Raw genomic sequence first — 172,050 nt, 5'->3', positions numbered from 1 at the left:
AAAAACCCGCACGCCGGAAGACCAAGGGTTCCTGTCCAACGTTAATCGGGGCAGGGTGAGTCGACCCCTAAGGCGAGGCCGAAAGGCGTAGTCGATGGGAAACAGGTTAATATTCCTGTACTTGGTGTTACTGCGAAGGGGGGACGGAGAAGGCTATGTTAGCCGGGCGACGGTTGTCCCGGTTTAAGCATGTAGGCGGGAAGTTTAGGTAAATCCGGACTTCTTTTAACGCTGAGGTGTGATGACGAGGCACTACGGTGCTGAAGTAACAAATGCCCTGCTTCCAGGAAAAGCCTCTAAGCATCAGGTAACACGAAATCGTACCCCAAACCGACACAGGTGGTCAGGTAGAGAATACCAAGGCGCTTGAGAGAACTCGGGTGAAGGAACTAGGCAAAATGGTGCCGTAACTTCGGGAGAAGGCACGCTGATATGTAGGTGAAGTGATTTACTCATGGAGCTGAAATCAGTCGAAGATACCAGCTGGCTGCAACTGTTTATTAAAAACACAGCACTGTGCAAACACGAAAGTGGACGTATACGGTGTGACGCCTGCCCGGTGCCGGAAGGTTAATTGATGGGGTTATCCGTAAGGAGAAGCTCTTGATCGAAGCCCCGGTAAACGGCGGCCGTAACTATAACGGTCCTAAGGTAGCGAAATTCCTTGTCGGGTAAGTTCCGACCTGCACGAATGGCGTAATGATGGCCAGGCTGTCTCCACCCGAGACTCAGTGAAATTGAACTCGCTGTGAAGATGCAGTGTACCCGCGGCAAGACGGAAAGACCCCGTGAACCTTTACTATAGCTTGACACTGAACACTGGTCCTTGATGTGTAGGATAGGTGGGAGGCTTTGAAGTGTGGACGCCAGTCTGCATGGAGCCATCCTTGAAATACCACCCTTTAATGGCTGGTGTTCTAACGTAGACCCGTGATCCGGGTTGCGGACAGTGTCTGGTGGGTAGTTTGACTGGGGCGGTCTCCTCCTAAAGAGTAACGGAGGAGCACGAAGGTTAGCTAATCCTGGTCGGACATCAGGAGGTTAGTGCAAAGGCATAAGCTAGCTTGACTGCGAGAGTGACGGCTCGAGCAGGTGCGAAAGCAGGTCTTAGTGATCCGGTGGTTCTGAATGGAAGGGCCATCGCTCAACGGATAAAAGGTACTCCGGGGATAACAGGCTGATACCGCCCAAGAGTTCATATCGACGGCGGTGTTTGGCACCTCGATGTCGGCTCATCACATCCTGGGGCTGAAGTAGGTCCCAAGGGTATGGCTGTTCGCCATTTAAAGTGGTACGCGAGCTGGGTTTAGAACGTCGTGAGACAGTTCGGTCCCTATCTGCCGTGGGCGCTGGAGAATTGAGGGGGGCTGCTCCTAGTACGAGAGGACCGGAGTGGACGCATCACTGGTGTTCGGGTTGTCATGCCAATGGCATTGCCCGGTAGCTAAATGCGGAAGAGATAAGTGCTGAAAGCATCTAAGCACGAAACTTGCCCCGAGATGAGTTCTCCCTGACTCCTTGAGAGTCCTGAAGGAACGTTGAAGACGACGACGTTGATAGGTCGGGTGTGTAAGTGTAGCGATACATTGAGCTAACCGATACTAATGAACCGTGAGGCTTAACCTTACAACGCCGAAGATGTTTTGGCGAAAGACAGAGACAATATTCAGCCTGATTACAGATTAGATTGACATGCAAAAGCGTGTTGATAAACAGAATTTGCCTGGCGGCTGTAGCGCGGTGGTCCCACCTGACCCCATGCCGAACTCAGAAGTGAAACGCCGTAGCGCCGATGGTAGTGTGGGGTCTCCCCATGCGAGAGTAGGGAACTGCCAGGCATTAATTAAAGTGAAGAAGCCCATCCTGCCGGATGGGCTTTTTTGCGTCTGTGCGGGATGAAAACCGCCGGATGCGGCGTGCCGCCTTATCCGGCCTGCAGGGGCTGGGCTGAATGTATTTTGTAGGCCTGATAAGCGCAGCGTATCAGGCAACGCGGCGGTACATTGCCGGATTCGACGTAACAGCCTTAATCGACCAACAAAAGCACACTGTCTCGATCTACTACACGGATCTCTCCCTCGACCATATCTGAATCCTTTCTCTGCTAATTAAAATCGTGATCTTTACCGCACAATAAGATATAACAATTATATAACATTCTATTCACTAAAAAACACACAACCATCATTGATAAATTCACGCGATCGTTGGCAGGGGTACAATTCTAATGGCTGATAGTAGTGTAACTGAGAACGGGGCGCTGTCAGACGGCGATACCCGTCGTCGTATATGGGCGATTGTCGGAGCATCATCAGGAAATCTGGTCGAATGGTTTGATTTCTATATCTACTCTTTCTGCTCTCTCTATTTCGCTCATATCTTTTTTCCCTCCGGAAACACCACCACACAACTCTTACAAACCGCCGGCGTTTTTGCCGCTGGCTTCTTGATGCGACCAATTGGAGGCTGGCTGTTTGGCCGTATCGCAGATAAGCACGGGCGTAAAAAGTCCATGTTGCTGTCCGTTTGCATGATGTGCATGGGATCGTTGGTGATCGCTTGTCTACCGGGATATGAAACTATCGGTACCTGGGCGCCTGCGCTATTACTGCTGGCCAGGCTATTCCAGGGGTTATCTGTCGGTGGTGAATACGGAACCAGCGCGACCTATATGAGTGAAGTCGCCGTTGAAGGTAAGAAAGGTTTTTATGCTTCATTCCAGTACGTAACGTTAATCGGCGGACAGTTACTGGCATTGCTGGTTGTGGTCATATTACAGCACACGTTAGAAGACTCAGCGCTCAGAGAATGGGGTTGGCGTATTCCATTTGCGTTGGGCGCCGTGCTGGCTATTGTTGCGCTATGGCTGCGTCGCCAACTGGATGAAACCTCGAAACAGGACGTTCGTGCGCTGAAAGAAGCGGGCTCTCTGAAAGGTCTGTGGCGTAATCGCAAAGCTTTTGTCATGGTGCTTGGTTTTACCGCCGCGGGATCATTGTGTTTTTATACGTTCACAACCTATATGCAGAAGTACCTGGTTAACACAGCCGGTATGCATGCCAACGTAGCCAGCGGGATTATGACGGCGGCACTGTGTGTGTTCATGCTGGTACAACCGCTGTTCGGCGCCTTGTCTGATAAAATTGGCCGACGTACTTCAATGCTGTGTTTTGGCGCGTTGGCCGCGATTTTCACTGTTCCCATTCTGACAGCATTGCAAAGCGTAACATCCCCGTATATGGCGTTTGCTCTGGTGATGTGTGCTCTGTTAATCGTCAGTTTCTATACGTCAATTAGCGGTATTCTGAAGGCCGAAATGTTCCCGGCGCAGGTGCGCGCTCTGGGGGTCGGCTTATCTTATGCGGTGGCCAATGCGTTGTTTGGCGGTTCAGCCGAATATGTCGCGTTGTCCCTGAAGTCTGTCGGTATGGAAACGACATTCTTCTGGTACGTCACTGCGCTGGCAGTCGTTGCGTTTTTAGTATCGCTAATGCTGCATGGGAAAGGGAAAGGTCTGCGCCTCTAGTAATGTGCCAGTTGCCAGACCGCATAGCCGGTAGATGCGCCTGCAACATCCCAGGCGAAGTCCTTCCAGCTCCAGCCGCTCCCAGCGGGACGGCTGTCCCACAGCTCTTTTGACGCACCCAGGCTGACTGAGAACATCAGGCCGATAGCCGCACTGCGATCGCGGCTGTTGCCCTGATGTTGGGCATATTCATTGCCGGCTGCGGCAAGCATGGCGGAGGCGATGAAGTGTTGAGCTTTGTCTTGCCCGCTCCACTGGTCGTTAGCCATATGGCTGCAGCCCGAAATGGCAAGGATACTGGTAAGAATGAACAGGCGCACCGTTGCCTCCATATGAAAAACCCCGTCACTGGACGGGGTCTTGATTACAGAATACGGCTAATTAATCTGTCGATACGAATACGGCGTAGTCGACGGATGAGCTTACGCACTTTGACTGGATAGTCAGCAATGCTTTGCAGGTCGCGATAGTGCTTAACGACGGTAGTATGCGTACGGATAAGCTCCAGCTCTTTATCGCGCTGAGGGGTGAGCTCTTGCTTAGGATCGTGAATAAGGATGGCGTTTTCCAGATCCAGACGCCAGGCGCGAGGGTTAAGGTTGTTGCCGGTGAGCAGCATCCATTTATCATCAACCCACATACCTTTCAGATGATAGGTGTTGTCATCATCTTTCCATAGGCGTACGACCAGCTGGTCGGTATTCACGTAATACTGCAATCTGCTCAAGAAACGGCGCAGATTGATTTCATACAGATAAGGCAGCGCACCGATGATCTTGAATGGCTCATCTTCCGGGATGAAAAAGTCGTTGGCGGTTTTATCACCGACAATGATTTCAACCTTTTTCCCTTCACGCAGCAGTTGAATGATATTGCGCACCAGTATGGCGGGAAGGTTGAAATAAGGGGTACAGATTGTAAGCTTGTGCTCCGCGCAGGGCATAAGATGGAAAATGGTCTTATTTAACAGACTGGATTTCCCAAGGCCCACCAGAGGCGTAACCGAAAGCTGTTCGTTATCAGCATCACCCTGAAAATGGAATGACGCATCGCGCAGTTCCTGACGGTACAGGCGGATGTCGTTTTTAATTTCTGGGCTTTTAGGGCGGTTGATATCATCAAGACGGTTAACGCCGCGACCGTTCATCAGGTTTTGCGTCACCCAATCGAACATGATATCGGCCATTTGCGCGTTGCGAATCAACTGATAACGGTCATAGCGATATTTATCATGCTGATGCAGGTAAACATCGTTCAGACTGGCCCCGCTGTACAGGACGCTGTCATCAATGATAAAGCCTTTGAAATGCAGGACGCCAAGCGCTTCACGGGTGTTAATCGGGACACCGTAGACAGGAATATCTATACCAGGGTTTTCTTGCGCCATTCGGCAATACCAATCAGCATTGGTATTGGATGCCGCAGCACCAATACGACCGCGCTGGGCTCGGTGCCAGTCGACAAGCACCCGGACATCCAGCTCAGGACGCTGCCGTTTTGCCGCATAGAGAGCGTCAAGTATGCCTTTACCACCGTCATCCTGTTCCAGGTACAGCGCAATAATGCAGATCCGTCGCGTCGCGCTGGCTATTTTTTCCAGCAGAGTCTCCCTGAAATTAGCGGGAGCATAAAAGAAATCTACATCATCAACTGACTGAGAAATCTTGGGTAGTTGGGCAAGGTGTTGTTGATGTTTATTACGCTTAAATTTTGACAACATCACAGTGCATTTCTTCTCTGTTCATTGAAGGGTCCTCTGTGCTATGCAGACGACATAAGCGGGCAATGATACCACCAGTACCCATTAATGTGGTCAACATTTCCAGTACCTTACTCACGATTCCTCACATTGGGCCAGATTAAGCGTTAGCCCAACAATTCCCTCTTCGAGCTGGACGTCAACAACAAACCCGAGTTTTCGGGCCAGGGCGACCATCCCACGATTGTTCGGCATCGTAATACCATTCAAACGTATAAGTCCGTGATCTCGAGTATAGGCAATTAATTTTTCCATCAATCGGCGACCCAGTCCAAGCCCTTTGAGATCGGAACGAACCAGTACGGCAAACTCAGCGTCTACGTTATCAGGATCCGAGATCGCTCGCGTTACGCCGAGGATCTCTTCGTGATTATCTTTACAACGCACCGCAACAAAGGCCATTTCCCGATCGTAGTCGATCTGCGTCATATTGGCTAAATCTTCGTGGGTAAATTCGTTGATCTCACTGAAATAGCGATAATAAAGATCTTCTTTTGTCACCTGAGAAATGAACTGCTGAAGATGAGGTTCATCCTCCGGCAAAATGGGGCGGAACAGACAGCGCTCGCCGTTCTTCAACTCCACCCACTCTTCAAGCTGATGAGGGTAGGGACGTACAGCCAGTCTGCTTTCGTTATCGCCCGTGAAAGGGGCAATATCCAGCGTAACGTCCAGCGCGGTAAATTCTCCGGCCGAGGCCAGCAGCGGATGAATATCCAGACGCTGAATTTCCGGACAATCGACGATCAGGTTGGAGACCTGCACCAGAAGTTGGCTCAACCCGGCGATATCCAAAGGGCGCAGTGCGCTGCGCGCGCGGATCTTTTTATTTTTGATCCCCTGGATCACCAGATAACGCGCCAGATTCATGTTCAATGGCGGCAATGCCACCACGGCTTGATCTTCCGGTCGCCACTCAACACCACCTTCACCCAGCATAATCAACGGGCCAAATACCGGGTCGTGTTCAACGACGACGCGAAGTTCCTGAGCACCAGCGCGATTCGCCATACTTTGTACTAATAAACCGTGAATGCGTGCCTGCGGCCAGGCCATTTTTACCCGATCGAAAATTGCATTGGCAGCCTGCTGCACTTCTGTTGCTGTACGCAGGTAGAGCATTACCCCTTGAACTTCCGACTTATGCGGGATATCAGGAGAACGCAGCTTGAGCGCCACCGGGTAGCCGATTTGCTCCGCGATGTGTACCGCTTCCGCGCTGTCGCTGGCGATCCACGTTGGCAGCGTGTGTAAGCCATAAGCCTGTAAAATCGGCTGCACTTCGTGGGTATCAAGCGATGTGGCTCCTTCAGCAATCGCCCGCTGTAACAGATTATGCGCTTCGGCGGTGTTGGAGGTCAGGCTGTCAGGCAGCGCAGGCGTTTCTCGTAGCTGCTTCTGGTTTCGCCGATACTCCACCATATGCATAAATGCGGTGATGGTACCTTCCGGCGTGCGGTAGGTGGGCAGTCCGGCTTCACTAAACAGTCTGCGGGCTTCCTGAGAGGAAAACTCTCCGCACCAGTTGGTCAGTAACGAGACGAATTTTCCTCGGGGGTGATGCTTTACCGCTTCAATCAATGCCTGTGCGCTTTCGGTTCCGGGAGCGGCTGCGCTGGGGGAATGAATCACCATCAACGCGTCGAAATCCTGGCTGGCAAGCAAAATATCCAGCGTCTTAACGTAGTGTTCGCTGCTGGCGTCATCACGCAGATCCAGCGGGTTGGCGATATCAACATGTTCAGGCAAGGCATCGCGTAATTTCTGGCAGGTGTCTTCACTCAACGTCGCCAACTTGCCATTTTTTGACCACAGTTCATCTAATGCCAGTGCGGCAGGCGCGGCCCCATTGCTGATGATCATCAGCCTGTCGCCACGCAGCGGGCGCATGTGGCTCAGGGTTTCGACCGCCGAGAACAGCTCGTGGGTGTCTTGTACGCGTAGTAAACCGGCGCGCTGAATAGCGGCGTCCCACGCGGGGTCCATCCCGGCGCTGGTATGCAGTAAACGCTGCGCCGCTGGACTACGGCCGCTCTTAATCACCAGAATAGGTTTATTGCGCGAGGCGCTGCGGGCGGCGGAAACAAAGCGTCGGGCATCACTTAAATGCTCGAGATACAGCAATATCGCGCTGGTTTTGCTGTCGCGCGCCAGGTAATCCAGCAGCTCATCAACGTCAATATCCAGGCTATCACCCAGCGCGATAAAGTAAGAAAAGCCCATTTCTCTCTGCTGTGCCCAGTCGAGAATGGTGTTGGATACGGCGGCGGATTGAGAGATAAAAGCCAGCTTGCCGCGCTTAATCGGAACGGGGGAAAAGCTGGCGTTAAGTCCTTGCCAGGGCGCGAGAAGTCCCAGGCTGTTGGGGCCCAGCAAACGTATGTTGTAGCGTGATGCGCAGGCCAGTAGCTCTGCGTGCTGCGCCGCGGGAGCTGAGAGAATAATGCAGGTTTTACAGCCTTTCTCGCCAAGCGCTTCGAGTAACGCCAGGTTACGGCTGGCATTGGTGCACAACACAGCGAGATCCGGGCTAAAAGGCAGGCTGTTGATATTGGGCCACGCCAGTACGCCCAATACCGCTTTCCATGCGGGCGTCACCGGTAAAACAGGTCCATTGAAACCGCCGGCAAGCAGGTTACGCATCATCAGGTAACCCGCGCGATTAGGCTTCATTGACGCCCCAATCACCGCAATGGATTTCGGTCGCAGTAGTGCTTCCAGGCCACGCTGACTCATATCGGCTTCCTTAATGACACCAGTGACCGAATGATTTTAAACGTTTTCTGATGAATCTGCTGTGACGCTTCCCTGATGTTGAGTTTTTCCTGCCAGGTAGCGGGTTTTAAAGCGAGTGAAATGATCGCTTAACCCTTCAGCGGCTTGCGTATCTCCCGCCAGATCCAACAAGGCGATGGCCACTTCGGCAGTGCAATATTGCCCTTCAGCGTGAACGCCACGCAGGTGGTAAGCAGAAAGGCGTGATAAATCAACGGAGATCACCGGCAGGTTATCGAGGTACGGGCTTTTGCGGAACATTTTACGCGCCTCAGGCCAGGTGCCGTCGAGCATGATAAACAATGGGGGCTTACCGGCTGGTGGCGTGAAAATCACTTCACGCTCTTCACCAGCATAGGAGGCCGGGAATACAACCATCGGCTGGTAATCCGGATTTTTCACCAGTTCCAGCAGCGCCTGCGGCGGCTCGGTGCGTGACCACTGAAAAGCCGTGGTATCGGGCAGAATATCAGCAATCAAACGCCCCGTGTTGCTGGGCTTCATCGGCTCGGTATCAAACATCACCAGACAAAAGCGACTTTTTGCCTCAGAGGGTGCCAGCGTTGCGCACAAGCAGAGTTTCTGTGGCAGCAGGCAGCGCTGACATCGGCGAACGCGATTACCTCGGGCAAGGAAAGGACGCGTGGCGCGCGCGAGGCGCTCAGCGCGTAACTGAAGAACAGCGTTATCGGTCATGGGTAAACACGTTGAAAAACGCTATTGTCGCAGAGGTGAAAACGGGGCACAAGATGCGCCCCGTAGAGATTATAATGATTCGTTAAGCCAGCTATCAAACGGGGCTTTTGGTACAGCGCCGTTAAGCATGTCGACGATTTCCCCTTTTTTGAAAATCATAATGGTCGGAATGCTGCGGATACCGAAACGGGCGCTGAGTTCTCGCTCGGCTTCCGTATTCACTTTAACAAAACGCACTTTACCGCTACGCTCTTCCGCGACATCTTCAAAAATCGGGGCGAAGTTACGACATGGACCACACCAGGGGGCCCAAAAGTCAACGACCACCGGGAGATCGTCTTTTAACAGTTTATCCAGTGTCTCACCGGTCGCATTGATCACCTCCCCATCAAACAGGTCGTGACCACAGCGTCCGCATTTAGCCGCTTCCTGGACACGATTGTCAGGGATGCGGTTGATAGCCTGGCAGCTGGTACAAACGGTATTCATAACTAACCTCTGGATGAGTGGAGTGGACTTCACGGCAGGAACGCCAGTATGTTTCTATTATGTTACATATTATCGGGGAGTCTGTTCTAAACAACAATGCGTTTTATTCAATGAGTACAATAGTCCTTAGCTTTTAAATGAAATAATGGCTAACGACGTGCACATCGGGTAATCTGCGCGCTTCGCGCAGAGCAGGTGGAGAAAAACATGAGCGACGAACTGAAGAACAAAAACGGCAAGGTCAAAGTGATGTACGTCCGCAGTGACGATGACTCGGATAAACGCACCCAAAATCCACGTACTGGCAAAGGCGGTGGTCGCCCCGGTACTTCCCGAGCCGAAGGCGGTCGTCGCCCTGCCCGTGATGACCGAAAGGGTCCGAACAGCGAACGCGGTCGTGAACGTGGTCGTGACCGCGATGTAGAACGTGACCGCAGACGTGAAGATTCACCGTGGCGTACCGTGTCCCGCGCACCGAATGATGACGCAGCGGATAAAGCCGATCACGGCGGTATTAGCGGTAAGAGCTTTATCGATCCTGAAGTATTACGCCGTCAGCGCGCGGAAGAAACCCGCGTTTACGGTGAGAATGCCTGCCAGGCTCTGTTCCAGAGTCGCCCGGACGCCATCGTTCGCGCCTGGTTTGTTCAGAGCGTAACCCCGCGCTTTAAAGAAGCATTACGCTGGATGGCGGCAAACCGCAAAGCCTATCACGTGGTTGACGAAGCCGAGCTGGCGAAAGCCTCTGGCACCGAACACCATGGCGGCGTTTGTTTCCTGATCAAAAAACGTAACGGTACTACCGTTAAGCAATGGGTCGGTCAGGCAGGGGCGCAGGATTGCGTGCTGGCACTGGAAGATATCGCTAACCCCCATAACCTGGGCGGCATGATGCGTAGCTGCGCGCACTTCGGTGTGAAAGGCGTAGTGGTTCAGGATGCGGCGCTGCTGGAATCAGGTGCGGCCATCCGTACCGCTGAAGGCGGAGCTGAGCACGTTCAGCCGATTACCGGCGACAGCATTGTTGATGTGCTGGACGACTTCCGCCAGGCGGGTTACACGGTTGTGATGACCTCAAGCGGGAAAGGCAAACCGCTGTTTACTACCACGCTGCCGGAAAAAATGGTGCTGGTATTAGGGCGTGAGCGTGAAGCTCTGCCAGAAGCAGCATGCTCAGCCGACGATCTGTGCGTTGCAATTGACGGCACTGGCAAGGTAGAAACGCTCAACGTTTCTGTGGCAACAGGCGTGCTGCTCGCGGAGTGGTGGCGTCAGAACAAAGCCTGATAATAAAATGCCAGCGAATCGCTGGCATTTTTTTACTCGCTTTCTGCGGGTAATATCGGCATCCAGTCAATTGGCTTTTCACCTCGTTGTTCCAGCCATTCATTCGCCAGTACAAAGTGATTGCAGCCAAAGAAACCGCGATGCGCAGAGAGCGGTGATGGGTGGGGCGCTTTCAACACATGGTGACGCTGCGTATCAATAATCGCGCCTTTCTTCTGCGCGTGAGAACCCCAGAGCAGGAAAACCACGCCTTCCCGATGTTGGTTAATCAGACTGATGACTTTATCGGTAAATGTTTCCCACCCAAGGCTGGCGTGAGAATGTGCCTGACCGGCGCGGACGGTGAGTACGGTGTTGAGTAACAGTACCCCCTGACGTGCCCAGCTTTCCAGATATCCGTGTGTTGGGCGCGTGAAACCTGGAATCGTTGCCTCCAGCTCTTTGTACATGTTCAGCAATGAGGGTGGAGTGGCAATGCCGGGGCGGACAGAGAACGCGAGACCGTGTGCCTGGCCTGGACCGTGGTAAGGATCCTGACCCAGGATGACAACTTTCACGTCACCAAGCTCGGTAAAGCGAAAAGCGTTAAACACATCTTTTTGCGGCGGATAAATTGTCATTCCTGACTGACGCTCGCCGGCAACAGTATGCAGTGTGTTAACAAAATAAGGCTGCTGTTTCTCTTCAGCCAGCACATCGTGCCAGGTTAATTCGGTGGCCATCTCGCTCTCCTGCGAATTTTCAATCCCCCTAGCTTAACTGCTTCTTTCGGCGTCGCAAAATTCTGTACGTTTCTCAATGGTCTACTCCTTAAAGATAGTTGAAAATTTATGTAAAAAGTTTAGCTGCGCATATGGCGTAAGTTGATGTAAAACAATAAAATCCACCTATCACCACTTTTCATGTGTGGTTTTTGTTGATTTAAATCAAAGATTCAAGGGTGTGTGAGGGGTATATATACATTCAAGCAACAATGGTTTTACCAATTGGCCGGATGACGGCCAACCGAGATCAAATAATTTTGCCGGGGAGGCATCAAATGATTACAGGTATCCAGATTACTAAAGCTGCAAACGACAACCTGCTGAACTCTTTCTGGCTGCTGGACAGCGAAAAAGGCGAAGCACGCTGCATCGTTGCGAAAGCAGGTTTCAATGCTGATGAAGTCGTTGCAGTCAGCAAACTGGGCGAAATCGAATACCGTGAAGTACCGGTAGACGTACAGCCGGAAGTCCGCGTGGAAGGTGGTCAGCACCTGAACGTGAACGTTCTGCGTCGCGAAACGCTGGAAGATGCAGTTAAGCATCCGGAAAAATATCCGCAGCTGACCATCCGTGTTTCTGGTTATGCAGTGCGTTTCAACTCTCTGACCCCAGAACAGCAGCGCGACGTTATTGCTCGTACCTTTACTGAGAGCCTGTAAGGCTCACGGGGAATAACCCCGTTTAGCAGAGAATCAAAAAGCGGAAGATGCCAGTGCGTCTTCCGCTTTTTTGCATCTGTTAGTAAAAGATCCTCACCGCGCAATACACCAACAACAGCGCCAGAATGATATTCAACTGTCGACCGTAACGGCGAAAAACGCGCTGAAAAAGATGGCCCGCCAGCGCCCAGCAGGCATTCCCGAAGGTGCCTATCAGCGCTAACAGAATACTCACCCCAATCAGCCAGTGGGCGTCCTGAGTGTACGGTAATACAAACGTGGATAACGCGGTAATGCCGTACAAAATGATTTTCACGTTAACAAACTGCAAGCCAAAACTTGCCCAGAAGCTAATCGGCTCTGACTGCAATCTATCGTTCGAGGTCGGGCTGGTAGCGATCTTCAGCGCCAGCCACAGGATATAAGCGGCCCCAGCCCAACTAAGCCAGTGGATGATGGCTGGATCCATGACCGCCAGTGAAAATGAAATCCCGGCGCACATCATCATGACGATTAAAAAGCCCAGACTCATTCCGGCCAGTACGTGTGTACTCTGACGAAAACCGTGTGACGTCGCGGCACTGAGTGCAAGGATGTTGTTTGGTCCGGGGGTTAGCGCGGTAATCAATGTATAGGTCCAGAATGCACTTAAAAGCATGGGGGTCACTTGTTATCTCCTCTGTTTTGATAGACAGTACCCGAGGCAAAACATTAAAAAAAATGAATGTTTTTGCATTCTGAATTCGATATTTTCGATGGGTTGGTGCGGATGGATTTACGTCGGTTTATTACGCTAAAAACGGTGGTGGAAGAGGGCTCATTTCTGCGGGCATCACAAAAACTGTGCTGTACGCAATCAACGGTTACCTTTCATATTCAACAGCTTGAGCAAGAGCTTTCGGTGCAGTTGTTTGAAAAAATTGGTCGCCGGATGTGTCTCACCAGTGAGGGAAAACGGCTGATGCCGCATATCCATGACCTGACGCGCGTGATGGCATCGATTCGACAGTCGGCACATCAGGATGCGCAGCCGAGCGGCGATCTACGTGTCGCAACAGGCGAAACGCTGCTGGCGTATAAAATGCCGCAGGTTTTACAGCGATTTAAACAACGTGCGCCTCATGTGCGGTTGTCTTTACAGTCGCTCAATTGTTATGTCATTCGCGATGCGTTGCTCAGTGATGATGTTGATCTGGGGGTGTTTTATCGGGTGGGTAATGACGTTGCCCTGGAGTTGATACCTCTTGGCGATCAGTCACTGGCATTAGTTGCTTCGCCACTGCTTCAGCACGTTGATTTTACTCAGCATAACCAGCACATTCCCTGCAGTTTTATCATTAATGAGCCGCAATGTATTTTCAGACAACGCTTCGAGGGGCTACTGCGTAAACGACAGATTACGCTGGAAAATACCATTGAGTTATGGAGCATTGAAAGCATTAAGCAGTGCGTATCGGCAAATCTTGGGATCAGCTTTTTGCCGCATTTTGCCGTCGAGAAGGAGTTACGTTCAGGGGAGTTGATTGAATTACCGTTCAGTGAACAACCTGAGTTAATTACGGCATTGTGTGGTTATCATACCGGAAAAGTCGTTAGCCCGGCGATGCGGGTGTTTCTTGAGTGTATTGAAGAGAGTTTTGCATCACGTGAAAAAATGCCGGGCTAAATGGCCCGGCATTTGGTTTACTCTTTGTCGGACTGCTGGGTAGCAGCTCCGCTCGGCTTACGACGTTTGCCGATATTTTTGGCGTCACGGTGACGTTTTTTCACCCGCGGCTTCTCTTTCTCTTTCGCCTTTTTCTCAGCGCGCTTCGCCAGCACTTTCTTGGATGGCTTGCCGTTAGATTTCTCACTTGGCGCGCGCGTGGTTGGACGCAGTTCGTCAATGACGCGAGCTTTCAGCGGTTCGTCAATATAGCGGCTCGCTTTGCCGAGCAGCAGGTGGTCGTGCGCTTCAACCAAAGAGATCGCAGTGCCTTTACGGCCAGCACGACCGGTACGGCCAATACGGTGCAGATAGGCATCGCCACTGCGCGGCATGTCGAAGTTAAACACGTGGCTGACGTCCGGAATATCAATCCCGCGAGCGGCGACGTCGGTTGCTACCAGCACGTTCACGCGGCCATCGGTCAGGCGTTTGATCGCTTCGTTACGTTTGTTCTGCACCATCTCGCCTTCGAGATAGCAGTTATTAATGCCAGCCTGGCGCAGCCAGCCTGCCAGTTCGTGCACACGCTCGCGTTTGCGTACGAAAACAATTGAGCGGGTCGCCTCTGGCTGTTTTAACAGGTGGATCAGCATGGCAGTTTTGTGCTCGATGTCATCGGCACGGTAGTAAAACTGATGGATCTTCTTGCGTTCACGGGTGGACGGATCCGCTGAGACTTCGACCGGGTCTTCCAACAGACGCTCGGCAAAATCCTTAATCGCATCGCCTTCCAGCGTGGCGGAAAACAGCATGGTTTGCTTACGCCAGCGTGTTTCACCGGCGATATGCTCGATGTCCTGGGCAAAGCCCATGTCCAGCATACGGTCTGCTTCATCGAGAATTAGCGTTTCAACCGCATGGCAGTCGAAGTTTTCTTCTTTAATGTATTGCAGCAGACGACCCGTGGTGGCGACCACGATGTCCTGGTTTTCGCTAAAGACTTCCATGTGGTTCATATAAGCCACGCCGCCGGTAATCGTAGCGATATCCAGATGCGTATTCTTCGCCAGCTCACGGGCGTGTTCGGCAACCTGCATCGCCAGTTCGCGCGTTGGTGTCAGGATTAAAATGCGTGGCGGACCAGATTTCTTGCGCGGGAAGTCGAGCAGGTGCTGCAACGCTGGCAGCAAATATGCCGCCGTTTTACCGGTGCCTGTCGGCGCAGAACCGAGTACATCACGGCCATCGAGCGCAGGCGGAATGGCGGCAGCCTGAATGGCGGTCGGGCGAGTGAAACCTTTTTCCTGGAGGGCATCCAGAAGGCTTTCATCGAGTTCAAGTTCGGAAAAAGTCGTTACAGTCATGTTCTACCTCTGAGTGGGGCGCTGATTATAGACGTTACGGCTGCAATCTTCATCTGTTTGTATGGATATACCTTCTCAGGTATTGTTTTTATCCTATGTTATCGTTTTTTTTCCAGGAAGGTTGTTCTTCATGCCCCAGTCTACATCCGTACTGAGACGTAATGGATTTACTTTTAAGCAGTTTTTTGTGGCACACGATCGCTGTGCAATGAAAGTCGGAACAGACGGCATTTTATTGGGAGCCTGGGCCCCCGTTGCGGGCGTAAAAAGGATCCTGGATATTGGTACCGGGAGCGGCCTGTTGGCGCTGATGCTGGCCCAGCGCACTGATGAAAACGTCATCATTGACGCCGTGGAGCTTGATGTCGACGCCGCGCAGCAGGCGCAGGAGAACATCGCGCAATCTCCGTGGATGCATCGCGTGAGTGTTCATACAGAAGATGCGCAACAGTGGATACCGCGTCAGACCGTGCGTTTTGATTTGATAATCAGCAATCCTCCCTATTATGAACAGGGCGTGGAATGCGCTACACCGCAGCGTGAGCAGGCGCGTTATACCACCTCGCTCGATCACCAGGCGTTGCTTACGCTGGCGGCGGACAGCATTACGGAAGAAGGATTTTTTTGTGTAGTGCTGCCGGAACAGATTGGGAACGCGTTTACCCAGCAGGCATTAAGTATGGGCTGGCATCTGCGATTACGTACGGATGTAGCAGAAACGGAAGCCCGGCTACCGCATCGGGTGTTGCTGGCATTCTCCCCGCAGGCCGGGGAGTGCTTTAGCGACAGGCTGGTGATTCGTGGGCCAGACCAACGTTACTCTGAAGGTTATACGGCGCTGACCCAGGCGTTTTACCTGTTTATGTGATGACTTAGCGGTGAGAGAATAGACGGGCCCGACTCAGGAAGCTGTTCTGGGTAATCCAGCGTGTAGTGCAGGCCCCGACTCTCTTTGCGCATCATTGCGCAGCGGACAATCAGCTCCGCAACTTGCACCAGGTTACGCAGTTCCAGCAAATTGTTCGACACGCGGAAATGGGCGTAATACTCGTCGATTTCCTGTTGCAGCATGGTGATACGGCGCAGAGCGCGCTCCAGGCGCTTGGTCGTACGCACAATACCGACGTAATCCCACATAAACAGCCGCAGCTCATGCCAGTTATGCTGGATAACAACCAACTCATCCGGATTTTCTACCCGGCTTTCATCCCAGCCCGGGAGCGTGCTAACGCCGCGAGCATAAGGCATGCGCCTGTCGATATCTTCAGCCGCGGACCAGCCATAAACCAGACACTCCAGCAATGAGTTCGATGCCATCCGGTTGGCGCCATGCAGGCCGGTGTAACTCACTTCGCCGATCGCATACAGCCCGTCGACATCGGTACGGCCAAAGTCATCCACCATCACACCGCCGCAGGTATAGTGCGCGGCAGGCACGATGGGAACCGGCTCTTTGGTTAAATCAATGCCCAGTCCCAGCAACTTTTCATAAATCATCGGGAAATGCTGACGAACAAATTCTTCCGGCTTATGGCTGATATCGAGGAACATGCAATCTGCACCAAGGCGCTTCATTTCATGATCAATGGCGCGGGCGACAATATCGCGGGGAGCCAGTTCGCCACGTTCGTCAAAATCGGGCATAAAGCGTGAACCGTCCGGGCGCTTCAGGTGCGCGCCTTCGCCGCGCAGCGCTTCGGTCAGCAGAAAATTGCGTGCCTGCGGATGATACAGCGCAGTCGGGTGAAACTGGTTAAACTCCAGGTTGGCGACGCGGCATCCTGCGCGCCAGGCCATTGCAATCCCGTCACCCGAGGAAATATCCGGATTGGTAGTGTATTGATACACCTTTGATGCGCCGCCGGTGGCCAACACTACCGACTTCGCATGGCAGGTTTCGACGGCTTCTTTATTACGATTCCAGATCCATGCGCCGACAACCCGACGCGTTCCCGGCAGACCGATTTTATCGGAGACAATCAGGTCGACGGCGTTGCTACGCTCAAGAACCCGGATATTGGGGTGATTTTGTGCCTGGCTGACGAGGGTGGTTTCGACTTCTTTGCCGGTAGCATCCGCAGCGTGCAGGATGCGTCGATGGCTGTGACCGCCTTCACGGGTCAGGTGATAGCTCTCTTCGCCGTTAGGCTGAACCTGTGTATCGAATAAGACGCCCTGATCGATAAGCCATTGAACGCAGGTGCGGGCATTGCTGGCGACAAATTCAACCGCATGGCGATCGCACAGCCCGGCCCCGGCAATCAGCGTATCTTCAACGTGGGAGTCGATACTGTCGGTTTCATCGAAAACCGCGGCAATACCCCCCTGGGCATAAAATGTCGAGCCTTCGCTGACCGGCCCTTTGCTCAGGACAATAACCTGATGTTTTTCAGCCAGGCGCAGCGCCAGTGAGAGTCCGGCAGCCCCGCTGCCAATGATCAGCACGTCACAGGATAATTCAGGAGTCGTATTCATGATATTTGTTTAATTTACTAAACAGTGTTTGGTCACCATAGCACCACATTGCGCGATACTGCACGTTTTATTTTTAAATGTGTTGCAATGACTAAACATGAAAGAAAAGCATGACGAGGACGAAATAGGCAAAAATATTTTGTGAAGCAGGCCGTTAGCATCAGATTATGTGATGAAATAAAGTGCCCGTTGGGTTACTCTGCAAGCGGTGAAATGGGCATTTCTGTACAGATAGTGCGTTGATCGGGTTATGTAGACTTATAATGAGAGATAAGACCTGTCTACAACATGACAAACAAAAAACAATGCGTAACGGAACTTTACGAAACTTGAGCACTCTAAGCATTTGCTTGCTCATAGTGAAGCTGATGGAGTGGCGTTTCGAAAGCGCGTGGAAATTTGGTTTGGGGAGACTTTACCTCGGATGAGCGAGCAGTTAACGGACCAGGTCCTGGTAGAACGGGTCCAGAAGGGAGATCAGAAAGCCTTTAACCTACTGGTAGTGCGCTATCAGCATAAGGTGGCGAGTCTGGTTTCTCGCTATGTACCGTCGGGTGATGTACCCGATGTAGTACAAGAAGCATTTATCAAAGCCTATCGTGCGCTGGACTCGTTCCGGGGAGATAGTGCTTTTTATACCTGGCTGTATCGTATTGCAGTCAATACAGCGAAGAATTACCTGGTCGCTCAGGGGCGTCGTCCACCTTCCAGTGACATTGATGCGATTGAAGCAGAAAATTACGAAAGTGGCGGTGCGCTGAAAGAAATTTCGAACCCTGAGAACTTAATGTTGTCAGAAGAGCTGAGACAGATAGTTTTCCGAACTATTGAGTCCCTCCCGGAAGATTTACGCATGGCAATAACCTTGCGGGAGCTGGATGGCCTGAGCTATGAAGAGATAGCCGCTATCATGGATTGTCCGGTAGGTACGGTGCGTTCACGTATCTTCCGAGCGAGGGAAGCTATTGATAATAAAGTTCAACCGCTTATCAGGCGTTGACGATAGCGGGATACTGGAAAAGGTATTAGGCATGCAGAAAGAGAAACTTTCCGCTTTAATGGATGGCGAAACGCTGGATACTGAGTTACTCAAAGAGCTAACTCACGACCCGGAAATGCAAAAAACCTGGGAGAGTTATCACCTGATTCGCGATTCCATGCGAGGTGATACCGCCGACGTTCTCCATTTCGATATTTCCGCCCGCGTAATGGCCGCCATCCAGGATGAGCCAGTACGTCAGACGGCGCCATTGATTCCTGAGGCCCAGCCAGCACCGCACCAGTGGCAGAAAATGCCATTCTGGAAGAAAATGCGTCCGTGGGCCGCGCAGCTTACCCAAATGGGTGTGGCCGCGTGCGTATCACTTGCAGTTATCGTTGGCGTCCAGCACTATAATGGGCAATCTGAAACGTCCCAGCAGCCCGAAACGCCGGTGTTTAATACATTACCGATGATGGGTAAAGCCAGTCCGGTTAGCTTGGGTGTACCTTCTGACGCGACGGCCAGCGGCGGTCAACAACAGCAGGTACAGGAGCAGCGTCGTCGTATTAATGCCATGTTGCAGGATTACGAATTGCAACGTCGACTGCACTCTGAACAGCTTCAGTTTGAGCAGGCGCAAACACAGCAAGCCGCTGTTCAGGTGCCAGGAATTCAAACTTTAGGAACGCAATCGCAGTAATGAAGCAACTTTGGTTTGCCATGTCACTTGTGGCTGGTAGCCTGTTCTTCTCTGTAAACGCCTCGGCCAATCCTGCGTCCGGGGCGTTGTTGCAGCAGATGAATCTGGCCAGCCAGTCGCTAACCTATGAGCTGTCATTTGTCAGCATCAATAAGCAGGGTGTTGAATCCCTACGTTATCGTCATGCCCGCCAGGATAACCGTCCACTCGCGCAACTATTACAAATGGATGGACCGCGCCGGGAAGTGGTGCAACGCGGCAACGAAATTAGCTATTTTGAGCCTGGCCTCGAACCGTTCACGCTGAACGGCGATTATATCGTTGACTCTCTGCCATCCCTGATTTACACCGATTTCAAACGCCTTGCTCCCTACTATGATTTTATCTCAGTAGGCCGCACCCGTATTGCCGATCGGCTCTGTGAAGTGATCCGCGTTGTGGCGCGTGACGGCACCCGTTACAGCTATATCGTTTGGATGGACACGGAGACCAAACTGCCGATGCGTGTCGATCTCCTCGATCGTGATGGCGAAACGCTGGAACAGTTCCGTGTAATCTCCTTTACCGTGAATAACGGTGTTAGCGACAGCATGCAGACGTTAGCAAAAGCGAATTTACCACCGTTGCTGTCTGTTCCTGCGGGCGAGAAAACCAACTTCAACTGGAGTCCGTCGTGGTTGCCACAAGGTTTCAGTGAGGTCTCAAGCAGTCGACGTCCGCTGCCGACGATGGATAACATGCCGATTGAATCACGCCTTTATTCTGATGGCCTGTTTAGTTTCTCCGTGAACGTAAACCGTGCGACGCAGAACAGTGCCGATCAACTGCTGCGTACTGGCCGCAGAACGGTCAGCACCAGCGTGCGTGATAACGCGGAGATTACGATTGTGGGCGAGCTTCCACCGCAAACGGCGAAGCGTATCGCGGACAATATCAAGTTCAGGGCAGCACAATGATTAAAGAGTGGGCGACGGTCGTCTCCTGGCAAAATGGTCTGGCGACGGTCAGCTGCGATGTTAAAGCATCATGTAGCAGCTGTGCTTCCCGGGCCGGATGCGGGAGCCGCGTGCTGAACAAACTGGGGCCACAGACCACACACACCATCGTGGTGCCCTGCGACGAACCCTTGACCCCTGGTCAAAAAGTTGAACTGGGCATTGCCGAAGGTAGCCTGCTGGGATCGGCGATGCTGGTCTACATGTCTCCGTTGGCAGGACTGTTTCTTTTCGCTGCGCTGTTCCAGGTGCTGTTTAGTTCCGATCTTGCCGCATTAAGCGGCGCAGTGCTGGGGGGCGTGGGCGGATTCCTGATTGCTCGTGGATACTCTCGTAAGCTTGCTGAACGCGAAGCCTGGCAGCCGGTCATTCTGAACGTTGCTCTCCCACCCGATCTTATTCGCGTCGAAACCCAGCAGTGATATCTTTGCCTGATGGCGTTGCGCTTATCAGGTCTACAGCGTGCTCAGATGCAAGCGTAGGCCGGATAAGGCGTTTATGACGCCATCCGGCAAAAGTTTCACCGACTTTGCAAGGTTGTTTCCAGTTCCCGCTATCCTTGCTCTATGAACGTTTCCTCGCCTCAGCGTTGTAGTGTAGAATGCGGCGTTTCACTTAAACAGACGTTAAGCTCAGATCAGCGACTTCTCAGAGCCTGCTCCGGCGGGCGTAAGGCACAATAATTACACTATATGAAGAACATACGTAACTTTTCAATCATAGCTCACATCGACCACGGTAAATCGACGCTGTCTGACCGTATTATCCAGATCTGCGGTGGCCTGTCTGACCGTGAAATGGAAGCGCAGGTTCTCGACTCGATGGATCTTGAGCGTGAGCGCGGTATTACTATCAAAGCGCAGAGCGTGACGCTCGATTTCAAAGCATCTGATGGTGAAACCTATCAGCTTAACTTTATCGACACCCCGGGCCACGTTGACTTCTCGTATGAAGTTTCCCGCTCGCTTGCTGCCTGTGAAGGCGCATTGCTGGTGGTTGATGCCGGACAGGGCGTTGAAGCGCAGACCCTGGCTAACTGCTATACCGCCATGGAAATGGATCTGGAAGTAGTACCGGTACTGAACAAAATTGACCTGCCAGCCGCCGATCCTGAACGCGTAGCGGAAGAGATCGAAGATATCGTCGGTATTGATGCGACGGATGCCGTTCGCTGCTCGGCGAAAACCGGCGTTGGCGTCACTGACGTTCTTGAACGTCTGGTACGCGACATTCCGCCGCCGGAAGGCGATCCGGAAGGCCCCTTACAGGCGCTGATTATCGACTCCTGGTTCGATAACTACCTTGGCGTGGTGTCACTGGTGCGTATTAAAAACGGCACCATGCGTAAAGGCGACAAAATTAAAGTGATGAGCACCGGTCAGGTCTATAACGCCGACCGCCTGGGTATCTTCACGCCAAAACAAGTTGACCGTACCGAGCTGAAATGCGGCGAGGTAGGTTGGTTGGTTTGTGCGATTAAAGACATCCTCGGCGCACCGGTTGGTGATACCCTGACGCAGGCGCGTAACCCGGCAGACAAACCGCTGCCAGGCTTTAAAAAAGTGAAGCCGCAGGTTTACGCTGGTCTGTTCCCGGTGAGCTCTGACGACTATGAAAACTTCCGTGACGCGCTTGGCAAGCTGAGCCTGAACGACGCCTCCCTGTTCTACGAGCCGGAAAGCTCTACCGCGCTAGGCTTCGGCTTCCGTTGTGGCTTCCTTGGTCTGCTGCACATGGAGATCATTCAGGAACGTCTGGAGCGTGAATACGATCTGGATCTGATCACCACCGCACCGACCGTAGTCTACGAAGTTGAAACCACGGCGAAAGAGACTATCTACGTCGATAGCCCGTCCAAGCTGCCGCCGCTGAACAACATCTACGAACTGCGTGAGCCGATCGCTGAGTGTCACATGCTGCTGCCGCAGGCTTACCTTGGCAATGTCATCACCCTGTGTATCGAGAAGCGTGGCGTCCAGACTAATATGGTTTACCACGGTAACCAGGTGGCGCTGACGTATGAGATTCCGATGGCGGAAGTCGTACTCGATTTCTTTGACCGTCTGAAGTCGACCTCTCGCGGCTACGCGTCGCTGGACTATAACTTCAAACGCTTCCAGGCGTCTGACATGGTGCGTGTTGATGTCCTTATCAACAACGAACGTGTCGATGCGCTGGCGCTGATTACCCACCGCGACAACTCCCAGAGCCGTGGCCGTGAACTGGTTGAGAAGATGAAAGATCTGATCCCTCGCCAGCAGTTTGATATCGCGATCCAGGCGGCCATTGGTACGCACATCATCGCGCGTTCAACGGTTAAGCAGCTGCGTAAAAACGTTCTGGCGAAATGCTACGGTGGCGATATCAGCCGTAAGAAAAAGCTGCTGCAAAAACAGAAAGAGGGTAAAAAGCGCATGAAGCAGATCGGTAACGTCGAACTGCCGCAGGAAGCGTTCCTCGCCATTCTGCATGTCGGTAAAGACAGCAAATAATCTTAAGGAGTTGGCATGGCGAACATGTTTGCCCTGATTCTGGTGATTGCCACACTGGTGACGGGCATTTTATGGTGCGTAGATAAATTCATCTTCGCGCCAAAGCGCCGGGAGCGTCAGGCAGCAGCGCAAGCTGCTGCAGGTGATTCACTGGATAAAGCTACGCTGAAAAAAGTGGCACCTAAGCCAGGCTGGCTGGAAACCGGGGCGTCCGTTTTCCCGGTACTGGCGATTGTGCTGGTGGTGCGTTCATTTATCTATGAACCATTCCAGATCCCGTCAGGTTCGATGATGCCGACGCTGCTTATCGGTGACTTTATCCTGGTGGAGAAATTCGCCTACGGGATTAAAGATCCGATTTACCAGAAAACGTTGATCGAAACCGGTCATCCGAAACGCGGTGATATTGTGGTGTTTAAATACCCGGAAGACCCGCGTCTGGACTACATTAAACGTGCTGTCGGTTTACCGGGAGACAAAGTAACGTACGATCCAGTGGCGAAAGAGGTGACTATTCAGCCAGGATGCCGTTCCGGTCAGGCGTGTGAAAACGCGTTGCCGGTAACGTACTCTGATGTTCAGCCAAGTGATTTTGTACAGACCTTTGCTCGTCGTAACGGCGGTGAAGCGACCAGCGGCTTCTTTGAAGTTCCGCTGAACGAAACGAAAGAGAACGGTATTCGCCTTTCTGAGCGTAAAGAAACGCTGGGTGAGGTTACGCACCGCATTCTGACCGTGCCGATTGCGCAGGATCAGGTGGGGATGTATTACCGTCAACCTGGTCAGCCGTTGGCAACCTGGATCGTTCCGCCGGGACACTACTTCATGATGGGTGATAACCGTGATAACAGCGCGGACAGCCGTTACTGGGGATTTGTACCGGAAGCGAATCTGGTTGGTAAAGCGACCGCTATCTGGATGAGTTTCGATAAGCAAGAAGGTGAATGGCCGACCGGTGTGCGTTTAAGCCGTATTGGTGGCATTCACTAATCACCGATAATTGTTCACGTTGTCGTCATTACGGCGGCAGCGTGAATTATTTCTCGGATAAATTCCCGCAGACTAACGACATCCCTTGTCGTTGTGTATAGAATATTCCCCCGAAGTTTTAGGTTGGCACCGACAGGTTGCCACGGCACACGAAACAGCGTTGGTTTGTATACAAAAGCATGCAGGCGAAGCCGGATGGCTCAGCGAAGTGCGTATATCAGGTCTGTTTCGTGTGCTGAATTGTTGACGCATTCATTTATTGGTATCGCATGAACCCCATCGTAATTAATCGGCTTCAACGGAAGCTGGGCTACACTTTTAATCATCAGGAGCTGTTGCAGCAGGCATTAACTCACCGGAGCGCCAGCAGCAAACATAACGAGCGTTTAGAATTTTTAGGCGACTCTATTTTGAGCTTTGTTATCGCTAATGCGCTGTATCACCGTTTCCCGCGTGTGGATGAAGGTGATATGAGTCGCATGCGCGCGACGCTGGTTCGCGGCAATACGCTGGCAGAATTAGCCCGTGAGTTTGACCTCGGTGAATGTTTACGTTTGGGGCCTGGTGAGCTGAAAAGCGGCGGCTTCCGTCGTGAATCAATCCTGGCGGATACCGTTGAAGCTTTGATCGGCGGCGTCTTCCTCGACAGCGATATTCAAACCGTTGAGCAATTGATCCTTAACTGGTATCAAACTCGTCTGGATGAAATTAGCCCAGGCGACAAACAAAAAGATCCGAAAACGCGCCTGCAGGAATATTTGCAGGGTCGCCACCTGCCTCTGCCGTCTTATTTGGTGGTGCAGGTCCGTGGTGAAGCGCACGATCAAGAATTTACTATCCACTGCCAGGTCAGCGGCCTGAGTGAACCGGTGGTTGGCACAGGTTCGAGCCGTCGTAAGGCTGAGCAGGCTGCCGCCGAACAGGCGTTGAAAAAACTGGAGCTGGAATGAGCGAAGAGAAAACCTACTGCGGATTTATTGCTATCGTCGGTCGCCCGAACGTCGGCAAATCCACCCTGTTGAATAATCTGCTTGGGCAGAAGATTTCTATTACCTCACGTAAGGCTCAGACAACACGTCACCGTATTGTTGGCATCCATACCGAAGGCGCGTATCAGGCGATTTATGTTGATACCCCGGGTCTGCATATGGAAGAAAAACGGGCTATTAACCGCCTGATGAACAAAGCGGCGAGCAGCTCGATCGGTGATGTTGAACTGGTTATTTTCGTTGTCGAAGGCACCCGCTGGACGCCGGACGACGAAATGGTGCTCAACAAGCTGCGTGATGGCAAAGCCCCGGTTATTCTGGCCGTCAACAAAGTCGACAACGTTCAGGAAAAAGCCGATCTGCTGCCGCACCTGCAGTTCCTGGCAAGCCAGATGAACTTCCTTGATATCGTACCGATTTCTGCCGAAACCGGCTTGAATGTCGATACCGTTGCGGGCATCGTGCGTAAGCATTTGCCGGAAGCTATTCATCACTTCCCGGAAGATTACATCACCGACCGTTCTCAGCGCTTTATGGCCTCTGAAATCATCCGTGAAAAGCTGATGCGTTTTCTGGGTGCTGAACTGCCGTACTCCGTTACCGTGGAGATTGAGCGTTTTATCTCTAACGAACGCGGCGGCTACGACATTAACGGCCTGATCCTCGTCGAACGTGAAGGGCAGAAGAAGATGGTTATTGGCAACAAAGGGGCCAAGATTAAAACCATCGGCATCGAAGCGCGTAAAGACATGCAGGAGATGTTCGAAGCGCCCGTTCACCTCGAACTGTGGGTGAAAGTGAAATCCGGCTGGGCCGATGACGAACGCGCGCTGCGTAGCCTCGGTTACGGCGACGACGTCTAAACACATCTTCTGAAACACGGCGAGTATATGGAAGGATGGCAACGCGCTTTTGTCCTGCATAGTCGCCCCTGGAGCGAAACCAGTCTCGTGCTGGATGTCTTCACGGAAGAGTCGGGTCGCGTGCGCCTGGTGGCTAAAGGCGCACGTTCCAAACGCTCCAATCTTAAAGGCGCACTCCAGCCTTTTACCCCGTTGTTGCTTCGCTTTGGTGGACGTGGCGAGGTCAAAACCTTGCGCAGCGCCGAAGCCGTTTCTCTGGCACTCCCCCTTAGCGGAATCACGCTGTACAGCGGCTTGTATATTAACGAGCTTATCTCGCGCGTACTCGAATACGAAACCCGCTTTTCTGCACTCTTTTTCGATTACCTGAACTGTATTCAGGCGCTGGCTGGCGCCACGGGTTCGCCAGAACCTGCGTTGCGTCGCTTTGAGCTGGCCTTACTTGGTCATCTGGGGTATGGCGTCGATTTTACCCACTGTGCAGGCAGCGGCGAGCCGGTAGACGACACCATGACCTATCGCTACCGGGAAGAAAAAGGGTTTATCGCCAGCGTAGTGATTGATAACGCCACCTTTACCGGACGCCATCTGAAAGCACTCGAATCGCGGGAATTTCCGGATGCTGATACGCTTCGCGCCGCGAAACGCTTTACCCGCATGGCGTTAAAGCCGTATCTTGGTGGTAAGCCCTTAAAGAGCCGCGAATTATTCCGGCAGTTTATGCCGAAGCGAAAATAAAAAACGAGGATTGTCATGGCCGAATTACTATTAGGCGTCAACATTGACCACATTGCCACTTTACGTAATGCACGCGGTACCGCATATCCGGACCCGGTTCAGGCAGCGTTTATCGTTGAACAGGCGGGCGCGGACGGTATTACCGTACACCTGCGTGAAGACCGTCGTCATATCACCGACCGTGACGTACGTATTTTGCGCCAGACGCTGGATACGCGCATGAATCTGGAAATGGCCGTCACCGAAGAGATGCTGTCGATTGCCGTTGAGACTAAGCCGCATTTTTGCTGCCTGGTGCCGGAAAAACGTCAGGAAGTTACCACTGAAGGTGGGCTGGACGTCGCCGGCCAGCGTGACAAGATGCGCGATGCCTGCAAACGTCTGGCGGACGCAGGCATTCTGGTTTCGCTGTTTATCGATGCCGATGAAGAGCAGATTAAGGCCGCTGCGGAAGTTGGCGCACCGTTTATTGAAATTCACACCGGCTGTTACGCCGATGCGAAAACCGACGCAGAACAGGCCAGCGAACTGGCGCGTATCGCCAAAGCGGCGACTTTTGCTGCAAGCCTTGGCCTGAAGGTGAATGCGGGTCACGGTCTGACGTATCACAACGTTAAAGCTATCGCGCGGATCCCGGAAATGCACGAGCTGAATATTGGCCATGCCATTATCGGACGTGCGGTGATGAGCGGCCTGAAAGAGGCCGTAGTCGAAATGAAGCGCCTGATGCTGGAAGCGCGTGGCTAATGGCGATTCTGGGATTAGGTACGGATATCGTGGAGATTGCCCGCATCGAAGCGGTGATCTCCCGTTCCGGCGACCGCCTGGCAAGACGTGTGCTCAGCGACAACGAATGGGCAATCTGGGAAACGCATCAGCAGCCGGTGCGTTTTCTGGCGAAGCGTTTTGCAGTCAAAGAGGCGGCAGCAAAAGCCTTTGGCACGGGTATTCGCAATGGGCTGGCGTTTAATCAGTTTGAAGTCTTTAATGATGAACTCGGTAAGCCGCGTCTGCGATTATGGGGAGAGGCGTTAAAACTGGCGGAAAAACTCGGCGTTGCGCACATGCATGTGACGCTGGCCGATGAGCGTCACTACGCCTGCGCCACGGTGATTATCGAAAGTTAGATTCAGGACGTTGCCGGATGGCGACGCGTAGCGTCTTATCCGGCCTACGGGTTATGCGTTTGTTGCAGGGGCAGGGTAGGAGCTTCATCGCCAGATGGCGACGCGGCTAAAGTTTATCGGCGTGGTGCATCAGCACAAACTTATCCCACAGCTGCTCTTCTGTTTCGACATGCGCCGGATCTTTCAAAATAGTATTGGGAATAGGGCACACCTTCTGGCAGGTTGGCGTGTCGTAATGGCCTACGCATTCCGTACACTTATCGCTGTTAATCTCGTAAATGCTATCACCCATCGAAATCGCCTCATTCGGGCATTCGGGCTCGCACATATCGCAATTGATACACTTTTTAGTGATTAACAGGGCCATCAGGAAACTCTCAAAACATCACAAATCGGGCGGGCATTATACGCGCATTCTTTGCTCAGACCAGTTTTTTTACCAGGGCCTCACTGTGGCGAATACGTTCCGGGGCATGCTCCAGATCCTGCTGCACCAGCGCCATAAACAGTAAATCAGTGAGCATCATTTGCGCATGGGTGGAGGAAATCGCTGCGCTGCGCGTGGCCTGCTCCTCGGCAATGGTGTACAGACAATGACTTGCCCGTTGCTGCAGGGCGTTCGGTGTGAATCCGGTGATGGCGAGGATTTTCGCGCCGGTGCGCAACGTTTCATCCGCAGCCAGGTTGAGCTCTCGACGCTCTCCGGTATACGAAATGGCCAGCAGTAGATCGTTAGGCGAAAGCGCCTGCACCGTCGCCAGTAGGGCGTGCATATCGCGTTCCACCACCGCGTTAAAACCAATCTTCAGCAGCTTCCAGGCAAAATTCTGTGCCACCAGACCCGATGCGCCAATCCCGGTCACGATAATGCGGCGGGCTGAACGCAGCATCGTGACGCTCTCCATCAGTTTCTCTTCGCTGTTGACGTCCAGTGTCGCATGCATCGCCGCCACGTTCTCTTTAATCAGTTTCTCGCCTACCATTCGCATCGGGTCGTCACCGCGAATCTGATTATGTACCGGAATGGAATGGGGATTGGGATTGCTGGCCAATGCTTCGCTAATCGCCAGTTTGAGTGCCGGGAATCCTTTAAAGCCCATCTTTTGCGCGAATTTCACCACGCTGGACTGGCTGACGCCCGCTTCAAAGGCCAGCTGTTGTGAACTGAGGTGACGCGCAGCATCCGGTTGAGCAAGAAGATAATCCGCAAGCTTTTTATCGCTTTGCGCGAGATCCGGATAACGCTGACGAATGCGAATTAAACAGTTCATGCTTTCTCCTGGCGAAAATGTGATGGCGATTACAAAACAAAATATCACTCGCCTTAGTGAATATAATATTCCATTATGACAGATTATTATGAATTAAAAATTCCTAAGGAACAAAAAATGAATCTCGGTGCGTTAGTTTCAGAAACCCGCAATCCTCAGACCATGGATCTGGATGCGCTCTCCACTCTGGAGTTGGTTCATCGTTTTAATCAACAGGATACGCTGGTAGCTGAAGCAGTAAAAGCAACTCTTCCTGAAGTTGCGCGCGCGGTTGATGCGGCAGCTGATGCGCTAAAAGCCGGTGGACGCATTATTTACATGGGAGCAGGTACCAGTGGGCGTCTTGGGGTGCTGGACGCGTCTGAATGCCCGCCAACCTTCGGCGTTCCGCACGGTCTGGTGGTTGGGCTGATTGCCGGGGGACCGGGTGCGCTGCTTAAGGCCGTAGAAGGCGTAGAAGATAACCCGCAGCTAGGTGAAGACGATCTGCGTACGCTTAATCTTACCGCACAGGATCTGGTGGTGGGGCTGGCTGCTTCTGGTCGTACGCCGTATGTCATTGGTGGGTTGAAATATGCGCGTTCGGTGGGCTGTACGACGGCGGCTATTTCATGCAATCCGGATTCCCCTATCGCGCATGAAGCGGACATTGCCATTTCTCCGGTGGTGGGGCCAGAGGCGCTGACCGGGTCAACACGACTGAAATCCGGCACCGCGCAAAAGCTGGTGCTCAATATGATCTCCACCGGCGCGATGGTGAAATTTGGCAAGGTGTACCAGAACCTGATGGTGGATATGCAGGCAACCAACGTCAAACTGGTCGATCGGGCGTGCCGTATGGTGGTTGAAGCCACCGGCATTGCGCGTGCTCAAGCTGAAACGCTGCTGAAGCAGACGGATTATGATGTTAAGCCGGCTATATTAATGGCGCTCACCGGCCTGGATGCTGCTGCCGCCCGCGAAAAACTTGCCGCTCACCAGGGTTTTTTACGCGCGGCGTTAGAACACTAAGAGGTGTATATGGATAAGACGGCGTTGCTGGCCAGCGACATCCTGCTGGGCGTTGGCGGAGAGAACAATATTCTGCGTCTGGAAAACTGTATGACCCGTGTCAGGGTGGAAGTTCAGGATGACGGGCAGATCGATATTCCCCGCCTCAGGCAACTGCCCGGCGTTAGCGGCTACGTGAAGCAGGGCGCACAGCACCAGATTATTGTCGGTCCCGGTAAAGCAGCCAAAGTGGTGGATGCCATGCGTTCCCTGATTGCCGATGGCGGCGAGCGAGCAGGTGCCAATGATATTGAGCGCACCAAGTCAGAGGCCAAAGCGAAGTACAAAGCGCCGATGAGCGATGCGCTGCGTAAGCTGGCGAACGTCTTTATCCCTCTTATTCCGGCGTTTATCGCCTCCGGTTTGATTACCGGCATTATTAACATCCTTAAGCGCCCGGATATCGTGGGGGATTTTGCGACCCACTATCCAAATATGCTGGGGTTGATGGGCATATTTGGCAGCGCCGTATTTGCCATTATGAATATTCTGGTCGGGGTGAATACCGCCAAAGTTTTCGGTGGTTCCCTGGCAATGGGCGGGGTGATGGCGGGGATCCTCTCCAGCCCTCAGCTGGCGCAAATTACCCTGTTTGGCGAAGCGTTGCAGCCGGGGCGCGGTGGGGTGATCGCGGTATTGCTGGTGGTTGCGCTGATGTGCTGGATCGAACGTAAATTCCGCACGCTGTTGCCAGAATCACTGGAGCTTATCCTTAACCCGCTGCTGACCACCATCATTACCGGCGTAATCGCGATTGTGGCGCTGCAACCGCTTGGCGGATGGATTTCTGAATCTATCGCTCACGGCGCATCCTGGGCTATCGATCGCGGCGGTTTTCTGGTCGGTGCCGTGCTGGCGGGAACCTTCCTGCCGTTGGTACTTACCGGGCTTCATCAGGGATTGGTGCCCATCCATGTTGAACTGGTCCAGGCGCACGGTTATAACGCGCTCTTTCCGATCCTGGCGATGGCGGGCGTTGGGCAAATAGGTGCTGCGATTGCGGTTTTGATGAAAACCCGCAATGCGCGGCTAAAGAAAGTGATCAAAGGGGCGCTACCGGTCGGACTGCTGGGGATTGGCGAGCCGCTGATTTTTGGCGTAACGCTGCCGTTGGGTAAGCCGTTTATCGGTGCCTGTCTTGGCGGCGCGGTAGGTGGGGCGCTGATTAGCTACTGGAAGGTGGCGACGGTCATCACCTTTGGCATCTCCGGATTACCGCTGGCACTGACGATTGTTGCCGGAAAAGTGATGTTCTATCTGTTAGGCTATCTGGTAGCAGTTTTCGCCGGGTTCTTGTTTACCTGGCTATTGGGATTCACTGATCCAGAGGAATAAGGTTTGACCAATCACCAGCGCCGCGTTGTCTTTTTTGATTTGGATGGCACGTTACACCAGCAGGATATGTTCGGTAGTTTTATTCGTTATCTGCTGCGTCGCCAGCCGCTGAACGCGTTGCTTGTGCTGCCTCTGTTACCGGTGATTGCGCTGGCGTTGCTGATAAAAGGACGTGCCGCCCGCTGGCCAATGAGCCTGCTGTTATGGGGATGCACTTTTGGCCGCAGCGAGGCGTGTCTGAAAGCGCATCAGGCCGACTTTGTGCGCTGGTTTCGCAGTAACGTGACAGCGTTTCCGCTCGTGCAGCAGCGGCTGACAACCTACCTGTTAAGCTCTGACGCTGATATCTGGCTTATTACCGGCTCTCCACAGTCACTGGTCGAGCAGGTTTACTTTGATACTCCATGGCTACCGCGAGTTAATCTGATTGCCAGCAAAATGGCGCGGGGATACGGCGGCTGGGTACTGACTCTGCGCTGTCTGGGCCATGAGAAAGTGACACAACTGGAACGCCACATTGGCGCGCCGCTACAGCTTTACAGTGGCTATAGTGACAGTAATCAGGACAATCCGCTGCTCTCTTTTTGCCAGCATCGCTGGCGCGTCACGCCGCGCGGAGAGCTTCAGCAACTCGAATAGCCAACGCACATGCAATTTGAAGTATGACGTGTATAATGCGCCCGCTTTGATTACTGGAGTTACCCCTTTGTCAGATGTTGAATTTAGCCACGAATACTGGATGCGTCATGCTTTAACGCTGGCTAAGCGCGCCTGGGATGAGCGTGAAGTCCCGGTGGGTGCGGTATTGGTACATAACAACCGAGTGATTGGCGAAGGCTGGAACCGCCCGATAGGTCATCATGATCCGACTGCTCATGCTGAGATTATGGCGCTGCGTCAGGGCGGCCTGGTGCTGCAAAACTACCGCCTGTTAGATGCCACGCTGTACGTCACTCTGGAACCGTGCGTGATGTGCGCTGGCGCGATGGTGCACAGCCGTATCGGTCGGGTCGTTTTTGGCGCGCGCGATGCGAAAACCGGGGCTGCAGGGTCATTAATGGATGTGCTGCATCACCCTGGAATGAATCATCGGGTTGAAGTGACCGAAGGGGTACTGCGGGATGAATGCGCCACGCTGCTCAGTGATTTCTTCCGCATGCGCCGGCAGGAAATTAAGGCCCTGAAAAAATCCGCTAATCAGTAACTCTCAGCCTGGTGGTGCTGCGCTTATCAGGCTACCAGGACTACTTTCCCTCTTTTTTCTGCGGTGAAAACAGCAGGGAAGGCGAGTGCGACAGGTAGTTTGACGACGTCTGAGACAGAAACGCCGAAAGCGGGAATTCATCTTTACCTATTAGCTCTGCGGGCGTCACCGCCGGGTAATCCTGCGCCAGTTGCTGCGTTTCTAGCGCCTGTTTTTCTTTCTCTTGCAGATATCCCACCAGGCTAATCTGGTATTTACGGATGTTTTCCACATAGGCGTAGGCTTCGTGGCCACGCGCATAACCATAGGTCAACTTATTGTAATACGGCTTTTGGCTAAGCAGCGGTAGTCGCTGTTTTACGTCGGACCAACTGTTCGGATTGCCTTTGGTTTTCACCGTCAGCGCCCGTGCGTCCAGCATGTGCGCATAACCCATATTGTAGGCTGCAAGCGCAAACCAGATGCGTTCTCCTTCGGGGACGGTATCTGGTACTTTGCTCATCATGTCCTGCAAATATCGCGCGCCGCCGCTGATGCTTTGTTCGGCATCGGTACGGTCGGTCAGCCCAAGACTCTGAGCGGTATTTTTGGTCAGCATCATCAGCCCGCGTACGCCGGTTGGAGAGGTGGCCTGCGCATCCCAGTGTGACTCCTGATATGAGATAGCGGCCAGCAGTCGCCAGTCTATCTCTTGCGCATATTTCTCAAACAGCGGCTTGAGGTCCGGCAACACGCTGTCTACGGCGCGCAAAAAGGAGCGGGTATCGACATAGTCAAAATCATCGCCATGCCCGAGATATTTCTCTTCCAGCCGTGCCAGAGAACCGTCTTCATTCATGGTGTTGAAGAAATCCAGTAGGGCGGCAGATAGCGTGTTGTCATCGTCCAGCCGACTAAACCAGGTCACCGGTTGTTCGTCAGAGACGTCGAGCGCTACGGCCAGCTCAGGATGCACGCGTTGATATAAGCTGATGGCGACAGAATCGGCTATGGTGTAATCCAGCTTTCCGGCGATTACATCATCAAGCAGTTCGGTGGTGCCCTTTTTGTCATCGACTTTCCAGCTCAGATCGGGAAATTTTTTCTCTTTTAGCTGCTGGAGGTCGTTAACTACCACGTGCCCCGGGGCGATAGTCAGCTGGTTTTCGTTCACCGTGGCAAGCGTGCGCGGACGGTATTGCCCAACCCGGTACACCAGCTGTTGTGAAACCGAATAATAGGTCGGGCCGGGCTGGTAATTTTTAACCCGCTCGCTGTTATAGACCAGGCCTGCGGCTAACAGGTCGGCATTGCCGTTATCCAGGTCGTCAAAAAGCTGGCTGATGTTCTGGCGTACGGTAACTTTTAACTTTACGCCTAAGTAGTCGGCAAATTCCTGGGCCAGTTCATAATCCAGACCGAATTTTTTGCCGTTGAGGGTCGCGTAAGTTAATGGCGAATCAAGGGTACTGACGCGCAGCTCTCCCCGCGACTGAATGGCGGCGATACGATTTTCGGCTTTACCGAACCAGGGGATAGATGGCCAAAGGGCCGCTGCCAACAACAGCGTCAATATGCCGATGAACAGATAATTAATCTTTAATTTTTTCAATTAGTTAATTCTCTGAACCGTACGTTGTCTCTGTCTGCTGTGGTGTTGATTAAGAAGTGAAGTCGTCATTAATGAACGGCATTTTGCTTAAACTTGCGTCAGTTGGCAACTTATTCAGAAATCTGACCGCATTTGATGATAAGTGACGGTCGTGATTTTATTTCGACGCAAACGGTTTCGTCGGCGCGGTAGATTCTTTATAATGACGCCCGTTTCCCCCACTTGGGCACACCGAAAGCTTAGAAGACGAGAGACTTATGATGGAAATTCTGCGTGGTTCACCTGCACTGTCTGCATTCCGTATTAACAAACTGCTGGCACGTTTTCAGGCTGCCAACCTCCAGGTCCACAACATTTACGCCGAGTACGTCCATTTTGCCGATCTGAATGCACCGTTAAATGAAGATGAGCACGCGCAGCTTGCACGCCTGCTGAAATATGGTCCTGCTCTGCAAAGCCACGCCCCGGAAGGCAAACTGCTGCTGGTTACGCCTCGCCCTGGCACCATCTCCCCGTGGTCTTCTAAAGCGACTGATATTGCCCACAACTGCGGTCTGCACCAGATTAGCCGCCTGGAACGTGGCATTGCCTGGTATGTAGAAGCCTCTACGCTGACAGCTGAGCAATGGCAGATGGTGGCCGACGAACTGCACGACCGCATGATGGAAACGGTTTTCTCTGCGCTGAACGATGCCGAAAAACTGTTTGCCCATCACCAACCGGCGCCGGTCTCCAGCGTTGATCTACTGGGTGAGGGGCGTCAGGCGCTGATCGACGCTAACCTGCGTCTGGGTCTGGCGCTGGCGGAAGACGAAATTGACTATCTGCAGGATGCGTTCACCAAACTGGGACGTAACCCGAACGATATTGAACTATACATGTTTGCGCAGGCCAACTCTGAGCACTGCCGCCACAAGATTTTTAACGCCGACTGGGTTATCGATGGTAAACAGCAGCCGAAGTCGCTGTTCAAGATGATCAAGAATACCTTCGAAACCACGCCGGACCACGTGCTGTCTGCCTATAAAGACAACGCTGCGGTAATGGAAGGCTCTGAAGTGGGCCGCTATTTTGCCGACCACAAAACCGGCCGCTACGATTTCCATCAGGAACCAGCCCACATCCTGATGAAGGTTGAAACTCACAACCACCCGACGGCCATCTCTCCGTGGCCGGGTGCGGCAACCGGCTCCGGCGGCGAAATCCGCGATGAAGGCGCAACCGGTCGCGGTGCAAAACCGAAAGCCGGGCTGGTGGGTTTCTCCGTTTCCAACCTGCGTATTCCTGGCTTTGAACAGCCGTGGGAAGAAGACTTCGGTAAGCCGGACCGTATTGTTACCGCGCTTGATATCATGACCGAAGGTCCGCTGGGCGGCGCAGCGTTTAACAACGAATTTGGTCGTCCGGCGCTGACCGGCTACTTCCGTACCTATGAAGAAAAGGTCAACAGCCACAACGGCGAAGAGCTGCGCGGTTACCATAAACCGATCATGCTGGCAGGCGGGATCGGTAACATCCGTGCCGATCACGTGCAGAAGGGCGAGATCGTCGTTGGCGCTAAGCTTATCGTCCTCGGCGGCCCGGCGATGAACATCGGTCTTGGCGGCGGGGCAGCCTCCTCTATGGCTTCCGGCCAGTCTGATGCCGATCTTGATTTCGCTTCCGTACAGCGTGACAACCCGGAAATGGAACGTCGTTGCCAGGAAGTTATCGACCGTTGCTGGCAGATGGGTGATGCGAACCCGATTCTGTTTATCCATGACGTTGGCGCGGGTGGACTGTCTAACGCTATGCCGGAGCTGGTAAGCGATGGCGGTCGCGGCGGTAAGTTCCAGCTGCGCGATATCCTCAGCGACGAGCCGGGTATGAGTCCGCTGGAAATCTGGTGTAACGAATCCCAGGAACGCTACGTGCTGGCGGTTGCTGCCGATCAATTGCCGCTGTTTGACGAACTGTGTAAGCGCGAGCGCGCGCCGTATGCGGTGATTGGTGAAGCTACCGAAGAACAGCATCTGACCTTGAGCGACAGCCACTTCGACAACCAGCCGATCGACATGCCGCTCGATGTGCTGCTGGGTAAAACACCGAAAATGACCCGCGATGTGCAGACGCTGAAAGCCAAAGGCGATGCCCTGAATCGTGACGAAATCTCGATTGCAGATGCGGTTAACCGCGTGCTGCATCTGCCGACTGTCGCGGAGAAAACGTTCCTCGTGACCATCGGTGACCGTACCGTTACCGGTATGGTTGCGCGTGACCAGATGGTTGGTCCATGGCAGATCCCGGTCGCCAACTGCGCGGTCACTACCGCAAGCCTCGATAGCTACTACGGCGAAGCGATGTCTATCGGCGAGCGCGCGCCGGTTGCGCTACTGGACTTCTCTGCCTCTGCGCGTCTGGCTGTCGGTGAAGCGCTGACCAACATTGCGGCAACGCAGATTGGCGACATCAAACGTATTAAGCTGTCGGCAAACTGGATGGCGGCTGCGGGTCACCCTGGTGAAGATGCTGGCCTGTACGAAGCAGTAAAAGCCGTCGGGGAAGAGCTATGCCCGGCGCTCGGCCTGACCATTCCAGTGGGCAAAGACTCTATGTCGATGAAAACCCGCTGGCAGGAAGGTAACGAGCAGCGTGAAATGACCTCGCCACTGTCGCTGGTGATCACCGCCTTTGCCCGCGTGGAAGATGTGCGCCACACCATTACCCCGCAGCTCTCTACTGAAGACAACGCCCTGCTGCTGATTGACCTCGGTCTTGGTCACAATGCGCTGGGCGCTACGTCGCTGGCGCAGGTTTACCGTCAACTGGGTGATAAGCCTGCCGACGTGCGTAACGTTGAGCAACTGAAAGGCTTCTACGATGCGATTCAGGCGCTGGTCGCTGCGCGTAAGCTGCTGGCCTATCATGACCGTTCTGACGGCGGTCTGCTGGTTACGCTGGCGGAAATGGCCTTCGCCGGTCACTGCGGTATTGACGCTGATATCCACTCTCTGGGTGAAGATCGTCTGGCGGCGCTGTTTAACGAAGAACTGGGTGCGGTGATTCAGGTTCGTGCTGCTGAACGGGAGGCGGTGGATGCGATTCTGGCTGCCCACGGCCTGGCAGACTGCGTACACTTCCTCGGTAAAGCCGTTGAAGGCGACCGCTTCAACCTGACCGCTAACGACCAGCCGGTGTTTAGCGAAAGCCGTACTACCCTGCGTATGTGGTGGGCGGAAACCACCTGGCAGATGCAGCGTCTGCGTGATAACCCGGAATGTGCCGATCAGGAACACGACGCTAAAACTAACGATGCGGACCCTGGTCTCAACGTTAAACTGTCGTTTGATATCAACGAAGATGTTGCCGCTCCGTACATCGCCACCGGTGCGCGTCCCAAAGTGGCCGTACTGCGTGAGCAGGGTGTGAACTCCCACGTTGAGATGGCAGCCGCCTTCCACCGTGCGGGTTTCGACGCCATCGATGTGCACATGAGCGACCTGCTGGGCGGACGTATCGGCCTGGGTAATTTCCAGGCGCTGGTGGCCTGCGGCGGTTTCTCTTACGGCGATGTGCTTGGCGCTGGGGAAGGTTGGGCGAAGTCGATTCTGTTCAACAACCGCGTCCGTGATGAGTTCGAAACCTTCTTCCATCGCCCGCAAACGCTGGCTCTCGGCGTGTGTAACGGTTGTCAGATGATGTCTAACCTGCGTGAGCTGATCCCGGGAAGTGACCTGTGGCCGCGCTTTGTGCGTAACCACTCTGACCGCTTTGAAGCCCGCTTCAGCTTGGTCGAAGTGACGCAAAGCCCGTCTTTGCTGCTTGCCGATATGGTGGGGTCGATGATGCCGATTGCCGTTTCTCACGGTGAAGGTCGTGTGGAAGTGCGTGACGGTGCGCATCTGGCTCAGCTTGAGAGCAAAGGTCTGGTGGCGCTGCGCTATGTTGATAACTTTGGTAAGGTGACCGAGACCTATCCGGCTAACCCGAACGGTTCGCCGAACGGTATTACTGCAGTGACCACTGAAAATGGTCGCGTCACCATTATGATGCCGCACCCGGAACGTGTGTTCCGTACCGTGAGCAACTCCTGGCACCCGGAAAACTGGGGCGAGGATAGCCCGTGGATGCGTATTTTCCGCAACGCGCGTAAACAGCTCGGTTAATTCGCGCAATAGTCATCAAGCCCCTCTTCACGAGGGGCTTTTTTTTGTCTGCCGGATGGAACCCGCCTGATGACGCTACGCTTATCAGGTCTACAGGGAAAATGCGGTTGTAGGCCGGATAAGGCGTTCACGCCGACATCCGGCAATAAACTCAGCGCTTGCACCTAAAAGTAAAGTGTCGGGAAATGCCGACATGGACAGGGTTGTGGTGTCGTCAGAAAGAGACGTTTAATTATTTGATTTAATAGGGATTTGTTTTTAATAGCTGCAAGTGTTGCTTATTGGCGACAGAGAGAACAAAAAACAGCCAGAATTGTTATTTGTGAAAATAATAATATTTTTCATACTTATCATTGTGTTAATAAAGTGTTTTGAATATTGGCACAGATGCTGCATAATATTAACCAGTGGCTCATTCACCTTCTTATGTCAGCCCCTTCGGGACGTGCTACATAAACTTCGAATGACGCACAACAAGGTGCCTGCCGTCCAACATCTGATATTAGCATTGCTCATATCAACCTCCGGGCGAAACGTCGAGTTAGGCACCGCCTTATTCCATAACAAAGCCGGGTTAATCCCGGCTTTGTTGTATCTGGCGTTCCCCTCAGTTAGCATCAATCTATTCCTGTCCATTGAGAGTAACGCCTTGAAGCGCTGGTCAGTTTTTCCCCGATCTTTACGTCAATTGGTGACGTTGGCCTTCTTGCTTATCCTGCTGCCGTTGTTAGTTCTGGCCTGGCAGGCATGGCAAAGTCTGAATGCCCTGAGCGCGCAGGCTGCGCTGACCAACCGCACCACGCTGATTGATGCCAGACGCAGCGAGGCGATGACCAACGTCGCGCTGGAGATGGAGCGCAGCTATCGGCAATACTGCGTGCTTGATGACCCAACATTGGCCAGGGTCTACCAAAGCCAGCGTAAACGCTACAGCGACATGCTGGATGCGCATGCGGGGGTGTTGCCGGATACCAAGCTCTACCAGGCGTTGCGTCAGGATCTTAACGATCTCGCGCAGTTGCAGTGTAAAAACAGTGGTCCTGACAGTGTGTCGGCTGCACGACTGGAAGCATTCGCCAATGCCAATACCGAGATGGTGCAAGCGACGCGTACCGTGATCTTTTCTCGTGGGCAGCAGTTACAGCAGGAAATAGCCGAACGTGGGCAGTTTTTTGGCTGGCAGGCACTGGTGCTGTTTCTCGTCAGCCTGGCGATGGTCTTGCTGTTTACCCGCATGATTATCGGTCCGGTGAAGGGCATTGAACGGATGATCAACTGTCTGGGAGAAGGGCGCTCGCTGGGGGATAGCGTATTATTTACCGGGCCACGGGAATTGAGATCCGTGGGGCAGCGTATCATCTGGTTAAGCGAACGCCTCTCCTGGCTTGAGTCGCAACGGCATCAGTTTTTACGCCATCTTTCCCATGAGCTGAAAACACCGCTGGCGAGCATGCGCGAAGGTACCGAATTGTTGGCCGATCAGGTGGTTGGCCCGTTAACAGCGGAGCAAAAAGAGGTGGTCGGTATTCTGGATGACAGCAGCCGCAACCTGCAAAAGCTGATTGAACAACTCCTTGATTACAACCGCAAGCTGGCTGATGACGAGGTGGAACTTGAAAGTGTGGAAATCACGCCGCTGGTGGAAAGCGTTGTTTCTGCGCATAGCCTGCCCGCTCGCGCCAAAATGATACATACTGATGTTGCGCTTGCGGTGAACACCTGCCTGGCAGAACCGATGCTGTTGATGAGCGTGCTGGACAATCTTTATTCCAATGCGGTGCACTATGGTGCTGAATCCGGTAACATTTGGATCCGCAGCAGTTTGCATGGCTCAACGGTATACATCGATGTAATGAATACCGGCACACCGATTCCAGAAGCAGAACAGACCATGATCTTCGAGCCTTTTTTCCAGGGGAGTCATCAGCGAAAAGGGGCGGTAAAAGGAAGCGGGTTGGGGCTAAGCATTGCCAGAGATTGCATCCGCCGTATGCGGGGCAAGCTGTATCTGGTTGATGACCATGCGCAAAACGTTTGTTTTCGCATAGAACTGCCGCTAGCTGCTGCGAAAAATCACTAAAATAAACCTAAGTCTGGTGAGTATGCCATACGTTGTTGTCCGAATGCTTAAACGACATTTTCTTCGTCGCGTCATCCTCGCAAGCCTGCCGTGCCTGGCGCTGGTTGGTTGTGTCCCGGACGCGGTGAATCATATTATCGGCGATCCCTCGCAGGAGAAAATTCCGCCTAATCAACTGGCAGACTACCTTGCAACCGACTGTACGGATATCTGGTCGCTGTCTGGCCAGTCTACAGAAACCAATCCGTTGTACTGGCTGCGGGCGATGGATTGTGCCAATCGCCTGATGCCGGTGCAGGCGCGTAGTGAAGCCAGCACCCTGATGACAGATACCTGGCAGGGCGCTTTCAGGCGTGGGATCCTGCTCGATAATGCCAACATTACGCCGCCTGAAAGGCGGGAGGCTGTTACGCGCCTCGATGCGTTAAGCCCGCAAATTCCGCCGCAGGTACGCCCGCTGTATCAAGTCTGGCGCAGCAGCCAAACGTTGCAGTTGCAGCTTGCCGAAGAGCGTATGCGCTACAGTAAACTCCAGCAGGCGTCCGACAGCGATCTCGATACGCTGCGCCAACAGCAACAGCATTTGCAGTCCCAGCTCGATCTCACGACCCGCAAGCTGGAGAATCTGACCGATATTGAGCGCCAGCTTTCTACGCGCAAACCTGGCGGTAACTACAATCCTGATGCGCTGCACGGGAACGATAAACTCACTACGCCTGATAACGAAGAAGGCGCAGCACCGTCTGCCGATGAGGTTACGCCATGATAAGCCGTAAGCCCGCGCATCTGCTGCTGGTGGATGACGATCCGGGCCTGTTGAAATTACTAGGAATGCGACTGACCAGCGAAGGCTACAGCGTCGTGACCGCGGAAAGTGGGCAGGAAGGGTTACGGGTGCTGAACCGTGAAAAAGTGGATCTGGTTATTAGCGATCTGCGCATGGATGAAATGGACGGCATGCAGCTGTTTACTGAAATCCAGAAAGTACAGCCTGGAATGCCGGTGATTATCCTGACCGCTCACGGCTCCATCCCGGACGCCGTTGCGGCGACCCAGCAAGGGGTGTTCAGTTTTCTCACTAAGCCAGTCGACAAGGACGCGTTGTATCACGCGATTGACGGGGCGCTGGAACAGTCTGCGCCCGCCACCGATGACAGCTGGCGCGAATCTATCGTTACCCGCAGCCCGCTGATGCTACGCCTGCTGGAACAGGCGCGGATGGTGGCGCAATCGGACGTTAGTGTCTTGATCAACGGCCAAAGCGGAACCGGGAAAGAAGTTTTCGCTCAGGCTATTCACAACGCCAGCCCGCGCAGCCAAAAACCTTTCATTGCCATTAACTGCGGCGCGTTGCCGGAACAACTGCTGGAATCAGAACTGTTTGGTCATGCACGGGGGGCTTTTACCGGTGCGGTGAGCAATCGTGAAGGGCTGTTTCAGGCCGCGGAAGGCGGCACGCTGTTTCTCGATGAGATTGGCGATATGCCTGCGCCGTTACAGGTGAAACTGCTGCGCGTATTGCAGGAACGAAAAGTCAGACCGTTGGGCAGTAACCGCGATATCGACATTGATGTGCGGATCGTTTCTGCGACCCACCGCGATTTACCCAAAGCGATGGCTCGGGGTGAATTTCGTGAGGATTTGTACTATCGCCTCAACGTGGTGAGCCTGAAGATCCCTGCGCTGGCCGAGCGTACGGAAGATATTCCGCTGCTGGCGAACCATCTGCTGCGCCAGTCTGCTGAACGGCACAAACCGTTCGTACGCGCCTTTTCAACCGATGCCATGAAGCGGTTAATGACCGCCAGCTGGCCGGGCAACGTGCGTCAGCTGGTCAACGTGATTGAGCAGTGCGTGGCGTTGACCTCTTCGCCGGTGATCAGCGACGCGCTGGTGGAGCAGGCGCTGGAAGGGGAAAACACCGCGCTGCCGACCTTTGTTGAGGCGCGTAACCAGTTTGAGCTCAACTATCTGCGTAAGCTGCTGCAAATCACCAAGGGCAATGTGACCCATGCGGCAAGAATGGCGGGGCGCAACCGCACCGAATTCTATAAATTGCTTTCTCGACACGAGCTGGATGCAAACGATTTCAAAGAATAAATCTGCGGATTATGTTAGCTTTATTCGATCAAAAGACAGGCGACCTTTTCAAGGAATAGCATGAAAAAGATTGATGCGATTATTAAACCCTTCAAGCTGGACGATGTCCGCGAAGCGCTGGCAGAAGTCGGTATTACCGGTATGACGGTAACGGAAGTGAAAGGCTTTGGCCGTCAGAAAGGCCATACCGAGCTGTACCGTGGCGCGGAATATATGGTGGATTTTCTGCCGAAGGTAAAAATTGAAATTGTGGTTACCGACGACATCGTCGATACCTGCGTCGACACCATTATCCGTACTGCCCAGACCGGCAAGATCGGCGACGGTAAGATTTTTGTCTTCGACGTGGCACGCGTTATTCGTATTCGTACCGGTGAAGAAGACGACGCGGCAATCTAAGCCGCGCCGTTAATTTGTAGGCCTGATAAACGTAGCGCATCAGGTCGAGTGATTGCCGGATGGCGGCGTAAACGCCTTATCCGGCCTACTCGCGTAACACATTACAAGACTTTGTGTGGACCGAAGCATTCGTAATGAATGTTCTCGTTTTTCACGCCCAGACCGACCAGCTGCTTCGCGGCGAACTGCATGAAACCAACCGGACCGCACAGATAAAACTGCATCGCCGGATCGCTAATTGCGCTTTCCAGTTTGTTCAAATCCATCAGACCTACGCTATCAAACGCACCTTTCGCGCGATCGACTTCGGTTGGCTCACGATACCAGGTGTGTGCGCTAAAGCGTGGCAGCGTTTTGCCGAGTTCATTGACTTCATCAGCGAAGGCATGCACGTCACCATTTTCTGCCGCGTGGAACCAGTTAACCTGCGCCGTATGCTTCGCTTTTGCCAGCGTATCCAGCATCGCCAACATTGGGGTTTGTCCCACGCCCGCGGAGATCAGAGATACCGGGGTGTCGGTCGCGACGTCCATAAAGAAATCGCCCGCAGGTGCGGCCAGGTGAACAACGTCGCCAACATTGGCATGGTTGTGCAGCCAGGTTGAAACCTGACCACCGTCTTCACGCTTAACCGCAATACGGTAGCCTTTGCCATCGGGTTTACGGGTCAGTGAGTACTGACGAATTTCCTGATGCGGGAAACCTTCTGGCTTCAGCCAGACGCCCAGATATTGCCCCGGATGATATTCAGCTACTGCACCACCGTCGACAGGTTCAAACTCAAAGCTGGTGATAAGTGCGCTGCGTGGAGTTTTTGCCACGATGCGGAAAGGACGGGTACCTTCCCAACCGCCATTTTTATTGGCATTTTCGCTGTAGATTTGCGCTTCACGGTTGATGAAAACGTTCGCCAGAACGCCGTATGCTTTGCCCCATGCATCCAGAACTTCCTGGCCTGGGCTGAACATTTCGTCCAGCGTTGCCAGCAAATGGCCACCTACGATGTTGTACTGCTCGGGTTTAATCTGGAAGCTGGTATGCTTCTGTGCGATTTTCTCAACAGCCGGCAACAGTGCCGCCAGATTTTCGATATTGCTGGCATATGCGGCAATAGCATTAAACAGCGCTTCACGCTGATCGCCATTACGCTGATTACTCATGTTGAAGATTTCTTTCAGCTCTGGGTTATGCGTAAACATGCGGTCGTAGAAATGGGCGGTCAGCTTCGGGCCTGTTTCAACCAGCAGGGGAATGGTGGCTTTCACTGTAGCGATGGTTTGTGCGTCAAGCATACGGTCTTCCTTTATCTGAGACTTTAATGATGTATGTCAAATACATCTTATAAAAAATACCCCTGCATTGTAAATGGTTCTTTGTAACTTTGCGTTGTAAAGGTTACATCGTGAAAAATCTGCATCACAAACCTGAAAAGAAATCCGTTGAAATTCAGCAGACCTTTGTTCTCCAAAGCCTTGCGTACCGCGAAGGTAATCGTTTGCGTAAAATCCTTTGTCAAGACCTGTTATCGAAGAATGATTCGGTTATACTGTTGGCCGAAGTCCTAGGGACTGCCTTTTTAGGCCGAAATTCTATTGTTAGCTGAGTCAGGAGATGCGGATGTTAAAGCGTGAAATGAACATTGCCGATTATGATGCCGAACTGTGGCAGGCTATGGAGCAGGAAAAAGTACGTCAGGAAGAGCACATCGAACTGATCGCCTCCGAAAACTACACCAGCCCGCGTGTTATGCAGGCGCAGGGTTCTCAGCTGACCAACAAATACGCTGAAGGTTATCCGGGCAAGCGCTACTACGGCGGTTGCGAGTACGTTGATATCGTTGAGCAACTGGCTATCGATCGTGCAAAAGAGCTGTTTGGCGCTGACTACGCCAACGTACAGCCGCACTCTGGTTCTCAGGCTAACTTCGCTGTTTACACCGCTCTGCTGCAACCGGGCGATACCGTTCTGGGTATGAACCTGGCACAAGGCGGCCACCTGACTCACGGCTCCCCGGTTAACTTCTCCGGCAAACTGTACAACATCATCCCTTACGGTATTGATGAGTCCGGCAAAATTGACTACGAAGACATGGCGAAGCAGGCCAAAGAGCACAAACCGAAGATGATCATCGGTGGCTTCTCTGCTTACTCCGGCGTTGTTGACTGGGCAAAAATGCGCGAAATCGCCGACAGCATCGGTGCATACCTGTTCGTCGATATGGCGCACGTTGCGGGTCTGATTGCCGCGGGCGTTTATCCGAACCCGGTTCCACACGCACACGTTGTGACCACCACTACCCACAAAACCCTGGCGGGTCCGCGCGGTGGCCTGATCCTGGCGAAAGGCGGTGACGAAGAGCTGTACAAAAAACTGAACTCCGCTGTGTTCCCAAGCGCGCAGGGCGGCCCGCTGATGCACGTGATCGCGGCGAAAGCTGTGGCGCTGAAAGAAGCGATGGAGCCTGAGTTCAAGGTTTACCAACAGCAGGTTGCCAAAAACGCCAAAGCGATGGTGGAAGTGTTCCTGAACCGTGGCTACAAAGTGGTTTCTGGCGGTACTGAAAACCACCTGTTCCTACTGGATCTGGTTGATAAAAACCTGACCGGTAAAGAAGCTGACGCTGCGCTGGGCCGTGCTAACATTACCGTTAACAAAAACAGCGTACCGAACGATCCGAAGAGCCCGTTTGTGACTTCCGGTATCCGTATCGGTTCTCCGGCTGTGACTCGCCGTGGCTTTAAAGAAGCTGAAGTGAAAGAGCTGGCTGGCTGGATGTGTGACGTTCTGGACAACATCAATGACGAAGCTGTTATCGAGCGCGTCAAAGGTAAAGTGCTGGATATCTGTGCACGTTTCCCGGTTTACGCGTAAGTAATACGGATTGCCAGATGGTGGTGTAAACATCTTATCCGGCCTACAGGTAACTCACATGTAGGCCAGATAAACGAAGTGCCATCCGGCAGTTATATTGACTTAAGCAAGATTGTTTCATCGATTAAAGCCGCCACTGGCGGCTTTTTCTTTGCCTGAATCCATTTTCTCAATAAACGTATTTCTCGGCCCTGATTCAACGTTACTGCGCCGACAATCACGTCATCCTGTAGGTTAAACCATATTGCTCTCTGCGCATCTGAATTGCCGCGTATGAGCCAGCTGTCTCCCTGCATTTCGCCAATAAACTGCAAATTATCGCGATATTGATCGGTCCAGAACCAGCCCGGCGTTGCTGCTGGCTGCGGTTGATTGAGCACCGCGGCGGCGGCAACCTGTGCCTGAAAATTGGCGTTTTCCCAGCTTTCGACGCGTACTAACGAACCGTCAGCCTGGCGCGTTATCGCTACGTCACCGGCGGCGAAAATCGCGGGATCGGAGGTGGTGCAGGCGGTATCAACGATAATGCCGTTCGCCGTCTCCAGCCCCGCTTCGCGGGCCAGCATATCGTTCGCCACGATACCGATGCCATAGATCACCGCATCAGCGGTGAGAGTTTCGCCGTTTTGTAGCGTGAGTGAGAGACACTCTCCTGCTTCGACATGCTCAATAGTGCTGTTAAGCAGTACTCGCACGCCCGCAAGTTGGTGGCGGGCTAGCAGATAGTCGCGCACCGGAGCAGGCGCGTTGCGGCCCATGACCGTTGGCGCCAGCTCCACTACCGTCACCTGACAGCCACGTTGAGTCGCGCTGGCCGCCAGTTCCAGACCAATGGTGCCCGCACCGACAATGACAATCGACTTGCCCGGCAATAAATTGTCGCGCAGGCGCTCGGCATCGCCCGCGTGGCGCAGGGTGAAGCAACGATCGCCCAGCTTATCCAGTTGCGGAAGGGGGCGTGCCGCAGCGCCCGTCGCAATCAGTAGCCGATCCCATGGATAACTCTGCCCATTAGCCAGCACCAACTGATGCGTTTGGCGGCCGAGCGTCCGCACAGTAACCCCCAGATGCAGCTGTACGTTGTGTTCCCGCCACCAGTCAGCGGGGAGTATCGGCTGAAGTTGCGGATTGTCGTCCAGTAGCATCGCTTTGGAGAGCGGTGGGCGTTCATAGGGCAGATGTTGCTCATCGGAAAACAGGTGTAATTCGCCGTCAAATCCTTGTTGGCGCAGTGCAGCGGCAGCCATAGCCGCCGACTGACCGCCGCCGACGATAGCGATAGTTTTTGGGTTCATAACGCCTCCTCAGAGATCCAGTCCGGCGGTGACGTGACGAATACCGCGAATACCCAGACCGGCGTCGGCATTGATCATCACGCCGCTCAATGTGCGGTTGTTACGCTTTGACGCCAGCATCACATACGGGCCGGTAAAATCCGCCGGCTCCGGGAAAAACTGTAGTGGCAAAATAGCGGCGATTTTTTCCGGCGTCAGCGACTGCATAATCGATGTATCGTTTTGTCCCAGCGCCTGCGGGCCGCGTAGATCTGTCGCCATACCGCATGGACCGACACCGTTAACACGAACCTTTGGTGCCAGCTCGTATGCCAGCTGGCGAATCAGCCCGGTAGCCGCATGTTTGCTGGCGGTATACAGCGGGCCGCCGCCGCCGGGATACCACGACGCATTGGACAGGGTAAAGATGATGCTGCCTTCGCTGGCGATAAGTGCAGGGGCACAGGCTTTTGCGCCCAGCAGATAGCCCAGCACGTTGACGTTAAACAGCTCATGAAAGCCGCTCTCCAGCGCATCCGCAGGCGTATTGACCAACGAGGCGTTGTGATCCCATATCCCCGCATTTCCGATAAAACAGTCCAGCGTACCGTAATGCGTCAGGATTTGATCTACCGCGCGCTGATAGTCGGTGTAGCAGGTGACGTTGCCTTCGATTGCCAGCACATGTTCGCCAAAGTGCTGACGCAGGCTGGCAACTTTAGCTGGCGACAGCTCCAGCGTGGCGACCCGCGCACCTTCTTCGATGAAACGCTCGACCAGCGCCAGGCCAAGACCGGAGCCGCCGCCGGTGATAAAGACCACGTTATCGCGTAAATCGCTCATCTTGCGTCCTCTGGAATATCAACAAACACATCGCTACCGTCCACATATACTGCGTAGGTGGTTAGCGGATCGGTGGCGGGTAGACACAACGCCTTGCCGGTTCTCAGGCAAAAACTGGCGGCATGCAGCGGGCATTCCACCGTAGCGTCGTCTTCCAGATAGCCTTCCGACATCGAGGCGTTACCGTGGCTACAGCGATCGTTAATGGCATAGAACTCGCCGCCAACGTTGAACAGCGCGATGACGGGCGAAGTATCAAGCCGGAGCGCTTCACCCTCCGGCAAATCCCCTACGGGGCAGGCATAAACACGACTCATCAGAACAGTACACTCAGGTTATGGGAGGTGATCACCGCTTGATCCAGCACGATCTCACGCTCCAGTAAGCGCCACTCATCGCCCGGCAAACGGCGCACTTTGTCTATGCGCATGCCGACGTAAAAGGTTTCATCGCGCTCTTTTTGCGCGCGATACAGCAGATAATTAAGGCGCACGGCAAAGACGTCGGGAACTCCAGTTTCACTGACCTGGCAGTTGCTGATCAGGTGCCGGGTACGCGACGGTGGCTCTTCCGCCCAGGCCATGCCGGTTTCCAGACGCGCGATACGACGTTCGAGCTGGTCTTTGTTGTCGTTGAAAATCCAGGTGGTCGGCGGCTGCACGCCTTTGCGACGATCGCGCGTCTGGGCATTGACCGTCGTACGCATGGTGTAGCGAATGTCTTCATCCAGTTGTGCCAGCCAGTCACGAAACTTCCAGTCATCCAGCAGGCTGGCTTCATGGTAGAGATACTGTGTAATGCGGTGGTGTAGTTCCTGAGAAACTAAGGTGCTCATTTCATCACCTCCTGCTGGTAAGCTGCGGTTTTCTCCTGCACTTCCTGCCAGCTTTCGCTGCTGAGCAAATCAGCCCAGCGCTGATACATGCCGCGCGCGGCGGTTTCCGAAAAGATGTAGTTGGTGATCCCCGGAATGCCGTCTTCACGACGTTTCTCCTGGCCAAGCCCCATTTCCAGACACAACCTGGTGTTGCGTGCGCGATGACCCTTCAACAGTTTTTGTATTTCACACCAGTTTTCCGAGTCGTCCTGCTCCAGGAATCCGGCGGGGCCAAAAGCCCGCGTTGCGCTGTTTTCAAACGCGGCTTTCACTTCATCAGAGGCGGCTTTATCGGTAATACAGAATGCCCACACTTCAACTTGATCCGGCCCGCGCGGATGCCAGACCCTTAAGGTGGCAGTACCGTTGAGCCAGGAAAGCGTTGGGAAAATGTTGTTGTGACCGGCCAGACGCAGGGCGCGAACTTTACCCAGACGCTGCTCGGCTTCCGCGTAGGTGTCACGGTAGTAGCTGGAGACTTCGCCGTCGACCCAGACATTGGCATCAGGATTTTCGGTAAAGAAAAATCCGCTACCGTGCCCATCCTGACCGAACTGTAGTGCGTCTTTGGCGGTTTCCCACACCGGGCGGGCGGTTTGTCCGTCTCCCAGGCGTTTATCGCTGCCGTCGTCTTTTGCCCCCAGCACCTGCACGGCCGAGGCATGGCTGAACAGCGCGTGATACTGGTCGCTGGCAAACTGTTCGGCGGGGAATTTCCAGTTACAATCGATGGTCCACTTCTGTACACCACCGACGATTTCGGTGCCGCCTTCACGACGATCCAGCACGCCGTCGAGATACCAGGCGATGTCGCCGAGATAATCGCGCAGCGCAGGCGCGGAGGTATCCCAGTTGCCGAAAATCAGTCCCTTGTAGCTCTCTACGCCAGGAACTTCGTTCAGCCCCCAGTGCGATTTGCACAGCCCTTGTGGGTAGGCGCGTGGCTCCAGCGGCACGTCGATCAGCTCGCCGTTAATGCCGTACGACCAGCCGTGATAAGGGCAGGTGAAGGCGCGGGTATTGCCACAGTCGGCGTAGCTGACACGCATTGCGCGGTGGCGACACTGGTTGAGAAACGCTTTGATGGTGCCGTCTTTCTGGCGAACCACCACAACTGCATCCTCGCCCATGTAGGTGTTAAAAAAATCACCGGGTTTGGGGATTTGGCTTTCGTGGGCGAGAAATAGCCAGCAACGTCCGAAGATGCGTTCCAGCTCCAGTTGGTAAATTTCAGGGTCGGTATAAATTCGTGGGGTAACGCGACCGTTTTGCGTGTCGATCAGTTGGTAGATGTCTAAATTTGAGGGTGTGGTCATATTTTTTAATCCTGAAAGCTAAGATGTATTGACCTTCTTTTTTTGTACCTTAAGGATGTTGCTGGTTAGTTATCAATCTGTGAAATAGTAAATTTCTACCAGTTGAGACATTTTTTCGATAACAAGGAGAAGGGCATGGAACTGAGGCACTTACGCTATTTCGTAGCGGTGGCGCAGGCGCTGAATTTCACCCGAGCGGCAGAAAAGCTGCATACCTCTCAGCCGTCGTTAAGCAGCCAGATCCGCGATCTGGAAACGTGCGTGGGTGTTCCGTTGCTGGTGCGGGATAAACGAAAAGTTGCGCTGACGGCGGCGGGTGAGTGCTTTTTACAAGATGCGCTGGCGATCCTCGAACAGGCGGAAAACGCCAAAGTTCGTGCTCGTAAAACGGTGCAGGAAGATAATCATTTCGCCATCGGTTTTGTCCCTTCCGCAGAGGTAAATCTGCTGCCGAAGGTGCTGCCTTTGTTTCGTTTAAAACAGCCTGATACGCACATTGAGCTGGTGAGTCTGATCACCACTGAACAGGAAGAGAAGATCCTGAGTGGAGAGCTGGATGTGGGCTTAATGCGCCACCCGGTGTACAGCCCGGATCTCGATTATCTGGAGCTGATTCATGAGCCGTTAGTAGTGGTTTTACCGGTGAATCATCCGTTAGCGAATGAGCAAGCAATCTCCGCAGAACAACTACACGGCGTGAATTTTGTCAGTACCGATCCGGCCTACTCCGGCGCGTTAGCGATGATTGTCAAAAACTGGTTTCAGCGACAAAAAAGCCAGCCCAACATTGTGCAGGTGGCAACCAACATTCTGGTGACCATGAACCTGGTCGGCATGGGGCTGGGGGTGACTTTGATACCCGGTTATATGAATAATTTTAATACCGGACAGGTGGTTTTCCGTCCTATTGTTGGCGATGTTCCGACCATTGCGCTGTTGATGGCGTGGAAAAAAGGCGAGCTAAAGCCCGCCCTGCAGCATTTTATCGAACTGGCTCAGCGCCAGCCGATGTTGTGAGCCATTATTTCACGAGAACGGTGATGGTTGCGGTACCGCTAAATTTCCCCGGCGCGGGCGTGCCGCCGAGCATATTAATCGGCCAGGCTTCCAGGTTGATTACTCCCTTGCCGGAAGGATCGATATTGATCAATCCATTTGTGAACGGGACATTGACATGGGTCCCGTCGATACGGGCCATTCTCACACCGATGTCCGGGACGTTATTGGCTTCCTGGCGGCGGGCGACTAACGTGTACTGCTCAATCACATCATCAGCATCAATCCTCATTTCCATGCTATTTTTGATGGTTGAGGTATCACCGCAGTCATAGTGAATGTCAAAATTGACCGGTGTATAGCCGTCCGGCATCTGGTCCTTGGTGGTGAAACGGTTGGCGTTGATAAAACCGAGATCGACCTGAATCACGTCGCCCTGGTTGATTTTACAATCCTGGGGCACGGTGATGCTCCCCTGGATGCGCAGTTCGGCGATATCTTCCATGCTGCTCACCGATGGTGGGGTGGACGAACTGGTCCATCCGGCCTGTACTGAGGCGACCAGGGTGTCTGGAATTACCAGTTCCCCCAGGAAGGGTTTGGTGACGTACAGCGTAAAACGGGTGCTCGCGCCAATGGTTACCGGCGCGGCGCGGATCTCCGCTGGGTCAGCCGTGCACACGCTACCTTTGCTGCTGCTGGGGCTGTAAGAGCCACTTTCCTGGATAGGTTTAGTGTTCAGCGGCGTGACCGCCGTCTTCCCAGGAATGTCATCAACTTCAGTTTTAATATCCAGATTATCATTCAACTGGTAAAAGCCGCTGAGTTTACCGTTTTTAGATAGCGCGCTGGTGACCGTATAGTACAACGCCACTTTGCTACCCGCGCTACAGCTGCAATCGATTTGATAAGCATTGCCTGAGAGCGGCGTTGGCAGTTCCAGCGAGGTTCCCGCGACGTTCTGTGCTTGCGTCCAGTCGCTGGCTATATTGACGTTAAAGCTTCCCGTCGCGGAGCAGGCCCCGTTCACCGCGTAGACCGGGGTGATAGGTAGCGCCAGTAGCACGGCGGTAATCCCATTTTTCATCCACAGACTCTTTATTGACATAGCGCGTTCCCATTTTGTATTGCGGTGTTGCGAGCAGAATCTTCCGGCAGGCTGAAGGTAAACTGGCACTGTTGATCTGGCTGATTACCCCAGCGCACGGACCAGATCTGCGGCTGGCTGTTTACACCAGTGATATACAGCACGCCACCTTCATCGACGATGCTCTGCTGCGTCTGACTGCTGGCGATGGCGCCGAAGGGCAGTGCTTTTCCGCGCGCATCGGTGAGTTTCAGCAGTACGCGGTAGCCGGTCCGGGCAATAAAGTGTGCCGTTACGGCGGCACCGCGATTAGGCACTACGGTGCGCACCGTTTCGGTGACGTCGACGTTATCCGGCATCATTGTGGTATCGAGAGAGATGGCGTTTTCCTGATACGCGGTCAGATAGGGGATCACGGCATAGCCAAAATAGTCGGTGGCGATGCCGGGGTAATTTTTCACCCGGATCCCTGCCGCGCCGTTGGCGTCAATCAGCGCAAAGGCATTGCCCAGCGACTGCGACAGGGTCACGCCGTGACGATGGGCGACAATACCACCTGAGAGACCGTAGCTCAGTTGGCGGTTATCGCTGCTGTAGTCGTAACCGGCATTCACGGTGCCGTAGGCAGAACGGTAGCTGCCGTACAGACTGCTGCTGCCCGGATCGCCGCCTTCGCTTTGCCGTTGTTTCAGGTTATAAGTCAGCCGACGGTCTTCCAGCAGCGAGCCATTGATGCCCACTTCGTGCTGAGTAGCGCGATCGCGCTGGTCAGTGGTGCGCCAGGTTGCCTGCGCATGCGACAGCCAGCGATCCAACGGCACGCTCAGGCTGAGCGACAGCGTACGGTCGTTGTCGCTGTCATGTGAGTCGGTAAACTGGCCGCTGAGGTTATAGCTCACGCCCCACAGATTGCCGTTCAGGCCAATGGACAGGTTTTTATCCTGCTGCTCGCGATCCCAGTACTCCTGCTGCGAGCCAGAGGCGTAGAAACTGATACCAGAAAACAACGTCTGGCTGACAGTGAACTGAGCTTCATTGCGCAGGTGATCGCCGCCGTTGATACCCTTCTGGTTGGCGTCGGAGAAGTTGAAATAACCGCTGCTGGTGTAGCGGTAGTAGCTTAGCGACACGCTGGTGCCGCTTTCCGGTAGGTCTTTGATGTACTGGGTGCGCCAGCTGTAGCCATGATAGCTTTCATCATTATCAAGCTGAGTGTCCGCGCGGCTGACGTCCATCGATACTGCTCCCAGAACGCCAAGCGTAGAGCCGAGGCCCAGCGCCAGCGCTCGGTAGTCCTGCGAGGCGTTCAGGCCGCCGTAAAGCGTGAACGCGTTGTTCAGACCATAGCTGGCGGTGCTTTCAAGGAACTCCGGCTCGTGGCTATCCTGCGAGCTGGCAGCGCGAAAGCGCCCCGCGGTGACGCTGTATTTTAGATATCCCGGTCTTTGCATCTGCGGCAGCGCGGAGAACGGCTGGACGAAATGACGTATGCTGCCGTCGGCTTCTTCGATAGTGACGTCTAAGTCGCCGCTGAACGCCGAAGGGTAGAGATCGTTGATTTCAAAAGCCCCCGCCGGAACGTTGCTTTGATACAGGATGTAGCCGTTTTGCCGTACCGTAACGATAGCGCTGGAGTTGGCGATGCCGCGAATGGTCGGCGCAAAACCGCGCTGGCTGTTGGGTAGCATGGTTTCATCAGAGTACAGCCGCACGCCGGTAAACTGATAGCTGGAGAACACCGTGCCTTCGGTGGCGCTCTCGCCTATCACCAGCTGCGATTTCAGGCTTTTGATATCCCGTTGTAGCCAGCTATTAATGCTATCCCAACGCGTGTCATTATCGCTGTGCGCCCAGGTCGAGTAATTGCGTAGTCGCCAGGGGCCGATGTTGGCGCCATTTTGCATATTCAGATACTGGCGCCGATCGCTGTCGTTGTCGTACTGGTTTTGCGAACCGCTAAAGTTGTAGTTGGTGAACAAAACCGGCATCCCGTCGTCCCAGCGAGCAGGATCTACATAGCCGCGGGCGTCACGGTAAAGGGCCATCTGCGGCACGCTGAGATTCAGTCGGCTGTGGTTGATATCAAACTGTGAGATGCTGCCGGGAATCGCCTGCGTCAGGTCGGCAACCGTCGTGGCGTTGTCCTGCTCCGCCAACTGTGGATAGTTGTCGATTTTAAAGCCCAGTTCACGCAATTGCCCGAGGGTGAACTGAGGAATCAACTGGTGTTCTTTACCTGCAACGAACGGCAGCTTACGCTGGCCGGTTTTCTTGTTGTTAATATAAATATCAACAATATATTCGCCGGGAAGCTGGGCGTTATTCTGCGAAAATACCGCCAGATCCACCGCCTGTTGGCCGCTTTTCTCCGTTTCCAGAAGGGTTGGATCAAAGTAGAAGTCACCGGCCCAGGCATGGCCGGAGGCCAGGCATCCGCTGGCGATTGCGCAGTGCAACCAGAAGGCAAGTGGCTTCACGGTTGATAAATTCGGCGTTCTTTGCGTCATATCGCTTGTCATTCCCTGAGAGCTATCATCGTGAGGCGCGGCTTATTGCAGCGTCTGGGTTTCTGTTTTGGTGGTACCGCCATAGTCGTTGATCGCGGCCCACTGCACCGTTTTCCCTGCGGCGGCGGGGACCGCCAGCCGTTTATGCTCGCCGGGAGCGATGTAATCGATTTTATTCGTGAGATCGGTTTTCCCTAGCGCAAGACCGGCGAATACGACGTGATAAGCCGATGGGTTATATATATCTAACTCATTATTGCTATATTTATATTCAAGAGATTTATAAGCGTCGTAAGGCTTGCCGACTAAATTTGTCGGGCGATAAAATAGTTTTATTCGTGTTTTAAATACCAGCGTTAGCGTATTATTATTCGCATCGGTGGTTTGGTTTTTGGCAGGAATAGCGCGCACATTAATAAAGAACAACGATTCTTTATCGTTAGCAATGTTTTCAGATGATTTTATAATTCGTAATGATGAATCGTTATCAGCATCGAGGCGAAAAAGCGGCGGCGTAATAATAAAGGGGCCTCGTGCGGTTCCCTGTGCATTGTCGACCCACGACTGCAATAAATAAGGCAGACCTTCACTGCGGTTAGCCACCGGCAGCGCGGCCTCTTTTTTCCCAGCATCGTAGATGACACGGGTTCTCTGTAGCACAATACCGCCAGCGAGGCTTTGGCTGACCCAACTGCCCAGCACCAATGCCAAAGCGAGCGCGGTGTTTTTTTTCATCGCTGTAATCCTTAACCTGATGTCAAAAAACGTCTCTTTCCATCTCAGCGGGAAGAAGGGATGGAAAGAGACGGTATACGGGATTAGCGGTAGTCGATGGTGACGTCAACGCTGGCGTTGGCTTCGCCTGGGGAGATCTCTTTAGAATCTACAGTGGAGACGTAATAGGCTTGTAGCCCTACGATAGTGGTGCCATCGGCTTCCGGGGCAAAGCTGATTTTTGAATCAGCCGCGGGCAGCTTATTCAGCACCATCGTTGCGTTGTCGCTGGCTCTTGCGATACGGATGCCCACGCCGGTTGCGGCGGTATCCATGCTGCTAACGGCGACCAGATCGTCGTGATCGGCTACGGTGCCGCCAGCGCGCGTTTCCAGCCACAGTTGGAACGAGTTGTCCGTTGTGCCATCAACGTGCTCCCACGGGGTGGCTGGGCAGTTTTCCAACGGAATATTAACCGGAATCGCCGGGCTGGTATCACCGACAGTTTTAAACTGCGCGGCGGCGTAATGACCCAGTTCCACGTTGATGACGTCACCATCGGCGAATTCACAGGTGCTGGTTAGAATTTCACCCGTAAATTCAATTTTACCGTCCGTCGCCCATGCGCTTCCCGCAGAAAGCGCCAGCAAGCTAACCGCTATAGATTTTGCAATTTTGTTCATTAAAGTCCCTCTTATTTGATAAACCTGTTAGCAATTAAATTAATGAAAAGACAAAGATCAAAATTAATTGCTGGGCAATGGTATTCGATATGCGCTGGCAGTCATATTAATAAGCGAGATTTTCAGATTATATTTATTAAAAATGAACGAGCTAACTGCTATTACATTTAAATAATTTTAAATTGGTGGGGAGTCAAAATATTGTAATCACGAATATTGGCTGTTAAGTGATATACTTGTGATGATATTAAGGCTTTTGTTATTCATCTGAGTATTTTTCGCAAAATCCATTCAATTCCTTGCATTACTGTTTATTCATCCCAGCATGTTCTCTGCTGTAAAATCATACAGATGTAAACGATTGCGGATGCGGATGACCAATCGTGTTGGTTAAAGGTGATGTTTGTCACAATTATTTCGTAAATGTGAACGGTAGTACTCTTCAGAATGTGGTTTGAGTCATTAGACTAGGGCTTCCAAAACAGGAGGACCCATGGCTTTGCATTCCACGCGCTGGCTGGCGCTCGGTTATTTCACCTATTTCTTTAGCTACGGTATCTTTCTGCCTTTCTGGAGCGTCTGGCTCGAAGGGTTAGGGCTGACGCCGGAAACCATCGGTTTACTGCTGGGCGCGGGGCTGATTGCCCGTTTTCTCGGTAGTTTGCTGATTGCGCCGCGTGTGAGCGATCCCTCCCGGCTGATCTCAGCGTTACGTATTCTGGCTCTGTTGACGCTGGTGTTTGCGCTGGCCTTCTGGGCGGGAACCAACGTGGCGTGGCTGATGGTGGTGATGATCGGCTTTAACCTTTTTTTCTCACCGCTGGTACCGCTGACCGACGCGCTGGCCAACACCTGGCAGAAACAAATCACCATGGATTACGGTCGGGTGCGACTATGGGGATCGGTAGCCTTTGTGATCGGCTCCGCGCTGACCGGCAAACTGGTGAGCCTGTTTGACTATCGGGTGATCCTGGTCCTGCTATCGCTTGGCGTCGCCTCGATGCTGCTGGGCATGATGATTCGCCCGAGCGTGCAGCCAGCGGGTGAAAACCGTCAGCAGGAGAGTGCGGGATGGCCCGCCTGGTGCGCGCTGATAACCCAGAGCTGGCGTTTTCTTGCTTGCGTGAGTCTGCTACAGGGGGCGCATGCTGCGTATTATGGTTTCAGCGCCATCTATTGGCAGTCTGCTGGATATTCCGCTTCGGCGGTGGGCTATTTATGGTCACTAGGTGTGGTGGCGGAGGTGATTATTTTCGCGCTTAGTCACAAGCTGTTCCGTCGCTTTAGCGCCCGCGATCTGCTGCTGCTTTCCGCCGTTTGCGGGGTGGCGCGTTGGGGATTGATGGGCTGGAGCACCGAGCTGCCGTGGCTGATCGTGGTGCAAATCCTCCATTGCGGAACCTTTACCGTCTGCCACCTGGCGGCAATGCGTTATATCGCGGCACGCCAGGGGAGCGAAGTTATTCGTTTGCAGGCGGTGTATTCCGCGATAGCGATGGGCGGCAGTATCGCCATCATGACCGTATTCGCGGGCTATCTGTACCAGAATCTGGGCAGCGGCGTGTTCTGGGTGATGGCGCTGGTGGCGCTCCCGGCAATCGTTCTGCGCCCGAAGGTGGTCGCGCAGCCTGCAACGTTATGATTCGAGAATTTTGCGGATCTGCTGCTGCTGATGCGGCGTAAGCGCCAGATCCGCATGAATCAACGGGGGTGAAAATAGCGGTAGTGGCGTGGTGTACGGCGTAATAATCAGCGTTACACCGCGCGGAGCACCCTCTTTTTGAAAGTCCTGCATCGGCATATGTTTTACGTTGAGCGGCAGCAGCGTCAGTTCGCGTAGCTGTTGCTCTATATGCACTTCAAGTTGTTCATTACTACCGGTCAGCAGGATTATCTGCTTTTCGTGTAAATCCTTCTCCTGCATCAGCCAGGCGCCGAAAATAACGGCCACCAGCCCGATCTCTTCTTCGGAAAATTGCACATCGTATTCGGCCTCGAAGCCGTGAATCGCCTCGCGGGTAGTACGAACCAGCCGGGGATAAAGGCGGCTGAACTCCTCCGGCAGCGTGTTATCAATGCCGATGGCAAACACGCTGCGGTTCAGTGCCTGAGCCAGGTGGATATACAACTGGTCATTCAGCCCTTGCTCATCGCTGAAGCGCACATTGCCATACTCGCGAAAACGTAGCACCAGCCGTGCAATAGCAAGACGCAGGCGGCGATCCTGATGGTGATTATCGCGAATCGGGTCGGGGATACGAAGCATTGAGAACAGCAACGCCATAAACAGCGATTCGCCCAGTGGTGCACTCTGCATGACGTGGCGCTGCCAGTGACGGCCAATTTCCTCTGCGAGCGGATATTCCGCGCAGGATTGCGCCCAGCGTTGCTGGAGTGGGTTAAACTCCGGGGTGATCCCCGCGTGGTGCTGTAGCAGGCAATACTGTAAATACAGACGCAGGAACTGGATGTCACGACACTCAAACGGTTTCTGCAAGCGCCGGGAACACAGATTAATGAGCGCATGCAGATTGGTGTCGTCATACAGCGTACGTGCGATCCCCCTTTGTTTAAGTTCTGCTTTTAACGCCGGGGTAAACTGCTGAGCGATAAAGGCAGGGCAAATCCGCAGGCCACGGCGCAGCCACTGCAACAGACACAGACGTTGATTTAGCGGGGTTCCTTCGATCGTATAGCCACCATTCTGCGCGGTGGCTATCGCGAGCCGGTGATAGCGCTGGATTTCGAGTCCTGCGCCAATAATATCTTCCTGAACCGTGGCATCATCGACGCCGTTGAGGCTGCTGAAGGTTTGTGTAGTCGCGATTTGCCCCGGCAGGAAAAGCGTCAGCAGCACCTGGCAACGGCGCTGGGGAGCGGAAAGTACAGATGGTGGGGCAAGCGTTGACATCATCTGTAGGATCTCCCGTGAGTATGTTTGATAAGAATAGCTAAAGTTTGCTCATAGATTTTGAGAATGGAATGCTTTCCACCAGGAATGCTGGAGAGCGTCACAGAATTTTTAACGTGCGGAACAGATAGCGGTAGTGGAACGCAGCGCGTTAATCCGCTTTTTCACTGTTTTATCTTTTGTTTAGATATGCCAGAGATGTACTGCATGTCATGTTAAACATGATGGAGAATATTTTATTCCGCTATGGGGTTCCGTTCACCCCAGCGTTATCACTTCTCTGAATCAGAGATACCCGTGAACGTGCAAGGGAGGCTCACCGCCGCCTCCCTTGCATCCCAGGCTCCCGGCGGGAAAATCGTCGCGATGCGATTCATTCGTCTTATGCCGTCTGCCTGTCGGGTCGGGGACGAGCCTGCGTCCCTGCAGGCCGTCCCCTCTGCCCGCATCCATGCGGGCAGACCCGGTCAGCCGTCAACGACTCATCGATTTTCAGCCGGACCGGGGTCATCGCTTCAACGCTCTGACTTCCAGTGAAACCCGTTTTGCTGTTTAAACAAAAAACGCAGATGGTCAGGTGTGGGTTGGTCCGGCTGAAAATTGCCGACGTGTTTCCGTAAGGCCGGGAGAGCCAGCATGGATGCTGGCTCAGGGCGCGCTTTGCAAGGACGCTACCTCGCGCCCGGCCCGGTAGCCTGGAGGAATAAGCGGAGGGTATTGCGTAGCAACAATTTTCCCGCGGGGAGCCGGGATTGTTAAGGGTACGGCGATAGTACCCTTAACACGTTCACAGGCAGTATCGTTTCAGAGAAGTGAAAAACATAAGGTGAACGTAGCAATATACCGGAGGCAACAGATTCATTACCTCCGAAACAGCTGTCTGGCGTTACTTACCACGGCTCAGCGTTAATCCCACATCACCACCTGGATGCACAGACAACAGCGTCTCCTTTGAGTAACCGCTTTCGCTCATCAGGCAGGCACAGGCGGCGTCAAAGATAGCCAGCACCAGTAAAATAGAGGTGGTGGCTAACATGTTCAGCGGGTCGGCCTCACGCTGGACGCCGGTGGAAATCACCAATCTCGACGCTTTAGCAATGGCTGAATCGGCGTTTTCAGTCACGCTCAGAATCGGCACATTTCGCGCATTCAACCCGGGCAACAGCCGGGTGAGTTCGTCCGAATTCCCCCCACGCGACAGCATAATCACCAGGTCGTTGTCGCGTAAAAAACCGAGATCGCCATGCGCCGCGTCCGTCGTGTTGAGGTAGATCGCCGGGCGTTCCACGCACGCAAGCATATGCGCAACTTTACGCGCCGCAATGCCGGAGGTACCGACGCCAGTGACAACGATTTTGCCCCGGCAACCGCGCAGCTCCGCCATTAGCGACTGCCAGAGCGGTTCAGTCAGATGCTGCCCCAGACCCGCCAGGGCATCGCTATAGAGCTGAAATACGCCGGTAGCCTGAGACCAGGAGTTACTCATGCTTCCTCCTGCATCAACTGGCGATATTTCATATGATCCTGATACATCTCGTGGAATACCCGATATTTGCGATCGTAGTACTGCTTAATGCGATTTGTTTGCGGGGTAACCGTTTTACCAATCCGACTCATCGCCGACATCGCTTCCGGGAAGGTTTCGAATACGCCCGCGGCGATAGTTCCCATCATGGCGCCACCCAGCAGCATGGCCTCGCTCTCTTCAGGCAGCAGCATGGCGCAGCCGGTGGCGTTGGCATGTTCCTGAACGAAGATCGGGTTTTTCGTCCCGCCGCCGCTGGCCATTATCGTATCGATGGTGTAGCCGCTTTGATTCATCGTTTCAATGATATGGCGGGTTCCCAGCGCAATGGCCTGGATGGTCGCAAGGTACTGTAGCGCCATATCTTCCGGCGTACGTGACAGCTTCAGTCCGGTGATTGCGCCCGTGAGCGTTGGGTTAGCGCGCGGCGAGCGGTTGCCGTGGAAATAGGGCAGGATGTGCATGTCGCGGGTTAAAAACGCGATATCTTCCGGCTCACCGGCCATTTTACGCAACAGCGCATTCAGCACTTCGTAAATGGTTTGCCCCTGAGATTTAGCCTGCGCCAGCAGGGTTTCGTAGCAAGGATGCGACTGAATAACGTGGTCGATTAACGCCCCGGTTGCCGACTGCCCACCTTCGTTAAGCCAGTATTCTGGCAGTACGGCTGAGTAGTAAGGACCCCAGACGCCGCCGATAAAACGTGGCTCTTTGGAAATTGCCATGTGTCCGGTAGAGGTGCCGCCAATCAGCGCGATACGACGGTCAAAATCCGCCACCTCGCCGGAAACACCGCTTGCCCCGAGCGTGCCGAGGGTACCGGCGTGGGCATCGATGATCGAGACGCTGACAGCTGTCCCCGGAATCAGCCCCATTTCGCTGGCGGCGCGCGCAGACAGCCCGTGACCGAGCGGTTCGCCCATGGTTTTCACGTAGCGACCAATTTTGGCAGCATCATGCTCCAGCAAATCTTCCAGCCCAATCTGGCGGAAATAGCTGGCATCCCATTTGTCTTCATGGCCCATATAGGTCCATTTACACACCGTCGAACACAATGAGCGCGTGTCATCGCCCGTTGCGCGCCAGGTCAGGAAATCGGGCAGGTCAAAATAGTAGCCCGCATTAGCCCATGTATTGGGCATATGCTGCTTCAGCCACAGCAGTTTTGGCGTCTGCATTTCCGGGGAGATAATGCCGCCAACGTAGTCCAGCACCCGATGATGCAGGGCGTTGATGCGCTCGGCCTGAGTAATGGCACGGTGATCCATCCACACAATGATGTTCTGTTCGCTGCGCCCGGACGGGCTGATGGTCAGCGGTTTACCTTCTTTGTCCAGCACCACCAGTGAACAGGTCGCGTCAAAGCCCAGACCTTTCACCTGGATAGGGTTGATATCCGACTGGTTAATCGCATCGCGAACCGCGTTACACACCGCCTGCCAGATGTTATCGGAAGACTGCTCAACAAAATCAGCCTGCGGGCGGTAAATCTCGATGGCCCGACTGGCCTGACCGACCATTCTGCCGTTGAGATCAAACACGCCAGCACGGGCGCTTCCGGTTCCGACATCCACACCAATAAAGTAACTTGCCATAATTTTTTCTCCTGAAATCAGGCTTTACGATTCTGTAATGCGATAAAGAGGATCAGCACCGCGCCCCACAGCGCCATCGTCAGATAGCTGCTGACCCCCAGCAAGTTAAGGCCGCTTTCCAGCATTTGCAGCACAATCAGTGCCAGCACCAGGCCGATAATGCGCCCGAAGCCGCCATCCGGGTTGATACCGCCGAGGACGGAGGCAAGGATGGTGACCAGCAGGTAGGATTCACCGTATCCGGCTTTAGCTGAGTTGAATTTCGCCATCATCAAAATGGCGGCGACCCAGCCGAGCAGGGCAGAAATCACGTACACCGAAATTTGTACCCGTACGGTATTCACGCCGCTGTAGCGGGTAGCCTGTTCATTGGAACCAACGAGATACAGGCTGCGCCCAAGCGTGGTGTGTTCCAGCAGTACCCACAGCAGGATTGCCACCAGGAAAAAGAGCAGTAGCGCCACCGGAACACCGGCAATCGTGGCGTTACCAAGGTACTGAATGGCGGTCGGAAAACCGGAAATCACCGTCCCGTTGGAAAGCAGAATATTCAGCCCGGAGATAAGCGTCATCGTGCCGAGCGTGGCGAGAATAGGCGAAACCCCGACCCAGGCAATCAGCGCACCGTTGAGCGTGCCGATAGCCACCGCCACGGCAGCGCCAGCCAGCAGCGCCAGCACCAGAAACAGCGGGTTATCCGGATGGGTGACGATAATCGCCGCCATCACCAGCGAGCAGGCGTTCGCCCCGGCAATAATCGACAAGTTAATGCCGCCGGTCAGCATGGTCATGCCCATCCCGAGGGCCAGCATGCCGAGGATTGGTAGCTGTGAGCCAATCGACTGGAAGTTAGCGACGCTAAAGAAACGGCTGCCGAGCAGGGCCGAGAAGACCAGGGCGACGACCACAATAATCACGCATTGCAGACGAATGATGGCATCACCGGGTAAATATCTGGCGATTGTTTTCATCTCAAAGCTCCCTTGCCAGTTTGCGTTTTTCGTTCCAGGCCGTGGCGCTAATGCTGACCAGGATAATGGCGCCGCTGAACACGGTGTGCCAGTAAGAGGAGACACTGAGCAGCGTCAGGCCATTTTGTAAGAAGGCCAGCAGAACCACGCCGAGCAGGGTTCCGGTCAACGTACCGCGCCCGCCGCTCATGCTGGTTCCGCCGAGTACTACTGCTGCCAGCACCGTCAGCTCAAAGCCGAGCAGCGAATTGGGCGCAACTGACTGGGTGATTTGTGCCTGAACCACGGCGGCAATGCCTGCCAGAATGCCCATGTAGCCATAGACGTAAAAATGCAGCTTCAGCAGATTCAGCCCAAGGCGCGAGGCCGCGTCGCGGTTGCCGCCCATGGCGTAAACCTGACGACCAAGACGGGTATAGTTCATCAGCACGGCGGTAAAGATGATCACCGCCGCCAGGCACAGCAGGGGCAGGGTCAAACCGTAGTCGTAGCCATCCGCCGCGGTGAACGAGAACCAGTTAATGCCGTTCATAAACCAGTCCGGGAAGCCATACAGCCAGGTGCCTTTGGTGGCGTAAACCAGCAGGCCGTAGTAGACGTTCAGCGTCGCGATGGTAATGATGATTGCCGGGACGCGCAGCCAGTAGACCAGAAAACCGTTGATCAGCCCCAGCAGCAGGCCTACCGCAATGGCAATGATTAACGCCAGCGCGAAGTTGCCGCCGTGACCGATAACCCAACTGGCCATTGCATACTGGGCTATCGCGGTCATCGCCGGAAATGAGATATCGATCCCGCCGGAAATCAGCACCACAAACAGTCCACAGGCCAGGATGCCGAGAATCGCGTAGCTGGTGGCCACATCCGTCAGGTTCCCCAAAGACAGGAACTCGTCGGTGCTGACGCTCAGCCCAACGGCAAGGGCTACAACCAGCAGGCCCAGCCAGAACTCATGTTGCCCGATTAAACGGGAGAGATGCATCTTATTCATTGATTACCTCGACCACTTCAGCAATCTCCTCTTCACGGCATTGATGAGGATTAAATTCTGCCACCAGCTTGCCGCGACGCATTACCAGCACGCGGTGGCTGTTGTAATACGCTTCCGGGATTTCATCGCAAATCATCAGCACCGCCATACCCTGTTCCGCCAAATCGCGGGCTATCTGGTAAATGCCCTCTTTGTTGGCGATATCCACGCCGACGGTAGGCGAGTCGAGGATCAGGATGCGGGGATTGGTCGCCACCCATTTGGCAATGGCGATACGCTGGGCATTACCGCCGGAAAGGGTTTTGACCGGCATGTGCGGATCGGACACTTTGATATTCAGTTCGCGGATTAAATCGGCGACCAGCTTTTGCGCTTTACGATGATCGAGCAGGCCGCTACCGGTGTGCAGTTGATCAAACACCGTGACGATGGTGTTGTCATAGATCGACTGCTCCATGATCAGCCCCTGCGTCAGGCGATCTTCTGAGACATAGCCGATCCCGTGTTGGATGGCGTCATGGTTATTGCGCAGAGTAACCGGCTGACCGTTAATGCGAATCTCGCCGCTTTCCGGGTGCGTCATACCAAACAGGCTCAGACAAAGCTCAGTGCGCCCGGCACCCAGCAGACCAACAATGGAGACGATCTCGCCGCCGTGCAGCGACAGATTAATGTTCTGGTATTTACCTCTGCGGCTGAGATTGCGCAGCTCAAGCAGCGGCTCTTGCTCAATCGCGGGCCTTTCCGGCAACGGACTGTAGTGGAAGCGTTGTCCGGTCATCAGGAAGGCCAGCTCGTGGCTGTCGAGTTCGCTGGCAGGGTATGTGCCCACCAGTTTACCGTCGCGCATTACGCTGATGCGGTCAGCCACTTCCATCACCTCATCCAGACGATGGCTGACAAACACGACGCAAATTCCGGCCGCTTTCAGTTCATTAACTACCCGCAGCAGGCCATTAACCTCCTGGCGGGTTAGCGAGGCGGTGGGCTCGTCCATAATCACCAGACGCGCATCGGCGGCAATCGCCCGGCAAATGGCGACCAGCTGTCGATCCGCAATTGAGAGTTTTTCAACTTTTTTATCGGGATCGATATTCACCCCAATACGTTTCATGGCTGCCAGCGCCTGCTGCTTCATGGCGCCACGACGCACCCAGATATCGCCACCCGGCAGATAGCGGTTGACCGCGATATTTTCTGCGACGCTAAAGTTGGGGAACAACGACAGGTCCTGATAAATAACCTGAATGCCATAATGGGAAGAGAGCTGCGGCGTCAGATGATGGAACAGTTTTCCGTCGAGTAAAATCTGCGCGCCTTTTTCCGGATGATAAACCCCGGAGATCACTTTAATAATGGTACTTTTACCACAGCCGTTTTGACCCGCCAGACAGTGAACTTCGCCTTTTCTCAGCGTCAGATTCACGTTATCCAGCGCCAGCACGCCCGGGAATTGTTTGCTGATATTCTCAAGAGTGATAAATGCGGTGGTGTCTGCCATGGACAATACCCCTGCGCGCGTCCGGGGGGACGCTGAGTGTTAGTTTGGTTGATAGCGCCGACCAGACGGTCGGCGTTAAGGTTCCCTGGTGTTGGCTAAAGCCTTAGAAACCAAGTGATTGTGCGTTGTCTTTGGTGACTTCGAGGATCTTGTTAAAGCGGATCACTTTCTTCTCCGTGTCGATATCGGCTTTCCCTAAACCATCGATACTCAGATCGGCGTTCACTTCTTTGCCCTGCAACAGCTGATCGGCAACGGTGACCAGCGCGTAGCCCGCGTCTTTTGGATCCCACAGCAGCGCTTTTTTGATATCACCGCGCATCAGATAAGGCGCCGCCTGTGCTGGCATGGCGATCCCGACGACGGCGATCTTGTCTTTGGCGCGTTTTTTCTGCACAGCCTGACCCGCACCGATTGGACCCAGTGAACCGAAGCCGATAATGCCCTTCATCTGCGGGTAGGTTTTCATCAGATCCAGCGTTGTGGCGTAGGATTTATCGATGCTTTCCGCGACCGGCAGACGTGAAGTGACCTCGAACATTTCCGGATATTTTTCTTTCTGGTACTTAATTGCATAATCCGCCCACGCGTTATGTAGTGGGACCGTCAGCGAACCAACATAGATGGCATACCCACCTTTGCCGCCCATATTTTTCGCTAACTCATCGACGTTGGCCTGGGCGTATTTTTCACTGTCGATGGTTTCGATATCCCACTGGCCAATTTGCTCATCCGGGGATTCGTGCGTCAGCACCACGATGCCTTTATCGCGCGCTTTTTTCAGTACCGGCTCAAGGACCTTGGCATCATTCGGCACCACGATGATCGCATTAACGTTTTTGGCGATCAGATCCTCAATCACTTTCACCTGCTGCGCCGGGTCCGGCGTTGAAGGCCCGGTCTGGTAAGCATTCACATCCAGTTTTTTTGCTGCTTCATTTACGCCGGTTTCCATCCGGTTAAACCATGGGATCCCGGTGACTTTGGCAACCACAGCAATTTCATATTTTTCCGCCGCAAAGGACGTGCCGGACAACATGCATGCAGAAACCAGGGTTGCACTGAGTAATGCGAGTTTGAATTTCATAGTTGTACCTTTCGTAGGGGGCAGGACATGTCACGGCGTGAAGTTAACAATGAATGGAAGAGGGAATGAATCATAAGTTTGGTAAATGTGATATACGCCCATTATTGTGAATTTATAGAAATAAAATGGTTAATAATTGGTTAAATTTGAATAGTTTTACATTCAGGTTTTCAAATTAAGTGTTAATTAAATATTAAAATGAAACCATCAATTAACATTTTGTTATCATTTGACTTAAGTTTTGACGCCTAAAAGGTGTTTGGGGGGAATTTCCCGAAGAAGAAATTATCGAAATTGAGAACTGAATCGATACCGGAAAAGGGTGCTCAATATTTTTTCGTTCAATGGTATCCTCAGCACACTTTCGCCAAACCCGGCATCATTATTTGTGGCGGTGTAGATTTTCATCGTGGAGAACTCATGCAAGGCGTTAAACGTATCATTATCACGTTGTTTCTCGCTGTCCTGTCCTTTGGCGCAGGCGCGCATCCCCACAGCTTTATCCATCTGAAAACTGAGATAGTGAGCGAGAATGACCAGTTCGTCGCGCTGAAAATGCGCTGGACGATGGATGAAATTACCTCGGCGGATCTGCTTTACGATGCGGGGAATGCCAAACCTGGTGATGAGATCTGGAAGAAACTGGCGGCGGAAGTGATGGCCAACGTTCTCGGGCAGCACTATTTCACCGAAGTGTGGCACGACGGGAAAAAGGTAAAGTTTAAAAACAGACCGACGGAATATGGCATGGAGCGTGAGGAACATCAGGCGGTGCTGACGTTCGTTCTACCTCTGGCCGAAGCTCAGCCGCTGAGTGGTCAAAAATATACCCTTTCAACCTTCGACCCGACCTACTACGTTGATATGAGCTATGACAAAGACAGCGACGTCAGGCTGGGGCAGGCCATAAGCCAGAAATGCCGTATTTCAGTACATACGCCGACGCCCAATGAACAAACGCTGAGCTTTGCGCAGTCGCTGGATAAAGAAGACGCCCCGCCGGAGGATATGGAGTTGGGTAAACAATTTGCACAGACGGTGACGCTGCAATGTCAGTAGTTTATCAACAACGCGCAGCCAGACGTCGCTGGCTGACGCTATGGCCGCTGGCTGTCTTTTTGCTGTTGGCGGCAGGCGGCATACTGTGGTTATGGCAGGCCTGGCCACAGGTGATGATGAAAAGTGTCGTCTGGCAGCGCGATGTTAACCAACAGATGAGTGGGTTGCTGAAAGCGGTTGCCGCCAGTCCGACCCAGGCCGGGGGATCGCTGTTGTTGTTTAGTTTTCTCTACGGCGTTCTTCATGCGCTGGGGCCGGGACATGGAAAGATCGTCATTGCTACCTGGCTGGCAACGCATCCCTCGAAGCTGAAGTCGAGTATTGGTCTGACGCTGGCCTCATCTTTATTACAGGGGCTGGTCGCCATCGGACTGGTGGTTGTGGTGCTTACCATCTTGCAGTTGCCTGCACGACAGCTACATATGAGTAGTTTCTGGCTGGAGAAAGGGAGTTATGCTCTGGTTGGCGTGTTGGGTGTTTTATTGTGCGTCCGTGCGCTGAAGAAATTGCGCCAGCTGCTGCGCCGTCCAAAATTCACTGCCTTCACGCCGCATCATGTGCATCACGAGGGTTGCGGCTGCGGGCATCAGCATTTGCCCGATCCTGAACAGCTGCAAAGTGGTGATGACTGGCGTGCCCGGTTGATGATCGTGCTGTCTATGGGGATGCGCCCGTGCTCGGGGGCCATTATGGTTTTACTGTTCAGCAAAGTGGTTGGCGTGTTTAGCTGGGGTATGGCGTCGGCGCTGGCGATGGCGGCAGGAACCTCTTTGACGATTACGTCACTGGCTCTGCTGGTACACAGTTTCCGCTCGCTGGCGGTGAAACTTAGCGGGCATAAAGCGCCGGTATTGTGGCGACAGATTGGCTGGACGACGCTGGCATTAGCCGGTGGTGCGGTGCTGATCGCTGCTGCGGTAGTGATGTGGATGAGTGCGGTGCCGGTAGGGCGAGGGATAAGACCGTTTTAGCACTGTTGTAGGATGAATGCCTGATGGCGCTTCGCTTATCAGGCCTACGGGGAACTTCCCTGGTAGGCCGGATAAGGCGCTAGCCGCCATCCGGCATCAACGATTAGCGCTTCAGCGCATCGCTCAGTTCGTCACGCATGTTAGCCAGCATGGCTTTCACTACGCGCGGGTTACCTGCAACGATGTTGCCGGTCGCCATGTAGTTATGACCACCGGTAAAGTCGCAAACCAGTGCGCCAGCTTCACGGGCAATCAGCTCACCTGCGGCGAAATCCCACGGGCGCAGGCCAATTTCGAAATAACCGTCAACGCGGGCTGCGGCAACGTAGGCCAGATCCAGCGCAGCAGAACCGGTGCGGCGGAAGTCCGCGCATTCGGTAAACATATTGCCAAGAATTTTCATGTAAGAAGCGGCGTGCTGTTTGGCTTTGAACGGGAAACCGGTGGCGATGATGGTACCATCCAGATCGCGGGCGGTGCTGCCACGCAGACGGTAGCCGTTCAGCTGTGCGCCCTGGCCACGGGTTGCGGTGAACAGTTCGTTACGCATTGGATCGTAAACAACGGCGACTTCAGTACGGCCTTTGATGCGTACTGCGATGGATACCGCGAAGTGCGGCAGACGTTTTACGAAGTTGGTGGTGCCATCCAGTGGATCGATAACCCATTGAACATCCAAATCTTCACCAACATGTTCACCGCTTTCTTCGGTGATGATGGTGTGCTGTGGGTAAGATTTGCGAATCGTTTCGATAATAATCGCTTCGGCGGCTTTATCGACGTTAGTCACGAAATCATTGCTGCCTTTCTGGCTGGTTTCTACAGAGTCTGGGGTTTCGTAGTGTTTGGCAATTACATTACCCGCCTTGCGCGCTGCGCGCACGGCGATGGTCAGCATCGGATGCATCGGTCTCTCTCACTGGATGTTAAAGAACGGGAAAACGGCGCAGAGTATAGCAGCGAGTTCGGAATATGTCTTCGTTTTATGATAATATGCCCGAATAATCTTTAGCCGAAGAAATACAATGCTGCAAAATATTCGAATCGTGCTGGTGGAAACCTCTCACACTGGCAACATGGGCTCTGTAGCCCGCGCAATGAAAACCATGGGTTTAACCAATCTGTGGCTGGTAAATCCACTGGTTAAACCGGACTCCCAGGCCATCGCCCTGGCAGCGGGTGCCAGTGATGTGATCGGCAGCGCGCAGATCGTCGATACGCTCGATGAAGCGCTGGCGGGCTGTAGCCTGGTGGTAGGCACCAGTGCTCGTTCCCGCACGCTGCCGTGGCCGATGCTGGATCCGCGTGAATGCGGTTTAAAAAGTGTCTCTGAGGCGACGAACTCGCCGGTGGCGCTGGTCTTTGGCCGCGAACGTGTTGGTTTGACCAACGAAGAGCTGCAGAAGTGCCATTATCACGTCGCCATTGCCGCGAACCCGGAATACAGTTCGCTCAACCTGGCGATGGCGGTGCAGGTCATCTCTTATGAAGTGCGCATGGCCTGGCTGGCGACGCAGGAAAGCGACAAGACCGTAGATTACGAAGAAGCAGAGTATCCGCTGGTCGATGATTTAGAGCGTTTTTACGGTCATCTGGAGCAAACGCTGCTGTCAACCGGGTTTATCCGTGAAGGGCACCCGGGGCAGGTGATGAATAAGCTGCGCCGTCTGTTTACCCGTGCGCGTCCAGAAAGCCAGGAGTTGAACATCCTGCGCGGGATTTTAGCTTCAATCGAGCAGCAGAATAAAAGCAAGTAACTGTACTAATGCCGGATAAGCGAAGCGCATCCGGCAAGTGAAAATGGCACTGAAGGTTAAATACCTGACTAAATTAGTCAAGTAAATAGTTGACTGATTTAGTCGGGAATGTCAGACTTGCCCCTGCTATGCAATACCCCCATTTTACAATAAAAAACCCCGGGCAGGGGCGAGTTTGAGGCTAAGTAAGACATGAGACTGACATCAAAAGGGCGTTATGCCGTGACCGCAATGTTGGACGTTGCGCTCAACTCCGAAACGGGCCCGGTACCGTTGGCTGATATTTCTGAACGTCAGGGAATTTCCCTGTCATATCTGGAGCAGCTGTTTTCCCGTTTGCGTAAAAACGGTCTGGTTTCCAGCGTACGTGGACCAGGCGGCGGGTATCTGCTGGGTAAAGATGCCGGCAGCATCGCAGTAGGCGAAGTGATTAGCGCTGTTGACGAGTCTGTAGATGCGACCCGTTGCCAGGGCAAAGGCGGTTGTCAGGGCGGCGATAAATGCCTGACCCACGCGCTGTGGCGCGATCTGAGCGATCGTCTGACCGGTTTCCTCAACAACATTACGTTGGGCGAACTGGTAAATAATCAGGAAGTCCTGGATGTGTCTGGTCGCCAGCATACCCATGACGCTCCACGCACTAATCGTGCTCAAGACGCGATCGACGTTAAGTTACGCGCATAATAAAAGTATTTTAGAATCAGGCCGGGGTGCTACACACCCCGTTAACTCGGTCGTACATCCAGCCGGTTGCCTGATTCCTTGCATTGAAGCGATGTACGGAGTTTATAGAGCAATGAAATTACCGATCTATCTCGATTACTCCGCAACCACGCCGGTGGACCCGCGTGTTGCCGAGAAAATGATGCAGTGTCTGACCCTGGACGGAAACTTTGGTAACCCAGCGTCTCGTTCACACCGTTTCGGCTGGCAGGCTGAAGAGGCGGTAGATATCGCCCGTAACCAGATTGCCGACCTCGTGGGCGCTGACCCGCGTGAAATCGTATTTACTTCCGGTGCGACTGAATCCGATAACCTGGCGATTAAAGGTGCAGCCAACTTTTATCAGAAAAAAGGCAAGCACATCATCACCAGCAAAACCGAACACAAAGCCGTGCTGGATACCTGTCGTCAGCTGGAGCGCGAAGGGTTCGAAGTTACCTACCTCGCCCCGCAGCGTAACGGCATTATCGACCTGAAAGAACTTGAAGCGGCAATGCGTGACGACACCATCCTCGTGTCCATCATGCATGTGAACAACGAAATCGGCGTGGTGCAGGATATCGCGACTATCGGCGAAATGTGCCGTGCTCGCGGCATCATCTATCACGTTGATGCGACCCAGAGCGTGGGCAAACTGCCTATCGATCTGAGCCAACTGAAAGTTGACCTGATGTCCTTCTCCGGCCACAAAATCTATGGTCCGAAAGGTATCGGCGCGCTGTACGTTCGTCGTAAACCGCGTATTCGTATTGAAGCGCAGATGCACGGCGGCGGTCACGAGCGCGGTATGCGTTCCGGTACGCTGCCTGTGCACCAGATCGTCGGTATGGGTGAAGCTTACCGTATCGCTAAAGAAGAGATGGAAACCGAGATGGCGCGCCTGCGCAGTCTGCGTAACCGTCTGTGGAATGGCGTGAAAGATATGGAAGAGGTGTACCTCAACGGTGACCTCGAGCAGGGCGCACCAAACATTCTCAACGTCAGCTTCAACTTTGTTGAAGGCGAGTCGCTGATTATGGCGCTGAAAGACCTGGCTGTATCCTCCGGTTCTGCATGTACTTCTGCAAGCCTGGAGCCATCCTACGTGCTGCGCGCGCTGGGGATGACCGACGAGCTGGCACACAGCTCAATTCGTTTCTCTTTAGGTCGTTTCACTACCGAAGAAGAGATTGACTACGCCATCAATCTGGTTCGCAACTCCATCGGCCGCCTGCGCGACCTTTCTCCGCTGTGGGAAATGTTCAAACAGGGCGTGGATCTGAACAGCATTGAATGGTCACATCACTAATCGGTACCGATAAGGAGAATTCAGCATGGCTTACAGCGAAAAAGTAATCGATCATTACGAGAATCCACGTAACGTGGGCTCTTTTGACAACAGCGACGAGAACGTGGGCAGCGGCATGGTGGGTGCACCGGCCTGTGGCGACGTGATGAAGTTGCAGATCAAAGTCAACAATGAGGGTATCATTGAAGACGCGCGTTTCAAGACTTACGGCTGCGGTTCCGCTATTGCTTCCAGCTCTCTGGTTACCGAATGGGTAAAAGGGAAATCTCTGGACGAAGCACAGGCGATTAAAAACACCGATATCGCCGACGAGCTTGAACTGCCACCGGTGAAAATTCACTGCTCTATTCTGGCTGAAGACGCGATTAAAGCCGCGATTGCGGATTACAAAAGCAAACGTGAAGCAAAATAATTAAGAGTTGAGGTTTTATTATGTCGATTACCTTAAGCGACAGTGCAGCAGCGCGTGTAAATACCTTCCTGGCAAACCGCGGTAAAGGGTTTGGTCTGCGTCTGGGCGTGAGAACCTCCGGCTGCTCAGGTATGGCCTATGTACTGGAATTTGTTGACGAGCCGGCGGCTGAAGATACCGTGTTTGAAGACAAAGGCGTAAAAGTCGTGATCGACGGTAAGAGCCTGCAATTCCTCGACGGTACGCAGTTAGACTTCGTCAAAGAAGGTCTGAACGAAGGGTTTAAGTTCACTAACCCGAACGTGAAAGACGAATGTGGATGCGGCGAAAGCTTCCACGTGTAACGCGCTTACTGATAACCCCACCGTGGTCGCCTGCGCGTGGGGTTTGTTTTACCTGACTCTCTGGTTTTGCCTCATCGAACAACAGAGAATCGATGCCCTGAGAATGTTATGGACTACTTCACCCTCTTTGGCTTACCGGCCCGTTATCAGCTCGATACTCAGGCGCTGAGCCTACGTTTTCAGGATCTACAACGTCAGTATCATCCTGATAAATTCGCCAGCGGTTCCCAGGCGGAACAACTTGCTGCGGTTTCGCAGTCCGCCACTATCAACCAGGCCTGGCAAACGCTGCGTCATCCTTTGATGCGCGCCGAATACTTATTGTCTTTACACGGTTTTGATATCCGCAGCGAGCAGCACACGGTGCGCGATACCGCGTTCCTGATGGAGCAACTTGAGCTGCGTGAAGAGCTGGACGAGATTGAACAGGCAAAAGACAGTCAACGTTTAGATGCGTTTATGAAATGCGTCAGCGAAATGTATAACGTTCGCCATCAACTGATGGTGGAACAGCTGGATAGCGAGACGTGGGACGCAGCGGCAGATACCGTGCGTAAGCTGCGTTTTCTCGATAAACTGCGAAGCAGTGCAGAACAACTCGAAGAAAAACTGCTCGATTTTTAATTTCCGGAAGCGAAAATGGCCTTATTACAAATTAGTGAGCCTGGTCTGAGCGCCGCGCCGCACCAGCGTCGTCTGGCGGTAGGTATCGATTTAGGCACTACCAACTCCCTGGTTGCGACCGTACGCAGCGGCCAGGCCGAAACGCTGGCAGACCATGAAGGTCGCCACCTGTTGCCGTCAGTGGTTCACTATCAGCAGCAGGGCTACTCTGTCGGTTACGATGCCCGCGCCAATGCAGCGTTGGATACGGCAAACACCGTCAGCTCGGTAAAACGCATGATGGGCCGCTCTCTGGCGGATATCCAGGCGCGTTACCCGCATCTGCCATATACGTTCCAGGCGAGCGAAAACGGTCTACCGATGATTGAAACCGCTGCCGGTTTGCTTAATCCGGTGCGCGTCTCCGCTGATATTCTGAAAGCGCTGGCCGCGCGGGCTACCGAATCGCTGTCCGGCGAACTGGACGGCGTGGTAATCACCGTTCCGGCTTACTTTGACGATGCACAGCGTCAGGGGACCAAAGACGCCGCGCGTCTGGCGGGCCTGCACGTATTGCGTCTGCTGAACGAACCGACCGCAGCGGCGATCGCGTATGGTCTGGACTCCGGTCAGGAAGGCGTGATCGCAGTCTACGATCTTGGCGGCGGTACGTTTGATATTTCTATTCTGCGCCTGAGCCGTGGCGTGTTTGAAGTGCTGGCGACCGGCGGTGATTCCGCGCTCGGCGGCGATGATTTTGACCATCTGCTGGCCGATTACATTCGCGAGCAGGCGGGCGTGGCCGATCGCAGCGATAACCGCGTACAGCGTGAACTGCTGGATGCCGCGATTGCAGCGAAAATCGCACTTAGCGACGCTGATTCTGTAACGGTTAACGTGGCTGGATGGCAGGGTGAAATCACCCGTGAAACCTTTAATGAACTCATTTCCGCACTGGTCAAGCGTACGCTGCTGGCCTGCCGTCGCGCGCTGAAAGATGCGGGCGTGGAGCCGCAAGATGTGCTGGAAGTTGTGATGGTTGGCGGTTCAACGCGCGTGCCTCTGGTACGTGAACGCGTCGGTGAATTTTTTGGCCGCACGCCGCTGACCTCTATTGACCCGGACAAAGTGGTAGCTATCGGTGCGGCAATCCAGGCGGATATTCTGGTCGGAAATAAACCGGACAGCGAAATGCTGCTGCTGGACGTTATCCCGCTGTCTCTGGGACTGGAAACCATGGGCGGTCTGGTGGAGAAAGTGATCCCGCGTAACACCACTATCCCAGTGGCGCGCGCGCAGGACTTTACCACCTTTAAAGATGGCCAGACCGCGATGTCCATTCACGTGATGCAAGGCGAGCGTGAACTGGTGCAGGACTGCCGTTCTCTGGCGCGTTTTGCGCTGCGCGGCATCCCGGCATTGCCAGCAGGCGGCGCGCATATCCGCGTGACCTTCCAGGTGGATGCCGATGGGCTGCTGAGCGTCACCGCCATGGAGAAATCCACCGGCGTTGAGTCCTCAATCCAGGTTAAACCGTCCTACGGTCTGACCGACAGTGAAATCGCCTCCATGATTCAGGATTCGATGAGTTTTGCCGAGCAGGACGTAAAAGCCCGTATGCTGGCAGAACAGAAAGTCGAAGCGGCACGCGTACTGGAGAGTTTATCCGGTGCGCTGAACGCTGATGCCGCGCTGTTAAGCGCCGCAGAACGTCAGGCTATCGACACCGCCGCCGCGCACTTGAGCGAGGTTGCACAGGGTGACGATGTTGACGCGATAGAACAAGCCATTAAAAACGTAGACAAACAAACCCAGGAATTCGCCGCTCGCCGCATGGACAAATCCGTCCGTAGCGCGCTGAAAGGCCATTCCGTGGACGAGGTTTAATATGCCAAAGATTGTTATTTTGCCTCATCAGGATCTCTGTCCCGATGGCGCAGTTCTGGAAGCTGAGACCGGCGAAACCATTCTCGACGTTGCCCTGCGTAACGGGATCGAGATTGAACACGCCTGTGAAAAATCCTGTGCCTGCACTACCTGCCACTGCATCGTGCGTGAAGGTTTTGATTCTTTGCCGGAAAGCACAGAAGAAGAAGACGACATGCTGGATAAAGCCTGGGGACTGGAGCCGGAGAGCCGTTTAAGCTGTCAGGCGCGGGTAACCGAGGACGATTTAGTGGTCGAAATCCCACGTTACACAATCAATCATGCGCGTGAGCATTAACAGAGGGTAGTATGGGACTGAAGTGGACCGATAGCCGCGAAATCGGCGAGGCGCTGTATGACGCTTTCCCCGATCTCGATCCCAAGACCGTTCGTTTCACCGATCTGCACCAGTGGATCTGTGACCTGGAAGAGTTCGATGATGATCCTCAGGCATCGAACGAAAAAATCCTTGAGGCCATTTTGCTGGTCTGGCTGGACGAAGCCGAATAAGTCAACGGGCTGCCCACGGGTGGCCCGTTTTCCTGTATGCGCGAAAATAAGGATAAATAAAATGACAGAAGCCATGAAAATTACGCTTTCCACGCAACCCGCCGATGCCCGCTGGGGTGAAAAGGCGACATACAGCATTAATAATGACGGCATTACCCTGCACCTGAACGGAAAAGATGACCTCGGCCTTATCCAGCGTGCCGCGCGTAAAATCGACGGCCTGGGTATTAAACACGTTCAACTGGATGGTGAAGGCTGGGATACCGAACGTAGCTGGGCGTTCTGGCAGGGCTACAAGGGACCAAAAGGCACCCGCAAAGTTGAGTGGGCCGCTCTGGACGAAGCGCAGCGCAAAGAGCTGGATAGCCGTCTGAAGATTATTGACTGGGTGCGCGATACCATTAACGCCCCGGCAGAAGAGCTGGGCCCTGAACAGCTGGCGCAGCGCGCTGTTGATCTGCTGTGCTCCGTCGCGTGCGATAACGTCTCTTACCGCATCACCAAAGGTGAAGATCTGCGCGAGCAGAACTACATGGGTCTGCATACCGTGGGTCGCGGCTCTGAACGTCCGCCGGTGCTGCTGGCGCTGGACTACAACCCAACAGGCGACAAAGAAGCCCCGGTTTATGCCTGCCTGGTTGGTAAGGGAATTACTTTTGATTCCGGTGGTTACAGCATCAAGCAAAGCGCATTTATGGACTCAATGAAGTCCGACATGGGCGGTGCGGCAACGGTCACCGGCGCGTTGGCATTTGCCATCACCCGTGGTCTGAACAAGCGCGTGAAGCTGTATCTGTGTTGCGCGGATAACCTGATTAGCGGCAACGCCTTTAAGCTCGGCGATATCATTCACTATCGCAACGGTAAAAAAGTTGAAGTGATGAATACCGATGCCGAAGGACGTCTGGTGCTGGCCGATGGCCTGATCGATGCCAGCGCGCAGAAACCGGAGCTGATTATTGATGCTGCCACGCTGACCGGCGCGGCGAAAACCGCGCTGGGCAATGATTACCACGCGCTGTTTAGCTTTGATGATCAGCTGGCTGCTCGCCTGCTGGCAAGTGCGGCGCAAGAAAACGAACCGTTCTGGCGTCTGCCGCTGGCAGAGTTCCACCGTAGTCAGTTGCCGTCTAACTTTGCCGAACTGAATAACACCGGCAGCGCGGCTTACCCGGCTGGTGCAAGCACCGCGGCGGGCTTCCTGTCCCATTTCGTGGAAAACTACCAGCAGGGCTGGCTGCATATCGACTGCTCCGCAACCTATCGCAAAGCGCCGGTTGAGCAGTGGTCTGCGGGCGCAACCGGTCTGGGTGTGCGCACGATTGCGAATCTGCTGACCGCATAATTTATTACTGTATTGCCGGATGGCGCTACGCTTATCCGGCCTACATGTATTCATCCAATTTGTGATACTTATGTCCGAAACAAAAAACGAATTAGAAACGTTGCTGGAGCAAGCGGCAACAGAGCCTGCGCATCGTCCGGCATTTTTCCGTACTTTACTGGAATCCACAGTCTGGGTGCCGGGTACTGCATCAGAAGGCGAGGCGGTGGTTGAAGACAGCGCTCTCGACCTGCAGCACTGGGAAAAAGAAGACGGCACGACCGTGATCCCGTTCTTCACCTCTCTGGAAGCCCTGCAACAGGCGGTGGAAGATGAGCAAGCATTTGTCGTTATGCCGGTGCGTACGTTGTTTGAAATGACGCTCGGCGAAACGCTGTTTCTCAACGCGAAACTGCCGACCGGCAAAGAGTTTATGCCGCGTGAAATCAGCCTGCTGATGGGGGAAGAGGGGAATCCGCTCAGCACCCAGGAAGTACTGGAAGGCGGTGAATCGCTGATCCTCTCTGAAGTCGCTGAACCTCCGGCGCAAATGATTGACTCGCTGACTACGCTGTTTAAAACCATTAAGCCGGTAAAACGCGCGTTTCTCTGCTCAATCAAAGAAAGCGCGGAAGCCCAGCCGAATCTGCTGATTGGTATTGAAGCAGAAGGGGATATTGAAGAGATCATCCACGCTGCTGGCAGCGTCGCGACCGATACGCTGCCGGGCGATGAACCTATTGATATCTGCCAGGTGAAGAAGGGTGAGAAGGGCGTGAGCCACTTTATCACTGAGCATATCGCACCGTTCTACGAACGCCGCTGGGGCGGTTTCCTGCGCGACTTTAAACAGAACCGGATTATCTAAATTGTAGGCCGGATAAGCGAAGCGCTATCCGGCTTTTCCAGCTTTATAATTGCGGTTCTACCGGTAAATCGTTGCGTGCTCCCCATTCGCTCCATGCGCCGTCATACAATGCGACGTCAGAAACGCCCAGCGTGGCAAGTGCCAGCACCACGACGGCAGCCGTTACGCCGGAGCCGCAGCTGGCGATAATAGGGCGGTCAAAGCTCACGCCGTGGCTGAAGAAAATAGCATCCAGCTCATCGGTGGTTTTCAGTTCGCCGTCACGAACCAGTTCTGTCCACGGTACGTTAAGCGCACCCGGCACATGACCACGTTTCAGACCAGGACGCGGCTCGTCAACTTCGCCATTAAAACGCGCAGCCGGACGGGCATCGACGATCTGCGCCGTTTTTTCATGACTGGCCAGCAGTACATCGGTAACGCGCACTACTGCGTCAGGCGTAAAGGCCACGTTAAATTCACCTTCAGGTAAATCCTCATCGCCTTCCTTGAGCATTAGCTCATCGCGCTTCCAGCCTGCCAGACCGCCTGCCAGAATGGAGACATTTTCGACGCCAAATGTCCGCAGCATCCACCATGCGCGTGGCGCGGAAAACAGATTACCGTCATCGTAGATAACCAGATGCTTATCCTGATCAACGCCCAGCTCGCGCATCGCAACGGCAAAGGCTTCGGGGCGTGGCATCATATGCGGTAGCGGTGAGGTATGATCGGAAAGCGCTTCAATATCAAAAAATACTGCGCCAGGAATATGGCCCTCACGATACTCCTCGCCAACATCGCGATCTTCCTGTCCTGGAGGTGCCATCCGGGCATCAAGAATTTGTATTTCCGGGTCGTCAATGTGTTCGGCAAGCCAGTCGGCAGCGACAAAGAAGGCGGTGGTCATAGGCATCTCCATTTTTACCAGGTTTTGGCAAATTGTCGGATGTTTACCGTAAAGCGACAAGTAAAACAGGCTGATTTGTCAGGTGAATCCACATTAATCACTTAAATTAAGACAACGTTGTTCAGTTACTGACTTCCACAGCCGGAAATCTGACGCATAATAGTTGTTCTACGTAGCTAACGGGCCACTACGGCCAGGGATGAAAAATGAAACATTTACGCGTAGCGGCCTGCATGCTGATGCTGGCACTGGTCGGGTGCGATAATAATAACGAAAAATCACCGACGGCTGCGAAACCTGATGCACCTGCGCCACAGACTACGCCAGCAAAAGATAAAGCTCAATTACAAAAGCTGGTGCAGCAAAGCCAGGGCAAGTCGCTGACGCTGCTGGATGCCTCAGAGGTCCAGCTCGACGGTGCGGCAACGCTCGTTTTGACCTTCTCTATTCCCCTCGATCCAGAACAAGATTTTTCCCGCGTCGTGCACGTTGTTGATAAAAAAAACGGCAAAGTGGATGGTGCCTGGGAGCTGGCGCCAAATCTGAAAGAGCTGCGCTTACGCCATCTGGAACCTAACCGGGAACTGGTGGTGACCATTGAGCGTGATTTGCTGGCGCTGAATAAAGCGACGTTCGCTATTGATTATGAAAAAAACATTACCACCCGCGATGTACAGCCAAGCGTAGGGTTTGCCAGTCGCGGCTCGCTGCTGCCGGGAAAAGTAATTGAAGGCCTGCCGGTAATGGCCCTCAACGTTAACAGCGTGGATGTGAACTTCTTTCGCGTGAAGCCTGAATCGCTCGGCGCATTTGTCAGCCAGTGGGAATACCGCAATTCGTTGACGAACTGGGAATCTGACAATCTGCTGAAAATGGCGGAACTGGTGTATACCGGACGCTTTGATCTCAATCCTGCGCGTAACACCCGTGAGAAGCTGCTGCTGCCGTTGAGCGATATCAAGCCGTTGCAGCAAGCAGGTGTTTACATCGCGGTGATGAATCAGGCTGGACAATACAACTACAGTAATGCCGCTACGCTGTTCACGCTCAGCGATATTGGTGTGTCTGCGCACCGTTACCATAATCAACTGGATGTCTTTACACAGAGTCTGGAAAATGGCGCTGCGCAGCAGGGTATTGAGGTCACGTTACTCAACGAAAAAGGACAGACGCTGGCGCAGGCTACCAGCGACGCGCAGGGTCATGTCAAACTGGAGACTGATAAAGACGCGGCTTTATTGCTGGCCCGCAAAGACGGGCAAACCACGCTGCTGGATTTGAAACTCCCGGCGTTGGATCTGGCTGAATTTGATATTGCCGGTGCACCGGGATACAGCAAACAGTTCTTTATGTTTGGTCCCCGTGACCTCTATCGTCCTGGCGAAACGGTGATCCTCAACGGATTACTGCGTGACAGCGACGGCAAAACGTTGCCCGACCAGCCGGTGAAGCTGGAGGTCGTAAAGCCCGACGGGCAAGTGTTACGTTCGGTGGTTAGCCAGCCGGAGAACGGTCTGTACCGCTTTAGCTGGCCGCTGGACACTAACGCGCCAACCGGTATGTGGCATATTCGTGCTAATACGGGCGACAACCACTCACGGATGTGGGATTTCCACGTCGAAGATTTTATGCCTGAGCGGATGGCGCTCAATCTCTCCGCCAATAAGATTCCGGTAGCTCCGGCTGATGAAGTGAAGTTCTCGGTAGTGGGCTACTACCTGTACGGCGCGCCCGCTAACGGCAATGCTCTGCAAGGACAGCTTTTCCTGCGCCCGCTGCGCGAAGCGGTGCAGGCATTGCCGGGGTTCCAGTTTGGTAATATTGCCGAAGAAAACCTGTCCCGCAGCCTCGATGAAGTTCAGCTTACGCTGGATGAACACGGTCGCGGCGAAGTGACCACCAACAGCCAATGGCAGGAGACGCATTCTCCGTTACAGGTGATCCTGCAAGCCAGCCTGCTGGAATCTGGTGGCCGCCCGGTGACGCGTCGGGCTGAACAAGCCATCTGGCCTGCGGACACGCTGCCGGGTATTCGTCCGCAGTTTGCGGCAAAAGCCGTCTATGACTACCGCACTGATACCACTTTGAATCAGCCTATCGTTGATGAAAACAGCAACGCCGCTTTCGACATTGTTTATGCCGATGCGCAGGGCGAGAAAAAAGCGGTGTCCGGTTTGCAGGTGCGTTTGATCCGCGAGCGCCGGGATTACTACTGGAACTGGTCTGAAGGCGAGGGCTGGCAATCTCAGTTCGATCAAAAGGATCTGGTTGAAGGTGAGCAGACTCTGGATCTTAAGGCCGATGAAACCGGTAAAGTCAGCTTCCCGGTTGAGTGGGGTGCCTATCGTCTGGAAGTGAAAGCCCCGAATGATGCGGTGAGCAGCGTACGATTCTGGGCAGGTTATAGCTGGCAGGATAACAGCGACGGCAGTGGGGCTGTGCGTCCCGATCGCGTGACTCTGAAACTGGACAAACCCAGCTATCGTCCTGGCGATACCATGAAGCTGCACGTTGCCGCTCCCGCTGCTGGCAAAGGTTATGCGATGGTGGAATCCAGCGAAGGCCCGCTGTGGTGGCAAGAAATAGACGTACCGGCGGATGGTCTCGATATCTCCATCCCAATCGATAAAACCTGGAATCGCCACGATTTGTATCTCAGTGCGCTGGTGGTTCGTCCTGGCGACAAGTCCCGTTCGGCCACGCCAAAACGGGCGGTCGGTTTACTGCATTTGCCGTTAGGTGATGAAAACCGTCGTCTGGCGCTGGCGCTGGAAAACCCGGCGAAAATACGGCCAAACCAGCCGTTGACCGTCAAGATTAAAGCCAGCGTCAAAAATGGCGACGTACCAAAACAGGTTAACGTGCTGGTCTCTGCTGTTGATAGCGGAGTGTTGAACATTACCGATTACGCCACGCCAGATCCGTGGCAGGCGTTTTTCGGGCAAAAACGCTATGGCGCGGATATTTATGATATTTACGGCCAGGTGATCGAAGGGCAAGGGCGGCTGGCGGCGCTGCGCTTTGGTGGAGATGGCGATGAATTAAAACGCGGCGGTAAGCCACCGGTTAATCACGTCAATATCGTGGCGCAACAGGCGCTGCCGGTCACGCTCAACGAGCAGGGCGAAGGTACGGTGACGCTACCGATTGGTGATTTCAACGGCGAGCTACGGGTAATGGCACAGGCCTGGACGGCGGATGACTTTGGCAGCAGTGAAAGCAAGGTGATTGTTGCCGCGCCGGTAATTGCTGAACTGAATATGCCGCGTTTTCTGGCGGGAGGCGATACCTCGCGCCTGACGCTGGACGTGACTAACCTGACTGACAAACCGCAAACGCTGAATATTAAGCTCGCGTCCAATGGCTTACTGGAGCTGATGGGGCAAGATCCTGCTCCGGTAAATCTGGCACCAGGCGTACGGACTACGTTGTTTATTCCGGTGCGTGCGCGGGAGGGGTTTGGCGATGGCGAAATTCAGGCAGAAATTAGCGGTCTGACTTTACCGGGTGAAACGCTGCCAGTTCAGCATAAACAGTGGAAGATTGGCGTGCGTCCGGCGTTCCCGGCGCAAACCGTTAATAACGGTGTCGCACTTCAGCCGGGCGCAACCTGGCAGCTTCCGGGCGAAGAACTGACCAATTTCTCCCCTGCAATGATGCAGGGACAACTGCTGTTCAGCGGTAAGCCGCCGCTAAATCTGGCGCGTTATATCCGCGAACTGAAGGCTTACCCTTACGGTTGCCTGGAGCAAACGGCGAGCGGGTTGTTCCCATCCTTATACACCAATGCTGCGCAATTGAAGGCGTTAGGTATTGTGGGCGACAGCGATGAAAAACGCCGTGCGGCAGTCGATATTGGGATTTCTCGTTTAGTGCAGATGCAGCGTGATAACGGCGGTTTCGCGCTGTGGGATAAAAACGGGTCGGAAGAGTACTGGCTGACCGCGTATGTCATGGATTTCCTCGTTCGGGCAAATGAACAGGGCTACAGCGTCCCGGTAGAAGTCATTAACCGTGGCAACGAGCGGCTGCTGCGCTATTTGCAGGATCCAGGAATGTTGTCGATTCGCTATACCGACGACTCTTCAGCAAGCCGGTTTGCCGTACAAGCATACGCCGCGTTGGTTCTGGCGCGTCAGCAAAAAGCCCCGCTCGGCGCATTGCGTGAGATCTGGGAGCGTCGTGCGCAAGCGGCCTCTGGTTTACCGCTGTTACAACTGGGAATCGCGCTGAAAAATATGGGCGATGCTAACCGCAGTGAACAGGCGTTGACGCTAGCGCTGAATACGCCGCGCCGCGATACGCAACAGTGGATGGCGGATTACGGCAGTGCGTTGCGGGATAACGCGTTGATGCTGGCCTTGCTCGAAGAGAACAAGCTCAAACCTGACGTGCAGAATACGCTGCTGAACACGTTGTCAGAACAGGCCTTTGGGCAGCGCTGGCTCTCGACTCAGGAAAATAATGCGTTGTTCCTTACCGCGCGTACGTTACAGGACTTGCCAGGCACATGGCAGGCGCAAACGTCATTCTCGGAGCAACCGTTAGCCGGGGAGAAATCACAGACGCGTAATCTGGATGCCGATGCGCTGTCTACGCTGAGCGTCACCAATACCGGTAATCAACCGCTGTGGCTGCGTCTGGATGTGAGCGGTTATCCGCAAACCTCACCGACGCCTGCCAGCAACGTTCTGCATATTGAGCGTCAAATCCTGGGGCTCGACGGAAACAGCAAATCGCTGGATTCGCTGCGCAGCGGCGAGCTGGTGCTGGTCTGGCTGGAGGTGAAAGCCAGCCAGAACGTGCCGGATGCACTGGTGGTTGACTTACTGCCAGCAGGACTGGAACTGGAAAACCAGAATCTGGCCAACGGCAGCGCCAGCCTGCAGGATAGCGGCAGCGAAGTGGCGAATCTGCTTAATCAGATGCAGCAGGCAGATATCCAGCACGTTGAGTTCCGTGACGATCGCTTTGTCGCTGCGGTGGCGGTCAATGAAGGACAACCGGTTACGCTGGTGTATCTGGCGCGAGCGGTGACGCCGGGGACCTACCAGGTTCCCGTCCCACAGGTGGAATCAATGTATGTTCCGCAGTGGCGCGCGACCGGTGCGACAGAGGGACTTTTGATTGTCAGACCGTAAATGATGCGCGGGTTGGGTAAACGCGGCTGCTGGCTCTGGCTGGCAGCCGTTGCGCTATTGATTGTGGCGGCAGTTTGGGCGGCAGATAAAATCTGGCCGCTGCCCTTGCACGAAATCGATCCTGCGCGGGTCGTGGTGGCACATGATGGTACGCCACTCTGGCGCTTTGCCGATGCCGAAGGTATCTGGCGGTATCCGGTAACGATTGATGAGGTGTCGCCCCGCTACCTTGAGGCGCTAATTAACTACGAAGACCGCTGGTTCTGGAAGCATCCCGGCGTCAATCCGTTTTCAGTACTGCGCGCAGCATGGCAGGACCTCTCCTCTGGGCGCGTGGTTTCGGGCGGCAGTACGCTCACCATGCAGGTCGCACGATTACTCGATCCTCATCCGCGAACCTTTGGCGGCAAGTTTCGCCAGCTCTGGCGCGCATTGCAGCTGGAATGGCATCTCTCCAAACGCGACATCCTGACACTGTATCTCAACCGTGCGCCGTTTGGCGGTACGCTGCAGGGTGTGGGGGCGGCAAGCTGGGCCTATCTTGGTAAATCACCCGCGCAATTGAGTTACTCCGATGCCGCGCTGCTGGCTGTTTTGCCACAGGCACCGAGTCGCCTGCGCCCGGACCGTTGGCCGGACCGTGCTGAAGCGGCGCGTAATAAAGTGCTCGAACGTATGGCGACCCAGGGCATTTGGCCTGCCAGACAGGTACAGGAGTCGCGTGAAGAGCCAGTCTGGCTGGCGCCAAGGCAAATGCCGCAGTTAGCGCCGTTATTCTCGCGCATGATGCTGGGAAAAAGCCGGAGCGATAAAATCGTGACTACCCTTGATGCCGGATTGCAGCGTCAACTGGAAGAGCTGGCGCAGAACTGGAAGGGGCGCTTACCTGCACGCAGTTCGCTGGCAATGATTGTGGTCGATCACACCGATATGAGCGTGCGTGGTTGGGTGGGGTCGGTAGATATGAATGACGACTCCCGCTTTGGTCATGTGGATATGGTGAATGCGATCCGTTCGCCAGGCTCGGTGCTGAAGCCGTTTGTTTACGGTCTGGCGCTGGATGACGGACTCATTCATCCCGCTTCGTTGTTGCAGGATGTCCCGCGGCGAACTGGGGACTATCGACCGGGGAATTTTGACAGCGGTTTTCATGGCCCGGTGAGCATGAGCGAAGCGCTGGTAAGGTCGTTGAATTTACCCGCCGTGCAGGTGCTCGAAGCCTATGGTCCGAAGCGCTTTGCCGCATCGTTACGTAACGTCGGCTTACCGCTGTATCTGCCCGCAGGGGCTGCGCCAAATCTGTCGCTGATTTTAGGTGGCGCGGGGGCAAGGCTGGAAGATATGGCCGCAGCGTACAGCGCCTTTGCCCGCCAGGGAAAAGCGGGAAAACTGCGTCTGCAGCCGGGTGACCCACTGCTTGAACGCCCGTTGATGTCGGCGGGCGCGGCGTGGATTATTCGCCGTATTATGGCCGACGAAGCCCAACCGCTGCCGGATAACGCGCTGAGCAGAGTGGTTCCGCTGGCGTGGAAAACGGGCACCAGCTATGGCTATCGCGATGCCTGGGCGATTGGCGTTAACGCCCGTTATGTGATCGGTATCTGGACTGGCAGACCAGACGGAACGCCGGTGGTGGGCCAGTTTGGATTTGCCAGCGCCGTGCCGCTGCTCACTCAGGTCAACAATCTTTTGCTCTCTCGCGGGACAAATCAGCCGGAAGATCCACGCCCTGAATCCGTGAGTCGCGGTGTGGTGTGCTGGCCGGGCGGGCAATCCCTTGCCCCTGGAGACAGCAACTGCCGTCGCCGTCTGGCAACCTGGTTACTGGATGGCAGTCAGCCGCCAACGTTATTATTGCCCGAGCAGGAAGGGGTTAATGGCATTCGTTTTCCTGTCTGGCTGGATGATGAAGGCAAACGTGTGGCGGCGGATTGCCCGCAGACGCACGAGCAAACGTTAATCGTCTGGCCGTTGCCGCTGGAGCCATGGCTACCGGAATCAGAACGCCGTGGGGCGAGATTACCGCCAGTTTCTGCCACGTGTCCGCCGCTGGGACAAGACGCTTCACAGCCGTTGCAGTTGACAGGTATTCGTGATGGCGCGATTGTGAAGCGTTTACCCGGTTCTGCTCAAGCCTCATTGCCGGTGCAAACCAGTGGTGGGAGCGGTGAACGCTGGTGGTTTCTTAACGGTGAAAGGCTGGAAGAACGTGGACGTCGTCTTACGCTACGGCTGGCGACTAAAGGGGATTATCAACTGCTGGTGATGGATGACGCTGGTCAGGTAGCGACGGTGAGATTTTCGATGCAGTAGACCAGTTGGTGACTGTTTGTTGCTAAAATTCATCTTATTTTAAAGAAATGTTACCTTCATCAATAGTCAATTGCCGGGATGCTCTTTATAATCCGCGCCAGGTCGTACATCTATATAGACAACAACAGAACACATTACAGAGGTTATCATGGCTATTGAACGTACTTTTTCCATCATCAAACCAAACGCGGTGGCAAAAAACGTTATTGGGAGCATCTTTGCGCGCTTTGAAGCAGCAGGGTTCAAAATTGTCGGCACTAAAATGCTGCACCTGACCGTTGAGCAGGCACGTGGCTTCTATGCTGAGCACGATGGCAAACCGTTCTTTGACGGTCTGGTTGAATTTATGACCTCCGGTCCGATCGTTGTTTCTGTTCTGGAAAGCGAAAATGCCGTACAGCGTCATCGCGATCTGCTGGGCGCAACCAACCCGGCGAATGCGCTGGCCGGTACTCTGCGTGCAGACTATGCTGACAGCTTCACCGAGAACGGTACTCACGGTTCCGACTCCGTTGAGTCAGCGGCGCGCGAAATCGCCTATTTCTTTGGTGAAGGCGAGGTTTGCCCGCGTACGCGCTAATAAGCTCGTCCTGTAGGCCGGATAAGCGTTTGCGCATCCGGCTCTGCTTTGCCTGGTGGCGACGCTGATGCGTCTTATCAGGCCTACGATCTTCCTTTACATATTATTTTCGCTAATGCTTCGTGCAAACGTGGCATCCCTGCGCCAGACTTTGTACAATGCAACGCCCCGGAAGAGCAGATTGCTTGCCGGGGCGTTTCTTTTTAACCCTCCACGGGCCACAACGTGTAACAACGAGGCCGGAAAAAATTATGTCTGAATTAGTTAACACCTCTGAAGTCGTCATTCCTGCGGTTCCAAATAAAAATGGAAAAATTAACCTGCTGGATCTGAACCGTCAGCAAATGCGCGAATTCTTCAAAGAGATGGGCGAAAAACCGTTTCGTGCCGATCAGGTCATGAAGTGGATGTACCACTATTGCAGCGACAACTTTGATGACATGACTGACATCAACAAGGTGCTGCGTAACAAGCTGAAAGAAGTGGCTGAAATTCGCGCCCCGGAAGTGGTGGAAGAGCAGCGTTCTTCTGACGGTACGATCAAATGGGCTATCGCGGTTGGCGATCAGCGCGTTGAAACGGTGTATATCCCGGAAGACGATCGTGCGACCCTGTGTGTTTCTTCACAGGTCGGGTGCGCATTAGAGTGTAAATTCTGCTCTACGGCGCAACAGGGCTTTAACCGTAACTTACGGGTATCGGAGATCATTGGTCAGGTCTGGCGCGCGGCGAAGATCGTTGGTGCGGTGAAGGCTACGGGCGTGCGTCCTATTACCAACGTGGTGATGATGGGGATGGGCGAGCCGTTGCTCAACCTGACCAACGTGGTTCCGGCGATGGAAATCATGCTTGATGACTTCGGTTTTGGGCTGTCCAAGCGTCGCGTCACGCTCTCCACCTCAGGCGTTGTCCCTGCGCTGGATAAGCTGGGTGATATGATTGACGTCGCGCTGGCGATTTCTCTGCATGCGCCGAACGATGAAATTCGTGACGAAATTGTACCTATCAACAAAAAGTACAATATCGAAACATTCCTTGGCGCGGTTCGTCGTTATCTGGAGAAGTCCAACGCTAACCAGGGTCGTGTAACCATTGAGTATGTGATGTTAGATCACATCAATGATGGCACTGAACACGCGCATCAGCTGGCAGAACTGCTGAAAGATACGCCGTGTAAGATCAACCTGATCCCGTGGAACCCGTTCCCGGGCGCGCCGTATGGCCGTAGTTCTAACAGCCGTATCGATCGTTTCTCCAAAGTGTTGATGAGCTATGGTTTCACTACCATCGTACGTAAAACACGTGGTGATGACATCGATGCAGCCTGCGGTCAGCTGGCGGGCGACGTTATCGACCGTACCAAGCGTACTCTGCGTAAGCGTATGCAGGGCGACGCTATCGACATTAAGACCGTTTGATGTTGGCGCACTACGGTATAATTCCTGTACCGTAGTGCAACGTAAGCCATATGAGGTTTTTTGTTGTCGTCGTCAGGTCAATAATAACGGTGCGTTTTTGTCGACTTTAAGGCAGTATGTAACGGCGTAACAAGTGTTTAGCCCTCAGGTTTACGCCGTTTTGTCATTGATAGTCTGACCGTTTTATACTGTCTGACGAAGGTTAACTGACCAGATGTTTCGCGGTGTGGGTGAGCATTGTGGCTCGCCGGCATCAGAACCCAAATTTACGCAGCTGTAGCGAATGAATACTGAAGCCACGCACGACAAAAATGAAACACTATCCACCGGCGTTCGTCTGCGCAATGCCCGTGAACAACTCGGATTCAGCCAGCAGGCAGTCGCGGAGCGACTTTGCCTGAAGGTTTCCACGGTACGCGATATTGAAGAAGATAAGGCGCCAGCCGATCTTGCTTCAACATTCCTGCGCGGGTATATCCGTTCTTATGCGCGTCTGGTGCATATTCCTGAAGAAGAACTGTTGCCAGGGCTGGAAAAACAGGCTCCGATTCGACCAGCTAAGGTCGCACCGATGCAGAGCTTTTCGCTCGGTAAGCGTCGTAAGAAACGTGACGGCTGGTTAATGACCTTTACCTGGCTGGTGCTGTTTGTCGTTGTCGGACTGACAGGCGCCTGGTGGTGGCAGAACCATAAAGCGCAGCAGGAAGAGATCACCACCATGGCCGATCAATCCTCTGCTGAGCTGAATGCCGGTAAAGAGGGTGCGCAGAACGTACCGTTAGATACCAGCGCAGCAGCAGGGCAGGATACCCCTCCGGCTCCTGACGATGGTGCGGTGGCGGACGCAGCGCCAACGCCAGACGTTGCTGCGACCCCGGCACCCGCCGCTGATGCGCAACAGAACGCCGTTGTTGCCCCATCTCAGGCTAACGTCGATACCGCAACCGCAGCGCCAACAGCGCCAGCTACAGCGGCTCCTCTGCCGACCGATCAGGCAGGTGTGACTACACCTGCAGCCGATCCTAACGCGCTGGTGATGAACTTTACCGCCGATTGCTGGCTGGAAGTAACCGATGCGACCGGTAAAAAACTGTTCAGCGGGATGCAGCGTAAAGACGGCAATCTAAACCTGACCGGTCAAGCGCCGTACAAACTGAAAATTGGCGCCCCGGCGGCAGTGCAGATTCAGTTCCAGGGTAAACCTGTCGATCTGAGTCGTTTTATCAGAACTAACCAGGTTGCGCGTCTGACCGTTAATGCCGAACAATCACCGGCTCAGTAACAGACGGCAATGCGGGAGATTTTTTAATGCATAACCAGGCTCCAATTCAACGTAGAAAATCGACACGCATTTACGTTGGGAACGTGCCGATCGGCGATGGTGCGCCCATCGCCGTACAGTCTATGACTAATACGCGTACCACGGATGTGGAAGCGACGGTTAATCAGATTAAAGCGCTGGAACGCGTAGGTGCAGACATTGTTCGTGTCTCTGTACCGACAATGGATGCCGCAGAAGCGTTCAAGCTTATCAAACAGCAGGTTAACGTCCCGCTGGTTGCCGATATTCACTTCGACTATCGTATCGCGCTGAAGGTAGCGGAATACGGTGTTGATTGCTTGCGTATTAACCCAGGTAATATCGGCAGTGAAGAGCGTATTCGCATGGTGGTGGATTGCGCTCGTGATAAAAATATTCCTATCCGTATCGGCGTCAACGCCGGATCGCTGGAAAAAGATCTGCAGGAAAAATACGGTGAACCGACGCCGCAGGCGCTGCTGGAATCCGCTATGCGCCACGTGGATCACCTCGATCGTCTGAACTTCGATCAATTCAAAGTCAGTGTTAAAGCGTCTGACGTTTTCCTCGCCGTAGAATCCTATCGCCTGCTGGCGAAACAGATCGATCAACCGCTGCATCTGGGGATCACCGAAGCCGGTGGCCTGCGTAGTGGTTCGGTGAAGTCCGCGATCGGCCTTGGCCTGCTGTTATCTGAAGGGATCGGCGATACGCTGCGTGTTTCTCTGGCAGCCGATCCGGTGGAAGAGATCAAAGTGGGTTTCGATATCCTGAAATCGCTGCGCATTCGCGCGCGCGGGATCAACTTCATCGCTTGCCCAACCTGCTCGCGTCAGGAGTTTGACGTTATTGGTACGGTTAACGCGCTGGAGCAACGCCTGGAAGATATCATTACGCCAATGGACGTTTCGATCATCGGCTGCGTGGTAAACGGTCCTGGTGAAGCGCTGGTTTCTACGCTGGGCGTGACGGGCGGTAACAAGAAAAGCGGCCTGTATGAAGACGGCGTGCGTAAGGACAGACTCGATAACGACGACATGATTACGCAGCTTGAAGCCCGCATCCGCGCTAAAGCGAGTATTCTGGACGAAGCGCGTCGTATCGACGTGCAGCAGCTTGAAAAATAACAACGTGATGGGAAGCGGCGTGCTTCCCGTGTATGATTGAACCCGCATGGCGCCCGCATTGTTCGGGTTAGCGCTGAGGGTTCATTTTTATATTCATAAAGAGAATAAACGTGGCAAAAAACATTCAAGCCATTCGCGGCATGAACGATTATCTGCCTGGCGAAACCGCCATCTGGCAGCGCATTGAAGGCACTCTCAAAAACGTGCTCGGTAGCTACGGTTACAGTGAAATCCGCTTGCCGATTGTAGAGCAGACCCCGTTATTCAAACGCGCGATCGGTGAAGTTACCGACGTGGTTGAAAAAGAGATGTATACCTTTGAGGACCGTAATGGCGACAGCCTGACGTTGCGTCCTGAAGGGACTGCGGGCTGCGTACGCGCCGGCATCGAACATGGTCTCCTGTACAATCAGGAACAGCGTCTGTGGTATATCGGGCCGATGTTCCGCCACGAACGTCCGCAGAAAGGACGCTATCGTCAATTCCATCAGCTGGGTGTCGAAGTATTTGGCCTGCAAGGCCCGGACATCGATGCGGAGCTGATTATGCTGACCGCTCGCTGGTGGCGCGCGCTGGGTATTTCTCAGCATGTTAGCCTTGAGCTGAACTCAATCGGTTCGCTTGAAGCCCGCGCTAACTACCGTGATGCGCTGGTCGCCTACCTGGAATTACACAAAGAGAAACTGGACGAAGACTGCAAGCGTCGTATGTACACCAATCCGCTGCGCGTTCTCGACTCCAAAAACCCGGAAGTACAGGCGCTGCTCAACGACGCGCCTGCACTGGGCGACTATCTTGATGACGACTCTCGCGAGCACTTCGCGGGCTTGTGCAAACTGCTGGAGTCCGCAGGCATTGCCTACACCGTCAATCAGCGTCTGGTTCGTGGTCTTGATTACTACAACCGCACCGTATTTGAGTGGGTCACCAGCAGCCTGGGCTCTCAGGGCACCGTGTGTGCCGGTGGTCGTTACGACGGTCTGGTAGAGCAACTTGGCGGTCGTGCAACGCCTGCCGTGGGCTTTGCTATGGGTCTGGAACGACTTGTTTTGTTAGTTCAGGCAGTTAATCCGGAATTTAACGCAGATCCTGTTGTCGATATATACCTGGTTGCTTCAGGGGCGGACACGCAGTCGGCGGCAATGACGCTTGCAGAACGTCTGCGCGATGAAGTTCCTGGTGTGAAACTGATGACAAACCACGGTGGCGGCAACTTTAAGAAACAGTTTGCCCGTGCCGATAAGTGGGGCGCCCGCGTTGCACTGGTACTGGGCGAGTCCGAAGTGGCTGACGGTACTGTTGTAGTGAAGGATTTGCGCTCTGGTGAGCAAACGGCAGTAGCGCAGGATAGCGTTGCCGCGCATTTGCGCACTTTACTGGGCTAAGGAGAAGGACAGCGTGGAAATTTACGAGAACGAACACGACCAGGTTGATGCGGTAAAACGCTTCTTTGCTGAAAACGGCAAGGCGCTGGCTGTTGGGATCATTTTAGGGGTTGGCGCGCTGGTTGGTTGGCGTTACTGGACCAGCCATCAGACGGAGTCCGCACGCTCTGCTTCTCTGGCGTATCAAAATACGGTGACTGCGGTTAGCGCGGGTAAACCGGACAGCATTCCTGCCGCTGAGAAATTTGCTGCAGAGAATAAAAATACCTACGGCGCGCTGGCTTCACTGGAACTTGCGCAGCAGTTTGTTGACCAAAATGAACTTGAGAAAGCTGCAAGTCAGCTGCAACAGGGCTTGGCTGCAACCAGCGATGAAAATCTCAAAGCGGTGATTAACCTGCGTCTGGCTCGTGTTCAGGTTCAGCTTAAACAGGCTGATACCGCGCTGAAAACGCTCGACACTATTAAAGGTGAAGGGTGGACGGCCATTGTTGCCGATCTGCGCGGTGAAGCGTTGCTGAGCAAAGGCGACAAACAAGGTGCGCGTAGCGCATGGGAAGCGGGTGTGAAAAGCGATGCCTCTCCTGCTCTGAGCGAAATGATGCAGATGAAAATCAATAATTTGTCCATCTGAGAGGGACCCGATGCAATTGCGTAAATTACTTCTGCCAGGGCTGCTTTCCGTTACCCTATTGAGCGGCTGTTCACTGTTTAGTGGCGAAGAAGATGTCGTTAAGATGTCCCCATTACCGGTGGTTGAAAACCAGTTTACTCCGTCTACGGAATGGAGCACCTCCGTAGGTAACGGTATTGGTGATTTCTATTCCAATCTTCACCCTGCGCTGGCGGATAACGTTGTCTATGCAGCCGATCGCGCTGGTGTAGTGAAAGCATTGAACGCAGGCGACGGTAAAGAAGTCTGGTCTGTGAATCTGGGTGAGAAAGACGGCTGGTTCTCCCGTGCATCTGCACAGCTTTCTGGCGGTGTAACCGTGTCTGGCGGACATGTTTACATTGGCAGCGAAAAAGCACAGGTTTATGCGTTGAATACCAGCGACGGCACCACCGCATGGCAGACGAAAGTCGCCGGTGAAGCGCTGTCTCGTCCTGTTGTGAGCGATGGCGTAGTACTGATCCACACCAGCAACGGCCAGTTGCAGGCATTAAACGAAGCTGATGGCGCCATCAAATGGACCGTTAACCTCGACATGCCTTCCCTGTCTCTGCGTGGTGAATCCGCTCCGGCAACTGCCTTTGGCGCAGCTATTGTCGGCGGTGATAACGGTCGCGTGAGCGCCGTGCTGATGCAGCAAGGCCAGATGATTTGGCAGCAGCGTATCTCTCAGGCGACAGGCCCAACGGAAATCGATCGTCTGAGCGACGTTGATACCACGCCGGTTATCGTCAATGGCGTTGTTTACGCGCTGGCTTATAATGGTAACCTGACGGCGCTGGATCTGCGCAGCGGTCAAATTATGTGGAAACGCGAACTAGGCTCGGTGAATGATTTCATCGTCGACGGTAACCGTATCTACCTGGTTGACCAGAATGACCGCGTACTGGCGCTGACCACCGATGGCGGCGTGACGCTGTGGACGCAAAGCGATCTGCTGCACCGTCTGCTGACGTCCCCGGTATTGTATAATGGCAATCTGGTCGTCGGTGATAGCGAAGGCTACCTGCACTGGATTAACGTTGACGATGGTCGTTTTGTTGCCCAGCAGAAAGTCGACAGCTCAGGTTTCCTGACCGAGCCGGTCTCTGCTGATGGTAAACTGCTGATCCAGGCGAAAGACGGTACGCTGTACTCCATTACGCGTTAATCGTCCCGGCCGCTCGCTTTGAAAAACGGCTCCTGGTGCAGGGGCCGTTTTACTGTTTTTAACAACGGCGCAAAAATGTGCCCGTTGTCTGATGATTTTTTAAATGAGGCTTTAAACATGGTACCTGTGGTCGCGCTTGTCGGGCGCCCTAACGTTGGCAAATCCACGTTATTTAACCGTCTAACTCGCACCCGAGATGCGCTGGTTGCGGATTTCCCGGGTCTGACTCGTGACCGTAAGTACGGTCGTGCGGAAATTGAAGGCCGTGAGTTTATCTGTATTGATACCGGCGGTATTGATGGCACCGAAGACGGTGTTGAAACCCGTATGGCGGAACAGTCGCTGTTGGCTATCGAAGAAGCAGACGTTGTGCTGTTCATGGTGGATGCGCGTGCTGGCCTGATGCCAGCGGATGAAGCTATTGCTAAACATCTGCGTTCGCGCCAGAAACCGACGTTCCTGGTCGCCAACAAAACTGACGGACTCGATCCTGACCAGGCGGTTGTTGATTTCTACTCATTGGGTCTGGGTGAAATTTATCCTATCGCGGCGTCCCATGGTCGTGGCGTTCTCAGCCTGCTGGAGCATGTTCTGCTGCCGTGGATGGATGACGTTGCTCCTCAGGAAGAAGTGGATGAAGACGCAGAATACTGGGCGCAGCTTGAAGCTAAAGAAAACGGCGAAGAAGAGCCTGAAGACGATTTCAACCCGCAGGATTTGCCGATTAAACTGGCAATCGTCGGCCGTCCGAACGTAGGTAAGTCCACGCTTACTAACCGTATTCTCGGCGAAGACCGCGTAGTGGTTTACGACATGCCGGGAACCACGCGTGACAGTATTTATATTCCGATGCAGCGCGATGAACGCGAATATGTGCTCATCGATACCGCGGGCGTACGTAAGCGCGGCAAAATTACCGAAGCGGTAGAAAAATTCTCAGTAATCAAAACGCTGCAGGCAATTGAAGATGCCAACGTGGTGATGCTGGTGATTGACGCGCGTGAAGGGATTTCCGATCAGGACCTGTCGCTGCTGGGCTTTATTCTCAATAGTGGGCGCTCACTTGTTATCGTTGTGAACAAGTGGGATGGCCTGACGCAGGAAGTAAAAGAGCAGGTCAAAGAGACGCTGGACTTCCGTCTGGGCTTTATTGATTTTGCGCGCGTACACTTTATCTCTGCACTGCACGGTAGCGGCGTGGGTAATCTGTTTGAATCGGTCCGTGAAGCATACGATAGCTCTACACGTCGCGTGAGCACCGCGATGCTGACGCGCATCATGACCATGGCAGTAGAAGATCATCAGCCGCCGCTGGTGCGTGGTCGTCGTGTGAAGCTGAAATATGCCCACGCTGGTGGTTATAACCCGCCAATCGTGGTGATTCACGGCAACCAGGTCAAAGACCTGCCGGATTCCTACAAGCGCTATCTGATGAACTATTTCCGCAAGTCTTTGGACGTGATGGGGACGCCGATCCGTATTCAGTTCAAAGAAGGGGAGAACCCGTTTGCGAACAAACGTAATACATTGACGCCGACTCAGATGCGTAAGCGTAAGCGCTTGATTAAGCACATCAAAAAAAGCAAGTAATCGTTGCTGATGCAGATGAAAACCCGCGCTTGTCGCGGGTTTTTTTTCGTTATTCCAACGCCAACCTCAGCCCGTGCGATGTCAATCACTATTCGTTTTTTGCCAAGTTTAAATCTAAGAAAGTAGACATTTGTCGAGTTTTCATCTTAAAGTCCGGGGGCTGGTACTAGACAAAACTAGCCTTAGGTTATCAAATGGTTAAATAACTTTTCGCCGCATGTAAAAAATCGGTCAGATACGTAACTGGCTGGCGTACATCGCGGTGTTTACACGCACGACGACATAACTTTCGGGAGAATTATGCAATCCTCTGTTAATCAAAAAGAAAGCCGAACTTTCTTCGGTCATCCTTATCCGCTCGGCTCGCTATTCTTCACAGAGATGTGGGAGCGTTTTTCGTTTTACGGCATTCGCCCGTTACTGATCCTGTTTATGGCTGCTACCGTTTATGACGGCGGCATGGGGCTGGCGCGTGAAAATGCCTCGGCGATTGTGGGTATCTTTGCCGGTACGATGTATCTCGCCGCGCTGCCTGGTGGCTGGCTGGCGGATAACTGGCTCGGCCAACAGAAAGCGGTGTGGTACGGTTCCATTTTGATTGCGCTCGGTCACTTGTCGATCGCGCTCTCGGCCATTATGGGGAACAACCTGTTCTTTATCGGCCTGATGTTTATCGTGCTCGGTTCCGGTCTGTTTAAGACCTGTATCTCAGTGATGGTTGGCACGCTGTATAAAAAAGGCGATGCGCGTCGCGACGGCGGTTTCTCGCTGTTCTATATGGGCATCAATATGGGGTCGTTTATCGCGCCGCTGATCTCCGGCTGGCTGATTAAATCCCACGGTTGGCACTGGGGCTTTGGCATCGGTGGTATCGGGATGCTGGTGGCGTTGATCATCTTCCGCGTGTTTGCCGTTCCATCGATGAAACGTTATGACAGCGAAGTGGGTCTGGACTCAACCTGGAACAGCCCGGTAGTGAAACGTAACGGTGTGGGCGCGTGGCTGCTGGCGCTGGCCGTCGGCGTAGCCGTTATCGTTACGCTGATTGCGCAGGGCGTGATTGTGATAAATCCGGTCGCGGTTGCCAGTATGCTGGTGTATGTGATTGCCGCCTCTGTCGCGCTCTATTTTATCTACCTGTTTGTCTTTGCTGGTCTGAATCGCAAAGAGCGCGCCAGACTGCTGGTCTGCTTTATCCTGCTGGTTTCCGCCGCGTTCTTCTGGTCTGCGTTTGAGCAGAAGCCAACCTCGTTCAACCTGTTCGCTAACGACTACACTAACCGTATGATCGGCGATTTTGAAATCCCGGCGGTCTGGTTCCAGTCGATAAACGCGCTGTTTATCATTCTGCTGGCACCAGTATTCAGCTGGGCGTGGCCGAAACTGGCGAGCATGAACATTCGTCCGAGCAGCATCACCAAGTTCGTTATCGGTATTCTCTGTGCCGCTGCAGGCTTTGGTCTGATGATGCTGGCAGCGCAAAACGTTCTCAGTAACGGTGGTGCAGGTGTTTCGCCATTCTGGCTGGTGGGTAGTATCCTGATGCTGACACTTGGTGAGCTGTGCCTGAGCCCGATCGGTCTGGCGACCATGACGCTGCTGGCCCCGGAAAGAATGCGCGGGCAGATGATGGGCCTGTGGTTCTGCGCCAGCGCGCTGGGTAACCTGGCCGCAGGTCTGATTGGTGGTCATGTGAAGGCCGACCAACTGGATATGCTGCCGGATCTCTTCGCTCGCTGCTCGATTGCATTGCTTATCTGCGCCGCGGTACTGATCGTCCTCATTGTGCCGATCCGTCGCATGCTGGAGAATACGCAAACTAAACCGGCTACTAGCGCCTGATAACACCTCGATTGTGCCGGGGCAGACGTGATGTCCCGGCCAATTCATTTACGAGGTGAGAACATGCTGTTAGGGTTTGTTGGGCTTGGCGCAGTCGTTGAAACGGCATACTTGCCCGCATTGCGTAAACTTTACGGTGATTCCCTGTGCTGTGTGGGATTTGACGTGCAACCCGCAAAACAGCCCGCTGGTGTGACACGCTGTGCATCGCTCGCTGAACTTCTTGCAACACCGCTTGATACCCTGTTTATCACCACCGCATCCCTGCATCATCTCGATGTGCTTGAACAGGCGCTGGCCGCTCCCATCGCACGAATCGTGGTTGAAAAACCGATTGTTGCCACGCTTTCCCAAATTGAAAAACTGAAAACGCTGCTGGAGCAACCCGACGCTGCCGACCGTGTGCTGGCGCTCGACCACTGGATGGCGCGCAATGGCGCAATGGAGCTGGCATTGGGAAAACTCGGTACGCAGTGGCAGGGCGATAACCCACAACAGGCACTTGTCTCTCACTTTTCAGACGTTGTTAAAATCGACGGTTTTTTGCAGGAGCCGAGCGGATTTAACGCTACAGGAGAGCCGATCGCGCTCAACTTTGCCACTGGTGAGCCAGATACGCGTGAGCTTCGCCACCCGGACGGTGTGATTCTGGACATTGGCGCACACGTACTGGCCATGCTGCGTGAAACGGTGCGTTACCTGGGTGGTAATGACAGCATGACCCTGCAGGTGAAGAGCGCTAAAGACCGTCTTGGACATAACATCATCCAGGGTGACCTGACCACGCCTGAAGGAGAGGCGCATCTGCAAGGGCTGATTAGCGGTGTACCGCTGGATATCTGGCTGAATAAATACGCGGGGCCCGCTGGCGGACAAAAAGGTCTGCGCCTTTATCTGCGTGATGGGCGTATCATCAGCTACGACCGACGGGGTGCCGACGATGTGCTCGAATTGATTGACGGTGATGTTGTGCAACGCTGGTGTCTGCCAGGTACGATTTATGCCCATTGTCTGGCGGAACATATTCTGGGGGCGCAAAGTCTGTTTGAGCGCAGCCCGCAGGAGGTGAGCCACACGACGCAGCGCAGGCTGGAGGAGGTCGAACGATTACTGATCCTACAGCAACAGTTGCGTGGTTCACACTAGGCGTATCATGGTAAAATTAGCACAGAATTGAACGCTATTTAAAGGAGTCACCATGTCGATGACCTGCCCGGATTGTCACGCAGAACTGGAACCACAAAACGGTGTGGCACACTGTGAAAACTGTAAAAAAGATATTCCGTTAGAAGCGCGCTGTCCGGAGTGCCATCAGCCGCTCCAGGTGTTAAAAGCCTGCGGAGCGGTGGACTATTTCTGTCAGAATGGTCATGGTCTGATTTCGAAGAAACGTGTGGAGTTTGTGCCGGTTTAATCTGACTTTTTCTTCCGCGTTTTCTTTGCCGTCGTTACGCCTTTCACTTCGCTCTCTACCCAGCCGTCTGACAGGCGGGTAGTGAGCACATCCCCAGTTTTTACCTGTTTGGTCTGCTTCAGCACTCTGCCGTCGGTCGCGGTAGTGACGCTATAGCCGCGAGCGAGCGTCGAGAGAGGACTCACCGCTTCAAGATGCGTCACCACATTACCGAAGCGTTCTCGCTGTGCGCTTAAACGCGCGCGGATATTCTCTGCCAGACGGTACTCCAGTTGCTGAATACGGGTTTGCGCCCGATAAATTTGCGGCTGTGGGTTTTGCTGGCTCAGGCGTTGACTTACGCGCTGTTGGCGCTGATTGGCCTGCTTAATTTTATTCTCAAGAGCGAAATTCATCCGCTGGCGCAGTCGCTCCAGCACGGTCTGCTGACGGGCCAGACGCAGTTGCGGATGTTGCTGTTGCAAACGGTGATGAAGCTGGGTAAAGCGACGAGTACGGTTGGCGATGTAATAGTCCATCGCCATTTCCAGACGCTGCTGGCCATGCTGAATTTGACGCAGCAGTTCCAGTTGATTGCGGCTGACAATTTCCGCCGCTGCTGATGGCGTAGGCGCCCGTAAATCTGCAATAAAATCAGCAATAGTGACATCTGTTTCGTGGCCGACGGCGCTTACCACCGGGATGCGGCTGGCAAAGATTGCCCGCGCTACGCGTTCGTCGTTAAAACTCCACAAATCTTCCAGAGAACCGCCGCCGCGCCCAACGATAAGCACATCGCACTCGCTCCGCGCGTTCGCCATCTCAATGGCGCGAACGATCTGTCCTGGCGCATCGTCGCCCTGGACCGCGGTCGGGTAGATAATAACGGGCAGGGATGGGTCACGACGCTTCAGCACGTGGAGAATGTCGTGCAGCGCAGCCCCGGTTTTCGAGGTAATGACCCCAACGCAGTGAGCCGGAGAGGGTAGTGATTTTTTGAACTGCTGATCGAATAGCCCCTCAGCCTGCAGTTTGGCTTTGAGTTGCTCATATTTTTGCTGCAACAAGCCTTCACCAGCTGGCTGCATGCTCTCAACAATTATCTGGTAGTCGCCACGCGGTTCGTACAACGTAATGTTGGCGCGTACCAGGACCTGCTGACCGTGCTGTGGGCGGAACGTTACCCGCCGATTGCTGTTGCGAAACATCGCGCAGCGTACCTGGGCGGTGTCATCTTTGAGCGTGAAATACCAGTGACCGGAGGACGGCTGAGTGAAATTCGAGATTTCACCGCTGATCCAAACTTGTCCCATTTCCTGCTCAAGCAGCAAACGAACCGTCTGATTTAGGCGGCTTACGGTAAAAATTGAGGTGGTCTGAGAGGATAACATGTGAGCGGGATCAAATTCTAAATCAGCAAGTTATTCAGTCGAAAGTAACATGCTCACAGAGGAGCGCAAGGTTTTTTTGCAAAAAAGTGTGGATGCAATCGGTTACGCTCTGTATAATGCCGCGGCAATATTTAATAACCTCCCAGGTGAGATATTGCCCATGCTACGTATCGCAAAAGAAGCCCTGACGTTTGACGACGTCCTCCTCGTTCCCGCTCATTCTACCGTTCTGCCGAATACTGCTGACCTCAGCACCCAGTTGACGAAAACCATTCGCCTGAACATTCCTATGCTCTCCGCAGCAATGGACACCGTGACGGAAGCGCGCCTGGCAATTGCCCTGGCCCAGGAAGGCGGCATCGGTTTTATCCACAAAAACATGTCCATCGAGCGCCAGGCTGAAGAAGTTCGCCGCGTGAAGAAACACGAATCTGGCGTGGTAACTGACCCTCAGACCGTACTGCCAACCACTACTCTGCGCGAAGTGAAAGAACTGACCGAGCGTAACGGCTTTGCAGGCTACCCGGTGGTGACTGAAGATAACGAACTGGTCGGCATCATCACCGGCCGTGATGTGCGTTTTGTGACAGACCTGAACCAGCCGGTTAGCGTATATATGACGCCAAAAGAGCGTCTGGTGACCGTTCGTGAAGGCGAAGCGCGCGATGTCGTCTTTGCTAAAATGCACGAAAAACGCGTTGAGAAAGCGCTGGTTGTTGATGACAGCTTCCACCTGCTCGGCATGATCACCGTAAAAGATTTCCAGAAAGCAGAACGTAAACCTAACGCCTGTAAAGACGAGCATGGTCGTCTGCGCGTTGGTGCAGCGGTAGGTGCTGGCGCAGGTAACGAAGAGCGTGTTGACGCGCTGGTTGCCGCTGGCGTAGACGTTCTGCTGATTGACTCCTCTCACGGCCACTCTGAAGGTGTTCTGCAGCGTATCCGTGAAACTCGCGCTAAATATCCTGACCTGCAGATCATCGGCGGTAACGTTGCTACGGGCGCAGGTGCTCGCGCGCTTGCTGAAGCTGGCTGCAGCGCAGTTAAAGTGGGTATCGGCCCTGGCTCCATCTGTACCACCCGTATCGTGACCGGCGTCGGTGTTCCGCAGATCACTGCCGTTTCTGATGCCGTTGAAGCGCTGGAAGGCACCGGTATTCCGGTTATCGCCGACGGCGGTATTCGTTTCTCCGGCGACATCGCTAAAGCGATTGCTGCTGGTGCTGCCGCAGTGATGGTTGGCTCCATGCTGGCGGGTACTGAAGAATCCCCGGGCGAAATCGAACTGTACCAGGGCCGTTCTTACAAATCTTACCGCGGTATGGGTTCTCTGGGCGCGATGTCCAAAGGGTCTTCTGACCGTTACTTCCAGAGCGATAACGCCGCTGACAAACTGGTCCCGGAAGGTATCGAAGGTCGTGTTGCCTATAAAGGTCGCCTGAAAGAGATCATTCACCAGCAGATGGGCGGCCTGCGCTCCTGTATGGGTCTGACCGGCTGTGGTACTATCGACGCGCTGCGAACGAAAGCAGAGTTTGTACGCATCAGCGGTGCGGGTATTCAGGAAAGTCACGTTCACGATGTGACCATCACCAAAGAGTCCCCTAACTACCGCATGGGCTCCTGATAAGTTTCCGCGCCCGGCTATATGCCGGGCGAATTTGTTTCACTTGCCTCGGAATTAGCGTCAATGACAGACAATATTCATAAACATCGCATTCTCATCCTCGATTTCGGCTCGCAGTACACTCAACTGGTTGCACGTCGCGTACGTGAACTGGGCGTCTACTGTGAACTGTGGGCATGGGATGTTACGGAAGCACAAATTCGCGAATTCAACCCAAGCGGTATCATTCTTTCCGGTGGTCCGGAAAGTACCACCGAAGAAAACAGCCCGCGTGCGCCGGAATACGTTTTCAATGCGGGCGTGCCGGTGTTCGGCGTGTGCTACGGCATGCAGACCATGGCAATGCAGCTCGGTGGTCATGTTGAAGGTTCTAACGAACGTGAATTCGGCTATGCGCAGGTTGAAGTTCAGACCGACAGCGCGCTTGTCCGCGGTATTGAAGACTCCCTGACCGCAGACGGCAAACCGTTGCTGGACGTGTGGATGAGCCACGGCGACAAAGTAACCGCCATTCCGGAAGGTTTTGTGACCGTTGCCAGCACCGACAGCTGCCCGTTCGCTATCATGGCGCACGAAGAAAAACGCTTCTACGGCGTGCAGTTCCACCCGGAAGTTACCCACACCCGTCAGGGTATGCGCATGCTGGAGCGTTTTGTGCGCGACATCTGCCAGTGTGAAGCGCTGTGGACGCCGGCAAAAATTATCGATGACGCCGTTGCCCGCATTCGTGAGCAGGTTGGCAATGATAAAGTTATCCTCGGCCTGTCCGGCGGCGTTGACTCCTCCGTCACCGCGATGCTGCTGCACCGTGCTATCGGCAAAAACCTGACCTGCGTGTTCGTTGACAACGGTCTGCTGCGTCTCAACGAAGCTCAGCAGGTGATGGATATGTTCGGCGACCACTTTGGCCTGAACATCATTCACGTGGAAGGCGAGCAGCGTTTCCTGGACGCGCTGAAAGGCGAGAACGACCCAGAAGCTAAACGTAAAATCATCGGCCGCGTATTCGTGGAAGTATTCGATGAAGAAGCGCTGAAGCTGGAAGACGTTAAGTGGCTGGCGCAGGGCACCATCTACCCGGACGTGATCGAATCCGCGGCATCTGCCACGGGTAAAGCGCACGTTATCAAATCTCACCACAACGTGGGCGGTTTGCCGAAAGAGATGAAGATGGGTCTGGTTGAGCCGCTGCGTGAGCTGTTCAAAGACGAAGTGCGTAAGATTGGTCTGGAGCTGGGCCTGCCGTACGACATGCTGTACCGTCACCCGTTCCCTGGACCGGGTCTGGGCGTACGTGTGCTTGGCGAAGTGAAGAAAGAGTACTGCGACCTGCTGCGTCGCGCGGATGCTATCTTCATTGAAGAGCTGCACAAAGCTGACCTGTACAACAAGGTAAGCCAGGCGTTCACCGTGTTCCTGCCGGTTCGTTCCGTTGGTGTGATGGGCGATGGCCGCAAGTACGACTGGGTTGTTTCCCTGCGTGCGGTAGAAACCATCGACTTTATGACCGCGCACTGGGCGCACCTGCCGTATGACTTCTTAGGCCGCGTCTCTAACCGCATTATCAACGAAGTGAACGGTATTTCCCGCGTGGTGTATGACATCAGCGGTAAGCCGCCAGCTACGATTGAGTGGGAATAATATCCCTTTCCGTTAGCGGTTTTTGAACCGGTAATATGTAAAAAACCCTCTGTTTACAGAGGGTTTTTTTATTGCACGCATTTCAGCAAATACTTCAGTAAATACTTCTGGCGTATGTTCTGTCGGATAGTACGCTAATCGACCAGTTGCAGCTGAGGCTGCTGCTGAGGTGCGACATTCTGAATACGCACATCCATCTGTGGATAGGGCAGGTCAATATGGTTGGCGTCCAGCGCCTCTTTAATGTTTTCCAGCAGATCGTAATAGGTGTTCCAGTACTCGATGTTGGGCACCCATACGCGCACGTAAAAATTCAACGCTGAAGCGCCCAGTTCGCCCAGGCGAACGGTTACCCCACGTTGCTTATCGATACGGCTGTCCTGCTCGATAATGTGATTAATAACTTGCTTAACCTCTGCAATCCGACTCTGATAACCCACGCCAATCACCAGATCGATACGGCGAAAAGGATGACGGGAATAGTTAATGATGTTGTCAGCGATGATCTTACCGTTTGGAATCACCACTTCTTTGCTGTCCGCGGTGAGCAGGGTGGTGGAGAAGATGTGCACCTTTTCTACAGTTCCGGTGACTGCACCAATCTGCACTACTTCCCCTGCGCGAAAAGGCCGCAGGGAAACCAACAGCACGCCAGCGGCAAAGTTGGAAAGCGATCCTTGTAGCGCGAGACCAATAGCCAGTCCGGCGGCGCCGATGACGGCAATAATGGAGGATGTTTCAATGCCGACGCGACCCAACGCAGCGACGACGAAAAAAGCGAGGGTGATGTAACGTACCAGCGCGGTGAAGAACTGAATGATGGTTCTGTCGACTTTACGTTTAAGCAGTAACTTTTCCAGCCCACGAGAGAGCAGGCGAGCGATAAATTTACCGACAAACAATAAGATCACGGCGGCAACGATATTCCAGCCGAATTGAATGACCGCATCACTGTGCCCGGCGACCCACTCAAGACCGCTTCTTATCTTTGGAAATAATAAAAAACCACTCATGGCATTACCCTGTAGTATTTAAAAATGATAACAATTCAAATAACTATTTAATTTTCATGCGAAATATAAATGCTTGCGTCAGTGATATTTGCTGGTGATATTAATTAGCGTTTATTTGAGCACTTTTTGTCTTTTTATGTCCGCTAAACCGGAACGTAAAAATCAGCGCGAATGGTGCGGCGAAGTGGGATGAAAAGATTGTGCATTTGTGCGAAAAATACGGCCGATTATCTGATAATTAAGCGAGAGAGGGGGGTAAAGTTTCATCACTCAAATCCCTTACCGGATGGTTAAATGTCAGGCGATTAGCCATCCGGTAAGGAATCTTAATGCTGGGGGTATCACAGGCGCGAGCGATCAATGTACGTCGATTTGTGCAGAAGATGTCTGTTGCGGCTGAGTGGTCTGCTGAGATTCTTTTTTGTCCTGGTGGTGATGCCACGCACCAATGGCGGAGTAGACGAAGCGTCCGAAGAAGAAGAGAAAGCTGATAAGCAGTACGATCCGGATCATGCGACTGTTAAATCGGTGTCGTTTGCGTAGGCTGGTAACCTGGCTCACAAAAGGTTCCTTGTAGTGTACCCAACTGAGGGCGATACTCACATTAAGGCACACTGAGAGGAAATGGTCAATTCTTCCTTATGTAAAATTGCTTCAGTTGTTTTATCTTCTTATGTTATGGAAATTAATATTATTATTTGCATGAATAATGTATTAACGATAAAAAATAATGAAAAGAGTAATAATTGATGAATGAGGGGCATGTTTTTTGATATGTATCAAGCATCACACTTTGCTGACAACTAAAATCGATGAATCATTGTGATGTATTTTACTTTATCGTTTTAAAGTCAGGTGGGATGCCTGTCTGAATACCCCCTACAGGATGTGCGGGATTCTACTGAGCATCTATGAAACTCAATAAAAATTATATTGGTATTAGAGATAGATGGTGGGCATTACCTCTCATCTTACCTTCTTTGTTGTTGCCTATATTGAGCACTGCCACTACCTATGCCCATATTAGTACGGGGACAGTAATTCTTTTCTACCTGCCGTTAGCGCTGATGATTAGCCTGATGCTTTTTTTTGGCTGGGCGGCATTGCCAGGTATTATCATTTCCATTATCTGGTACAAATATCCGCAGGTCGGGTTATTTGAAACACTTTCAATAATTTCGCACTTTATAGTTACAATCGTGCTTAGCTGGGGAGGATATAAAGTATTTTCTCCCCGACGAAACAACGTTTCCCACGGCGACTCTCATCTGTTGTTTCAGCGTATGTTCTGGCAAGTCTTCTGCCCGGCTACGCTGTTTCTGATACTCTTTCAGTTTGCCGCATTTGTGGGTGTTTATGAAAGCAAATCTGGCATGGTGGGCGTTATGCCCTTCAATACAGGTACATTGATCAACTATCAGTCCATACTCGCAGGGAATCTTGTAGGTGTGCCGCTGTGTTATTTCATCATTCGAACAATTCGCAACCCCTTGCATCTGAGAGGCTATTTTTCTCAGTTAAAACAGCAGTTTGATACCAAAGTGACTAAAACAGAGTTTGCGGTCTGGTTGATTATATTGACTGTGTTAATGGCAATGTTGTGTATGCCGCTCAATGAACAAAGCTCAATATTCAGCACGAATTATACATTGTCACTGTTACTTCCCGTCATGCTGTGGGGGGCAATGCGTTACGGTTATAAATTTATTTCGTTGATATGGGCGGTCGTACTTATTACCGCAATTCATTATTATCAGCGCTATATGCCATGGTATTCGGGTTACGATACGCAGCTTGCCATTACCTCATCAAGTTATCTGGTTTTTTCCTTCATCGTGAATTTCATTGCTGTCCTGGCAACGCGTCAACGTTTTGTTACCCGGCGCAACCATCGCCTGGCCTTCTTTGACCCTATGGTGCATATTCCGAATTTGCGCGCTTTGAACCGGGATTTGAAAAACTCGCCATGGTCAGTGCTTTGCTTTTTGGGGGTTCCGGGCATGGAGCTGCTGGTGAAAAATTACGGCATTATGCTGCGTATCCAGTACAAGCAAAAACTGGCTCAGTGGATAACACCGTTGCTTGAACAGGATGAGCATGTCTATCAATTATCGGGTAATGATCTAATCCTGCGTTTTAACACTGAGCTACACCAGGAACGCATTGAAGCACTGGACAGGCATATCAAGCAGTTTCGTTTTGTCTGGGACGGTATGCCTTTGCAACCGCAGGTTGGGATCAGCTTTTGCTATGTCCGTTCTCCTGTTAACCATATCTATTTGTTGCTGGGAGAGTTAAGTACCATTGCCGAATTATCGCTGGCAACCAATTCACCAGAGAATTTGCAGCGGCGTGGTGTGATGCACCTGCAACGTGACCTGAAAGATAAAGTTGCGATGATGAACCGTATTCAGCAGGCGCTGGAGAACAATCGCTTTTTCCTGAAGGCGCAGCCGATTTTTGGTGTGCGTGGAGACGTTTATCACGAAATCCTGCTGCGGCTTGAGGGGGATGACGGTGAAACTATTGCCCCTGATAGCTTCTTGCCGGTAGCCCATGAGTTTGGTTTGTCCTCCCGTATCGATCTGTGGGTGATTGAAAATACGCTGAAATTTATGGCGCAGAATCGGGAAAAAATGCCCGCCCACCGGTTTGCTATCAACTTATCACCCACCTCAGTATGTCGCGCGCGACTTCCTAATGACATCAATCAGTTACTGAATAAGTACAAGGTTGAAGCATGGCAACTTATCTTTGAAGTGACGGAAAGCAATGCCTTGACCAATGCGGAACAGGCACAGGCAACGTTGCTGCAACTGCAATCACTGGGCTGTCAGATTGCGATTGATGATTTTGGTACTGGATATGCCAGCTATGCGCGGCTGAAAAATGTGAATGCCGATATCCTGAAAATTGACGGTAGCTTTATTCGCAATATTGTTTCGAACAGCCTCGACTACCAAATCGTGGCCTCTATTTGCCATCTGGCGCGGATGAAAAGAATGCTGGTGGTTGCGGAGTACGTCGAAAGCGAGGAAATACGCAGTGCGGTGATTTCGCTGGGGATTGATTACATGCAGGGGTATCTGATTGGTAAGCCACTGCCGTTGAATGAAACTCTGGAAAAGCAGGTGCCAGATGAACTGACACCTGCTGAGATCTTATGCGGCGATATCGGGTGAGCTCTCTTCTTCAATTTTGAGTCGCCAGCCTGTTACGGCTTCCCAGTATTGCTGCTCTTTCTCCAGATCGAGCAGCACCAGCGCATTTTGGCTAAACCAGTCATGCGGGAAGCGTAAGGTCCAGTGGCTGTCGTCGGTTATCAGGGTCAAAGTCGGCGGCGTGGTGGTCGCCTGACGCTGATTATTCAATAGCACGCCCAGGCGCAGCAGCTGAATTAACGGCAGAAACTGTTTCTTCTTAAACAGCGTAAAGCGGGGCAAGTCGTCGAGCTTAATCGCTTTGCGATGGTAACGAACTAATGTTGCCATCATCAGCTGTTGTTCCTGATTGAAACCAGGTAGATCGCTGTTTTGTAAGATATACGCAGAGTGGCGATGCAGACCGCTGTGGTTGATGTTCAGCCCAACCTCATGCAGCATTGCTGCCCAACGCAGTAACGCTTCCAGTTGGGGATTGGCCAGCTTTGGCTGCTGCGTATGCCACTGGTCGTACATTTGCATCGTCGTTTCCAGTACGCGCCGGGCCTGTTCGCTGTCAATGTTGTACTGGTTCGCCAGGCTGCTGGCGGTACGGCTACGAACGTCCTGGTGGCGAAAACGGCCTTCCATCTCGTACAGCACGCCTTCACGTAACGCACCATCAGAAAGGCGAAGTTCGCGAATAGCTAACGCGTCAAAAACGCCGCACAGAATCGCGAGTCCGGGTACAAACACTGCTTTTCTTTCTTCTGACAACCCCGGCAAGCTGAGCGCATCAAATGACGCGTGCTTCAACACTTCAGATGTCAGCTTGTCCAGACGTTCGGGGGTGATAAAACCGTCTTTTTCACCCATCTCCAGCAGCACTTCATGGGCTGCTTTAATGGTGCCCGATGCGCCCAGCGCAACGTTCCAGCCCTGAATGCGAAACTGCCAGGTTAAGGTTTCGAGCTTTTGCGCAGCCGCCATGCGGGCACGCTGGAAATTTTCACGGTTAATTACACCGCCTGGGAAATACATCTGAGCAAAACTGACGCAGCCCATGCGGCGGCTTTCGACCAGTTTAGGCTCGAAATCCTCGCCGATCACTAATTCGGTTGAGCCGCCGCCGATATCGATAACCAGCTTGCGACCTTTTTCCGGCTGCGTATGTTCAACGCCCATAAAGATCAATCGGGCTTCTTCGTTGCCGGAAATAATCTCAATTGGGTAGGGGATGACTTTTTCCGCTCGCTTGAGAAAATCAGTCGCATTCAGTGCCTGACGCAAAGTATGGGTTCCCACGATACATACGCTTGATGGAGGAAACCCCTGCAAACGTTCGGCGAACAGTGATAAACAGCTTAGCCCGCGCTCCATGGCCTCTTCGCTCAGCTTGTTATCTTCGCCGAGACCATCCGCCAGATGTACGCGTTGTTTCAGTCGCCCAATAATTTGCATTGCGCCATCAACCACGCGGGCAATGACCATATGGAAACTGTTTGAACCAAGGTCGACCGCAGCAAATTCCTGCGGTCGTGGAGTCTTGTCGTGTATTGGCATATCTTTAGTCAGGTTGCTCGAGTGATTTGATGTAATCGTAAATCGCCAATTGTGACTGAACCTTACGGCGGTTTCCGCGCGGTACGTAGCGATTACTCAGTTCTTTATCAATAAAGCGGGCTTTCACCGTGTCGCTGAACAGGATATCGATAATATCCAGCACGCGTTGCTTAAGGCGCGGGTCAAGAAGCGGTGTGGCAACTTCGATACGATAGTCGATGTTTCTTGTCATCCAGTCAGCGGAGGAGAGATACACCTGCTTGTCACCCCCGTTCTCGAAGATATAGACCCGGTCATGTTCAAGATAGCGATCAACGATGCTGATAACGCGAATATTGTCGCTGATACCTTCCAGATTCGGGATGAGCGAGCACATTCCGCGAATCAACAAATTGACCGGCACGCCTGAACTTGAGGCCGCATAGAGGCGGTCAACCAGACCTTTATCGACCAGGTTATTCAGTTTTAGCGTAATGCCGGAAGGCAGTCCTTGCTGCGCGTTGGCGATTTCTTTGTCGATCATTGCGTACAGCAGACGGCGTGAGTTCTGCGGGGAAACCAGCAGATAATCGAACGTCACCGGGCGATACGGATTCTCGATGAAGTTAAACACCCGACGCACTTCGTTGGTAATGCGCGAATCTGCGGTCAGCAATGAGTAGTCGGTATACAGGCGTGCCGTTTTTTCGTTGAAGTTCCCCGTCCCGATATGCGCATAGCGCACGACTTCATCACCTTCTTTACGCGAGATAAGGAACAGTTTGGCGTGAATTTTCAGGCCTGGCGCGGAGAAGATGACGTGAACGCCTGCTTCGGTTAGACGCTTGGCCCAATGGATGTTGGCTTCTTCATCGAAGCGGGCCTGCAATTCCACCACCACGGTGACTTTCTTACCGTTGTGCGCGGCATGGATCATTGAATCAATAATGCGTGAATCTTTTGCCACACGGTAGATGTTGATCTTTATAGCCAGCACGCTCGGGTCGAAAGAGGCCTGGCGCAGCAGTTCAAGAACGTGCTCAAAGGTGTGATAGGGGTAATACAGCAGCACGTCGCGTTCACGAACGGCGTCAAAGCCGTTACGAAACTTCTCGTTGTCGAACCAGATATGGCGCAGACGCGGCAGCGGTTTGTTCACCAGGTTAGCTTTGCCAACGTTAGGGAAGTTAATAAAGTCTTTGAAGTTATGGTAACGCCCGCCGGGAACAATCGAGTCGTAGCGAGAAATCGTCAGTTTTTCACGCAGTACTTCGACCAGCGCATTGGGCATGTCACGCTGATAGACAAAACGTACAGGTTCTGCGGTCAGACGCTGTTTCAGGCTGGATGACATCAGCTCCATCAGGCTCGATTCCATCTCATGCACCAAATCGTATTCGGCGTCACGGGTCATTTTCATCGAATAGGCGTTCAGTGCGTCGTAGTCAAAGAACCCTTTGAAAATGTCGTCAAGGCAGTAACGTAAGATGTTGTCCAGCAGGATCATCGGTTTGCGACGGCGCGGGGTTTCCGGCGGCAGATTCACAAAACGGGGAACCTTGTCGGAAGGGATTTCCAGCAGCGCGTAGCGTATCGTATCACCACGGATAATTTCTACCGCCAGATAGGTGTAGTCATCTTTTAAAAACTGGACTAAATCCGTCTCGCGGTTAATCAGGATCGGCGTGATGTGCTGGCGAAGATATTGCTTGAAGTAATGACGCAACCAGCTTTGCTGATTGACCGACAACTGGCGTTCGTTGATTAAGAAAATCTGATTGCGCGCCATTTCCAACAGCAACTCGTTGTACAGGCCGTCAAATTCCTGATCGGCTTTTAATACGCGGGCCTGGATTTTGCCTAACAAATGGCGGGAGTGAGAGTTTGAACCCTGTTCTTCGCTAATAATGATTCGGCGCTTCAGTTCGGCAAAACGAACCTTATAAAACTCGTCGAGATTATTGGAATAGATGCCTAAGAAACGCATCCGTTCGATCAACGGGTTTGACTTATCAGCAGCTTCCTGGAGTACACGTTCGTTGAACGCTAACCAGCTGAGTTCTTTCTCGATGTATAGCTTTTCCTGACCCATTACCACTTTTACTCCGTTTCATTCACGGGACACTACCGATTTATTATGGCGAGCATTGCTCTCAGATGTCCAACTGTGCCAGAAAAATATGACAATAAACCGTCTGATAGCAAAGAGAAAGGGGGAGCGTAGATGAATACCGGTAGTATTAACCGGAAAAGGTAGTTATGCCTGTAGACCGGATGGTGAGATCCGGCTTACAGGTTGAATTTTATTATTCGTCGGCGGCGTAGCCTTGTGGCGGCAGACGAACGCCGTCCAGCCATGCAGCGTTATCACGCATCTTCAGGCGACCATCGGTAAACCAGCTTACCACCAGTGGGTAAATGGTATGCTCCTGAGCCTGGACTCGTGCCGTGACATCATCTTCGCTGTCGCCTTCAAATACCGGAACCTTGGCCTGGAGAATAACCGGTCCGCCGTCCAGTTCATCGGTGACGAAGTGGACGGAGGTGCCATGTTCTTCATCGCCGTTTTCCAGAACCTGACGGTGCGTGTGCAGGCCGGGATATTTCGGCAATAAAGACGGGTGGATATTCAGCAATCGTTCAGCATAGTGAGCGACAAACGCCGGGCTGAGGATGCGCATATAACCGGCCAGCACCACGACATCGGGTGCATAGGCGTCAATCTCTTGAATCAGTTGGCGGTCGAATGCTTCGCGACTGGCAAACTGGGCGGCTTCCAGCGAGTGCGCCGGAATATTCGCTTCGCGTGCGCGTTCAAGGCCGAACGCATCGGCCTTGTTACTGAATACTGCACGTATGGTGCCATTGATTTTTTTCTGTTCGCAGGCGTCGATTATCGCCTGCAAATTGCTTCCGTTGCCGGAAATGAGCACCACAATGTTTTTCATTCAATGACCACACGCTGTTCGGAATCAGATGCTTTGATGATACCGATTTTCCAGGCGTTTTCACCTTTCTCATTGAGCAAAGCAAGGGCTTTGTCCACTTCCGGAGCTGGCAGGGCGATAACCATACCTACACCGCAGTTAAAGGTGCGATACATCTCATGCTGGCTGACGTTACCCGCCGTTTGCAGCCAGTTGAAGACGGCTGGCCACTGCCATGAAGATTCGTCGATCACTGCCTGCGTGTTGTCCGGCAGAACGCGCGGAATATTTTCCCAGAAGCCGCCGCCGGTCAGGTGGGCAATGGCGTGCACATCAACCTTCTCGATCAGTTCCAGAATGGATTTCACGTAAATGCGGGTAGGGGCCAGTAAGTGATCGGCCAGCGGCTTGCCTTCAAGCTCGGTGGTTTCTGGGTCACAACCGCTGACTTCTACAATTTTACGCACCAGAGAGTAACCGTTGGAGTGCGGGCCGCTGGAGCCGAGCGCAATCAGTACGTCACCGTCAGCCACTTTTGAACCGTCGATAATCTCTGATTTTTCGACGACGCCAACGCAGAAACCTGCCACGTCGTAATCTTCGCCGTGGTACATCCCCGGCATTTCAGCTGTTTCCCCACCGACCAGCGCGCAGCCAGACTGCAGGCAGCCTTCGGCAATCCCGTTAATGACGCTGGCTGCGGTGTCCACATCCAGTTTGCCGGTCGCATAGTAGTCGAGGAAGAACAGCGGCTCAGCGCCCTGAACCACGAGGTCGTTGACGCACATTGCGACGAGGTCAATGCCGATAGTGTCGTGGCGTTTCAGATCCATCGCCAGACGCAGTTTTGTACCAACGCCATCAGTGCCGGAAACCAGTACCGGTTCACGATATTTTTGCGGCAATGCGCACAGCGCACCGAAGCCACCCAGACCACCCATAACTTCCGGACGACGCGTTTTCTTTACTACGCCTTTGATTCGATCAACCAGAGCATTACCTGCATCAATATCAACACCGGCATCTTTGTAGCTAAGAGAGGTTTTATCGGTCACTGCCTGCTTCCCCACATGTTTACTTGCAGTAAAAGTTAAATTCGGCGCAATTCTAACAGGGAAAGCAAACGTTTGCGAGCCTGCTCTGCATCAAGTTTTATCTGCTGGTTTTTTCAGCATTTTACAATCATTTATCTATTTGTTTGAGCTGCGCCACGAAAATGAAACCGGGTACAGTCTTGTGCTTGAATCCTGTTAGCCGAATGCACAGTATCTTACTGAAACCGGTTTCTGTTTTCTGTTGCGGACCTCATCAACAGCGTTTTGCGCAGAGTCATCACGATAGGGGAAGGGTATGTCAGGATTTAAAGCAGAATTCATGTGGGGTGGTGCTGTCGCGGCTCATCAACTGGAAGGTGGCTGGCAGGAGGGCGGAAAAGGCGTCAGCGTTGCTGATGTCATGACCGCGGGAGCGCATGGTGTGGCGCGTGAAATTACCGACGGTGTGATTGCCGATAAAAATTACCCTAACCACGAGGCCATCGATTTTTATCATCGCTATAAAGACGACATAAAGCTGTTTGCCGAAATGGGGTTTAAATGCTTTCGCACCTCTATTGCCTGGACACGTATTTTCCCCTTAGGCGATGAAGAACAACCCAATGAGGCTGGCCTACAGTTCTATGATGACCTGTTTAACGAATGCCTGAAATATGGCATTGAGCCGGTGATTACGCTGTCGCATTTTGAGATGCCCTACCATCTGGTGATGGAGTACGGCGGCTGGCGCAACCGCAAGCTTATCGATTTCTTTGTCCGTTTTGCCAGGGTGGTATTCACTCGTTACCAGCACAAAGTGAAGTACTGGATGACGTTTAATGAGATTAACAACCAGGCAAATTATCACGAAGATTTCGCGCCCTTTACTAACTCAGGTCTGAAATACCAGCCCGGCGAAGACCGCGAGCCGGTCATGTACCAGGCGGCGCACTATGAGCTGGTGGCAAGCGCGCTGGCGGTAAAGGTCGCGCGTGAGATTAACCCGGAATTACAGATAGGGTGCATGATTGCCATGTGTCCTATCTATCCGCTGACCTGCGCGCCAGACGATATGATGATGGCGATGAATGCCATGCACCGGCGTTACTGGTTTACCGACGTCCATGTGCGCGGCAAATACCCGCAGCATCTTCTCAACTACTTTGCCCGTCGTGGCTTTGAACTGGATATCACCGAGGAAGACCGTCAGGCGCTGACCGAGGGCTGCGTTGATTACATCGGCTTTAGCTATTATATGTCTTTCGCAACCCAGGCTACGGCGGACAACCCGCAACTGGATTACGATGAGTCGAAAAGCCTGGTTTCCAATCCGTACGTGCAGAAATCGGACTGGGGCTGGCAGATTGATCCGGTTGGCCTGCGTTATTCACTGAACTGGTTCTGGGATCATTATCAGCTGCCACTATTTATTGTGGAGAATGGATTTGGCGCCATCGACGTGCGCGAGGACGATGGTACAGTTAACGACCAGTATCGTATCGACTACCTTGCCGCCCACATACGTGAGATGAAAAAAGCGGTGGTGGAAGATGGCGTGGATCTGATGGGATATACCCCGTGGGGCTGCATTGATTTAGTCTCGGCCGGGACGGGAGAGATGAAAAAACGCTACGGGTTTATCTATGTCGATAAAAATAATGATGGTAGCGGGACATTAACGCGCTCGCCTAAAAAATCTTTTTCGTGGTATCAGAAAGTCATCCAGACCAATGCTGAATATCTTTAAAATTCATGGTATTGACAGCAAGCCCCGCCATCAGTGCGGGGCTTGTTTTATACTCATCATTCAGACGCAAATGACTTTGGTTGATCCATATCAAGCGTATGCAGTGTTGCGCCAGAGAGGAAAAGCGGTATAATCCGGCGATTTTTTTTGTGGTTGCCATTCGTCTGAGGAAAGGAGAAGAGTATGAAGATCGTGGAAGTCAAACACCCACTCGTCAAACACAAGCTGGGACTGATGCGTGAAAACGACATCAGCACTAAACGCTTTCGTGAACTCGCCTCGGAAGTTGGCAGCCTGCTGACTTATGAAGCAACCGCTGGTCTGGAAACCGAAAAGGTGACCATTGAAGGCTGGAACGGTCCAGTTGAAGTTGACCAAATTAAAGGCAAAAAAATCACCGTTGTGCCTATCCTGCGTGCGGGCCTGGGCATGATGGAAGGCGTTCTGGAAAACGTTCCGAGCGCGCGTATCAGCGTTGTTGGTATGTACCGTAACGAAGAGACGCTGGAGCCGGTTCCGTATTTCCAGAAGCTGGTTTCTAACATCGATGAGCGTATGGCGCTGATCGTTGACCCAATGCTGGCAACCGGCGGCTCTGTTATCGCCACTATCGATCTGCTGAAAAATGCAGGCTGCACCAGCATTAAAGTGCTGGTCCTGGTTGCGGCACCGGAAGGTATCGCGGCACTGGAAAAAGCGCACCCGGATGTGGAGCTGTACACCGCCTCCATCGATCAGGGACTGAACGAGCACGGATACATTATTCCGGGGCTCGGCGATGCCGGCGATAAGATTTTTGGTACTAAGTAAACGAATAAGTGAAAAGAAGCCGACTTTAAGAGTCGGCTTTTTTTTGAATAAAACAACCCAATGGCTAATAACAAACAACACTCAGAGGAAAACACTATGACGCGCCGTGCTATCGGGGTGAGTGAAAGACCGCCGCTTTTACAGACAATCCCGCTTAGTTTGCAGCACCTGTTCGCCATGTTTGGCGCAACGGTGCTGGTGCCAGTCCTGTTCCACATCAACCCGGCTACCGTTCTGCTGTTTAACGGCATTGGTACGTTGCTGTATCTCTTTATTTGTAAGGGTAAAATTCCCGCATATCTGGGTTCCAGCTTTGCCTTTATTTCCCCGGTACTGCTGCTGCTGCCGTTAGGGTATGAAGTGGCGCTGGGCGGTTTCATTATGTGTGGCGTCCTGTTCTGCCTGGTTTCTTTCATTGTTAAGAAGGCAGGAACCGGCTGGCTGGATGTCATGTTCCCGCCTGCGGCGATGGGCGCAATCGTTGCCGTCATCGGTCTGGAGCTGGCTGGCGTTGCTGCGGGTATGGCGGGGTTACTGCCTGCTGAGGGGCAATTACCGGATTCAAAAACCATCATCATTTCTATGGTAACGCTGGCGGTAACGGTCTTTGGTTCCGTATTGTTCCGCGGTTTTATGGCGATTATCCCGATTCTGATCGGGGTGCTGGCCGGTTATGCGCTCTCCTTCGTGATGGGCGTTGTGGACACTACGCCGATTGCGCAGGCCCACTGGTTCGCGCTGCCGACGTTTTACACGCCGCGTTTTGAATGGGTTGCCATTCTGACCATCCTGCCAGCAGCGCTGGTGGTCATCGCTGAACACGTCGGGCACCTGGTGGTAACGGCAAATATCGTGAAAAAAGATTTGATTCGCGATCCTGGCCTGCATCGTTCTATGTTTGCCAACGGTCTGTCTACGGTAATCTCTGGTTTCTTCGGCTCTACGCCGAACACCACGTACGGCGAAAACATCGGCGTAATGGCGATCACCCGCGTTTACAGTACCTGGGTTATCGGCGGTGCGGCAATTTTCGCCATTCTGCTCTCCTGCGTGGGTAAACTGGCTGCAGCGATCCAAATCATTCCACTGCCGGTTATGGGCGGCGTATCACTGCTGCTGTACGGTGTGATTGGCGCTTCTGGTATTCGCGTACTGATCGAGTCGAAGGTTGACTATAACAAGGCGCAGAACCTGATCCTGACTTCGGTTATTTTGATCATCGGCGTAAGTGGCGCGAAAGTTCACATCGGTGCCGCAGAGCTGAAAGGCATGGCGCTGGCGACCATCGTTGGTGTCTGTCTGAGCCTGATTTTCAAAGTTATCAGCCTGCTGCGTCCGGAAGAAGTCGTGCTTGACGCGAAAGATGCAGACAGTCCGCAACAGTAAATCTCTGACCGGGCGGCAACGCTGCCCGGTTCTATCGCGACGTATTTCTGTGTTAAACTCAACGCGATTTTATGAAATCCTGGGTTGAGGTATCTCTGAACACACCGGCACAGCTCTCTTTGCCACTTTATCTTCCTGACGACGAAACTTTCGCAAGTTTCTGGCCGGGGGATAACTCCTCTTTACTGGCTGCACTGCAAAACGTGCTGCGTCAGGAACATAGCGGGTATATTTATCTCTGGTCGCGTGAAGGCGCTGGCCGTAGTCATTTGCTGCATGCAGCCTGTGCGGAACTCTCCGCGCGCGGCGATGCGGTAGGCTACGTGCCGCTCGACAAACGCACCTGGTTCGTCCCCGAGGTGCTCGACGGGATGGAGCATTTATCGCTGGTATGCATCGATAACATCGAATGTGTGGCTGGTGATTCGCTGTGGGAAATGGCGATCTTTGATCTCTACAACCGTATCCTGGAGTCGGGGAAAACGCGTTTGCTGATCACCGGCGATCGTCCGCCAAGACAGTTGAATCTGGGGTTGCCGGATCTCGCCTCACGCTTGGACTGGGGGCAAATCTACAAGCTACAACCGCTTTCCGATGAAGATAAGCTGCAGGCGTTGCAATTACGCGCCAGACTTCGTGGATTTGAACTGCCGGAAGATGTGGGACGTTTTCTGCTAAAGCGTCTGGATCGAGAAATGCGTACGCTGTTTATGACGCTGGATCAGCTTGATCATGCTTCGATCACCGCCCAACGTAAGCTGACCATTCCGTTCGTAAAAGAAATTCTGAAGCTGTAAGCGCCGCAGCCGAGAAGACTGCGGCAGGTTGCAGGTTAACCGACGATTTCCAGTACCTGCTCAGGCGGGCGTCCAATTCGAGCCTGACCTTTGGCAACCACAATCGGGCGCTCCATCAGTTTCGGGTTTTCCACCATTGCCTGAATCAGCGTGTCTTCACTCAGATTTTTGTCCGCCAGGTTAAGTGATTTATAAAGATCCTCTTTCTGGCGCATCAGTTCACGCGCGCTGGACATACCGAGCATTTGCAGCAGTTCACGCAGGGTTGCTGCGTCAGCCGGCGCTTCCAGATACAACACCACTTCCGGGTCCACGCCGTTGGACTTCAGTAATTCCAGCGTTTCACGGCTCTTGGAGCAACGTGGGTTATGGTAGATTTTAATCGCGTCTGACATGACTTCTCCTTGCATAACAATACTGCCGGATGGCGGCCAAAAGACCTTATCCGGCCTACATATTGCGTCTGACGTAGGCCGGATAAGACGCTACAGCGTCGCCATCCGGCAAAGGTTCGATAATTACATCTTCGTGTACGGTTTAAAGCGTTCTTGCAGCTGGCGTAGCTGGTCAATACGGGCATCGTATCTGGCCTGCTGCTGGCTACCCAGTTTCACCTGAGAACTTGCGCTGCTGAGCATCGAAATAGCCTGATCCAGACGTCCCGCGAGGGCATACCCCTCCGCGCGCGCCGCCAGCTCCTGATCGCGGTTGCTCAGGTTGGCTTCCGTTTGCGCTAATAGATCCCAGCCGTTAGGGTCATCTTTATGGTTAAACGTATAGCGATTCAGGATGGTCGCCGCCTCTTTGGCTTGTCCACCCTGTAAATAGGCATTCGCCAGGTTGAGCTGCAGAACCGGGTTAGTGCGCAGGTCGCGGGCGTTTTTCAGGCGGTTAATGGCATCACTGGTTTTCTTCTGGCCAAGATCGATATCCGTTGCCAGGTCGAGATACCAGGCATTGTTAGGATCTGCCGCCAGCAGCGGTTGCAGCGCTTTACGCGCCTCGTCATATTTACTGGCTTCCATCGCCTGCAATGCCCGGCCATACTGCCCCGCACGTTGCTCACGTACGTTGCCTTTCGACCAGTTACTCAGCAGGTCATCGGTTAACTGGTTACGACCAGAGTTGTACATGCCCAAGGTTCGTGCCTTAGCCAGATAAAAATCTTCTGACGACTGGACGACCACCGGGCGCATCTGGTTGGCGCGGTTACGGGCATCAGACAGACGGCTTTCCGGCAGGGGGTGAGTCAGCAAAATTTCCGGCGGACGCGAAGAGTAACGAGCCTGGTCGAGTAGTTTTTCCAGGAACGTTGGCATGGCCTGGGGATCGAATCCCGAGCGTTGCAGTACCTGAATACCGATGCGGTCTGCTTCCTGTTCGTTTTGCTGCGTAAAGCTGATCATTCCCTGACGTGTACCCGCCAGCGTACCGGTCAGCGCCGCCATACCCGCCTGCGGGCTGGCCATTGCTAATAAAATTGAACCTAACGCACCAACCCACGTTAGTGGCGCGCTGCGTTTCTGATCTTCCATGGCACGCGCCAGGTGACGCTGCGTAACGTGGGAAATTTCGTGCGCCATAACCGATGCCAGCTGGCTTTCGTTGTCGGAATAGCGAAATAATGCAGAGTGCAGGACAACGTTGCCGCCAAAGAAAGCAAAGGCGTTGATTTCATCGTTGTTAATCAAAAAGAAGGTGAAGGGCGTTTTAACCGAGTCGGCGTGCGAGACCAGACGCATCCCCAGCGCATTAATGTATTGGGTGAGCAATGGATCGTTAATTAATGGCGCACTGCCGCGCAGTTGGCGTACGTAATAATCGCCCATCTGCATTTCCTGTCCTATGGAAAGCGTACTGCCTGCCGACGTTCCCATATCAGGCAGGGTGTCCGCAGTATCAGCAAATGCGGGCGCAACCTGACCGATAGTCAGTGCGGCAATGAGGGTAGCAACCAGGTTTTTTTTCAACTGCCTGAACATAACCTCTGTCCTGTATTCTTTTTTGAGATAGCCATTTGACCGATGCTGTGAAGTATCGTTCACACTCCGCAAGCTTACGGAGTGTAACTGCGAAACCTGACGATGAACACCCAGGAAAAATGTCTTTTCACTTTGCGTAATCAGCCATAAAAAGCGAAGTCTTTTTTGTGACATTTCGATACAATTCGGGATCGCAATCCCGCTATTGGGTTCATGGAAGGGTTTTATGCTCGAAATGTTGATGCAATGGTATCGTCGCCGCTTTAGCGACCCCGAAGCCATCGCCCTGCTGATTATTCTTGTTGCCGGTTTTGGCATCCTGTTTTTCTTTAGCGGCCTTTTGGCGCCGCTGCTGGTCGCCATTGTGCTGGCGTACCTGCTTGAATGGCCGACAGTGCGGCTGGAACATATTGGTTGTTCACGACGTTGGGCGACATCGATTGTGCTGGTGGTGTTTGTCGGTATTTTACTACTGATGGCCTTTGTGGTGATGCCCGTTGCGTGGCAGCAGGGAATTTACCTGATCCGCGACATGCCCGGCATGCTCAATAAATTGTCTGATTTTGCCGCCACCTTGCCACGACGTTACCCGGCGCTGATGGATGCAGGCATCATTGATGCGATGGCGGAAAATATGCGCTCGCGAATGCTCACCATGGGCGATTCGGTGGTGAAATATTCGTTAGCCTCACTGGTTGGATTGCTGACCCTGGCGGTCTATCTTGTTCTTGTCCCATTGATGGTGTTCTTCCTGATCAAAGATAAAGGACAGATGCTGAACGCCGTGCGCCGGGTGCTGCCGCGTAACCGCGGGCTGGCGGGGCAGGTATGGAAAGAGATGAATCAGCAAATCACCAACTATATCCGCGGAAAGGTGCTGGAAATGGTGGTGGTCGGCGTAGCGACCTGGCTCGGCTTCCTGCTGTTTGGTCTCAACTATTCGCTGCTGCTGGCGGTGCTGGTCGGGTTCTCTGTGCTGATCCCGTATATCGGCGCTTTTGTGGTGACGATTCCGGTGGTTGGCGTGGCGCTGTTCCAGTTTGGCCTTGGCACTGAGTTCTGGAGCTGTTTTGCCGTGTACCTGATAATCCAGGCGCTGGACGGCAATTTGCTGGTTCCCGTGCTGTTCTCCGAGGCGGTCAATCTGCATCCACTGGTCATTATTCTCTCCGTGGTGATTTTCGGCGGTTTGTGGGGATTCTGGGGCGTATTCTTTGCGATTCCTCTGGCGACGTTAATCAAAGCGGTAATGCATGCCTGGCCGGATGGTCAGGTCGTTGACGAACCCTAATCTGCGAGATCCGGCGATATCATGTCGCCGGATCTGAACTTGTCTGACCTCTATCCACTCTTTCTGAATAATCTCCTCTGGTGTCGTTTTTCTCCGCGTTTGTCTTTAACTTGACCATCGTGATGTCTTTTAGTCACACAAGGATTAAGGCCAACAGGAGAACAAAATGGATCACAGCACACACACGCAGCAAAAGGTGGGATGGGGCGGTTATCTCGCTTTTTTTATTACGATTATTCTTTTTTCCGGCATGTTTGCGAAAAGTACCGAATGGTGGCGGGTCTTTGACTTCACCGTCCTCAACGGTGCGTTTGGGCAGATTAATGCTGCGGGCGGCACGGCGGTCTCTTTTCGTGGCACAGGGGGGATGGGGGCAAAAGACGGCTTCTTATTCGCGCTTGAGCTGGCGCCTTCCGTCATTCTTTCGCTCGGGATTATTTCTGTCACCGAAGGGCTGGGTGGGTTGCGCGCGGCACAACAGCTGATGACGCCGGTCCTGCGTCCGTTACTGGGCATTCCGGGTATTTGTTCGCTGGCGTTGATTGCGAATTTGCAAAATACCGATGCCGCGGCCGGGATGACCAAAGAAATGGCGGAAGAGGGCATTATCACAGAGCAGGAACGCGCTATTTTTGCCTGCTGGCAAACCAGCGGCAGCGCGTGCATTACCAACTATTTTTCTTCTGGCGCAGCGCTGTTTACGATGGTGACCGTTCCGGTGATTACGCCGCTGGCGGTGATCCTTGTCTTCAAATTTGTGGGCGCGAACCTGTTGCGTGTATGGATCGCGCAGCTGGAAAATCGCCGTATGCAGCAGGAGGCGTGAGATGACAACGCAGGTACGTAAAAACGTCATGGATATGTTTATCGATGGCGCACGGCGCGGGTTTACCATTGCAACAACCAGTCTGTTGCCTAACGTGGTGATGGCGTTTGTGATTATTCAGGCGCTGAAGGTGACAGGGCTGCTCGAGGTTGTCGGGCGGGTATGCGAGCCGGTAATGGCGCTGTGGGGGCTGCCGGGGGAATCTGCCACTGTGCTGCTGGCAGCGGTGATGAGTATGGGAGGCGGCGTCGGCGTGTGCGCCAGCCTGGTTGTCGCCGGTACGCTTTCGGGACATGATGCCACGGTGTTGTTACCGGCTATCTACCTGATGGGAAATCCGGTGCAAAATGTGGGCCGTTGTCTGGGGACCGCGGGGGTTCATCCTCGTTATTACCCGCTAATTATTGCGGTATGCGTCATTAATGCGCTGCTCTCTATTTGGGTTATGCAGGTTATTGCCTGACAAGGAAGGTTATGAACTGTTCAATTCTTGATTTGACGTTGTTCCAGCAGGGACACGTGTATGCGCCGGAAGATTTAGGGCGACAGGATATACTGGTCTCCGGCAGCAAAATTGTTGCCATCGCCCCATCAATTTCTCCTGAAGACTTTCCCGGTTGCGAGTGTATCAATCTTGACGGCGCGATTGTATGCCCAGGATTTATCGATCAACACGTCCATCTTATTGGCGGCGGTGGGGAGGCGGGGCCGCATACTCGCACCCCGGAAGTGCGCTTGTCACGGCTGGTTGAAGCTGGCGTCACGTCGGTGGTGGGTTTGCTGGGTACCGATGGCATTACCCGTCACCCGGAATCGCTGCTGGCAAAAACCCGCGCGCTGGAGTTTGAAGGCATCAGCGCATGGATGCTGACCGGGGCGTATTCTCTGCCTTCCCCGACGATCACCGGCAGTATCGATCGCGATGTGGCGCTGATTGATAAAGTTATTGGTGTGAAATGTGCGGTTTCGGACCATCGTTCTTCAGCCCCGGATACCTCGGCGCTGGCAAATATGGCGGCGCAGTCGCGTGTCGGCGGATTGTTAGGGCGCAAACCGGGGATCAGCGTTTTCCATATGGGCGACAGCCCGCGCATGCTGGAACCGTTGTACCAGATCCTTGAATGTTGCGATGTGCCGATTACTAAACTGTTGCCGACACACGTTAACCGTGCGGAACCGTTGTTCCAGGCGGCGCTGGAGTATGCCCGTAAAGGCGGTTATATCGACATTACCAGCAGCATTGATGAGCCCGTCGACCCGGCCACGGCTATCGCCACGGCGCTACGCCAGAACGTGCCGCTGTCGCGCATTACCCTTAGCTCGGATGGCAACGGCAGCCAGCCGGAATTTGATGAGCTTGGCAATCTCACCGGCATCGGTGTCGCGGGGTTTGAATCACTGGCCGAGACGGTGCGCCAGTTGGTGAAGATTCATGCCATACCGCTGGAACAGGCGCTGTGTCCGCTGACGCGTACGGTCGCAGAATTTTTGGCACTGGAGCATAAAGGGCGTCTGGCGGTGGGATGCGATGCGGACATTCTGGTGCTCAACGACGCGCTGGAAGTTCATCACCTGTGGGCGAAGGGAAAAACCGTGGTGAAAGAGCAGAAAGCGTGCGTGAAAGGGACGTTTGAGTAACCGGGCGGTCATCTGCCGGATGGCGACGCTAACGCCTTATCCGGCCTACAAATGCACGCACGTATGCCGGATAAGGCGTTCACACCGCCATCCGGCATTTCACGGTCAGGCGTTCTCTTTCAACCAATTCATTACCACGTCGTGGTGGTTGCTGGTTTTGAAGTCATCAAACACATGCTCAATTTTCCCCTCGGCATCAATCAGGAAGCTGATGCGGTGGATGCCATCGTAGGTTTTGCCCATAAATGACTTCTCACCCCAGACGCCGAACTGCTCGCAAACCTGATGATCTTCATCGGACAGGAGCGTGAAATTCAGGACTTCTTTCTCCGCGAATCGGGAAAGCTTCTCTGGTTTGTCAGTGCTGATCCCCAGCACTTCAACACCCGCTTTTTTTAACTCATCCATGTTATCGCGCAGGCCGCAGGCCTGTACGGTACAGCCGGGTGTCATGGCTTTCGGGTAAAAATAAACCAGAACACGCTGTCCCTGGAAGTCGGTTAAATTTACTTGTTCTCCGTCTTGATCCGGCAAGCTAAATTTCGGTGCGATATCACCGGCTTTCAGTGGGTTCATTACTTAACTCCATCCTGTTCATCATGCTGTGAGTAATTGACGACGTTAATACTGCCTTGCGCATTGAGTTCTGTACAGAGTGCTTTAAACGCATCTTCAATATTTGCCGAATCATGTGACGCAGGACTATGTGCGGTAATTTGAATAAACAACTGCGCCGCCTTTCCATTCTCAGCCGGTTGCGTGCGTGAAACCAGTTCCGCAATATTCATTTGGTGGCTGTCAAACAGAGCGGTGAAGCGTTCAATCAAATGGGGAGAATCAGGGACATCGACCTGCACCCATACCGTAGCAGGCATTGCCGGACGGGGGCGCGCGGTCGTGCGCTTCATCACAATGAGTAAATCCAGCTCTGCGCCTTTTAATGGCAGGGTTGATTCAATCAGGGTGATGGCATTCCAGGTTCCCGACAGCAACATGATAAACGTGAACTCATCACCCAGCATGGCCAGTCGGCTGTCTTCGATATTACAGCCGCAACTGCTGACATGACGCGTGATGGTGTTCACAATTCCTGGGCGATCGGCACCCAGCGCAGTAATGACCAGATAGTGTTGCGATGACGATGTCAAACCTGTTCTTCCTTTGAGCGGTGAGGTAATCATAAGGAAAGCATAAAAAAAACATGCATACAACAATCAGAACGGCTCTGGTCGCTTGCTTTTATTGTCGTACCAAACGTACCATTGAGACACTTGTTTGCACAGAGGATGGCCCATGTTCACGGGAAGTATTGTCGCGCTTGTTACGCCGATGGATGAGAAAGGTAAAGTCTGCCGGTCGAGCCTGAAAAAACTGATTGATTATCATGTCGCCAGCGGCACCTCGGCGATCGTTTCTGTTGGCACCACCGGTGAGTCCGCCACCCTGAGTCATGATGAACATGGCGATGTGGTGATGATGACGCTGGAACTGGCTGACGGGCGTATTCCGGTGATTGCCGGAACCGGCGCCAATGCGACCGCGGAAGCCATTAGTCTGACGCAGCGTTTCAACGACAGCGGTGTTGTCGGCTGCCTGACGGTGACGCCTTACTACAACCGCCCAACCCAGGAAGGTTTGTTCCAGCATTTCAAAGCCATTGCTGAGCATACTGACCTGCCGCAAATTCTGTATAATGTGCCGTCCCGTACTGGCTGCGATATGCTGCCGGAAACCGTTGGTCGTCTGGCGAAAGTTAAAAATATTATCGCTATTAAAGAGGCCACGGGGAACTTAAGTCGCGTTCACCAGATCAAAGAGCTGGTTTCGGACGACTTTATTCTGCTCAGCGGTGATGACGCGACCGGACTGGATTTTATGCAGCTCGGTGGTCATGGCGTGATTTCCGTAACGTCTAACGTTGCGGCACGTGATATGGCTGAAATGTGCAAACTGGCGGCAGCCGGGCAATTTGCCGAGGCGCGGGTGATTAACCAACGTCTGATGCCGTTACACAACAAACTATTTGTCGAACCCAACCCTATTCCCGTGAAATGGGCGTGTAAGGAGTTGGGACTTGTGGCGACCGATACGCTACGTCTGCCGATGACGCCAATCACGGACAATGCTCGTGAAATCGTCAAAGCGGCGCTTAAGCATGCCGGTTTGCTGTAAAGTTTAGGGAGATTTGATGGCTTACTCAGTACAAAAGTCGCGCCTGGCCAAGGTTGCGGGTGTTTCGCTTGTTATGTTGCTCGCGGCCTGTAGCTCTGACTCGCGCTATAAGCGCCAGGTGAGCGGTGATGAATCCTATCTGGAGGCCGCACCGCTTGCTGAGCTTCATGCTCCAGCTGGGATGATTTTGCCGGTTATGTCGGGCGACTATAATATCCCGGTAACCAACGGCAGTGGTGCCGTGGGTAAAGCGCTGGATATTCGTCCACCGGCTCAGCCGTTAGCATTAGTCACCGGTGCTCGCACACAGATCGCGGGTGATACGTCGACATTACTGGTGGAAAACGGTCGTGGCAACACACTGTGGCCGCAGGTCGTTAGCGTCATTCAGTCTAAAAACTACACGATCACCAAACGTGATGATGCCAGCCAGACGTTGACCACCGACTGGGTTGACTGGAACCGTCTGGATGAAGACGAGCAGTACCGTGGACGTTATCAAATCTCGGTTAAACCGCAGGGCTATCAGCAAGCGGTAACGGTGAAACTGGTTAACCTCGAGCAGGCGGGTAAACCCGTAGCCGATGCGGCATCAATGCAGCGCTACAGCGCTGAAATGATGAACGTTATCTCTGCTGGTCTGGATAAGAACGCCACAGACGCCGCGAATGCCGCGCAGAACCGCTCTGCAGCCACCATGGATGTTCAGAGCGCCGCCGATGACACCGGTTTACCAATGCTGGTGGTACGCGGGCCGTTCAACGTGGTGTGGCAGCGTCTGCCGGCAGCGCTTGAGAAAGTGGGGATGAAGGTAACCGACAGCACCCGTTCTCAGGGCAGCATCGCGGTGACCTACAAACCACTGTCCGATAGCAACTGGCAGGAGTTGGGTGCAAGCGACCCGGGTCTGGTATCCGGCGACTATAAACTGCAGGTCGGTGATTTAGACAACCGCAGTAGCTTGCAGTTTATCGATCCGAAGGGGCATACCCTGACGCAAAGCCAGAACGACGCGCTGGTCGCCGTCTTCCAGGCAGCGTTCAGTAAGTAAAAATAAAGGGCTGGATAACTCCAGCCCTTTTTTTCTGATATGATACGCAAACGTGTGCGTCGGCAGAAAAACGCAATATTTATCGTTAATTCACACCCAGGAGTAATAAAGATGCAAAAGCAAGCTGAGTTGTATCGTGGTAAAGCGAAGACCGTATACAGCACGGAAAACCCGGACCTGTTGGTGCTCGAATTCCGCAATGATACGTCAGCAGGGGATGGCGCGCGCATTGAACAGTTTGACCGTAAAGGCATGGTGAACAACAAATTCAACCATTTCATTATGACTAAACTGCAAGAAGCGGGTATTCCTACCCAGATGGAGCGACTGCTTTCTGATACCGAATGTCTGGTGAAAAAACTGGAGATGGTACCGGTTGAATGTGTGGTACGTAACCGCGCGGCAGGCTCTCTGGTTAAGCGTTTAGGCGTTGAGGAAGGTATTGAACTGAATCCGCCGCTGTTTGATCTGTTCCTGAAAAACGATGCTATGCACGATCCAATGATTAACGATTCCTATTGCGAAACTTTTGGTTGGGTGAGCAAAGAGAATCTGGCACGTATGAAAGAGCTGACCTACAAAGCTAACGACGTGCTGAAAAAGATGTTTGATGATGCTGGTCTGATTCTGGTCGACTTCAAACTTGAGTTTGGTTTGTATAAAGGTGAAGTGGTCCTGGGTGATGAATTCTCACCGGACGGTAGCCGCCTGTGGGACAAAGAAACGCTGGATAAAATGGACAAAGATCGCTTCCGCCAGAGTCTGGGCGGCCTGATCGAAGCCTATGAAGCCGTCGCGCATCGCCTGGGTGTGAAGTTAGACTAATCATCCCCTGAGCCGGCGATCGCTCTCCGGCTCATTAACCCCACCTGATTTGATTACTATTTCTTATGGTAATCCTGTTCCGAACCGCCTACGATCATCATCATAATGAATAAAAAGTTGAGGTGATTATGCGCTGGCAAGGGCGTCGTGAAAGTGACAACGTGGAAGACAGACGAAACAGCTCTGGCGGCGGCCCCTCTATGGGTGGGCCTGGTTTTCGTCTGCCCAGTGGTAAAGGCGGCATCATTCTGCTGATTGTGGTGCTGGTGGCGGGTTATTATGGCGTGGATCTCACCGGGCTAATGACTGGCCAGCCGGTCTCCCAACAGCAATCATCACGCTCCATCAGCCCAAACGATGATGAAGCGGCAAAATTTACCTCGGTGATTCTGGCTACCACAGAAGATACCTGGGGACAGCAGTTTGAAAAAATGGGCCGCACCTACCAACAGCCGAAGCTGGTGATGTACCGGGGCGCGACGCGTACCGGCTGCGGCGCGGGTCAGTCCGTGATGGGGCCATTTTATTGCCCGGCAGATGGTACGGTTTACATCGACCTTTCATTCTATGACGACATGAAAAACAAGCTGGGCGCTGATGGTGATTTTGCTCAGGGCTATGTTATCGCCCATGAAGTGGGTCACCACGTGCAGAAACTGCTGGGCATTGAACCTAAAGTTCGTCAGATGCAGCAGAATGCCTCACAGGCAGAAGTGAACCGTCTTTCCGTTCGAATGGAACTGCAGGCAGACTGCTTTGCCGGTGTCTGGGGCCACAGCATGCAGCAGCAGGGCGTACTGGAGTCTGGTGACCTGGAAGAGGCACTGAACGCCGCACAGGCCATTGGTGACGATCGTCTGCAACAGCAGGGACAAGGACGCGTCGTGCCGGACAGCTTTACTCACGGAACCTCTGAACAGCGTTTTACCTGGTTCAAACGCGGTTTTGATAGCGGCGATCCGGGGCAATGTAATACCTTTGGTAAAGGTATTTAAGATACTGAGGCAGGGATGTCCGATAACACGGCGCTGAGCACGTTAACCGAACAAATGACCCTCGAAGGGATCCGTCGTCTGCTGATTATCAGCGGCGAGGATAACTGGTGTCAGGAACAGGCATTAGCGCTATGCAGCATGTTACCCGGCGACTGGCTGTGGGTAGGGGAGCAAGCCCCTACCGAGCCGTGCTGTACGCCGCAGGCGCTAAAAACATTATTAGGGCGCGAGTTTCGTCATGCGGTTTTTGACGCCAGGCAAGGTTTTGACGCTGCGGCGTTTGCCGCCTTAAGCGGCACACTGCTTTCTGGCAGTTGGCTGGTATTGCTGACCCCACCCTGGCATTCCTGGCACACGCATCCGGACGCGGATTCACTACGCTGGAGCGATTGTGCTGAACCTATCCCTACACCGCACTTTATTGAACACGTCAAACGGGTGATTTCCCGCGATAGACAGGCTCTGCACTGGCAACAGCATCAGCCGGTTTCCTGTCCGCACTTTCCTGCTCGCGCAGCCTGGCACGCGGCAACCGGCGAACCCCAGCCAGAACAGGCGATGATATTAAATCATTTGCTGGCTATGCCTCCCGGTGTGGTTGCGGTGACGGCGGCACGGGGTCGGGGTAAATCCGCTCTGGCAGGGCAACTCATAGCGCGGATTAACGGCACTGCGATTGTGACAGCGCCTGCCAAAGCGGCAACCGATGTGCTGGCGCAATTTGCCGGGGAGCGTTACCGTTTTATGGCCCCGGATGCGCTGTTAAGCAGTTCTGCAATCGCAGACTGGCTAATTGTGGATGAAGCCGCCGCGATCCCCGCGCCGCTGCTGCATCAACTGGTGGCGCGTTTTCCTCGTACGCTGTTAACCACTACAGTACAAGGCTACGAGGGAACGGGGAGAGGCTTCTTGCTGAAATTCTGTGCCCGCTTCCCCAATCTTCAACGCTATGAATTGCAGCAACCGGTACGCTGGGCGCAGGGATGTCCGCTGGAGCAAATCGTCAGCGATGCGCTGGTGTTTGATGATGAAACGTTCACGCATGCCCCATTGGGGGAGCTTCACTTCTCGGCATTTGAGCAACAGTCCTGGCATGCTAACCCGGCGCTGCCGTTAGCGGTATACCAACTGCTTTCCGGAGCGCATTATCGCACCTCGCCATTGGACCTGCGACGAATGATGGACGCGCCTGGACAGCATTTTCTTCAGGCATCAACCGCTGACTCAGTGGCGGGAGCCGTCTGGTTGGTCGATGAAGGGGGACTATCCGCAGAATTAAGCCAAGCCGTCTGGGCCGGATATCGCCGACCGAGAGGGAATCTGGTTGCGCAGTCGCTGGCGGCGCACGGTGGTGACCCGTTGGCGGCGACGCTCGTCGGGAGACGGGTCAGTCGAATTGCGGTTCATCCTGCGCGCCAAAGAGAAAGTATTGGGCAACAGCTGATTATGCTGGCCCACCGCTATTCCACATCGTGTGACTATCTGTCGGTCAGTTTTGGGTATACGGCTGAACTATGGCGTTTCTGGGAGCGCTGCGGTTTTGTGCTGGTGCGAATGGGAAATCATCGGGAAGCCAGCAGCGGCTGTTATACCGCCATGGCGTTACTTCCCATTAGCGAAGCGGGGAAACGCCTTGCTGAGCGGGAGCACCAGCATTTGCGTCGTGATGCGGAAATCCTTGCGCGATGGAACGGTGAGAACATTCCGCTGGTCCCTCTGAAAGAGGCTACGCTTAATGAGGATGACTGGGCTGAGCTGGCTGGGTTTGCCTTCGCGCATCGGCCATTATTGACGTCTCTAGGCTGTCTGAGTCGTCTGCTTGAGCACAGTGAGTTACCTCTTCCGGCCTTGCGCGGACGCATCCAGGCTAAACGTAGCGACGCCGAATTGTGCCAACAGCTCAAGATTTCTGGTCGTAAAGCGTTGCTGGTCATTCAGCGCGCCGAAGCGGCGCAGGCATTAAATCAGCTGGATGCAGAGCGTGAACAGCGGCTACATAATCGCATTATGCAATGGCAATTTTTTCACTAACTTCTTCAATTTCCTGGCATGGTCATTGCGGTTAAGCGGCGTAGAATGATTCTCATCAGCTAAGGAGACCGCCATGAAACATGACCATTTTGTTGTTCAAAGTCCCGAAAAACCCGCTCAACAGCTACTGCTGCTGTTTCATGGCGTCGGCGATAATCCGGTTGCCATGGGTGAAATTGGCACCTGGTTTGCGCCGCTGTTTCCGGATGCGCTAATCGTTAGCATTGGCGGGGCAGAGCCTTACGGGACGACGTCCGGACGTCAGTGGTTTTCGGTGCAGGGCGTAACAGAAGAGAGTCGTCAGGCACGCGTTGACGCCATAATGCCGGTGTTTATCGAAACCGTGCGTTACTGGCAGAAGCACAGCGGCGTTTCGCCGCAGGCAACCGCGCTGATTGGCTTTTCTCAGGGGGCGATTATGTCACTTGAGAGCATCAAAGCTGAGCCGGGGCTGGCATCGCGGGTCATCGCCTTCAATGGCCGCTATGCCACCTTGCCAGAGGCTGCAACCACCGCGACGACGGTGCATTTGATTCACGGTGGTGAAGACCGGGTAATTGAGTTATCTCATGCCGTTGCCGCGCAGGAAGCGTTAATGCGCGCTGGTGGAGACGTGACGCTGGATATCGTCGAAAATCTGGGGCACGCCATTGATGAACGCAGCATGCAGTTTGCGCTCGATCATCTGCGTTTTACCGTACCGAAGCACTACTTTGATGAAGCGCTGAGCGGCGGTAAGCCTCACGATGATGATGTGATTGCCATGATCTGATTGATCACCGTAGGCCGGATAAAACGCGAAGCGTTGCCATCCGGCACGTAATGCCCGGTGGCGCTAACGCTTACCGGGCCTACGGGACTTATCTGCCTATTAATTATTTCTTCGGTTGGTCCTTATTCGGCCAATCGTCGTCGTCATCCCATTTATCGTTAAAGTCACGATGCGGGGGAAGCTCCGGCTTGTTGGCAAGAAATTTCTTGTGATCGACGCGCTTGAGATCTTTAATCACGTTCAGCAGCACGCCTACCAGAAACACCAACACCAGAATCCACCAATATTTTGCCAGCCAGTCCATGCTCATTTCCTCTTATAGGAACACTCATCAGGCGACGAGTTGCTCCATGATACGTTGATACATACGGGCAAGCAGCTGCAGGTCGGCGGCATTAACACATTCATTAATTTTATGAATAGTGGCGTTGACCGGCCCAAGTTCTACTACCTGCGCCCCCATGCGGGCAATAAAACGCCCGTCGGACGTCCCGCCTGTAGTCAGTAACTGCGGTTTAATCTCATTATAGTGCTCAATGGCGTTCACCACTGCATCCACCAGTTTACCGCGTTCGGTCAGGAACGGCTGACCGGAAAGCCACCAGTCGACGGTATAACGAAGCTGATATTTCTCCAGCAGCGCGTGAACCCGTGCTTTAATCATCTCATCGGTCAGCTCAGTGCTGAAACGGAAGTTGAACTGGATAAACAGTTCTCCAGGGATAACGTTGTTGCTGCCGGTTCCAGCCTGGATATTGGCAATCTGCATGCTGGTCGCCGGGAAGAATTCGTTACCCTGATCCCACTCGATCGCCACCAGTTCGTTGAGCATGGGGGCCGCGCGGTGTACCGGGTTATCGGCCAGATGCGGATAGGCTACGTGGCCCTGCACGCCGTGAATGGTCAGGTTGCAGGTCAGTGAACCACGACGTCCATTTTTCACCACGTCGCCAACGATTTCCGTGCTGGATGGCTCACCCACCAGGCAATAATCCAGTCGTTCATTACGCGCCATCAGCGCTTCAACCACCTTCACGGTGCCGTTTTTGGCGCTGGCTTCTTCGTCAGACGTTATCAAAAAGGCCAGACGACCCTGATGGTTTGGATGCTGGGCGACAAAACGTTCTGCGGCCACGACCATCGCCGCCAGTGAACCCTTCATATCGGCAGCGCCACGCCCGAACAACATGCCATCGCGAATGGTCGGTTCGAACGGTGGATTGATCCAGCGATCGACATCGCCGGCAGGCACTACGTCGGTGTGACCGGCAAATGCCAGGGTCTCACCTTTACCGCGCCATGCCCAAAAATTCTGTGTGTCACCAAAGTCCATTCGCTCAACGGTAAAACCTACCGCGCGCAGGCGTTCAATCATTAACGCCTGGCACCCGGCATCATCCGGGCTCAGGGAAGGACGGCGAATAAGCTGCTGTGTCAGCTCAATGACCGGGCACGACATAGACTACACCTCATTAAAAAACAGAGTATAACTGGATTCACTGAAACCAAGCAGCATAGGCTTACCCGGCGCGCAGAGCAATGGGCGTTTGATAATTGCTGGCATTTCAATCATCAACGCGGCGGCGGAAGCCGCATCGGTGATTTGACTGCGCGTGGATTCATCGAGTTTACGCCAGGTGGTTCCACGCGTATTGAGCAGCGCCTCCCAACCTAATTCGCTGATAAAGGACTGTAATAGCGTGTTGTCCAGACCGTCGACGCGATAATCATGAAATCGGTAGTCAATACCTTGAGCCTCCAACCAGCGTCTGGCTTTTTTAATCGTGTCGCAATTCTTAATGCCGTAGAGGGTGATCATTTGAATCCTTATTGACGTAATTTGAATATTTATTCTTTTATTCTGTGGCAATGAATAATACATATTGTCATTCAATCGTTATAGAAAAATATAACATTGTTGAACAACAGTGAATAATGATTCCTGAAAGCTCCAAAAAATACCGTATAACTAAAAATCAGAATCTGCCTGTTTGCATCAGCCTGTTTTTCCATCAGAATTGCAAAAGTAGTAGATGATGTATGAATATTTCAAAATATTGCAGTAAGTCACATAAAATTTATGGGTATAGCGCATAGTGATCACATAAACCCCAAACACTGGAGGAATCAATCGCAACCATCGGTTAAATTGCCTTCTTTTAATGATGATGATTTCGTAGAATGCCCATAATAATAAGAGAGGTTGTTATGATTGAACGTGAACTGGGGAACTGGAAAGACTTTATCGAAGTGATGCTTCGTAAATAATTTTCTGGAAGAAATTCATATCCTGTAAAGGATAAAAAAAGGCGACTCAACGTAAGTCGCCTTTTTTGTGCCCGATTATTCTGGGCGTGGCTTCAATGGGAAGCGTCTGCGCACCAGCACAAAGAACAGGGGAACGAAGTAAATCGCCAGAATTGTGGCTGAAATCATCCCGCCCATTACGCCAGTCCCCACCGCATGTTGACCGCCAGAACCAGCGCCACTGCTGATGGTCATCGGCAGCACCCCGAAGATAAACGCCAGTGAGGTCATCAGGATTGGGCGTAAACGTTGGCGACAAGCATGGAGCGTGGCGTCGAGCAGATCGTGTCCTTTCTCGTTCATCTCATTGGCGAATTCAACAATCAATATTGCGTTCTTCGCCGATAGCCCGATAACGGTAAGTAACCCGACCTGGAAATAAACATCGTTTTCCAGGCCGCGCATCCAGGTCGCCAGTAGCGCGCCAATAACCCCCAACGGCACGACCAGCATGACGGAGAAGGGTACCGACCAGCTTTCATACAGGGCCGCCAGACACAGGAATACCACCAGCAGAGAAATGGCGTACAGGGCGGGGGCCTGAGAACCCGACAGCCGTTCCTGATAGGACATCGCCGTCCATTCGAGGCCGAACCCGGTCGGCAACTGGCGCACCAACGATTCCATTATGTCCATTGCCGTACCGGTACTGACGCCCGGCGCGGCTTCGCCGACAATCTCGACCGCGGAGTAGCCGTTATAGCGCTCCAGACGTGGTGAACCGGTTTCCCAGCGTGAAGTCGCAAAGGCCGAGAAAGGCACCATGCCACCGTTGTTATTGCGTACGTACCACAGGTTGATGTCGTCCGGGAGCATGCGATATTTTGCTGCCGCCTGCACGTAAACCTTCTTCACACGGCCCCGGTCCATAAAGTCATTGACGTAGCTGGAACCCCAGGCCGTTTGCAATGTGTCGTTGATGTCGTCGATGGAAACGCCCAGCGCCTGGGCTTTGCGCTGATCGATATCAATTTGCAACTGCGGGCTGTCGTCCAGACCGTTATGACGAACGCGGGTCAGGGAGGTGTCTTTCCCGGCCAATTCAATGAGTTTGTCGCGCGCAGCCATTAACGCATCATGGCCCGCACCGGCGTGATCCTGCAGCTCCATATCGAAACCGGCAGAGCTTCCGAGGCCGCTGATAGCCGGAGGGCTGCTGGCGAAGACGCGGGCTTCTTTAATCTTATTAAAGGCTTTGGTCGCACGTTCGATGATGGCGAAAGAGGTTCCGGTAGTGGTGTCGCGCTCATCCCAGTCTTTTAAGCGGACAAACATACGCGCCACGTTTTGACCGTTCCCGCCAGGGCCAGAACCGACCGTGGAAAAGACTGACATAATGTTGTCTTTCTCATGGGTGAAGTAATACTTCTCCACTTCCTCAACCACTTTCAATGTTTGCTGCTGCGTGGAGCCGCTGGGCAACTGTACCGAGGTGGTAAACATGCCGCGGTCTTCCAGCGGCAGGAAGGAGGTTGGCAGGCGCAGGAACAGGAAAACCATCCCGCCGAGCAGCAGGCCGTAGATCAGTATCCAGCGCAGACTGCGGTGCAGAATTCTGGCAACGCCTTTTTCGTAGCGCTCGGCGTTGCGATTAAACATCCGGTTAAACCAGCCGAAGAAACCGGTTTGTCCGTGATGCTCGCCCTTATGCAGCGGTTTGAGCAGGGTGGCGCACAGAGCGGGGGTCAGGATCATCGCCACCAGAACAGACAGCACCATAGCGGAGACGATAGTAATCGAGAACTGACGGTAAATAGCCCCGGTAGTGCCGCCGAAGAAGGCCATCGGGATAAACACCGCTGACAGCACCATGGCGATACCGACCAGCGCACCCTGGATTTGCCCCATCGATTTCCGTGTCGCTTCCCGCGGAGAGAGTCCTTCCTCACTCATAATACGCTCGACGTTTTCCACTACCACAATGGCGTCATCGACCAGCAGGCCGATCGCCAGCACCATCGCAAACATCGTCAAGGTATTAACGCTATAGCCAAAGGCGTAAAGCACGGAGAAGGTACCCATCAGGACGACGGGAACGGCGATGGTGGGAATCAGCGTGGCGCGGAAGTTTTGCAGGAACAGGTACATCACGAGGAATACCAGCGCGATCGCTTCCAGCAGGGTTTTTACCACGTCAATGATTGAGGCTTTGACAAAGGAGGTGGTTTCATATGCCACCTTATATTCCAGCCCGTGCGGAAAATATTGCGACAGCTCGTTCAGACGGTTGATAACCAGCTCCGCCGTCGCCATTTCATTGGCGCCGGAGGCCAGCTTCACGCCCAGGCCGGAGGCAGGATTTCCATTAAAGCGGCTGAGGTAATCATACTTTTCAGCACCCATTTCGACCGTCGCCACATCGCCCAGTTTAACTTCTGAGCCATCCTGGTTGACGCGTAGCGTAATGGCGCGGAATTCATCCGGAGTCTGTAGTAGCGACTGGGCGTTGATCGTCGCGTTCAGCGCCTGCTTGTCCACCGAAGGCGTACCGCCAAGTTGTCCGACGGCAATCTGCGCATTCTGTGACTCGATAGCGTCGGTCACATCTTTAGCGGTCATCTGGAAACTGTTCAGTTTGGCCGGGTCAAGCCAGATACGCATGGAGTACTGTGAGCCGTAAGCGTCAATATCTCCCACGCCGTTAATACGGCTAAGCGGATCCTGAATGTTACTGGCGACATAGTCGGCGATGTCCTGCTTATCCATTGAGCCATCGGTGGAGACAAAGGCGATAGTCAGAATATTGGTGTCCCCGGTCTTACGCACCGTGACCCCCTGATCCTGTACCGCCTGCGGCAGTTTACGCATTGCCGATTGCAGTTGGTTTTGCACCTGCTGGACGGCCTCGTCAGGATCGGTTCCCGCAACAAAGCTCAACGTAACCGTCGCCTGACCTGTCCCGCTGCTCTGCGATGACATGTACATCAGGTTATCGAGACCGGTCATGTTCTGCTCGATAACCTGGGTGACGGTGTTTTCCAGAGTCTGAGCCGAAGCGCCGGGATAGTTGGCGGTGACCCGCACGTTTGGCGGTGCCAGATCGGGATATTGCTCAACGGGCAGTGAAAAAATAGCCAGGGCTCCTGTCAGGCACAACAGGATAGCTAACACCCAGGCAAAAATGGGGCGATCGATGAAAAAATTCGCCATTAAAAGAGGACCTCGTGTTTCTGCGTATCGTTATGGGTATGGCTTGCTTCACTTTAGCGGCAAGGTACGGGTCAAACGTGGAGAAAAAAAGAAGATAATGTAAATTATCATGCCCGTTTACAGCATACCTTTCGTGCCAACGCCGTCAGGCCTGGATCCAGACTCGACGGCGCTTTGCGGTTCTTTACGTTAGCTCACTGTCTGATTCAGCCGAACGGAAACTGATGCTCACCAACGTTCCCCCTCCGGAAGGTTGAGAGAAGGTCAACGTGCCGCTTAGTCTTTCCGCCCGCTCACGCATAATATTGAGTCCATAGTGCCCTGTAGGCTCATGCGGCTCGCCAATGCCGATGCCGTTATCGCGGATATAAACCGTGTGGTTGCCGTCCGGAGCCGTTACGCAGCTGACGGCAATTTCGCTCGCACTCGCATGCTTAATGGCGTTCAGCACCGCTTCACGGATGATCTGCAACAGATGCACCTGCATTTGCGCATCCAACGCTAGCGTGGGTAACCGACAGTCGAGTGTGAGTTTAGCTGAGGTTTGATTTTGCAGCGTTTCCAACATTTCATGCAGGGCGGAGGGTAAGTCTGCCTGCTGTAAGGTCAGACGGAAGGTGGTGAGCAGTTCGCGTAGCTGACGGTAGGCATCGTTCAGCGCCTGAGAGAAATCCGCCATAATGCTTTGCGCCGGGGCGTTATCTTCCGGAATTGAACGCTTCAGCAGCGTGAGCTGAATGCGTAAATAAGAGAGCACCTGCGCCAGCGAGTCGTGCAGCTCGCGTGCAATTGTCGCTCGCTCCTCCATTAACAACAGCTGCTGAAAATGTTTTTGCGCCTGGTTGAAGTACAACCCACGTCCCAGCATCGAGGAGACGCTGTTGAGCAGCGGAGTAGAAGCACTGACGTTTGGACTTTGCCAGTGCAGTTCGCCGTAGACGGTTTCCTGCATGGTGACAGGCAGGATCTGCATCGGCAGCTCGAGGCTTTTAGTCCCTTCGCTAATCCGCCAGTTATCACCGACGGTGAGTTCAAGGAAATACGCGGCGTCATGTTCGCGGACGATCTGTAAAATATGGCGGAAGCAGTGCACGTCAATCTGGCTGGTATTTAACGCCTGGGAGCACTGATACAACACCTCCAGACGGCGATTGGCTTCGTGGAGATCGTGAGTTTTCTCGGCCACAGACGCTTCCAGCGAACGATACAGCTTGTGTAATTCACTCGACATCTGGCTAAACGTTTTGCCCAGCAATCCCAGTTCATTGGGCAAACCGGTATCCAGCGGTGGGATATCAAACTGACCGTGTTCAATTTGCTGACTGGCCATCACCAGTTTATTCAGCGGACGCACCACCTGCTGGCGAATGCGCCGCAGGGTAAAGAAGACGAGGGTGAATATGCCTATCCCGCCCGCCAGCGAGATGCCAAATACCAGCATCACTTTGCGTTCGGCATAATGCTGCAACGCCAGCACGAAGAGATCGATCTGATCGACGTAGTTGTTGATGTTGGCCTGGTACCATTTCAAATCGCCGTCGACCAGGCGTGCGTTCATTTCCAGCCAGTTAGCATGCAGACGTCCATAGCGGCTTTTTACCGCTTGTGGCACATACCACGCGTTCAGATTCTGTAGTGCTGGCGAGTTTAGCGCCTGCTGGAAAAGCTGGCGGTGGGCGTTAAGCTGCGGGCTCTGGCTTTGTAGATCGTAACCCAGACGGTAGCTTTGCATGCGCAACGAGCCAGCAACGTTGATGGCTTCGGCATCTCGCAAGCTGCTGGTCAGCGTGAGCAGCGCAATACCCGTTGAGAGAATTGACAGCAGCACTATGTAGAAAAAAGCTTTAGCCAGACTGGCCGAGACCGGACGCTTTACCGTCACTTGTGCATCCTCACACAATACACGTCGCGCCTGAAAACAGCGTGAACGATGCGGTGTATTTGATAAATGTTAATAAAACGCCATGAAACTGGATGGTAACTGAAACACAATTTCATATGCGATGAAATAAATTGATCTGCCACAGGTTCTGGATAAATAGTTGTGCTTCCTGGGCAAATGAACATTGCCGCTTCCTTCCGTGTCGGTTAATAACACTCTTATAAAGAATAAGGTTTTTGCAACCAAAAAAGAAGGAAGCCATGAATCGTTTTATTATGGTCAATAGCCAGCAGTGCCTGGGATGCCATGCCTGTGAGGTCGCCTGCGTCATGGCTCACAATGGCGAACAGCATGTCCTGGACCAACGGCATTTTCAGCCCCGAATTACCGTCATTAAGCATCAGCAGCAGCGCAGCGCGGTGACCTGTCACCACTGCGAAGATGCACCCTGCGCCAGAAGTTGCCCAAACGGGGCAATTAGCCATGATAACGACAGCGTTCAGGTGAACTCACAAAAGTGCATTGGCTGCAAATCGTGCGTCGTTGCCTGTCCTTTCGGCACGATGCAGATCGTACTCACTCCCGTCGCCAAAGGGAAGGTGAAAGCTACCGCGCACAAATGCGATCTGTGCCAGGGGCGTGAACAGGGACCCGCCTGCGTAGAGAACTGTCCGGCGCAGGCGTTACAGCTGGTGACGGAAAATTCGCTTACCGGTCTGTCAAAAGCGCGCAGGCTGCGTACCGCAAGTCTGGAAAGCCAGCCATGGCATGCCAGCACTACCGATTTTGTTCCACATGTCATCACTAAACGTGAGCAAATGCAGGCGACGCCTGCGCGTGGTGAACCGGATAAACTGGCGATTGAAGCCCGGAAAACCAGCTTTGAAGAGATCTATCTGCCGTTTCGTACGGCACAGGCGGAGCGCGAAGCCTCTCGCTGCCTGAAATGCGGCGACCACAGTATCTGCGAATGGACCTGTCCACTGCATAACCACATTCCGCAGTGGATTGAACTGGTCAAAGCCGGGAATATCGACGCGGCGGTTGAGCTTTCTCACCAGACCAACTGCCTGCCGGAGGTGACCGGACGCGTTTGCCCGCAGGATCGACTCTGCGAAGGGGCATGCACGGTGCGTAGCGAGCATGGCGCAGTCACCATCGGTAATATTGAGCGTTACATCTCCGATCGGGCGCTGAGTAAAGGATGGCGACCGGACTTAAGCCATGTGCAGAAAGTGGACAAGCGTGTTGCCATCATCGGTGCGGGTCCGGCGGGTCTGGCCTGTGCGGATGTGCTGGCGCGCAGCGGCGTCAGCGCCACCGTTTACGATCGCCATCCTGAAATTGGCGGTTTGCTGACGTTCGGTATTCCGGCCTTCAAGCTGGACAAATCGCTGCTGGCGCGTCGCCGTGAAATCTTCAGCGCCATGGGCATTCATTTTGAACTTAACTGTGAAGTGGGTAAGGATGTCGCGCTTGAAAAGCTGCTGGAGGATTACGATGCCGTGTTCGTGGGCGTAGGAACCTATCGTTCCATGAAGGCGGACCTGCCAAATGAAGATGCGCCTGGCGTGTATGATGCGCTGCCGTTCCTGATTGCCAACACCAAGCAGGTGATGGGGCTGGAGGAACTGCCTGAAGAACCGTTTATCGATACCGCCGGACTAAACGTGGTTGTGCTGGGCGGAGGCGATACGGCAATGGACTGTGTGCGAACCGCCCTGCGTCATGGCGCAAGCCAGGTGACCTGCGCCTATCGTCGTGATGAAGCCAACATGCCCGGCTCAAAAAAAGAGGTGAAGAACGCCCGGGAAGAGGGGGCAAGCTTCGAGTTTAACGTCCAGCCGGTTGAGCTGGTGCTGCATGCCGATGGGCGAGTCAGCGGCGTGCGTTTCTTACGAACCCAACTTGGCGAACCTGATGCGCAGGGCCGTCGTCGCCCGGTTCCCATCGCCGGGAGTGAGTTTGTTATGCCCGCAGATGCGGTGATCATGGCGTTTGGCTTTCACCCACACGGCATGCCGTGGCTGGAGTCGCATGGCGTTAAGGTCGATAACTGGGGGCGCATTGCCGCCGATGTTGAAAGTGCATACCGTTATCAAACCAGTAACCCGAAAATCTTTGCCGGTGGTGACGCTGTACGCGGTGCAGACCTGGTGGTGACGGCTATGGCGGAAGGGCGGCATGCTGCCCAGGGGATCGTCGACTGGCTGGGCGTAAAATCAGTCAAATCTCATTAATCGGCGAGCAGGCCGGATAAAACGCGTTAGCGTTGCCATCCGGCAATGTGCCGCATGAATGCCTGATGGCGCTTTGCTTATCAGGCCTACATTGTTCCAAGACAAACCCGGTTTCACGGCGTAGTATTATTTCTCACTTCTTGCTGTGGAGCCGGTATGTCGCAAAAAATTACCCTCATCAAAGATAAAGTCCTTTCCGATAACTACTTCGTCCTGCGCAATATCACTTATGACCTGACCCGTAAGAATGGAGAGGTGATCCGTCACAAACGTGAGGTTTACGATCGTGGCAACGGCGCCACAATCCTGCTGTATAACCCGGAGAAGAAAACGGTGGTGCTCATCCGCCAGTTTCGCGTTGCGACATGGGTCAACGGTAACGAAGACGGTCAACTGATTGAAACCTGCGCCGGGCTGCTGGATAACGACGAACCGGAAGCGTGCATTCGCAAAGAGGCGATTGAAGAGACCGGCTTTGAAGTGGGTGAAGTACGTAAACTGTTTGAGCTATACATGTCGCCGGGCGGTGTGACGGAAATAATCCACTTCTTCATCGCACAATACAGTGACAGCCAGCGTGCAAACGCGGGTGGCGGCGTGGAAGATGAAGATATTGAAGTTCTGGAACTGCCGTTCACACAGGCGCTGGAAATGATCAAAACAGGTGAGATCCGTGACGGTAAAACAGTGCTATTACTGAACTATTTGCAGTCATCGCATCTCATGGACTAATGCGCGGGATTTATATTTCTTTACAAATTTACGGCCAATCCGACGATTCTTATTGAGCCACATCAGTCGCGCAAGGAAGATACCGCTTAGGCTGTGTGTTTTGACTTCGGAGTTGTACCGTCCATGCGCTATCGCGTTATTCTCCTTTTCCTGCTCGGGTTGCTACCCGCCCGTTTGCTGTGGGCTGCGCCCGCGCAACAGGCGTTTTCTGACTGGCAGGTGACGTGTAATAACCAAAATTTTTGCGTGGCGCGCAATACCGGGGAGCACCACGGCCTGGTCATGACCTTGAGCCGCAGCGCCGGGGCACATACCGATGCCGTGTTGCGTATTGAGCTGGGCGGGCTGGAATCGTCCAGCGTCAAAGAGAGCGATATTGCGCCGCGTCTGCTGTTGGATGGTGCGCCACTCTCGCTGAGCGGCGAACATTGGCGCATAACTCCCTGGCAGCTGACGACCGATGATCCCGCCACCATCAGCGCATTTTTACAAACCGTACAGGACGCGAAGGCGATTACCCTGCAAAAAGGTGCGCAAAACCTTTCGCTGGTCGGGCTAAAAGCCGCGTTGTTGTTTATCGACGCCCAGCAAAAACGGGTGGGGAGCGAAACCGCATGGATTGAAAAAGGTGACGAGCCTCCGCTCAGCGTACCCCCGGCCCCCGCGCTGAAAGGTGTAGCGGTCATTAATCCAACGCCAACGCCTCTCACACAGCAGGAGCGCAGTGAACTGCTGGACTATGGTAACTGGCGGATCAACGGTATTCGCTGCTCTATCGATCCGCTGCGTCGCGAGATGCGCGTCACGGCCCTAACGGATGATAAAGCGCTGCTGATGATTGGCTGTGAGGCCGGGGCGTATAACACCATCGATCTGGCGTGGGTGGTTTCACGTACGACTCCGTTGACTTCACGCGCGGTACGGTTAAACCTGCCGTTTAAAACGGATGCAGAAAGTCGCGATATGGAGCTGACCAACGCGACGTTTGACGAGAAGTCGCGGGAGCTGGTCACCCTCGCTAAAGGGCGAGGGTTGGCAGATTGCGGTATCCAGACCCGCTGGCGCTACGACGGGCAACGTTTTCGCCTGGTGCGCTATGCCCAGGAGCCAAGCTGCGATAACTGGCATGGGCCAGATGCCTGGCCCACATTGTGGATCACGCGTTAAGCACCTTGTGCGCTTTGTCGACGATGTTATCTACCGTAAAGCCGAAGAACGGGAACAGCTTGTCCGCCGGAGCCGACTCCCCATAACCCGTCATCCCAACAATTGCCCCTTTCAGCCCGACATATTTGTACCAGTAGTCGGCAATCCCTGCTTCTACCGCCACACGCGCGCTGACGTTTGCTGGCAGGACCGATTCCCGGTACGCCTCATCCTGGGCGTCGAAGATATCGGTTGAGGGCAGAGAAACCACCCGCACGTTACGACCTTCGCCGGTCAGTTTTTCCGCTGCCAGTAGCGTGATTTCCATTTCTGAACCGGTAGCAATCAAAATAACATCCGGCTTACCGCCGCCATCCTTCAGCACATAGCCGCCGCGGGCAATTTGCTGTACCTGCTCAGGCGTGCGCTCAACTTGCGCCAGATTCTGCCGCGAGAGGATCAGCGCGGTTGGCCCGTCGTGACGTTCGACTGCCAGCTTCCAGCCTACCGCCGCCTCAACCTGATCGCATGGTCGCCAGGTGCTGAAATTAGGCGTCAGACGCAGGCTGGCGAGCTGTTCAACGGCCTGGTGCGTAGGACCATCTTCCCCCAGACCAATTGAGTCGTGGGTATAAACCATGATTTGTCGGGCTTTCATCAGCGCCGCCATGCGCGCAGCATTACGGGCATATTCGACAAACATCAGGAACGTAGCGGTGTACGGTACGAAGCCCCCGTGGTGCGCGATACCGTTGGCAATCGCGGTCATGCCAAATTCACGCACGCCGTAGTGGATGTAGTTTCCTGCATGATCCTCTTTAAGAGAGGAGGAGCCTTTCCAGATGGTCAGGTTGCTGGGGGCCAGATCCGCCGATCCGCCAAGCAGCTCAGGCAGTATAGGCCCGTAGGCGTTAAGGGTATTTTGCGAGGCCTTACGGGTGGCGATTTTGGCCGGATTAGCCTGCAGCTCGGTAATATATTTCTGGGTTGTTGCCTCCCACTCCTTCGGCAGTCCACCGCTCATCCGGCGAGTAAACTCTGCCGCCAGTTCCGGGTAGGCTTGTTGGTAAGCTGCGAATTTCTCCTTCCAGCCCTGTTGCACTTTTTCGCCTTTCTCGCGTGCGTCCCACGCCCGGTAAATCTCTTTGGGGATCTCAAAAGCAGGATGATGCCACCCCAGTTTCTGCCGGGTCAGCGCCACCTCTTCTTCGCCCAGCGCAGCGCCGTGCGCTTCCTCTTTTCCGGCTTTATTTGGTGAGCCAAAACCAATCACCGTGCGGCAGATAATCAGCGACGGTTTATCGGTAACAGCCTGCGCTTCCTGAATGGCTTTTTTCACCGCCTCAGGGTCATGACCGTCAATCTCGTGCACCACATGCCAGTGATAAGCCTCAAAGCGTTTTGCAGTATCGTCGGTAAACCAGCCGTCGGTTTCGCCATCAATCGAGATGCCGTTGTGATCGTAGAAGCCGATGAGTTTGCCAAGCCCCAACGTGCCCGCCAGCGAACAAGCCTCGTGTGAAATACCCTCCATCAGACAGCCGTCGCCCATAAAGACCCAGGTAAAGTGGTCAACAATCTCATGGTCTGGCTGGTTAAACTGCGCTGCCAGCGTTCGCTCGGCAATGGCCATGCCGACGGCGTTGGCTAACCCCTGGCCCAGCGGTCCGGTGGTGGTTTCCACGCCCGGTGTGTAGCCAATTTCCGGGTGACCTGGCGTTTTCGAATGGAGCTGACGGAAGTTCTTTAATTCTTCGATCGGCAGGTCGTAACCGGAAAGATGCAACAGGCTGTAAAGCAGCATTGAGGCGTGGCCGTTGGACAGAATAAACCGGTCACGATCGTACCAGGTGGGATCGGCCGGGTTATGGCGTAGAAAATCGTTCCACAGCACTTCGGCGATATCGGCCATCCCCATTGGTGCTCCAGGGTGGCCGGAGTTTGCTTTTTGGACGGCATCCATACTTAGCGCACGAATGGCATTGGCAAGCTCTTTACGGGTCATAGGAAATACTCCTTGAAAAGTAAAGTGTTAGATGCGTGTTGTGATTCACACTTTTGGGAAAATTGCGGCCGTTGTCAGCAAAAAGCATAGCAGACAAGCATGGTATTGCTGGATTAAGCAGGTAACATGGTTGTTATAAATTGATAACAAATTCTTTCTTTGAATGGTGAGAGTTTGGGGACCTTCAAAGTTTGTACCGTTGACTGAGGTGATAATGTGCGGCTCAGTAGAATGGTTACCCGCGCCACTTTTTTGATAGATACGTGAAAGGAACAACAAGATGGATGACCAGTTAAAACAAAGCGCCCTCGATTTCCACGAATTTCCGGTACCCGGTAAAATCCAGGTTTCTCCGACCAAGCCTCTGGCAACGCAGCGCGACCTGGCGCTGGCCTACTCGCCGGGCGTGGCTGCACCGTGTCTTGAAATTGAAAAGGACCCGCTGGCAGCCTACAAATACACCGCGCGCGGCAACCTGGTTGCGGTTATTTCCAACGGCACAGCGGTGCTGGGTCTCGGCAACATTGGCGCGTTGGCCGGCAAACCGGTGATGGAAGGTAAAGGCGTTCTGTTTAAGAAATTCGCCGGGATCGACGTGTTCGACATTGAAGTCGATGAACTCGATCCGGATAAGTTTATCAATGTGGTTGCGGCCCTGGAGCCCACGTTTGGCGGTATCAACCTCGAAGATATTAAAGCGCCAGAGTGCTTCTACATTGAGCAAAAACTGCGCGAACGCATGAATATTCCGGTCTTCCACGATGACCAGCACGGTACGGCAATCATCAGTACTGCCGCAATTCTGAACGGTCTGCGGGTGGTTGAGAAAAATATCTCTGACGTGCGCATGGTGGTGTCTGGTGCAGGTGCGGCGGCGATTGCCTGTATGAACCTGCTGGTAGCGCTGGGTATGCAGAAACACAATATTGTGGTCTGTGACTCCAAAGGCGTGATTTACAAAGACCGCGAACCGAACATGGCGGAAACCAAAGCGGCTTACGCGGTGGTGGATGATGGTAAGCGCACGCTGGATGATGTCATTGATGGCGCAGATATTTTCCTCGGCTGCTCCGGTCCGAAAGTGCTGACGCAGGAAATGGTTAAGAAGATGGCGCGTGCGCCAATGATTCTGGCACTCGCCAACCCGGAGCCGGAAATCCTGCCGCCGCTGGCAAAAGAGGTGCGTTCCGACGCCATCATCTGTACCGGTCGTTCAGACTACCCGAACCAGGTTAACAACGTCCTGTGCTTCCCGTTCATCTTCCGCGGTGCGCTGGACGTTGGTGCGACGGCCATCAACGAAGAGATGAAACTGGCGGCGGTGCACGCCATTGCTGAGCTGGCGCATGCCGAGCAGAGTGAAGTGGTGGCCTCTGCTTATGGCGATCAGGACCTGAGCTTCGGCCCGGAATACATCATTCCGAAACCGTTCGACCCGCGTCTGATCGTCAAAATCGCCCCTGCTGTAGCGAAAGCGGCGATGGACTCCGGCGTGGCAACGCGTCCGATTGCCGACTTTGACGCTTACATCGATAAGCTGACCGAGTTCGTCTACAAAACCAACCTGTTCATGAAGCCGATTTTCTCCCTGGCACGCAAAGCGCCGAAGCGCGTGGTGCTGACCGAAGGGGAAGAAGCGCGCGTACTGCACGCTACCCAGGAGCTGATCACGTTAGGGCTGGCGAAGCCGATCCTGATCGGTCGTCCAAGCGTTATTGAAATGCGCATCCAGAAACTGGGTCTGCAGATCAAAGCGGGCGTCGATTTTGAAATCGTCAACAATGAGTCCGATCCGCGCTTTAAAGAGTACTGGAGCGAGTACTACCAGATTATGAAGCGTCGTGGGATTACCCAAGAGCAGGCGCAGCGTGCGGTGATCGCCAACACCACGGTGATCGGCGCAATCATGGTACAGCGCGGCGAAGCGGATGCGATGATCTGCGGTACGATTGGCGACTACCATGAGCACTTCAGCGTGGTGAAAGAGGTATTTGGTCATCGCGACGGCGTGCATACTGCCGGGGCGATGAACGCCTTGCTGCTGCCAAGCGGTAACACCTTTATCGCCGATACCTACGTCAACGACGATCCTACGCCTGAGCAACTGGCGGAAATCGCCGTGATGGCGGCAGAGACCGTGCGTCGCTTTGGTATCGAACCGAAGGTGGCGTTGCTGTCGCACTCCAACTTTGGTTCCTCTAACTGTCCGTCGGCCAGCAAAATGCGCGACGCGCTGGAGCTGATTAAGGCGCGCGCGCCAGAGTTGATGATTGACGGCGAAATGCACGGCGACGCCGCGCTGGTGGAAAGCATCCGTAATGACCGCATGCCGGACAGTCCGTTGAAAGGCTCAGCGAATATTCTGGTGATGCCAAATATGGAAGCGGCCCGTATTAGTTACAACTTACTACGCGTTTCCAGTTCTGAAGGCGTAACGGTTGGCCCGGTGCTGATGGGGGTTGCGAAACCGGTTCACGTATTAACGCCGATCGCCTCTGTTCGTCGTATCGTTAATATGGTGGCGCTGGCGGTTGTAGAAGCCCAAACGCAGCCGCTGTAATTTCACTTTAATTTATTTCCGGCGCGGGTTTCTCCCGCGCCTTTTTATTTTCCCTTTCTTAGTGATCTACTTCACCTTTTAAACCTGGTTGCCGAATTTTGTTATTTACTCTGACAAAAAATTGCCACGATGAGGGCAGTTTTAGCGGAGGCGGTGAGCAATGGAAAAAGAACGCATTATTCAGGAATTTGTGCCGGGGAAACAGGTCACACTGGCGCATCTCATTGCGCACCCCGGCGAGGAATTAGCGAAAAAGATCGGCGTTCCCGAAGCGGGCGCTATCGGCATCATGACGCTGACGCCAGGCGAAACCGCGATGATTGCCGGTGACTTAGCCATGAAGGCGGCGGATGTACATATCGGTTTTCTCGATAGATTCAGCGGCGCACTGGTGATCTACGGTTCGGTAGGCGCAGTAGAAGAAGCGTTATTACAGACGGTAAGCGGTCTGGGTCGATTATTAAATTTCACTTTGTGCAACCTGACAAAAAGTTAATCAGAGGCGGCGATGAAACGTATTGCATTTGTCGGTACGGTGGGGGCGGGGAAAACAACGCTCTTTAATGCGCTACAGGGGAATTATTCCCTCGCCAGAAAAACACAGGCCGTGGAGTTTAATGAAAATGGCGATATCGATACGCCAGGGGAATATTTTAGCCATCCGCGCTGGTATCACGCCTTAATTACCACGCTGCAGGATGTCGATACGTTGATTTATATACACGCGGCAAATGATAAAGAAAGTCGCTTACCTGCCGGGCTGTTGGATATCGGCGCCAGTAAACGACAAATCGCCGTTATCAGTAAAACGGACATGCCGGATGCCGACGTCGCCGCAACGCGACAACTACTTCGCGGGATGGGGTTTCAGGAGCCGATTTTTGAGCTCAATAGCCATGACCCGCGCAGCGTGCAGCACCTGGTGGATTATCTGACTGAGCTCAGCCAAAAGGAGGAAAGGGCAGGTGAAAAAACTCATCACAGCTAATGATATTCGTGCGGCCCACGCACGCGGCGAACAGGAAATGTCGGTTGTTCTGCGCGCCAGCATCATCACCCCGGAGGCGCGCGAAGTTGCGGAGCTGCTGGGCGTTACCATCAGTGAATGCGAGGAATCCGCGTCAACTGCTGCTGTACCGGCGGCGGTTGATGATGGCAAAACGGAAAGCCAGCGCATTCGCGAAACCATCATTGCGCAGTTACCGGAAGGGCAGTTTACCGAAAGCCTGGTCGCCCAGCTGATGGACAAAGTTATGAAGGAGAAGCAGTCGCTGGAACAGGGCGGAATGCAGCCGAGCTTTAACTCGGTAACCGGCAAAGGCGGCGTCAAAGTCATCGACGGCAGCAGCGTGAAGTTTGGTCGTTTTGACGGCGCGCAGCCGCACTGCGTGGGCTTAACCGATCTGGTGACCGACCAGGACGGTAGCAGTATGGCCGCCGGGTTTATGCAGTGGGATAACGCCTTTTTCCCATGGACGCTGAACTACGACGAAATCGACATGATTCTGGAAGGCGAGCTGCACGTTCGCCACGAAGGCGAAACCATGATTGCAAAAGCCGGGGACGTCATGTTTATCCCGAAAGGTTCCAGCATCGAATTTGGTACGCCATCGACGGTGAAGTTTCTGTATGTGGCCTGGCCTGCGAACTGGCAGTCCTGCTAAGGCGGATGTATGAAGGATTTCATTACCGAAGCATGGCTCAGAGCGAATCATACGCTCAGCGAAGGGGCTGAAATTCATCTCCCCGCTGACGCTCGCCTGACGCCGTCTGCCCGGGAATTACTGGAAAGCCGACATCTGCGTATTAAGTTTATCGACGAGCAGGGCAGCCTGTTTATTGATGACGAAGAACAGCAGCCGCAGCCGGTGCATGGATTAACCAGCAGCGATACGCATCCACAGGCCAGCTGCGAACTGTGCCATCAACCGGTGGCGAAGAAACCGGACACCCTGACGCATCTGACGGCGGACAAGATGGTCGCCAAAAGTGACCCTCGGCTGGGATTTCGCGCCGCGCTGGACAGCACCATCGCCCTGGCTGTGTGGTTGCAGATTGAGATGGCAGAACCGTGGCAGCCGTGGCTGGCGGATATCCGCTCGCGCCTGGGCAATATTATGCGCGCTGACGCCATGGATGAGCCGCTGGCAGCACAAGCTGTCGTGGGTTTAAGTGACGAAGATTTACACCGTCTTTCGCATCAACCGCTGCGCTATCTGGACCACGACCATCTGGTGCCTGAAGCCAGCCACGGACGTGATTGCGCGCTGCTTAATCTGCTGCGTACCAAAGTCCGTGAAACGGAGACGGTGGCGGCCCAGGTGTTCATCACTCGCAGTTTTGAGGTTATGCGACCGGACATTATGCAGGCGCTCAACCGCCTTTCCAGTACGGTCTACGTGATGATGATTCTGAGCGTTGCGAAGCATCCGCTGACGGTTAACCAAATTCAACAGCGACTGGGGGAGAAGCAATGATCATTGAACGTGCTCGTCAACTCGCCCAACGCTCACCTACACGGGTGGTGTTCCCGGATGCGCTGGATGTCCGGGTGCTGAAGGCGGCGAATTACCTGCATCAGCACGGTCTGGCACATCCCATTCTCGTCGCCAGTCCGTTTGCGCTGCGCCAGTTTGCCCTCAGCCACCGGGTGGCAATGGATGGCATTCAGGTTATCGATCCGCAAAGCAATCAGCCAATGCGCGAAGAGTTTGCGCTGCGCTGGCTGGCCCGCGCGGGAGATAAAACGCCTGCGGATGCGCTGGAAAAACTCAACGATCCGCTGATGTTCGCCGCTGCAATGGTCAGCGCGGGTAAAGCTGACGTCTGTATTGCGGGCAATCTCTCATCAACAGCGAACGTGCTGCGTGCCGGATTACGCATTATCGGGCTACAGCCTGGCTGTAAAACGCTGTCGTCAATTTTCCTGATGCTGCCGCAGTACCTTGGGCCGTCATTAGGCTTTGCCGATTGCAGCGTCGTACCGCAGCCCACCGCCGCACAGTTGGCGGATATTGCGATTGCCAGCGCACAGACATGGCAGGCGATCACTGGTGAAGAGCCGCGCGTGGCCATGCTGTCGTTTTCAAGCAATGGCAGTGCTCGCCATCCTAACGTCGCTAACGTGCAGCAGGCGACCGAGATCGTTCGTGAGCGTGCCCCGCAGCTTACCGTGGACGGAGAACTGCAATTTGATGCCGCCTTTGTTCCGGATGTCGCTGCGCAAAAAGCGCCCGCCAGTCCGTTAAAGGGCAATGCCAATGTGATGGTCTTCCCATCGCTGGAGGCAGGCAATATTGGCTACAAAATCGCTCAGCGTCTGGGAGGGTATCGCGCAGTGGGTCCGTTGATTCAAGGGCTTGCCGCACCGCTTCACGACCTCTCTCGTGGCTGTAGCGTACAGGAAATTATCGAACTGGCGTTGGTGGCAGCAGTGCCGCGCCAGACTGACGTGAGTCGTGAAAACGCCTCACAAACACTGGTTGTTTAGGTCCCGTTCTGGACCCCTTAATGAGAGGAAAACACAATGGAAGCATTAGGAATGATTGAAACCCGGGGCCTGGTTGCACTGATTGAGGCTTCTGACGCAATGGTTAAAGCGGCACGCGTGAAACTGGTTGGCGTGAAGCAGATCGGTGGCGGTCTGGTCACTGCCATGGTCCGTGGCGACGTAGCGGCATGTAAAGCTGCAACGGACGCAGGTGCTGCGGCAGCACAGCGTATTGGCGAGCTGGTTTCAGTACACGTGATCCCACGTCCGCACGGCGATCTGGAAGAAGTGTTCCCGATCAGCTTTAAAGGCGACAGCAACGACATGTAAGTCGTCCATGTGACGCCACAGACTTCATTGCTGGCGTCACCCTCTCTCCTTTTCACATTACCTTCTGCGGAGGGTAGGGGGAGGTTTTACCTGAAATATGCCACGGAGGCGCGTATGAAACTGGCAATCGTTACAGGACAAATTGTTTGTACCGTACGCCATCAGGGGCTCGCGCACGACAAGTTGCTGATGGTGGAAATGATTGACGCCCAGGGAAATCCCGATGGGCAATGTGCTGTTGCTATCGACAGCATCGGGGCGGGAACCGGAGAGTGGGTGCTGCTGGTCAGCGGAAGCTCCGCCCGTCAGGCGCACCGGAATGAATCATCGCCTGTCGATCTGTGCGTGATTGGCATTGTCGATGAAGTGGTGGCAGGTGGTCAGGTGATCTTCCATAAATAAGGCAGAAAATCATGAATCAACAGGATATTGAACAGGTCGTGAAAGCGGTACTGCTGAAAATGAAAGACAGCAGCCAACCCGTCAGTGCCGTTCAAGAAATGGGCGTTTTTGCCTCCCTGGATGACGCAGTGGCGGCAGCAAAACTGGCCCAGCAGGGGCTGAAAAGCGTCGCCATGCGCCAACTGGCTATCACGGCCCTACGTGAGGCGGGCGAAAAGCACGCCAGAGAATTAGCGGAACTTGCCGTCACTGAAACCGGCATGGGACGCGTCGAAGATAAATTTGCCAAAAACGTGGCGCAGGCGCGCGGCACGCCGGGTGTGGAATGCCTGTCTCCACAGGTTCTGACCGGCGATAACGGTCTGACGCTGATTGAAAACGCGCCGTGGGGCGTGGTGGCCTCGGTAACCCCATCCACCAACCCGGCCGCGACCGTCATTAACAACGCCATCAGCCTGATTGCCGCTGGTAACAGCGTGGTTTTCGCACCGCATCCGGCGGCGAAAAAAGTCTCTCAGCGCGCTATCACTCTGCTTAACCAGGCGGTGGTTGCCGCAGGCGGTCCGGCAAACCTGTTGGTGACGGTTGCCAACCCGGATATCGAGACTGCCCAGCGTCTGTTCAAGTACCCAGGTATCGGCCTGCTGGTGGTGACCGGTGGTGAAGCCGTAGTGGACGCCGCGCGTAAGCACACCAACAAACGTCTGATTGCCGCTGGTGCGGGTAATCCGCCAGTGGTGGTTGATGAAACGGCTGACCTGGCACGTGCGGCGCAGTCGATAGTCAAAGGTGCATCGTTTGACAACAACATCATCTGCGCCGACGAAAAAGTGCTGATCGTGGTCGATAGCGTCGCTGATGAACTGATGCGTCTGATGGAAAGCCAGCATGCGGTGAAACTGACCGCTGCTCAGGCCGAACAGCTGCAGCCGGTGCTGCTGAAAAATATCGATGAGCGCGGTAAAGGCACGGTCAGTCGTGACTGGGTCGGACGCGATGCCGGAAAAATCGCTGCGGCGATTGGTCTGAACGTACCGGAGCAAACCCGTCTGTTATTCGTCGAAACCTCAGCGACGCATCCGTTTGCCGTTACCGAACTGATGATGCCGGTGCTGCCGGTCGTACGGGTTGCCAACGTCGATGAAGCCATTGAACTGGCGGTCAAGCTGGAAGGCGGCTGCCACCATACGGCGGCGATGCACTCACGCAATATCGAAAATATGAACCGTATGGCAAACGCCATTGATACCAGCATCTTCGTTAAGAACGGACCGTGCATTGCCGGTCTTGGACTGGGCGGTGAAGGCTGGACCACGATGACCATTACCACACCAACCGGGGAAGGGGTGACCAGTGCGCGTACGTTTGTGCGTCTGCGTCGCTGTGTGTTGGTAGACGCCTTCAGAATTGTATAAGGAGTAAATGAGATGGCGCACGACGAACAACGTTGGTTGACACCCAGACTGCTAAAAGCGGCAACGCTATGTAACCAGACGCCCGCAAAGAGCGATTCACCGCTGTGGTTGGGCATTGATTTGGGAACGTGTGATGTGGTGTCGATGGTTGTGGACAGTGACGGACAACCGGTCGCGGTTTGCCTGGACTGGGCCGATGTCGTGCGCGATGGCATCGTCTGGGATTTCTTTGGTGCGGTGACCATCGTTCGTCGCCATCTCGATACGCTCGAACAACAGCTGGGTTGCCGTTTTACCCATGCTGCAACCTCGTTTCCACCGGGAACTGACCCACGCATCTCTATTAACGTGCTGGAGTCTGCCGGGCTTGAAGTGAGCCATGTCCTCGACGAACCAACCGCGGTGGCGGATCTGTTGCAGCTTGATAACGCCGGCGTGGTGGATATTGGTGGTGGCACTACCGGGATTGCAATTGTTAAACAGGGAAAAGTGACTTACTCCGCTGATGAAGCGACCGGCGGGCACCATATCTCTCTGACGCTGGCCGGGAACCGTCGTATCCAGTTGGAGGAAGCCGAGCAGTACAAGCGCAGCAATGGCAAAGAAATCTGGCCGGTGGTGAAGCCTGTCTACGAAAAGATGGCGGAAATCGTGGCGCACCATATTGCCGGACAGAGTGTCGCTGATTTGTGGCTGGCGGGTGGCTCCTGTATGCAGCCAGGCGTTGATGAACTGTTCCGTAAGCGTTTCCCGGAACTGCAGGTGCATTTACCCCAGCACAGCCTGTTTATGACTCCGCTGGCGATTGCAAACAGCGGAAAAGAAAAAGCGGAAGGAATCTATGCAAGCTGAATTGCAGACCGCGCTCTTTCAGGCATTCGATACCCTGAATCTGCAACGCGTAAAAACGTTTAGCGTTCCCCCGGTTACGTTATGTGGACTGGGAGCGCTCAGTACCTGCGGACAGGAAGCACAAACGCGCGGACTGACGCATATGTTCGTCATGGTTGACAGCTTTCTGCATCAGGCGGGGATGACCGCCGCACTGGAGCGCAGCCTGGCGATGAAAGGTGTGGCAATGACGCTGTGGCCATGTCCGGTAGGTGAACCGTGCATTACGGACGTCTGCGCGGCAGTCGCGCAACTGCGTGAATCAAAGTGCGACGGTGTCGTGGCTTTCGGCGGCGGTTCCGTGCTGGATGCCGCCAAGGCAGTGGCGTTGCTGGTGACCAATCCTACCCAGACGCTGGCTGACATGGACGAGCGCAGCGTGTTACGCCCGCGTCTGCCGCTGATTGCCGTACCGACTACCGCCGGAACGGGTTCAGAAACCACGAACGTCACGGTGATTATCGACGCCGCGACCGGACTCAAAAAAGTGCTGGCCCACGCAACCCTGATGCCGGATGTGGCGATCCTTGACGCCGCATTGACGGAAGGCGTGCCTGCACACGTAACGGCGATGACCGGGATTGATGCATTGACGCACGCCGTTGAAGCGTATAGCGCACTGAACGCGACGCCGTTTACCGACAGCCTGGCGATTGGCGCGATAGCGATGATCGGTAAATCGCTGCCGAAGGCCGTCGGCTACGGTCAGGATCTGGCGGCGCGCGAAAGCATGCTGCTGGCTTCCTGTATGGCCGGGATGGCGTTTTCCAGCGCTGGGCTTGGCCTGTGCCATGCGATGGCGCACCAGCCGGGGGCGACGTTGCACATTCCACACGGACAGGCTAACGCCATGCTGCTTCCTACGGTAATGGGGTTCAACCGCATGGTGTGTCGTGAGCGCTTCAGCCATATCGGACGCGCGTTAACCAACAAGAAATCGGACGATCGTGATGCTATCAACGTGGTCAGCGAGTTGATTAGCGAAGTGGGCCAGACCAAACGACTCTCTGACGTTGGGGCAAAGCCCGAGCAGTACAGCGCATGGGCTCACGCCGCGCTGGAGGATATTTGTATTCGCAGTAACCCACGCACCGCCACGCAGGCACAGATCATCGACCTGTACGCGGCTGCTGGGTAATGCCTGTAGGCCGGATAAGGTGCTCGCACCACCATCCGGCAATAACACGGCGTTAATGCCGGAGGCGACGTAAACGTCTTATCCGGCCTACAAATCACAAATGACAGGGAGTAGGGGCTATGGGAATTAACGAAATCATCATGTACATCATGATGTTCTTTATGCTGATTGCCGCCGTGGACAGGATCCTGTCGCAGTTCGGCGGTTCGGCACGCTTCCTCGGTAAGTTTGGTAAGAGTATTGAGGGATCGGGCGGCCAGTTTGAAGAAGGTTTTATGGCGATGGGCGCGCTGGGCCTGGCGATGGTCGGTATGACCGCGCTGGCACCGGTTCTGGCGCATGTGCTCGGGCCAGTAATTATTCCGCTGTATGAAATGTTGGGCGCGAACCCGTCGATGTTTGCCGGAACGCTGCTGGCGTGCGATATGGGCGGCTTCTTCCTGGCGAAAGAACTGGCGGGCGGCGACGTTGCGGCGTGGCTGTACTCTGGCCTGATCCTCGGGGCGATGATGGGGCCGACGCTGGTCTTCTCCATTCCGGTTGCGCTGGGGATTATTGAACCGTCCGATCGCCGTTATCTGGCGCTGGGCGTGCTGGCGGGTATTGTCACCATTCCGATTGGTTGTATTGCGGGCGGTTTGATTGCGATGTACTCCGGCGTCGAAATCAACGGGCAGCCGGTGGAGTTCACCTTCGCGCTGATCCTGATGAATATGATCCCGGTGTTGATCGTGGCTGTGCTGGTGGCGCTGGGACTGAAATTCATCCCGGAAAAAATGATCAACGGCTTCCAGATTTTCGCGAAATTCCTGGTGGCGCTGATCACCATCGGCCTGGCAGCAGCGGTGGTTAAATTCCTGCTCGGCTGGGAGCTGATCCCAGGTCTTGATCCTATCTTCATGGCTCCGGGCGACAAGCCGGGTGAAGTGATGCGCGCCATCGAAGTTATCGGTTCTATTTCCTGCGTACTGCTCGGTGCGTATCCAATGGTACTGCTGCTGACTCGCTGGTTTGAAAAACCGCTGATGAGTGTCGGTAACCTGTTAAAAATCAATAATATTGCGGCTGCTGGTATGGTCGCGACGCTGGCGAACAACATTCCAATGTTCGGCATGATGAAGAATATGGATACCCGCGGCAAAGTGATCAACTGCGCCTTTGCGGTCTCCGCGGCCTTTGCACTGGGTGACCACTTAGGCTTCGCCGCTGCCAATATGAACGCGATGATCTTCCCGATGATTGTCGGCAAGTTGATTGGCGGCGTGACGGCGATTGGTGTGGCTATGCTGTTAGTACCGAAAGATGAAGATGTGCCAGCAGAAGTAGAAACCAACCCGGAGGCGCAATCGTGAATACTCGCCAGCTACTGAGCGTCGGTATCGATATCGGCACCACTACCACTCAGGTGATTTTCTCGCGCCTTGAACTGGTTAACCGTGCGGCAGTGTCGCAGGTGCCGCGCTACGAATTCATCAAACGCGAAATTAGCTGGCAAAGCCCGGTGTTCTTTACCCCCGTTGATAAGCAGGGCGGGTTGAAAGAGGCCGAACTTAAGGCGCTGATCCTCGCCCAGTATCAGGCGGCGGGTATTGCGCCTGAGACTGTCGATTCCGGCGCGATCATCATCACCGGAGAAAGTGCCAAAACCCGAAATGCGCGTCCGGCGGTGATGGCGCTCTCTCAGTCTCTGGGGGACTTCGTGGTTGCCAGCGCCGGTCCGCATCTGGAATCGGTGATTGCCGGTCACGGCGCGGGGGCACAAACCCTGTCCGAGCAGAAGTTGTGCCGCGTACTGAATATCGACATCGGTGGCGGTACGTCGAACTACGTTCTGTTCGATGCCGGAAAGGTCAGCGGTTCGGCTTGCCTCAACGTCGGCGGACGACTGCTGGAAACGGACGGCCAGGGGCGAGTAGTGCATGCGCATCAGCCGGGGCAGATGATTGTTGATGACGTATTTGGTCCGGGCACTGATGCCCAAACTCTCAATGCGGCGCAGCTTGTTCAGGTAGCCCGACGGATGGCGGCGCTGATTGTGGAGGTGATCGACGGCACGTTATCACCGCTGGCACAGGCGCTGATGCAAACCGGCCTGTTACCGGCGGGCATGAAACCGGAAGTGATTACGTTGTCCGGCGGGGTGGGCGAGTGCTACCGCAACCAACCCGCCGACCCGTTCTGTTTTTCCGACATTGGCCCGCTGTTAGCGACGGCTCTGCATGAACATCCGCGCCTGCGTGAGATGAACGTGCAGTTCCCGGCGCAAACCGTGCGCGCCACGGTGATTGGCGCTGGTGCGCATACGCTGTCGCTTTCGGGCAGCACTATCTGGCTGGAAGGTGTGGCGCTTCCGCTGCGCAATCTGCCGGTGGCGATTCCGGTTGATGAGGCTGATTTGGTGGCCGCCTGGCAACAGGCGCTAATGCAGCTCGATCTGGACCCGCAAACAGACGCCTACGTGCTGGCGCTGCCCGGTTCACTGCCGGTGCGCTACGCCGCGCTGTTAACGGTGATTGATGCGCTGCTGGCCTTCGTCGCGCGCTATCCGAATCCGCATCCCCTGCTGGTGGTAGCCGAGCAGGATTTTGGTAAGGCCCTGGGCATGCTGTTACGCCCACAGTTACAGCAACACCCGCTGGCAGTCATCGATGAGGTGGTTGTCCGGGCGGGGGACTATATCGACATTGGTACGCCTCTTTTTGGCGGATCGGTTGTGCCGGTGACGGTGAAATCACTCGCATTTCCTTCCTGAGGGAACGACTTATGAAACTAAAGACCACATTGTTCGGCAATGTTTATCAGTTTAAGGATGTTAAAGAGGTGCTGGCAAAAGCCAACGAACTGCGTTCGGGGGATGTGCTGGCAGGAGTGGCTGCAACCAGTTCGCAGGAGCGCGTGGCGGCCAAGCAGGTACTGTCGGAAATGACGGTGGCGGATATCCGCAATAACCCGGTGATTTCCTATGAAGAGGACTGTGTAACGCGTCTGATTCAGGATGACGTCAACGAAACGGCCTATAACCGTATCAAAAACTGGAGTATCAGCGAGCTGCGCGAGTACGTGTTGAGCGATGAAACCTCCGTTGATGACATTGCGTTTACGCGTAAAGGGTTAACGTCGGAGGTTGTCGCCGCGGTAGCAAAAATTTGCTCCAACGCGGACCTGATCTACGGCGGTAAGAAAATGCCAGTGATCAAAAAGGCCAATACCACCATCGGTCTGCCGGGCACCTTCAGCTGCCGTTTACAGCCGAACGACACCCGTGATGACGTGCAGAGTATTGCGGCACAAATCTACGAAGGGCTGTCCTTCGGGGCGGGCGATGCGGTGATTGGTGTTAACCCGGTAACGGATGACGTGGAAAACTTAAGCCGCGTACTGGATACCGTGTACGGCGTTATCGACAAATTTAACATCCCGACCCAGGGCTGCGTACTGGCACACGTGACTACCCAGATCGAAGCGATTCGTCGCGGTGCGCCGGGCGGGCTGATTTTCCAGAGTATCTGCGGTAGCGAAAAAGGCTTAAAAGAGTTTGGCGTTGAGCTGGCCATGCTGGATGAAGCGCGTGCAGTGGGCGCTGAGTTCAACCGTATCGCCGGGGAAAACTGCCTGTACTTCGAAACCGGGCAAGGGTCTGCGCTTTCCGCGGGCGCGAACTTCGGCGCCGATCAGGTGACGATGGAAGCGCGTAACTACGGGCTGGCACGCCACTACGATCCGTTCCTGGTGAACACCGTGGTGGGCTTTATCGGGCCGGAGTATCTCTACAACGACCGTCAGATTATTCGCGCGGGTCTGGAAGATCACTTTATGGGCAAGCTGAGCGGCATCTCAATGGGCTGCGACTGCTGCTACACCAACCATGCTGATGCTGACCAGAACCTTAACGAAAACCTGATGATTCTGCTCGCCACCGCTGGCTGCAACTACATCATGGGCATGCCGCTCGGTGACGACATCATGCTCAACTATCAGACCACCGCCTTCCATGACACCGCGACCGTGCGTCAGCTGCTGAACCTGCGTCCGTCGCCGGAGTTTGAACGCTGGCTGGAAACCATGGGCATTATGGCAAACGGTCGCCTGACCAAACGGGCGGGCGATCCGTCACTGTTCTTCTGATGACGCGGGGATGACACTCGATGGATCAAAAACAGATTGAAGAAATTGTACGCAGCGTAATGGCGTCAATGGGTGAGTCTCAACCGCAGGCTCAAGAACCGTCAGCACCAGCAAAATGCAGCACCACGCAGTGCGCCGCGCCGACCGGTGAAAGCTGCGCGATGGACTTAGGCTCAGCCGAAGCCAAAGCATGGATTGGCGTAGAGAATCCGCACCGTGCAGAGGTGTTGACTGAACTTCGCCGTAGCACCGCTGCGCGTGTATGTACCGGTCGTGCCGGTCCTCGTCCGCGTACCCAGGCGCTGCTGCGTTTCCTGGCTGACCACTCACGTTCGAAAGATACGGTATTGAAAGAAGTGCCGGAAGAGTGGGTAAAAGCCCAGGGGCTGCTGGAAGTGCGCTCGGAAATCGGCGACAAAAACCTGTATCTGACGCGTCCGGACATGGGGCGTCGTCTGAGTGCGGAAGCCATTGAAGCACTGAAATCACAGTGTGTAATGAATCCGGATGTGCAGGTGATTATTTCTGATGGCCTGTCTACCGACGCGATTACCGCCAACTACGAAGAGATCCTGCCGCCGCTGTTGTCGGGCTTAAAACAGGCTGGATTGAAAGTCGGGACGCCGTTCTTTGTTCGCTATGGGCGCGTGAAAATCGAAGATCAGATCGGCGAACTGCTGGGTGCAAAAGCGGTAATCCTGCTGGTTGGTGAACGTCCGGGCCTCGGTCAGTCGGAAAGTCTTTCTTGCTACGCCGTCTATTCGCCGCGTGTGGCAACCACCGTTGAGGCTGACCGTACCTGCATCTCGAACATTCACCAGGGCGGTACGCCTCCGGTTGAAGCGGCAGCAGTAATTGTGGATTTGGCCAAGCGCATGCTGGAGCAAAAAGCATCCGGCATCAATATGACCCGTTAAGGAGGCATCATGCCAGCATTAGATTTGATTAGACCTTCAGTCACCGCGATGCGCGTGATTGCCTCGGTTAATGACGGTTTTGCCCGCGAACTTAAGTTGCCGCCACATATACGTAGCCTCGGACTCATCACAGCAGATTCTGATGACGTGGCGTATATTGCCGCAGACGAAGCGACAAAACAGGCAATGGTCGAAGTGGTTTATGGCCGCTCGCTGTATGCCGGTGCGGCGCACAGTCCTTCTCCAACATCGGGCGAAGTGCTGATTATGCTCGGTGGACCAAACCCGGCCGAAGTTCGCGCGGGTCTGGACGCGATGGTGGCCAATATTGAAAGCGGGGCGGCATTCCAGTGGGCGAATGACGCAGAAGATACCGCCTTCCTGGCGCATGTGGTTTCGCGTACCGGTTCGTATCTCTCCGCAACCGCGGGATGCCGACTGGGTGATCCGATGGCGTATCTGGTAGCTCCGCCGCTGGAAGCGACATTTGGTATTGATGCCGCGCTGAAATCTGCCGATGTACAACTGGTGACCTATGTACCACCGCCGTCAGAAACTAACTATTCAGCCGCGTTTTTGACCGGTAGCCAGGCCGCTTGTAAAGCCGCATGTAACGCCTTTACCGATGCCGTTCTGGATATTGCCCGTAATCCAATCCAGCGCGCGTAAGAGAGGTAGTGATGATCAATGCACTGGGATTACTGGAAGTGGATGGCATGGTGGCTGCCGTGGACGCGGCCGATGCCATGCTGAAAGCCGCGAACGTGCGTCTGCTTAGCCACGAAGTGCTCGATCCTGGTCGGCTGACGCTGGTGGTGGAAGGCGATCTGGCGGCATGCCGCGCAGCGCTGGATGCTGGCAGTGCAGCCGCAGCGCGTACGGGCCGTGTTATCAGCCGTAAGGAAATAGGCCGGCCGGACGATGACACCCAGTGGCTGATCGGCGGTTTTAAACGCCAGCCGAAGAAACCTGAACAGAAGCCAGAAGCGAAAACAGAAGTGAAACCAGAGAAGACACAGGACGCCCCAGTGACGTCTGAATCCTCTGCCCAACTTCTGACGCTGTTAGCATCGGTCCGTCAAGGAATGACGGCAGGGGAAGTGGCTGCCCACTTTGGCTGGTCACTTGATGAAGCCAGAAATGCGCTGGAACAGCTCTTTTCTGATGGAGCGTTGCGTAAACGCAGTAGTCGCTACCGCTTAAAAAATTAACTTGTCGGAGGGCCGGGGGCTTCGTTGAAGCTTCCGGCTTAAAAGATCATGAAAAAGAACCGTACTGCAAACTTGCACCATCTTTATCATGAAGTATTACCCGAAGACGTTAAACTGACGCCGAAAGTGGAAGTGGACAACGTTCACCAACGGCGAACAACGGATGTGTATGAGCATGCGCTGACGATTACCGCCTGGCAGCAGATCTACGACCAGTTGCATCCGGGAAAATTTCATGGCGAGTTCACGGAAATCCTGCTCGATGATATTCAGGTGTTCCGTGAATACACCGGACTGGCGCTGCGTCAGTCGTGCCTTGTTTGGCCAAACTCATTTTGGTTTGGCATTCCGGCCACGCGCGGCGAGCAGGGATTTATTGGTACCCAGTGTTTGGGTAGCGCTGAAATTGCCACCCGCCCAGGCGGGACGGAGTTTGAACTGAGTACGCCGGATGATTACACCATTTTGGGTGTCGTCATTTCGGAAGAGGCCATTGCTCGTCAGGCCAACTTCCTGCATAACCCGGAAAGGGTGTTGCATATGCTGCGCAATCAGTCGGCGCTGGAAGTTAAAGAACAACACAAAGCCGCGCTATGGGGCTTTGTGCAGCAGGCGCTGGCGACGTTTAGTGAGAATCCTGAAAACCTTCACCAACCCGCGGTGCGTAAAGTGTTGGGGGATAACCTGCTGCTGGCGATGGGCACCATGCTGGAAGAAGCGCAGCCGATTATGACTGCGGAGAGCATCAGCCATCAGAGTTATCGTCGCTTGCTGTCGCGTGCGCGCGAATATGTGCTGGAAAATATGTCAGAGCCGCTGACCGTGCTCGACTTATGCAATCAACTGCACGTTAGCCGCCGGACGTTGCAAAACGCCTTTCACGCGATCCTCGGTATTGGCCCGAATGCATGGTTGAAACGTATTCGCCTGAACGCCGTGCGCCGTGAGTTGATAAGCCCATGGTCGCAGAGTGCGACGGTGAAAGACGCCGCCATGCAGTGGGGATTCTGGCATTTAGGGCAATTTGCCACCGACTACCAGCAGCTGTTTGCGGAGAAACCATCGTTGACGCTGCATCAGCGTATGCGCCAGTGGGCATGATGAGACTATTGTGCCGGATGCGACGCTAACGCGTCTTATCCGGCCTACGGGTTTGCCGTTGTTGTAGGCCTGATAAGCGTAGCGCCATCAGGCAATTACACCCAGTCGCGGACCTGAATAAACTCGCTAAGGGCAGCTTCCGGGCTGTTTGCTTCCGGCTGCCAGTCATACTCCCAGCGTACCAGCGGCGGCATCGACATCAGAATCGATTCCGTGCGCCCGCCGGTTTGCAAACCGAACAACGTGCCGCGATCCCACACCAGATTAAATTCCACATAGCGCCCACGACGATAAAGCTGGAAATTACGCTCGCGCTCGCCCCAGCTCATCATTTTGCGGCGTTCGACGATGGGCAGATACGCCTCGGTGTAACCTTGACCTACTGCCTGCATAAAAGCGAAGCAGTGGTCGAAATCAGGGGTATTCAAATCATCGAAAAACAGCCCGCCAATGCCGCGCTGCTCGTTGCGGTGCTTGAGGAAGAAGTAGTCATCGCACCACTTTTTGTAACGTGGATAAACGTCATCGCCAAACGGCTGGCACAGATCCCGCGCCGTGCGATGCCAGTGAACCGCATCCTCATCAAAGCCGTAGTAGGGCGTTAAGTCAAAGCCGCCGCCAAACCACCACACGGGATCGGCCCCCGGTTTTTCCGCGATAAAAAACCGTACGTTGGCATGGCTGGTTGGAATGTAGGGATTCTGCGGGTGCACCACCAGCGAGACGCCCATCGCTTCAAAGCTGCGCCCGGCAAGCTCCGGGCGATGCGCGGTAGCTGAGGCCGGCATAGCATCGCCGTGGACGTGAGAGAAATTAACGCCTGCTTGCTCGAAAATACCGCCGTTACGCAACACCCGACTGCGCCCGCCGCCGCCCGCTTCGCGTTGCCAGTTATCCTCAACAAATTCGCTGCCGTCTACGGTGGATAACTGCTGACAAATCTCATCCTGCAGGCTGAGCAGGAACTGTTTTACGCGCTGTGCATCGGGCTTCATGGTTAACGTTTCTTCGAGTGGGCTTTCTGGTTATCAAACCAGTGGAAATAGCTGATGATGCCATTGGCGATAGCGGTGGCGATTTTCTGACGAAACGCCGCCGTACCCAGCAATCGTTCTTCTTCCGGGTTGGTGATGAACGAGGTTTCGACCAGGACCGACGGAATCGAAGGTGATTTTAGCACCACGAAGGCGGCCTGTTCCGTGCTGCGACTGTGCAGACGGTGTACCGGCTTGATCTTCTTAAGAATATGCGAGCCTAACGTCAGGCTGTTTTTTATGGTGTCAGTTTGCACCAGATCGAACAGCACCTGCTGCAACAAATGATCTTTGTCAGTGGCCTTCTTTCCGGCGACTTCATCGGCCCGGTTTTCACGATCGGACAGATATTTCGCCATGGCGCTACTGGCGCCGCGATTGGATAAGGCAAAGACCGAAGCACCTGCAGCGCTCGGATTGGTAAAACCGTCGGCGTGGATCGACATGAACAGATCGGCACCATGCTTGTGGGCGATCTCGACGCGATCGTAGAGCGGAATAAACGTATCGCCGGAGCGGGTCAGGCGAGCATCAATCCCCTGGTTGCGTAGGATCGAGCGCACGTTTTTGGCAATAGCTAACACAACGTGCTTTTCTTTCGAGCCGTTGCGACCAATTGCGCCGGTATCAATCCCTCCGTGCCCCGGATCAAGGACAACAACGCGCTTAGCACCGGATTTTTTCGCTTTCGGTTTGCTGTGTCCATTGCTGGTCTTTAGCGCTTCTTCTTTAGCGATGGCTTGTGACATGCCTGACAGCGTCAGGGCGGCCAGCCCGGCTTTCAGCACCTGGCGGCGCGATGTGAGTGTTTTTAGTGGTTTAAAAGTGCTCATACGGCCTGAGTTGTAAAAAAAAGGTTCTAAACGTTATATCGTATCGCGTAGTCCGTTGCGACGGATCGAGATAAGAATTGTTTTACTTTTCATTTCAATACGTGACAATTCCGTATTATGCCATTTTTTCCGCCGCTTCGCGTCAGATATTGGCTAAATCAGCCGTTCGCGCCATAATCGCTTTTTAACGTCCTGAAAAGGTACCCAATACCATGGAAATACGCGTTTTTCGCCAGGAAGATTTCGAAGAGGTGATTACCCTCTGGGAGCGTTGTGATTTGCTGCGTCCATGGAACGACCCCGAAATGGACATCGAACGTAAAGTCAATCATGACGTCAGCTTGTTCCTCGTTGCTGAAGTGAACGGCGAGGTGGTCGGCACGGTGATGGGCGGATACGACGGGCATCGCGGTTCCGCCTATTACCTGGGCGTGCATCCTGAGTTTCGCGGACGCGGTATTGCCAATGCGCTGCTCAACCGGCTGGAGAAAAAGCTCATTGCCCGCGGTTGTCCGAAGATTCAAATCATGGTGCGTGACGATAACGACGTCGTACAGGGCATGTATGAACGTCTGGGCTATGAACATGCGGATGTACTCAATCTGGGCAAGCGTTTGATCGAAGATGAAGAGTACTGAGTTTCATCCGGCCGACTATGATGGTCATGGGCGTCTGCGCCTGCCTTTTCTCTTCTGGTGCGTACTGCTGTTGCAGGCACGCACCTGGGTTTTGTTTGTGATTGCCGGTTCTTCCCGTGAGCAGGGCAACACCTTGCTGAATCTGTTTTATCCCGATCATGACGCATTCTGGCTGGGGTTGCTTCCCGGCGTTCCCGCCGTGTTGGCGTTTTTACTCAGCGGGCGACGCTTTGCGTTTCCGGTGATCTGGCGCTGGCTGCGCGGATTATTGATTCTCGCTCAACTAGTGCTGCTGTGCTGGCAGCCGGTGATGTGGCTGGCAGGCGATCCGCTCAATGGCGTCGGACTGGCGCTGCTGGTGGCGGATATTGTCGCGCTGATCTGGCTGTTAACCAATCAACGTCTGCGCGCCTGTTTTTCCCTTGAGAAAGAATAACGGCACTTTTTGGGGAAACCGGACTCCAAGCAACGTTGATAAATAAGGAAGGAAGTGAAATGAAATCACTGCGTTTGACTTTATGCGCGATGCCGCTGCTACTGGCCGGGTGTTCAACGTTGTCCTCGGTGAACTGGTCTGCCGCCAATCCGTGGAACTGGTTTGGTTCTTCAACGCAGGTCACAGAGCAGGGTGTCGGAGCGTTAACGGGCGCTACGCCGCTGGATGAAAAAGCCATTGCTGATGCGCTGGACAGTGATTACCGCCTGCGTAGCGGAATGAAGACCGATAACGGTAATGTGGTGCGCTTCTATGAAGCGATGAAAGACGACAAGCTGGCGATTGTCATCAATGGCAGCCAGGGAACTATCAGTCGCATTGATGTATTAGACCACGATATTTCGTCAGCCGCGGGTGTCGAAATCGGTACACCGTTTAGCGACCTTTACACTAAAGCTTTCGGTAATTGCCAAAAAGCAACCGGCGATGATAGCGCGGGCGTTGAGTGTAAAGCTGAGGGAAGTCAGCATATTAGCTATATTTTTTCCGGTGAGTGGAGCGGGCCTGAGGATATAATGCCGTCTGACGACACGCTGAAAGCGTGGAAAGTAAGCAAAATTATCTGGCGGCGTTAATTTGCGTCTGAACAAATCGGCTTGTTAAAAAAACAGGTAGAATAGCGCCCATCAATGCCACGATGTCGTGGCATCTTTTTTTCAGGAGGAACAATGTCTCAGGTTCAGAGTGGCATTTTGCCAGAACATTGCCGTGCGGCGATTTGGATTGAAGCCAATGTTAAAGGCGACGTTGATGCCCTGCGTGCGGCCAGCAAAACCTTCGCCGATAAGCTGGCGACCTTTGAAGCTAAGTTCCCGGATGCGCATCTGGGCGCGGTTGTCGCTTTTGGCAACAACACCTGGCGTGCATTGAGCGGCGGCGTCGGTGCTGAAGAGTTAAAAGACTTTATCCCTTACGGTAAAGGTCTGGCACCAGCAACCCAATATGACGTGTTGATCCATATTCTCTCTTTGCGTCATGACGTGAATTTCTCCGTTGCGCAGGCGGCAATGGAAGCATTTGGCGACTGTATTGAAGTCAAAGAAGAAATCCACGGTTTCCGTTGGGTCGAAGAGCGCGATCTCAGCGGCTTTGTTGACGGTACGGAAAATCCGGCAGGCGAAGAAACGCGCCGTGAAGTTGCCGTTATCAAAGATGGCGTGGATGCCGGTGGCAGCTATGTGTTTGTACAGCGTTGGGAACATAACCTGAAGCAGCTTAATCGCATGAGCATCCATGACCAGGAAATGATGATTGGTCGCACCAAGGAAGCCAACGAAGAGATCGACGGTGATGACCGTCCGGTGACCTCTCACCTGAGCCGTGTCGATCTCAAAGAAGACGGTAAAGGGCTGAAAATTGTGCGCCAGAGCCTGCCATACGGTACTGCCAGCGGCACGCATGGTCTCTATTTCTGCGCCTACTGCGCTCGTCTGCACAACATTGAACAACAATTGCTGAGCATGTTTGGTGACACTGACGGTAAGCGTGATGCGATGCTGCGCTTCACCAAACCGGTAACCGGCGGCTATTACTTTGCACCGTCGCTGGACCGTTTAATGGCGCTGTAATGGTGAGCTGATCCTGTTATCGGCCACGAAATAGACATCCCCGCATCGTCGGGGATTTTTTTTACCTGAGATTAACCTGATTTAGTGAGCTATTCCTCAGCACTAATTTGTTATTGCTGTATCTTCTGCGTGAATGAAGCGAAGGCTTCATATTCAAAAGGAGAATATTGAAATGGGAAAACTCACGGGCAAAACAGCATTGATTACGGGCGCATCTCAGGGTATTGGCGAAGGTATCGCCAGAACGTTTGCCCGCCATGGTGCGAACTTAATCCTGCTGGATATCTCCGATGAGATTGAAAAACTGGCGGATGAGTTGGCTGGACGTGGGCACCGTTGCACAGCCGTTCACGCTGACGTCAGAGATTTTGCGTCGGTCAAGGAAGCGGTGACGCGCGCGAAGCAGATTGAAGGCAAAATCGATATTCTGGTGAACAATGCCGGCGTATGCCGCCTCGGCAACTTCCTTGATATGAGCGATGAAGATCGCGATTTTCACATTGATATCAACATTAAAGGCGTCTGGAACGTGACGAAAGCCGTTCTGCCGGAGATGATTGCGCGCAAAGATGGGCGCATCGTGATGATGTCATCGGTGACCGGCGATATGGTTGCTGACCCGGGCGAAACGGCCTACGCGCTGTCGAAAGCCGCGATCATCGGTTTGACCAAATCCCTGGCGATAGAATATGCGCAGTCCGGCATTCGCGTGAATGCCATTTGCCCTGGCTACGTTCGTACGCCGATGGCGGAAAGCATTGCGCGTCAGTCTAACCCGGAAGATCCTGAATCCGTTTTAGTCGAAATGGCTAAAGCGATCCCGATGCGTCGTCTGGCCTGCCCGCTTGAGGTCGGTGAACTGGCGGCGTTCCTGGCATCGGATGAGTCCAGTTATTTAACTGGCACGCAAAACGTGATTGATGGCGGCAGCACTTTGCCTGAAAGCGTAAGCGTCGGCGTCTGATTGATGCCGGTCTCCTCCCCATGTGTTGGGGAGGAGATACCCCTTATTCTCTTTTCAACTTTCAAATCATCAAACGGTATATAAAACCGTTACTCCTTTAGCACTGGTTATAAATATGATGACCATAAGAAAGTCATTTAATTTATAAGGGTGCGCAATGGCCGTTAACTTACTGAAAAAAAGAACACTGACGCTGGCAGCCATGCTGTTGCTGGTGGGGCAGGCGCAGGCAACGGAACTGCTGAACAGTTCATACGATGTTTCCCGCGAGCTGTTTGCCGCCCTTAATCCGCCGTTTGAACAGCAATGGGCGAAGGATAACGGCGGCGACAAACTGACGATTAAACAATCTCATGCCGGGTCATCAAAACAGGCGTTGGCGATTTTGCAGGGGCTGAAAGCTGACGTCGTGACCTATAACCAGGTGACCGACGTGCAGATCCTGCATGACAAAGGCAAGCTGATCCCTGCCGACTGGCAAAGCCGCCTGCCGAATAACAGTTCGCCATTCTATTCCACCATGGCGTTTTTGGTGCGTAAGGGCAACCCGAAGAATATCCATGAATGGAACGATCTGGTTCGCCCGGACGTGAAGCTGATTTTCCCGAACCCGAAAACCTCCGGTAACGCACGCTATACCTATCTGGCAGCGTGGGGCGCGGCAGATAAAGCGGACGGTGGGGATAAAGCTAAAACCGAACAGTTCATGACCCAGTTTCTGAAAAACGTGGAAGTATTTGATACCGGCGGTCGTGGTGCAACTACCACCTTCGTGGAGCGCGGTCTGGGCGACGTACTGATTACCTTTGAATCGGAAGTGAACAATATCCGTAAACAGTATGAAGACCAGGGCTTCGAAGTGGTGGTGCCGAAGGTCAACATTCTGGCGGAGTTCCCGGTGGCCTGGGTAGATAAAAATGTGCAGGCCAACGGTACTGAAAAAGCGGCGAAAGCTTACCTGAACTGGCTGTACAGCCCGCAGGCGCAAACCATCATTACCGATTTCTACTACCGCGTGAATAACCCACAGGTAATGGACAAGCTGAAAGATAAATTCCCGCAGACCGAATTGTTCCGTGTGGAAGATAAGTTTGGCTCGTGGCCTGAAGTGATGAAAACACATTTTGTCAGCGGCGGTGAGCTGGACAAACTGCTGGCGGCGGGGCGTAAGTAAATGTTTGCTGTTTCTTCCCGACGCGTGCTGCCCGGGTTCACTTTGAGCCTGGGCACCAGCTTACTGTTTGTCTGCCTGATATTGCTGCTGCCGCTGAGCGCGCTGGTGATGCAACTGGCGCAAATGAGCTGGGCGCAATACTGGGATGTGATTACCAATCCGCAGGTGGTGGCGGCTTATAAAGTGACGCTGCTGTCGGCGTTTGTGGCGTCGATTTTTAACGGCGTGTTCGGTTTGCTGATGGCGTGGATATTAACCCGCTATCGCTTTCCGGGCCGTACGCTGTTGGATGCGCTGATGGACCTGCCGTTTGCACTGCCTACGGCGGTGGCAGGTCTGACGCTGGCGTCACTGTTTTCGGTTAATGGCTTCTACGGCGAGTGGCTGGCGAAGCTGGATATCAAGGTGACCTACACCTGGCTCGGTATCGCGGTAGCGATGGCCTTTACCAGCATTCCGTTTGTGGTGCGTACTGTGCAACCAGTACTGGAAGAGTTAGGCCCGGAATATGAAGAAGCAGCTGAAACACTCGGTGCTACGCGCTGGCAAAGTTTCCGTAAAGTAGTGCTGCCGGAGCTGTCTCCCGCGCTGGTGGCGGGCGTTGCGCTGTCGTTTACCCGCAGCCTCGGTGAGTTTGGCGCGGTTATTTTTATCGCCGGAAACATCGCATGGAAGACGGAAGTGACCTCGCTGATGATTTTTGTTCGCTTGCAGGAGTTTGACTACCCGGCCGCCAGCGCGATTGCTTCTGTGATCCTCGGGGCTTCGTTGTTGCTGCTGTTTTCAATTAACACTCTGCAAAGTCGCTTTGGTCGACGTGTGGTAGGTCACTGATGGCAGACATTACCCAATTGAAACGCTATGGCGCACCCCGCATCAACTGGGGGAAATGGTTCCTGATCGGCACGGGCATGCTGGTCTCCGCGTTTATTTTGCTGGTGCCGATGATTTACATCTTCGTGCAGGCGTTCAGCAAGGGATTAATGCCGGTATTACAGAATCTGGCGGACCCGGACATGCTGCATGCCATCTGGCTGACGGTGCTGATTGCGCTGATTGCGGTGCCGGTGAATCTGGTGTTTGGCGTGTTGCTGGCCTGGCTGGTGACCCGCTTTAACTTCCCCGGACGCCAACTATTGCTGACGTTGCTGGATATTCCATTTGCTGTCTCGCCGGTGGTTGCCGGCCTGGTCTATCTGCTGTTTTACGGCTCTAACGGCCCGCTTGGCGGATGGCTGGATGAGCATAACCTGCAAATTATGTTTGCCTGGCCGGGGATGGTGCTGGTGACAGTGTTCGTGACCTGTCCGTTTGTGGTGCGTGAGCTGGTGCCGGTGATGTTAAGCCAGGGTAGCAATGAAGATGAAGCGGCTGTGCTGCTTGGCGCGTCCGGCTGGCAGATGTTCCGCCGCGTGACGCTGCCGAATATCCGTTGGGCATTGCTGTACGGTGTGGTGTTGACCAACGCCCGTGCGATTGGTGAGTTTGGCGCGGTGTCAGTGGTTTCCGGCTCGATTCGCGGCGAAACCTTATCGCTGCCGCTACAGATTGAATTACTGGAGCAGGACTACAACACGGTCGGCTCCTTTACCGCCGCGGCGCTATTAACGCTGATGGCGATTATTACCCTGTTTTTGAAGAGCATGTTGCAATGGCGTCTGGAGAACCAGGAGAAACGCGCGCAGCAGGAGGAAAATCATGAGCATTGAGATTGCCAATATTAAGAAGTCTTTTGGTCGCACCCAGGTGCTGAACGATATCTCGCTGGATATTCCTTCAGGTCAGATGGTTGCGCTGCTGGGGCCGTCTGGCTCGGGCAAAACCACGCTGCTGCGCATTATTGCCGGGCTGGAGCATCAGTCCAGCGGGCATATCCGTTTTCACGGTACCGACGTTAGCCGATTGCACGCCCGCGACCGTAAGGTGGGGTTCGTGTTCCAGCACTATGCGCTGTTTCGTCATATGACCGTTTTCGACAATATCGCGTTTGGTCTGACGGTCCTGCCACGGCGTGAGCGCCCGAATGCGGCGGCCATCAAAGCAAAAGTGACCAAACTGCTGGAAATGGTTCAACTGGCTCATCTGGCGGACCGTTTTCCGGCACAGCTCTCCGGCGGCCAAAAACAGCGCGTGGCGTTGGCGCGTGCGCTGGCGGTAGAGCCGCAGATCCTGCTGCTCGACGAGCCGTTTGGTGCGCTTGATGCGCAGGTGCGTAAAGAACTGCGTCGCTGGCTGCGCCAGCTGCATGAAGAGCTGAAGTTTACCAGCGTGTTTGTGACCCACGACCAGGAAGAAGCAACGGAAGTCGCAGACCGCGTGGTGGTGATGAGCCAGGGGCATATCGAACAGGCTGATGCGCCAGATCAGGTATGGCGCGAACCGGCTACCCGTTTTGTTCTGGAATTTATGGGTGAGGTTAACCGCCTGCAGGGGACGATTCGCGGTGGGCAATTCCACGTGGGCGCACACCGCTGGCCGCTGGGTTATACGCCAGGCTATCAGGGACCGGTGGATTTGTTCCTGCGTCCGTGGGAAGTGGACGTGAGCCGTCGTACCAGCCTGGATTCGCCGTTGCCGGTACAGGTGCTGGAAGCCAGCCCGAAAGGACACTACACCCAATTAGTTGTGCAACCCCTGGGGTGGTACAACGAGCCGCTGACGGTCATCATGCAGGGCGATGATTCCCCAAGCCGCGGCGAACGTTTGTTTGTCGGGCTGCAAAATGCGCGTCTGTATAACGGCGACCAGCGTATTGAAACGCGGGAAGAGGAACTTGCCCTGGCGCAAAGCGCCTGATAGGTTAATTCGTATAGTTATCATCCGGTGGCGCTGTGC

Annotated in this window: 153 protein-coding genes and 2 rRNA genes; 105 read left to right on the top strand and 50 right to left on the bottom strand. The window is 53.8% G+C overall.

The features are described 5' to 3' along the window. The 3 genes from OGY06_RS11395 to OGY06_RS11385 form a co-directional block, all read left to right on the top strand. A 23S ribosomal RNA gene (locus OGY06_RS11395) occupies positions 1 to 1,626 on the top strand; the annotation flags it as partial. Positions 1,627 to 1,722: 96 nt separating this feature from the next. After that, positions 1,723 to 1,838 (top strand): 5S ribosomal RNA (gene rrf / locus OGY06_RS11390). A 389-nt stretch (positions 1,839 to 2,227) separates the two neighbouring features. Beyond that, positions 2,228 to 3,526: an MFS transporter gene (locus OGY06_RS11385; RefSeq protein ID WP_048225111.1), complete on the top strand. Its 1,299-nt coding sequence runs from the start codon at positions 2,228 to 2,230 to the stop codon at positions 3,524 to 3,526. On the opposite strand, the gene OGY06_RS11380 is transcribed toward OGY06_RS11385, so the two are convergent. The 5 genes from OGY06_RS11380 to trxC all read right to left on the bottom strand — a co-directional run bounded on the left by OGY06_RS11380 (position 3,523) and on the right by trxC (position 9,245). Then, positions 3,523 to 3,858 carry a YfiM family lipoprotein gene (locus OGY06_RS11380; RefSeq protein WP_153687927.1) on the bottom strand — a complete coding sequence of 112 codons (336 nt, stop codon included), beginning with the start codon at positions 3,856 to 3,858 and terminating at the stop codon, positions 3,523 to 3,525. The two genes, OGY06_RS11385 and OGY06_RS11380, sit on opposite strands and share 4 nt — an antisense overlap. 32 nt (positions 3,859 to 3,890) lie before the next feature. After that, the gene (pssA, locus tag OGY06_RS11375) at positions 3,891 to 5,246 is read right to left on the bottom strand and encodes a CDP-diacylglycerol--serine O-phosphatidyltransferase (protein ID WP_003835350.1); all 1,356 of its coding nucleotides are present in this window, start codon (positions 5,244 to 5,246) and stop codon (positions 3,891 to 3,893) included. 114 nt (positions 5,247 to 5,360) lie between these two features. Next, the gene (locus OGY06_RS11365; RefSeq protein WP_003835349.1) at positions 5,361 to 8,021 is read right to left on the bottom strand and encodes a bifunctional acetate--CoA ligase family protein/GNAT family N-acetyltransferase; all 2,661 of its coding nucleotides are present in this window, start codon (positions 8,019 to 8,021) and stop codon (positions 5,361 to 5,363) included. Between the two features lie 36 nt (positions 8,022 to 8,057). Further along, entirely contained in the window at positions 8,058 to 8,756 is a 699-nt protein-coding gene (tapT, locus tag OGY06_RS11360; protein WP_003835347.1) for a tRNA-uridine aminocarboxypropyltransferase, read from the bottom strand. Positions 8,757 to 8,825: 69 nt separating this feature from the next. After that, the gene (gene trxC / locus OGY06_RS11355) at positions 8,826 to 9,245 is read right to left on the bottom strand and encodes a thioredoxin TrxC (RefSeq protein WP_003835346.1); all 420 of its coding nucleotides are present in this window, start codon (positions 9,243 to 9,245) and stop codon (positions 8,826 to 8,828) included. A gap of 207 nt (positions 9,246 to 9,452) precedes the next feature. On the opposite strand from trxC, the gene OGY06_RS11350 reads away from it, so the two are divergent. Beyond that, positions 9,453 to 10,532 (top strand): tRNA/rRNA methyltransferase, encoded by a 1,080-nt coding sequence (locus OGY06_RS11350; RefSeq protein ID WP_063941917.1) that lies wholly within the window; start codon positions 9,453 to 9,455, stop codon positions 10,530 to 10,532. Positions 10,533 to 10,564: 32 nt separating this feature from the next. Here OGY06_RS11350 and ung read toward each other — a convergent pair whose 3' ends face one another. Then, positions 10,565 to 11,254 carry a uracil-DNA glycosylase gene (ung, locus tag OGY06_RS11345; protein ID WP_218667239.1) on the bottom strand — a complete coding sequence of 230 codons (690 nt, stop codon included), beginning with the start codon at positions 11,252 to 11,254 and terminating at the stop codon, positions 10,565 to 10,567. A gap of 317 nt (positions 11,255 to 11,571) precedes the next feature. Here ung and grcA point away from each other — a divergent pair, with 317 nt between their 5' ends. Next, positions 11,572 to 11,955 (top strand): autonomous glycyl radical cofactor GrcA, encoded by a 384-nt coding sequence (gene grcA, locus OGY06_RS11340; protein ID WP_286605332.1) that lies wholly within the window; start codon positions 11,572 to 11,574, stop codon positions 11,953 to 11,955. Between the two features lie 79 nt (positions 11,956 to 12,034). Here grcA and eamB read toward each other — a convergent pair whose 3' ends face one another. Further along, positions 12,035 to 12,622 carry a cysteine/O-acetylserine transporter gene (eamB, locus tag OGY06_RS11335; protein WP_003835342.1) on the bottom strand — a complete coding sequence of 196 codons (588 nt, stop codon included), beginning with the start codon at positions 12,620 to 12,622 and terminating at the stop codon, positions 12,035 to 12,037. A 102-nt stretch (positions 12,623 to 12,724) separates the two neighbouring features. Between eamB and OGY06_RS11330 the strand changes: the two genes are divergently transcribed. After that, entirely contained in the window at positions 12,725 to 13,621 is an 897-nt protein-coding gene (locus tag OGY06_RS11330; protein ID WP_286605330.1) for a LysR family transcriptional regulator, read from the top strand. Between the two features lie 17 nt (positions 13,622 to 13,638). Here the strand turns inward: OGY06_RS11330 and srmB are convergent, their stop codons facing one another. Next, entirely contained in the window at positions 13,639 to 14,967 is a 1,329-nt protein-coding gene (gene srmB, locus OGY06_RS11325) for an ATP-dependent RNA helicase SrmB (RefSeq protein WP_003835340.1), read from the bottom strand. A gap of 130 nt (positions 14,968 to 15,097) precedes the next feature. Between srmB and trmN the strand changes: the two genes are divergently transcribed. Then, a complete protein-coding gene (gene trmN / locus OGY06_RS11320) occupies positions 15,098 to 15,835 on the top strand; it encodes a tRNA(1)(Val) (adenine(37)-N(6))-methyltransferase TrmN (RefSeq protein ID WP_003835339.1) in 738 nt (245 codons plus the stop codon). On the opposite strand, the gene nadB is transcribed toward trmN, so the two are convergent. Next, complete coding sequence (nadB, locus tag OGY06_RS11315; protein WP_063941920.1) at positions 15,820 to 17,442, bottom strand: L-aspartate oxidase; 1,623 nt, start codon at positions 17,440 to 17,442, stop codon at positions 15,820 to 15,822. The genes trmN and nadB overlap by 16 nt on opposite strands. A 263-nt stretch (positions 17,443 to 17,705) precedes the next feature. On the opposite strand from nadB, the gene rseD reads away from it, so the two are divergent. From rseD to acpS, 12 genes are all read left to right on the top strand, one after another. Further along, the gene (gene rseD, locus OGY06_RS11310) at positions 17,706 to 17,870 is read left to right on the top strand and encodes a rpoE leader peptide RseD (RefSeq protein ID WP_122973798.1); all 165 of its coding nucleotides are present in this window, start codon (positions 17,706 to 17,708) and stop codon (positions 17,868 to 17,870) included. Then, positions 17,867 to 18,442 carry an RNA polymerase sigma factor RpoE gene (rpoE, locus tag OGY06_RS11305; RefSeq protein WP_003037573.1) on the top strand — a complete coding sequence of 192 codons (576 nt, stop codon included), beginning with the start codon at positions 17,867 to 17,869 and terminating at the stop codon, positions 18,440 to 18,442. The genes rseD and rpoE overlap by 4 nt, the downstream gene beginning before the upstream one ends. Before the next feature lie 31 nt (positions 18,443 to 18,473). Then, the gene (rseA, locus tag OGY06_RS11300; protein ID WP_008785497.1) at positions 18,474 to 19,124 is read left to right on the top strand and encodes an anti-sigma-E factor RseA; all 651 of its coding nucleotides are present in this window, start codon (positions 18,474 to 18,476) and stop codon (positions 19,122 to 19,124) included. Beyond that, positions 19,124 to 20,080 carry a sigma-E factor regulatory protein RseB gene (gene rseB / locus OGY06_RS11295; RefSeq protein ID WP_003835334.1) on the top strand — a complete coding sequence of 319 codons (957 nt, stop codon included), beginning with the start codon at positions 19,124 to 19,126 and terminating at the stop codon, positions 20,078 to 20,080. Before rseA ends, rseB begins: the two co-directional genes overlap by 1 nt. Continuing rightward, positions 20,077 to 20,541, top strand: coding sequence for a SoxR-reducing system protein RseC (gene rseC, locus OGY06_RS11290; protein WP_286605328.1), 465 nt, complete (start codon positions 20,077 to 20,079; stop codon positions 20,539 to 20,541). Before rseB ends, rseC begins: the two co-directional genes overlap by 4 nt. 270 nt (positions 20,542 to 20,811) lie before the next feature. After that, a complete protein-coding gene (lepA, locus tag OGY06_RS11285) occupies positions 20,812 to 22,611 on the top strand; it encodes a translation elongation factor 4 (RefSeq protein WP_003037577.1) in 1,800 nt (599 codons plus the stop codon). A gap of 15 nt (positions 22,612 to 22,626) precedes the next feature. After that, complete coding sequence (gene lepB, locus OGY06_RS11280) at positions 22,627 to 23,601, top strand: signal peptidase I (RefSeq protein ID WP_003835329.1); 975 nt, start codon at positions 22,627 to 22,629, stop codon at positions 23,599 to 23,601. A gap of 269 nt (positions 23,602 to 23,870) precedes the next feature. Then, positions 23,871 to 24,551, top strand: a complete 681-nt coding sequence (gene rnc, locus OGY06_RS11275) for a ribonuclease III (RefSeq protein WP_003037579.1) — start codon at positions 23,871 to 23,873, stop codon at positions 24,549 to 24,551. Further along, positions 24,548 to 25,453: a GTPase Era gene (gene era / locus OGY06_RS11270; RefSeq protein WP_003037581.1), complete on the top strand. Its 906-nt coding sequence runs from the start codon at positions 24,548 to 24,550 to the stop codon at positions 25,451 to 25,453. The genes rnc and era overlap by 4 nt, the downstream gene beginning before the upstream one ends. A 27-nt stretch (positions 25,454 to 25,480) precedes the next feature. Further along, on the top strand, positions 25,481 to 26,191 hold the full coding sequence (gene recO / locus OGY06_RS11265) for a DNA repair protein RecO (protein ID WP_008785495.1): 711 nt from the start codon (positions 25,481 to 25,483) through the stop codon (positions 26,189 to 26,191). A 15-nt stretch (positions 26,192 to 26,206) separates the two neighbouring features. After that, on the top strand, positions 26,207 to 26,938 hold the full coding sequence (gene pdxJ / locus OGY06_RS11260; protein WP_003835325.1) for a pyridoxine 5'-phosphate synthase: 732 nt from the start codon (positions 26,207 to 26,209) through the stop codon (positions 26,936 to 26,938). Beyond that, positions 26,938 to 27,318, top strand: coding sequence for a holo-ACP synthase (acpS, locus tag OGY06_RS11255; RefSeq protein ID WP_003037588.1), 381 nt, complete (start codon positions 26,938 to 26,940; stop codon positions 27,316 to 27,318). Before pdxJ ends, acpS begins: the two co-directional genes overlap by 1 nt. A gap of 106 nt (positions 27,319 to 27,424) precedes the next feature. On the opposite strand, the gene OGY06_RS11250 is transcribed toward acpS, so the two are convergent. Both OGY06_RS11250 and OGY06_RS11245 read right to left on the bottom strand, forming a co-directional pair. Beyond that, entirely contained in the window at positions 27,425 to 27,685 is a 261-nt protein-coding gene (locus tag OGY06_RS11250; RefSeq protein WP_003037590.1) for a YfhL family 4Fe-4S dicluster ferredoxin, read from the bottom strand. 55 nt (positions 27,686 to 27,740) lie between these two features. Beyond that, entirely contained in the window at positions 27,741 to 28,589 is an 849-nt protein-coding gene (locus OGY06_RS11245; protein WP_003835318.1) for a MurR/RpiR family transcriptional regulator, read from the bottom strand. 117 nt (positions 28,590 to 28,706) lie between these two features. Between OGY06_RS11245 and murQ the strand changes: the two genes are divergently transcribed. From murQ to tadA, 4 genes are read left to right on the top strand one after another with little or no spacing between them, the layout of a single operon-like run. Further along, a complete protein-coding gene (murQ, locus tag OGY06_RS11240; RefSeq protein ID WP_286605325.1) occupies positions 28,707 to 29,600 on the top strand; it encodes an N-acetylmuramic acid 6-phosphate etherase in 894 nt (297 codons plus the stop codon). A gap of 9 nt (positions 29,601 to 29,609) precedes the next feature. After that, positions 29,610 to 30,974: a PTS transporter subunit EIIC gene (locus tag OGY06_RS11235; RefSeq protein WP_003835315.1), complete on the top strand. Its 1,365-nt coding sequence runs from the start codon at positions 29,610 to 29,612 to the stop codon at positions 30,972 to 30,974. A 3-nt stretch (positions 30,975 to 30,977) separates the two neighbouring features. Further along, positions 30,978 to 31,613: a phosphatidylglycerophosphatase C gene (yfhb, locus tag OGY06_RS11230; RefSeq protein ID WP_003835313.1), complete on the top strand. Its 636-nt coding sequence runs from the start codon at positions 30,978 to 30,980 to the stop codon at positions 31,611 to 31,613. A gap of 28 nt (positions 31,614 to 31,641) precedes the next feature. Beyond that, positions 31,642 to 32,178: a tRNA adenosine(34) deaminase TadA gene (tadA, locus tag OGY06_RS11225; RefSeq protein ID WP_071845284.1), complete on the top strand. Its 537-nt coding sequence runs from the start codon at positions 31,642 to 31,644 to the stop codon at positions 32,176 to 32,178. A 40-nt stretch (positions 32,179 to 32,218) separates the two neighbouring features. Here tadA and mltF read toward each other — a convergent pair whose 3' ends face one another. Further along, positions 32,219 to 33,769 carry a membrane-bound lytic murein transglycosylase MltF gene (gene mltF, locus OGY06_RS11220; RefSeq protein WP_003835310.1) on the bottom strand — a complete coding sequence of 517 codons (1,551 nt, stop codon included), beginning with the start codon at positions 33,767 to 33,769 and terminating at the stop codon, positions 32,219 to 32,221. Between the two features lie 257 nt (positions 33,770 to 34,026). Between mltF and purL the strand changes: the two genes are divergently transcribed. From purL to glnB, 5 genes are all read left to right on the top strand, one after another. Next, positions 34,027 to 37,914, top strand: a complete 3,888-nt coding sequence (gene purL, locus OGY06_RS11215) for a phosphoribosylformylglycinamidine synthase (RefSeq protein WP_286605322.1) — start codon at positions 34,027 to 34,029, stop codon at positions 37,912 to 37,914. 649 nt (positions 37,915 to 38,563) lie between these two features. Next, entirely contained in the window at positions 38,564 to 39,994 is a 1,431-nt protein-coding gene (gene qseE / locus OGY06_RS11210) for a two component system sensor histidine kinase QseE/GlrK (RefSeq protein ID WP_125112766.1), read from the top strand. 22 nt (positions 39,995 to 40,016) lie between these two features. Continuing rightward, positions 40,017 to 40,760 carry a two-component system QseEF-associated lipoprotein QseG gene (gene qseG, locus OGY06_RS11205; RefSeq protein ID WP_286605320.1) on the top strand — a complete coding sequence of 248 codons (744 nt, stop codon included), beginning with the start codon at positions 40,017 to 40,019 and terminating at the stop codon, positions 40,758 to 40,760. Next, positions 40,760 to 42,094, top strand: coding sequence for a two-component system response regulator GlrR (gene glrR, locus OGY06_RS11200; protein ID WP_304502732.1), 1,335 nt, complete (start codon positions 40,760 to 40,762; stop codon positions 42,092 to 42,094). Before qseG ends, glrR begins: the two co-directional genes overlap by 1 nt. A gap of 60 nt (positions 42,095 to 42,154) precedes the next feature. Next, positions 42,155 to 42,493: a nitrogen regulatory protein P-II gene (glnB, locus tag OGY06_RS11195; protein WP_002914032.1), complete on the top strand. Its 339-nt coding sequence runs from the start codon at positions 42,155 to 42,157 to the stop codon at positions 42,491 to 42,493. Between the two features lie 101 nt (positions 42,494 to 42,594). Here glnB and hmpA read toward each other — a convergent pair whose 3' ends face one another. Further along, on the bottom strand, positions 42,595 to 43,785 hold the full coding sequence (gene hmpA / locus OGY06_RS11190; protein ID WP_003835279.1) for an NO-inducible flavohemoprotein: 1,191 nt from the start codon (positions 43,783 to 43,785) through the stop codon (positions 42,595 to 42,597). Positions 43,786 to 44,110: 325 nt separating this feature from the next. Here hmpA and glyA point away from each other — a divergent pair, with 325 nt between their 5' ends. Further along, positions 44,111 to 45,364: a serine hydroxymethyltransferase gene (gene glyA / locus OGY06_RS11185; RefSeq protein WP_003835277.1), complete on the top strand. Its 1,254-nt coding sequence runs from the start codon at positions 44,111 to 44,113 to the stop codon at positions 45,362 to 45,364. A gap of 92 nt (positions 45,365 to 45,456) precedes the next feature. Here the strand turns inward: glyA and hcaD are convergent, their stop codons facing one another. From hcaD to hcaE, 5 genes are read right to left on the bottom strand one after another with little or no spacing between them, the layout of a single operon-like run. After that, positions 45,457 to 46,659, bottom strand: coding sequence for a phenylpropionate dioxygenase ferredoxin reductase subunit (gene hcaD, locus OGY06_RS11180; protein ID WP_003835275.1), 1,203 nt, complete (start codon positions 46,657 to 46,659; stop codon positions 45,457 to 45,459). Between the two features lie 9 nt (positions 46,660 to 46,668). Then, a complete protein-coding gene (gene hcaB, locus OGY06_RS11175) occupies positions 46,669 to 47,481 on the bottom strand; it encodes a 3-phenylpropionate-dihydrodiol/cinnamic acid-dihydrodiol dehydrogenase (RefSeq protein ID WP_003835272.1) in 813 nt (270 codons plus the stop codon). Further along, positions 47,478 to 47,798 (bottom strand): 3-phenylpropionate/cinnamic acid dioxygenase ferredoxin subunit, encoded by a 321-nt coding sequence (gene hcaC, locus OGY06_RS11170; RefSeq protein ID WP_003835270.1) that lies wholly within the window; start codon positions 47,796 to 47,798, stop codon positions 47,478 to 47,480. Before hcaC ends, hcaB begins: the two co-directional genes overlap by 4 nt. After that, entirely contained in the window at positions 47,798 to 48,316 is a 519-nt protein-coding gene (gene hcaF / locus OGY06_RS11165; protein ID WP_003835268.1) for a 3-phenylpropionate/cinnamic acid dioxygenase subunit beta, read from the bottom strand. The genes hcaC and hcaF overlap by 1 nt, the downstream gene beginning before the upstream one ends. Continuing rightward, the gene (gene hcaE / locus OGY06_RS11160; RefSeq protein ID WP_003835267.1) at positions 48,313 to 49,674 is read right to left on the bottom strand and encodes a 3-phenylpropionate/cinnamic acid dioxygenase subunit alpha; all 1,362 of its coding nucleotides are present in this window, start codon (positions 49,672 to 49,674) and stop codon (positions 48,313 to 48,315) included. Before hcaE ends, hcaF begins: the two co-directional genes overlap by 4 nt. A 135-nt stretch (positions 49,675 to 49,809) precedes the next feature. On the opposite strand from hcaE, the gene hcaR reads away from it, so the two are divergent. Beyond that, positions 49,810 to 50,691 carry a DNA-binding transcriptional regulator HcaR gene (gene hcaR / locus OGY06_RS11155; protein ID WP_003835264.1) on the top strand — a complete coding sequence of 294 codons (882 nt, stop codon included), beginning with the start codon at positions 49,810 to 49,812 and terminating at the stop codon, positions 50,689 to 50,691. 4 nt (positions 50,692 to 50,695) lie between these two features. On the opposite strand, the gene OGY06_RS11150 is transcribed toward hcaR, so the two are convergent. The 4 genes from OGY06_RS11150 to OGY06_RS11135 form a co-directional block, all read right to left on the bottom strand. Continuing rightward, the gene (locus tag OGY06_RS11150) at positions 50,696 to 51,778 is read right to left on the bottom strand and encodes a fimbrial protein (protein ID WP_003835263.1); all 1,083 of its coding nucleotides are present in this window, start codon (positions 51,776 to 51,778) and stop codon (positions 50,696 to 50,698) included. Further along, positions 51,769 to 54,264, bottom strand: coding sequence for a fimbria/pilus outer membrane usher protein (locus tag OGY06_RS11145; protein ID WP_240389433.1), 2,496 nt, complete (start codon positions 54,262 to 54,264; stop codon positions 51,769 to 51,771). Before OGY06_RS11145 ends, OGY06_RS11150 begins: the two co-directional genes overlap by 10 nt. A 42-nt stretch (positions 54,265 to 54,306) precedes the next feature. Continuing rightward, entirely contained in the window at positions 54,307 to 54,999 is a 693-nt protein-coding gene (locus tag OGY06_RS11140) for a fimbrial biogenesis chaperone (protein WP_003835261.1), read from the bottom strand. Between the two features lie 83 nt (positions 55,000 to 55,082). Beyond that, positions 55,083 to 55,661, bottom strand: a complete 579-nt coding sequence (locus tag OGY06_RS11135; RefSeq protein WP_003835260.1) for a fimbrial protein — start codon at positions 55,659 to 55,661, stop codon at positions 55,083 to 55,085. Between the two features lie 493 nt (positions 55,662 to 56,154). On the opposite strand from OGY06_RS11135, the gene OGY06_RS11130 reads away from it, so the two are divergent. Continuing rightward, complete coding sequence (locus OGY06_RS11130) at positions 56,155 to 57,303, top strand: 3-phenylpropionate MFS transporter (RefSeq protein ID WP_155848032.1); 1,149 nt, start codon at positions 56,155 to 56,157, stop codon at positions 57,301 to 57,303. Here the strand turns inward: OGY06_RS11130 and csiE are convergent. The 7 genes from csiE to OGY06_RS11095 form a co-directional block, all read right to left on the bottom strand. Then, complete coding sequence (gene csiE / locus OGY06_RS11125) at positions 57,298 to 58,575, bottom strand: stationary phase inducible protein CsiE (RefSeq protein WP_003835255.1); 1,278 nt, start codon at positions 58,573 to 58,575, stop codon at positions 57,298 to 57,300. The genes OGY06_RS11130 and csiE overlap by 6 nt on opposite strands. A gap of 883 nt (positions 58,576 to 59,458) precedes the next feature. After that, positions 59,459 to 60,058, bottom strand: coding sequence for a KpsF/GutQ family sugar-phosphate isomerase (locus tag OGY06_RS11120; RefSeq protein ID WP_286605316.1), 600 nt, complete (start codon positions 60,056 to 60,058; stop codon positions 59,459 to 59,461). Further along, on the bottom strand, positions 60,055 to 61,692 hold the full coding sequence (locus OGY06_RS11115) for an FGGY-family carbohydrate kinase (protein ID WP_003835250.1): 1,638 nt from the start codon (positions 61,690 to 61,692) through the stop codon (positions 60,055 to 60,057). Before OGY06_RS11115 ends, OGY06_RS11120 begins: the two co-directional genes overlap by 4 nt. Before the next feature lie 17 nt (positions 61,693 to 61,709). Next, a complete protein-coding gene (locus tag OGY06_RS11110; protein ID WP_164562536.1) occupies positions 61,710 to 62,663 on the bottom strand; it encodes an ABC transporter permease in 954 nt (317 codons plus the stop codon). 1 nt (position 62,664) lies between these two features. Beyond that, positions 62,665 to 63,654 carry an ABC transporter permease gene (locus tag OGY06_RS11105; protein ID WP_003835246.1) on the bottom strand — a complete coding sequence of 330 codons (990 nt, stop codon included), beginning with the start codon at positions 63,652 to 63,654 and terminating at the stop codon, positions 62,665 to 62,667. Next, positions 63,647 to 65,155, bottom strand: coding sequence for a sugar ABC transporter ATP-binding protein (locus OGY06_RS11100; RefSeq protein WP_003835243.1), 1,509 nt, complete (start codon positions 65,153 to 65,155; stop codon positions 63,647 to 63,649). The genes OGY06_RS11105 and OGY06_RS11100 overlap by 8 nt, the downstream gene beginning before the upstream one ends. A gap of 103 nt (positions 65,156 to 65,258) precedes the next feature. Continuing rightward, positions 65,259 to 66,242, bottom strand: coding sequence for an autoinducer 2 ABC transporter substrate-binding protein (locus OGY06_RS11095; protein WP_003037665.1), 984 nt, complete (start codon positions 66,240 to 66,242; stop codon positions 65,259 to 65,261). A 420-nt stretch (positions 66,243 to 66,662) separates the two neighbouring features. Here OGY06_RS11095 and OGY06_RS11090 point away from each other — a divergent pair, with 420 nt between their 5' ends. Continuing rightward, a complete protein-coding gene (locus OGY06_RS11090; RefSeq protein WP_003835241.1) occupies positions 66,663 to 67,301 on the top strand; it encodes a DUF1007 family protein in 639 nt (212 codons plus the stop codon). Beyond that, positions 67,292 to 68,272 (top strand): nickel/cobalt transporter, encoded by a 981-nt coding sequence (locus OGY06_RS11085; RefSeq protein ID WP_191222285.1) that lies wholly within the window; start codon positions 67,292 to 67,294, stop codon positions 68,270 to 68,272. Before OGY06_RS11090 ends, OGY06_RS11085 begins: the two co-directional genes overlap by 10 nt. Positions 68,273 to 68,375: 103 nt before the next feature. Here the strand turns inward: OGY06_RS11085 and suhB are convergent, their stop codons facing one another. Continuing rightward, positions 68,376 to 69,179: an inositol-1-monophosphatase gene (suhB, locus tag OGY06_RS11080; protein ID WP_003835237.1), complete on the bottom strand. Its 804-nt coding sequence runs from the start codon at positions 69,177 to 69,179 to the stop codon at positions 68,376 to 68,378. A gap of 118 nt (positions 69,180 to 69,297) precedes the next feature. Here suhB and trmJ point away from each other — a divergent pair, with 118 nt between their 5' ends. From trmJ to sseB, 11 genes are all read left to right on the top strand, one after another. After that, positions 69,298 to 70,029, top strand: coding sequence for a tRNA (cytosine(32)/uridine(32)-2'-O)-methyltransferase TrmJ (gene trmJ / locus OGY06_RS11075; protein WP_003835235.1), 732 nt, complete (start codon positions 69,298 to 69,300; stop codon positions 70,027 to 70,029). Positions 70,030 to 70,221: 192 nt separating this feature from the next. Then, positions 70,222 to 70,713: a Fe-S cluster assembly transcriptional regulator IscR gene (gene iscR, locus OGY06_RS11070; RefSeq protein ID WP_003037674.1), complete on the top strand. Its 492-nt coding sequence runs from the start codon at positions 70,222 to 70,224 to the stop codon at positions 70,711 to 70,713. Positions 70,714 to 70,825: 112 nt separating this feature from the next. Continuing rightward, positions 70,826 to 72,040: a cysteine desulfurase gene (gene iscS / locus OGY06_RS11065; protein ID WP_003835233.1), complete on the top strand. Its 1,215-nt coding sequence runs from the start codon at positions 70,826 to 70,828 to the stop codon at positions 72,038 to 72,040. Between the two features lie 25 nt (positions 72,041 to 72,065). Continuing rightward, a complete protein-coding gene (gene iscU / locus OGY06_RS11060) occupies positions 72,066 to 72,452 on the top strand; it encodes a Fe-S cluster assembly scaffold IscU (protein WP_002913991.1) in 387 nt (128 codons plus the stop codon). A gap of 20 nt (positions 72,453 to 72,472) precedes the next feature. Then, positions 72,473 to 72,796 (top strand): iron-sulfur cluster assembly protein IscA, encoded by a 324-nt coding sequence (iscA, locus tag OGY06_RS11055; RefSeq protein ID WP_003835203.1) that lies wholly within the window; start codon positions 72,473 to 72,475, stop codon positions 72,794 to 72,796. 108 nt (positions 72,797 to 72,904) lie between these two features. Further along, on the top strand, positions 72,905 to 73,420 hold the full coding sequence (gene hscB / locus OGY06_RS11050) for a co-chaperone HscB (RefSeq protein WP_286605311.1): 516 nt from the start codon (positions 72,905 to 72,907) through the stop codon (positions 73,418 to 73,420). Positions 73,421 to 73,435: 15 nt separating this feature from the next. Then, positions 73,436 to 75,286, top strand: a complete 1,851-nt coding sequence (gene hscA, locus OGY06_RS11045) for a Fe-S protein assembly chaperone HscA (protein WP_003838439.1) — start codon at positions 73,436 to 73,438, stop codon at positions 75,284 to 75,286. A gap of 1 nt (position 75,287) precedes the next feature. Beyond that, positions 75,288 to 75,623 (top strand): ISC system 2Fe-2S type ferredoxin, encoded by a 336-nt coding sequence (gene fdx / locus OGY06_RS11040; RefSeq protein WP_003037690.1) that lies wholly within the window; start codon positions 75,288 to 75,290, stop codon positions 75,621 to 75,623. 11 nt (positions 75,624 to 75,634) lie between these two features. Continuing rightward, entirely contained in the window at positions 75,635 to 75,835 is a 201-nt protein-coding gene (gene iscX, locus OGY06_RS11035) for a Fe-S cluster assembly protein IscX (protein WP_003037694.1), read from the top strand. Positions 75,836 to 75,896: 61 nt separating this feature from the next. Next, a complete protein-coding gene (gene pepB / locus OGY06_RS11030) occupies positions 75,897 to 77,180 on the top strand; it encodes an aminopeptidase PepB (RefSeq protein ID WP_008785461.1) in 1,284 nt (427 codons plus the stop codon). Between the two features lie 70 nt (positions 77,181 to 77,250). Beyond that, a complete protein-coding gene (sseB, locus tag OGY06_RS11025) occupies positions 77,251 to 78,027 on the top strand; it encodes an enhanced serine sensitivity protein SseB (protein WP_063941713.1) in 777 nt (258 codons plus the stop codon). 43 nt (positions 78,028 to 78,070) lie between these two features. On the opposite strand, the gene sseA is transcribed toward sseB, so the two are convergent. Further along, positions 78,071 to 78,916 carry a 3-mercaptopyruvate sulfurtransferase gene (gene sseA, locus OGY06_RS11020; RefSeq protein WP_063941712.1) on the bottom strand — a complete coding sequence of 282 codons (846 nt, stop codon included), beginning with the start codon at positions 78,914 to 78,916 and terminating at the stop codon, positions 78,071 to 78,073. A 206-nt stretch (positions 78,917 to 79,122) separates the two neighbouring features. Between sseA and OGY06_RS11015 the strand changes: the two genes are divergently transcribed. The 13 genes from OGY06_RS11015 (at position 79,123) to OGY06_RS10955 (ending at position 98,849) form a co-directional block, all read left to right on the top strand. Next, positions 79,123 to 84,057, top strand: coding sequence for an alpha-2-macroglobulin family protein (locus tag OGY06_RS11015; RefSeq protein ID WP_286605309.1), 4,935 nt, complete (start codon positions 79,123 to 79,125; stop codon positions 84,055 to 84,057). Next, complete coding sequence (gene pbpC, locus OGY06_RS11010; RefSeq protein ID WP_286605307.1) at positions 84,058 to 86,370, top strand: peptidoglycan glycosyltransferase PbpC; 2,313 nt, start codon at positions 84,058 to 84,060, stop codon at positions 86,368 to 86,370. Positions 86,371 to 86,518: 148 nt separating this feature from the next. Beyond that, positions 86,519 to 86,950 carry a nucleoside-diphosphate kinase gene (ndk, locus tag OGY06_RS11005; protein WP_003037710.1) on the top strand — a complete coding sequence of 144 codons (432 nt, stop codon included), beginning with the start codon at positions 86,519 to 86,521 and terminating at the stop codon, positions 86,948 to 86,950. A gap of 251 nt (positions 86,951 to 87,201) precedes the next feature. Next, entirely contained in the window at positions 87,202 to 88,368 is a 1,167-nt protein-coding gene (gene rlmN, locus OGY06_RS11000; protein WP_003037713.1) for a dual-specificity RNA methyltransferase RlmN, read from the top strand. Positions 88,369 to 88,651: 283 nt separating this feature from the next. Further along, positions 88,652 to 89,650: a cytoskeleton protein RodZ gene (gene rodZ / locus OGY06_RS10995; protein WP_032944208.1), complete on the top strand. Its 999-nt coding sequence runs from the start codon at positions 88,652 to 88,654 to the stop codon at positions 89,648 to 89,650. Positions 89,651 to 89,676: 26 nt separating this feature from the next. Then, entirely contained in the window at positions 89,677 to 90,795 is a 1,119-nt protein-coding gene (gene ispG / locus OGY06_RS10990; RefSeq protein ID WP_003037720.1) for a flavodoxin-dependent (E)-4-hydroxy-3-methylbut-2-enyl-diphosphate synthase, read from the top strand. Positions 90,796 to 90,905: 110 nt separating this feature from the next. After that, positions 90,906 to 92,180, top strand: coding sequence for a histidine--tRNA ligase (hisS, locus tag OGY06_RS10985; protein WP_003835173.1), 1,275 nt, complete (start codon positions 90,906 to 90,908; stop codon positions 92,178 to 92,180). A gap of 13 nt (positions 92,181 to 92,193) precedes the next feature. Continuing rightward, positions 92,194 to 92,814 (top strand): YfgM family protein, encoded by a 621-nt coding sequence (locus OGY06_RS10980; RefSeq protein WP_003835172.1) that lies wholly within the window; start codon positions 92,194 to 92,196, stop codon positions 92,812 to 92,814. A 10-nt stretch (positions 92,815 to 92,824) separates the two neighbouring features. Further along, on the top strand, positions 92,825 to 94,003 hold the full coding sequence (bamB, locus tag OGY06_RS10975; RefSeq protein ID WP_008785453.1) for an outer membrane protein assembly factor BamB: 1,179 nt from the start codon (positions 92,825 to 92,827) through the stop codon (positions 94,001 to 94,003). A 117-nt stretch (positions 94,004 to 94,120) separates the two neighbouring features. Then, entirely contained in the window at positions 94,121 to 95,593 is a 1,473-nt protein-coding gene (der, locus tag OGY06_RS10970; protein ID WP_003835168.1) for a ribosome biogenesis GTPase Der, read from the top strand. Positions 95,594 to 95,893: 300 nt separating this feature from the next. Then, entirely contained in the window at positions 95,894 to 97,435 is a 1,542-nt protein-coding gene (locus OGY06_RS10965; RefSeq protein WP_003835166.1) for a peptide MFS transporter, read from the top strand. A 63-nt stretch (positions 97,436 to 97,498) separates the two neighbouring features. After that, complete coding sequence (locus OGY06_RS10960; protein ID WP_003835163.1) at positions 97,499 to 98,581, top strand: Gfo/Idh/MocA family oxidoreductase; 1,083 nt, start codon at positions 97,499 to 97,501, stop codon at positions 98,579 to 98,581. 52 nt (positions 98,582 to 98,633) lie between these two features. Continuing rightward, positions 98,634 to 98,849: a zinc ribbon domain-containing protein gene (locus tag OGY06_RS10955; protein ID WP_003835160.1), complete on the top strand. Its 216-nt coding sequence runs from the start codon at positions 98,634 to 98,636 to the stop codon at positions 98,847 to 98,849. Here OGY06_RS10955 and xseA read toward each other — a convergent pair. Then, positions 98,846 to 100,219: an exodeoxyribonuclease VII large subunit gene (gene xseA / locus OGY06_RS10950; protein ID WP_286605305.1), complete on the bottom strand. Its 1,374-nt coding sequence runs from the start codon at positions 100,217 to 100,219 to the stop codon at positions 98,846 to 98,848. The two genes, OGY06_RS10955 and xseA, sit on opposite strands and share 4 nt — an antisense overlap. 160 nt (positions 100,220 to 100,379) lie before the next feature. Here xseA and guaB point away from each other — a divergent pair, with 160 nt between their 5' ends. Together guaB and guaA are read left to right on the top strand one after the other, a co-directional pair. Beyond that, complete coding sequence (gene guaB, locus OGY06_RS10945; RefSeq protein ID WP_003037756.1) at positions 100,380 to 101,846, top strand: IMP dehydrogenase; 1,467 nt, start codon at positions 100,380 to 100,382, stop codon at positions 101,844 to 101,846. Between the two features lie 63 nt (positions 101,847 to 101,909). Beyond that, positions 101,910 to 103,487, top strand: coding sequence for a glutamine-hydrolyzing GMP synthase (gene guaA / locus OGY06_RS10940; RefSeq protein WP_003835152.1), 1,578 nt, complete (start codon positions 101,910 to 101,912; stop codon positions 103,485 to 103,487). A gap of 134 nt (positions 103,488 to 103,621) precedes the next feature. On the opposite strand, the gene mscS is transcribed toward guaA, so the two are convergent. Continuing rightward, a complete protein-coding gene (mscS, locus tag OGY06_RS10935; protein ID WP_063941703.1) occupies positions 103,622 to 104,500 on the bottom strand; it encodes a small-conductance mechanosensitive channel MscS in 879 nt (292 codons plus the stop codon). Positions 104,501 to 104,857: 357 nt separating this feature from the next. Beyond that, positions 104,858 to 105,061: a YfgG family protein gene (locus OGY06_RS10930; RefSeq protein ID WP_071692595.1), complete on the bottom strand. Its 204-nt coding sequence runs from the start codon at positions 105,059 to 105,061 to the stop codon at positions 104,858 to 104,860. A 350-nt stretch (positions 105,062 to 105,411) separates the two neighbouring features. Here OGY06_RS10930 and OGY06_RS10925 point away from each other — a divergent pair, with 350 nt between their 5' ends. Next, entirely contained in the window at positions 105,412 to 107,682 is a 2,271-nt protein-coding gene (locus tag OGY06_RS10925; RefSeq protein WP_003835123.1) for a bifunctional diguanylate cyclase/phosphodiesterase, read from the top strand. On the opposite strand, the gene ppx is transcribed toward OGY06_RS10925, so the two are convergent. The 4 genes from ppx to purM all read right to left on the bottom strand — a co-directional run bounded on the left by ppx (position 107,662) and on the right by purM (position 113,164). Continuing rightward, positions 107,662 to 109,203, bottom strand: coding sequence for an exopolyphosphatase (gene ppx, locus OGY06_RS10920; protein WP_003835121.1), 1,542 nt, complete (start codon positions 109,201 to 109,203; stop codon positions 107,662 to 107,664). The two genes, OGY06_RS10925 and ppx, sit on opposite strands and share 21 nt — an antisense overlap. 4 nt (positions 109,204 to 109,207) lie before the next feature. After that, entirely contained in the window at positions 109,208 to 111,274 is a 2,067-nt protein-coding gene (gene ppk1 / locus OGY06_RS10915; protein WP_032944192.1) for a polyphosphate kinase 1, read from the bottom strand. A 214-nt stretch (positions 111,275 to 111,488) separates the two neighbouring features. Next, positions 111,489 to 112,130: a phosphoribosylglycinamide formyltransferase gene (purN, locus tag OGY06_RS10910; protein ID WP_003835118.1), complete on the bottom strand. Its 642-nt coding sequence runs from the start codon at positions 112,128 to 112,130 to the stop codon at positions 111,489 to 111,491. Next, entirely contained in the window at positions 112,127 to 113,164 is a 1,038-nt protein-coding gene (gene purM, locus OGY06_RS10905) for a phosphoribosylformylglycinamidine cyclo-ligase (protein ID WP_020996702.1), read from the bottom strand. Before purM ends, purN begins: the two co-directional genes overlap by 4 nt. 295 nt (positions 113,165 to 113,459) lie before the next feature. Here purM and OGY06_RS10900 point away from each other — a divergent pair, with 295 nt between their 5' ends. The 4 genes from OGY06_RS10900 to OGY06_RS10885 all read left to right on the top strand — a co-directional run bounded on the left by OGY06_RS10900 (position 113,460) and on the right by OGY06_RS10885 (position 117,883). Next, a complete protein-coding gene (locus OGY06_RS10900; protein ID WP_164562547.1) occupies positions 113,460 to 114,890 on the top strand; it encodes a 6-phospho-beta-glucosidase in 1,431 nt (476 codons plus the stop codon). 183 nt (positions 114,891 to 115,073) lie between these two features. Further along, a complete protein-coding gene (upp, locus tag OGY06_RS10895; protein ID WP_003835110.1) occupies positions 115,074 to 115,700 on the top strand; it encodes a uracil phosphoribosyltransferase in 627 nt (208 codons plus the stop codon). A 96-nt stretch (positions 115,701 to 115,796) separates the two neighbouring features. Further along, on the top strand, positions 115,797 to 117,086 hold the full coding sequence (gene uraA / locus OGY06_RS10890) for a uracil permease (RefSeq protein ID WP_003835107.1): 1,290 nt from the start codon (positions 115,797 to 115,799) through the stop codon (positions 117,084 to 117,086). A gap of 95 nt (positions 117,087 to 117,181) precedes the next feature. Next, positions 117,182 to 117,883, top strand: coding sequence for a DnaA inactivator Hda (locus tag OGY06_RS10885; protein WP_211924219.1), 702 nt, complete (start codon positions 117,182 to 117,184; stop codon positions 117,881 to 117,883). Positions 117,884 to 117,918: 35 nt separating this feature from the next. Here OGY06_RS10885 and arsC read toward each other — a convergent pair whose 3' ends face one another. Both arsC and bepA read right to left on the bottom strand, forming a co-directional pair. Then, positions 117,919 to 118,278 (bottom strand): arsenate reductase (glutaredoxin), encoded by a 360-nt coding sequence (gene arsC / locus OGY06_RS10880; RefSeq protein WP_003835105.1) that lies wholly within the window; start codon positions 118,276 to 118,278, stop codon positions 117,919 to 117,921. 123 nt (positions 118,279 to 118,401) lie between these two features. Beyond that, positions 118,402 to 119,865 carry a beta-barrel assembly-enhancing protease gene (bepA, locus tag OGY06_RS10875; RefSeq protein WP_063941701.1) on the bottom strand — a complete coding sequence of 488 codons (1,464 nt, stop codon included), beginning with the start codon at positions 119,863 to 119,865 and terminating at the stop codon, positions 118,402 to 118,404. A gap of 226 nt (positions 119,866 to 120,091) precedes the next feature. Here bepA and OGY06_RS10870 point away from each other — a divergent pair, with 226 nt between their 5' ends. The 4 genes from OGY06_RS10870 to iadA all read left to right on the top strand — a co-directional run bounded on the left by OGY06_RS10870 (position 120,092) and on the right by iadA (position 123,620). Then, the gene (locus OGY06_RS10870) at positions 120,092 to 121,156 is read left to right on the top strand and encodes an AI-2E family transporter (protein WP_003037941.1); all 1,065 of its coding nucleotides are present in this window, start codon (positions 120,092 to 120,094) and stop codon (positions 121,154 to 121,156) included. 166 nt (positions 121,157 to 121,322) lie between these two features. Next, positions 121,323 to 121,982: a nucleoside recognition domain-containing protein gene (locus OGY06_RS10865; protein WP_063941700.1), complete on the top strand. Its 660-nt coding sequence runs from the start codon at positions 121,323 to 121,325 to the stop codon at positions 121,980 to 121,982. 1 nt (position 121,983) lies between these two features. Further along, on the top strand, positions 121,984 to 122,445 hold the full coding sequence (locus OGY06_RS10860; protein ID WP_003835099.1) for a YjiG family protein: 462 nt from the start codon (positions 121,984 to 121,986) through the stop codon (positions 122,443 to 122,445). Between the two features lie 11 nt (positions 122,446 to 122,456). Then, positions 122,457 to 123,620, top strand: coding sequence for a beta-aspartyl-peptidase (iadA, locus tag OGY06_RS10855; RefSeq protein WP_003835097.1), 1,164 nt, complete (start codon positions 122,457 to 122,459; stop codon positions 123,618 to 123,620). A 105-nt stretch (positions 123,621 to 123,725) separates the two neighbouring features. On the opposite strand, the gene bcp is transcribed toward iadA, so the two are convergent. Together bcp and OGY06_RS10845 are read right to left on the bottom strand one after the other, a co-directional pair. Then, positions 123,726 to 124,196, bottom strand: a complete 471-nt coding sequence (gene bcp, locus OGY06_RS10850; protein WP_003835095.1) for a thioredoxin-dependent thiol peroxidase — start codon at positions 124,194 to 124,196, stop codon at positions 123,726 to 123,728. Next, a complete protein-coding gene (locus OGY06_RS10845; protein WP_003037954.1) occupies positions 124,196 to 124,768 on the bottom strand; it encodes a glycine cleavage system transcriptional repressor in 573 nt (190 codons plus the stop codon). Before OGY06_RS10845 ends, bcp begins: the two co-directional genes overlap by 1 nt. A 145-nt stretch (positions 124,769 to 124,913) precedes the next feature. Here OGY06_RS10845 and dapA point away from each other — a divergent pair, with 145 nt between their 5' ends. From dapA to ypfH, 6 genes are all read left to right on the top strand, one after another. Beyond that, a complete protein-coding gene (gene dapA / locus OGY06_RS10840) occupies positions 124,914 to 125,792 on the top strand; it encodes a 4-hydroxy-tetrahydrodipicolinate synthase (RefSeq protein WP_003037957.1) in 879 nt (292 codons plus the stop codon). A gap of 16 nt (positions 125,793 to 125,808) precedes the next feature. Then, entirely contained in the window at positions 125,809 to 126,843 is a 1,035-nt protein-coding gene (bamC, locus tag OGY06_RS10835) for an outer membrane protein assembly factor BamC (protein ID WP_003835088.1), read from the top strand. A 111-nt stretch (positions 126,844 to 126,954) separates the two neighbouring features. Next, positions 126,955 to 127,668 carry a phosphoribosylaminoimidazolesuccinocarboxamide synthase gene (purC, locus tag OGY06_RS10830; RefSeq protein ID WP_003835086.1) on the top strand — a complete coding sequence of 238 codons (714 nt, stop codon included), beginning with the start codon at positions 126,955 to 126,957 and terminating at the stop codon, positions 127,666 to 127,668. A 128-nt stretch (positions 127,669 to 127,796) separates the two neighbouring features. Next, complete coding sequence (ypfJ, locus tag OGY06_RS10825; protein ID WP_003037967.1) at positions 127,797 to 128,663, top strand: KPN_02809 family neutral zinc metallopeptidase; 867 nt, start codon at positions 127,797 to 127,799, stop codon at positions 128,661 to 128,663. A gap of 15 nt (positions 128,664 to 128,678) precedes the next feature. Further along, positions 128,679 to 130,694 carry a tRNA(Met) cytidine acetyltransferase TmcA gene (locus OGY06_RS10820; RefSeq protein WP_286605300.1) on the top strand — a complete coding sequence of 672 codons (2,016 nt, stop codon included), beginning with the start codon at positions 128,679 to 128,681 and terminating at the stop codon, positions 130,692 to 130,694. Positions 130,695 to 130,767: 73 nt separating this feature from the next. Beyond that, positions 130,768 to 131,466: an esterase gene (gene ypfH / locus OGY06_RS10815; protein ID WP_063941697.1), complete on the top strand. Its 699-nt coding sequence runs from the start codon at positions 130,768 to 130,770 to the stop codon at positions 131,464 to 131,466. A gap of 103 nt (positions 131,467 to 131,569) precedes the next feature. Here ypfH and OGY06_RS10810 read toward each other — a convergent pair whose 3' ends face one another. The 3 genes from OGY06_RS10810 to OGY06_RS10800 are packed head-to-tail and all read right to left on the bottom strand — an operon-like array spanning position 131,570 to position 133,285. After that, on the bottom strand, positions 131,570 to 131,770 hold the full coding sequence (locus OGY06_RS10810; protein ID WP_003835080.1) for a YpfN family protein: 201 nt from the start codon (positions 131,768 to 131,770) through the stop codon (positions 131,570 to 131,572). A gap of 27 nt (positions 131,771 to 131,797) precedes the next feature. Continuing rightward, the gene (gene dapE, locus OGY06_RS10805; protein WP_149335086.1) at positions 131,798 to 132,925 is read right to left on the bottom strand and encodes a succinyl-diaminopimelate desuccinylase; all 1,128 of its coding nucleotides are present in this window, start codon (positions 132,923 to 132,925) and stop codon (positions 131,798 to 131,800) included. Between the two features lie 3 nt (positions 132,926 to 132,928). Then, complete coding sequence (locus tag OGY06_RS10800) at positions 132,929 to 133,285, bottom strand: ArsC family reductase (RefSeq protein ID WP_003835078.1); 357 nt, start codon at positions 133,283 to 133,285, stop codon at positions 132,929 to 132,931. A 389-nt stretch (positions 133,286 to 133,674) separates the two neighbouring features. Here OGY06_RS10800 and ypfM point away from each other — a divergent pair, with 389 nt between their 5' ends. Then, entirely contained in the window at positions 133,675 to 133,734 is a 60-nt protein-coding gene (ypfM, locus tag OGY06_RS10795; protein WP_001386977.1) for a protein YpfM, read from the top strand. 75 nt (positions 133,735 to 133,809) lie between these two features. On the opposite strand, the gene acrD is transcribed toward ypfM, so the two are convergent. Continuing rightward, complete coding sequence (gene acrD, locus OGY06_RS10790; RefSeq protein ID WP_003835076.1) at positions 133,810 to 136,923, bottom strand: multidrug efflux RND transporter permease AcrD; 3,114 nt, start codon at positions 136,921 to 136,923, stop codon at positions 133,810 to 133,812. 184 nt (positions 136,924 to 137,107) lie between these two features. Beyond that, positions 137,108 to 138,805, bottom strand: a complete 1,698-nt coding sequence (gene narQ / locus OGY06_RS10785; RefSeq protein WP_003835075.1) for a nitrate/nitrite two-component system sensor histidine kinase NarQ — start codon at positions 138,803 to 138,805, stop codon at positions 137,108 to 137,110. Between the two features lie 260 nt (positions 138,806 to 139,065). On the opposite strand from narQ, the gene aegA reads away from it, so the two are divergent. From aegA to OGY06_RS10770, 3 genes are all read left to right on the top strand, one after another. After that, positions 139,066 to 141,045 carry a formate-dependent uric acid utilization protein AegA gene (gene aegA / locus OGY06_RS10780; protein ID WP_197385630.1) on the top strand — a complete coding sequence of 660 codons (1,980 nt, stop codon included), beginning with the start codon at positions 139,066 to 139,068 and terminating at the stop codon, positions 141,043 to 141,045. Positions 141,046 to 141,201: 156 nt separating this feature from the next. Next, complete coding sequence (gene nudK / locus OGY06_RS10775; protein ID WP_003835070.1) at positions 141,202 to 141,777, top strand: GDP-mannose pyrophosphatase NudK; 576 nt, start codon at positions 141,202 to 141,204, stop codon at positions 141,775 to 141,777. A 123-nt stretch (positions 141,778 to 141,900) separates the two neighbouring features. Then, positions 141,901 to 142,944, top strand: a complete 1,044-nt coding sequence (locus tag OGY06_RS10770) for a DUF1176 domain-containing protein (RefSeq protein WP_003835068.1) — start codon at positions 141,901 to 141,903, stop codon at positions 142,942 to 142,944. Here the strand turns inward: OGY06_RS10770 and tkt are convergent. After that, positions 142,934 to 144,928, bottom strand: a complete 1,995-nt coding sequence (gene tkt / locus OGY06_RS10765; protein WP_193134289.1) for a transketolase — start codon at positions 144,926 to 144,928, stop codon at positions 142,934 to 142,936. The two genes, OGY06_RS10770 and tkt, sit on opposite strands and share 11 nt — an antisense overlap. 280 nt (positions 144,929 to 145,208) lie before the next feature. On the opposite strand from tkt, the gene maeB reads away from it, so the two are divergent. The 18 genes from maeB to eutR all read left to right on the top strand — a co-directional run bounded on the left by maeB (position 145,209) and on the right by eutR (position 162,508). After that, positions 145,209 to 147,488, top strand: coding sequence for an NADP-dependent oxaloacetate-decarboxylating malate dehydrogenase (gene maeB, locus OGY06_RS10760; RefSeq protein WP_003835063.1), 2,280 nt, complete (start codon positions 145,209 to 145,211; stop codon positions 147,486 to 147,488). 160 nt (positions 147,489 to 147,648) lie between these two features. Next, complete coding sequence (eutS, locus tag OGY06_RS10755) at positions 147,649 to 147,984, top strand: ethanolamine utilization microcompartment protein EutS (RefSeq protein ID WP_003037995.1); 336 nt, start codon at positions 147,649 to 147,651, stop codon at positions 147,982 to 147,984. A 12-nt stretch (positions 147,985 to 147,996) separates the two neighbouring features. Further along, positions 147,997 to 148,476: an ethanolamine utilization acetate kinase EutP gene (gene eutP, locus OGY06_RS10750; RefSeq protein ID WP_003037998.1), complete on the top strand. Its 480-nt coding sequence runs from the start codon at positions 147,997 to 147,999 to the stop codon at positions 148,474 to 148,476. Continuing rightward, entirely contained in the window at positions 148,454 to 149,152 is a 699-nt protein-coding gene (gene eutQ / locus OGY06_RS10745; RefSeq protein WP_003835059.1) for an ethanolamine utilization acetate kinase EutQ, read from the top strand. Before eutP ends, eutQ begins: the two co-directional genes overlap by 23 nt. A 9-nt stretch (positions 149,153 to 149,161) precedes the next feature. Continuing rightward, positions 149,162 to 149,965: an ethanolamine utilization cob(I)yrinic acid a,c-diamide adenosyltransferase EutT gene (gene eutT / locus OGY06_RS10740; protein ID WP_003835057.1), complete on the top strand. Its 804-nt coding sequence runs from the start codon at positions 149,162 to 149,164 to the stop codon at positions 149,963 to 149,965. Then, positions 149,962 to 150,978, top strand: coding sequence for a phosphate acetyltransferase (pta, locus tag OGY06_RS10735; RefSeq protein WP_286605294.1), 1,017 nt, complete (start codon positions 149,962 to 149,964; stop codon positions 150,976 to 150,978). Before eutT ends, pta begins: the two co-directional genes overlap by 4 nt. A 36-nt stretch (positions 150,979 to 151,014) precedes the next feature. Next, positions 151,015 to 151,308, top strand: a complete 294-nt coding sequence (gene eutM / locus OGY06_RS10730) for an ethanolamine utilization microcompartment protein EutM (RefSeq protein ID WP_003835054.1) — start codon at positions 151,015 to 151,017, stop codon at positions 151,306 to 151,308. 114 nt (positions 151,309 to 151,422) lie between these two features. Next, entirely contained in the window at positions 151,423 to 151,710 is a 288-nt protein-coding gene (gene eutN / locus OGY06_RS10725; RefSeq protein WP_003038011.1) for an ethanolamine utilization microcompartment protein EutN, read from the top strand. A gap of 11 nt (positions 151,711 to 151,721) precedes the next feature. Then, positions 151,722 to 153,125 carry an aldehyde dehydrogenase family protein gene (locus OGY06_RS10720; RefSeq protein ID WP_003835050.1) on the top strand — a complete coding sequence of 468 codons (1,404 nt, stop codon included), beginning with the start codon at positions 151,722 to 151,724 and terminating at the stop codon, positions 153,123 to 153,125. Between the two features lie 12 nt (positions 153,126 to 153,137). Continuing rightward, positions 153,138 to 153,977 (top strand): ethanolamine utilization protein EutJ, encoded by an 840-nt coding sequence (gene eutJ, locus OGY06_RS10715; RefSeq protein WP_063941690.1) that lies wholly within the window; start codon positions 153,138 to 153,140, stop codon positions 153,975 to 153,977. Next, entirely contained in the window at positions 153,967 to 155,154 is a 1,188-nt protein-coding gene (gene eutG, locus OGY06_RS10710) for an ethanolamine utilization ethanol dehydrogenase EutG (protein WP_164562555.1), read from the top strand. Before eutJ ends, eutG begins: the two co-directional genes overlap by 11 nt. A 119-nt stretch (positions 155,155 to 155,273) precedes the next feature. Further along, the gene (gene eutH / locus OGY06_RS10705; RefSeq protein WP_003835043.1) at positions 155,274 to 156,506 is read left to right on the top strand and encodes an ethanolamine utilization protein EutH; all 1,233 of its coding nucleotides are present in this window, start codon (positions 155,274 to 155,276) and stop codon (positions 156,504 to 156,506) included. Then, positions 156,503 to 157,906, top strand: coding sequence for an ethanolamine ammonia-lyase reactivating factor EutA (gene eutA, locus OGY06_RS10700; RefSeq protein WP_206159763.1), 1,404 nt, complete (start codon positions 156,503 to 156,505; stop codon positions 157,904 to 157,906). The genes eutH and eutA overlap by 4 nt, the downstream gene beginning before the upstream one ends. Before the next feature lie 11 nt (positions 157,907 to 157,917). Then, complete coding sequence (eutB, locus tag OGY06_RS10695) at positions 157,918 to 159,279, top strand: ethanolamine ammonia-lyase subunit alpha (RefSeq protein WP_003038029.1); 1,362 nt, start codon at positions 157,918 to 157,920, stop codon at positions 159,277 to 159,279. A 20-nt stretch (positions 159,280 to 159,299) separates the two neighbouring features. Next, the gene (eutC, locus tag OGY06_RS10690) at positions 159,300 to 160,196 is read left to right on the top strand and encodes an ethanolamine ammonia-lyase subunit EutC (RefSeq protein ID WP_125112667.1); all 897 of its coding nucleotides are present in this window, start codon (positions 159,300 to 159,302) and stop codon (positions 160,194 to 160,196) included. Positions 160,197 to 160,205: 9 nt separating this feature from the next. Then, positions 160,206 to 160,865 carry an ethanolamine utilization microcompartment protein EutL gene (eutL, locus tag OGY06_RS10685; protein WP_063941688.1) on the top strand — a complete coding sequence of 220 codons (660 nt, stop codon included), beginning with the start codon at positions 160,206 to 160,208 and terminating at the stop codon, positions 160,863 to 160,865. Positions 160,866 to 160,876: 11 nt separating this feature from the next. Beyond that, on the top strand, positions 160,877 to 161,407 hold the full coding sequence (eutK, locus tag OGY06_RS10680) for an ethanolamine utilization microcompartment protein EutK (protein ID WP_003835033.1): 531 nt from the start codon (positions 160,877 to 160,879) through the stop codon (positions 161,405 to 161,407). Between the two features lie 48 nt (positions 161,408 to 161,455). Then, positions 161,456 to 162,508 (top strand): HTH-type transcriptional regulator EutR, encoded by a 1,053-nt coding sequence (gene eutR, locus OGY06_RS10675; RefSeq protein WP_003835032.1) that lies wholly within the window; start codon positions 161,456 to 161,458, stop codon positions 162,506 to 162,508. Between the two features lie 95 nt (positions 162,509 to 162,603). On the opposite strand, the gene hemF is transcribed toward eutR, so the two are convergent. Both hemF and amiA read right to left on the bottom strand, forming a co-directional pair. After that, complete coding sequence (hemF, locus tag OGY06_RS10670; RefSeq protein WP_048224960.1) at positions 162,604 to 163,503, bottom strand: oxygen-dependent coproporphyrinogen oxidase; 900 nt, start codon at positions 163,501 to 163,503, stop codon at positions 162,604 to 162,606. Between the two features lie 2 nt (positions 163,504 to 163,505). After that, on the bottom strand, positions 163,506 to 164,375 hold the full coding sequence (gene amiA / locus OGY06_RS10665; protein WP_003038046.1) for an N-acetylmuramoyl-L-alanine amidase AmiA: 870 nt from the start codon (positions 164,373 to 164,375) through the stop codon (positions 163,506 to 163,508). Positions 164,376 to 164,587: 212 nt separating this feature from the next. On the opposite strand from amiA, the gene OGY06_RS10660 reads away from it, so the two are divergent. The 9 genes from OGY06_RS10660 to cysA all read left to right on the top strand — a co-directional run bounded on the left by OGY06_RS10660 (position 164,588) and on the right by cysA (position 172,011). Continuing rightward, entirely contained in the window at positions 164,588 to 165,013 is a 426-nt protein-coding gene (locus tag OGY06_RS10660; protein ID WP_003038048.1) for a GNAT family acetyltransferase, read from the top strand. Further along, positions 165,000 to 165,449: a DUF2919 domain-containing protein gene (locus OGY06_RS10655; RefSeq protein ID WP_003835027.1), complete on the top strand. Its 450-nt coding sequence runs from the start codon at positions 165,000 to 165,002 to the stop codon at positions 165,447 to 165,449. Before OGY06_RS10660 ends, OGY06_RS10655 begins: the two co-directional genes overlap by 14 nt. Positions 165,450 to 165,508: 59 nt before the next feature. Then, on the top strand, positions 165,509 to 166,084 hold the full coding sequence (locus OGY06_RS10650) for an RpoE-regulated lipoprotein (protein WP_063941686.1): 576 nt from the start codon (positions 165,509 to 165,511) through the stop codon (positions 166,082 to 166,084). 93 nt (positions 166,085 to 166,177) lie between these two features. After that, positions 166,178 to 167,077: a porphyrinogen peroxidase gene (gene yfeX, locus OGY06_RS10645; RefSeq protein ID WP_003835022.1), complete on the top strand. Its 900-nt coding sequence runs from the start codon at positions 166,178 to 166,180 to the stop codon at positions 167,075 to 167,077. 172 nt (positions 167,078 to 167,249) lie between these two features. Then, positions 167,250 to 168,041 (top strand): SDR family oxidoreductase UcpA, encoded by a 792-nt coding sequence (ucpA, locus tag OGY06_RS10640; RefSeq protein WP_191222307.1) that lies wholly within the window; start codon positions 167,250 to 167,252, stop codon positions 168,039 to 168,041. Between the two features lie 157 nt (positions 168,042 to 168,198). Further along, positions 168,199 to 169,215, top strand: coding sequence for a thiosulfate/sulfate ABC transporter substrate-binding protein CysP (cysP, locus tag OGY06_RS10635; RefSeq protein ID WP_003835019.1), 1,017 nt, complete (start codon positions 168,199 to 168,201; stop codon positions 169,213 to 169,215). Continuing rightward, positions 169,216 to 170,049: a sulfate/thiosulfate ABC transporter permease CysT gene (cysT, locus tag OGY06_RS10630; protein WP_003038061.1), complete on the top strand. Its 834-nt coding sequence runs from the start codon at positions 169,216 to 169,218 to the stop codon at positions 170,047 to 170,049. Further along, positions 170,049 to 170,924, top strand: coding sequence for a sulfate/thiosulfate ABC transporter permease CysW (gene cysW / locus OGY06_RS10625; protein ID WP_003038064.1), 876 nt, complete (start codon positions 170,049 to 170,051; stop codon positions 170,922 to 170,924). The genes cysT and cysW overlap by 1 nt, the downstream gene beginning before the upstream one ends. Then, positions 170,914 to 172,011 carry a sulfate/thiosulfate ABC transporter ATP-binding protein CysA gene (gene cysA / locus OGY06_RS10620; protein WP_003038066.1) on the top strand — a complete coding sequence of 366 codons (1,098 nt, stop codon included), beginning with the start codon at positions 170,914 to 170,916 and terminating at the stop codon, positions 172,009 to 172,011. The genes cysW and cysA overlap by 11 nt, the downstream gene beginning before the upstream one ends. The last annotated feature ends 39 nt before the right edge of the window (positions 172,012 to 172,050 follow it).

This window comes from Citrobacter sp. Cpo147 (assembly GCF_030332405.1).
Lineage (GTDB): Bacteria > Pseudomonadota > Gammaproteobacteria > Enterobacterales > Enterobacteriaceae > Citrobacter > Citrobacter portucalensis.
Note: the sequence above shows the minus strand (reverse complement) of the source record. Positions and strands in the feature narration are given on the sequence as shown.

Coding starts and splice junctions, on each gene's coding strand:
- OGY06_RS11385 (WP_048225111.1), top strand. CDS start 2,228: ATGGCTGATAGTAGTGTAACTGAGAACGGGGCGCTGTCAGACGGCGAT.
- OGY06_RS11380 (WP_153687927.1), bottom strand. CDS start 3,858: ATGGAGGCAACGGTGCGCCTGTTCATTCTTACCAGTATCCTTGCCATT.
- pssA (WP_003835350.1), bottom strand. CDS start 5,246: ATGTTGTCAAAATTTAAGCGTAATAAACATCAACAACACCTTGCCCAA.
- OGY06_RS11365 (WP_003835349.1), bottom strand. CDS start 8,021: ATGAGTCAGCGTGGCCTGGAAGCACTACTGCGACCGAAATCCATTGCG.
- tapT (WP_003835347.1), bottom strand. CDS start 8,756: ATGACCGATAACGCTGTTCTTCAGTTACGCGCTGAGCGCCTCGCGCGC.
- trxC (WP_003835346.1), bottom strand. CDS start 9,245: ATGAATACCGTTTGTACCAGCTGCCAGGCTATCAACCGCATCCCTGAC.
- OGY06_RS11350 (WP_063941917.1), top strand. CDS start 9,453: ATGAGCGACGAACTGAAGAACAAAAACGGCAAGGTCAAAGTGATGTAC.
- ung (WP_218667239.1), bottom strand. CDS start 11,254: ATGGCCACCGAATTAACCTGGCACGATGTGCTGGCTGAAGAGAAACAG.
- grcA (WP_286605332.1), top strand. CDS start 11,572: ATGATTACAGGTATCCAGATTACTAAAGCTGCAAACGACAACCTGCTG.
- OGY06_RS11330 (WP_286605330.1), top strand. CDS start 12,725: ATGGATTTACGTCGGTTTATTACGCTAAAAACGGTGGTGGAAGAGGGC.
- srmB (WP_003835340.1), bottom strand. CDS start 14,967: ATGACTGTAACGACTTTTTCCGAACTTGAACTCGATGAAAGCCTTCTG.
- trmN (WP_003835339.1), top strand. CDS start 15,098: ATGCCCCAGTCTACATCCGTACTGAGACGTAATGGATTTACTTTTAAG.
- nadB (WP_063941920.1), bottom strand. CDS start 17,442: ATGAATACGACTCCTGAATTATCCTGTGACGTGCTGATCATTGGCAGC.
- rseD (WP_122973798.1), top strand. CDS start 17,706: ATGAGAGATAAGACCTGTCTACAACATGACAAACAAAAAACAATGCGT.
- rpoE (WP_003037573.1), top strand. CDS start 17,867: ATGAGCGAGCAGTTAACGGACCAGGTCCTGGTAGAACGGGTCCAGAAG.
- rseA (WP_008785497.1), top strand. CDS start 18,474: ATGCAGAAAGAGAAACTTTCCGCTTTAATGGATGGCGAAACGCTGGAT.
- rseB (WP_003835334.1), top strand. CDS start 19,124: ATGAAGCAACTTTGGTTTGCCATGTCACTTGTGGCTGGTAGCCTGTTC.
- rseC (WP_286605328.1), top strand. CDS start 20,077: ATGATTAAAGAGTGGGCGACGGTCGTCTCCTGGCAAAATGGTCTGGCG.
- lepA (WP_003037577.1), top strand. CDS start 20,812: ATGAAGAACATACGTAACTTTTCAATCATAGCTCACATCGACCACGGT.
- lepB (WP_003835329.1), top strand. CDS start 22,627: ATGGCGAACATGTTTGCCCTGATTCTGGTGATTGCCACACTGGTGACG.
- rnc (WP_003037579.1), top strand. CDS start 23,871: ATGAACCCCATCGTAATTAATCGGCTTCAACGGAAGCTGGGCTACACT.
- era (WP_003037581.1), top strand. CDS start 24,548: ATGAGCGAAGAGAAAACCTACTGCGGATTTATTGCTATCGTCGGTCGC.
- recO (WP_008785495.1), top strand. CDS start 25,481: ATGGAAGGATGGCAACGCGCTTTTGTCCTGCATAGTCGCCCCTGGAGC.
- pdxJ (WP_003835325.1), top strand. CDS start 26,207: ATGGCCGAATTACTATTAGGCGTCAACATTGACCACATTGCCACTTTA.
- acpS (WP_003037588.1), top strand. CDS start 26,938: ATGGCGATTCTGGGATTAGGTACGGATATCGTGGAGATTGCCCGCATC.
- OGY06_RS11250 (WP_003037590.1), bottom strand. CDS start 27,685: ATGGCCCTGTTAATCACTAAAAAGTGTATCAATTGCGATATGTGCGAG.
- OGY06_RS11245 (WP_003835318.1), bottom strand. CDS start 28,589: ATGAACTGTTTAATTCGCATTCGTCAGCGTTATCCGGATCTCGCGCAA.
- murQ (WP_286605325.1), top strand. CDS start 28,707: ATGAATCTCGGTGCGTTAGTTTCAGAAACCCGCAATCCTCAGACCATG.
- OGY06_RS11235 (WP_003835315.1), top strand. CDS start 29,610: ATGGATAAGACGGCGTTGCTGGCCAGCGACATCCTGCTGGGCGTTGGC.
- purL (WP_286605322.1), top strand. CDS start 34,027: ATGATGGAAATTCTGCGTGGTTCACCTGCACTGTCTGCATTCCGTATT.
- qseG (WP_286605320.1), top strand. CDS start 40,017: ATGCCATACGTTGTTGTCCGAATGCTTAAACGACATTTTCTTCGTCGC.
- glnB (WP_002914032.1), top strand. CDS start 42,155: ATGAAAAAGATTGATGCGATTATTAAACCCTTCAAGCTGGACGATGTC.
- hmpA (WP_003835279.1), bottom strand. CDS start 43,785: ATGCTTGACGCACAAACCATCGCTACAGTGAAAGCCACCATTCCCCTG.
- glyA (WP_003835277.1), top strand. CDS start 44,111: ATGTTAAAGCGTGAAATGAACATTGCCGATTATGATGCCGAACTGTGG.
- hcaD (WP_003835275.1), bottom strand. CDS start 46,659: ATGAACCCAAAAACTATCGCTATCGTCGGCGGCGGTCAGTCGGCGGCT.
- hcaB (WP_003835272.1), bottom strand. CDS start 47,481: ATGAGCGATTTACGCGATAACGTGGTCTTTATCACCGGCGGCGGCTCC.
- hcaC (WP_003835270.1), bottom strand. CDS start 47,798: ATGAGTCGTGTTTATGCCTGCCCCGTAGGGGATTTGCCGGAGGGTGAA.
- hcaF (WP_003835268.1), bottom strand. CDS start 48,316: ATGAGCACCTTAGTTTCTCAGGAACTACACCACCGCATTACACAGTAT.
- hcaE (WP_003835267.1), bottom strand. CDS start 49,674: ATGACCACACCCTCAAATTTAGACATCTACCAACTGATCGACACGCAA.
- hcaR (WP_003835264.1), top strand. CDS start 49,810: ATGGAACTGAGGCACTTACGCTATTTCGTAGCGGTGGCGCAGGCGCTG.
- OGY06_RS11150 (WP_003835263.1), bottom strand. CDS start 51,778: ATGTCAATAAAGAGTCTGTGGATGAAAAATGGGATTACCGCCGTGCTA.
- OGY06_RS11145 (WP_240389433.1), bottom strand. CDS start 54,264: ATGACGCAAAGAACGCCGAATTTATCAACCGTGAAGCCACTTGCCTTC.
- OGY06_RS11140 (WP_003835261.1), bottom strand. CDS start 54,999: ATGAAAAAAAACACCGCGCTCGCTTTGGCATTGGTGCTGGGCAGTTGG.
- OGY06_RS11135 (WP_003835260.1), bottom strand. CDS start 55,661: ATGAACAAAATTGCAAAATCTATAGCGGTTAGCTTGCTGGCGCTTTCT.
- OGY06_RS11130 (WP_155848032.1), top strand. CDS start 56,155: ATGGCTTTGCATTCCACGCGCTGGCTGGCGCTCGGTTATTTCACCTAT.
- csiE (WP_003835255.1), bottom strand. CDS start 58,575: ATGATGTCAACGCTTGCCCCACCATCTGTACTTTCCGCTCCCCAGCGC.
- OGY06_RS11120 (WP_286605316.1), bottom strand. CDS start 60,058: ATGAGTAACTCCTGGTCTCAGGCTACCGGCGTATTTCAGCTCTATAGC.
- OGY06_RS11115 (WP_003835250.1), bottom strand. CDS start 61,692: ATGGCAAGTTACTTTATTGGTGTGGATGTCGGAACCGGAAGCGCCCGT.
- OGY06_RS11110 (WP_164562536.1), bottom strand. CDS start 62,663: ATGAAAACAATCGCCAGATATTTACCCGGTGATGCCATCATTCGTCTG.
- OGY06_RS11105 (WP_003835246.1), bottom strand. CDS start 63,654: ATGAATAAGATGCATCTCTCCCGTTTAATCGGGCAACATGAGTTCTGG.
- OGY06_RS11100 (WP_003835243.1), bottom strand. CDS start 65,155: ATGGCAGACACCACCGCATTTATCACTCTTGAGAATATCAGCAAACAA.
- OGY06_RS11095 (WP_003037665.1), bottom strand. CDS start 66,242: ATGAAATTCAAACTCGCATTACTCAGTGCAACCCTGGTTTCTGCATGC.
- OGY06_RS11090 (WP_003835241.1), top strand. CDS start 66,663: ATGCAAGGCGTTAAACGTATCATTATCACGTTGTTTCTCGCTGTCCTG.
- OGY06_RS11085 (WP_191222285.1), top strand. CDS start 67,292: ATGTCAGTAGTTTATCAACAACGCGCAGCCAGACGTCGCTGGCTGACG.
- suhB (WP_003835237.1), bottom strand. CDS start 69,179: ATGCATCCGATGCTGACCATCGCCGTGCGCGCAGCGCGCAAGGCGGGT.
- trmJ (WP_003835235.1), top strand. CDS start 69,298: ATGCTGCAAAATATTCGAATCGTGCTGGTGGAAACCTCTCACACTGGC.
- iscR (WP_003037674.1), top strand. CDS start 70,222: ATGAGACTGACATCAAAAGGGCGTTATGCCGTGACCGCAATGTTGGAC.
- iscS (WP_003835233.1), top strand. CDS start 70,826: ATGAAATTACCGATCTATCTCGATTACTCCGCAACCACGCCGGTGGAC.
- iscU (WP_002913991.1), top strand. CDS start 72,066: ATGGCTTACAGCGAAAAAGTAATCGATCATTACGAGAATCCACGTAAC.
- iscA (WP_003835203.1), top strand. CDS start 72,473: ATGTCGATTACCTTAAGCGACAGTGCAGCAGCGCGTGTAAATACCTTC.
- hscB (WP_286605311.1), top strand. CDS start 72,905: ATGGACTACTTCACCCTCTTTGGCTTACCGGCCCGTTATCAGCTCGAT.
- hscA (WP_003838439.1), top strand. CDS start 73,436: ATGGCCTTATTACAAATTAGTGAGCCTGGTCTGAGCGCCGCGCCGCAC.
- fdx (WP_003037690.1), top strand. CDS start 75,288: ATGCCAAAGATTGTTATTTTGCCTCATCAGGATCTCTGTCCCGATGGC.
- iscX (WP_003037694.1), top strand. CDS start 75,635: ATGGGACTGAAGTGGACCGATAGCCGCGAAATCGGCGAGGCGCTGTAT.
- pepB (WP_008785461.1), top strand. CDS start 75,897: ATGACAGAAGCCATGAAAATTACGCTTTCCACGCAACCCGCCGATGCC.
- sseB (WP_063941713.1), top strand. CDS start 77,251: ATGTCCGAAACAAAAAACGAATTAGAAACGTTGCTGGAGCAAGCGGCA.
- sseA (WP_063941712.1), bottom strand. CDS start 78,916: ATGACCACCGCCTTCTTTGTCGCTGCCGACTGGCTTGCCGAACACATT.
- OGY06_RS11015 (WP_286605309.1), top strand. CDS start 79,123: ATGAAACATTTACGCGTAGCGGCCTGCATGCTGATGCTGGCACTGGTC.
- pbpC (WP_286605307.1), top strand. CDS start 84,058: ATGATGCGCGGGTTGGGTAAACGCGGCTGCTGGCTCTGGCTGGCAGCC.
- ndk (WP_003037710.1), top strand. CDS start 86,519: ATGGCTATTGAACGTACTTTTTCCATCATCAAACCAAACGCGGTGGCA.
- rlmN (WP_003037713.1), top strand. CDS start 87,202: ATGTCTGAATTAGTTAACACCTCTGAAGTCGTCATTCCTGCGGTTCCA.
- rodZ (WP_032944208.1), top strand. CDS start 88,652: ATGAATACTGAAGCCACGCACGACAAAAATGAAACACTATCCACCGGC.
- ispG (WP_003037720.1), top strand. CDS start 89,677: ATGCATAACCAGGCTCCAATTCAACGTAGAAAATCGACACGCATTTAC.
- bamB (WP_008785453.1), top strand. CDS start 92,825: ATGCAATTGCGTAAATTACTTCTGCCAGGGCTGCTTTCCGTTACCCTA.
- der (WP_003835168.1), top strand. CDS start 94,121: ATGGTACCTGTGGTCGCGCTTGTCGGGCGCCCTAACGTTGGCAAATCC.
- OGY06_RS10965 (WP_003835166.1), top strand. CDS start 95,894: ATGCAATCCTCTGTTAATCAAAAAGAAAGCCGAACTTTCTTCGGTCAT.
- OGY06_RS10960 (WP_003835163.1), top strand. CDS start 97,499: ATGCTGTTAGGGTTTGTTGGGCTTGGCGCAGTCGTTGAAACGGCATAC.
- OGY06_RS10955 (WP_003835160.1), top strand. CDS start 98,634: ATGTCGATGACCTGCCCGGATTGTCACGCAGAACTGGAACCACAAAAC.
- xseA (WP_286605305.1), bottom strand. CDS start 100,219: ATGTTATCCTCTCAGACCACCTCAATTTTTACCGTAAGCCGCCTAAAT.
- guaB (WP_003037756.1), top strand. CDS start 100,380: ATGCTACGTATCGCAAAAGAAGCCCTGACGTTTGACGACGTCCTCCTC.
- guaA (WP_003835152.1), top strand. CDS start 101,910: ATGACAGACAATATTCATAAACATCGCATTCTCATCCTCGATTTCGGC.
- mscS (WP_063941703.1), bottom strand. CDS start 104,500: ATGAGTGGTTTTTTATTATTTCCAAAGATAAGAAGCGGTCTTGAGTGG.
- OGY06_RS10925 (WP_003835123.1), top strand. CDS start 105,412: ATGAAACTCAATAAAAATTATATTGGTATTAGAGATAGATGGTGGGCA.
- ppx (WP_003835121.1), bottom strand. CDS start 109,203: ATGCCAATACACGACAAGACTCCACGACCGCAGGAATTTGCTGCGGTC.
- ppk1 (WP_032944192.1), bottom strand. CDS start 111,274: ATGGGTCAGGAAAAGCTATACATCGAGAAAGAACTCAGCTGGTTAGCG.
- purN (WP_003835118.1), bottom strand. CDS start 112,130: ATGAAAAACATTGTGGTGCTCATTTCCGGCAACGGAAGCAATTTGCAG.
- OGY06_RS10900 (WP_164562547.1), top strand. CDS start 113,460: ATGTCAGGATTTAAAGCAGAATTCATGTGGGGTGGTGCTGTCGCGGCT.
- upp (WP_003835110.1), top strand. CDS start 115,074: ATGAAGATCGTGGAAGTCAAACACCCACTCGTCAAACACAAGCTGGGA.
- uraA (WP_003835107.1), top strand. CDS start 115,797: ATGACGCGCCGTGCTATCGGGGTGAGTGAAAGACCGCCGCTTTTACAG.
- arsC (WP_003835105.1), bottom strand. CDS start 118,278: ATGTCAGACGCGATTAAAATCTACCATAACCCACGTTGCTCCAAGAGC.
- bepA (WP_063941701.1), bottom strand. CDS start 119,865: ATGTTCAGGCAGTTGAAAAAAAACCTGGTTGCTACCCTCATTGCCGCA.
- OGY06_RS10870 (WP_003037941.1), top strand. CDS start 120,092: ATGCTCGAAATGTTGATGCAATGGTATCGTCGCCGCTTTAGCGACCCC.
- OGY06_RS10865 (WP_063941700.1), top strand. CDS start 121,323: ATGGATCACAGCACACACACGCAGCAAAAGGTGGGATGGGGCGGTTAT.
- OGY06_RS10860 (WP_003835099.1), top strand. CDS start 121,984: ATGACAACGCAGGTACGTAAAAACGTCATGGATATGTTTATCGATGGC.
- iadA (WP_003835097.1), top strand. CDS start 122,457: ATGAACTGTTCAATTCTTGATTTGACGTTGTTCCAGCAGGGACACGTG.
- bcp (WP_003835095.1), bottom strand. CDS start 124,196: ATGAACCCACTGAAAGCCGGTGATATCGCACCGAAATTTAGCTTGCCG.
- dapA (WP_003037957.1), top strand. CDS start 124,914: ATGTTCACGGGAAGTATTGTCGCGCTTGTTACGCCGATGGATGAGAAA.
- bamC (WP_003835088.1), top strand. CDS start 125,809: ATGGCTTACTCAGTACAAAAGTCGCGCCTGGCCAAGGTTGCGGGTGTT.
- purC (WP_003835086.1), top strand. CDS start 126,955: ATGCAAAAGCAAGCTGAGTTGTATCGTGGTAAAGCGAAGACCGTATAC.
- ypfJ (WP_003037967.1), top strand. CDS start 127,797: ATGCGCTGGCAAGGGCGTCGTGAAAGTGACAACGTGGAAGACAGACGA.
- OGY06_RS10820 (WP_286605300.1), top strand. CDS start 128,679: ATGTCCGATAACACGGCGCTGAGCACGTTAACCGAACAAATGACCCTC.
- ypfH (WP_063941697.1), top strand. CDS start 130,768: ATGAAACATGACCATTTTGTTGTTCAAAGTCCCGAAAAACCCGCTCAA.
- OGY06_RS10810 (WP_003835080.1), bottom strand. CDS start 131,770: ATGGACTGGCTGGCAAAATATTGGTGGATTCTGGTGTTGGTGTTTCTG.
- dapE (WP_149335086.1), bottom strand. CDS start 132,925: ATGTCGTGCCCGGTCATTGAGCTGACACAGCAGCTTATTCGCCGTCCT.
- OGY06_RS10800 (WP_003835078.1), bottom strand. CDS start 133,285: ATGATCACCCTCTACGGCATTAAGAATTGCGACACGATTAAAAAAGCC.
- acrD (WP_003835076.1), bottom strand. CDS start 136,923: ATGGCGAATTTTTTCATCGATCGCCCCATTTTTGCCTGGGTGTTAGCT.
- aegA (WP_197385630.1), top strand. CDS start 139,066: ATGAATCGTTTTATTATGGTCAATAGCCAGCAGTGCCTGGGATGCCAT.
- nudK (WP_003835070.1), top strand. CDS start 141,202: ATGTCGCAAAAAATTACCCTCATCAAAGATAAAGTCCTTTCCGATAAC.
- OGY06_RS10770 (WP_003835068.1), top strand. CDS start 141,901: ATGCGCTATCGCGTTATTCTCCTTTTCCTGCTCGGGTTGCTACCCGCC.
- tkt (WP_193134289.1), bottom strand. CDS start 144,928: ATGACCCGTAAAGAGCTTGCCAATGCCATTCGTGCGCTAAGTATGGAT.
- maeB (WP_003835063.1), top strand. CDS start 145,209: ATGGATGACCAGTTAAAACAAAGCGCCCTCGATTTCCACGAATTTCCG.
- eutS (WP_003037995.1), top strand. CDS start 147,649: ATGGAAAAAGAACGCATTATTCAGGAATTTGTGCCGGGGAAACAGGTC.
- eutP (WP_003037998.1), top strand. CDS start 147,997: ATGAAACGTATTGCATTTGTCGGTACGGTGGGGGCGGGGAAAACAACG.
- eutT (WP_003835057.1), top strand. CDS start 149,162: ATGAAGGATTTCATTACCGAAGCATGGCTCAGAGCGAATCATACGCTC.
- pta (WP_286605294.1), top strand. CDS start 149,962: ATGATCATTGAACGTGCTCGTCAACTCGCCCAACGCTCACCTACACGG.
- eutM (WP_003835054.1), top strand. CDS start 151,015: ATGGAAGCATTAGGAATGATTGAAACCCGGGGCCTGGTTGCACTGATT.
- eutN (WP_003038011.1), top strand. CDS start 151,423: ATGAAACTGGCAATCGTTACAGGACAAATTGTTTGTACCGTACGCCAT.
- OGY06_RS10720 (WP_003835050.1), top strand. CDS start 151,722: ATGAATCAACAGGATATTGAACAGGTCGTGAAAGCGGTACTGCTGAAA.
- eutJ (WP_063941690.1), top strand. CDS start 153,138: ATGGCGCACGACGAACAACGTTGGTTGACACCCAGACTGCTAAAAGCG.
- eutG (WP_164562555.1), top strand. CDS start 153,967: ATGCAAGCTGAATTGCAGACCGCGCTCTTTCAGGCATTCGATACCCTG.
- eutH (WP_003835043.1), top strand. CDS start 155,274: ATGGGAATTAACGAAATCATCATGTACATCATGATGTTCTTTATGCTG.
- eutB (WP_003038029.1), top strand. CDS start 157,918: ATGAAACTAAAGACCACATTGTTCGGCAATGTTTATCAGTTTAAGGAT.
- eutC (WP_125112667.1), top strand. CDS start 159,300: ATGGATCAAAAACAGATTGAAGAAATTGTACGCAGCGTAATGGCGTCA.
- eutL (WP_063941688.1), top strand. CDS start 160,206: ATGCCAGCATTAGATTTGATTAGACCTTCAGTCACCGCGATGCGCGTG.
- eutK (WP_003835033.1), top strand. CDS start 160,877: ATGATCAATGCACTGGGATTACTGGAAGTGGATGGCATGGTGGCTGCC.
- eutR (WP_003835032.1), top strand. CDS start 161,456: ATGAAAAAGAACCGTACTGCAAACTTGCACCATCTTTATCATGAAGTA.
- hemF (WP_048224960.1), bottom strand. CDS start 163,503: ATGAAGCCCGATGCACAGCGCGTAAAACAGTTCCTGCTCAGCCTGCAG.
- amiA (WP_003038046.1), bottom strand. CDS start 164,375: ATGAGCACTTTTAAACCACTAAAAACACTCACATCGCGCCGCCAGGTG.
- OGY06_RS10660 (WP_003038048.1), top strand. CDS start 164,588: ATGGAAATACGCGTTTTTCGCCAGGAAGATTTCGAAGAGGTGATTACC.
- OGY06_RS10655 (WP_003835027.1), top strand. CDS start 165,000: ATGAAGAGTACTGAGTTTCATCCGGCCGACTATGATGGTCATGGGCGT.
- OGY06_RS10650 (WP_063941686.1), top strand. CDS start 165,509: ATGAAATCACTGCGTTTGACTTTATGCGCGATGCCGCTGCTACTGGCC.
- yfeX (WP_003835022.1), top strand. CDS start 166,178: ATGTCTCAGGTTCAGAGTGGCATTTTGCCAGAACATTGCCGTGCGGCG.
- ucpA (WP_191222307.1), top strand. CDS start 167,250: ATGGGAAAACTCACGGGCAAAACAGCATTGATTACGGGCGCATCTCAG.
- cysP (WP_003835019.1), top strand. CDS start 168,199: ATGGCCGTTAACTTACTGAAAAAAAGAACACTGACGCTGGCAGCCATG.
- cysT (WP_003038061.1), top strand. CDS start 169,216: ATGTTTGCTGTTTCTTCCCGACGCGTGCTGCCCGGGTTCACTTTGAGC.
- cysW (WP_003038064.1), top strand. CDS start 170,049: ATGGCAGACATTACCCAATTGAAACGCTATGGCGCACCCCGCATCAAC.
- cysA (WP_003038066.1), top strand. CDS start 170,914: ATGAGCATTGAGATTGCCAATATTAAGAAGTCTTTTGGTCGCACCCAG.